This window comes from Pseudomonas sp. GW822-FHT05A08, assembly GCF_058800485.1.
This window is the reverse complement of record NZ_CM179511.1, coordinates 1,019,051-1,249,736: the sequence shown is the minus strand read 5'-3', so window position 1 is coordinate 1,249,736 and position 230,686 is coordinate 1,019,051. Positions and strand designations below refer to the sequence as shown.

Genomic DNA, 230,686 nt, shown 5'->3' with positions numbered 1-230,686 from the left:
CCTGGCCCGGCATCGGCAAATGGCTGATCGAAGCCATCGGCGCCCGGGACTACCCCGTGGTGCAGAACGGCATCCTGTTGATCGCCTGCCTGGTGATCCTCGTCAACTTCGTGGTGGACATCCTCTACGGCTTTGCCAACCCACGCATTCGTCACCAGCGCTGAGGACAATACTCATGAGCACTCCAACCTCCTCAGTAGCCGTATCCGCCGTGGCCGTGGATCAAAGCCTGCTGTACCCGTCGCCGTACAAGGAATTCTGGCAGGCCTTCTCGCGCAACAAGGGCGCGGTGGCCGGCCTGCTGTTCATGCTGCTGGTGATTTTCTGCGCGATCTTCGCGCCCTGGGTCGCCCCGCATAACCCGAGCGAGCAATACCGCGACTTCCTGCTGACCCCGCCGGTCTGGCTCGAAGGCGGCCAATGGCAGTTCATCCTCGGCACCGACGAACTGGGCCGCGACCTGCTGTCGCGCCTGATCACCGGTTCGCGCCTGTCGCTGCTGATCGGCCTGTCGTCGGTGGTCATGTCGCTGATCCCGGGCATCCTCCTGGGCCTGTTCGCCGGCTTCTTCCCGCGCCTGCTCGGCCCGACCATCATGCGCCTGATGGACATCATGCTGGCCCTGCCGTCCCTGCTGCTGGCCGTGGCGATCGTCGCCATCCTCGGCCCAGGCCTGATCAACACCGTGATCGCCATCGCCGTGGTGTCCCTGCCGTCCTACGTGCGCCTGACCCGCGCCGCGGTGATGGGCGAGCTCAACCGCGACTACGTGACCGCCGCGCGCCTGGCCGGTGCCGGCCTGCCGCGCCTGATGTTCATCACCGTGCTGCCCAACTGCATGGCGCCGCTGATCGTCCAGGCGACCCTGAGCTTCTCCTCGGCGATTCTCGATGCCGCGGCCCTGGGCTTCCTCGGCCTTGGCGTCCAGCCGCCCACCCCTGAGTGGGGCACCATGCTGGCCTCGGCCCGCGACTACATCGAACGCGCCTGGTGGGTGGTGAGCCTGCCCGGCCTGACCATTTTGCTCAGCGTGCTGGCAATCAACCTGATGGGCGACGGCCTGCGCGACGCGCTGGACCCGAAACTCAAGAACGCCGCCTGAGGAGATTCCCATGTCACTGCTAGAAATCAAGAATCTCAACGTGCGCTTCGGCGACGCCCAGGCCGTTCCCGTGGTGGATGGCCTGGACCTGAACGTGGACAAGGGCGAAGTCCTGGCCATCGTCGGCGAATCCGGCTCCGGCAAGTCCGTGACCATGATGGCGCTGATGGGGCTGATCGAGCATCCCGGCATCGTCACCGCCGACGCCCTCAGCTTCGACGGCAAGGACATGCTCAAGCTCAGCGCCCGGCAACGCCGGCAGATCGTCGGCAAGGACCTGGCCATGGTGTTCCAGGACCCGATGACCGCTCTGAACCCGAGCTACACCGTGGGCTTCCAGATCGAGGAAGTGCTGCGCCTGCACCTGAAGATGTCCGGCAAGGCGGCCCGCAAGCGCGCCATCGAACTGCTGGAAAAAGTCGAGATCCCGGGCGCCGCCAGCCGCATGGACGCCTACCCGCACCAACTGTCCGGCGGCATGAGCCAGCGCGTGGCGATTGCCATGGCGATTGCCGGCGAGCCGAAGCTGCTGATCGCCGACGAACCGACCACCGCCCTGGACGTGACCATCCAGGCGCAGATCATGGAGCTGCTGCTCAACCTGCAACGCGAGCAGAACATGGGCCTGGTGCTGATCACCCACGACCTGGCGGTGGTCGCCGAGACCGCCCAGCGCGTGTGCGTGATGTACGCCGGGCAAGCGGTGGAAGTGGGCCAGGTGCCGGAGTTGTTCGACATCCCCGCCCATCCCTATACCGAAGCGCTGCTGGCAGCGATTCCCGAGCACAGCATGGGTGCCGCGCGCCTGTCGACGTTGCCGGGCATCGTTCCCGGTCGCTACGACCGTCCGCAAGGCTGCCTGCTCTCGCCGCGCTGCCCGTACGTGCAGGAAAACTGCCGCCAGCAGCGTCCAGGCCTCGACCCGAAAGCCGCCAGCCTCGCCCGCTGCTTCTATCCGCTGAATCAGGAGGTGGCGTAATGGCCGTCGTTCTTACCGCCCGCAACCTGACCCGTCACTACGAAGTGTCCCGCGGCCTGTTCAAGGGCCATGCGACCGTGCGCGCCCTCAACGGCGTGTCGTTCGAGCTGGAAGCCGGCAAGACCCTCGCCGTGGTCGGCGAGTCCGGCTGCGGCAAATCCACCCTGGCCCGGGCCCTGACCCTGATCGAAGAACCGTCTTCCGGCTCCTTGAAAATCGCCGGCCAGGAAGTCGCCGGCGCCGACAAGGCCCAGCGCAAGCAACTGCGCAAAGACGTGCAGATGGTGTTCCAGAGCCCCTACGCCTCGCTCAACCCACGGCAGAAGATCGGCGATCAACTGGCCGAGCCGCTGCTGATCAACACCCAACTGTCGGCCAGCGAGCGGCGGGAAAAGGTCCAGGCGATGATGAAGCAGGTGGGCCTGCGCCCCGAGCATTATCAGCGCTACCCGCACATGTTCTCCGGCGGCCAGCGCCAGCGTATCGCCCTGGCGCGGGCGATGATGCTGCAACCGAAAGTGCTGGTGGCGGACGAACCGACCTCGGCCCTCGACGTGTCGATCCAGGCCCAGGTGCTGAACCTGTTCATGGACCTGCAGCAGGAGTTCAACACCGCCTATGTGTTCATCTCCCACAACCTGGCGGTGGTGCGTCACGTCGCCGACCACGTGATGGTGATGTACCTCGGTCGGCCGGTGGAAATGGGCCCGAAAGAGGACATCTACACCCGTCCGCTGCACCCCTACACCCAGGCGCTGCTGTCGGCCACGCCGACCATTCACCCGGACCCGGACAAGCCGAAGATCAAGATCGTCGGCGAATTGCCCAACCCGCTGAACCCGCCATCCGGCTGTGCGTTCCACAAGCGCTGCCCATACGCCACCGAGCGTTGCAGCAACGAAGAGCCGGCCCTGCGCCTGCTCGACACCCGCCAGGTGGCCTGCCACTACGCCGAGCAGTTCCTCGGCTGAGCCGGCAAAAAAAGGCGCCGCGGTGACCCGCGGCGCCTCACTCGTGTTGACCAAACCCCATCTGCCGGATTGCGCATCAGTCCGGCAGGAGGGGTTTCTTTTTTCCGCCAGCCTGGCTCAGCCCTGGCTAGCCTCGTCATCACTGTCGGGATCCGGCTCGTCGGTGGTCGAATCGTCATCGCCCTCGCTACCACCCTGTCCCTGATCGCCCGGCTCGGATTCCGACTTGGCGATCATCTGTACCCCGTTCTGCAAATGCCCCGGCCCCCAGAAACCCGGCACCCGTGCGGCCTGGTCGCCGGCCCAGGCCGCGGACATGCCCAGCGACAACAGCACCAGCACCTTGAGTAACAGCACACCCCGTTGGAAGACATTCATGTTGATTCCGTCCCTTTATGTAGGTGAATCAATGATGGCCACAGGCCCTGACCTGCAAGACGCGGCTTCGTATGAAACCTAGCCCCTGAAACCTAGCCCCGAAGCCGGCGCTTTTCCAGATAGGAAGCTAGCTATCCGCCCACTGGATAGACGGCTTTCGACTAGGCCTTAAAACCTGCGGTTATGCCCCGCGTCCGCAGGAGCTGCCGGTCGACGCTCGATTGATCGCGATGGGCTGCGCAGCAGCCCCAAAACCTGCCACCGCCGTTCTGCCGGGGAAAATTCATTGCCCGAACGGACATCATCGCGGGCAAGCCTCGCTCCTACGGGGAGAAGGCGTCGCAGCAGCAATGGAAATACTCGCGCAAAACCAGGACCTGCGCGCAGGCATATCAGATTCATCTGATTCATCGATATGCCCGGGATCGATAACATTCCTTCCCCCGGCTGAAACTTATCCACAACACCATCGAGCCCTATCGTCGAGCAGAACACTCAGCAGAGCAGGCTAATCGAACCTCTGCTCAAGGAACGGCAGGGAAAGCCCTGCCCCGCTCACTTTCGCGACCAGACAGGTACCCCATGCTCTTCAAGAAAATGTTATCGGCATTGGTTCTGGTTACCACGCTAGCCGGAGCCCATTCGGCTTTTGCCGCATGTAGCTGGTGGAATCAGCCGCCAGCTAAGATCACGACCCCTCCCCTGGCAGGCACCACTAGCTTGTCCCCGGCACCGATCGGCCAGGCCATGGCATCGCAGAAAATCAGTTTTTACTCTGGCAATGCCGAGATCGTGTACTGTGCAACCGGCGATAAATGGGGCATGAACCTGAATGTCTCGGGCCTGGAATCTGCCGGGTTGCCCAATGTGTACAAGACCAATGTTGAAGGCGTCGGAATAAGAATCGGCTTTGACAGCCCACGCAATGGGACCTGGGGGAGCGTCAAATACCCCCCGTTTGAGTCTCAAACCTATCCGAATTGGTTATATCCCCTTCCTTCCCAAGTGGTCATTGACTTTATCCGCACCGGCACCGCGGTGGGCAAGGGGCCGATCTCATTCAACTTCAGCGCCTATTTCCAGGCAACCGGTTTAACCCCGATCAATATTGTCGGTACGAACCTGAAGACCGAAGTGGTCAATAACATCTACTTCAGCGCCTGCGAAGCACAGGTCAAGAGCCTCATCGTCCCCATGGGGAAAGTCGCCTCCGCCAATATCCGTACAGGCAACACCCAGGCGCAGAACTTCAATTTGAACGTGTACTGCAAGGGCCTGCGCCCCACCCAGCCGGCGCCGGTCAAGATCTATTTCCAGGGCGCCACCACCAGCGATGGCCTGCTCAAGTTCAACGATGCCGGGCAAAGCCATGTCGCCAGCGGCGCGGCCATCGAACTCACCAATGGCAAGGGCACCCGGCTTCCCTTCACCCCGAGCCAGGCCCTCAACCTCGACTGGCAGCACAGCCAACCCGACGCCGAGGTCTACCATTTTGCTGGCCAGGCCCGTTACGTCCCGAGCGGTGGCGAGGTGAAAGCCGGTAAAGCCGATGCGGTGGTCAGTTACGTGCTGGTGTACAACTGAGCCGGATCCCGCCCAGCGGCCCCAAAACCTGCCACCGCCGCTCTGCCTGAAAAAATTCATTGCCCGAACCGGCGCTTTCGCGGGCAAGCCTCGCTCCTACAACTGCATAGGGACATAAAAAAGCCCCGCTGTTTGGCAGCGGGGCTTTTGCTTGGGGCGTCGCTCAGACCTTAGTGATGCTCGCGGGTCGCGCGGAATTTCACGTCGGGCCAGCGCTCTTCCATCAGCGCCAGGTTGACCCGGGTCGGGGCCAGGTAGGTCAGATGACCGCCACCGTCCAGTGCCAGGTTTTCCACGGCCTTGTTGGAGAATTCCTCGAGTTTCTTCTTGTCGCTGCAATCGATCCAGCGCGCGGACCACACGGTAATCGGCTCGTAGGAGCACTCGACCTTGTATTCCTCTTTCAGGCGGCTGGCGACCACATCGAACTGCAGCACACCGACGGCGCCGAGGATGATGTCGTTGCTGCGCTCGGGGAAGAACACCTGGGTCGCGCCTTCTTCGGCCAGCTGTTGCAGGCCCTGGCGCAGTTGCTTGGATTTCAGCGGGTCCTTCAGGCGCACGCGGCGGAACAGCTCCGGGGCGAAGTGCGGGATACCGGTGAAGCCCAGGGCCTCGCCCTCGGTGAAGGTGTCGCCGATCTGGATGGTGCCGTGGTTGTGCAAGCCGATGATGTCGCCGGCGTAGGCTTCTTCGAGCTGTTCACGCTCGGAGGAGAAGAAGGTCAACGCATCGCCGATGCGCACGTCCTTGCCGGTGCGCACGTGGCGCATTTTCATGCCTTTCTCGTACTTGCCCGAGCAGATGCGCATGAAGGCGATACGGTCGCGGTGCTTGGGGTCCATGTTCGCCTGGATCTTGAACACGAAGCCTGTGAACTTCTCTTCCTGCGGCTCCACGGTACGCTCGTTGGCCACGCGCGCCAGCGGCAGCGGCGCCCAGTCGACGACGGCGTCGAGCACGTGGTCCACACCGAAGTTGCCCAGGGCGGTACCGAAAAACACCGGGGTCAGCTGGCCGTCCATGAACGCCTGCTGGTCGAACTCATGGCAGGCGCCCTGCACCAGCTCCAACTGCTCGATGAAGCGCTCGTACTCGTCGCCCAGGTGGGCGCGGGCTTCATCGGAATCGAGCTTCTCGATGATCTTGGTTTCGGTGCGCTCGTGACCGTGGCCGGGGGTGTAGACAATGATGTAGTCGCCCGCCAGGTGGTACACACCCTTGAAGTCGCGGTAGCAACCGATCGGCCAGGTGATGGGCGCCGCCTTGATCTTCAGGACCGCTTCGATTTCGTCGAGCAGTTCGATCGGGTCGCGGATGTCACGGTCGAGCTTGTTGATGAAGCTGACGATCGGCGTGTCGCGCAGACGGCAGACGTCCATCAGGGCGATGGTCCGTGGCTCTACGCCCTTACCGCCGTCGAGCACCATCAGCGCCGAATCCACCGCGGTCAGGGTGCGGTAGGTGTCTTCCGAGAAGTCTTCGTGGCCCGGGGTGTCGAGCAGGTTGATCATGTGTTCGCGATAAGGGAACTGCATGACCGACGTGGTAATGGAAATACCGCGCTGCTTCTCCATCTCCATCCAGTCGGAGGTGGCGTGGCGGTCGGACTTGCGGGACTTCACCGTACCGGCAACGGCAATCGCCTTGCCCATCAGCAAGAGCTTCTCGGTGATGGTGGTTTTACCCGCATCCGGGTGGGAAATAATGGCGAAAGTGCGGCGTTTCGCGACTTCGGCGGCCTGTTTGGTCATGGGAAATCGCCTGGCAGGTGATTCAAAAAAAGGGCGGCGAGTATAGCGCAAAGCAAGCTCCACGGACCACCGTTCGGCCCTCGCCCCTGCAACCCTTGCCCTGTAGCCGCTGCCGAGCAGCGCGAGGCTGCGATTGGCCCGGGCGGCATTGCGATGCGCTCTGTCAGGTATACCGAGGGGGCAGGTTTTGCGACGGCTGCGCCGCCGATCGCAGCCTCGCTGCGCTCGGCAGCGGCTACAGATGCCAGGCATCAGAGATATCGGAGTTATGGGATGGAGGGTGGCCAAACGCTGCCAAATATGGAACCTTTTAAAAGGTGGAGGCGTCCACTCCCCTGTTACGAGCATTCGTCAGGGGTAGAAAAATCAGCAAGTTAGCCTGACGAGGCTATGCGTATGGCTCGATCCCGCGCTGTTTCCAGCGCAGCGACGAGCTGCTTCTCGCGACCGTTCTTTTGGCAGCCAGGTATGGCCTTGCCACACGAAAGAATGCTCGCCGACATGAAAAAGGAGTCCGCCTGTGGCTATTCGCTATGGCAAAGGGCTGATAGGAGGCGCGGCGGTCATCGCTCTCCTGGCCCTGCTGGTCCACTGGATCGGCATCAGTACGATCGAACACTACCGCGACGATCTGTTGTTTTACCTGCAAGCCCATCTGTACCTGGTACTCGCTTCAATGTTCGCCGCCCTCGTGGTGGGGATACCCGCCGGCATCTTCCTCAGCCGACCGCAGATGGTCGGGCGTGCCGAGCGCTTCATGCAGCTGTTCAACATCGGCAACACCGTCCCTCCCCTGGCCGTCCTGGCCATCGCCCTGGGGATCCTCGGCATCGGCAGCGGGCCGGCCATCTTCGCCTTGTTCCTCGCCTCCTTGCTGCCCATCGTGCGCAACACCTACGAAGGCCTGAAAAACGTCCAGGGTTCCCTCAAGGAAGCCGCCGTCGGCATCGGCATGACGCCGCGCCAGGTGCTGTGGAAAGTCGAGCTGCCCAACGCCGTGCCGATCATCGTCGGTGGCGTGCGCGTGGCCCTGGCGATCAACGTCGGTACCGCGCCGCTGGCCTTCCTGATCGGCGCCAACAGCCTTGGCAGCCTGATCTTCCCCGGCATCGCCCTGAACAACCAGCCGCAACTGCTGCTCGGCGCGGCCTGCACCGCCTTGCTGGCGCTGCTGCTCGACGGCCTGGTGACACTGGCCAGCCGCCTCTGGCTGGAACGCGGCCTGCGCCCGTCTTAAGCCTGCGCGAAGGAATTCACATGAAAAAAATAGCTTTGATCATAGGCTGCATCCTGCTGTGCGCGGGAATTGCCCAGGCCGCGCAAAAGCCGGTGATCCGCATCGGCGCCCGGGTCTTCACCGAGCAGACACTGCTGGCGGAAATCACCTCGCAGTACCTGCGCGGCAAGGGCTACGACACCCGGGTCACCGGCGGCCTGGGCAGCAACCTGGCACGCAGCGCCCACGAAAGCGGGCAACTGGACATGCTCTGGGAATACACCGGGGTGTCCCTGGTGGCCTACAACCACGTGACGGAAAAACTCGACAGCCAACAGTCCTATGAGCGGGTCAAGGAACTCGACGGGAAAAAAGGCCTGGTCTGGCTGACCCCGTCGAAATTCAGCAATACCTACGCCCTGGCCTTGCCGAAAAACGTCGCGGACGCATACCCGCAGATCAACAGCGTCAGCGACCTGAAACACGTCCTCGACGCCGAACGCCAGGACCACCACCTGATCGCCCTGGACACCGAGTTCGCCAACCGCTCCGACGGCCTGCAAGGCATGGTCAAGCTGTACGGCATGGACCTGACCCGCAAGAACATCCGGCAGATGGACGCCGGGCTGGTCTACACCGCCCTGCGCAACGGCCAGGTGTTCGCCGGCCTGGTCTACACCACCGACGGCCGGCTCAATGCCTTCAACCTGAAATTGCTCAACGACGACCTGCATTACTTCCCGGACTACACCGCGGCCCCCGTGGTGCGCCAGACCTACCTCGACGCCCACCCGCAACTGGCCGCCGACCTCAAGCCACTGGCCGAACTGTTCGACGACGAAACCATGCGCCAGCTCAACGCCCGGGTCGACGTCGACCATGAAAGCCCATCCGCCGTTGCCGCAGATTTCCTGCGCCAGCATCCACTGAATTGAGGGAGGAAAGAGCCATGGAATTTCTCAACGCCTTTTCCCATCTCGACTGGCAGCAAGTCATCCAGCTGACCTGGCAGCACATCACCCTGGTGGGCATCGCCGTGACCCTGGCGATCCTCTTCGGCGTGCCCCTGGGCATCCTGATGACCCGCTTCCCGAGCCTGGCCGGGCCGCTGCAAGCCAGCGCCACCGTGCTGCTGACCATTCCGTCGATTGCCCTGTTCGGCCTGCTGCTGCCGTTCTACTCCAGGTTCGGCCAGGGCCTGGGGCCGCTGCCGGCGATCACCGCGGTGTTTCTCTACTCCCTGCTGCCGATCATGCGTAACACCTACCTGGCGCTGACCGGCGTCGAGCCGGGGATTCGCGAAGCGGCCCGCGGCATCGGCATGACCTTCGGCCAGCGCCTGCGCATGGTCGAGTTGCCGATCGCCGTGCCGGTGATCCTCGCCGGCGTACGCACCGCCGTGGTGATGAACATCGGCGTCATGACCATCGCCGCCACCATCGGCGCCGGCGGCCTGGGTGTGCTCATTCTTGCTTCCATCAGCCGCAGCGACATGTCGATGCTGATCGTCGGCGCGGTGCTGGTCAGCCTCCTGGCCATCTTCGCCGACCTGCTTCTGCAATGGCTGCAACGTTCGCTGACTCCAAAAGGACTGCTCAAATGATCGAACTTCAAAACCTGACCAAGACCTTCCAAAGCAACGGCAAGACCATCACCGCCGTCGACTCCGTAAGCCTGACCGTCAATGAAGGCGAAATCTGCGTGTTCCTAGGGCCATCGGGTTGCGGCAAAAGCACCACGCTGAAAATGATCAACCGCCTGATCAAACCGACCTCAGGCAAGATCCTGATCAATGGCGAAGACACCACCGATCTGGACGAAGTGACCCTGCGCCGCAACATCGGCTACGTGATCCAGCAGATCGGCCTGTTTCCCAACATGACCATCGAGGAAAACATTGTGGTGGTGCCCAAGCTGCTGGGTTGGGACAAGCAGAAATGCCATGACCGCGCCCGCGAGCTGATGAGCATGATCAAGCTCGAGCCCAAGCAATATCTGCATCGCTACCCACGGGAACTGTCCGGCGGCCAGCAACAGCGGATCGGCGTGATCCGCGCGCTGGCGGCCGATGCGCCGTTGCTGCTGATGGACGAACCTTTCGGCGCGGTCGACCCGATCAACCGCGAGATGATCCAGAACGAGTTCTTCGAAATGCAGCGGGCGCTGAACAAGACCGTGATCATGGTCAGCCACGACATCGACGAGGCCATCAAGCTCGGCGACAAGATCGCCATCTTCCGCGCCGGCAAGCTGTTGCAGATCGACCATCCAGATACCCTGCTGGCCCATCCGGCGGACGAGTTCGTCAGCAACTTCGTCGGCCAGGACAGCACCCTCAAGCGCCTGCTGCTGGTGAAGGCCGAGGACGCCGCCGACAACGCGCCGTCGGTGAGCCCGGAAACCCCGGTGGCCGACGCCCTGGAACTGATGGACGAACACGACCGCCGCTACCTGGTGGTGACCTGCGCCGACAACAAGGCCCTGGGGTATGTGCGCCGCCGCGACCTGCACCGCCAGACCGGCACCTGCGCCCAGTACCTGCGCGAATTCAACGCCACCGCCGCCTACGACGAACACCTGCGGATCCTGCTGTCGCGGATGTACGAGTTCAACCGTTCGTGGCTGCCGGTGCTGGATGCCGAGCGGGTGTTCCTCGGCGAAGTGACCCAGGAATCGATTGCCGCCTACCTCAGCTCCGGCCGCTCGCGCGGCATGAAAACCAACATCGTCTCGCCGGCCGAGACTGCACTGGCCTGACCTGCCGCATCGGCCCGATCTTGTAGCCGCTGCCGAAGAATGAGGCTGCGATCGGCCGCAAAGCGGCCGTGCCCCCCTGCCCTCGGTGCCCTGATATACCGAGGTGCCGGGTCTGCGCCTGCTTCGCAGTCGATCGCAGCCTCGTACCTCGGCAGCGGCTACAGTGCCTCGCGACACCAGCCCGCACTCGACCGGGAACCGGGCGCCTCACGCCACGGATTCCCCACCCTGGGGAACATCAGCCTGTCATCTGGGTCGGTTACATAAATGACTGGCTCGGACCACGCGACGAACGCGTGCAAAAACGCGACATTTTTTGTTGATCTCAGGCCCCTCACGCCCTAAAGTTCGCGCCGAACGTCCATGCTGGAAACGATCCATCCGGCTCAAGTACTGACGACGAGACAGCAAGGCCATAGGGAAACCTTTTGCAGATCGTTTGAGAGCGTAGCGAGCGCAGGCAAGACAAGGCGGGAAGAGGCGAGGAAGCGGAGTTTACTGGTTGTAAATGAGCATTCCGAGCTTCTTCCCAACGCAGTATTGCTCGCGTAGCGCCGAAGGCGCACAGCACGCAGTAGCTCTCAAACGATCCGGGTGGCCTTTTTGCTTTCGGCGGCAATGCCTTGGGAAGTAGGCGAACCAAAGTGGGGATACGGAGGACGTTCATTTGCACCCATTGTTTTTACCCGTTTGCCATTAGGAGCTCCCAGGTATGTCGATTCAGGTCGAAGACTATTTCGCGCGCGAAACCTTTCAGAAAATGAAGGCGTTCGCCGACAAGCAAGAAACCCCGTTCGTGGTGATCGACACCCAGATGATCGCCCAGGCCTACGATGACCTGCGTGCCGGTTTCGAGTTCGCCAAGGTCTACTACGCGGTAAAGGCCAACCCGGCCGTCGAAATCATCGACCTGCTGCGGGAAAAAGGTTCGAACTTCGACATCGCCTCGATCTACGAGCTGGACAAGGTGCTGGGCCGCGGCGTCAGCCCGGACCAGATCAGCTACGGCAACACCATCAAGAAATCCAAGGACATCCGCTACTTCTACGAGAAGGGCGTGCGTCTGTATGCCACCGACTCCGAAGCCGACCTGCGCAACATCGCCAAGGCCGCGCCGGGCTCGAAAGTCTATGTGCGCATCCTCACCGAAGGCTCGACCACCGCTGACTGGCCGCTGTCGCGCAAGTTCGGCTGCCAGACCGACATGGCCATGGACCTGCTGATCCTCGCCCGCGACCTGGGCCTGGTGCCTTACGGCGTGTCGTTCCACGTGGGTTCGCAACAGCGCGATATCAGCGTCTGGGACGCGGCGATCGCCAAGGTCAAGGTGATCTTCGAACGCCTGAAGGAAGAAGACGGCATCCACCTCAAGCTGATCAACATGGGTGGCGGCTTCCCGGCCAACTACATCACCCGCACCAATAGCCTGGAAACCTACGCCGAGGAAATCATCCGCTTCCTCAAGGAAGACTTCGGCGACGAGCTGCCAGAAATCATCCTCGAGCCAGGCCGTTCGCTGATCGCCAACGCCGGCATCCTGGTCAGCGAAGTGGTGCTGGTGGCGCGTAAATCCCGGACCGCCGTGGAACGCTGGATCTACACCGACGTGGGCAAGTTCTCCGGCCTGATCGAAACCATGGACGAAGCCATCAAGTTCCCGATCTGGACCGAGAAGAAAGGCGAGACGGAAGAAGTGGTAATCGCCGGCCCGACCTGCGACAGCGCCGACATCATGTACGAGAACTACAAGTACGGCCTGCCGCTGAACCTGGCCATTGGCGACCGCCTGTACTGGCTGTCCACCGGTGCCTACACCACCAGCTACAGCGCTGTGGAATTCAACGGCTTCCCGCCCCTGAAATCCTTCTACGTGTAAGCGATACGCCGCAACGAAAAAGCCCATGACCAGTCATGGGCTTTTTTATGCCTGCGCGATAAACGCTGAAAAAATGCCTCCGTAGGAGCGAAGCTTGCTCGCGATAGGCCGAAGGCCGGGGTGGCCTTGAGGCCGCCTTCGCGGGCAAGCCTCGCTCCTACAGAAGCTACAACCGGGCCAGTGCCTCGCGATCGGTTTCATCCCCCAACTGCGCCGCGCGCTGGTGATACGCCAGGGCCAGGCCACGGATCTGTGGATGGGCCGCCTGCAACAAGGCGCCGCGGGCGACCCGCAAGAAGTTCAGGTTGCCGCCTTCCAGGGCCTTGTTTAGCCAACCCAGCGCCTCGTCGATACGCCCGGCATCGGCGAGCACCGCGGCATGGCTGAACTGCCCACGAAAATCCCCGCCCTCGGCGGAACGGCGATACCAGTCACAGGCCGCCGCGACATCCCTGGGGCAGTGATGCCCCTCCTCCAGATAACGGCCCAACAGGTTCATGGATTTGGCGTGCCCCATGGCGGCCGCCCGCTGGTAGCAGCTCAAGGCCAGGGCCTGGTTTTCAGCGACCCCGCGACCGGTGGCCAGCAGGTTGGCGTAGTTGTACAGCGCCCAGTCCAGCCCGGCTTCGGCGGCCTGGCGATAATGCCCGGCGGCGACCTGGGCATCGGCCTCGCAGCCCCAGCCATGCTCATGGCAACGCCCCAGCATGTTGCGCGCCATCAACTGCCCGCCCTTGGCGGCGATCGCAAACCAGCGCAGCGCCAGCGCCTGGTCGCGCTCGATGCCCAGACCGTCGAGCAGGATCTGCCCGAGCAGCGCCTGGGCATCCGGCACGCCCTGCCCGGCCGCCAGCAGGATCGCCTGAGCGGCCCGGGCCGGGCTCTGTTCGAGCATGGCGCGCAGTTGCTCGCCGTCGAGGACTTCCTCGCGGCGTAACTGGAAACTCATGGCTTACACCTCGACCCAGCGACGCAACAGGTTATGGTAGGTGCCGGTCAGGCGGATCAGCGACGGATGCTCCGGCATGTCGCGGGTCAGTTGCTGGATCGCCTCGTCCATCTCGAACAGCAGGGCGCGCTGGCTGTCTTCGCGCACCAGGCTCTGGGTCCAGAAGAACGACGCGTAACGGGTGCCGCGGGTAACCGCATTGACCTTGTGCAGGCTGGTGCCCGGGTACAGCACCATGTCGCCGGCCGGCAGCTTCACCCGCTGGGTGCCGAAGGTGTCCTGGATTTCCAGCTCGCCGCCGTCGTAGTCCTCCGGGTCGCTGAAAAACAGGGTCGACGACAGGTCGGTCCGCACCCGCTCGACGCTGCCCTTGGGCTGGCGCACGGCGTTGTCGATATGAAAGTCGAAACTGCCACCGGCGGTGTAGCAGTTGAGCAGCGGCGGGAAAACCTTGTGCGGCAGCGCCGCCGACATGAAGCGCGGGTGCTGCCACAGGCGCTCGAGCATCGCCGCGCCAATCTCCTGGGCCAGCGGATGGCCTTCGGGCAGTTGCAGGTTGTGCTTGGCCTTGGCCGACTGGTAACCGGCAGTGATCTTGCCGTCGGCCCAGTCCGCCTGCTCCAGGGCCTCACGGATACGCAGCACTTCTTCACGGGAGAACAGGCCGGGAATATGCAGGAGCATGAGGCAATACCTGAAAGCAAAGGGGGTGCAAATGATATTGATTCTTATTGCAAATGTAAAATGCGCGGACGAATGAAAACGTAAAAACCGTAAAGCGAAATTGTAAAGAATGTAAATTCCGCGCGAATAGCAATATTTCGCAATTGATACATAGACTTGTTCGCCTTATATTCCGCCGCCTCAAATCCTTGGGGAGGGGAATCACCATGTCGCGCCAACCACCACAATTACCGCTCGGTTCACCACGCCTGCTGGCGTCTGCGATTGGCGTGGCGATCACCGCCGGCTCCGCAGCCCATATGGCTTTTGCCGCGGAAAACACCGAGAAGAAAGCCGCCGGCAATGCCATTTCCCTGGACGCCACCAGCATCACCGGTGAAGCCCAGGACCAGACGTCCTACCAGGTCGAAAAAGCCTCGTCGCAAAAGTACACCGCGCCGCTGGTCAACACGCCGCGCTCGGTCACCGTGGTGCCTCAACAAGTGCTCAAGGACACCGCCGCCACCTCGCTGCAGGACGCACTGCGCACCGTGCCGGGCATTACTTTCGGCGCCGGCGAAGGCGGCAACCCGCAAGGCGACCGTCCGTTCATCCGTGGCTTCGATGCCCAGGGCGACACCTATCTCGATGGCGTGCGCGATACCGGCGGCCAGAGCCGCGAGATCTTCGACATCGAATCGATCGAAGTCAGCAAGGGGCCCAACTCCTCCTTCGGCGGTCGCGGCTCGGCCGGTGGCAGCCTCAACCTGGTGAGCAAGACGCCCAAGCAGCAAGACTTCCTCAACGGCGGCTTCACCTACGGTTCCGACCAGACCCGCCGTTATGTGCTGGACGTCAACCGCCAGTTCCTCGACAGCGCCGCCTTCCGCCTGAACCTGATGAGCCACGAGCAGAACGTGGCCGGTCGCGACGCCGTCAACTACGACCGCTGGGGCGTGGCACCGTCCCTGACCTTCGGCCTGGGCACCCCGACCCGCGTCAACTTCAGCTACTACCACATGGAAAGCGACGACCTGCCGGATTCGGGCATTCCCTACGGCTACAGCTCGGCCAGCGCCACCGCCCACAAGCACGACAAACCCACCGACGGCGGCGACAGCGACAACTTCTATGGCTTGAAGGATCGGGACTTCCGCAAAACCCGCGCGGACATCAGCACCGTCTCCATCGAGCACGACCTGAACGACAACATGACGCTGAAAAACACCCTGCGTCATGGCAACACCGGCCAGGACTACATACTCACCCAGCCGGACGACAGCAAGTTCAACGTCAACAAGTACGGCACCGTGTGGCGTCGCGCCAACTCGCGGGTGTCCACCACCGAAACCACCACCAACCAGACCGACCTGTTCGGCGAATTCCAGGCCCTGGGCTTCAAGCACACCTACTCCACCGGCCTGGAGTTCACTGGCGAAGAGACTCGCGTCAGCAGCTACAACATCGCCGGCAACACCGCCAAGGTCTGTAACCCGGGCAGCATCCCGAGCTGCACCTCGCTGAGCAATCCGAACCCGGACGATGCCTGGACCGGCGCGATCAGCCGCAACTACTACGGCACCAACACCAAAGCCACCAGCCGCGCGGCCTATGTGTTCGACACCATCGAACTCGATCCGCAATGGCTGCTCAACGTCGGCCTGCGCTACGACACCTTCGACACCGTGGCCAATACCGACACCGCCACCGGGCGCACCAAGATCAAGGACGACAGCCAGTTCTGGAACTGGCAGGCCGGCCTGGTGTGGAAACCGACGGACAACGGCAGCGTTTATGCCTCCTACGCGACCTCGGCCTCGCCAGCGGGCGGCCTGGTGGGTGAAGGCGCGGACGGCAACCCGCTGTCCGCCGGCGCCAGCGTCAGCGATCTGCAACCGGAAGAAACCGTCAACTACGAGCTGGGCACCAAGTGGGACGTGTTCAACGACCGCCTGTCCCTGACCGCCGCGGTGTTCCGTACCGAGAAGAAAAACACCCGCATCCTGGTGGATGCCCTGACCTACCAGAACGCCGGTGAGTCCCGCGTCGACGGCCTGGAGCTGTCGGCCAGCGGCAAGATCACCGACAAGTGGCAAGTCTTCGCCGGCTACAGCTACCTGAAAAGCGAGCTGGTGGACGCCGGCCTCAACGGGCGTAACGGGGTCGTCAGCGCCGGTTCGAACAAAGGCAATGAAATGCCGAATACGCCGAAAAACAGCTTCAGCCTGTGGACCACTTATGAAGTGCTGCCGAAGCTGACCGTCGGCGGCGGTGCGTTCTATGTCGACGAGGTGTATGGCGATGCCGGCAACACCGTGTATGTGCCGTCCTACACCCGCTACGACGCCATGGCCAGCTACAAGCTGAGCAAGAACGTCGACCTGCAGTTGAACGTGCAGAACCTGACCGACAAGACCTACTACGACAAAGCCTACTCGGCGCACTTTGCCAACCAGGCAGCCGGCCGTACCGCCTTGTTCACCACCAACTTCCACTTCTGACGGGTTTCACCTGTAGCCGCTGCCGCAGGCTGCGATCGGGGCGCAGCCCCGCAAAGCTGGCGCTGCGGTATGCCTGACCTGTACGGGCGTCGGGTTTGGCGACTGCTGCGTCGGAATGCCGCCCAAGCCGATCGCTGGAGGACCTGCGGTCCTATCGCAGCCTTCCGCAGCGGCTACAAACGCATGAGCCCCACCTGTTTCGGCAAGTGGGGCTTTTGTGCGTAAGAAAGAATGTTTCTCGACAACTCACGGCATAATGCGCGCCGTGGCACAGACTTAAGAACCAACGAGGCGGTCGATGTGTTGAAGAAAACCCTGTTCCAGTTGCACTGGTTTTTCGGCATCAGCGCCGGCCTGGTCCTGGCCTTGATGGGCATTACCGGAGCGACCGTGTCGTTCCAGGATGAAATCCTGCGTGCCCTCAACCCCTCCACACTGCAGGTGGAGAAACAGCCGGCCGGGGTCCTGCCGCCCGCCGAGCTGGTGGAAAAAATCCAGGCGGCCTCGGGCAAGACCGTGTCGATGCTCACCGTGGAAGCCGACAGCGGAAACGCCGCCCGCGTGTGGTTCACCCCGCCACCGGGCCAGCGCCGTGGCGAAATGCGTTATTTCGACCCCTACACCGGCGAATTCATGGGCGCCGCCCTTGGCCAGGACTTCTTCGGCCTGATGCTGCAACTGCACCGTTTCCTGGCCATGGGCGACAGCGGCCGGCAGATCACCGGCGCCTGCACCCTGATCCTGATTTTCTTCTGCCTGTCCGGCCTCTACCTGCGCTGGCCGCGCCAGGTGGCGAGCTGGCGCGCCTGGCTGACCCTGGACTGGGCGAAAAAAGGCCGTGGCTTCAACTGGGACCTGCACGCCGTGGCCGGGACCTGGTGCCTGTTGTTCTATCTACTGGCCGCGCTGACTGGCTTGTCCTGGTCCTACGAGTGGTACAACAAGGGCCTGAACAAACTGCTGGCCGACTCGCCACAGAGCCAACGCATGAAAAACCGGGGCGCGCCGCCCCAGGGCCCGGCGCCGACCGCCGACTACAACGCCATGTGGCTGGGCATCTACAGCACCGCCGGCAAGGACCTGAGTTCCTACAACATCCGCATGCCGGCGGTGGCCGGCCAGCCGGCGACCGTGTTCTATCTGCTGAAGAATTCGCCCCATGACCGGGCGCTGAACCAGATCACCATCGACCCGAACAGCGGCGTAGTCAGCCGCCATGACCGCTACAGCGACAAGAGCCTCAAGGCGCAGTTGCTGACCAGCATTTATGCCCTGCACGTGGGCAGTTACTTCGGCATTGTCGGGCGGATCCTGGTGACCATTGCTTCGCTGACCATGCCGCTGTTCTTCATCACTGGCTGGCTGCTGTACCTGGATCGCCGGCGCAAGAAACGCCAGATCAAGGACGCGCGCCAGGGCCTGAGCGCCGACACCGGCGATACCTCGGCCTGGCTGATCGGTTTCGCCAGCCAGAGCGGTTTCGCCGAACAACTGGCCTGGCAGACCGCCGGACAATTGCAGGCCGCCGGTGTACCGACCAGGGTCCAGCCGCTGGCCAGCGTCAGCGAGCAGGACCTGCTCAATACCCAGAACGCATTGTTCGTGGTCAGCACCTTCGGCGACGGCGAAGCGCCGGACAGCGCCCGGGGCTTCGAGCGCAAGGTGCTGGGCCGCGCCCTGTCCCTGGACAACCTCAAGTACGCCGTACTGGGCCTGGGCGACCGGCAATACCCGCACTTCTGTGGTTTTGCCAAACGCCTGCATGGCTGGCTGGCCGAGCATGGCGGCAACACCCTGTTCGCTCCGGTGGAAGTCGACAGCGGCGACAGCTACGCCCTGCGCCACTGGCAGCAGCAACTGGGCCAGTTGATCGGCCAGGCGCCGGTGGACCTGTGGCAGGCGCCCGCCTACGACAACTGGACCCTGAACCAACGCGAGCTGTTGAACCCGGACAGCAGCGGTTCGGGCGTCTACCTGCTGGGCCTCACCCCACCGCAGCCGAGCAGCTGGCTGGCCGGCGACCTGGTAGAAGTGCTGCCGCGCAATTGCGCGTGGGCCATCGAGTTCTTCCTCGACGGCCTCGGCCTGGACGGCAGCGCCACGGTGCAGCTCGACGGCCTGACGGAAACCCTGACCCAGGCCCTGGCCAGCCGCCAGCTCCCGGAAAACCGTGCCCACCTGGTGGGCCTGCATGCCCAGGCGCTGGTGGATGCCCTGGTGCCGCTGGCCATGCGCGAATACTCCATCGCCTCGATTGCCAGCGACGGCCAGTTGGAACTGTTGGTGCGCCAGGAACGCCACCCCGACGGCAGCCTGGGCATCGGCTCCGGCTGGCTCACCGAGCATGCGCCGGTCGGTTCGGCCATCAGCCTGCGGGTGCGGCGCAACAGCGGCTTCCATCTGCCGGCCGAGCCTTGCCCGCTGATCCTGCTGGGCAACGGCACAGGCCTGGCCGGCTTGCGCAGCCTGCTCAAGGCGCGCATCGCCGACGGCCTGCAAGACAACTGGCTGATCTTCGGCGAGCGCAACGCCGAGCATGACTTCTACTGCAAGGACGAGTTGCAGGAATGGCTGACCGCCGGCGACCTGCGCCGCCTGGACCTGGCCTTCTCCCGCGACCAGGCCGAGAAGATCTACGTCCAGGATCGCCTGCGCCAACAGGCCGAACGCCTCAAGCAATGGCTGGCCGACGGCGCCGCGATCTACATCTGCGGCAGCCTGCAAGGCATGGCCTCGGGCGTGGATCAGGTGCTCAACGAAGTGCTGGGCGCCGAGGTCGTCGAACGGCTGATCGAGCAAGGCCGCTATCGCCGCGACGTCTACTGACCCACTCCACGCTTATGTAGGAGCGAAGCTTGCTCGCGATAGGCCAAAGGCCGGTAGCGGCCTTGATACCGCCATCGCGGGCAAGCCTCGCTCCTACATGACTACACCGGCTGCAACTTGCGCTCGAACACCGCCACCCCGTCCAGGTCCCGCAGCGTCACCTTCAACTCCCCACTCTGCCCTTCGATCTGCACCTCGCCGAAGAACTGGAACCCGGCGAACGGCGAGGTGTTCTGCGCCGGCGGCGCCTTCTGGAATACCACCTCCGGGCCGAAGGTCTGGTCCAGCGCGTTGGGCCCGAAACTGCCGGCATTCAAAGGCCCGGCGACGAATTCCCAGAACGGTTCGAAGTCCTGGAATGCCGCGCGGTCCGGGTGGTAATGGTGCGCCGCGCAGTAATGCACATCCGCCGTCAGCCATACATGGTTGCGCACCTTGTGCTTGCGCAGGAACGCCAGCAACTCGGCGATCTCCAGCTCGCGGCCCTGGGCCGGGCCCGGGTCGCCGTTGGCGATCGCCTCCCAGCGCGGCACGCCGGGGCTGACCTCGCCGTCCGGCACGCCAAGGCCGATGGGCATGTCGGCCGCCACCACCTTCCACTGCGCCTTGGAGTGCTTGAGCCCCTGCTTGAGCCAGTCCAGCTGCTCACGGCCAAGAAACGGCTTGGCCGCGCCAAGGTTGTCGTCGTTGCCACCGCGATAGCTGCGCATGTCCAGCACGAACACATCCAGCAGCGGCCCGTAGCTCAGCTTGCGATAGATCCGCCCGCCTTGGTCGGCGCTCTGCAAGCGCATCGGCGCGTATTCCAGCCAAGCCTGCCGCGCACGCCCCACCAGGGTGTGGATATCTTTAGTGGTGTAACGCTCATCCAGCATCTTGCTCGGCGACCAGTTGTTGACCACCTCATGGTCGTCCCACTGCCAGATCTGCGGCACCTCCGCGTTGAAGCGCCGCACGTTCTCGTCCAGCAGGTTGTAGCGGTAGTTGCCGCGGTATTCGTCGAGGGTCTCGGCGACCTTGCTCTTGGCCTCGGTGGTGATATTGCGCCACACCCGACCGTTCTCGGTGGTCAGCTGCGCCGGCACCGGGCCGTCGGCGTAAATGGTGTCGCCGCTGTGGATAAAAAAGTCCGGCAGGCGCCGGCGCATGGCCTCGTAGATACGCATGCCGCCAATGTCCGGGTTGATGCCAAAACCCTGGCCGACGGTGTCGCCGCTCCAGACAAAACGGATATCGCGGCGAGTCTGTGGCACGCTGCGCAAATGGCCGAACCAGGGCTTGCTGCGCACGCCGGTCTGCGCGTCCTCGAAATACACCCGATAAAAAATCGCCTGATCAGTGGGCAGCCCGCCCAACTCGACCCGCGCGGTGAAGTCGGTGCGAGCATCGACCAGGGGTGAGACAAACTTGCGCGGGTTGCTGAACAGGCTGCGTGTATCCCACTCCACCACCATCCGCGCCGGCCGGTCGGTACGGCTCCAGACCATCGCCCGATCGCCAAGCAAGTCCCCGGACTGCACGCCATCGACCATCTTCGGCCGGTCCTTGGGCGACGCGATCACCGCCGGCGCCAGCCCCGGCAGCAACAACCCCGCCCCCGCCACCTGAATCAAACGCCGCCGACCGAGAGTGAAATCGCTCATGGTTGCTCCCTGACCACCTGTCAAAAGGCAACCTTAGTAGGCGGCGATGAAGGGGATATGACAAGGGACGGGGCTGGCAAATGTCATGGCTGCAAAAACGGGACGCGGTGTTATTCCCGGCACTGGCGGATGCTGGGGGATAAGCGTTGGGGCTGCCTATACGGCAGTGAACGCCTGTTCCGCGAGTGCAGACATTCGTTCAGGCTCGATTATCTGTGGCGAGCTGCTCGTAATCGAATGCTACCTGCCCGCCGCAGCTGTCAGCGTGTGCTCATTCAGGGTGATTCAAGGACGGAAAGGATCAGGCCCGCCATTTACTGTGGAGCAGGACAGCTCTTGGCGGCGGCCTGGAGCGCCTTTGCGTAGTCCACGTAGGTTTCTAGATCGTAAGGTTCGGCGGTTATTTCAAAGCTCGACTCTCCGTCTGAGCCGATCTCCTGCCAGACTTCCAGAGCCCATTTCCGACCATTCTGCGATGCTACCAAGTCAAAAGTATGGCTATTCAGATCACTGCTTTCACCTAGAAAGGAGTAGCGATAATGCAGACTCTTGTACCAGTTAGGTATCGCCGTAATTGCTCTAATGGCGTTTTTTGCGAGTCCCTTATCGGTCTCATTCAACTCATACATTTTGCCAATGATGAGTTTTCCAGTTCGTTCTAGTTCTGCTATCGGTACAGGCAGCGGTTCTCGACTGATCAACCGAGAATACTGGCAGTCAAACACCCAGCGACCAGTCTTCACATAGTCGTCGGCGTAGATCACCACGCCGTTGCCCAAGTCCGTCTTGTATACGCTCGTCATTACTTTGAATCCGTAGTTGGCCGCAATCAGCAACAAAGGAGAAAAAATGCTAAAGGCTATCCAGAAGCCTTTACTTCGGTAAAAACTCAAAGTGGCCTCCCGGTACGCCAAGGGGTGTATCACCAGAAATCACGGGATTGATAGCGCCCATGGTCTGGTAAGTGAATTCGAGTAAACGATGGCTATTCTTTCGCTCCTTTTCCAGTGTTTCCCACTTCCTGCACCATTCTTTCCCAGGTGCTGCGTTGCCACTGATTCCGCAAAGATCGCCCATGCGGCGCTCATCGAACGAACCCCAGGTGTTCTTGTAGTCCGAGCGTCGAACAAAGGCGTGCACCTTGATCTGCAGGTGATTGGCCATCAACTGCGCCAGGCTCTCATTCGTCTGCGGAAAGAACTGGATACCATCTTCGACGGGGAAGTCTGACCGATTGCCCATGCCGGTCCTACAGGCGTAGCTGTCGATCTGCGCCGAACTGGCAAACGCCGAAGGTGAAATCTTCTCGTAGCTCAGTACGTCCAGGGACATTTGGAAGTCCCCGGCAAGCTGATAGCCGAAGGCGATCCGATGCGGCACGCCGTGGCTGAACAGCGATAGGTGTTGGATGGGTGATTGCTTGCGGTCCTTGCCCTGGTTCATGTAGTCGATCAGTTCCTGAACGTTGGTTACGCCAATAAAGCCAGCATCATAGGCATCAGCGGATTCACGTGCCGCACTGAGCATTGCTTCGCTGTATGACGGGGTGAACACTACCAGCGTCCGCGCCAGGGCAGGCTTGCTGCGCTTGAATTCAGCCAGCTCGCGCACAGCCTGGCCGATGAACATCATTTGGTTACCCGAGCCTGTGTCGTGCTGGCTGCCGGCGACTGCGATTAGCTCGGGAGTCAACGGCTCCTTCGGGGTTGTTAAGGACGAATTGCCAGGTTGCACCAGAGCGCCCGAGAGCAAGGCGCGCTGCTCCAGTTGTGGGTCGGCCAACAGCTCAGACATCAGTTGATCGTTCACTGAGCCGTCCGGGCGCACGGCACCGAGCTTGGCGAAGTCAACGATAGCCTGGGTTGCTGCACCGCCGAACTGGAAGCCGCCGAAGGTATCGGGGCTGCCCGAGATGATCGTTCCGCCGTGATTGGTAGGACTGCCCAGGTGAGCCATTGGGCGCCCGTTCAAGATGATCGAGGGAAACCCCGTGGTAATAACCGCACCAAAACCGCAGATGTCACCGACTCGGGCGGCACCCATGAAGTTGATGTTTATGTCACTGGAAGCGGAGGTAATCGAGGTGGTGCCATGACCTGGAAGTGGGCAGACGTGTTTGTCGCCCAGACGAGCAGAGGGGAGCATTTATCATCCTTGCCTTAGCTGATCCGTGAGGGAGGCTCTGATTCTTTGCAACTCCCCGAACCTAGCAAGTGGCGAAAGGCAAGGCTGTAAGACGATTCTGAACTTTGATGACGTGGCTGTTTTGGTAGCTCGCCTCTTACGGGTCTACAGACAAAAAAACGCCCCGATCGGGATCGAGGCGAGCTCCCACTCTACCGACCATTAACGCCAGTCGTTAAAGCGAGTTGGGCCATACCTTCAATGCGTTTATGGCAGCTGCCTATTCGGCAGTGAACACTCACCCCGCGCCCATCGGCAACCAGCGGGATTTCTAAGCTGCCTATCCGGCAGTGAACGGCTTCTGAAAGTTGAGTGTTGGTTTGGGAAATTTCTAAGCTGCCTATCCGGCAGTGAACAGACTACCGACCTGATTGGGCCGGCGCTGGACTTTTCTAAGCTGCCTATTCGGCAGTGAACGCGGTAGTCGGAGGGCAGACCGGCCTTTTTCATTTCTAAGCTGCCTATTCGGCAGTGAACCGCTCGTGCGTCATGGCATGCTTGCTCTGTCGTTTCTAAGCTGCCTATTCGGCAGTGAACCAAGTGCGCCACCGAGCAGCTCGGCACCGTCTTTTCTAAGCTGCCTATTCGGCAGTGAACGCGATTGCTTTTGATGCGGGCAATCTGCTGGCTTTCTAAGCTGCCTATTCGGCAGTGAACAAACAGGGCTCCTCGAACTTTTCCTGCACCAGTTTCTAAGCTGCCTATTCGGCAGTGAACTAGACAAATATCCCAATAGCACCATGATTTCAAAGAGAAATCATGCTGAACACCGTATTTACCCCTCTTTTCGGGGACCTTTGTAAGTGCTTGATTTACATAGGTCCGGAATCCGCTCGGAAAAAAGGGTCAGCGTCAGGGAGCAGAGCACCGGTGCTCAGACTAGCGTCATGGATTTGTTTTGTCTGGCCCGACCAGCCGCGAATATCAAGAAGGATCGCGGCCAGCGGGCCGTTGCCGATCAGCGACGATTACCGTCGAGCAAGGCATCCACCACTCCGCGCGCCATTTCCACGGAATGCACCAGCGACCAGATCAGGCCACGCTCGATACCGCTGGCGTGTTCGGTGATCTCGTCGGAAACCTCCTCGGCGGATTTAAGCAGCATGGACACGTGAAGCAACGCCTCTTCGGCGCTGATGCCGGGGCGGACGGTGAAGAGCGAATCGTTACCCGCAGGCCCCGCCGCGGTGGGTTTCAAGGCTGCGAGCAACGAACCTTCCACCGGATGATTGGCCAACGCCTGACGGACCTGCTCATTGGCCTGGTCGTGTTCTGGATTGCGGCGTGAGAACGGCAGGGAAACGGGTGGATCGGGGACGAGTTTTTTCATGGTGTGGCTCCTCGACATGAAGCCACCACCCACCGCTGCTAGACGGCATAGAAAGGTGGCGGCTGTACGCGGGCTAGCAGACCGGGTCAAGGAAACCGGCGCGCCCGAAGGCGCTCCCACGCACAGCCGCCATAACAGAACACTGCAAATGGAAAATGCAGTGCTGATGGTGCGACTTGCGTCTTGACCCGGGCTGCTAGACCCGATCACCGAAAAGTCAGTGACGAACCCGAGGCTAGATAGCGCCGTTACCAGACGCAAGCGGCCCGGAGTTTCTCGGAAAAGCCTTACAAAATAAAGCGAAGAGCCTCACTTTCAGACAGCGTCTTACACGACAAACCTGTCAGCCGCGGGACCTGATCGCGAGCAAGCTCGCTCCTACAAAAGGCTCCGATATAACCGCGATCTCTGTAGCCGCTGCCGAAGGCTGCGATAGGACCGAAGGTCCTCCAGCGGGCTCAAGATCCTGCGCCTGCTGCGCAGTCGATCGCAGCCTCGCAGGCTCGGCAGCGGCTACAGGGTTTAGCGCCGACTGGTAGGTCGCGCATGCCTTTGGCTTTGGCTTTGGCTTTTGATTCTGCTCTTGATCCACCCGCCCCATCGGGAGGCCGAGCGGAGGTGTTCATCAGGGGGATGGCGCGCAGCGCCCCTCGACGCAGTCGAGGACATCGTATGGAGGTCGAAGCGAAGCCGACCGGAGTCGATGCCCCCTGATGGACGCCGGAGCGAGGGAACCTGAGCGCAGCGAAGGCCGTACGCAGGGGCAAGCGTTTTTGCTTACTTTTTTGGCGTCTGAAAAAAGTGAGTCGCCGTAAGGGCGAAACCGCCAGCAGCCGTGACCGCAGAAACGGATATGTACCCCGTCCAAAAAATGCAGCGCCAGCGCGAACGCCATCGCGGGCAAGCCTCGCTCCTACGGAAACGAGGCAAGCCCGCCTGAGGCACTCAGGCCTTGACCGGCTCCAGCGCCAGCTCAGCCGCCTCCGGCCGCTTCACCACCGCATACACCACCGCCGTCAACAAACTCCCCGCCACAATCGCCAGCAAATACAACAACGCATGATTGATCGCATTCGGAATCAACATCACAAACAACCCACCATGGGGCGCCATCAGTTTGCAGCCGAAATACATCGACAGCGCCCCGGTCAGCGCGCCGCCAGCGATGCTCGCCGGGATCACCCGCAACGGGTCCTTGGCGGCGAACGGAATCGCCCCTTCGGAGATAAAGCACAGCCCCAGCACCAACGCCGCCTTGCCGGCTTCCCGCTCGCTCTGGGCAAACTTGCGCCGGGCGATAAAGGTGGCGATGCCCAGGCCAATCGGCGGCACCATGCCGGCGGCCATGGTCGCCGCCATCGGTGCATAACTCTGCGACGCCAGCAGCCCCACGGAGAAGGCATAGGCCGCCTTGTTGATCGGCCCGCCCAGGTCGACGCACATCATGCCGCCGAGCAATACCCCCAGCAGGATCGCGTTGGTGGTACCCATGCTGTCGAGGAAGTGGGTCAGGCCGGCGAGCATCCCCGCCACCGGCTTGCCGACCACGTAGATCATCACCAGGCCGGTGAACAGGCTGGCCAGCAACGGGATGATCAGGATCGGCTTCAAGGCCTCCAGGCTCTGGGGCAAGCGCGCGTATTTACTGATGGCCTTGGCCGCATAGCCGGCGATGAAACCGGCAATGATCCCGCCGATAAAGCCCGCGCCCAGGGTGCTGGCGAGCATGCCGCCGATCATCCCCGGCGCCAGACCCGGGCGGTCGGCGATGGAATAGGCGATGTAACCGGCCAGCAGCGGCACCATCAGCTTGAACGCAGTGTCGCCGCCGATCTGCATCAACGCCGCGGCCAGGGTGCCCTCCTCCTTGAACGCGGTGATGCCGAAGACGAAGGACAGGGCGATCATCAAGCCCCCCGCCACCACCATCGGCAGCATGAACGACACGCCGGTCAGCAGGTGCTTGTAGACCCCGGTTTTCTCCTGCTTGGCCGGCGCCGCGCCAGCGCCCGCCGCTGCCGATTCCACTTGCCCTTCGGCCAGGGCCTTGTTCAGGGTCGCCTCGGCTTGCTTGAGGGCGATGCCGGTGCCGCAGCGGTAGATCTTCTTGCCGGCGAAGCGCTCGGTGGGCACTTCGATGTCCGCGGCCAACAGCACCACGTCCGCCGCGGCGATGGCTTCGGCGCTCAACGGATTGCGCGCACCCACCGAGCCCTGGGTTTCCACTTGCAGCTCGTACCCCAAGCGCTTGGCGGTCTGCTGCAAGGCCTCGGCCGCCATGAAGGTGTGGGCCACGCCGGTCGGGCAAGCGGTGACCGCCACCAGCCGGGGCGCGTTCTTGCTGGCCGGCGCCGGCTCGGCCACGGCTTCGGCCGCGGCATACACCTGGGCCTCCTCGGCGCCACGGCGCAGCACGCCGTCGACGTCCTGCAGGGCCACGGAGGGCGAGCTCTGGAACACCCGTTTGCCGACAAAACGCGACATGTCCAAAGGCCCGGTGCTGACCACCAGCACCCATTCGGCCGCTTCAAGGGTGGCGGCCGACAATTGCCGCTCCGGGTGCGCCTCGTCATGCACTTCGACGCTGGTGCTCCAGCCCTGGCGCTGGGCCGCGGCGTCCAGCAACCGGGCGCACAGCACACTGGTGACCATGCCGTTCGGGCAGGCGGTAACAATGGCTAACTTCATGACCAACCCTCTTATTGTTCTATGAGGGGATGAACGCGCACCCCCTGTTCAAGCTGTGCCAACTGCGCGGCATCGGTGATGCCGAAACCGATCTGGGTCACGGCCATGGCGGCGATGGCCGTGGCGGTGCGCAGGGTCTGTTCGAAACCATGGGCGCTGAGCAGGCCGTGGAGCATGCCGGCCAGCAACGAGTCGCCGGCGCCGACGGTGCTGGCCACGCTGACCTTGGGCGGCAGCGCCTGCAAGGCCGGCGCGGCGCTGAACCAGTTCACGCCTTCGGCGCCATGGGAAATCACTACATGCTCGACGCCCTGGGCGTGCAGGCGCCTGGCGGCTGCGGCCTGGGTCGCCAGCGACAGCAGCGGGCTGCCCAGGGCCTCGGCCAGTTCCTCGGTGTTCGGCTTGACCAGCCAGGGCCCGGCGGCCAGGCCGGCGCGCAGGGCTTCGCCGCTGGTGTCCAGCGCCACTTTCAGCCCCAGTGCCTTGAGACGGGTCAGCAAGGCGTGCAGCCATTGCGGGCTGACGCCGCGCGGCAGGCTGCCGGCCACCACCACCGCGTCATGCCCCGGGGCGATCTGTTCCAGGCGTTCGAGCAGCGCCTGTTGCGCCGCCACGTCGACCTCCGGGCCGGGGCCGTTGAGGTCGGTGATGCGCCCATCCTGTTCGGCCAGCTTGATGTTGCTGCGGGTTTCCCCCGGCACGCGAATAAAGGCGTCGACAAAACCGCGCCGGGCGAACAACGCCTCGAAGGCCTGGGGATTGTCTGCACCAAGAAAGCCGCTGACGGTCAGCTGATGGCCAAGGTCGGCCAGCACCTGGGCCACGTTCACGCCCTTGCCTGCGGCGTGAGTGTGCATGGCTTCGCTGCGGTTGACCTGCCCCGGTTCCAGGCGCGTCAGCTGGACGGTGAGGTCCAGCGCCGGGTTCAGGGTCAGGGTAAGAATCTTTGCCATTACATGGCCTCCACAAGGGCGCGCACATCGTTCGCGCTGCCGACGGCCAGGGCCTGTTCAGCAAGGGTTTGCGCCTGGGTCAGGCTGAGTTCGCGAATGCGTGCCTTGACCTCGGCGATGCTGCGTCCGGAGACGCTCAGTTCGTCCACACCCAGGCCGACCAGCACCGGCACCGCCAGCGGATCGGCCGCCAGCTCGCCGCACACGCCGACCCACTTGCCGTGGGCATGGGCCGCGCGCACGGTGATATCGATCAGTTGCAGCACCGCCGGGTGCAGGCCGTCGGCCTGGGCCGACAGGGTCGGGTGGCCACGGTCGATGGCCAGGGTGTATTGGGTCAGGTCGTTGGTGCCGACGCTGAAGAAGTCCACTTCCTTGGCCAGCACCGGCGCCAGCAAGGCGGCGGACGGCACTTCGATCATGATCCCCAGTTGCAGGTCGGCCACCGGGATTTCCTGGCGCAGGCGCTCGGTCATGTCGCGGGCGGCGCGCCATTCGTCGACGCTGCCGACCATGGGGAACATGATCCGCAGCGGGCGGTTGTCCGCCGAGCGCAGCAGCGCGCGCAGCTGGGCTTCCATGATCTGCGGACGTTGCAGGGTCAGGCGGATGCCGCGCACGCCGAGGAAGGGGTTTTCTTCCTTGGCGATCGGCCAGTACGGCAGCGGTTTGTCGCCGCCGACATCCAGGGTGCGCACCACCAGCGGCCGCCCGGCCAGGCCATCGAGCACGCGGCGGTATTCGGCTTCCTGGGTGGCTTCGTCCGGCGCTTGCGGGTGGGCCATGAAAATCAGCTCGGTGCGCAGCAGGCCAATGCCTTCGGCGCCGTTGTCCACGGCGCTGGTCACGCCCGCGCTTTCACCGATATTGGCGAAGACCTCGACGTGATGGCCATCAGTGGTGTGCGCCAGTTGATGGCGCTGTTCGGCGGCGGCCTTGAGCCGTTGCTCGCGGGTATCGCGCTCTTCGGTGGCCCGTTGCAGGGTGCCGGCATCGGCATCCACATGCAGGCGACCGCGCTGGCCATCGAGCAGCAGCGGCGTGCCCGGCTTGAGCAGCAGCACGCCAGCCCCGGCGCCGACCAGCGCCGGAATCCCCAGGGCGCGGGCAACGATCGCGCTGTGGGCGGTGGCGCCGCCACGGGCGGTAAGAATGCCGGCCACCCGCGCCGGATCGAGGCGCGCCACGTCCGACGGGCCGACCTCATCCATCACCAGGATGTAGGGTTCATCCGGCTCGACCGGGGTCTGCACTCCGCACAGCTGGGCCAGCACCCGGCGGCCGATGTCCCGCAGGTCGGCGGCGCGTTCGGCCAGCAGCGCATCGTGCAAGGCTTCCTGTTGCCGGGCGGCGGCTTCGATCACCGTCATCCAGGCCGCTGCGGCGCTTTCGCCCTGCTTGAGGCGGGTGTCGACTTCGTCGGTCAGTTCCGGGTCGTCGAGCATTTCCTGGTGGGTCACGAAAATCTCGCGAATCGCCTTGGCCTTGCTGCGCTGGATCAGGCCGTCGATGTCATGACGGACCTCGGCCAGGGCCTGTTGCAGGCGCTCGCGCTCGCTGGCGGTGGATTCGCCGCGCAACGGGTAGTCGAATGGCTGGATCACCTGGATATGCGCCGGGCCGATGGCGATGCCGGGCGCCGCCGGGATGGCCTGGACCAGGCTGCCGGAAGCCGGCGCGCTGATGGGCACCTCGATTTCTTCCGGCACTTCCTGGGGCGCACTGGCTTGCGCCACCGGCTCGACTTCTTCCCCCAGCCCTTCGGCGATGGCCGCCAGCAAGGCTGGCAGGGCGTCGGCGGCGATGTTCGGTTCGGCGATCAGCTCCAGGGTCTGGCCACGGCGGGCGCCGAGGCTCAGCAGCTTGCTCAGGCTCTTCACCGAGACGGCGGAGCCCGGTGTGTCGACGATGCGCACGCGGATCTCGCCCTCGAAGCTTTTCGCCAACTGCGCCAGGATCTTCGCCGGGCGCGCATGCAAGCCATGGGCGTTGGCCAGCACGATGCGCGCGCTCGGCCAGTCGGCCGGCAGTTCGCCACCCAGCACTTCCAGCACCGCACGGCTGCTGGTGGCCCGGCCCAGTTCATGGCCACGGCCTTCGATCAGCAGCGCGCACAGGCGCTCGAGCAGGGCCTGGTGGGCCTCGCCCAGGCTGGCCAGGCAGAACAGCCCGGCCAGGGGTTGGCCGAGGTAACGAATCGGTTTGTCCGGGGTGACGAAGGCCAGGCCCGGGCGCTTGACGGTCTGCTCGCTGTGCAGCCACCACAGGCCATCGCCCAGGGGCAGCGCCTCGACCTGTTGCAGCACGGCGGCAAAACCGTTGCTGACGCAATCGGCCTGGCGCAACAGGCGGGCGCCGCGCCATACCAGTTCTTCGAAATCTTCGGCGGCCACGCCCAGGCCGATCATCTGCGCATCCAGCGCCAGCTCCTGTGGCGCGCCTTGCAGCAGTTTCAGCAGGGCTTCGGGCGAGCTGGCGCGACGCAGGGCCTGGCCCAGGTCGGTTTCGCCGAGGGCGCGGGTCAAGAGTTGCAGCAGGCGCAGGTGTTCGTCGGATTTGGCGGCGATGCCGATCGCCAGATAGACGATCTGGCCATCGCCCCAGTCCACGCCCTCGGGAAATTGCAGCAGGCGCACGCCAGTGGCGAACACCTGGTCGCGGGTTTCCGGGGTGCCGTGGGGAATGGCAATACCTTGACCGAGAAAGGTCGAGCCCTGGGCTTCGCGGGCCTGCAGGCCAGCCAGGTAACCTTCGGCGACCAGGCCGTCGGCCACCAGTTTGTCGGCGAGCAGGTGCAGTGCGGCGGACTTATCCACGGCCGACTGGCCCATGGATATCTGCTCAATAGTGAGCTCGAGCATGCTTTCTCCTATTTAGCGCTGGGGCGCTAGGTATTGTTTTGAGTGAATCAGTCAGGCGGCGTTAATGCCACAAACGGGACCGTCGGCTTGGCGAGGCCCTGTTTCCGTTTGCTCATATTCCTAGAAAATACGCGTGCTGAAACGTTTAATCTACAATGACGGGCACGTTACTCGATAATCAATCATCCTTGAAGTCCTACCTGTCGGCTGCACGTTCCGACATTGGTCGCCTGCCCATATCGGTTAGGATTGGCGAAAATGTCGGGGCAAGCTCCAGAAAACAAGGAAAACCCGGGTTGAAACTCAGCGATATCGCCAGACTGGCCGGTGTGTCCGTCACCACCGCCAGCTACGTCATCAACGGCAAGGCCGAACAGCAACGCATCAGCAACGCGACCGTCGAACGGGTCCGGGCGGTGGTCGAGGAGCATGGCTTCACGCCCAACCCTCAAGCCGCCGGGCTACGCAGTCGGCGGACCCGGACCCTGGGTTTCATCCTGCCAGACCTGGAAAACCCCAGTTACGCGCGCATTGCCAAGTTGCTCGAGCAAGGCGCCCGCGCCCGTGGTTACCAGTTGCTGATCGCCAGCTCCGACGATGCCCCGGACAGCGAGCGGCAGTTGCTGCAACTGTTCCGCGCGCGCCGCTGCGATGCGCTGTTCGTCGCCAGCTGCCTGCCGCCGGAGGATGACATCTATCGCCTGTTGCAGGCCCAGGGCCTGCCGATCATCGCCATCGACCGGGTGATGGAGCCGGAGTTTTTCTGCTCGGTGATCAGCGACGACCAGCAAGCCAGCCTGCAATTGACCCGCAGCCTGCTGCAGCCCCAGCCGCGGCAGATCGCCCTGATCGGCGCCCGCCCCGAGCTGGGCATCAGCCGCGAACGCGCCGCCGGCTTCAAGCAGGCGCTGGAAGGTTTCGACGGCCAGGTGCTGATCGAACAGGGCGAAGCCTTCAGCCGCGACTGCGGGCGCCAGTTGATGGAGGCGCTGCTGGAGCGCCTGGGCCATCTGCCGGATGCCCTGGTGACCACCTCCTATGTGTTGCTGCAAGGGGTGTTCGACGCGCTGCATGACTTTCCGCTCAAGTCGCGGCCGCTGCGCCTGGGCACCTTCGGCGATACCCAACTGCTGGACTTTTTGCCGCTGCCGGTCAATGCCATGGCCCAGCAGCACCAGCTGATCGCCGACAAGGCCCTGCAACTGGCCCTGGCCGCCATTGAAGAAGCCCATTACCAACCCGGCGTGAACGCCATCGCCCGGACCTTCAAGCAGCGCATTCACGAGGCTTGAACGTGGAACTGATCGACAGCCACACCCATCTGGATTTTCCGGATTTCGACGCGGATCGTCAGGCGCTGCTGGCGGCCAGCCGCGCCCTCGGCGTGCGGCGGATGGTGGTGCTGGGGGTTTATCAGCGCAATTGGCAGCGGCTCTGGGAGCTGGTGCAGAGCGATGCCAACCTGCACGCCGCCTTCGGCCTGCACCCGGTTTATCTCGACGAGCACAGCCCAGCCGACCTGATTGAGCTGGGCGACTGGCTGACCCGCCTGGCGGGCCACCCGCAGCTGTGCGCGGTGGGCGAGATCGGCCTGGACTATTTTCTCGAACAGCTGGATCGCCAGCGCCAGCAGCAGCTGTTCGAAGCGCAACTGCAACTGGCCGCGGACTTCCAGCTGCCGGCCCTGCTCCATGTACGGCGCAGCCATGCCGCGGTGATTGCCACCCTCAAGCGCTTCAAGCTCAAGCGCGCCGGCATCATCCACGCCTTCGCCGGCAGCCGCGAGGAAGCCCGCGAGTACCTCAAGCTGGGGTTCAAACTGGGCCTGGGGGGCGCCGCGACCTGGCCGCAGGCCCTGCGCCTGCGCAAGGTCATCGCCGACTTGCCGCTGGACGCGGTGGTGCTGGAAACCGACTCGCCGGACATGGCGCCGGCCATGTACCCCGGCCAGCGCAACAGCCCGCAGCACCTGCCCGACATCTGCACGGCCCTGGCCGAAATCATGGCCATCAGCCCCGAACAACTGGCGGCGGCCAGTACCGCCAACGCTTGCGCGCTGTTCGGCTGGCCCCACAGCGCCTGAATCAGACCCGGAACGCGCTGATCAACTGCTTCAACTGCACCACCTGCGCGGACAACTGGCGGCTGGCGTTTTCAGTCTGGTACGCGCCTTCGGCGGTGCGCTCGCCGGCGCGGTTGATCTCGACGATGTTCTGATCGATGTCGTGGGCCACCGCGGTCTGCTGCTCCACCGCCGCGGCGATCTGCTGGTTCTGGTCGACGATCATGCCCACCGCCCCGAGGATGTTCTCCAGCGCCTGCTGGACCTTTTCCGACTGTCCGACCGTGCCATTGGCCATCTGGTGGCTGATGCCCATGGCCTTGACCGCCGCCCCCACGCCGCCGTGGAGCTTGACGATCATCTGCTCGATTTCCTCGGTCGATTGCTGGGTGCGCTTGGCCAGGGTCCGCACCTCGTCGGCCACCACCGCGAAGCCGCGCCCCTGCTCGCCAGCACGGGCCGCTTCGATGGCGGCGTTGAGGGCCAGCAGGTTGGTCTGCTCGGCGATGCTCTTGATCACCTCCAGCACCCGGCTGATGGCCTGGCTGTCGCTGGCCAGCTGGTTGATCACCAGCACCGACTGGTCGATCTCGCTGGCCAACTGGGCAATGCTGCCTTGCTGGGATTCCACCAAGCCGCGCCCGCTGACGGTCTCGTCGTTGACGCTGTGGGCGCTGCTGACCGCGGCCGCAGCGCTGCGCGCGACTTCCTGGGACGTGGCGGACATCTGGTTCATCGCCGTCGCCACCTGCTCGATCTGGCTGCGCTGCCCCGCCACCGCCTGGTTGCTCTGGGCCGACACGGCTTCCACCTGCCCGGCCTGGTGCTCGACTTCACCGACGGTCTTGCCCACTAGCTCGATCAGGTCGTGGATCTTCGCCACGGTGCCGTTGAACACGGTGCCCAGTTCCCCCAGTTCATCGCGGCTCTGGGCATCGAAGGTGACGGTCATGTCGCCGGCCGCCACCTTGTCCATCATCGCGCCCAGGCGCTTGAGGGTGGTGCGGGTCGAGACATAGAACGCGCCGTAGAGATAGAAGATCAGCAGGAACACCGCCGCCAGCGCCACCACCAGCAGCACCATGTGCGTGCGGTTCTGCCCCAGCCGCTGTTGCAGTTCCTCGCCGAGGAACTTCAGGGTCGCCTCGTTGAGCTGGTAGGTCTGCGCCATCAACCCGCTGACCTGGTCGTAAAAGCCCTGCCAGGGCGCATCCAGGGTATCGGCCATCACCACCTGCTCTTCGAACAGCTCGCTGGCTTGCTTGAGGCTGCCTTTACTGGCGCTGGCCAGGGCGTCCAGCGCGCCCTGGGCGGCCTTGCTCGATCCCAGCGCATCCTGCAGTTTCAGGCCGTATTCGGCCTGGAGCTTTTCGATCTGCACCAGCAACTCGTCGAAACGGGTGCTGGCGGATGAGTTGAGAAAGCCTTGGCCCAGGGAATACGCGCCCATCGCCCGCCCTTCGCCGAGGACCTGGGTCACCTGGGGCGTGACGCTGGTCAGCAGTTCGCTCAACTGCCGCACATCGCTCTGGGTGTCGCGGCTCAGGCCCGACTGGCTGGCGATGATCTGGCTGAAAATCTGCGCACTGCCCAGGAGCTTGCCAATCAGCGCGCTTTTGCTTTGCAGCGAGCTTTCCGCCTGTTGCGCCTTGAAGGCGGCGATCATTTCATCGCGCTTGCCGTCGAACACGCCGATCTGCTCAGGGTCCACGGTGACCGCAGCCAAGCCCTGCAAGCGCTCAAGCACGGACTTTTCCAGGGTGCCTATCTTGCTCTCGATATCCCCGGCCTTGCCGGACTGCCCCAGGGTCGCGTTGATCTGCACCATGTTGTTCAGGGTTTCCAGGTCGCGGCGCAGGGTCAGGCTGCTGCCCAACAGGTCCAGGCTTTGCAGCTCGACCTGGGTGCCCTGGAATTCACGGTAGGAATCGCGCACCAGATAAAAGTTGGTGACCAGCATCGGCAGGAAAAACAGCACGCTGATCAGGCTGAACTTCATGCCGAAGCTCAGGCGGTTCATCAGGGCAATGGCGGGATAGAGCAAGCTCTTCACAAGAAGTCTCCCTTTTTGCTTTTATTTTTATTGGCAGGTACGCGAAGACGGCAGATAGCCACTATTTGGCGCTGCTTCTGTATAGCTCAAATCGGCAAAAGGGTTTGTAACTTAAGGTTAACCGCGGGGACGGCGGACGGATGGAAGGCTTCAGTTGCGCTGGCGAGACCGGGGCTCGCCAGCGCTCACTCGCGGCTCGTCGTCAGGGCAGCACGGTCCACAGGGCGAAACCGGCGTACCAGAGCACCGCGGCCCGCAGCAACAGTTCCCAGATCCGGTCCAGGCTGAGAATGCCGTCCGGCCCGGTGATCGGCGCGGGGATTTCCGCGGCGACCAGGCCGACCTTTTCCACCAGCTGCGCGGCGCTGATGTTCCAGTTCAGCAGTTCGTGGAGCATCACGCGGCTGACCGCGACGAAGTTGCCCACCAGGGCGAAGCTGGCCGCCAGCAGGCGTACCGGCAACCAGTCGAAGGCATGCCGCAGTTGCCCGGCGCGCTCGGCGACCGCCGGGTTCTTGCTGTGCTCGGCGGCCAGCGCCAGCAGGCGATAGCTCAATGCGGCCACCGGGCCCAGCAGGAAGTACCAGAAGATCACCGCGAAAAAGCTCTGGTAGGCCTGCCACAACAGGTGCCCCTGAACCCGCTCGAGCAACTGCTCGCCACTGTCGGCGCAGATATCCAGGTCGCGCTTGGCGACATGTGCCGCGGCTTGCAGGTCCTCGCGGCGCCAGGCATCGCGAAACGGTCCGAGTTCGCCCAGCAGGTCGCCCCGCCCCAGGCTGTAGATCACCACCAGCAGATGCACCGGCAACGCCAGCAGGCCGTAGGCCAGCGGCTCCAGTACCAGCAACAGCAACCCCAGCAGCACTGCCGGCAGCAGCACCAGCAGCGCCAGCACCCACCAGGGACGCTTGGCCAGACGCGGACTGGCCTCCTGCCCAAGCAATTGACGCAGCCACGGCTCGTCATGCTGAACGCGCTGGCGCAAGGCCGAGAACTTCTCGATCCAGACCGCCAGCAACAACACCAGAAAACTCATTGTCCTTCCCCTTCGTTCAGGGCCGCGCGATAGCGTACCCAGTCGAATCCGGGCCCCGGATCGGTCTTGCGCCCCGGAGCGATATCGCTGTGCCCACAAATCCGCTGTGGGGTAATGGCCTTGAAGGCCTGCCGCAACTGCCGGGTCAAGGCAACCAGCGCGTCGTACTGGGCATCGGTGAATGGCAGCTCGTCGGTGCCTTCCAGTTCGATCCCCAGGGAAAAATCATTGCAGCTTTCGCGCCCGTCGAACCACGACACGCCAGCGTGCCAGGCGCGGTCCAGACAGGAGACAAACTGAGTCACGGTTCCGTCACGTTCGATCAAAAAATGCGCGGACACGCGCAGGTCGGCGATCCCGGCAAAATAGGGGTGCTCTGTGACATCGAGACGGTTCTGGAAGAATTCCTGCACTTTGCCCGTCGCGAACTGCGCCGGCGGCAGGCTGATGTTGTGGATCACCAGCAGGGAAATTTCATCCGCGGGGCGTGCGTTGAAATTGGGTGACGGGCAATGGCGAACGCCGTGACACCAGCCGCTTGCGGGGTCCAACTGCATACCGATTCCTTCAACGAAGCCTGTGACGGCTCAGTATGCCGCGTTCCACGCCCAGGTTGCGATCACTTGCCGCGATTGAGTCGCTGCAAATTGCCGATCACCGATTCCAGCGCCCGGTCGAACAGCAAGGTGTCGTCCAGCTCACGCACGGCCCCGCGCTGAAACTCCAGGGCCAGGCCGACCCGGGTGCGCTCCAGGACCTTCATGCCGGTGCGGTTGACGAAGATGTACTTGTCGCCGGGTTGCACGATGGCCGCCAGCTTGCAGCGCACGCTGTTGTCCTCGTCCTCGAGGAATTCGACCCAGGCCCCCAGCCGCAGCTGTTCGACCCGCAGCAACCCGGGATCGTTGGCCGCCAGCGCCAGGGGCGCGGCCTCCAGCGGGCCCTCTTCGGCGCAGGGCAGGATGATGTGCTCCTCGACCGCGACCATCGCCGGCTGCTCGTCCGCCACACCTGGCCGATGCTGCCCGGCGTCCTGAGCAAAGTGCTCGAACGCCTGCAGGTGCAAGGCTTCCAGCTGGCTGAAGAACTCGCTGGTGGCGAACGGATCGAACGCTGCGCTGTTCAAGCCGTCGCGCAGCGCCTTGAGCAGGTCGGGCACCAGCGCCAGCAGCTGCATGGCGGCATCCGGATCGGTGTGACGCTGCACGCTCCAGATCAGTTGCTCCATGGTCTGCAGCCCCTGGCGCCATTCGCTGGACTGCTCGCCATGCTTGAGACAGGTCAACAGCAAGACCTTGCTCCAGGCCTGTTGCACGAACTCGACGACCGTCAGCGGCAGGACCTTGCCCAGCAACCCTTCGTTCAACGCCTGCTCGACGCGACGGCGCGCCAGTTCGGCCTTGGCCCGGCCCTCTTCGGCGTCACGAGTGCGCTGTTCCAGCAGCTCGCTGCGGCGCCGCTCGTCACTGGTGAAGGCGAGAAACTCGGCGAGCAGCTCGGAAAAGATCGCCGGGTCGTCGACGAAGTCGCTCAACAGCCGCTGCACCACCTGCTCGATACGCAGGTACAGGCTGTCGCGCTGATAATCGTCGCAACTGCCCCAGCCCATGGCCGCGGCGGCGATTTCATTGAGCAGGCGGCGTGCCGGATGGCTGCTGCGGCTGAAGAAACTCTTGTCCAGCACCGCGACCTTGAGCATGGGGATCTGCAAGCGGCCGATCAGGGTCTTCAAGGATTCCGGCAGGTTGCGATCGGCCAGGATGAATTCGAAGAGCATGGCCACCAGGTTGATCACGTCCTCGTCGGCCACTCCAACCACCCGCGACTTGCCACTCTTTACGCTGACCCGGGTCAACAGCTGTTCCAAGTGGTTGCGCAGGTCGAAATCGTCCTGGGTGCCCGCCGGCACGTAGTGCTGCAGGTGAGACAGCAGGCGCAGCAGGTCACGGGTGGAAATGGGCTGGGTTTCGGCGCTCGCCTCGAGGGTCGGCACCACGCTGCCGCGGACATGCGACAGCAGCTCCTGCAAGGCGGCGAACACTTGCTGAACGCTTTCGTCCATTTGCGCCTCGCCGGGCTCCGGCGTGGCCTGGATACTCGCGGCCGCCTGATCGATAGACCGGCGCGCCGGCGCGGGCTTGAGCTCCGGCAACACGCCCGTGGCGGCCAACAGCTGATTGGCTTCGGCGTACAGCTGGTCGGCTTCGCTGAGCACATAACGTTCGAACAGCTTGAGAATGATCAGCTTGACCTTGATCTCCACCCCCAGGCTGCGCCCGGACTCGAGGAAATACTCGCAGAGCATGGCCGGGCCCAAGGGGTTGCTGCGGTCATCCAGGCGCTTGCCCAGCAGCGCGTTCAGGCGCGCGGTGAGCTGGCCAAGGGCAAAGCCGTCACGGTTGCCGGCCTTGGCGACCATCGCCTCGAGGGCCACGGTGCGCTCCAGGTCATCCTGGCAGGTGTCAGCGGGTGGGACGTAGGCGACGGCCTGGGCGATCGCCGGCGCAGGGTCGTACTGGACCAGGCCGACAAAGGCCTCGAAGAGTTTTTCCAGGAAGCCGCGCTCGATGCTTTTGCGTTTCAGGCGCAGGTCGCGCATGGCTTCGAAAAAGGTGTTCTGGTCGACATTGTTCTGGGCCCGGTCGGCCATCTCGAACAAGGTGTCGTCGGCGTTATCGAACAGTTCCTGCAGGCCATGGCGCAGTTGCTGGGCGGCCTTGTCACGGACCTGAAGCAGAATCACAGGCAGGCGGGCGAGCGGCGAAGGGTTCGCCTGATCCGTAGCCACCTTGTGCAAAGGCACTACATTCCCGTCGTTGTGCATCCAAGCCTCCTGAAAGGTTTTCTCTGCCGCGCAATAAAAGGTCGGTCGACGCTCACAGTCGAGTCCCAGCAGGCATCGATACGCACCGCTGCATTTCAAATATTGGGGAGCCAAGCAAACGTCAAAGCTATGACGTCAATTAGAAGTCGGATTATCTGGCAAAAGCCCCTTCTTGTGCCAGCAGACTCTGCGCGGGCTTTGAAATAGTGCTCCTATAGCGACCGCCCTTTCTCGCAAACGGCTCATGCCAGGCGACCAAATGCAGGTACTGGAGGGGCGCCGCCTTGGGTTCGCTTGCGCCATGGCCCTATAATCGGGCCACTTTGTTTGTGGAGCCTGCTATGCCGAATCTACGCCTCGCCGACCTGACCGCCGAAATCGAAGCCAACGTGCGCCGTGCGTTGCTGGAAGACATCGGCAGCGGCGATATCACCGCGCAACTGATCCCGGCCGAACGCCTGGCCAAAGCCACCATCATTACCCGCGAAGCGGCGATCGTCAGTGGCACGGCCTGGGTTGACGCGGTGTTCCGCCAGCTCGATCCGCGGGTCGCCGTGCATTGGCAGGTGCGTGACGGCGAGCGCGTCAGCCCCAACCAGGCCTTGTTCCACCTCGAAGGTCCGGCCCGTTCGCTGCTCAGCGGCGAACGCTGCGCCCTGAACTTCCTGCAGCTGCTGTCCGGCGTGGCCACCCGCGCGCAGTATTACGCCGACTTCGTCGCCGATACCCAGGTCAAGTTGCTGGATACCCGCAAGACCCTGCCGGGGCTGCGCCTGGCGCAGAAGTACGCGGTGACCTGCGGTGGCTGCCACAACCACCGCATCGGCCTGTACGACGCCTTCCTGATCAAGGAAAACCATATTGCCGCGTGCGGCGGTATCGCCCAGGCGATCAGCGCCGCCCACAGGATCGCCCCGGGCAAGCCGGTGGAAGTCGAAGTGGAAAGCCTGGAAGAACTCAAGGAAGCCCTGGCGGCGGGCGCGGACATCATCATGCTCGACGAGCTGAGCCTGGACGACATGCGTGAAGCGGTTCGCCTGAATGCCGGCAAGGCCAAGCTGGAAGCCAGCGGCGGGATCAATGAAAGCACCTTGCGCCCGATCGCCGAGACCGGCGTCGACTACATTTCGATCGGGGCGATGACCAAGGATGTGAAGGCGGTCGACCTGTCGATGCGCTTGAGCCTCTGATTTTCAAAAGCCTGCGCGATACCCCCAAAGAAAAACGCCAGCCCCTGAAAGACTGGCGTTTTTGCATCAGTCGTCGATTTCGTTGAGTTCCAGGTAGTCCTGAAGGTCCATGCCCAGGGCCTCGGCCACCTCCTGATGGACCTCCAGGCGCATGGCCTTGAGCTCCTCGGGCGACTCGGCCACCAACTCCAGCACAAGCTCCCACGGCTCGATGCCGCGCGACTCCGCTTCGTCCTCGAACGCCCACTGGGCCTGCTGCTTCTGCTCCTGCGGGCTCAGGGCGCTGATTTCTTCCTGCAAGGAAGGCGTGGCAGCCAGGTACTTTTCAAGGGCTACGTCAATTCTGGCTTCTTTAGGAATCATCTCGTTCTCTCTGATCATGGGAATGGAAGATGGATCTGGATCGTTGGGATCTCTTTGCCGCAAAAAAGCGCTGTGAAAGCCGATTTATCTGGCCGTGAACCATTCGGGATCATCTGAAAACCATTCAGACAGGCTGCGAATATAGGGCCTTTGTCTGCGGATGCATACGAATCGTTACAGCGCACCGACAAAAAACCTGTCCGTTCGCTCAAGGCACTTTCACGAAAAATACGTTGTTACACTCCACTCCCCGAGCCACCTTCTTGCCCCTGGAACAAGAAGGCAAGGACGCAGTCATAGCGATGTGCCATATCGGCACTTCACAAGGAAACCCAGTGATGTTCAGCCGCACTCAGCGTTCGTCCGCCTTCCTCGCCACCAGCCTCTCCACCCTGATCCTCAGCAGCCTGTCACTCTCCGCCCAGGCCGTCGAATTCAACTCCAGCAGCGCCTCGTACTCGGACAGGATCTCGGCCCTGCACCAGGAAGTAGACCTCAAGTACACCGTCCGCCCCAGCGGCTTCACCGTGGACGACCTGCAAAAGCTGCAGGACGGCCTCAAGAGCAGCAGCGCCGAACTGGAAAAGCTCAAGGACGTCGTCAACAGCCAGGCGCGCCTGATCGAAGAGTTCAAACGCAACACCGGCAGCAGCTCCAGCTCCACTGCCAGTGAGGTGAGCAACCTCAAGAAAACCACCGGCGAGCAAGCCAACCAGCTGAAAAAGCTGGAAACCCAGCTTGAAGAGTTCAAGCGCAACAGCGGCACAAGCTCCAGTTCGAGCACCAGTGAAGTGAACAGCCTCAAGCGCGTTACCAGCGACCAGGCCAACGAACTGGACAAGCTCGGCAAGCAGATCGAGGAGCTCAAGCGTGGCAGCAGTTCAAGCTCCAGCTCGAACTCCAGCGAACTGACCAGCCTCAAGAGCACGGTCAGTACTCAAGCCAGCACCCTGGATAAGCTGGCAAGTCAGATCGATGACCTCAAGCGCGGCAGCAGCTCAAGCTCCAGTTCGAGTTCCAGCGAGCTGTCCAGCCTCAAGAGCGAGGTCAGCAATCAGGGCCAGAACCTGGACCAACTCAAACGCAGCCTCGAGGACCTGAGAAGCAAGGTGAAGTGATTCAAAGCCAGTAAACACGACAAAGCCCGCTCGATGCGGGCTTTGTTGTATAGAAGAATCGAGTCAGATCCGCTCCCTAGGTCTTACGCACCCAAAAGCCACCTCACACCCGTGGCAGATGCTTGCTCACGCAATGAATGCCGCCGCCACCCGCGGCGATCGGGTCGATATTGACCTGTTCCACCACCCGCCCCGGATAAAGCCTGGCCAGCAGGTCCTTGCAGTACTGGTCCGCCGCCGCGTCACCAAACTGCGGAGCGATCACCGCGCCGTTGATCGGCAGGAAGTTGATGTAACCCGGCGCGAAATCCGGGTTGTCGCGGGTATACAGGTTGCTGCGCATCCTGGTCGGCGGCGGCAGGGTGTGGACCACCAGCTTGCGGCCATCGGCGTCGGTGGCGGCATTGAGGATTTCCAGGTGCCTGCGCGTCACGGCGTAGTCGTAGGACCCGGGGTCATTGTCCAGGTTGGCGATGACCACGCCGGGCTTGACGAAGCGCGCATAAAAATCGACATGGGCATCGGTGATGTCCTTGTCCTTGATACCCGGCAACCAGATGATCTTGCGCAGGCCGAGGTTGGCCTTCAGCTCGGCTTCGATCTGCGCCTTGCCCAGCCCCGGGTTGCGGTTGTCGTTGATCCAGCAGCTCTCGGTGATGATCGCGGTGCCATGCCCGTCCACCTCGATGCCGCCGCCCTCGCCCACCAGCGCGCTACGAACGTAGTCGGCCTCCATCTCCTCGCTCAGGGTATCGGCCACGCGGGTGTCGTTGGCCGAGGTCTGCTTGTCGCCCCAGCCGTTGAAGTTGAAATCCACCAGGCCCAGGCCGCCCGCGCCGTCGACCACGAAGCAGCCGCCGTAGTCGCGCACCCAGACGTCGTCCAGCGACAAGGTCAGGAAGTCGATATTGCTGGTGCCACACTTGCTCTTGGCCAATGACAGCTGGCTGGCGCGACACAGCACGGTCACCGGTTGATACTTGGCGATGGTCCTGGCCAGCAGGGCGATGGTGTCGTTCACCGCGCCCGCCCAGTCCTCCCAGACCCGGGACGACGCGCCGAAGGCCAGGATCACCCGCTCCTGCGGGCCGTGCTCGTCGGGCATGTACCAGTTGCCGGCCGAGGCGGCGAAAATGCGCGGGGCGCCAAAGCCGAGGCCAAGGGAGGCGGCGGCACCGACTCCGCTGGCCGCCATCAGCTGCTTGATGAAGTCACGGCGTGTAGGCATGAGGTGTTCTCTGTTGAGTGAATCTCGAAGGGCGTGGCCACCCGATTACCGGGTGCCCGCCCTGCTCTGGCGGTTGCTGGCCTCAGTCGTGAAGGCTGGTCTTGAAGGTGGTCCAGGCGCGCATTCGCGCCCGCATGTCGCGCTGCGCAATGTCCTTGCCGGGGATCAGCCGCCCATAGGTGGCCGCGTCCACATAGATATCCGGATTATTGCGCATGTCGGCCGCCACCATCGGCCTGGCCTTGGCGCTGGAGGTGGGATAGCCGGTGGCGTTGCTGATCGCCGCCATGTTTTGCGGGCGCATGATGAAGTTGATCAGCGCATAGGCGTATTCCGGGTGGCGGGCATCGGCCGGGATGGCCATGGTGTCCATCCACACCGTGGTGCCCTCCCGCGGAATACGGTATTGGAAGCGCGCCCCCTTGCCGGCCTCGTCGGCGGTACGCTGGGCCTGGGTCATGTCGCCGCTGTAGCCGAGGGACAGGCAGATGTCGCCATTGACCAGCTGGGTCACCGGCTGCGACTGGAACTTGCGGATGTACGGCTTGATGCCCTTGAGCAACGCCACCGCCTCGGCCAGTTCGTCCGGCTTGCTGCTGCGCGGGTCGTGGCCCAGGTAGTTGAGCACCACGGCCAGCACTTCGTCGGGCGAGTCGATCATGGAGATGCCGCAATCGGCGAACTTCGCCGCGACCTCGGGCTTGAAGATCATATCCAGGCTGTTCACTGGCGCATTATTCAGACGCTTGTCGATCATCGCCTGGTTCCAGGTCAGGCCGATGGTGCCCCAGGTGTAGGGCACGGTGGCATTCCGCGAATGTGGATACAGGGCCTGCAACGTGCGCAAGCCGGGCTCGATGTCATCCAGGTGCTCGAGCTTGCCCTGATCGAGCTTCTGCAGGGCACTGGCGCGCATCAGGCGTTCGGCCACGGTGTCGCCGGGGAAGATCAGGTCATAACCACTGTGGCCGGACATCATTTTGGCTTCCAGCGTCTCGCTGCTGTCCATCACGTCGTAGATGACCTGGATACCGGTCTCGTGAGTGAAGGCAGCCAGGGTCTGCGGGGCGAAGTAGTCCGCCCAGTTGTACAGGCGCAGGACCTTGTCCTCGGCCTGGACGCTGAACTGCGAACAACCCAGGCCAAGGCCCAAGGCAAGCACCGACAGTTTCTTGATGAGATTCATCTTCAGGCTCCCTGGCGCGACCAGTGTTCATGGGTTCGGCAACCGTCCAGGCCCAGCAGCGGGCCGTACATTTCCGGGCGGCGATCCCGGTAGATGCCCCAGCTCAGGCGTTCCTCGGCCATGGCGGCAAGATCCAGCCGCTGTACCAGCACGCCCGTAGTGTCACGGTCAGCCTCGGCCAGCAGCTTGCCCTTGTGATCAGTGATGAAGGACGAGCCGTAGAAACTCATCCGCAACTGCGGATCGGTGGTTGCCGCCTCTTGCCCGACACGGTTGGCCGCTATCACCGGCAGGATGTTGGCGGCCGCGTGGCCACGCTGGGTCAGTTGCCAGTGGTCGCGCGAGTCCAGCCCGGCGGCGCCCGGCTCGGAGCCGATGGCCGTGGGATAGAGCAGCACCTGCGCGCCCATCAAGGCCAGGCAGCGGGCGGTCTCGGGGAACCACTGGTCCCAGCAGATGCCCACGCCTATGCGGCCGAAAGCGGTATCCCAGACGCGGAAGCCGGTATCGCCGGGGCTGAAGTACTCCTTCTCCTGGTAGCCGATGGCGTTGGGGATGTGGGTCTTGCGGTAGACGCCAAGCAGGCGGCCGTCGGCATCGGCCACCGCCAGCGAATTGAAGAAGGCATTGCCGGCACGCTCGAACCAGCTCAGCGGCAGCACCACACCCAGTTCCCGGGCGAGGTCGGCGAAGCGCCGGAGTACGGCGCTTTTGCCATATTCCTGCGCCAGGGCCAGGTGCTTGTGGTCCTGCTCGATGCAGAAGTACGGGGTGGCGAACAGCTCCTGCAGGAGGATCAATTGCGCGCCCTTGGCGGCGGCTTCCCGCACCAGTTGCTCGGCCTGGTCGAGGTTGTCCTCCAGATTCCAGCTGCAGGCGAACTGGGTGGTGGCGACGGTCAGATGAGTCATGGCATTACCCCTTCAGCGGCCAGGCCGGTTGCTGCTGGGTGATGCAGTGCACACCACCGCCGCCGTGGGCCAGCTGGTTGATCCGCACCGGCACCACCTCACGCCCGGGGAAAGCCAGGCGCAGGGTCGCCGCGGCCTCGTCATCGGCTGCGATACCGTAGGCCGGCATGATGATCGCGCCATTGGCGATGTAGAAATTGGTGTAGGAAGCGCAGAACACCTCGGCCTCCTGGTCCACGGCATCGCTGGCTTCGAAGAGTTCGAGCATTTCGAAGCGGCGTCCCTGGGCATCGGTGGCCAGTTCCAGGGCGCGGCGGTTCTCGCGCACGACCTCGGCGTACACCGAAGATGAATCCCGGGTCGCGTCCACCAGCAGCACACCGGGTCGGGCGAAGGCGCAGACGCCGTCGACGTGGCCGTCGGTCATGTCGCCGGTCACGTAGTCGGGATCGCCGGGCAGCCAGATGGTTTTCTTCACGCCCAGCAGGCGCGCGAAGATCTCCTCCATTTCGGCCTTGCTCATGCCGGGGTTGCGGTTGCCGTTGAGCAGTACCGATTCGGTGGTGATCAGGGTGCCCTGCCCGTCCACATGGATGGCGCCGCCTTCGTTGGTCAGCGATGTGTCGAAGCATTGCAGGCCGAGGCTGTCGAGGATCCGCCGCGCCAGGCTTTGGTCCAGGTCGCAAGCCGACTTGCCGCCCCAGGCGTTGAAGCGCCAGTTGACTCCGGCCGTGCCCAGGCGCGGATGGCAGACGAAACTCGGGCCGGAGTCGCGGCACCAGCTGTCGTTGATCGCCAGCTCGACCAGCTCGATATTCGCTCCACACAACTCACGGGCTCGCGCCACTGCACAGGGGTCAACCACCATCTTCACCGGTTCGAAACGGGCGATAGCGTTAGCCACACGGGCAAAGTCGACCTGCACCTCGGCCAGGGTCACGCCCCAGCTGTTTCCCCACAGGGCCTGGTTATGGGGAAAAGCCATCCAGGTGGCGGCGTGCTGTACCCATTCGGCGGGCATGAACCAGCCGTTCTGCGCATCGTTGAATTGCATACAAGTACCTTCAGTTAAGATTTTGTTATCACTGAAAACCGCGACCGCGGCCATGACTTGTATGCTAGGCCTGTAAAAACGACCGAACAAACGATAGATTTTGTCGAATTCTGATTAGCTGGTCTTATCAATCATGCTTAAACACTGGCCACCCCTGAATGCCCTGCGCGGCTTCGAAGCCGCCGCCCGCCTAGGCAGCTTCCACAAGGCCGCCGAAGAGCTGCACCTCACCCAGTCGGCCATCAGCCAGCAGATTCGCAGCCTGGAAAGTTTCCTCGAACAGCCGCTGTTCTTCCGCAACGGCCGCAGCGTGGCCTTGACCGATGCCGGCTTCGACCTGCTCAGCACCACCCAGTCGCTGTTGCAACAACTGGCCGTGGGCATCCGTCGCCTGGACCAGTACCGCAAACCCAATCAACTGGTGGTCAACACCACCCCGGCCTTTGCCCGCCACTGGCTGGTGCCGCGCCTGGCGGACTTTCATCGGCTTCATCCGCAGGTTGACCTGTGGCTGCTGACCACCGACGAAACACCCGACATGGCCACCCAGACCATCGACATCGCCGTGCGCGACGACCTCAGCGCCCAGGCCGAATGCAGCTTTCGCGTGTTGCTGGAAGACCGCCTGTACCCGGCCTGCCATCCCTCCTTGCTGGAACAGGCAGCGGACGCGCGCACCACCCTGCACGGCGAGCGCGAGATGGACTGGAGCCATTGGCAGGTCCAGGGCGGCATCGACGTCGGCCAGCACAGCCAGGGGCTGAACTTCTCCGACCCCGGCCTGTTGCTGGACGCCGCCAGCCAAGGTTTGGGGATAGCCCTGGTCAGCCAGCTGCTGGCCGGCCGCGCCCGGGATCAGGGGCTGCTGGTGGCGCTGGCGGAGCAGACCGTACGCGGCCCGAACTGGAGCTGGCTGGTGCACCGCGACAGCGAAGGCGATGCCCTCACCCGCAGCTTCTGCGACTGGCTGGCCGGGGCCCTTGGCAAGGCTTGAGCAGGTTTCCTGGCGGAGCCGGGACATCCATCAATCGCCCGGGCACACATCACGAACACCAGAAACGACAAAGCCCGCACTGGGCGGGCTTTGTAGGTATCTGACAGGCATTCATGGATTGTTTGAAACGGCTGACTGGTGCCCGAGACAGGAATCGAACCTGCGACCTTCGCGTTACGAGTGCGCTGCTCTACCGGCTGAGCTACACGGGCGCTGGGCTAAACCTAGCACCGGGACCGGGGTTTTGCCATGTCACCCGCCCGACAGGGAGCAAGGCACAAACGGCACATAGCAAAACGCCCCGAACCAGTCGGGGCGTCTGCTTGTTCAGCTTACAGCGTCAGGGGTCTTAAACGCCCGAAGCCTTGGCTGCTGCCACGTCTTTGATGGACAGCTTGATACGGCCGCGGTTGTCCACGTCCAGCACCAGCACTTCCACTTCCTGACCTTCTTTCAGGATGTCGGTCACTTTCTCGACGCGAGCATCGCTCAACATGGAGATGTGAACCAGACCGTCCTTGCCAGGCAGGATGTTGACGAATGCGCCGAAGTCGACGATGCGCTCAACCTTGCCAACGTAGATCTTGCCGATCTCGGCTTCCGCGGTGATACCCAGAACGCGCTGACGCGCAGCTTCTGCGGCTTCCTTGGTTTCGCCGAAGATCTTGATCGAGCCGTCGTCTTCGATGTCGATCGAAGCCTTGGTCTCTTCGCAGATCGCACGGATGGTCGCGCCGCCTTTACCGATGACATCACGGATTTTGTCGGTGTCGATCTTCATCGCGATCATGGTCGGAGCGTTGGCCGACAGTTCGGTACGCGACTGGCCAATGATCTGGTTCATCTGGCCGAGGATGTTCAGGCGAGCTTCCAGGGCCTGGCCCAGGGCGATCTCCATGATTTCTTCGGTGATGCCCTTGATCTTGATGTCCATCTGCAGCGCGGTGACGCCTTTGGCGGTACCGGCTACCTTGAAGTCCATGTCACCCAGGTGGTCTTCGTCACCCAGGATGTCGGTCAGGACGGCGAATTTCTCGCCTTCCTTGACCAGGCCCATGGCGATACCGGCAACCGGTGCCTTCATCGGCACGCCAGCGTCCATCAGTGCCAGGGAAGCACCACACACGGAAGCCATGGAGCTGGAACCGTTGGACTCGGTGATTTCCGATACTACGCGGATGGTGTAAGGGAACACGTCGGCGGCTGGCAGCATGGCCTGAACCGAACGACGGGCCAGACGGCCGTGACCGATTTCACGACGACCAGCGCCACCCATGCGACCGCACTCGCCCACCGAGAACGGAGGGAAGTTGTAGTGCAGCATGAAGGGGTCTTTTTTCTCGCCTTCCAGGGTGTCCAGCAGCTGTGCGTCACGGGCAGTACCCAGGGTCGCGACGACCAGGGCCTGAGTCTCGCCACGGGTGAACAGGGCCGAACCGTGGGTCTTCGGCAGAACGCCGACTTCGATGTTCAGCGGACGTACGGTGCGGGTGTCGCGGCCGTCGATACGTGGCTTGCCGTTGACGATGTTTTCGCGAACGGTGCGGTATTCGATTTCACCGAAAGCGGCTTTGACGTCGCCGGCGGAAGGCTGGCCTTCTTCGCCGGACAGCTTGGCGACGACCTGGTCTTTCAGCTCGCCCAGGCGTGCATAACGGTCGGCCTTGACGGTGATGGTGTAAGCCTGGGAGATCGCTTCGCCGAACTCGGAGCGGATAGCGCCCAGCAGGTCGGTGGCTTCTGGAGCCGGAGCCCAGTCCCAGGTTGGCTTGGCGGCTTCGGCAGCCAGCTCTTTGACGGCCTGGATAACGGCCTGGAATTCGTCGTGGGCGAACAGTACGGCGCCCAGCATCTGGTCTTCGGTCAGCTCTTTGGCTTCCGATTCAACCATCAGTACCGCTTCTTCGGTACCGGCTACGACCATGTCCAGACTAGATGCCTGAAGCTGCTCGTAAGTCGGGTTCAGCAGGTAGCCGGTGCTTTCATGGAAAGCAACGCGGGCAGCACCGATCGGACCATCGAAAGGAATGCCGGAAATCGCCAGCGCGGCCGAGGTACCGATCATCGCAGCGATGTCCGGATCGGTCTTCTTGCTGGTGGAAACCACGGTGCAGACAACCTGCACTTCGTTCATGAAGCCTTCTGGGAACAGAGGGCGGATCGGGCGGTCGATCAGACGCGAGGTCAGGGTTTCTTTCTCGGAAGGACGGCCTTCACGCTTGAAGAAACCGCCAGGGATCTTACCGGCAGCGTAAGTCTTTTCCTGGTAGTGAACAGACAGAGGGAAGAAACCCTTGCCTGGATCGGCTTGTTTGGCGCCAACCACGGTCACCAATACGCTGACGTCGTCGTCAACGGTGACCAATACTGCGCCGGAGGCCTGACGGGCGATACGGCCAGTCTCGAGGGTAACGGTCGACTGACCGAACTGGAATTTTTTGATTACCGGGTTCACGGTGTCCTACCTTCTTTGTGGCTCTTGGGGGAACTGGTTTCTTGCGAAATTCTTGGGCAACTCCGGGAATCGGCCCGGCCTGATTGTCCAGGTAAAACTACGGTCCAGATAAAACTTGAGGCTGGGAGCCTGCCATGCGCCTGCGGGAAACCCACTGACGCACGGCAAACAACCAACCTCTAGCGCAATCGCTGATTAGCGACGCAGACCCAGGCGACCGATCAGAGCGCTGTAACGGCTCAGGTCTTTGCCTTTCAGGTAGTCCAGCAGCTTACGACGCTGGTTAACCATGCGGATCAGACCACGACGGGAGTGGTGGTCTTTACCGTTGGCCTTGAAGTGACCTTGCAGTTTGTTGATGTTGGCGGTCAGCAGTGCAACTTGCACTTCTGGCGAACCAGTGTCACCAACAGCTTGCTGGTAGTCGGTTACGATTTGAGCTTTTTCTTCAACGCTGAGTGCCATTTGGCTTTCCTCTCAAAAGGCAGCGTTTCGAGAAACGCCACCAACAGGCCAGGGACAAATCCCCGTATCTATAAATGAGCTGTGACCGTGCCTGTTAACAGCCACCCTCTCCAGCCTGCGGTTACACAGGCTGGTTCCGGTCATTCCGACCGAATCAGTCGACGCGGCGCGATGCGCCCGTCTTCGCTCACTTCACCGATACCGATAAAGCGACCGTTGTGATCCTGTACCCGCACCATGCCGAACTTCGGTGCATCGGGAGCCCGTACCGGCTGGCCGTTGAGCCAGTAGAACGCGCTGTGCTCGGAGAACTGCAGCAGCGGCCAATCCAGCAGGCCGCTGTCCGATGGCATCAGGAAGCGATCCACCGCTTCGTTGCCGCCTTCGGCATGTACCGCTTCAAGCTCTTCCAGCGTGACGGTCTGGGCCAGACTGAAAGGGCCGGCCTGGGTGCGACGCAGTTCCGCGACGTATGCACCACACCCCAGCTTCTCACCGATATCCTCCACCAGGGTGCGGATATAGGTGCCTTTGCTGCAGTCCACCGCTAGCCGCGCAGTATCGCCTTCAAAGGCCAGTAATTCCAAGCGCGCAATAGTAACAGAACGCGCTTCGCGCTCCACCACTTCGCCGGCACGGGCCAGCTTGTAAAGTGGCTGGCCATCACGCTTGAGGGCTGAGTACATCGGCGGTATCTGGCTGATTTGCCCACGAAATTCCGGCAGCACCGCTTCAATATCGGCGCGACCAACGGTCACTTCGCGAGTCTGCAGGACTTCACCCTCGGCATCGGCCGTGGTGGTGGTCTTGCCCAACTGCATCAGGGTTTCGTAACCCTTGTCGGAATCGAGCAGGTATTGCGAGAACTTGGTCGCCTCGCCAAAGCACAACGGCAACACGCCGGTGGCCAGGGGATCGAGGCTGCCGGTATGCCCGGCCTTCTCGGCGTTGAGCAACCAGCGGACTTTCTGCAGCGCCGCGTTGGAGGTGAACCCCAGCGGCTTGTCGAGCAGGATGATACCGCTGACGTTACGACGGATACGCTTGACCTGAGCCACCGCTTACTCCTTGGCGTCTTCGGGTGTAGCGGCGTGCTGGCTGTCTTCGGCCACGGCGCGCTCGATCAGGGCCGACAGATGCGCACCCCGCACGACGCTTTCGTCGTAGTGGAAGTGCAGCTGTGGAACGCTGCGCAACTTCATCTCGCGAGCCAGCTGCATACGCAGGAAGCCGGCGGCCGAATTGAGCACCTTGATGCTCTGAGCGATATCGTCAGCGTTGTCCTGGCCCATCACGGTGATGAAGATCTTGGCGTGACCGACATCACGGCTGACTTCAACGGCGGTGATGGTGACCAGGCCGACGCGCGGATCTTTGACTTCACGACGGATCAGCTGAGCGAGCTCACGCTGCATCTGGTCGCCGATACGTTGGGTGCGGCTGTATTCTTTTGCCATGTCTTGTTACCTGTTGCTGCCTCACGGTGAAACCCGCAAGGTCTGAAAGCGGCAAACGCCCGGCCTGACAGAAGCCAGACCGGGCGTTGCGTTTAGAGTCCGGACGATGCGCCGTGCATTTGCATGCAACTGGCCATCATGGCTCTTGAAGTGCGCGAGTTAGAGGCTGCGAGCAACCTGAACCTTCTCGAAGACTTCGATCTTGTCGCCGACTTTGACGTCGTTGTAGCTCTTCACGCCGATACCGCATTCCATGCCGGCACGCACTTCGGAAGCGTCATCCTTGAAGCGGCGCAGGGATTCCAGCTCGCCTTCGAAGATAACGATGTCTTCACGCAGTACACGGATTGGACGGTTACGGTGAACGACACCCTCGATCACCATGCAACCGGCGATCGCGCCGAACTTCGGCGAACGGAACACGTCACGAACCTCGGCAACACCCAGGATGTTCTCCCGAACGTCGCTGCCCAGCATACCGGTCAGGGCTTTCTTGACGTCTTCGATGATGTCGTAGATCACGTTGTAATAACGCATATCCAGACCTTCCTGCTCGACGATCTTGCGAGCGCCGGCATCGGCACGCACGTTGAAGCCGAACAGTACAGCGTTGGAAGCCAGGGCCAGGTTGGCGTCGCTTTCGGTGATACCACCGACGCCGCCGCCGACTACGCGCACTTGCACTTCGTCGTTACCCAGGCCGTTCAGAGCGCCTTGCAGGGCTTCCAGCGAACCACGGACGTCGGATTTGAGGACGATGTTGAGCGTCTTCTTCTCTTCCTGGCCCATGCTTTCGAAGATGTTTTCCAGCTTGCCAGCGTGAGCGCGAGCCAGTTTGACTTCGCGGAACTTGCCTTGACGGAACAGAGCCACTTCACGGGCTTTCTTCTCGTCGGCAACCACGCTCATCTCATCGCCAGCGTCCGGGGTACCGTCCAGGCCGAGGATCTCGACCGGGATGGCCGGACCTGCTTCCTTGATCGGCTTGCCGTTCTCGTCGAGCATGGCGCGCACGCGGCCATAGTTCGAGCCGACCAGCACCATGTCGCCTTGACGCAGGGTACCGTCCTGAACCAGTACGGTCGCGACCGGGCCACGGCCCTTGTCGAGACGCGATTCAACCACGACACCTCGGCCAGGAGCCGAAGGAGTGGCGGTCAGTTCGAGCACTTCGGCCTGCAGCAGTACGGCTTCGAGCAATTCGTCGACACCGGTACCCATCTTCGCGGAAACCGGAACGAATGGAGTATCGCCACCCCAGTCTTCGGAAGTCACGCCGTGAACCGACAGTTCGCTACGGATGCGATCGAGGTCGGCACCCGGCTTGTCGATCTTGTTCACCGCGACCACCAGAGGTACGCCAGCCGCCTGAGCGTGCTGAACGGCTTCAACGGTCTGCGGCATCACGCCGTCGTCCGCTGCAACCACCAGGATCACGATGTCGGTCGCCTTGGCACCACGAGCACGCATGGCGGTAAACGCGGCGTGACCCGGGGTATCGAGGAAGGTGACCATGCCGCGTTCGGTTTCAACGTGGTACGCACCGATGTGCTGAGTGATGCCGCCGGCTTCGCCAGCCGCTACCTTGGCACGACGGATGTAGTCGAGCAGCGAGGTCTTACCGTGGTCAACGTGACCCATTACGGTCACTACTGGTGCACGAGGAACCGCTTCACCTTCGAACTTCAGGGACTCGGCCAGGGAATCTTCCAGGGCGGTGTCGCTGATCAAGGTCACTTTGTGGCCCAGTTCTTCAGCAACCAGCTGGGCAGTTTCCTGGTCCAGTACCTGGTTGATGGTGGCCGGGGTGCCCAGCTTGAACATGAACTTGATGATTTCGGCAGCCTTGACCGACATCTGCTGGGCGAGATCGCCAACAGTGATGGTTTCGCCGATCTTCACTTCACGCACGACCGGGCCGGTTGGGCTCTGGAAACCGTGAGCGTTGCGTTTCTTCAGCTTGGCCTTGCCGCGACCACCACGACGGAAGCCATCGCTTTCTTCGTCGGTGGTACGTGGGGCAACGCGTGGAGCCGGAGCCTTTTCCTTGACGGAAGCACGATGCGGAGCGTTTTTACGCTCGCCATCGCCACCACGACGATTGTCGTCGTTACGGCTCTTGTCCGGGCGACGCTGCTCGTCCTTCTTGCGCACTTCAGCGACCGGCGCTGGAGCGACAACAGGGACATCTTCAACAATCGGCTCGGCAACCACCGCAGGTGCGGCAACCGCTTCAACGGCAGCAGGTTGCGCAGCAGCAGGCTGGCGACGCGCTTCTTCTTCGGCGCGACGCTTGGCTTCTTCTTCAGCCTTCTGACGTGCAGCATTTTCTACTGCGCGACGCTCTTCCAGTTCACGCTGGCGCTCGGCTTCGATTTCTTCCGGGCTGCGCTGTACGAAGACCTTCTTCTTGCGTACTTCAACGCTGATGCTTTTGCTGCCGGCCACACGCAGGGTGCTGGTGGTTTTACGCTGCAACGTGATCTTGCGCGGTTCTTCCACTTTCGCCTTGTGGCTGCTCTTCAAGTGAGTCAGCAACGATTGCTTCTCACTGTCGGTCACATGTTCCTCGGCGGCGGTGTGCGGCAGACCTGCCTCACGCATCTGCTGCAACAGGCGCTCTACCGGTGTTTTGACCTCATCGGCCAGTTGTTTCACCGTGACTTGCGTCATGCACTTCTCTCCTCAGGCCGCGCCTATTACTCGAACCAATGGGCTCGGGCGGCCATGATCAACTTGCCGGCACGATCATCGTCAATGCCGTCGATGTCGAGCAGGTCGTCAATAGACTGCTCGGCCAGGTCTTCGCGGGTAATTACGCCGCGCACCGCCAGTTCCATCGCCAAATCCTTGTCCATACCCTCAAGCGAGAGCAGGTCTTCGGCCGGATGGGCGTCTGCCAGCTTTTCCTCAGTAGCGATGGCTTTAGTCAACAAGCGATCCTTGGCACGAGCGCGAAGCTCGTTGACGATGTCTTCGTCAAAGCCGTCGATGTTGAGCATTTCTTCCAACGGTACGTAGGCAATCTCTTCCAGGCTGGTGAAGCCTTCATCAACCAGCACCTGTGCCAGCTCTTCGTCGACTTCCAGCTCGTCGATGAAGTTGCGCAGGATGTCGCCGGTTTCAGCTTGCTGCTTAGCCTGGATGTCCGATTCGGTCATCACGTTCAGGGTCCAGCCAGTCAACTGGCTGGCCAGACGCACGTTCTGACCACCGCGACCGATGGCCTGAGCCAGATTGTCTGCGCCAACGGCGATGTCCATGGCATGGGCATCTTCGTCGACGATAATTGCCGCGACTTCAGCCGGCGACATGGCGTTGATCACGAACTGCGCCGGGTTGTCGTCCCACAGGACGATATCCACTCGCTCACCGCCCAACTCACCGGAAACGGCCTGGACGCGCGAACCGCGCATGCCAATGCACGCGCCCTGAGGGTCAATGCGCTTGTCTTTGGAACGGACCGCAATCTTGGCGCGCGAACCCGGATCACGGGAGGCAGCCATGACTTCGATCAGGCCTTCAGCGATTTCCGGCACTTCGATACGGAACAGCTCGATCAGCATTTCCGGCGCGGTGCGCGACAGGATCAGCTGCGGGCCGCGGTTCTCGGTGCGGATTTCCTTGAGCAGCGCACGAAGACGCACGCCAACACGGAAAGTCTCGCGGGAAATGATGTCTTCACGGGCCAACAGCGCTTCAGCATTGTTACCCAGGTCGACGATCACGTTGTCGCGGGTCACTTTTTTCACGGTGCCGGAGATGATTTCACCCAAGCGCTCGCGGTAAGCGTCAACGACTTGAGCACGTTCGGCTTCGCGGACTTTCTGCACGATGACCTGTTTGGCGGTCTGCGCAGCAATGCGGCCGAATTCGATCGACTCGATCTTTTCCTCGACGACATCACCGACTTTCGCGCCCGGATGGGTTTCCTGGACCTTGCTCGGCCAGGTTTCCACAGCCGGATCGTCCAGATCGGCTTCCTCGACTACCGTCCAGCGACGGAAAGTCTCGTAAGCACCGGTGTGGCGATTGATTTCCACACGCAGATCGACTTCGTCCTCGAAACGCTTTTTGGTAGCAGTGGCCAGAGCCAGCTCCAGCGCTTCAAAAATTACGCTTGCCGGTACACCCTTTTCATTGGATACCGACTCAACAACCAGCAGTACTTCTTTGCTCATCGTACGCCTCGCCTTTCGCAAGCCATTGGATCCGCGGGATCCGCGTCTCAGTCAAAACTGGGAATTATGTGGGCCTTGTCGATCATGTCGATCGGCAACAGGAACTCGTGGTCTTCCACCTGCACCACGACGTCCTGCTCCTCCACCCCGCGGAGAAGGCCCTGAAAATTACGCCGGCCTTCAAAAGGCGAGCGCAGCTTGATCTTCACTTGTTCACCGACATACTTGGCAAACTGTTCAAGGGTGAACAGCGGGCGTTCCATGCCAGGAGAGGAAACTTCAAGGGTGTATTCAACGGAGATCGGATCTTCGACATCCAGAACGCCGCTGATCTGACGGCTGACGATGGCACAGTCGTCCACCAGCACACCGCCTTCTTTATCGATATAAACGCGCAACAGTGAGTGGCGACCTTGAGCCGAAAACTCGACACCCCAGCATTCATAGCCAAGGGCCACGACCACCGGGGCCAACAAGGCCTGCAACTGTTCTAGCTTGCTCGACACCTGAACCCCCTCGTGCATGCTTGTGCAAATAAAAAATGGGCGAAGCGCCCATCCCGGAAACGCCGTTGAATAGCGGCGTTATAAAGTGTCCAGCTAACAAAAAGCCCCTGAAAAGGGGCTCCGCTAAAACTGGTTGCGGGGGCCGGATTTGAACCGACGACCTTCGGGTTATGAGCCCGACGAGCTACCAGACTGCTCCACCCCGCGACAAAGCTGGGGCGGAAGTATACGACCGATCCCTTTTTGGGTCAATGTAACCTTCCACCTACAAGAAAGCCCGCAACAGCGGGCTCTCCTGATAATTGGTACCGAGAAGGGGACTCGAACCCCTACACCCTATGGGCACAACCACCTCAAGGTTGCGTGTCTACCAATTCCACCACCTCGGCATAGACTACGTTACTGCGTGAAACTCTTCTTACTTCTGCTCTTGAGCTGGAGGTACGTCAGTCGCATTGGTTGCCGACTTTTGCTCTTGGAGCACCGGAACATCATCAGAAGCCGGTTTTTGCTTTGGCGCTTCAAGCACCGCTGGATCTGGCAAACCTACTTGAGTCAGCTCATGAGCTTTCTCTTTAGCAAAGTAACCTAACCCTAAGCTGGTTATGAAAAAACCTGCGGCAAGTATAGCAGTAAACTTACTAAGAAAGGTAGAGGAACCTTGGCTTCCGAACACAGTATTTGAAGCACCTGCCCCGAAAGACGCGCCAGCGTCCGCACCTTTACCCTGCTGCAGCAATACCAGAGCTACTACGCCCAGCGCACCCAGCAGATGAAAAACGACTACGACTGTTTCCAGCATTTTTTCAGTTTCCCGCGGCGCGACAAATCGCACCGAACTCATCTGCATTCAGGGAAGCTCCACCAATGAGCCCCCCATCGATATCCGGCATGCCGAACAGTTCGACCGCATTGGCCGCCTTCACGCTGCCGCCGTATAGAAGCCGCACACCTCGTGCCACTTCAGAATTCTCTGCCGCCAACTGCGCCCGAATGGCTGCGTGCACATCCTGGGCCTGTTGCGGCGAAGCAGTCAGCCCGGTACCAATGGCCCAGACCGGCTCGTAAGCGATAACGGCATTGGCAAACGCGCCAACACCCAACTCTTCGATGATGCTACCCAGCTGACGCCCGACAACTTCAAGAGTCTTCCCAGCCTCGCGCTGCTCGAGGGTTTCCCCTACACACAAGACCGGCTTCAAGCCACAAGCCTGTGCTGCTGCGAATTTGCGATTCAGCGTACCGTCACGCTCACCCATCATCAGGCGACGCTCGGAATGCCCAACCAACACCAGGGAACAACCTGCATCCACCAGCTGACTCGGAGCAATCTCTCCTGTCAGCGCACCTTGCATGGGCTCCACCGCAGAATTCTGCGCGCCGACCGAAATCGACTTGCCTTTCAAGCCATCAATCACTTGATTGATATACAAGCAAGGCGGGAATACCGCGACATCAACACCGCTAGGCAAGGCCAGATGACGCAGGCCATTGATCAGCTCAGCGACGCTGGCGCGGGTACCGTGCATTTTCCAGTTACCAGCTACCATAGGGCGACGCATGCTGTACCTCGTCGGTCAAAGTGGGCGCAGATGTTACCCAACCGCATCAACACTGGCAAGCCGAAATCAGGCAGAAACTTCCGCAACCAGTTTTGCCAGTTCGTCAGCATAGCCACGGACCTGGGCTTCATCATCGCCCTCGACCATGACGCGAACCAAAGGCTCGGTGCCCGACTTGCGCAGTAACACCCGCCCACGCCCAGCCATCGCGGTAGTGACGCGCGCGCAGGCCTCTTTCACAGCCGGATGCTCGACAGGATTGGCACCACCGCCAAAACGGACATTGACCAGAATCTGCGGACATTTGCGCAGCGCCTGACGCGACTGTGCCAAGCCTTCATCACGCCGCTTCAGTGCCATCAGCACCTGCAGGGCGGCAATGATCGCATCACCCGTAGTGGTGTGCTGGAAGCACACGATATGGCCGGAGTTTTCACCGCCTACCAGCCATTGACGCTCAAGCAGCTCGGCAATGACATAACGGTCACCGACATTGGCGCGCACGAATGGAATACCCAGATCAGCCAAGGCCAGCTCGAGACCCAGATTGCTCATCAAGGTACCAACCACACCGCCCTGCAGTTTGTTACGCGCATGCAGGTCTCGGGCAATGATGAACAGAAGTTCGTCGCCGTCGACGATGGCGCCTGTATGGTCGACCATCAACACCCGGTCGCCATCGCCATCGAAGGCGATACCCAGATCGGCGTGCTCGGCCAATACCGCAGCCTGTAACTGCCCCATGTGGGTCGAGCCGCAATTGTCGTTGATGTTCAGACCGTTAGGCTGTGCGGAGAGCACCACTACTTCAGCGCCCAACTCACGGAAAACACTTGGCGCTACCTTGTAGGTCGCACCATGGGCACAATCGACAACAATCTTCAGACCCGCAAAGCTGGTACTGGAAGGAACGCTGCTCTTACAGAATTCAATGTAACGGCCCGAGGCGTCATTGATGCGCGATACCTTACCCAGCTTGCTGGACTCCACCACAGTCATCGGCGCATCCAGCAACTCTTCGATCATCAACTCGACTTCATCCGGGAGCTTGGTGCCTTCACCCGAGAAGAACTTGATGCCGTTGTCATCGTGAGGATTATGCGACGCACTGATCACGATCCCCGCCTCGGCATGGAAAGTGCGGGTCAGGTAGGCGATAGCAGGAGTGGGCATCGGCCCCAGCAGCATCACATCCGCACCGGCAGCGGACAGGCCCGCTTCAAGCGCGGACTCGAACATGTAACCGGAAATGCGCGTGTCTTTGCCCACCAACACGCGGCAGGCGCCCATGCTGCGGAAAGCCATACCCGCGGCCCAGCCCAGCTTGAGCATGAAATCAGGGGTAATAGGGTACACACCCACACGACCGCGAATGCCGTCGGTGCCAAAGTATTTCTTGCTCATAAGTGCTCCATCATTCTTATTCGGCTGATTCCACAGCTGTAATCATCCGCACGACATCCAGCGTCTCGGCCACATCATGGACCCGCAGGATCTTTGCGCCTTTGGACATTGCCAGAGCAGCAAGAGCCAGCCCGCCATACAGGCGCTCTCCGACAGGACGGTTCAATGCCTGACCTATCATGCTCTTTCGTGAAACTCCGACCAGCAGAGGTCGACCAAGGGCATGCAGGGCGTCCATATGCTTGAACAGGATCAAGTTGTGCTGCAGGGTCTTCGCGAAACCAAAACCTGGATCCAGAATGATCCGTTCCGGCCCAATACCCACTGCAGCGCACTGAGCCATACGCTCAGCCAGGAATTCACCCACCTCCTTGGTTACATCCCGATACTGCGGATTGTCCTGCATATCGCCTGGTTCACCGAGCATATGCATAAGGCAAACCGGTAAGCCTGTGGCCGCCGCCGCATCCAGCGCACCATCCCGCCGCAACGAACGGACATCATTGATCAACCCCGCACCCAGACGCGCAGTTTCGCGCATGACAGCAGGCGTGGATGTATCGACCGAAATAATGACATCCAGTTCACGATGGATGCGTTCGACGATAGGTGCTACCCGCTCAAGCTCTTCAAGCGGCGATACTGCCCGTGCACCAGGACGAGTGGACTCGCCCCCCACATCGATGAGCGTCGCGCCCGCCAGCACCATACCTTCGGCATGGCGCAAGGCAGCATCAAGCTGGCTGAAACGGCCACCATCGGAGAAGGAGTCGGGAGTTACATTAAGAATGCCCATGACATGCGTATGGGCCAAATCAAGAACCCGGTTGCCGCAAGGCAACCGGGTCGAGGACGACATAGAAGTCATTTCAAACCTTAGTGGTCAGCAGCCGGGCCGCCGATCGGTGTCTCTGGACGTTCGTTCTGCACCACCGGAGGCGTGGTACCCGAGCCGCCCTCCCAATCGCGAGGCTCGCGAGGGGTACGACCAGCCATGATGTCGTCGATCTGCTCGGCATCGATGGTTTCATACTTCATCAAGGCATCGGCCATAGCATCCAGCTTGTCGCGGTTATCCGTGAGGATCTGCTTGGCGGTGCCATAGCACTGGTCGATGATGCTACGAACTTCGGAGTCGATCAGCTTGGCGGTTTCCGCAGACAGGCTTGCATGCTGGCTGCCAGCACTGCGCCCCAGAAAGACCTCGCCCTCTTCTTCGGCGTACATCAACGGACCCAGCTTTTCGGAAAGCCCCCACTTGGTCACCATGTTCCGCGCAATCTGACTGGCGCGCATGATGTCGTTGGAAGCTCCGGTAGTTACACCGTCAAAGCCCAACGTCATTTCTTCCGCGATACGACCGCCGTACAGCGAACAGATCTGACTGATCAGCGCACGCTTGGACAGACTGTAGCGATCCTCTTCCGGCAGGAACATGGTTACACCCAGAGCCCGACCACGCGGGATGATCGAAACCTTGTAGACCGGATCATGCTCAGGCACTACGCGACCGACAATGGCGTGACCTGCTTCGTGATAGGCCGTGTTCTGCTTTTCCTTCTCGGACATGACCATGGATTTGCGCTCGGCGCCCATCATGATCTTGTCTTTTGCCAGCTCGAACTCTTTCATCTCGACAATGCGCTTGCCGCTACGGGCAGCGAAGAGCGACGCCTCGTTCACCAGGTTGGCCAAGTCGGCACCAGAAAAGCCGGGCGTACCGCGGGCAATCACTGCCGGGGCGACATCTTCACCCATAGGCACTTTACGCATGTGAACTTTCAAAATCTGCTCACGGCCACGGATATCCGGCAAACCAACCACAACCTGACGGTCGAAGCGACCAGGACGCAGCAGCGCCGGGTCCAGCACATCAGGACGGTTGGTGGCGGCAATAACAATGATGCCGTCGTTCATCTCAAAGCCATCCATCTCTACCAGCAGCTGGTTGAGAGTCTGTTCGCGCTCATCATGACCACCACCCATGCCGGCACCACGATGGCGACCAACGGCGTCGATCTCGTCGATGAAGATGATGCACGGAGCATGTTTCTTGGCCTGTTCGAACATATCGCGGACGCGGCTGGCACCTACACCAACGAACATTTCGACGAAGTCGGAACCGGAGATGGTGAAGAATGGAACCTTGGCTTCACCAGCAATGGCCTTGGCCAGCAAAGTCTTACCAGTACCCGGCGGGCCAACCATCAGCACGCCGCGAGGAATACGACCGCCCAGGCGCTGGAACTTGCCCGGATCGCGGAGAAACTCGACCAGTTCACCCACTTCTTCCTTGGCCTCGTCGCAACCCGCGACATCCGCCAATGTGGTTTTCACTTGATCTTCGGACAACAGACGCGCCTTGCTCTTGCCGAAGCTCATCGGCCCGCCCTTGCCACCAGCACCACCCTGCATCTGCCGCATGAAGAACATGAAGACGGCGATGATCACCAGGATCGGGAAGCTGGCGACCAGTAGTTGGGTCCAGATGCTTTGCTGCTCAGGCTGCTTGCCTTCGACGACCACGTGGTTATCCACCAGATCACCGATCAGGCCGTTGTCCTGAATCGCAGGACGAATGGTCTTGAAGCTATCGCCATCGTTGCGCTTGCCGGTAATCACATAACCATCAACGGCTACGCGCTCGACCTTGCCATCCTTAACTTGCTGGATAAAGTCGGAATAGTTGAGGGTCTGCGGCTCGTTAGGGCTGGAGAAGTTGTTCATCACCGTCACCAGGACAGCCGCGATGATCAACCACAGGATCAGATTCTTTGCCATATCGTTCAATTAACTACCCTCTGAAGCAAGCTCCGCTGCTGGCGCGCGCTTCGCATGATATTCACCGACCTAACTTACTACATTACCTACAGCTCTGGCAGGCGCTGTCTGTAACCCTTTGTGAAACCCAGATTACACAATATTCGCTTAAGCCCCCGGGGCGAAATACGAAAAAACTATCAACCCGGTCAAAAACAACCTTTACTCGATACGCCCGCGAAAGCCACGTCCCAGCAGATACTGCTCGCGAGAACGATCACGGGAAGAACTCGGTTTGCGCATCACCACCTTGTCGAACATCTTGCGAACGTTCTTGTGGTATTCGTCGAAACCTTCTCCCTGGAAAATCTTTATCAGGAAGTCACCACCGGGACGCAGAACCCGCCCCGCCAAATCAAGTGCCAACTCGCACAGAAACATCGCCCGCGGCATATCTACGGCAGGCGTACCACTCATATTGGGGGCCATATCGGAAATCACAAGGTCCACCTGGGAATTTCCGACCGCCTCGAGGATTCGAGCCAACACTGCATCTTCGGTGAAGTCGCCCTGAATGAAGGTGACATCAGGGATGCTATCCATTTCCAGAATGTCGGAAGCGATCAGTCGCCCCTGCCCGCCGATCAGACGACTGGTCACCTGCGACCAACCCCCTGGTGCCGCGCCCAGATCGATAACACTCATTCCAGGACGGATCAGGCGATCCTTTTCCTGGATTTCCAGCAGCTTGTAGCTGGCACGCGAACGGTACCCATCTTTTTGCGCCATTTTGACGAATGGGTCGTTGAAGTGCTCTTTCAGCCAGTTATGGCTTGTCTTGGAACGGGCCACGGGCCACCTCAAAAAATAAAACGGGTCGTGATTAACTGGGCGGTCCCGGACGCGCTCGGGTAAACTGGCCGCCGCTTTTTACAAGATCAGACGCAGGGGTCAGATTATGCCGCTCACTCAAGAGCAGAAGAAACAGTACAAATCCATTGGCCACCATCTGAAACCAGTATTGACTGTGGCTGACAACGGTTTGACCGAAGGTGTGTTGGCCGAACTTGAACGCGCCTTGAGCGATCATGAGCTGATCAAGATCAAGCTCAACATCCTCGAACGCGAATCCCGCCTGGAAGCCATTGCAGAACTGTGCAAGGCCGGCAAAGCGGATCTGGTGCAGGTCATCGGCAAAATGGCGTTGATTTATCGCAAGAACGCCAAGGTAAACAAGCAACTGTCCAACGTCCATCGCTTCCACTGACGTCGACAGGGGTCAAGGGCGTGCTTCGCGCGCCCTGCCACTCCACCCAGGCACCGGCTGCAATACCAGCACCAGACCGGAAAAAGCCAAGACAAGATAGCTGAACAGCTGCCAGCGCTCGACATCCGACAGCCCGAAGCGCACCACGAAATACATCGTGCACGCACATAACGCCACCAACAGCAGCTGCCCTCGCATATCCCGCCACAGGCTCGCCAGCCCTTCAGCACGCACCAATACCAGCACCTGAAGAACGATGCATACCGCTGAAAAACCAACCAGCAGCGCATTCAGCACATTACCGATCTCTTCGATCAGCAGCGGCGCCAGGCCAATCTGGCCCAGCACCGGCAACAAGCCGACATGCAACAACCACACACCACCGACCCACAACATCTGAGTCAGTTGCCAAAGCATGGCGCCTGCATTCAGCAGGCGCCCTCGTTCAGACGTGGCGGACTTCGACAATCTCATACTCGATCACGCCGCTAGGCGTTTTAACGGCAACCACATCACCCTCTTCCTTGGCGATCAAGGCACGGGCAATGGGCGAACCTACAGAGATCTTTCCGAGCTTGATATCAGCCTCATCCTCACCAACGATCTGGTAAGTGACGCTCTCATCGGTTTCGACGTTGGCGATTTCGACGGTAGTGCCGAAAATCACCTTGCCTGTATGAGGAATGCTCGTCACATCGATGACAACCGAGTTTTGCAGGCGACCTTCAATATCACGGATGCGCGCTTCAACCATTCCCTGCTCCTCGCGGGCAGCATGGTATTCAGCGTTTTCCTTGAGGTCACCGAGTTCTCGAGCCTCACCGATGGCCTGACTCAAGCGTGGCCGCTCGACCTTGCTTAGGAACGTCAACTCTTCTTCCAGGGCCTTGGAACCCTGGACGGTCATTGGGTATTTATTCATGCCTTCAATCCTGCATGTAGATCCTGCAAGCGACGCACGGTCTTTTCCGGACCGAACTTGAGCGCCTCACAGATGGCCTCGCCCGCAGCAATGGTGGTGGTGCAGTAGATCTTGTGCTGCAAGGCGTTACGACGAATGGAATAAGAGTCAGCGATCGACTGACGACCTTCGGTGGTGTTGATGATCAGCGTGACTTCGTCATTCTTGATCATGTCGACCACGTGCGGACGACCTTCAGTCACCTTGTTCACACGGCGCACCTTCAGGCCTGCCGCCTCGATCAGCTTGGCAGTACCGGCAGTAGCGACCACTTCGAAGCCCAAGTTGATCAGATCACGAGCCACACCCGCAACCAGCGGCTTGTCGTCGTCACGCACGCTGATGAACGCGGTACCACCAGTCGGCAGCACTTCGCTAGCGCCCATCTGGGCCTTGGCGAAGGCTTCGCCGAAGGTGTCACCGACACCCATCACTTCGCCGGTCGACTTCATCTCTGGGCCGAGGATCGGATCGACACCCGGGAATTTGGCGAACGGGAACACCGCTTCCTTGACGCTGTAGAAGTTAGGAATGATTTCCTTGGTGAAGCCCAGCTCTTTCAGGGTCTTACCCGCCATGACGCGCGCGGCGATCATCGCCAGGGAGACACCGATGCACTTGGAAACGAACGGCACGGTACGGGAAGCACGCGGGTTCACTTCGATGACGTAGATCTGCTCGCCCTGCAGGGCCAGCTGCACGTTCATCAGGCCGACCACGCCCAGCTCCAGGGCCATCTTCTTGACCTGTTCGCGCATCTCGTCCTGGATGTGCGCAGGCAGCGAGTATGGCGGCAGCGAGCAAGCGGAGTCACCGGAGTGCACGCCAGCCTGTTCGATGTGCTGCATGATCGCGCCGATCACCACATCCTTGCCGTCGCAGACCGCATCCACGTCCATCTCGATGGCGCAGTTGAGGAAGTGGTCCAGCAGCACCGGACTGTCGTTGGACACTTGCACCGCTTCACGCAGGTAGCGCTTGAGCTCTTCTTCTTCGTAAACGATTTCCATCGCCCGGCCGCCCAGCACATAGGACGGACGCACCACCAGCGGGTAGCCGATCTTGGCCGCGGCACGAATCGCTTCGTCTTCGCTGCGCACGGTGGCGTTTGGCGGCTGACGCAGGTTCAGGCGCTCGACCATCTGCTGGAAGCGTTCGCGGTCTTCGGCACGGTCGATGGCGTCAGGGCTGGTACCGATGATCGGCACGCCGGCCGCTTCCAGGGCACGCGCCAGTTTCAGCGGAGTCTGGCCGCCGTACTGGACAATCACGCCTTTTGGCTTCTCGACGCGGACGATTTCCAGTACGTCTTCCAGGGTCACTGGCTCGAAGTACAGGCGATCGGAGGTGTCGTAGTCAGTGGAAACGGTTTCCGGGTTGCAGTTGACCATGATGGTTTCGTAACCATCGTCACGCAGCGCCAGTGCCGCGTGCACGCAGCAGTAGTCGAACTCGATGCCCTGGCCGATACGGTTCGGACCGCCACCCAGGATCATGATCTTGTCGCGCCCCGAAGGTGCAGCCTCGCACTCTTCCTCATAGGTCGAGTACAGGTAGGCGGTATCGGTGGCGAACTCGGCCGCGCAGGTGTCGACGCGCTTGTAGACCGGGAACACTTCCAGCTTGTGACGGTGGGTACGCAGGTTCTTCTCGGTCACGCCCAGCAGCTTGGCCAGACGCTGGTCGGAGAAGCCTTTACGCTTGAGGCGGAACATCAGGTCGCGGTCGATGGCCGACAGACCCAGAGTCTTGACCTTCTCCTCTTCCTTGATCAGATCTTCGATCTGTACCAGGAACCAAGGGTCGATCATGTTCATGCCGAAGATCTGCTCGACGGTCATACCGGCACGGAAGGCATCAGCCACGTACCAGATACGCTCGGCGCCCGGCACAGTCAGCTCGCGCTTGAGCACGTTCATGCTTTCCGGGTTGCTCAGGTCGAGCTTCGGATCCAGACCGCAGACACCCACTTCCAGGCCGCGCAGCGCTTTCTGCAGGGACTCCTGGAAGGTCCGGCCGATGGCCATCACCTCACCCACCGACTTCATCTGGGTAGTCAGGCGGGCGTCAGCCTTGGCGAACTTCTCGAAGGCGAAGCGTGGCAGCTTGGTCACGACGTAGTCGATGGACGGCTCGAAGGACGCCGGGGTCTTGCCGCCGGTGATGTCGTTCGACAGTTCGTCCAGGGTGTAACCCACGGCCAGCTTGGCGGCGACCTTGGCGATCGGGAAGCCGGTGGCTTTCGAAGCCAGGGCCGAAGAACGGGATACCCGCGGGTTCATCTCGATCACCACCATACGGCCAGTGTTCGGGCAGATGCCGAACTGGACGTTGGAGCCACCGGTTTCCACGCCGATCTCACGCAGTACCGCCAGGGAGGCGTTGCGCAGGATCTGGTATTCCTTGTCGGTCAGGGTCTGTGCCGGAGCCACGGTGATCGAGTCACCGGTGTGCACGCCCATCGGGTCGAAGTTTTCGATCGAGCAAACGATGATGCAGTTGTCCTTCTTATCGCGGACCACCTCCATCTCGTATTCTTTCCAGCCGATCAGCGATTCGTCGATCAGCAGTTCCTTGGTCGGCGACAGGTCCAGGCCACGAGCGCAGATTTCTTCGAACTCTTCACGGTTGTAGGCAATGCCACCACCGGTGCCGCCCATGGTGAAGGACGGGCGGATGATGCACGGGAAGCCAAGCTTCTCGAGGACCGCATTGGCCTCGTCCATGCTGTGGGCGATACCGGAGCGCGGGCACTCCAGGCCGATCGCCTTCATCGCGGTGTCGAAGCGCGAACGGTCTTCGGCCTTGTCGATGGTGTCGGCATTGGCGCCGATCATTTCCACGCCGAACTTCTCCAGAACGCCTTCACGCTCCAGGTCCAGGGCGCAGTTCAACGCAGTCTGGCCACCCATGGTCGGCAGCAGAGCGTCCGGACGTTCTTTCTCGATGATCTTGGCAACGGTCTGCCACTTGATCGGCTCGATGTAGGTGGCGTCGGCCATGGCCGGGTCGGTCATGATGGTCGCCGGGTTGGAGTTCACCAGGATGACCCGGTAACCCTCTTCGCGCAGGGCCTTGCAGGCCTGGGCGCCGGAGTAGTCGAATTCGCAAGCCTGGCCGATCACGATCGGGCCAGCGCCGAGAATCAGGATGCTTTTAATGTCTGTACGTTTTGGCATGGGTTGTCACTCAAATCCGCAGGTCAGTCGGCAAGCCGTCTTGATCAAATCTCTGAAGCGCTGAAGGGGCCGCCGAGGCCGGGGCCACCTTCAGGGGCGAGCACTCAGCGTCGCTTGGCCATCTCGTTGATGAAACGATCGAACAGCGGCGCCACATCGTTCGGGCCCGGGCTCGCTTCAGGGTGACCCTGGAAGCTGAACGCGCTCTTGTCGGTACGTTCGATGCCTTGCAAGGTACCGTCGAACAGCGATTTGTGGATCGCCCGCACGTTGCCTGGCAGGGTGGCTTCGTCCACCGCAAAACCGTGGTTCTGGCTGGTGATCATCACTACACCGCTGTCCAGGTCCTGGACCGGGTGGTTGGCACCGTGGTGGCCGTGCCCCATCTTCACCGTCTTGGCGCCGGAGGCCAGTGCCAGCAGTTGGTGGCCCAGGCAGATACCGAAGACCGGGATCTCGGTTTCCAGCACGTCCTTGATCGCCTGGATGGCGTAATCGCAAGGCTCGGGGTCGCCAGGGCCGTTGGACAGAAACACGCCGTCAGGCTTGAGTGCCAGGACGTCGCTGGCCGGAGTTTGCGCAGGCACTACGGTCACGCGGCAACCGCGCTCGACCAGCATGCGCAGGATGTTCAGCTTGACGCCGTAGTCGTAGGCAACCACGTGGTACGGCAGCTCGGAAGCCTCGATGGTCGGATGACTGTCGGTCTTCAGGCTCCAGACGCTGGAGCGCCACTCGTAGCTTTCCTTGGTGCTGACGACCTTCGCCAGATCCATGCCTTTCAGGCCAGGGAAGCCGCGCGCTGCGGCAATCGCCGCTTCGTCGGAAATGTTGTCGCCGGCCATGATGCAGCCGTTCTGCGCGCCTTTCTCGCGCAGGATGCGCGTCAGGCGACGGGTGTCGATACCGGCGATCGCCACAACGTTGTTGGCTTTCAGGTAGTCGGACAGGGACAGGGTGTTACGCCAGTTGCTCGCAACCAGTGGCAAGTCGCGAATCACCAGACCGGCCGACCAGACACGATCGGACTCGGCGTCTTCCGGCGTGGTGCCGGTATTGCCGATATGCGGGTAAGTCAGGGTAACGATCTGTTGGGCGTAGGAAGGATCGGTAAGGATTTCCTGATAGCCGGTCATTGCGGTGTTAAACACCACCTCACCAACGGTTTGACCGTCGGCTCCAATGGCTTCGCCGCGAAAAATGCTGCCATCAGCAAGGGCGAGTATGGCTGGCTTAGTCAAGAAGACCTCCCGTAAATAAAGCCTGAAAGGGCGATCGCAGGTTGTAAAAAAGCGGAGTGACGTATGGACACGTCACCCCGCTTCTTCACCGAATTATTCTGCGCGCTTTTAGTGGACACACTAAAGCTGTAGCTTACAGAAAAAGGCTTTTTTGGTCCACCGCTAAAGAGCCTTAAAGGCAGAGGAATGCGACAGAACATCGCTTAGCGGGGTAAAACAGGGCTCAAGCGCGAAGCCTGGCCCTGTTTTGGATGCATCTCAACGCAGATCCAGCACATCCTGCATGTCATAAAGACCCGCCGGGCGACCGTCCAGCCACAACGCAGCACGTACCGCCCCCTTGGCGAAAGTCATGCGACTGGAGGCCTTGTGGGTGATCTCCAGACGCTCGCCCTCAGCAGCGAACAACACCGTGTGATCGCCCACCACATCACCACCCCGGACCGTGGCGAAACCAATGGTTTCACGCTCACGAGCGCCGGTATGGCCTTCACGGCCATACACCGCGACCTTCTGCAGATCACGCCCCAGCGCATCGGCAATCACCTCGCCCATGCGCAAGGCAGTCCCCGAAGGCGCGTCGATCTTGTGCCGGTGATGCGCCTCGATGATTTCGATGTCTGCATCATCGCCCAGCACACGGGCCGCCATGTCGAGCAGCTTCAGCGACAGATTGACGCCAACGCTGAAGTTGGCGGCGAACACGATCGGAATATCCTTGCCCGCCTCGGCCAGCACCTGCTTTTCCTTGGCGCCCAAGCCCGTGGTACCGATCACCATGGCCTTGCCTGCCTTGCGGCAGAACGCCAGGTTCTTCAGCATCACTTCCGGCAGTGTGAAATCGATCAACACATCGAATTCATCGGCAACCTTTTCCAGGCTGTCGGACATCGGCACACCGATGCGCCCCAGCGATGCCAGCTCGCCAGCATCGGCACCGACCAACGAACTGCCAGGCCGCACGATCGCCGCGGTAAGCCCGGAGAGCGGCGAGCGCTGTTGCACGGCCTCCACCAGGTTCTTACCCATGCGCCCTGCGGCGCCCATCACAGCTATACGTCGCATGCTTCGCTCCTTACAGGTCGCCGAAGAAGCGCTTCACGCCTTCGAACCAGCCAGTGGTTTTCGGCGAGTGGGTATTGTCGTCCGCCAGGGAACCACGCAACTCTTCGAGCAATTCACGCTGACGACGACTCAGGTTCACCGGCGTTTCCACCGCAACCCGGCACATCAAGTCGCCAGCACCGCCACCACGCACCGGAGCCACACCCTTGCCGCGCACACGGAACTGCTTGCCGGTCTGGGTGCCCTCAGGGATCTTCAGCTTGACCCGGCCATCCAGCGTCGGGATTTCCAGCTCGCCGCCCAGCGCCGCGTCAACGAAGCTGATAGGCACTTCACAGAACAGGTGCTTGCCGTCGCGCTGGAAGATCGAGTGCTCACGCACATTGATCACCACATACAGGTCGCCCGTAGGGCCGCCCTGGGTCCCCGCCTCGCCTTCGCCGGACAGACGAATGCGGTCGCCGGTATCGACACCCGCCGGCACTTTCACCGACAGTGTCTTGTACTCTTCGACGCGACCTTCGCCATGACAGGAATCGCACGGATCGGAAATGATCTTGCCCTGGCCATGGCAACGCGGGCAGGTCTGCTGCACCGAGAAGAAACCCTGCTGCATGCGCACCTGGCCGATACCGCCACAGGTCGGGCAGGTCACAGGCGAGGAGCCTTTCTTGGCGCCCGAGCCGTCGCAAGGCTTGCAGTTGACCAGCGTCGGAACGCGGATATTCACGGTGGTGCCGCGCACCGCCTCTTCCAGATTCAGCTCCAGGGTGTAGCGCAAGTCGCTGCCACGCTGAGCCCCGCCACGGGAGCCGCCACGGCCACCACCAAAGAAATCACTGAAGACATCGCCAAAGATGTCGGAGAAGTTCTGACCACCGAAGCCGGCGCCACCACCGCCCATGCTCGGATCGACACCGGCGTGACCGTACTGGTCATAAGCCGCGCGCTTGCTCGAGTCAGACAATACTTCGTAGGCCTCGTTGGCCTCCTTGAACATATCTTCCGACGCTTTGTCGCCGGGATTACGGTCCGGGTGGTGCTTCATCGCCAGGCGGCGGTAAGCCTTTTTCAGGTCGGCTTCGCTCGAGCCTCGCTCCACACCCAATACTTCGTAATAGTCACGCTTTGCCATAAGTCTTCGCACTCTTAAGGACGTTCGACAACGCTCTCCTGAGCCTCGTCAAACTCGTTGAGCCCCAATACAGGCCCGGACCCAACTCACGTCAATTCAACGATCCTGGTCTTGGATAGACGACCAACAGACTGGCCGACAACTGCGGTAATCCCGAACGGAAAGCAGGAGCATTTCCGACCGTACCGCCAGCGCGCGAAAAGAGCCGCACGCCGTAAAAAATTCGCTTGCTCCAGACACGCCAACGCGGGAGCAAGCTCCCGCGCGGCGACATCCTACCAGTCACCGCACAAAGGCAGTCAACCGGCCGACCAACAAGCAGTCTTACTTGTGGTCTTTTACTTCTTCGAACTCAGCGTCGACGACGTCGTCGGCTTTCTCGGCCGATTCACCCTGCGAAGCTGCGCCTTCTGCCGGCTGAGCCTGCTCGGCGTACATCTTCTGAGCGACCGGAGCGGACACTTTCGACAGCTCTTCGACCTTCGCGTCGATGGCAGCCTTGTCGTCGCCTTTGATAGCGGCTTCAAGGGCAACCACGGCAGCTTCGATCGCAGCCTTCTCTTCAGCAGTCACTTTGTCGCCCGCATCAGCGATCATCTTGCGAGTCGAGTGAACCAGGGCATCGCCTTGGTTGCGCGCGCTGGCCAGCTCTTCGAACTTGCGGTCTTCTTCGGCGTTGACTTCAGCATCACGAACCATCTGCTGAATTTCTTCCTCGGACAGACCGGAGTTGGCCTTGATCACGATCGACTGGGTCTTGCCGGTCGCCTTGTCTTTCGCACCTACGTGCAGGATGCCGTTGGCGTCGATGTCGAAGGTCACTTCGATTTGCGGCACGCCACGTGGAGCTGGTGGAATCTCGGCCAGGTCGAACTTGCCCAGGGACTTGTTCTGCGCGGCTTGCTTACGCTCGCCCTGCAGCACGTGAATGGTCACTGCGCCCTGGTTGTCGTCGGCAGTCGAGAACACTTGCGATTTCTTGGTAGGAATCGTGGTGTTTTTCTCGATCAGCGCGGTCATCACGCCACCCATGGTTTCGATACCCAGGGTCAGCGGGCTGACGTCCAGCAGCAGTACGTCTTTCACGTCACCGGCCAGTACCGCGCCCTGGATGGCAGCACCCATGGCAACGGCTTCGTCCGGGTTCACGTCCTTGCGTGCTTCTTTACCGAAGAAATCGGTGACCAGCTTCTGCACCAGCGGCATGCGGGTCTGACCGCCAACCAGGATCACGTCGTCGATCTTGCTGACGTCGATACCGGCGTCTTTCATGGCGATGCGGCAAGGTTCGATGGTGCGCTGAACCAGGTCTTCAACCAGCGATTCCAGCTTGGCGCGTGAGATCTTCACGTTCAGGTGCTTAGGACCGGTGGCATCTGCAGTGATGTACGGCAGGTTGACATCGGTCTGCTGGCTCGAGGACAGCTCGATCTTGGCTTTTTCAGCGGCTTCTTTCAGGCGCTGCATGGCCAGCGGGTCACCCTTGAGGTTCATGCCGCTTTCTTTCTTGAACTCGTCCACGAGGTAGTCGATCAGACGGATGTCGAAGTCTTCACCACCGAGGAAGGTGTCACCGTTGGTTGCCAGTACTTCGAACTGGTGCTCGCCATCGACTTCAGCGATTTCGATCACGGATACGTCGAAGGTACCGCCACCCAGGTCATAAACGATCACGGTGTGATCGCCCTTGGCCTTGTCCATGCCGTAAGCCAGAGCGGCCGCGGTAGGTTCGTTGATGATGCGCTTTACATCCAGGCCCGCGATGCGGCCGGCGTCTTTGGTCGCCTGGCGCTGGCTGTCGTTGAAGTAGGCCGGAACGGTGATCACCGCTTCGGTCACGGCCTCGCCGAGGTAGTCTTCGGCGGTCTTCTTCATTTTCTTGAGGATTTCAGCCGAGATCTGTGGCGGAGCCATTTTCTGGCCGTTCACTTCAACCCAGGCGTCATTGTTGTCAGCCTTGACGATCTTGTAAGGGACCATCTGGATGTCTTTCTGCACGACTTCTTCGTCGAAACGGCGACCGATCAGACGCTTCACCGCGTACAGGGTGTTGTGCGGGTTGGTCACGGCCTGACGCTTGGCCGACTGGCCAACCAGGATTTCGCCATCGTTGGCGTAAGCGATGATGGACGGCGTGGTACGCGCGCCTTCAGCGTTTTCGATAACTTTTACGTTGCCGTTTTCAAGAATGGAGACGCAGGAGTTGGTAGTCCCCAGGTCGATACCGATAATTTTGCCCATGTTAACTCTCCCGAAACTTTAGATTTTGTTGCCGCAGCAGTGGTGGCCGACTGCGGTAGCACTTAAACGCTTGACCTATAAATGGGGGCCCTGCGCGCGATTTCAAGCCTTCTCGTCAATCGAAGGCGAAACCGGTGCGGGTGCCTTGCTGACCACGACCATGGCCGGGCGCAGCAGGCGACCGTTGAGCTGATAGCCCTTCTGGAACACCTTGAGAACGCTGTTCGGCTCGACGTCGGCACTTTCCTGCATGGCCATCGCCTGGTGCTGTTCAGCGTTGAACGGTTCGCCATGCGGATCGATCGCTTCCAGCTGATAACGCTTCAGGGTGTCCTGGAACATTTTCAGGGTCAGTTCGATACCTTCACGCATCGGGCGAATGCTTTCGTCGTCCGGACTGGACAACTCAAGACCGCGCTCGAGACTGTCGATCACTGGCAGCAGGTCGCCAGCAAAGCGCTCGAGGGCGAATTTGTGAGCTTTTTCTACGTCCTGCTCGGCACGGCGGCGGACGTTCTGCAGATCGGCCGCAACACGCAATGCCTGATCCTGAGCGCCAGCCAACTGCTCTTCGAGCACTTGCACACGAGCCGCCAGATCTTCGCCCGAGGCCTCGGGGGCCTGATTGGCGTCGAGATTTTGCGTATCCAGCGTCTGTTCGTCAGCCATAAAATTCTCCTTTCAATATCGTCCGCGAGCTCAACTCACGCTTCTGCCCCGGTATATGGGGTCGCATTTTCCAGGTTCAAGGGCCGCGCCCTTGGCAAAAATCATTGGACGGCCCCAAACGCCGGCCGCCAATTATTCCCGCACGCGATAAAAAAATCCGCCAAGCAAGTGAATCGAGCTAAGGCCGGGCATTGTCAGCCGAAAACAAAACACTGTATAAATAACCAGACCTAAAGCTTGGGAGCGGCCTTTATGCTGGTGCACCTGTCCGTACACAACTACGCCATCGTTGAGCATCTCGATCTGGAACTGGATCGCGGGATGAGCGTCATCACGGGTGAAACCGGCGCCGGCAAATCGATCATGCTCGACGCCCTGGGGCTGACCCTGGGTGATCGCGCCGACAGTGGCGTAGTACGCCCAGGTGCCGACAAGGCCGACATTCTCGCCACCTTCGACCTGGAAGACATTCCAGAGGCCCGCACGTGGCTCGCCGAACGCGACCTGGACAACGACAGCCCATGCATCCTGCGCCGGGTCATCACCGCCGAAGGCCGTTCCCGTGGCTACATCAATGGCTCCCCGTGTCCGCTAGGCGACCTCAAGGCACTCGGCGAACTGCTGATCGACATCCACAGCCAGCATGAACACCAGTCGCTGCTGAAAACCGATACCCACCGCCGCCTGCTCGACGAATACGCTGGCGCCACCGACCTGGCTCGCCAGGTATCGCTGGCGGCCCAGCGCTGGCGCCAGACCCGCCAGGAATTGGAGCGTCTGTCCAACTCCGGGGACGAGCAGCGGGCTCGCCACCAGCTCCTCAGCTATCAGCTGGAGGAACTGGAAAACCTGGCCCTGGGTGAAAACGAACTCGAGCAACTGGAACTCGAACACAAGAACCTGACCAATGCCGAAAGCCTGCTGGGCATCTGCCGGCAGGTCGTCGAGCATTGCAGCGAAAGTGATTCGGGCAACGTCCTCAGCGCCCTCACAGCGAGCCTCAATCGCCTGTCGAGCATCGGCAACACCTCCGGCGCCCTGGCGGAAGCCACCAACCTGCTGGCCAGCGCGCAAATCCAGGTCGAAGAAGCCGTCGGCGAACTGAATCGCTTCGTCGACCATTTCGATGCGGACCCGGCGCGCCTGCAACAACTGGAGGAGCGGCTGGACGCCATCTATACCCTGGCCCGCAAACACCGGATCCAGCCCACCGAGGTGGCAGCCATGCAGCAGAAACTGCTGGAGGAAATCGAAACTCTGGATGCCAATGACGAATCCATTGAGCGCCTGGGCGATGAGCTGAAATCCTATGCCCGGCACTATCACGAAAAAGCCAGGGAGCTGAGCGAGCTGCGCCAGCAGGCCGCAACCAGCCTGGCCAGCGCCGTCGAACAGGAAATCCAGCGCCTGGGCATGCCTGGCGGCTGCTTCACCATCGAACTGCACGCCAACAGCGGCGATGAACTGCAGCCCAACGGCCTCGAGCAGGTCGAGCTGCTGGTCAGCGCCAACCCCGGCCAGCCGCTCAAGGCCCTGGCTAAAGTCGCATCCGGGGGCGAACTGTCGCGGATCAGCCTGGCAATCCAGGTGATTACCGCACAGACCTCTCGTGTCCCGACCCTGGTATTCGATGAAGTGGACGTCGGCATCGGCGGCCCGACCGCGGAGATCGTCGGCCAACTACTACGTCGCCTCGGCGAGCGCGGCCAGGTATTGACGGTCACCCACTTGCCGCAGGTGGCAGCCCAGGGCCATCAACATCTTTTTGTGCACAAGGTGCGCGGCAGCGATGCGACTCACACCGCGGTTTCCAAACTGGGCAAGACCGAGCGGATCGAAGAGGTAGCGCGGATGCTGGGCGGCATCGACCTGACCAAGGAGTCGCTGGCCCACGCGAAAAAAATGGTAGTTACCGCCAAGGCTTGAGTCCCTGCCACTTTAATAGAGCAGAAAGCACGAAGGCGACCCTTGGGTCGCCTTCGATCGTTTCGCGGACTATGTCCGCGCGACATGCTTATTTCTTCGTGCGTACGTACAGCACCAAGTTGTGATCCACCAACTCGAAGCCATGCTTCTCGACAATCGCCTTCTGAAGCTTCTCGATTTCTTCGTCGAAGAATTCGATCACCTCACCGGAATCCACGTTGACCATGTGGTCGTGGTGACCGCCGTCAGCCAGTTCGAATACCGCATGACCGCCATCAAAGTTGTGGCGTACCACAAGGCCTGCTGCTTCAAACTGGGTCAGAACACGGTAAACCGTGGCCAGACCGACATCCTCGCCAGCTTCCATCAGCGCCTTGTAAACATCCTCGGCGCTCATGTGTCGCTGCTCGGCGGAATCGAGCATTTGTAGAATTTTGACCCGTGGCAGAGTCACTTTAAGGCCGGCTTTACGTAGTTCGCTATTTTCAACCATGGTCAGCTTTCTCGCGGATGCTGCTTCGCAGCTTCTCTTAATGCGGGTATGATCGGGGTTTACGTTGTCCCAGCCAAGATAGTGGAAGTCGCCCACCGATGCAAAACACCAAGCTCTTGCTAACCAGTTTCACCTTCGTGGGACTGCTCGCACTCGCCGGTTGTTCATTCCCCGGGGTTTACAAAATCGACATCCAGCAGGGCAATGTCGTCACGCAGGACATGATAGACCAGTTACGCCCGGGAATGACCCGCCGGCAAGTACGGTTTATCATGGGCAACCCTCTGTTGACCGACACGTTCCACGCCGATCGCTGGGATTATCTGTACAGCCTGCAACCAGGTGGCGGTGAACGCCAGCAGGAACGCGTCAGCGTTATCTTCAACGGTAACGACCAACTGGTCAGCCTTTCCGGTGACTTCATGCCTGGCGTAAGCCGTGACGAAGCCATCCTGGGCAAGGACAGTGGCACTACCGTGACCGCCCCTACTGAAAACGCCGAGCAGCCAAAACCGGAAAAACCGGCCAAGCCTGGCTCTCTGCTCGATCAGATCCAGAAGGACGTCGACAACGTCGAGACCGTTCCGGTGCCAACACCAGAACCTCTGGACACCTCGCCGCAATAATTTGTGGTGGAATAAAAAAGCCCGGCGAGTCCGGGCTTTTTGTTGCCTGTCGATTTGTTCAGGACTCTGAAGTACGAGCCCGGGCCTGCGCCGCCTTTGCCGCGCGCAGACGTCGGACCTCTTTAGGGTCAGCCAGCAGCGGGCGGTAGATTTCAATGCGGTCGTCCGCCCGAACCGGCTGCTTCCCCGGGTCCGCAACCGCTTTGCCAAAGATCCCCAGCGGACAATTGTCCAGATCCAATTCTGGAAATTGCATGCCTATCCCACAGCCTTTCACTGCCGCACGAACAGTAGTCCCCGTTGGCACCGCAACACTGAGCAATACCTGCCGGTCGACCGCGGCATACACCACCTCGACTTCGATCATTGGCTCAGGCATGCAACTGCTTGGCCCGCTGACAAAACGCATCGACCAGGGTGTTGGCCGCCTGATTGAACAAAGGCCCCAAGGTCGCGCGAACCAGTGGACCGGCGTAGTCGAACGACAAATCCAGGCTGATCTTGCAGGCCTTCTCGCCCAGCGGTTTGAAAATCCACACGCCGTGCAACTGGTTGAACGGCCCTTCCTCCAGGTTCATCTCGATCGACTGGCCCGGCACCAGGGTATTGCGCGTCACGAAATGCTGGCTGAGCCCGCCCTTGGCAACGGCCAGGCTGGCGCGCATCTGCACCTCACTGCTCTCCAGCACCTCGGCCGACGAGCACCAGGGTAAAAACTCCGGGTAGCGCGCCACGTCGTTGACCAGGTCGTACAAAAACTGTGCCGGATAAGGCAACAGGGCCGAGCGTTGAATATGTGTCGTCATGTCAGCGTCATTTCCACAACTGGGCGGCAAACACTATAAGAATGCCGATGGGCGCCACATAGCGCATCAAAAACAGGGTCAGGGCAAAAAGCAGCGGACTGCGGATCGACAGCTCATCACGAACCGCCTCGCGCCCCATTACCCAACCCGCGAACACCACAAAGCAGAGGCCACCCAAGGGCAACATGATCCGCGAGGTGAAGAAATCGATCACCCCAAAGAAATCCAGACCACCCGCCGCCCCCCATTGGTAGAGGTGGAAAGCCCCGCCTTCGTTCACGAAAAACTTGGCCTGCTGCCAGATATTGAAGGAGAACACCGTTCCCAATCCGACGAACCAGCAGGTAAACGCCAGCCAGAATGTCACCCAGCCGCGACGGATTCGAGTCCGCTCCACCAGGTAAGCCACCATCGGCTCCAGCAGCGAGATCGCCGAGCTCCAGGCGGCAATGGCCACCAGGACAAAAAACACCACGCCCATCAGCTGGCCGAACGCCACATTACCAAAGGCAAAAGGCAAACTGACAAACATCAGCCCCGGACCTTCACTCGGGTTCAACCCCGCGGCAAACACGATCGGGAACAGCGCCAGACCCGCCAGCAGCGAAACGAAGGTGTCCAGCAGCGCCACGCCGACAATAGTGCCGGAAATGGACGAATGCTTCGGCATGTAAGCGCCGTAGATCATGATGGAACCGACACCGACGCTCAGGGAAAAGAACGCATGCCCCATGGCCGGCAACAGGCCGTCGAGCAGTTTGTCGGTGCTGAAGTCGAACATGAAATGCACGCCTTCCATGAAATGCCCGGTGGTCAGGCTGTAACCCAGCAGGATCAGCAGCATCACGAACAACAGCGGCATCATGATCCGCAAGCTGCGCTCAAGCCCGGCCACCACGCCCTTGGCGATGACCGCCGCCGACAACAGCATGAACAGCGTGTGCCACAGCGTCAGCCGCCAGGGGTCGGCAATCACCGTGCCGAAATAGGCTCCGACCTGATCCGCCGTCACGCCCTGGAAATCACCACGGCCCATATCGATGATGTAGTCCAGCGACCAACCACCAACGACGCTGTAGAAGGAAAGAATCAACAAGGCCGTGATCATCCCGGCGAACGCGCCCCAGGACCACTTGGCCGAATGCCCGGCCTCCAAGGCCAGCGCCTTCAAGGCATTGGCCGGGCTTTGCCGGGCGCGACGGCCGATCAGGGTTTCCGCCAGCATCACCGGCACACCGATCAGCGCGATGCAGGCGAGAAATACCAGGACAAAGGCGCCGCCACCGTAGACGCCGACCATATAGGGGAATTTCCAGATACTTCCCAGGCCCACGGCAGAACCAGTCGCAGCGAGTATGAAAACCCAGCGACTGGCCCAGCCGCCGTGGACAGAAACCTTGTCCGTCGACATCAAAAACGCGCCCAACCGAGAAAAAAGAGGGCGCATTGTCCGGGATTCACTCAACCTGCTCAAGCACGCAGCTTCACCGTAGCCGACACGCGTGCAACTGCCTATAATGCCGCCCCTATGGCTAAACAGAAGAAACACCCAACAGGGACCATCGCGCAAAATAAAAAGGCGCGTCACGATTACTTCATCGAACATCGGTTCGAGGCTGGCATGGTCCTGGCCGGCTGGGAAGTAAAGAGTCTGCGTGCGGGCAAGGCACAACTGGTCGACAGTTACGTGCTGCTCAAGGACGGCGAAGCCTGGCTGCTGGGCAGCCACTTCACGCCGCTGACCACCGCCAGCACCCATGTGATCGCCGACCCCGTGCGCTCGCGCAAACTGCTGCTCAACAAGCGCGAGCTGGAGAAGCTGTTCGCTGCCGTGCAGCAGAAGGGTTATGCCTGCGTGTGCCTGTCGCTCTACTGGAGCAAGCACATGGTCAAGTGCGAGATCGCACTCGGCAAGGGCAAGAAGGAATACGACAAGCGTCATACCGAACGCGAGCGCGACTCCGATCGTGAGCTGCATCGCGCGGTGCGCAACAAGGGCAAGGAAGAGTAACGCCCTTCTGCCTTGATGCCATGATCGCGAGCCAGCTCGTTCCTACCAGGAGCGAGCTGGCCAGCGATGAATCTCCCAACTAAATCCCCTTGCGCCGCTCCGCCCGGGCCACGCGCTGCACTTCCTGACGCACCTCTTCCAGCACTTCCTGCACATACAGAATGTGCCGGCTGGAGACTTCGCGCGCCTGCTCGGCACGTCCTTCGATAATCGCCTGGTACAGATCGCGGTGCTGGCTGATCAGCATGTCGCGGGTTTCGGTGCGCTGCTTGTACATGCCGCCAATGTTGGTCACCACGTTGCGCTTGAGCAGATCGAACAGCCCGCGAATGGTGTGCAGCAACACAGCGTTGTGACTGGCCTCGGCAATCGCCAGGTGAAATTGCGCGTCTGCCGCACCCTCTTCCGTCCGGCTCACATCGCCGGCCCGGGAATAGCAATCCTGCAGCTCCTCGAAGGCCGCGGTGAGCCGTTCACGATCCACCTCGGTGGCACGCAATGCTGCGTAATAGGCGCATGAGGCTTCCAGGGTGTGACGAAACTCCAGCAAGTCACGCTGGGCTTCAGGGTTGCTTTCCAACAACTGCAGCAGCGGATCGCTGAAGGTCGAGCCCAGCGACTCCACCACATAGTTGCCGCCGCCCTGGCGACTGACCAGCAAGCCCTTGGCCGTGAGTTTCTGGATCGCCTCGCGCAACGACGGTCGCGAGACACCGAACTGTTCCGCCAACGCACGCTCTGCCGGCAGGCGCTCACCGGACTTCAGCGTGCCCTCGAGGATCATCCCCTCGAGCCGCTCGACAATATCGTCAGACAAACGGCGCTGACGAATCTGATCAAACCCCATAACTCACTCTCCACGATCCCGACCGCGCGCCGGGCTCTCTATTCTGGCCTATCGGGGCCCCGCCAGCACCTATCAGAACGCATGTCGGCGAGCGGATCAGATGCCATCTGCACCGCACCTTCGACAAAAGTTTTAGGGCGGCAAATTGACACACCGCTCACAAGGCTTTTACCCTAGCCAACAGCGATTGTAAATTGGTCTTACCAATTAACCAAATACGCTGACCAGTGCCTGACCAACAACAATTAGGGGCCACCCCATATGCAAACCTGGCAACAGCTTTACAGCCCGCTCGGCAGCCTCGGCCTGTCCGCCCTCGCCGCCGTCATCCCGATCGTCTTCTTCTTCCTGGCTCTGGCCGTGTTCCGCCTCAAAGGACACGTTGCCGGCAGCATCACCCTGGCGCTATCGATTCTGGTGGCGATCTTCGCCTTCCAGATGCCCACCGACATGGCGCTTGCCGCCGCTGGCTATGGATTTGCCTACGGTCTGTGGCCCATCGCCTGGATCATCGTCGCCGCCGTGTTCCTCTACAAACTGACGGTCAAGAGCGGCCAGTTCGAGGTCATCCGCAGCTCCGTGCTGTCGATCACCGACGACCAGCGCCTGCAGGTGCTGCTGATCGGTTTCTGCTTCGGGGCCTTTCTCGAAGGTGCCGCCGGGTTCGGTGCGCCGGTCGCCATTACCGCCGCGCTGCTGGTGGGCCTGGGATTCAATCCGCTGTACGCCGCCGGCCTGTGCCTGATCGCCAACACCGCCCCGGTGGCCTTTGGCGCCCTGGGCATCCCGATCATCGTGGCTGGCCAGGTAACCGGCATCGACGCGTTCAAGATCGGCGCCATGACCGGCCGCCAGCTGCCGCTGCTGTCGCTGTTCGTGCCGTTCTGGCTGGTGTTCATGATGGACGGCCTGCGTGGCGTCAAGGAGACCTGGCCCGCGGCGCTGGTGGCCGGCCTGAGCTTTGCCGTGACCCAGTACTTCACCTCTAACTTCATCGGCCCGGAGCTGCCGGACATCACCTCGGCCCTGGCCAGCCTGGTTTCCCTGACGCTGTTCCTCAAGGTCTGGCAACCCAAGCGTTCGTTCGCCGCGGCCACTGCCAGCGTCGGCGCCGCTGCCGTGCGCAACGGTGGTTTCGGCCAGCCGCGCACCACCCAGCCTTCGCCCTACAGCTTCGGTGAAATCTTCAAGGCCTGGTCGCCATTCCTGATCCTCACCGTGCTGGTCACTATCTGGACGCTCAAGCCGTTCAAGGCGATGTTCGCCGCCGGCGGCTCGATGTACAGCTGGGTATTCAACTTCGCGATTCCGCATCTGGACCAACTGGTGATCAAGAGCGCGCCGATCGTCGCCACCCCGACCGCGATTCCGGCGGTGTTCAAGCTCGACCCGATTTCCGCCACCGGCACAGCGATTTTCTTCTCCGCGCTGATCTCGATGCTGGTGCTGAAGATCAATTTCAAAACTGGTCTGACCACTTTGAAAGAGACCTTCTACGAACTGCGCTGGCCGATCCTGTCCATCGGCATGGTGCTGGCCTTCGCCTTTGTCACCAACTACTCCGGCATGTCCTCGACCATGGCCCTGGTGCTGGCCGGCACCGGCGCGGCGTTCCCGTTCTTCTCGCCGTTCCTCGGCTGGCTGGGGGTGTTCCTGACCGGTTCAGACACTTCGTCCAATGCCCTGTTCAGCTCGCTGCAAGCCACCACCGCGCACCAGATCGGCGTCAACGACACCCTGCTGGTAGCGGCCAACACCAGCGGCGGCGTGACCGGCAAGATGATCTCGCCACAATCGATCGCCGTGGCCTGCGCCGCCACCGGCCTGGTAGGCAAGGAATCGGACCTGTTCCGCTTCACCCTCAAGCACAGCCTATTCTTTGCCACCATCGTCGGCCTGATCACCCTGGCCCAGGCCTACTGGTTCACCGGCATGCTGGTGCACTGATCGCAACACCGAAAGAACCGGCGCCGGAGCATCCTTGCGGCGCCTGCAACTCACAACCCGGTCTGCAAGGCTGCTGAAAGCTTGCCTCTCTATATTCAGCAGCCGCCGCAGACGGATAACCGGGACCACCCGGAGACACGCCTGATGAGCGAGCTTTTTTACAACGCCTTGCCTAACGCGACCCGTGTCGCACCGCCCTTGGCCGAACCACGCCAGTACCCCAGCGAGAAACCGTCGCGGGTCTACCTGTTCGGCACCTGTGTGGTCGACCTGTTCTATCCCGAAGCCGGGATGGATGCGATTCACCTGCTCGAGCGCGAAGGCATTCGCGTGGAGTACCCGCAAGGGCAAAGCTGCTGCGGACAACCGGCGTACACCTCGGGTTACACCGAGCAGGCGCGCACCGTGGCCCGCTCGCAACTGGCGCTGTTCGCCGGCGACTATCCGGTGGTGGTGCCATCGGGTTCCTGCGCGGGCATGCTGCGCGAGCACTACGCGGACTTGTTCAAGGACGAGCCGCAAACCTTGAAGCAGGTGCAGGCCCTGGCCGAACGCACCTACGAGCTGGCGGAGTTCCTGTTGCACGTATGCAAGGTGCAGCTCAAGGACAGTGGCGAGCCGATCAAGGTGGCGCTGCACACCTCCTGCTCGGCACGGCGCGAGATGAACACCCACCTGCACGGTCGTGAGCTGCTGGCACAACTGGGCAACGTGGAGCGGGTAGAACACGACCACGAAAGCGAATGCTGTGGCTTTGGCGGGACTTTCAGCGTCCGAATGCCGGACATCTCCGGCGCGATGGTCGCGGACAAGACCCGCGCACTGAAGGAATCCGGCGCCCACCAGGTGCTGAGCGCCGACTGCGGCTGCTTGATGAACATCAACGGCTCGCTGGAGAAACAACGGGAAGCGCTGCGCGGCCAACACCTGGCCAGCTTCCTCTGGCAGCGTACCGGAGGTGCCCGATGAGCGCCCCGGAGCTTATTCCGACCCTGACCGTGTCGGACGATTTTCGCACCCGGGCCCACCAGGCCCTGGGTGACCGACAACTGCGAAACAACTTTCGCAGCGCCATGGATTCCCTCATGGCTAAACGTGCGGCGTCGTTCAGCGATGCCCACGAGCGCGAACACCTGCGGGCCCTGGGCAATGCGATCAAGGCCCGTGCGTTATCCAAGCTGCCCGACCTGCTCGAGCAGCTTGAACAGAACCTGACCCGCAACGGTGTGACAGTGCACTGGGCGGAAACGGTGGACGAGGCCAATGGCATCGTCCTCTCGATCATCCGAGCTCACGAGGCGCGGCAAGTGATCAAGGGCAAATCGATGGTCAGCGAAGAGATGGAGATGAACCATGTCCTCGCTGAACAAGGCATTGAATGCCTTGAGTCGGACATGGGCGAGTTCATCGTCCAGCTCGACCACGAGAAGCCTTCACACATAATCATGCCGGCGATCCACAAGAACGCCGGTCAGGTCGCGTCCTTGTTCCACGACAAACTTGGCGTGGAGTACACCAAGGACGTTGACCAACTCATTCAGATCGGTCGCAGGGTCCTGCGGCAGAAATTCTTCGAAGCGGACATCGGCGTCTCCGGCGTCAACTTCGCCGTGGCCGAGACCGGCACCCTGCTGCTGGTGGAAAACGAAGGCAACGGCCGCATGTCGACCACGGTGCCACCCGTGCACATCGCCGTCACCGGCATCGAGAAGGTCGTCGAGAACCTGCGTGACGTGGTGCCGCTGCTGTCGCTGCTGACCCGCTCGGCGCTGGGCCAGCCGATCACCACCTACGTCAACATGATCTCCGGCCCGCGCAAGGAGTATGAGTTGGACGGCCCGCAGCAAGTGCACCTGGTGCTGCTCGACAACGGTCGCAGCCAGGCCTTCGCCGACAGCGAATTGCGCCAGACCCTGAACTGCATCCGCTGCGGCGCCTGCATGAATCATTGCCCGGTCTACACCCGCATCGGCGGCCACGCCTACGGCGAGGTCTACCCCGGCCCCATCGGCAAGATCATCACCCCGCACATGGTCGGCCTGGCCAAGGTGCCGGACCATCCGAGTGCGTCTTCGCTGTGTGGCGCCTGCGGCGAAGTGTGTCCGGTGAAGATCCCGATCCCGAGCCTGCTGCGCCGCCTGCGCGAAGAGAACGTCAAGGCTCCGGACAGCCCCCATCAGGTGATGCGCGGCCAGGGCAGCAAGTACTCGCGCAAGGAACGTTTTATCTGGAACGCCTGGGCCAGGCTCAACAGTTCGCCGACCTTGTACCGCCTGTTCAGCCTGGCGGCCACCCGCCTGCGCGCGCTGACCCCGAGCAACGTCGGCCCCTGGACGCAAAACCACAGCGCACCGAAACCCGCCGCCCGGTCCTTGCACGACCTGGCCCGCGAGCATCTGGCCAAACAGGGAGAACGTCGATGAGCGCCAAACAGAACATCCTCGGCAAGCTGCGCAGCAGCCTGAGCGGCACCACGCCGATTGTGGATAACTTCGATGAGGCCCTGGTCACCGAGCCTTACACCTACACACCGGAACAACGCATCCCGCAGCTGCGCAAGCAGATGGAAGCGGTGCACACCGAGATTCATCAGACCACCGCCCAGGACTGGCCGGCGCTGCTCGCCCGCCTGCTGGGCGAACGCCAATTACCGAGCCTGCTGATCGCCCCGACCACGCCCCACGGCCGGCGCGTCAGCCAATACTGGGCCGAGCATCCCGGGTTGCCGGAGTTGAAGGCCTACGATCGGCCCGTCGAGGAATGGAAAGCCGAGCTGTTCAACGACACCCCGGCCAGCCTCACCACCACCCTCGGCGCCATCGCCGCCACCGGCAGCCTGATCCTCTGGCCGACCCGCGAAGAACCGCGGCTGATGAGCCTGGTGCCACCGGTGCATTTCGCCCTGCTCAAGGCCAGCGAGATCCGCGACAACTTCTATCAGGTCCAGCAGGAATACGCCTGGGCCCAGGGCATGCCGACCAACGCGCTGCTGGTGTCCGGCCCGTCGAAGACCGCCGATATCGAGCAGGTCCTGGCCTACGGCGCCCACGGCCCGAAAGACCTGGTGGTGCTGATTCTGGAGGACCAATGAGTCTACCGGCGGCTTTTCTGTGTGATACCCAACAACTGATCCCCCAGGAGCGGCGTTTCGACGATCCGCTCTCCACCCTGGCCTTCGGCACCGATGCGAGTTTTTATCGGCTGATTCCGCAACTGGTGATCCGCGTCGAGTCCGAAGACGAAGTGGTGGCCCTGCTCAAGCTGGCCCAGCGCGACCGCGTACCGGTGACCTTCCGCGCCGCCGGTACCAGCCTGTCGGGGCAGGCCATCAGCGATTCGGTGCTGCTGGTGCTCGGCGATAACTGGAATGGCCGCGAGATCCGCGACCAGGGCCAGCAGATCCGCCTGCAACCGGGGGTGATCGGCGCCCAGGCCAACGCCTGGCTGGCGCCGTTCGGACGCAAGATCGGCCCCGATCCGGCCTCGATCAACGCCTGCAAGATCGGCGGCATCGTCGCCAACAATGCCAGTGGCATGTGCTGCGGCACCGCGCAAAACACCTACCACACCCTGGCCGGCCTGCGCCTGGTACTGGCCGACGGCACTCGCCTGGACACCGAAGACGCCGCCAGCGTCGCGGCCTTTCGCAGCAGCCACGGCGAGCTGCTGGAACGCCTGGCCAGCCTCGGCCGCGAGACCCGCGCCAACAGTGAGCTGGCGGCGAAGATCCGCCACAAGTACCGGCTGAAAAACACCACCGGCCTGTCGCTCAATGCCCTGGTGGATTTCGATGAGCCGCTGGACATCCTCAGCCACCTGCTGGTGGGCTCCGAAGGCACCCTGGGTTTTATCAGCGCGGTGACCTACGACACGGTGATCGACCACCCACACAAAGCCTCGGCGCTGATCGTCTTCCCGGATGTGGAAACCTGCTGCAACGCGGTAACCGTGCTGAAAAACCAGCCGGTGTCCGCCGTGGAACTGCTGGACCGCCGCAGCCTGCGTTCGGTGCAGGACAAACCCGGGATGCCGGCCTTCGTCCAGCAACTGTCCGCCAATGCCTGTGCGCTGCTGATCGAGTCCCGCGCGGCATCTTCCGCGCTGCTGCAGGAACAACTGGCGCAGATCATGGCGTCCCTCGCCTCTTTCCCGGTGGAGAAGCAGGTCGACTTCACCGAAGACCCGAAGGAAAACGCCAAGCTCTGGGCGATCCGCAAGGACACCTTTCCCGCCGTCGGCGCGGTGCGCAAGACCGGCACCACGGTGATCATCGAAGACGTGACCTTCCCGGTGGAACAGCTGGCCATCGGCGTCAATCGCCTGATCGCGCTGTTCGACAAACACCGCTACGACGAAGCGATCCTGTTCGGCCATGCGCTGGAGGGCAACCTGCATTTCGTCTTCACCCAGGGCTTCAACAGCGCCGAGGAAGTCGCGCGCTACCAGGCCTTCATGGAGGACGTGGCGCAGCTGGTGGCGGTGGAGTTCGGCGGCTCGCTCAAGGCCGAACACGGCACCGGGCGCAATATGGCGCCCTTCGTCGAGCTGGAATGGGGCAGCGATGCCTACCAGTTGATGTGGCAACTCAAGCGCCTGCTCGACCCCAACGGCATCCTCAACCCGGACGTGGTGCTCAGCGAAGACCCGCAGATCCACCTCAAGCACCTCAAGCCGCTGCCGGCGGCCGACGAGATTGTGGATAAGTGCATCGAGTGTGGTTTCTGCGAACCGGTGTGCCCGTCCAAGGGGCTGACCCTGAGCCCGCGCCAGCGCATTGTGATCTGGCGCGATATTCAGGCCCGCAAGCGCGCCGGCGTCGACACCACGGAACTGGAAGCGGCCTATCAGTACCAGGGCATCGACACCTGCGCCGCCACCGGCCTGTGCGCCCAGCGCTGCCCGGTGGGCATCAACACCGGCGAGCTGGTGAAGAAGCTGCGCAGCCAGCACGCCACGCACACCAAGGCGGCCGATTGGCTGGGCTCGCACTTCGCCACCACCCTGCAGGGAGCGCGGTTCAGCCTGCATGTGGCCAACGGCGCGCGGATGCTGCTGGGGGCGCCACGCCTGGCCAGGGTTTCGGCGGCGCTGACCAGACTGTCCAAGGGCCAGGTGCCGCAATGGACCAGCGCCATGCCGCAGCCGGAACGGGCCATTCGCTTCAGCCCGGCCGTCAGCGACCAGCGGCCACGGGTGGTCTACCTGGCGGCCTGTGTATCGCGGGTCATGGGCCCGGCGGCCGGGGACAAGGAGCAAAGCTCGCTCTACGACAAGACCCGCGGCCTGCTGGAAAAAGCCGGTTATCAGGTGGTGATCCCGGACAACGTCGAAAGCCTGTGCTGCGGCCAGCCGTTCGCCTCCAAGGGCTACGCGGAACAGGCCGAGCACAAGCGCCAGGAACTGATCGGCGCCCTGCTTCACGCCAGCCGCGGCGGCCTCGACCCGATCTACTGCGACACCAGCCCCTGCACCCTGCGTCTGGTGCAGGACCTGGGCGACGTGCGCCTGGACCTGTACGACCCGGTGCGCTTCATCCGCACCCACCTGATGGACAAGCTCGAGTTCACCCCTCAGGAAGCGCCGGTCGCCGTGCACGTCACCTGCAGCACCCAACACCTGGGCGAAAGCCAGGCGCTGATCGACCTGGCGCGGCGTTGCAGCAACAACGTGGTGATCCCGGAAGGCATCCATTGCTGCGGCTTCGCGGGCGATAAAGGGTTCACCACACCGGAGCTCAATGCCCACTCCCTGCGCAGCCTCAAGGACGCGGTGCAATATTGCAGCGAGGGCATCTCCACCAGCCGCACCTGTGAAATCGGCCTGAGCCAGCATGGCGGGATCGATTATCACGGGCTGGTGTACCTGGTGGACCGGGTGACCCAGCCCAGGCAAGCCTGATCGGCACCAGATAAAAAGGGGCGTTTCGCCCCTTTTTTTACGTCCGCAGGTTCAGTGGTCGCGACCCTGGGCAGAAAAGTAGAACCCTGGCGAACCACCGCAGTCCACCGATCAAGCTCCCGAAAACGGGAGCTTCCTGAAATCTCGGCAGTTCGTACTGATGGCCAGCAGCGCCTGGCCCTTCAGTTCAAGGAGACGCCCATGAAACGCTCTGTACTGTTAGGCCTGTTCGTCACCGCTTCGATCCTGGCTTCCCCCGGCTTCGCCGGGAACCAGGAAGACCTGTGCCAGGTGAACCTGCAAACCATCCGTGATGCACGGACCACCATCCAGGCCGCGGACCTGCAGGCCAACATCGACGCCACCGTGCAACAAGCCCAGGCGGCCCAGGCGAAAAACACCGAGGAAGGCACCAAGGAATGCATCGCCCTGACCACCCGCGCGATCCAGAGCATCCAGAACAGCGCCAAGGGTGAAGGCGGCGGCTAACAGGCCCCGCCTTCGGGATGGCCTTGCGGGCCATTTTGGCGTAGACTGTACAAACCTGCTGGTAATGCACAGCAGGTTCGGGGCCGTTTAGGATTCGACGCCGGTTGCGAAACTTTAGGTGCATGCCGAGTTGGTAACAGAACTCGTAAATCCACTGTTGCAACTTCCTATAGTTGCCAATGACGAAACCTACGGGGAATACGCTCTCGCTGCGTAAGCGGCGCTAGCCTTCCTTCTGGTACCTTCGGGTCCAGCAATCATCAGGGGATGTCTGTAAACCCGAAATGATTGTCATACAGAACAGAATCGCCGTGCAGTACGTTGTGGACGAAGCGGCTAAAACTTACACAACTCGCCCAAAGCACCCTGCCCGTCGGGTCGCTGAGGGTTAACTCAATAGACACGGCTACGCATGTAGTACCGACAGCGGAGTACTGGCGGACGGGGGTTCAAATCCCCCCGGCTCCACCAAACGAAGCAAAAACAAAGCCCGCCTTGTGCGGGCTTTGTCGTTTCTGGCGGCCACCCTCCCCGAAGAGAGGCTTCAGATAATACCCATCCATTCAACAAACCTATTTTCTACGCCCTCACCCTCTCCCCCCAGAAGCCACAGATCTATCCCTTAGATGTGTTGACTTCCCAAAAAATAATAGGGAATCATTCTAGCCTGTTGCTAGCAATCTCTCTGCCTTATACTCTGAAACTTTTCACTGAAGTCATGACTTTAAAATCTTTATAAATTCTGGCTCTGCTACCGCAGATGCTCAATCCGTGAGATCGACTCAATGATCGTTACTCATCTAACTCTGAAAAATTGGCGTAATTTTCGTAGCGTGGACATTCCGCTACGAGAGCGCACCTACCTACTAGGTGCAAACGCCGCTGGCAAATCCAATCTTCTTGACGTATTCCGCTTTCTTCGAGACATAAGCAAACCTCAAGGAGGGGGACTACAGAAGGCAATTTACGATAGAGGTGGAGTACAGAAACTTCGCTGCTTACATGCTCGACGTGACCCAGAGGTCAGAATTGAAATTCATCTTTCTGACAGCGCGGATGATAATGAACCTCTTTGGCGTTATATCTTAGGTTTTAAACCAGAAGGAAAAGGTGCGCAACGAACCCTGATTTCGGTAGAACAAGTTTGGCAAAAACATAAACTACTACTAGACCGTCCAGACAAATTAGATCGTGGTGACCCGGTGCGTCTCACTCAAACTGCGCTGGAGCAAATACAAGCCAACGCTAGCTTTCGTGAACTAGCGAACTTTTTTGGGGACACAACTTATCTTCATCTGGTACCACAATTATTGAAATACGCGGAACAAATTGGTGGCCAGCGTTTAGAGGATGACCCTTTTGGTCAGGGTTTCCTTGAGCGCATTGCTTTAACACCACCTAAGACTCGTGACTCTCGCCTTAAGAAAATTGAAGCGGCTTTAACTTTGGCTGTACCGCAATTTAAAGAATTACGCTTTGCTCCAGACAAGATCAAGGGCCATCCTCATCTCGAAGCTCGCTACAGCCACTACAGGCCAAATGCCGGCTGGCAGCGTGAAGAACAATTCTCGGATGGGACCCTGCGTCTTTTAGGACTTTTATGGGTATTACTTGAAGGAGACTCCTTACTATTACTCGAAGAGCCTGAGCTCTCTTTAAACGACTCAATTGTTAGAGAGATTCCTCGTCTACTTCAGCGCGCACTTCGAGGAAAAAAACAACGTCAAGTTCTTATAAGCACTCATAGTGAAGCACTTTTAAGCAATCCAGGTATTGATGGAAGAGGAGTCTTGCTCTTAAAGCCTGAGCTTGAAGGGACAAGAGTGCGTGGAATTGATGAAAAAGAAGCCTTCGCTTTAGAAAATGGTCTATCAGTGGCTGAAGTCATTTTACCAAAAACGCGCCCCGAGCTAGCAGAGCAGATGAGCTTATGGCAATGAAATGGATATTCCTTGCTACAGAAGATGAACTTAGTGAAAAAGTTGGCATTCGCCTAGCGGCCGAAGCTGGACTCGAAATTGGCCAGTGCTTGAGGCGGAATGGCTTTGGATACCTTAAAAGTAGAGTAGCGAATTTCTGCCAAATGGCGAGACAAGCACCTGTACTTTTAATTACAGACCTAGATAGAAAACAATGCGCCAACACCCTAATTGATGAGTGGCTAGGCAATCATGAAAAACCAGAAAACTTTCTATTTAGAGTTGCAATCCGGGAAGTAGAGTCCTGGATCCTCGCTGATCAAGAGGCCTTACGAAAGCTTCTAGGAAAGAAAGGACAGTTCCCTCATCGTCCAGATGAGCTTGCAGACCCTAAAAGTACCTTTTTATCATTAGCACAAAACGCTCCCAAAAATATAAAAGAAGAGCTTGTTATTCAAAGAGGTTCGGTATCAAGTCAAGGAGTTGGATATAATGCAGTTCTAGGACAATGGGTTAGTGAGAGTTGGAGTCCTACTCGGGCAGCAGAGCGCTCGCCCAGCCTACAACGCACTCGACAGCGTCTACTAGAGCTTTCCGAAAGGCTTAAAAAACCATAAGAACACTAAGCCCTCTCTTTTATACACAGTGAGAAATACCGCTCCCTTCTACACAAAAAAGGCATAAAGAAAACTCCTACAACAATAGGCTATGTTTTAGATTATTGAGCCCGCCTCCCCTTTTCACCTCTCTCCAAAGACAGCTGCCTTCACACGCAAAGCTCTATATGACGACAGTGCAGCTCAGTCTATCGTACCCACCAAATTGTTGGGGCAACTGTGTACAGGTAGCATTCTTAATTCTAGAGGGAACTGCTACTGGTGTTTCTCGTGTACGACGATTGTGATTTGTGAATCACAAGACATTTATAGGATAAGGTTCCTTTCAGCAGTTCTGCGCACCTGCCAAACACTCAAAACAGCACCTCCAACTCCACCCCCTCCGCCATCGCCCTATTCCCCGCATCCCCCGGATGCAGGTGATCGCCCGAGTCGATCAACGGCAACAACCGGGTCGGATGCCGCGGATCGCGGGTCAGTTGGTCAAAGTCGATCACCGCATCAAATGCCCGGCTGCTGCGTATCCATTGGTTGAGCGCCTGGCGCAGTTGTTCCTTTTGCGGGCTGTGGTAGCGCTCGATGATGCTGCCTTCCAGGGCGCCTTCGAAGGGCAGCAGTGTGGTGCCGATGATGCGCAGGTTGTGGCGATGCGCCTGGTCGATCAGTTGTCGATAACCGGCGATTAGCTTGTCCAGTGCAGGCAAGGGTGCGTTGAGCGCGAAGGCGGTGCCGGGCCAGCTGATGTCGTTGATTCCCAGCATCAGCACCACGCTTTTCACCCCGGGTTTGCTCAGCACGTCGCGCTCGAAACGTGCCCGTGCACTGGCGCCCATGCCGTCTTCGAGCAGGCGCGCACCGGATATGCCGCCGTTGAGCACGGCGATGTTTTTGGCGGCCAGGCGCTGGGCGAGGAAGTCGGGCCAGCGGCGGTTGCTGTCCAGGGTCGAGCCGTTGCCGTCGGTAATGGAGTCGCCGAGCACCACCAGGGCGCGGCTGTCGGGCGCGGCGTCCACCAGGATGTCGCTGAGGAACAGCCTCGCTTCCGCTTGCCGCTCACCCGCTAACTGCTGAGTATCGACGTGGTTGCCCGGGGCGATAAACGCGGTTTGCTTGCCGTCCCAGTGGAAGGTGGTCAGCGGCGTGGGCTGCGGCAGGTACAGCGAGACAACCAGCTCACCAAGGGCCGGCACCGCCAACGCCACCGGGTCGCTGGTGCGGGTTTCGCCTGGTGCGATGCTGACCTGTTCCTTGCCGCCAAACGTCAGGATGTGCCCGGAACCTGCACGACCAGACTCCCCCTCCTCCACGGCCGCGACCCGCGCCGCGCCAATCAGCAGCGGCTGCTGGCCGTATTCGTTGGAAAGCACCACCCGCACCCGGCTGCCACCGACACTGACGCGCAGCTTCTGCTGGACGGTGCTGTCGGCCAGGGTTGCGGGAATCCGCGTGGGCAGCGGCAGCTCGTTGCCCCAGGTCGGTTGCGGGCTGGCCATCCAGGTGGTGAGCCAGTTGTCCTGGGCCAGGACCGGGCCCGCGGCGAGCAGGGCCGTCACCATCAGCGGCAGGGAAAATTTTGAGTACAGGGCTTTCATCCGGGTAGCTCCTTGAGGCCGTAAGGCTGAGGCGAGCCAGATTGCTCCATTCGAAATAACCGTGATAGAAGGCATAACTTCATACAGCCCATTCCGATATCGAATACCCATGGACAGCCTCAAAGCGATGCACTGTTTCGTCCGCGCCGTCGAGCTGGGCAGCCTGTCATCGGCCGCCCGCGAGCTGGGCAGCACCCAGCCCACCGTCAGCAAGCTGGTAGCGGCCCTGGAACAGCAGTTGGGCACCCGCCTGCTCACCCGCGGCACCAGCGGGCTGACGCCCACCGAACAGGGCAAGCGTTTCTACGAGCGGGCGAAAGCCGTGCTGGAGGAATACAGCGAAGCGGTGGCCGAGGTGCGCGGCCTGACCGAGCGCCCCGAAGGCGTGCTGCGGGTCAATGTGCCGGTGAGCCTGGGCGTGCTGCACCTCAATGCCTTGCTGCTGGCGTTCATGGCGCAATACCCGGACATCGAGGTGGAGCTGATCTTCAACGATCGCTTCGTCGACCTCACCGAGGAAAACGTCGATCTGGCCCTGCGCCTGGGCGGTGACCTGCCGCCCAACGCCATCGCCCGGCGCATCGCGACGTCGCCGCGCTACCTGGTGGCGGCCCCGGAGTACCTGCGCCAGCATGCGCCCTTGAACAGCCCAGCCGACCTGGGCGAACACAACTTCCTGCGCTTCGCCTGGCTGGCGGCGGGCGACCGTCTGGAACTGAGCGGTCCACACGGTGAGAAGGTCAGCATCACCCCCCAAGGGCGCTATCGGAGCAACAGCTCGTTGGCCATCCGCGACGGCGTGCTGCAGGGCGCCGGGCTGTGCATCACCCCGGCCTGGCTGGTCAGCGACCTGCTGGACAGCGGGCAGTTGGTGCGGGTCCTGCCCGACTGGAGCGGGCCAGCCAACGAGGCATTCCTGATCTACCCCGAGCGCCGCTACCGGCCCCTGCGCGTGCGTTTGCTCATGGAGTACCTGGCCGAGCGGGTGGCGCGCTTGCCGGGCTTCATTCCCTGAACCCAGGGCAAGCGCGTTGCCTGCCATGGACACGATCAATGGCCATTACGATCCCCTTTTGGCCAACCCCGTGCTGTGAATCACAAGCACCCTCAGCAAGAATCGAACCCGGACCACCGACTCGAGTGACCTACGCTGTCACCACAACCGCCCTTGTGAACCTTGACCCTCTTTGTCCTTTGCCTTTCAAGGACCGCCTGCCGCGTACAGAACATAAAAACCATCGCCACGCTGGGGAAACCATTCATGGCCACTATGAAACGCATACTGAGTGCCACCGTTTGTGGGCTGTCGCTGCTGGCCGGCGCGGCACAGGCCGAGCAGCGCGAGCTGCGGGTGTACAACTGGGCCGACTACATCCTGCCGTCGGTGCCCAAGGACTTCGCCAAGAACAGCGGCATCAAGGTCACCTGGGACACCTTCGACACCAACGAATCCCTCGAAGCCAAGCTGCTGACCGGCAACTCGGGCTACGACCTGGTGGTGCCGTCGAACCAGTTTCTCGACACCCAGATCAAGGCCGGGGTGTTCCAGAAGCTCGACAAGTCCAAGCTGCCCAACTGGAAGCATCAGGACCCCGAGCTGCTCAAGCTGCTGGACAGCAACGACCCGGGCAACCAGTACGGCGTGCCCTACATGTACGGCACGGTGCTGATCGGCTTCAACCCGGCCAAGGTCAAGGCCGCGCTGGGCGACAACGCGCCGGTGGACAGCTGGGACCTGGTGTTCAAGCCAGAGTACATGGAGAAGCTCAAGTCCTGCGGCGTGGCCATGCTCGACTCGCCGTCGGAAATCCTGCCACTGGCCCTGCATTACCTGGGGCTGGACCCCAACAGCCAGAACCCGCAGGACTATGAAAAAGCCAAGGATCTGATGCTGAAGATCCGCCCCTACGTCACCTACTTCAACTCGGCCAAATACATGACCGATATCGCCAATGGCGACATCTGCGTGGCCATCGGTTACTCCGGCAGCTTCTACCAGTTCGGCAATCGCGCCAAAGAGGCCGGCAACGGCGTGGTGGTGGACTGGCGCCTGCCCAAGGAAGGCGCGCCGATCTGGTTCGACACCTTCGCCATTCCCAAGAGCGCGAAGAATGTCGCCGAGGCCCATGAGTTCCTCAATACCCTGCTGGACCCGAAAGTCATCGCGCCCATCAGTGATTTCCTCGGTTACCCCAACGCCAACAAGGATTCGATTGCGTTGATCAACAAGGAGATCACCGGCAATACCGACCTGACGCCAACCCCCGAAGCCCTGAAAAAACTCTATGTGGTGCAGCCGCTGCCGCAAAAGCTGGAACGTGTGCGCACCCGGGTCTGGACCAGCATCAAGTCGGATAAATAATCCGCCCTCAGGCAGCCCCGCCCTGGGGCTGCCAGGCTTTCACTTCAGCTCGAACACTAGGCAGGGATTGTCATTCAAGCGCCCCTCGAACACCGGGGTCGCCTGTTCCAACGCAGTTCCCGCCAGCAATGCCCGATCCTTGCGCGCCAGGATCACCCAGGCCGGACGCGGCAACGACGCCAGCGGCGACAGATCGTCCTTGCCGATAAACCGCGGCTGCTCATCGTGGTCCAGGTTCATCATGTAGCGCACCGCCCAGGTGTCTTTGCCCAGGTTGAGAAACACCAGGGTGCCGCGGTCCTCCCCACGCAGTTGCTCGACCTGGGCGACAAAACCCCGGGTGGCGAATTGCAGGTCCTTGGCCGGCTCGATCACCTTCACCAGCAGCCACCACTGCGCCGCCAGGGCCAACAGGCTGAGCAGCACCAAGCGCCGCCCGGGCGCATTGCGAGTGGTTTGCCAGCCATGCAGCGCCAGCACCTGCAGGCCGAAAAACACCGCCATCATCAGCGGCAATGACAGCGCCGGCCAATAACCGTGCTTCTGCCAGCTGTGCCGACAGACCAGCAACACCACCGCGCACAAGCCCGGCAGTAACCCGACCAGGCCGAGATAAAACCAGCGCACCCTGAGCAGCCAGCGCTGCGGATGGAGCAGGCCGTAAGCCGCGACCGCCGCGAACATCGGCACCATGGGCAGGATGTAATAGGCACGCTTGAAGTGCGGCACCGACAAGCCGAGCAGGATCATCAATCCACAGGCGCCCAGGCGTGCCAGCAGTTGCAGCTTGTCGTCCGTGTGCCGCATGGACCATTGCCGACGCAGGACGAACAGCGTCGCCAGCGCCAGCGGCACCACCGGGAAGTACCGGTAGAGGCTGAGCTGAAAGTAGAAATACAGCGGCTCGCCGCTTTCATCGAGGCGCCCGCCGACCTGCATCTGGTAGACCTGTCGGGCGAAGGCTTCGCCGCCACTGAACTGCGCCAGTTGCACCAACGCCCACCAGCAGGCAGCCAGCAGGATCAGGCCGATCAGCCCATGGGCGAGTACCTTGCTCAACAGTCGCCAGCCGTCGCCCGGTGCCCGGCAAATACTCAATGCCCAGTAGGTACAGGCCATGCCGCAGACCTCGATCAGCCCCAGGGGGCCGCGGATGGCGAAGGCGATGACGAACAGCGGAAAAATCGCGTACTGGCGCCATTTGGAACCCAGCTGCTCGCCGCTGTGCAGCAGGTAAAAACAGCCCAGGCACAGCAGCGAGACCATCTGGTCCAGGCATACCGAGCGCGACTTCTCCAGCCACTGGGTGGTCAGCGCCGTGAGCAGCACCGCCAGCAATGCCCAGGTGCGATCGAGCGGCGCCAGCAGGCGGTACAGCAGCGCCAGCACCCCGGCCGAGGCCAGCGCCGTGGGCAGGATATTGGCCAATTCGTTAGGGGCGCCGAACAGCTGGGCAAAGCCATAGCTGAACAAGGTGGCGGTGCCCGGATAGTCCGGGTAAGGCTCGCCGTAGGTGGTGGGGAACAGGCTCGCGCCGTGGCGGAACATCTCCTGCAGGAACAACCACCAGCGCCCGTCGAAGCCTTGCGCTGGCTGGTCCCAGATGCCGAAAGTGAACAGGAACAAAGCGAGCAGAAAGACGCCCAACATCTCGATGCGAATGCGGTGGTGGTCCATGGATGATCCGTCAGAGGGTGCGTTGCCCGAAGGCTTGGGCATGCCGGCTGCCATGTTGCAGCCGCAGGCCCTGAACCATCCCTGAACAGGCCGCAAAAAATCCCGGCCCTTCCATCAGCCCTACTCGCAAAGACAGGCTGGCGTCCCACTCCCTCCTGATCGCTCAGCCTGGCGTACTCAGTTCTCCTGCCGCAGAAATGGCAGCAGATGAGTAATAAAGGCTTCGGGCGCCTCCTCGGTAATGAAGTGGCCACACCCCGGCACTATCGCCCCCTGAAGTCTCAGGGCATTGCCCTTCATCGTCAGCAACGGCGCATCGTTAGTGGCGTGTTCGGCGCCAATCGCCAGGACCGGCATTGCCAGTGGGCGGCTGGCACGCTCGCGGTTCTGCCGGATGCTCTCGGGGATGGCCCGGTAATAGGCGAACCCGCCCCGCAGCCCACCGGGCACCGAGTAGGCTCTGACATAGGTCTGGACCGCGACCCGCTCCTGATGCACCGACCACTTTTCGAACATGTAAGCCAGGTACTGCGCCTCCCGCCCGGCGATCAGCACCTCCGGCAGGTCCTGCAACTGGTTGAACATGAAGTGCCAGAGAAAGATGTTCTGCCCCGCAGGCGCGAAGATCGACGGCGCCTCGGCCAGGCCGGGAATCACCGCCTCCGTCAGGGCCAGTTTCTCCACCGCCTGCGGATAGTCGCAGGCCAGGGCGTAGGCCACCCACATGCCGACATCGTGCCCCACCACCGAGTACTGGCTGTAACCGAGCGCCAGCATCAAGGCCTGCAGGCGAGACGCCGTGGTGCCGGTGTCGTAGCCCTGCTCGGGGCGATCGGACAAGCCCATGCCGGGCAGGTCGACCGCGATCGCCCGGTAACCCTGCCCGGCCAGCGCCTGCATGACATGGCGCCAGGTGAACCAGGTCTGCGGCCACCCGGGGATCAACAGCACGGGTTTGCCCTGGCCCTCACTGACATAGTGAATGCGCCCGCCGTCCACCTGTACGTAGCCATGGCGGTAGTCACGCCCGGCAAAAGCCTGCTGCTCGAAAAGATCCATGCTCAGCGTCCTTGATGGGAGGGCTGGGCAATGCCCAGCAGTCGGTTGATCTGGGCCTGGTGCAGCGGCGCGCCGGCGAAGTCGTCGAAGACTTTGTCCGTCACCTGGATGATGTGCTCATTGATAAAGGCCACGCCTTCGCGCGCGCCCTGCTCCTGGTCTTTCAGGCAGCACTCCCATTCCAGGGTCGCCCAGCCGGCATAGTCATAAAGCGCCAGCTTGGAAAAGATCCCCTTGAAATCCACCTGCCCGTCGCCCAGCGACCGGAACCGCCCGGCCCGCTCGGCCCAGGGCTGATAACCGCCGTAAATGCCCTGGCGGCCGGTGGGATTGAACTCGGCGTCCTTCACATGAAACATGCGAATGAACTCGTGGTAGATATCCAGGTAGTCCAGGTAATTGAGTTGCTGCAGGACGAAATGGCTGGGGTCGAAGAGCATCTTGCAGCGCGGGTGGTTGCCGACCCGCTCCAGGAACATCTCGAAGCTCACGCCGTCATGCAGGTCCTCGCCCGGGTGGATCTCGTAGCACAGGTTCACCCCCTGCTCGTCACAGGCGTCGAGAATCGGCAGCCAGCGCTTGGCCAGCTCATTGAACGCCGAGTCGACCAAGCCTTCCGGGCGTTGTGGAAAGGGAAAGAAATAGGGCCAGGCGAACGAGCCGGAAAAGCTCCCCATATCGCTGAGCCCCAAGCGGCGCGAAGCCTTGGCCGACAGTTTCAGCTGTTCGAGGGCCCACTGGGTCCTGGCGCCACTGTCGCCCCGCAGAGCCGCCGGGGCGAAGCCATCGCACAGGCTGTCGTAGGCGGGATGCACCGCCACCAACTGGCCGAACAGGTGGGTGGTCAGTTCGCTGATCACCAGCCCGTGTTCGGCCAGGGTGCCGCTGACCTCATCGCAATAATCCTGGCTGCTGGCCGCCAGGCGGACATCGAACAGGCGCTCATCCCAGGCTGGTACTTGAAGCGCCTTGAACCCCAGCCCCGCCGCCCATGCGGCAATGGCGGGCAGGGTGTTGAATGGCGGTGCCGCATCACTGAATTGAGCCAGGTGCAGGCTCGGTCCCTTGAGGGTTTTCATGGTTAACGCCCTATTGTTTGTCGTTCGACAAACAATAGGGCTGCCCTCGACACCCCGTCAATACGATGGCTTGATTTTTTTGTCGATCGACCAATAATTGGCAGCACTCCCTTTGCATCGAGAACTGGACATGGCTGGCAGACCCCGCGAATTCGACCGAAAGCAGGCCCTGTACAAGGCGCGTGATGTGTTCTGGCAGCGCGGCTTCGAGGCCACTTCCATGTCCGATCTGGTGGACGCGCTGGGCATTGCCTCGGCGCGCATCTATGCGGCCTTTGGCTCCAAGGAAGCGTTGTTTCGCGAAGCCATCGAAGTCTACGAGTCGGGCGACGGCGCCTTTGCCGACGCGGCCCTGGGCGACGACATCAGTGCCCGCGATGCCATCGAGCGCATGCTCAGGGAAGCCGTCGAACTCTATACCCAGCCCGACCGGCCCCTGGGCTGCATGGTGGTGTCCTCCGCCACCAATTGCTCGGCGGACAACGACGGCATCAGAGAATGGCTGGCCGAACACCGCCGCGACAGGACCCGCTCCATCATCGAGCGCCTGGAGCAGGCCGTGCGCGCTGGCGAGCTGCCCAAGCGCACCGACGTGATGTCCCTCGGGGACTGCTATGCCACGGTGCTGCATGGGCTGTCGGTGCAGGCCCGGGATGGCATCGGCAGGTCGCGCCTATTGGCGATGATTCCCATGGCCATGGCGGCCTTCGATGCGCAAACCGAAGCGGCCACTTAACACTTGCGAGCAGCCAATCGCGGACAAAAAAACGGCCCGGCGGGATCGCCGCCAGGCCGTATTCGAGTCATTACGCGATTTACAGAAAGACCGCCGAGAGCATGCCCAGCGCACCCAGGCAACAGCCGATCAAGGTGCCGCGCCCCGGCAACTCACGGAACACCGACCAAATCACCAGCGGTTCGAGCAGCAACAGCGAGGTCACCGACACCACCGTGATCATCCAGATATCGCCGACCGCCAAATAGCCCAGCCAATAGGCGCCAATCAGGCAGATACCGGCGAAACACATGATCAGTACGGGAAACGCCAGGTCCGGCCATGACGTGTTGCCCGTCTGCGCCAGGCGGGCGGCGACCACTTCGCTGTAGATCGCGCAGAACTCGCCCAGCACCATCAGCCCTACAGCAGAAACTCCGAGTAATTCTTTGGACATATGACAAACCCCTTGGTATTGAGAGCCAGATTTTTCAGCTCCCAGGCAGCAATGGCTCCGCTGACGGAGCCGCCATGACGATGCCGAGGGGTTTGCTCTAATTCAGTGACCGTGAGGAACCTGAACATGTCCATCTCCTGCGTGGTGGGTGGTACGGGCGCCCGCGAACGCCATGGACGATTGCGGACCGCTCTCTGTATAGGGTATTTCCGGGGTGGTCGACACGCGTTTTTTGTAGAGTTTTTGTCTGTTCGCCGCCACAGGGGCCAATGCCGCCAACCAGAAAAGCCTTCGCTACTCGGCCCGGAAGTTCCAGACGATCTCCACCACCCGCACCGCCAATACCAGGTACACCAGGAACAGCGCGACCTGCAGCAGCCGGTGATAGGGCAGCCTGGCCAAGCGGCGCAGGCCGTCGCTGACATTGAGCAGCATCAGCAGCGCCGACACCCCGATCAACCCCCATCCGGTCAGGCCGGAGCCGAACAGGCCCAGGAACAGGTGGTGGTCGCTGTGCAGCGCATTGGTCCCGGCGGCGAACAGCAAAGCGCAGACCAGCAGGTTCTTGACGTTGTCGAAGACCCGCGTGTTCAGGTCGCCGTCCAGCAGGTCCAGATACTTTCGCCACAGTTTGCGCATGTTCAAGGCACCTGTTCGGCCGCAGGAAAGAAAGACGCCCAGGGCGTTTTCAAAGATCAATCACCCGCCGGGCGCACCTCCCAGCGTAGTGACGATTGCCGCAACCTGCTTGCGGTCGTTCAACCCCATGCGGTACACCCCGTTCAACAAGGAAAACAGGCAGGAGCCTGCTGTTACCCAATCCTCCCTCGTTCACGATTTGTTAAGAATCGCCTCCGTATACTCGGACCGCCTGATCCTCCCCGGCGCAACCTCTTCGGCAGTCCCCTCATGTCGCGACCCGCACCGCTGTTGTTTCTGCTTGCCGCCCTGCTGTTCTTCTTCGCCCTGGGCAACCACCAGTTGCAGGGCTCCACCGAAGCCCGGGTCGCCGGGATCGCCATGCAGATGCACCTGGACGATGACTGGGTGACGCCGCGCCTGTTCGGCCAGCCCTTCCTGGAAAAACCGCCGCTGAGCCTGTGGCTCGACGCCAGCGCCATCCGCGTATTCGGTGGCACGCCGTGGGCGGTGCGCCTGGCCTCGGCCTTCGCCGGGCTGTTCAGCGTGATGCTGCTGTACGCCATGCTGCGCCGCTTCGGCCGCCCGCCAGCGGTGGCCTGGCTCGCCGGCGCCATGCTGGCGACCATGGCCAGTTACTGGGGCAATGTGCGCGGGGTCGGTGAAGACGCCCTGCTCAGCCTCGGCGTGACCCTGGCGCTGCTGGCGTTTTTCCACACCCAACGGCGCCAGGCCGAACGCCAGCCGGCCACTCTGGGCTGGCTGCTGTTCGCCCTCGGCATCGCCATCGCCACCCTGAGCAAGGGCGTGCTGGGCCTGGCGATGCCGGGCGTGGTGATCTTCGCCTGGCTGCTGGCCGACAGCCTGATCGAAAAGCGTTTCGCCCTCGGCCACTGGCTCAAACCCGCCCTGCTGACCCTGCTCGGCCTGGTGCCGCTGCTGATCTGGCTGTATTTCCTGTACCAGCGCGGGGGCCTGCAAGCCCTGGGCGAAGTGCTGTGGACCAACAGCGTCGGGCGCTTCGATGGCTCCTTTGTCGAGGCCGGGCATTACGAGCCCTTCTATTACTACCTGGCCAAGCTGCCGCAAGCCTTCCTGCCGTGGAACATCCTGGTCTACCTGGGCCTGTGGCACTTTCGCAAAAGTCTGGTGAAAAACCGCTACCTGCTGTTTTTCAGCCTGTGGCTCGTAGCCCAGTTCACCCTGCTGTGCCTGGCGTCGAGCAAGCGCACCGTGTACCTGATGTCGCTGACCCCGGCCGCGGCGGTGCTGGCGGCCGAATACGCGGCAGTGCTGTACGAACGCCTGCGCCAGCGCGCCGCGGGCGATGGGTTCTGGAGCGTCGTGGGGCGTCGGCGCCGCGGCCTGGCCCTAGGCGTGCTGACGCTGGTGGTGTGCAGTTACCTGGTGGCCGCGCAGTGGGCCGCGCCACGCGCCGATCGCCAGCTGTCCTTTGTACCGCTGATCAGCGAGATCCAGACGCTACAGGCCGCCGGGCAGCAGGTGGCGCTGTATCAGGCCAACGAACGCGCGGCCGGCGCCAGCGTGTTCTACACCCAGAGCCTGCTCAAGGACGTGCAGACCGTGGCCCAGCTGAATGAGTTTCTCGGCACCTCGCCGAACAACGTGGCGGTCATGGCCCTGCAGGAAGACCCCAAGCCACCGCTCAAGGTACTGAAGAAGGTCACGGTCAGTCGCCAGGCCTACTACTTTGTCGGCCACTGACCGGCACAGTGAGCGCCCATAAAAAAGGCACCCTCATGGGGTGCCTTTTTTTATCTCGTCGCCAGGCTTTCGCACCGGCGCCAGCATGGCTCACTGAACGGTTTTCAGCTTGACCACATCGCCGGAGACCTTGGTGGTGTAACCGCTCAGGACCCAGGCCCAGAACCAGTTTTCCTGGATCTGGGTGTTGATCATCGCGTCACCGCCCTTGGCCTGGATAGCCGCGGTCTGGGCGCGGACGAAGCGGTTGTTCTGCCGGATTGGGATGACCCCGAACAGCATGATGCCGGTAGCCGTTGCTTCGCTGTGACCGACCACGGTGTACTGGCTACTATCCAGTTGCTGAGTTTTCATCGCGGTGCCGGTGCAGCCAGCCAGGGCCAGGACAACCAGCGCAGAGGCGGCGATTTTGCTCAAGTGTTTCATGCATGACTCCATAAACCAGGAACCCGGGAACTCTTTTCTCCGGGGCGCGCACCCTAACAGTTCTGGTCACCCAAAAAACATCGGCAAGCGCCAAAAATTGCGCCGGGGCCCTCTCCCGCCGGGCGCCTGGCATTGACGATTCAGTCAGCTACTGAAGCACCGTTATCGATCGGCGCCGCGGACTGCCCGGCCCCCGGCTCACTGTGCGCCAGCACCGGCTGCTCCAGGCGCGCGCGGCCATAAAACAGCAGCGCCGTCAGCAGGCAGGTGAGCCACACCACGATCCCCGCCCAGAAGGTATGGGACATGTAATGCCAGCCCTGCAGCACCCGGGTGGTGCCATAGACGAAACCCAGCAGCAGCGAGCCGTACAGTAGCGCCTTGGCGTGGCGCCAGCGATAACGCCGGGCCACGAAGTACAGCGCCAGCATGGTGAAACCGCCCGAGGCATGGCCGCCCGGCCAGCAGCGGCCGTCACCGGCGGTCTTCAACAGCTCGAAGTTCTCATACCACTCCTTGTGCTCGATCTTGCCGGCGTACTGGGTGGTTTCCACCGGGCAGTACACGCTGGTGTGGCCCTTGAGGTAGTGAATCGCCCCGGTGCACAGGGCGAAGGCCACCACCACGAACAGCAGGTCCCGGCGATGGCGCGCGGTAAAACGCAATACCGGCGCCACGCGGAGCTTCTCCAGCAAGGTCTTGCCGCGGCCAAACCTTGCGCCCTTGAACAGCGGCCAGACAAACGACAGCAGCAGCCCGATCAGCGCCAGCTCGCCGGTCCAGTTGGGGATGATCCGCGCCCACTTGTGGGTGATCTTCTCGAACAGATGGGAGTGATCCAGCGGGAAGGTCTGGCTCACCGGATCGAAGAACAGGTCGCTGAAGGCGATGTCGATCCGGGTCATGTCGAACATCAGGAACACCAGCGCCGCGCACAGCAGCGGCAGGCCGAGGTTCCATTTATAAAAGCTCCAGGCCGTAAAGCGGGGACGGGAAAACGCCGGCATAGTCAGAGTCTCGGACAAGGGACGGTCAGGGGCGGTTGAAGGCGACGGAACGCCAGTCGCTGGCTTCGATGAAGCCGAGCATGTGCGGACGCCCGTCGAGGGTATCGGTGGAGACGAACAACGAGGCGCCGTAGCCCAGGGTCGAAGACGGCAGCTTCAGCGCCTTCTCCAGCGCGGCCATGCATTCGCTGTGGGTCACCAGCACCAGGTTGCGCCCGGCCACCTTGTGCGCCAGGGCATCGCGCAACAGGCTGCGTTTGCAGTCGAACAGCCAGTCTTCGCCACTGCCGGCCTTGCTGAACATATAACCTGAGGTCTGTACCGCGCGGGTCAGCGGGCTGTGGTAGATGTCGGCCTTGTCCAGCCCCAGGTGCTCGAACTGCGCGCCGACCCCCACCGCCACGTCACGGGCACGGTCGGTGATGCCGTCGGGCACGTTCAGGCAGGCGGCCCTGGAATGGTCGCAACGCTCCACATGACGAATCAGCACAATCATCTGGCCCTTGGCCCAGCCGGCGCTCAAGGCCCTGGCGCCGGCCAGGTTGCCGTGGGCCAGGTCCGGCACCGCCGCGGGCTTGAGCACAAAGAACACCAGCGGCAGCACCAGCAAGGCCACCAGGGCAATCACCAGGGTATTGCGATAACGGGCAAAACGGCTCGCGACGAGCGCGGGCTTTGCCACCGGAAGACTGAGTCCTGACGCCACGTGCGAGCCGCCCCTATATGACCACCAGACATTGAGTTGAGCAGCGCAGCAGACGCTAACCGCCGCTCATGACAAATCGAGTGCGTGGCACCCGATCGAGGGTCGGACTTTAGGCAGCGAGGCGTGGCCGCCCAGTGAAACGGATGTGAAAAAAAGCTCAATCGGCCAGGCGGTTTCTGGAGCGAAATCAGGCCCTTGGAAAGCCCCAAAATGGTGCAAAAAACTAATGCGACGAAATCGTTTCAGCTATTGCCCTTGCCGCCGATACACACCTGCGAACAAATCCTTGCTGGCCACCAATAACAACAATCTTCCAGCGATACATGATCAAGCAGCACAACGTTCCTGGAGGAATTGCATGAATAGCTGGTTCGGCAACATCAGCGTCAACCTCAAGTTAGGCCTGGGCTTCGGCCTGGTCCTGGCCCTGACTACCATCCTCGCCATCACGGGCTGGACCAGCCTGGGCGGTCTGATCGACCGCAGCAACTGGATGAGCGACATCACCCAACTGAACGCCGGGCTGACCAAGCTGCGCGTGACCCGCCTGCAATACATGCTGACCAACGGCGACGAAACCGCCGCGCAGAATGTGCAGGCCTCCCTGGACGACTTCTCGGCCCAGCAACAGAAGCTGCAGAACAGCTTCAAGAACCCGGCCAACATCAAGCTGCTCAAGGAACAGGGCACCACCATCAGCGCCTACCAGGCGTCCCTGAACAAGATGCGCAACGCCTACCGCAACGCCAATGCTGCCCGCGCGGTGATGAACGGCAACTCGGAAACGGCGCGCAACCTGATCAACAGCATCACCACGCGCGTTCAGCAAATGCCCCTGAGCGACCAGCGCTTCGAACAGTTCCAGGCCATCACCAAGGCCCGTGAGGAGTTCCTGCTGGCGCGCTTCGAAGTCCGTGAATACATCTACAACAGCACCGCGGAAGCCGAACGCAATGCCGCCGCCCAGATCAACGCGGCGATTGCCGCGCTGGGTGGCCTGGACAGCCATTTCAGCAGCACCCAGGGCGATGCCCTGCGCCAGTTGAAAACCGCGCTGGATGACTACCGCACCTCCCTGCTGACCTTCAAGGCCGCGGTCAGCGAAGCCGGCCAGGCGCGCAAGGAAATGACCGAACAGGGCGCCCTGATCGTCAGCCAGAGCGAAGAGCTGTACCAGTTCCAGCTCGACCGCCGCGACGAAGAAAGCGTCCAGGCCCGCAGCCTGCAACTGATCAGCACCCTGCTGGCGCTGCTGGTGGGCATCCTGGCCGCGGTGATCATCACCCGCCAGATCACCCGTCCACTGCGTGAAACCATGACCGTGGTCGAGCGCATCGCGTCCGGCGACCTGACCCAGGACGTGCGCGTCACCCGCCGCGACGAACTCGGCGTGCTGCAACAAGGCATCGGCCGCATGGGCGTGACCCTGCGCGAACTGATCGGTGGCATCCGCGACGGCGTGACCCAGATCGCCAGCGCCGCCGAAGAGCTGTCGGCGGTGACCGAAGAAACCAGCGCCGGGGTCAACAGCCAGAAGGTCGAGACCGACCAGGTGGCCACCGCCATGCACGAGATGACCGCCACCGTGCAGGAAGTCGCGCGCAACGCCGAAGAAGCCTCGCAAGCCGCGGCCGCCGCCGACGGCGAAGCCCGCGAAGGCGACAAGGTGGTGGCCGAAGCCATCGCCCAGATCGAACGCCTGGCCAGCGAAGTGGTGCGCTCCACCGACGCCATGAGCGTGCTGCAACAGGAAAGCCAGAAGATCGGCAGCGTCATGGACGTGATCAAGGCCGTGGCCGAACAGACCAACCTGCTGGCGCTGAACGCCGCCATCGAAGCCGCCCGCGCCGGTGAAGCCGGTCGCGGTTTCGCCGTGGTCGCCGACGAAGTCCGCGCCCTGGCGCAACGCACGCAGAAATCCACCGAGGAAATCGAAGGCCTGGTGGCCGGCCTGCAGAACGGCACCCAGCAAGTGGCCAACGTGATGAACAACAGCCGCAGCCTGACCGACAGCAGCGTCGACCTGACCCGCAAGGCCGGCGTCTCCCTGGAGAACATCACCCGCACGGTGTCGAACATCCAGTCGATGAACCAGCAGATCGCCGCCGCTGCCGAACAGCAGAGCGCCGTGGCCGAGGAAATCAGCCGCAGCATCATCAACGTGCGCGACGTCTCGGAACAGACCGCCGCCGCCAGCGATGAAACCGCCGCCTCCAGCGTCGAACTGGCGCGCCTGGGCAACCAGCTGCAAATGATGGTCAGCCACTTCCGCGTCTGACCCTCAAGGCCCTATCGCGAGCAACCTCGCTCGCGATAGGCCGCCCACCCTCCCCAATCCCTGTAGCCGCTGCCGCAGGCTGCGATAAGGCCGAAGGCCTTCGGCGGTCTCAGGACCTTTGCGTCCGCTTCGTCGGAATGCCGCCCAGGCCGATCGCAGCCTCGCGGGCTCGGCAGCGGCTACAGGGTTCGGGTCCAGGTTCCAGGTTCCAGGTTCCAGGTTCCAGGTTCCAGATTCCAGATTCCAGATTCCAAGGTTCGGGGTTCGGGGTTCGGGGTTCGGGGTTCGGGGTTCGGGGTTCGGGGTTCGGGGTTCGGGGTTCGGGGTTCGGGTTCAGGCTTGCGTGGGCCGGCGGCCGCCGTCGAGCAGCGCATCCACCACACCCCGTGCCATCTCCACGTTATGGATCAACGACCAGATCAGGCCACGCTCCACACCGCTGGCCCGCTCGGTGATTTCATCGGACACCTCTTCGGCCGCCTTGAGCAGGATCGAAACGTGAAGCAACGCCTCCTCGGCGCTGATGCCTTCGCGTACACAAAACAACGAATCCTGGCCAACGACAGTGCCCACGGTTGGCTTGAGCGCCTCCATCGGCGAACCATCACCACGATGCCGGCACAGCGCCTGAAGAATGCTTTCGTTGGCACGATCATGCTCAGGATTTCTACGCGAGCACGGAAGGGAAACGGGTGGATCGGGGACGAGCTTTTTCATGGCGTAACTCCGGAGTAGTGGAGCCATCACCCGTCGCTGCTAAACGAAAATAGGGTGGCAGCTATACGCGGGTTAGCAGACCAGGACTCCAGAGACCCAGCGCACCCAAGGGTGCCCCGCGCACAGCTGCCATAACAAACAAGTCAACAAGAAATGCCAACGAGTTAGATAGGGAGCTTGTACGTCTGGATTTTCCTCGAGCTGCTAAACCCGATCACCGAAAAACCGGTGACAAACCCGAGGCTAGACAGCGCCCTTCCCAGACGCAAGCGCCCCGGAGTTTCTCGGAAAAGCCTTACAAGATAAAGCGAAGAGCCTCACTTTCAGACAGCGTCCTACACGACAAAACACGTCATCCAAACGAGACGATGCGCCCCCCTGTAGCCGCTGCCGCAGGCTGCGATAGGACCGAAGGTCCTCCAGCGGTTTCAAAATCCCTGCGCCCCCTGCGGGGTCGATCGCAGCCTCGCAGGCTCGGCAGCGGCTACAAAGCGCCGACCGGTAGGTCGCGCATGACGCAGCTTTGGCTTTTGATCTTGATCTGCCCGCCCCATCGGGAGGCTTCGTTCCGGTGTTCATCAGGGGGATGGCGCGCAGCGCCCCTCGACGCAGTCGAGGACATCGTATGGAGGTCGAAGCGAAGCCGACCGGAGTCGATGCCCCCTGATGGACGCCGGAGCGAGGGAACCTGAGCGCAGCGAAGGCCGTACGCAGGGGCAAGCGTTTTTTGGTTACTTTTTGCTGGGCCGGCATTCCGGCGTCTGAAAAAAGTGAGTCGCCGTAAGGGCGAAACCGCCAGCAGCCGTGACCGCAGCAACGGATATGTACCCCGTCCAAGAAATGCAGCGCCAGAACGGACGCCATCGCGGGCAAGCCTCGCTCCTACGGCAGCCAGCCCGAATTACTCGATCCGCCAAATCCGCACCGTGGCGTTCTTCAACTCCAACGACCACTCCTCTTGCGACAAACGAAGCCGCCGCAGCGTCTCCCCCATCTGCGTCTCTGCCACATAGTCCTTGGCAATCACCAGAATCAGAAACTTATTCCGAACCCCCTCCATCCGTCGCAACCGATGCAGATCGGCAAACACCGACCAGACCAGAGACTCCCCCGGATCAACCTGCGGAAACCAGAGTCGCCCATCGCCATCCTCTCGAAGAACGGATCGGGTCTCGGCCATCCCCTTGCCCATCAGGCACTTGGGAAACGACACATCCCCCAAGCATTTCACCTCGGCCGCCATATCGAGATCTTCCGTGTACAGGTCGACTTTGGTGCGTCCTCCAGCATTGCCGCCGGTCCAGACATCGGTATGACCCTGCTGCCAGGCATACAGGCTGAGCTCGGCCTGAATCCAGTGCTCCCGGCAATCGCTCAGCTCCAGCACCTGCGCCATGCGCTCGCTGATCGCATCAAACGCCCCGAGAAAAACCTCTGGCCATGCAATGGCTGTCTGCATTTTTTGGACTCCGTTCCTGAAAGGGTCAGGGGAGCTTTCGCGCTCCCCCAAGCGTGCCTGCCTCTTGCGTATCGGCACCCGCTGCAGCGTCTTGAACCCTGCGCCGCCGCGCCAGCCAGCCCGAGGCAAGACGAAGCCGCCCCTTACCGGGTCCCGCGCAAGCGCAACGCCGACGGCATGAAGTAAGCGTCTTCCGGCACCGGCTGGGCAAAGTCCACGGTCTGCGCCTCCTCGTTATCCAGGTTCTGCACGTAGTAACGACGCGCCTGCAGATCATGGAACACGTCCAGCGCGCTCCAGGTCGTCGGCAGGTCGTAGAAGTTCTTCAGATAGGCCATCGACACCCGCCACAGATCCCCGCGGCCATCGTATTGGTCCACCACCGCCGCGCCCCAGCTGTCCTCGTCGAGAAACAGCACTCGCTTGGAATAGATGTGCCGGGCATTGGGCTTCAAGGTGCCTTCCACCACCCACACCCGATGCAACTCATAACGGCTGTACTGCGGGTTGAGATGCCCGGCCTTGAGCAAATCGGCGTACTTCACCGCCGGGCTGGACACCTTGTAGTTGTTGTACGGAATGTAGATTTCCCGCTTGCCCAGCAGCTTCCAGTCGTAGCGGTCGGGCGAGCCGTTGAACATGTCGGTGTCGTCGGCCGTGCGCAACCCGTCGGACGCCGCGATCGGCGTGTCGTACGCCAGGTTTGGCGCACGCCGCACCCGACGCTGGCCGGCGTCGTAGATCCAGGCCTGGCGGGCCTCCTTGATCTGGTCCAGGGTCTCATGCACCAGGGCGGCGCCACCGGCCAGGCGCGCCGGGCTTTTCACGAAGGCCAGGTAATAGAACAGGACGTTCTTCAAACCGGCGAATTGCCCGTCCTTGCGGTAGTAGTTGAACAGCCCTTCCTGCTGCGAGGTCACCAGCGCGAAGCTGCCATTGCGCTGCACCGGCGCCTCGGAAGCGCGGCGTACCACATAGGTGCCGCGGTAGCGTGTGATGTGGTTCCACAACGCCTCGACCCCGCTTTTCGGGATCGGGAACGGCACCCCGCCGTAGGCGTCGGCAAAGCCGTTGCCACCGTCGAGCAGCTTGGCGCTGGTGGCGTTCCTGTAGGTGTTGTCATACACCCATTGCGGCGCCGAGCCGGAGCGGCGGCTCTTGTACACCGGCATCTGGAAGGTGTCCGGGTAGTTGTTGAACAGGGCGACTTCACCGGCGGTGAGGTTGGCCTTGTACTGTTCCAGGTTGGCCTTGGTGATGGTGAACAACGGCGTGTCGCCGGCGAACGGGTCGACATGGTGCTTGCCGGATTGATAGCCCTGGGGCGCCTGGGTGATGCCGCCATCCCAGGCTGGAATGGTGCCGGCCGCGTTGCCGGCACGCTCGGCGCCCAGCGGCGTCAGGCGGCCCTTGAGTGTTTGCGCCTCATCGCCGTTCGCCGCCAGGGCGCTGGCGGCGGCCATGCCCAGGGCCAGCGCCAGGCCGGCGTGGATCAATCGGTGCTTGTGCAACATGGATGCTCTCCGAAGCGGCTCGACAGGTGCCGCAGGCTGATGGCTCACAGGAAGTACTTGAGGTTGAAACCGATGTTGTCGCGGTCACGCACGCCGTTGTTCTGGCCACCGCCGAAAAACTCGGTGTACTGCAACTCGGCTTCCAGCTTGTTCTGGTAGTTGGCCTTGACCCCCAGGGTGTAGGCCTTGCGTCCCTCGATGAAGTTGCCGGCCTGGTAGGAGTTGCCCTCGAAGTCGTCCTTGTAGACCACGTAGGGCGACACGTTGACCCCGGCGTACACGTCGTTCCAGGTGCCGTTGAACATCAGCGTGTAGCTGTAGGCGTTGCGGTTGACCTGATCGTCGCGCTCGCCCCCGGAGACGTAGGAAAAGTTGCCGGTGCCGGCGTAATAGCGGGTGCTGCCGTCATGGGCCCTGTATTTCAGGCTGCTGCCGCGCAGGTGTTCGGAGGCCAGTTCGAACACCCCGAACAACGAGTCGAACGACAGGCTTGGGCCGAAGTTGTAGATGCTGCCCAGGGAGGCGTTGAAGGCTTCGATCCGTTCGGCGTTATTGATCTCGCTGTCGAGCCGGACCATTTGCCCGCCGACATTCACGGTCCGGCCGGCCGCCGCGGCCGCCGCGCCATTGGCCAGGTCGCCGACCAGGTCGTTGGTGGCCGCGATGCCGATCGGCAGGTTCGGCCGGTAAGCCAGTTCGCCGAACACCGACGCCGGCCCCAGGGTGGTGTTGAAACTGAAGCCATACATGCGGATGTCTTCGGCGTACCGGCGGTGAGCCTGGATATTGCCCATCACGTCGGCCGTGGCCAGGCCGTTGGCCAGCGCCTCGGCCTGGCTGCCGGCCACCGGGCGCAGCAGATTGGCCAGGGCATCCATGTCGACACCTTGGTACCCGCCCAGGTCGGCGGCAATGGTGGGCTCCTTGGCGTGATAGTTGACCAGGTACAGGCCGAACTCGGTGCTGTTGAGCGACTCGGCCATGTAGCGAAAGGCAAAGCCGTATTGGCCGTCGTTGCGCGCGTTGATGTCCTTGCCCACCGAGGCCACCTTGAGGGTGTTGCCGAATGCCGGGGTGATGCCGTTGGCGTACAGGCCGGTGCTGCGCAGCACGTTGCCCAGCACCGGGTTGTTGCCCAGGGACTCATACAGCCCGATGACGTTGCCGAAGCCCGGCACCGGGGTGTCCAGCGCGGTGCCGCTGAAGTTGTTGTAAGCCGTGCGGCCGCCGTCGGCGAACAGATCGGTCTGCGAGTAGAAGGTGCCGACCGGGTCGATGCGCGTCTCCTTCCAGTTCCACTGGTAGAAGCTTTCCAGGGTCAGGTTGTCGCTCAGGCCGATGTTGAAACTGATGGCCTCCACCGGCATCAGCACTTCCTTGACCTCGGCGCCGGGCAGACGGTACTTGGCGGCGTCCACCGGGTTGGTGGTGTTGACCCCGCCGCGATAGAAAATCCCCTCGCCCCAGTTGAACACCTGGCGCCCGAGCCGCACCGACAGCGGCATCTGCGCCACATCCCAGTTGCCGTAGACATAGGCATCGAGCATCTCCACGCGGCTGCCGGCGATGTCGCGGGTCTGGCTGCTGAAGTGATCGTCCCGGGGGTTGCTCTGGCTCGGCTGCGAGGGCTGGTTGTTTTTGTAGTAGTCGTTGCGCTTGTCCATGACCTGGGTGTCATAGAACGCCGTGCCGCGCACGAACATGCCGTAGTTCTGGTAGTTGGCCTCCAGCTCCGAGGTGATCTTGTAGACCTCCGAAGCCAGCCCGGTGTCGAAATTGCGATTGCCGTCGTTGGTGTTGACGTCATCGTTGCTCTTGTCCCGCCCCTGGACCCGCCACAGGCGGCCGTAGGACAAGGTGCTGTCGAACGAGCCGGTGACCTGGTTGTCCAGCACGCTGAACTCCATGGCCTGCACCGCATCGACCGCGCACCATTGCAACACGCCCAGCAGCCCGACCCCGGCATAGCTGGGTGCCGCGTACCATTTGCCCGGTGCTCCCGGGTGCCGACTCCACACGCTGATCGCCATCGCTTGCATCCCCCTGACTGACTCTTGTTATTTTTCTGTCCGCTTGCGCTGCACTACTCGGTGCCTGGCCCGGCATCTGCCTCGATCCCGGCGCGCACAAAATTGCGGCTGTGGGCGCCCAGGTTCCGGATCAGTTGCAACAGTTGCCCGTTCAGCGCCGCATGCTCATAACGTTCCCGGGCCAGCGCGTTGCCGGCGCTGAAGCTCTGGTTGGCCGCCGGGGTCTGCAGCCACTGGCCGATGGCCTCGTCGAAGGCCGCGGCCTGGGCGCTGGATTCGGCGCTGATCACCTCGCGCGGGTAGTCCACCGAATAGGGCGGGTAGCTCGCATCACGCTCGGTGTCGGCATAGGCCGCCAGCATCGGGTGCGGCTGCCCGGCCAGCAGCAGGCCGTGCAGCCAGTTGAACTGGTATTTCTCCACTTCCGTGTGGCGGGTGGCCGCGCGTTCGATCGCGGCCTTCTTGTCCGCGTCGTAACCGGCCAGGGCCTTGCTCTCCATCAGCAGCATGTCGGCCAGGTCGACACCCGGCAGCGCCGTGGCGTGATAGGGCTGGGTCAGGTCCTGGATGTAATGCAGGCCCCAGCCGAGAAAGCGGTAACCCCAATAGGGATGCCCCTTGGCGAAGGCGAAGCGCGCCAGGTCGAGAAACTGATAGGCCCGCCAGTGCGGCCAGTTGCGTTGCAGGAACGGCGCGGCGGCATACACCACCGGGTTTTCGTGGAAAAACCCCATGTGGAACGGCGCCTGGGAGCTGTACTGGAATCGCGCATCGCCGAAGGGCTGCTGGCCGAAGCCATAGCGCGCGCCGACATCGCCGGGGTTGTCGCTGAACAGGTTGATGTCGTGGCCGTAGTCCGGCTCGTCGGCGGCACTGGCCAGCACCGCCAGCGGCGCGACGCGCTCGGCGGGACCCAGGGCAATGAAGCGCTGGATGTTCCAGGGCGAAAGGGTCTGCTCGACCATCACCTGGTCCGCCGCCAGGTGCTGGCGCCGGGGCTGGTCTTGCCCGACCATCGGCTGGATCGCCAGCGCCAGGTGGATCTTCGGGTTGAGCCGCAGCGCCTGGAGGAATGCCTGGCGCGGATTGTCCCCCGGCTGCTCGCCCAGCTTCAGCCCGTCCGGGCGCGGCGGATAGTGCGCGAAGTGTTCACGGGCAAACTGCTCCTGCCGCTCGAGCAAGACCACCAGCCCCACATGCTCCTGCACGAGGAACGGCTCCAGGGCTTCGACCTCGACTTCGGGCGCGTCACGCAGTTGCGGCAACGCCTGCAAGGCCAGGTAGCTGCCCACGGTGTGGTTGGACCAGGCCTGGGCATCGGGCGCCATCGCGCAGGTTCCCCACGCCAGCCCCCACCACAGCGCTACAGACAACTTCATCGGCTTTTCGCTCTTATTGGATCAATCGGCAGTGGGGATCGAGCCTAACAACCGCCCCCGGGCCTGACACTGTCCAATCTGGCCAAAAAAACTCTCCGATAGCGCCACACCGTTGCCCGCGAATCCACGCAGCCGCCAACGCCGCGCGCCGGCAAAACCCGGGCGCGACAACCGCTGGCATGCGGCCGGGTTCAGGCCGGGTAACCGGTGATCTCGCGAATGCTGCGGTACAGCGGGCTGAGCTGGCGGTACATACGCACGTACACCTCACGGTACAGCCGCTGATAGAGCTGCTGCGCCTGGGGTTGCGGCTGGAAGACCTCGGCGACGCGGGTCATGCCGGCGATGGCCGTGGGGAAATCCGGGTACAGGCCCAGCCCGACCGCACAGGCAATCGCCGCGCCGAGCCCGGAGGCTTCGTACACATGCGGACGCTCGGCGGGCAGGCCGAAAATGTCCGCCGTCAATTGCATGGCCGCGTCGCTCTGGGAACCGCCGCCGGCCACCCGCAAGCAGGTAATCGGGGTGCGGGTGCGCTGCTCGATGCGTTCCTTGCCCTGGCGCAGGGCGTAGGCCAGGCCCTCGAGAATCGCCCGGTAGATATGCGCCCGGGTGTGCACGTCGCCAAAGCCGATCATCGCGCCCTTGGCCTCGACGCCCGGCTCGCGGATTCCGGGCGACCAGTAAGGTTGCAGCATCAGCCCCATGGAGCCGGGCGGCACCGCGTTGACCAGCGCATCGAACAACACCTCCGGCTCCAGCCCCTGCTCGCGGGCCTGCTGCATTTCCCGCAGGCCGAACTCCTGCTTGAACCAGCTGACCATCCAGTAGCCGCGATAGATCATCACTTCGCAGTTGTAATGGTCGGGCATCGCCGAGGGGTAAGGCGGGATCAGCGGGATGATTTCCCGGTAGCGGGACCGGGTGGTGGTGATGGTCGCCGTGGTGCCGTAGGACAGGCAGGCAGTGCTGCTGTCCTGCACCCCGGAACCCAGCACTTCACAGGCCTTGTCGGCCCCCGCGGCAATCAGCGGCAAGCCTTCGGGAATCCCGGTCAGCTGGCTGGCCGCGGCGCTGATATGCCCCAGGACCTCGCCCGGCTTGCACAGGCTCGGCAGCTGCTCGGGGCGCACCGCCAGGGCCTGCCATTTCCAGTCACGGGGCGCGGCCCAGCGCAGGCGCTTGTAGTCGAAGGGCAAAAAGGCCACGCAACAGCCGACCGAGTCGACAAAGTTCCCGGTCAGCCGATGGGTGAGAAAGCCCGACAGCAGCAATAGCTTGTCGGTGGCCGCCCAGACGTCGGGCTGGTGCCGGGCGATCCAGTTGACCTCGGCCTGGGCGCGAAAGTAGTCCACCGTGGCCTGGGCCCCGATCAGCTTGAACAGCCAGCTCCAGGGGCCCTTGAGGTCGCCCTCGACTTCGGTCTGGCGCTGGTCGAGCCAGAGGATCGCCGGACGCAAGGGTTTGCCGTCGGCATCGACGTTGATCAGGGTGCCGCGCTGGGTCGTCAGCGACACGCCGCGGATCTGCCGGCGATCGATGCCGGTCTGCTGCCACAACTGCTGGCAGGCCTCGCCGAGTTTGCGCCAGTAGTAATCGGGGTCCTGTTCGGCCCAGCCGGGCTGGCTGGAATAGTAGGCCTGCAACTCGACCTTGCCCTTGCCCAGCAGGTTGCCTTGCAGGTCGAACAACAGGGCCCGCACGCTCTGGGTGCCATTGTCGATCGCCAGCAGATAGGGCTTGTCGTTGTTCATGGATGGCTCTTGGGTAGGCTTCTATAGGCAACCTCGGGCAGGCTGTGATAACGCAGCCACAGGTCGTGATAACGCTGTTGTTCCTGTTCCCAGCGCGCGTCGTCCCAACCGAGCAGGGGCTGGCACAGGGCGCGGATCGCCGGCAGCTCGGCCGCCGCGCCGTTGGCCAGCAACAGGCCCAGGCGGGTGCGGCGCAGCAGCAGGTCGTCCAGGTGCAGGACCATCTCGCTTTGGGCGGCAAACGCCAGCTCGGCCCACAAGGTGTCGCTGCTGGCGACGCAGCCGCATCCCAGCTGCGCCAGCCATTGCGCCAGTCGCGGCAGGTCGCGCCCATGGCGCCCGGCCAGGCGGCGCAGCTGGCCGCTGCTCAGGCCCGCGACCTCCACCGCCGGCACGGCCGCGAACACCGCCGCGTCGGCAGCGTCCAGAGGGCGCCCAAGCATCGCCGCACAGGCCTGCAACACCTCGATGGCCTGGGTACGAAAGGTGGTCAGCTTGCCGCCGGCCAGGGTCACGCAGCCCGGCTCGCACCACAGCGCATGCTCGCGGGTTTCATTGGAAGGCTTGCCCGCCGCGTCGGCGCTGCCCACCACCGGGCGCACCCCGGACCAGGTCGACAGCACATCGGCGGCGCCGATGCGCGCCTCGGGAAATTGCTGCTCGCAGGCCGCCAGCAGATAGGCCAGCTCCTCGGCACTGATGCGCGCGCTCTGGTCGAGGTCTTCGCGGTGATCGAGGTCGGTGGTGCCGACCACGGTGGCGCCTTCCCAGGGAAACACGAACACCGGGCGCCGATCGCTGTCATGCAGGAAGCTGAATGCCTGGGCCACCGGCAAGCGCCAGCCGGGCAGCAACAGGTGGCTGCCGCGCAGGGGCCGCAAGTGGCGGTTCTCGCCAGGCGGCGCAAAACGCCCGGCCCAGGCCCCGCTCGCCACCGCCAGCACCGCGCAACGCAGGGTCAGCGCCTGGCCGCTTTCCACGTCCTCGACCGACACCCCGCACACTCGCCCCCGTTCGCGCAGCACCTGCTGCACGCGCAGGCCATTGAACGCCTGGGCGCCATCGGCCCGCGCCTCGGCCAGCACCCGCATCACCAGCCGGGCATCGTCGGTCAGGGCATCGAGAAAACATGAGCCGCCCAGCAAGCCTTCGGCCTTGATGCCGGGCGCCAGGTAACGCATCTGCTCGACATCGTGGAAACGATGGTTGCGCCGCCCGGCCAGGGCGTCGTACACCGCCAGCAGGCCACCGAACACCCGCGGCCCGGGAAACACACCGCGATAGTGCGGCATCAGAAAGCTCATGGGCTCCACCAGCCCGGGGGCTTCGTCGAGCAGGCGCTGGCGTTCGCGCACCGAATCGCGGGTCAGGCGCCATTGGCCCTTGGCGATGTAGCGCAGGCCGCCATGGACCATTTTCGAGGAACGGCTGGAAGTGCCCCAGGCAAAATCGCGCTGTTCCAGCAGCAGGCAGCGCCAGCCATGCCGCGCCGCCTCACGCAGGATCCCGGCCCCGCTGATGCCGCCGCCGATCACGATCAGGTCCCAGCTCTGGCCCGCCAGGGTCGGCAGCTGAGCCTGGCGCCATTGCGCATTCCAATCCGTGCTCATGGGCCTTATTCCTCCAGCAGGGTGCCGGGGTTGAGGCGCCCGGCAGGGTCGAAGTGCCGGCTGAGGCTGCGCAGGGCAGCGATCGCCAGTTCGCCTTTTTCGTGCACCAGGTAGGGCGCGTGGTCCTTGCCCACGCCGTGCTGGTGGCTGATGGTGCCGCCGTGCTCGACGATGGTCTGGCTGGCCGCATGCTTGAGCGCCTTCCAGCGGGCCAGGGTGGCCGGGTAATCCGCGGCCGGACGGAACACGTAGCTGGTGTAGATGCTCGAGCCTTCGCCGTAGACATGCGACAGGTGGGTGAAGACATGGACCTGTTCGCCTTCGGCCGCCAGGCAATCGCGCAGGCTGGCCTCGATGCGCTGCAACAGGTTGTCGACATTGCTCCAGTCGGTGGCGGTCTCCAGGGTGTCGACCACATAGCCGGCATGCCAGAGGCTCTCGCGCAGGTAGGGAAAACGAAAGCGGTTATGCGCCCACTTGTTGCCCAGCAAGGTGCCGGTGAACACCCCGCCGAAGGCCTTCAGGTGCTGCCTGGCCTGGCGCAGGGACAGGGCGTTCTGCTGGCGGTTGCCGGTCACGCCGAAGGTCAGCAGGCACTTGCCCTGCCCCGCCCCGCGCAGCTTCAGGTATTTCTCCAGCCAGGCGATCTGCCGCGGATGGCCGGCCAGGGCCAGCTGGGTCTCGGTTTCCACCGCGTTCGACAGCCGCAGCATGGACAGCGGCACCCGGGCCTGGGCCAGTTGGCGGATGGCCTGCAGCGCCTTGGGCCAGTCCGGCAGGAACACGCCATAGAAGCGCTCGTCCTCGACCAGCGCGCTGACCCGCACCTTGACCGAGGAAATGATCCCGAAGCGGCCCTCGCAGCCCAGCACCACCTCGCGCAGGTCCGGCCCCGCGGCCGACGCCGGGAAAGCGGGAATCTGCAAGGGGCCGGCGAAGGTTTCCAGGGTGCCGCCGGCGAACAACTGCTCGATGCGCCCGTAGCGCAGGGACTGCTGGCCGCTGGAGCGGCTGGCGACCCAGCCGCCCAGGGTCGACAGCTCCCAGGACTGCGGGAAGTGCCCCAGGGTATAGCCGCGGGCGCGCAACTGGCTTTCCACCTGCGGGCCGCTGGCGCCGGGGCCGAAGGTGGCGATCAGGCTGCTTTCGTCCAGCTCCAGCAGGCGATTCATCCGCGCCATGGACACGGTCAGTACCGGCCGCGTCGAAACGGGTGGGTTGATGTGGCCGGCCACCGAGGTGCCGCCGCCGTAGGGGATCAGGCACAGGTCCTGCTGTTCGGCCAGGGCCAGCAACTGGCGAACCTGCTCGGCGCTATCGGGAAAGGCCACGCCGTCCGGGTAGCGCTCCAGCGTGCCTTCGCGCAGGGCCAGCCAGTCCGGCAGGCTCTGGCCGCGGGCATGCAGCAGCCGGTCATGGGCCTCGATGCTGTACAGCGCATGGGGCATCAGGCGCGACGGCGGCACCCGGGCCAACGCGGCTTCCAGCGAAGCATCCGCCAGCCGGCGCCCGGTGCCGATACGCTGCGCAAGAAACCCCGCGCCCTGGGCGGGCAATTCGACCACCGTGCTTTGTTCGCCCCAGCCGTTCCAGCGTCGCATGCCTGTGCCCCTTGTGTCGTGCTTGTAAGTGTTGGTTTGCAAGGCCTCCATACTAGTTCGCGGCGCACGGGTGTCACGGTCGCATCAGGCCAGTTCGAGTAGCCAATTGGGTCAGCCGGGGACAAGGGGCCCGAAGCATTTACTTTAGTCCCGCTTTCAAATTACCTTTCAGGGCGCCGACGCCTGCTGGAACAGCCTCCCACTCGGTTCCCGCGCGCGTCCATCCACGTTCCGGCGCCAGGAAACCCACCATGCACAGCCTCGGCTACACCTCGGTCCCACCGCTGCTCAAGTACCTGCGCTATGCCGAGCAGCTGGGTATCGCCATCGAACCTGCGCTGGCGGCCGCGGGCTTGCAGGCCGGGCAATTGAGCGACAACAGCCTGCGCCTGCCCGGCGAGGCCCATGAGCGTTTGCTGGACTATTTCTGCGAGCATTCGGCAGACCCGCTGTTCGGGCTCAACTCGGCGCGGTTCGTGCTGCCCAACTCGTGGAACGTGCTGGGCTACATCACCATGAACTGCGCGACCCTGGGCGACGCGATGAACCGGATCATGCCGTTCGAGAAGCTGGTGGGCGACATGGGCGTCAGCCGCGCCGAGCAGGTCGACGGGCAAATCCACTTGACCTGGAGCTGCCGCCACCAGCGCCCCACCTCGCGCCGGCACATGGTGGAGAACGTGCTGGCGTCGTGGCTGCTGTACGCACAGTGGATCGCCGATACCCGGTTGAGCCCCATCGCCGTGTGGTTCGAGCATTCGCTGCCGGCGAGGGCCGAGCTGGCCCAGTACGAGGCATTTTTCGGCAGCCCGGTACTGTTTGACCAAGCCTACTCAGCGCTGATCGCGCCTGCGCAATACATGCAGTTGCCCCTGCGCCAGGCCGACGCCCAGTTGCTGCGTACCCTGGAGGAACATGCCCTGGGCCTGATGGCCTCGCTAAGCGATGCGCCGCTGCCGCAGCAGGTGAAAAACGTCCTGCGCCAGCTGCTCAAGGAAGGCCTGCCACGCAAGGAGCAGGTGGCGAAACAACTGGCCACCTCCGTGCGCACCCTGCAGCGCCAGCTGCAACAGGCCGGCACCGGCTACCAGCAGATTCTCGATGACCTGCGCCAGGAGCTCGCCGAGCATTACCTGCTGCACAGCGATCTGGCGATTCACGATATTTCCCAATACCTGGGCTTTACCGAACAGCGCTCCTTTCACCGGACCTTCAAAAGCCGCACCGGCATGACCCCGGGAGAATTCCGCCACACCCAGCGAACCCCCTAACCCTGTAGCCGCTGCCGAGCCCGCGAGGCTGCGCTCGACCCCGCAGGGGGCGCAAGGTTCTTGGGAGCGCTGGATGACCTTCGGTCCTATCGCAGCCTCGCTGCGATCGTCCCCGCAGGGGGCGCAAGATTCTTGGGGCCGCTGGAGGACCTGCGGTCCTGTCGCAGCCTCGCTGCGCTCGGCAGCGGCTACAAGGTCCAGGCATGCCAGGTGTATCGCCCTTCCCTGTAGCCGCTGCCGAGCCCGCGAGGCTGCGATCGTCCCCGCAGGGGGCGCAAGGTTCTTGAGACCGCTGGAGGACCTGCGGTCCTGTCGCAGCCTCGCTGCGCTCGGCAGCGGCTACAAGGTCCAGGCGCAAGATGCGAAGCGCTGGCTCAGACGCAAATGGCGTTGGTAAACACCAGCCGATTGCCGAACGGATCGAGCACCGTCAGGTCCTGGCTACCCCAGGGCATGGCCTGGATCTGTGGGTGGGCGAAGCGGTAATCCTTGGCCAGCAACTGCTGCTGGAAGGCTTCCAGCTCGTCGGTCTCGATGCGCAACGCAGAGCCCGGCGTGCTGTCGCCATGGTGCTCCGACAGGTGCAGCACGCACTCCCCACGCGACACCTGCATATACAGCGGAAGTTGTCTTCGAAGCGATGCTGCCAGTCGAGCGTGAAGCCCAGGAAGTCGATATAAAACTCCCGCGCCTTGGCCTCGTCGAAAATCCGCAGGATGGGGGTGGTTTTGCCAAAGCTCATTGCGCGACTCCCTGATGAAAGATGTCCACGGTATAGCAGGTGGATGTCAGCACTTCGGCTAGGCCAAGGCATTCTTTAATATCATCAGGCCATCATTGTGACGGCGTTCACCTATTCGGCACCGCACGCCTTCAGCCGTTGAACCCTTCACGCAAATCCCCTTGCCGCGCCAGGAAGCGCCCATGCCGGCGGCCATTGGCCTGGCCTTCGGCATAGCTGCGCACGCCGTTGACCCACACGCCGTCGATCCCCTCGGCCGCCTGTTGCGGGCTTTTGAAGTCGGCCACATCACGGACCCGCACCGGGTCGAACAGCACCAGGTCGGCCCAGTGCCCTTCGCGGATTTCGCCACGCTGCTGGAGGCCGAAACGCGCCGCCGACAGCCCGGTCATCTTGTGCACCGCGGTGTGCAGCGGGAACAGGCCGAGGTCGCGGCTGAAGTGCCCGAGCACCCGCGGGAAAGCGCCCCACAGCCGTGGATGGGGGAACGGGTCTTCCGGCAGGCCGTCGGAACCGATCATCGACAGCGGGTGGGCAAGAATGCGCCGCACATCGGCTTCGTCCATGCCGTAGTACACCGCGCCGGCCGGTTGCAGGCGCCGCGCGGCCTCCAGCAGAGTCGTGCCCCACTCGGCGGCGATGTCCATCAGGTCGCGGCCGCCCAGTTCCGGGTGCGGGGTGGACCAGGTGATGGTGATGCGAAAGGCATCGGTGACCTGCTTGAGGTCGAGGGTCGAGGAACTGGCCGCGTAGGGGTAACAGTCGCAGCCCACCGGATGGTCTTTCGCCGCCTGCTCCAGGGACGCCAGCAATTGCGGACTGCGGCCCCAGTTGCCCGCCCCCGCGCATTTGAGATGGGAAATGATCACCGGTGCCTTGGCCTGGCGGCCGATCAGGAACGCCTCATCCATGGCCTCCAGCACCGGCTCGAATTCACTGCGCAGGTGGGTGGTGTACACCGCGCCGAAGGCGCTCAGTTCCGCGGCCAGTTGCAGCACCTCGTCGGTCTCGGCCGAGAAGGCGCTGGCGTAGGCCAGGCCTGTGGATAAGCCGAGGGCACCGTCTTCCAGGCTGGCCCGCAACTGCTCGCGCATGGCGGCGATTTCCTCGGCCGTGGCGGTGCGATACAGATCGTCCAGGTGGTTGCTGCGCAGCGCCGTGTGGCCGATCAGCGCCGCCACATTGACCGCCGGCTGCGCGGCGTCCACCGCCGCGCGGTAGTCGCGAAAACGCGGGTAGACGAAGGCCGCCTGGCTGCCCAGCAGGTTCATCGGGTCCGCTGGCTCGCCGCGCAGACTCACCGGCGAGGCACTGATACCGCAGTTGCCGACGATCACAGTGGTCACGCCCTGACTGAGCTTGGGCAGCATCTGCGGCTGGCGGATCACCACGGTGTCGTCGTGGGTGTGCACGTCGATAAAACCGGGGGCCAGCACCCACCCGGCGGCGTCGACTTCTTCGCTGGCGCGGGCGCCTTGCAGGTCGCCGATACGGGCGATGCGGCCCTCGAACAGGGCGACATCGGCGGGGTAAGCCGGGCGGTCGCTGCCGTCGATCACCAGGGCATTGCGGATCAGGGTGTCGTAAAGCATGTCAGTCTCCCAGCGGCAGGCAATCGTCGCCGCCGCGGTAATCGTCCAGGGCCAGCTTGATTCGGCGCAGGCGTTCCTGGTTGTCTTCGGGCAGGGCCAGCGCCAGCTCGGTGGCCAGCACATCGATGGCCAGCAGCATGCCGTAGCGCGCGGCCGTGGGTTTGTAGATGAAGGAGGTCTCGGCGCTCTGCAGCGGCAGCAGCACGTCTGCCAGTTCCGCCAGCGGCGAGTCGGCCAGGGTGATGGCGAGCACGCTGGCGCCGTAGCTGCGGGCCAGTTCGACGGTCTCCAGCAATTCGGGGGTGATGCCGGTCAGGGAGCAGGCGATCAGCGCGTGTTGCGGGCCCAGGGCCGCGGCGGTCACCCGCATCATCACCGGGTCGTGGCAGGCGGCGATGGGGTAGCCGAGGCGCACCAGGCGCACCTGCAATTCGTCGCTGCACAAGGTGGAACAGCCGCCCATGCCGAAGGCGTGAATCATCTGCGCCTTGCCCAGCAAGCGCACCGCATCGCGAAAGCGCGACTCGTCGAACCCCGCCAGGTGCTGGTGCAGGGTCGACTCGATATCGCCAACGATCTGCCGGTAGAAACCCGACTGCTCCGGGGTACCCGCCGGGTCGAGAAAGCGGCTGCCGACGCCGCTGGCCTGGGCCAGTTGCAGGCGCAGGTCGCGCAGGTCGCGACAGCCGACGCTGCGGGCAAACCGCGACAGGGTGGCGGCGCTGACTTCTGCCTGCTGCGCCAGCTGTTCCAGGCTGGCCGAGGCGGCGAAACCGACGTCATCCAGCATCAGCCGGGCGATGCGGCCTTCGCCGGCGCTGAAGGAATCCTGGCGGGAACGGATCTGGTAGAGGATGTCCATGAACGGCACCTGGGCTCAAAGCAGTTGGGCAAGACCGACGGTCAGGGCGAAGGCGACCACCGAGATCAGGGTTTCCAGCACCGTCCAGGTCTTGAAGGTCTGGGTCACGGTCATATTGAAGTATTCCTTGATCAGCCAAAAGCCGCCGTCGTTGACGTGGGAGAAGATCACCGAGCCGGCGCCGGTGGCCAGCACCAGCAGTTCCGGGTGCGGATACCCCAGGCCGATGGCCACCGGCGCCACCACGCCCGAGGCGGTGGTCATGGCCACGGTGGCCGAGCCGGTGGCGATGCGCATCAGCGCGGCGAACAGCCAGCCCATCAGCAGCGGCGACAGCTGGAATTCATGGGCCAGGCCGACGATCTGGTCGGTGACCCCGGCGTCCACCAGGATCCGGTTCAGGCCGCCACCGGCGCCCACCAGCAGGGTGATGCTGGCGGTCGGCGCCAGGCATTCGTTGGTGAACCTGAGGATCGATTCGCGGTTGAAACCCTGGGCCAGGCCGAGGGTCCAGAAGCTCAGCAGGGTCGCCAGCAACAGGGCGATCACCGAGTTGCCGATAAACAGCAGGAACTGGTTGAGGCCGCTGCCCGGGGTGGAGATCAGGTTGGCCCAGCCGCCGATCAGCATCAGCACCACCGGCAACAGGATGGTGGCCATGGTGATCGCAAAACTGGGCAGGCGGGTGCGCGGCTCACGGTCGATGAACTGGCGCGCCAGCGGGTTTTCCGCCGGCAGCTGGATGCGCGGCACGATGAACTTGGCGTACAAGGGGCCGGCGATGATCGCCGTGGGAATGCCGATCAGGATCGCGTACAGCAGGGTCTGCCCCACCGACGCCTGGTAGGCCTGCACCGCCAGCATCGCCGCCGGGTGCGGCGGCACCAGGGCATGCACCACCGACAGGCCGGCGACCATCGGCAGGCCGACCATCAGGATCGACACACCGACACGCTTCGCCACGGTGAAGGCGATCGGCACCAGCAACACGAAACCGACCTCGAAGAACAGCGGCAGGCCCACCAGGAAGGCGATGCAGACCATCGCCCAGTGCGCGTTGCGCTCGCCGAAACGGTCGATCAGGGTCCGCGCCACCTGCTCCGCGCCGCCGGACTCGGCCATCATCTTGCCGAGCATGGTGCCCAGGGCCACCACCAGGGCGATGTGCCCGAGGGTCTTGCCGACACCCGCCTCGTAGGCCCCGACCACGCCGGACGGCGGCATCCCGGCCATCAACGCCAGGCCCACCGAGACCAGGGTGATGACAATGAACGGATTGATCCGGTAACGCGCGATCAGGACGATCAGCGCGATGATGGCGATGGCGGCATAGCCCAGCAGCCAGTAGCCCGATGCAGGTGTCATGCGGTACTCCTCGAAAAAGGGTCACGTCGAATGCTTGTGAAACTCATAAATCATTTCGTGACCGGATTTTCAAACCACATGAAACTAACTTTCGCACAGAGACATGCTTTGTCGCGGACAGACAGGTCGTGTCGCGAATAATGAAAATTGGCGAGGGGTATTTTCATCCGCTGTAGCGCAAGGAGCAGAACCCCGTAGCCAGTGGCCACGGGGAGGAATGGCTTTCTGTAGGAGCGAGCTTGCTCGCGATCAAGACCACGCGGTGGGTCAGGCAGGACGCCATCGCGAGCAAGCTCGCTCCTACAGGTGCAGGTTATTTGACGACTTTGCCCACGCCGCGTCCGCGCGGGTCGGAGGCCGTTTCCAGCTGGCGGCCGGTGACCCGGATCGCCTGGATATCGCCCATCTCCCAGCCCTGGTCTTCCAGGGTGTAGCCCAGGGCTTTCAGCTCGTCGGCGACCTTGCCGGTGAGCGGTGCGTAGGCGTCGTAGTAAATAGTGTCCTTGGGCAGCAACTGGTGATGCACGCGCTGCGCGGCCACGGCTTTTTCCAGCGGCAGGTCGAAGTCGTAGAGGTTGTTCAGCACCTGGAAGATCGAGGTGAAGATCCGCGACCCGCCCGGCGTGCCCAGCACCAGGGTGACCTTGCCGTCGCGGGTCACCAGGCTCGGGCTCATGGACGACAGCATGCGCTTGCCCGGCGCGATGGCGTTGGCGTCGCCGCCGACCACGCCAAAGGCGTTGGCCACCCCGGGCTTGGCGCTGAAGTCGTCCATTTCGTCGTTGAGCAGGAAGCCCGCGCCCTTGACCACCACGCCGCTGCCGTAGTCCCAGTTGAGGGTGTAGGTATTGCTCACCGCGTTGCCGTCGGCATCAACGATGGAGAAGTGCGTGGTCTGGTGCCGCTCCAGGCCCGGGCGGACTTTTTCGGTGGGCGAGATGGCCGTCGGGTTGATCTCGGCGGCGCGTTTTTTCAGGTAGGCCGGGTCGGTCAGCTGCTTGACCGGCACCTCGGAGAACGCCGGGTCGCCAAGGTAATCGGCGCGGTCGGCGAACACGCGTTTTTCGATTTCCGCCAGCAGGTGGATGTACTTGGCCGAGTTCAGCTCGACGCCCTTGAAGTCCGCCGTGCGTTCTTCCTTGATGGTCATCAGTTGCGCCAGGGCGACGCCGCCGGAGCTGGGCGGCGGCGCGGTGTACAGGGTGTTGCCGCGCCAGTTGACCTGCAGCGGCTCACGCCAGGCGACCTTGTAGTCCTGCAGGTCCTGCTTGGTGATCAGGCCTTTGTCGGCCTGCATCTGCGCCACCAGCAGGTCGGCGGTCTTGCCCTCGTAGAACTCCTTGGCGCCCTGGTCGGCGATGCGTTCCAGGGTCGCGGCCAGCTCCGGCTGGCGGAAGGTTTCGCCGACTTTCATGCTGCCGAAATAGTCGCCGAAGTTGGTGCTGTCCTTGAACAGCTTCAGCGCATCCTCGCGGTACTGATACTGCTTGTCGGCGACCTTGAAACCGTTTTTCGCATAGCCCACCGCCGGGGTGATCAGTTCGCTCCAGGGCAACTTGCCGAACTTCTTGTGCGCCTCCCACAGGCCCATCACCGTGCCCGGCACCCCGGCGGCGCGCGCGCCGACCAGGCTGAGGTTCTCGATCACCTCGCCTTTGTCATTCAGGTACATGTCGCGGGTCGCGGCCTTGGGCGCGGTTTCGCGGTAGTCGAGGAAGTAGGGTTTTCCGTCGATGAACAGGGTCATGAAACCGCCGCCGCCAATGTTGCCGGCCTCGGGGTAGGTCACCGCCAGGGTGAAGGCGGTGGCGACCGCGGCGTCCACCGCGTTGCCGCCCTTCTTCAGAACCTGCGCCGCGACGTCGGCGCCATACTGGTTCGGCGCGGCGACCGCACCGCCCTCCAGCAACGCGGCGAAGGTCGGCGAGCTGGCGGCGATTGCCACGCTCAGGGCCAGGGTTTTGCACAGCAGGATACGCATGGAGTCCGTCCTTTTTAGTTGTTATCAGGCCAGACGAACCTTAGGCGTATTGGTGCGATTCGAGCAAACGGCAAGCGCAAAACGGCCGCCCGCAGGCAGCCGTTTGTCGTGGATGGATCAGTCAGGTCGCAACCGCGATGGCGCACCGGCAGGCGGCGACAGGAGCCCGGTTCAGCCTTCGAACTGCGGGTTGGCGTACTCGGCCAGCTTGCCCTGGATAAAGTCGAGGAAGCACTGGATGCGCAGGGCCAGCTGCGAGTTGCGGTAGTACACGGCGTTGATCGGCTGGCGATAGCCGCTGTTGAACTGGGCGAGGAGCGGCGTGAGGCGCCCGGCGCGGATGTCGTCGATGGTCATGAAGTGCGACAGGCAGGCGATGCCCTGCCCTGCCAGCGCCAAGTGGCGCACCGTCTCGCCGCTGGAGGCGCTGATGCCCGGCTGGATCGGCCAGCGGTCGCCGTGCACATGGCGCAGCGGCCAGTGGTTGAGGGTTTCGGTCTGGGTGAAGCCCAGCAGGGTATGGTCGCTCAGCTCGGCCACGCTGGCGGGTGTGCCGTGCCGCTTCAGGTAGTCGGGGCTGGCGAGGATGTGCAGCGGGCTGCAACCGAGCGCGCGCGCATGCAGGGTCGAGTCCGCCAGGGTGCCGATGCGGATCGCGATATCGGTGCTCTGCTCCAGCAGGTCGATGATCAGGTCGTTGCTGTTGAGCTCCAGCTGGATGTCCGGGTACAGGCTACGGAATTCGGCGATGTAGGGCACGATGGCATGCAGCATGAACGGCGAGGCGGCGTTGATGCGCAGGCGCCCGGACGGCGTCTGCTGGCGGGACGACAGACGCTCTTCGAGTTCGTCCATCTGGTCGAGGATCAGCTTGGCCTGCTCGAAGAAATACTTGCCCTCCTCGGTCAGGTCCATGCGCCGCGTGGTGCGGTTGATCAGCGTGGTGTCGAGCTTGGCTTCCAGGCGCGACAGGGTGCGGCTGACCGCCGACGGCGTCTGCCCGACCTGCTCGGCCGCCGCGGAAATCGAACCGCACTCGATGACGCAGACGAAGATCTGGAGTTCGTCGGATCTGGCTTTCACGTAAGTCCTCTATCTCGGTTGGGCGCCTGTAGCCGCTGCCGCAGGCTGCGATAAGGCCGAAGGCCTTCAGCGATCTCACGACCTTGCGCCCCCTTCGGTGGCGATCGCAGCCTGCGGCAGCGGCTACATCCTGTGTCAGGCTTGTGGCACGCCACCGATAGTAGCCGGATTTACGCAGGGAGGTTGAACACCGCCTTGAGGTGTTCTTCGTAGCGCTGCACGTCGGCCTCGATGTTCGGGCGCTTCATCACGTCGACGCAGAGGAAAGTCGGCAGGCCGCGCATGCCGAGGAACTGGTTGGCCTTGTGGAACGGGAAGTACACCGCGTCCACACCCTTGGCTTCGAAGAAGTCGGTCGGGTCGTCGAAGGCTTGCTGCGGAGCGTTCCAGGTCAGCGACAGCATGTACTGCTTGTCGTGGATCAGGCCGCCGCTGCCGTACTTCTGCGAGGCATCGGAACGGGTGCGGCCATCGCTGGCGTAGAGGCTGCCGTGGCCCTCGGTGAAGACTTCGTCGATGTACTTTTTCACGATCCACGGCGCGCCCATCCACCAACCCGGCATCTGGTAGACGATCACGTCGGCCCAGAGGAACTTGGCCACTTCTTCCTGGATGTCGTAGCCCTCGTCGATGTGGGTGACTTTGACGTCCACGCCGCCACGGTCCAGCACCGCCACCGCGGCTTCATGCAGGGTCGCGTTATAGCGGCCGTCGGAGTGGGCGAACTTCTTGCCACCGTTGAGCAACAGTACTTTTTTCATGATCCAGCCTCATCAGGAACAACCCTTTGGCGCTGCGCTGCAGGGCCGGGTCGAGAAAATTAAAAAACGATGGGGCGGAGAATATCGTTGAAAGACGATATGAATAAGCGCGATCCAGACAAAAAGCATTTGACCAATACGCACGAATAGACGACGGATTCGTGTCGTAGAATTTTTAAAACTCCCTTTACTCAGGAACGCAGCATGTCCGAACAGCACGGTTTTATCCTTCACGCCAAGACCCGCCCGGAAATGTCCGAGGCCTTCGAGGCGCTGTTTCGCGCCTATGTCGAGCCGAGCCGCGCCGAACCTGGCTGCATCGAATACCACATGCTGCGCGACCAGCAGGACCCGAGCCTGTTCATCTTCTATGAGATCTGGGAATCCCAGGCGCACCTGGACGTGCACTCCAACCTGCCGCACATGAAGGCGTTCTTCGACAAGCGCATGGATTACCTGGAGCGCGACTTCGATATCCGCCGCATCGACATGCTCAGCCCGTCGTCCGCTAGCCGCTGATTAGTAGATGGGCACCAAGCAGCACCAGGCCGCTGAAAAACACCCGCTTGAACAGCACGGCGCTGATGCGCTGGCGCAGTGCCTGGCCCAGCCACATGCCGAGCAGGGCGGGGATCAGGGCCAGCAGCGAGGCGCTGAGTTCGCCGCCGCCCAGGGCGCCGCGCCAGTACAGGCCGGCCGCCAGGGCCAGGGTCGAGACGGTGAACGACAGCCCCAGGGCCTGCACCAGTTCGTCCTTGTACAGCCCCAACGCCTGTAGATAAGGCACCGCCGGAATCACGAACACCCCGGTGGCCGAGGTGATGACGCCCGTCACCAGGCCACAGGCCGGGCCCAGCCAGGCTTCCGTTGTCGGCCGCAGCCGCAGGGTCGGCAGCAACAACCCGCTCAGGGCATAGAGCAGTAACGCCGCCCCCAGCGCCCGCACCACCCAATGCCCACCGTCGATGCCCAGCCACAGGCTGCCCAGGCCAGTGCCGATGAATATCGCCAGCAGCAGCGGCCACAAGCGCTTGAGCAACGTCCACAGATGCCCACCGAATGCCAGCTGCCAGACATTGGTCAGGGTCGCCGGGATGATCAACAGCGCCGCAGCCTGCGTTGGCGCCATAGCCAGGCCGAGCAGGCCCATGGCAATGGTCGGCAGGCCGAGGCCGATCACGCCCTTGATCATGCCGGCCAGGACAAAGGTGCCGATCACCAGCAAGGACAGGATCAAACCGAGGTTCTGGTAAAACGCGAGGGAAGTGTTCATGGCGCTATCCTGCGCCCGCGGCGGTGGGCTGAAAATCTGCCATATACTGAGGCAGCCTCTTGTTTGGCGAGAGGCTGTAGATTTTCAGTGGCTGTGATGGCCGCACAGCGGCGTTATCAAGGACACCCCCCATGCACTTCGACCTGACCGACCTGCGCCTGTACTTGAACATCCTCGACGCCGGCAATATCACCGCCGGCGCCAGCCGCAGCCATTTGTCCCTGGCCGCGGCCAGCGCACGAATCCGCGCCATGGAAGCATCCCTGGGCACCGAGTTCCTGCAGCGCGGCCGCCGAGGCGTGAGCCCGACGCCCGCCGGCAAGGCCCTGGCCCAGCACGCACGCGGCCTGCTGCAACAGGCCGAGCACCTGAGCCAGGACCTGGCCGAATATGCCCGGGGCGTCAAAGGCCAGGTGCGCCTGTTGTGCAACACCACGGCGATCACCGAATACCTGCCGGAGCCGCTGGCGGACTTTCTCTGCGCCCACCCCAACCTCGACATCGACCTGCAGGAGCTGCCCAGCCAGCGCATCACCCACGCCCTGCGCCAGGGCGCGGCGGACCTGGGGATAGTCTCCGACGCGGTGGATACCCAGGACCTGCAGACCCTGGCGTTTCGCGACGACCCGCTGGTGCTGGTCCTGCCCGCCCACCACACGCTGGCGGACGGTCGGGCGGTGAGTTTCAGCGACAGCCTGCACCACGACTATGTCGGCCTCGCCGCCCACAGCGCCCTGGCCGTGTACCTGGAAGAACAGGCCTTGCACCTGGGGCTGCGGATGGCGATCCGCATCCGCGCCGACGGCTTCGACGGGGTGATGCGCATGGTCGCCCGGGGCGCCGGATTGGCGGTGGTGCCCCGCGCCGCCATCGAACGCCGGGGGCCGGATGCATCGCTCAAGGTGCTGCCGCTGGTGGAGGCCTGGGCGCAACGCAAGTTGCTGCTCTGCGCCCGCGACTTCAACGCCCTGCCGCCCTACGCCAAGGCCCTCCTGGAAGCGCTGGGACACCTGTAGGAGCAGCCGGTCGACGCTCGATTGCTCGCGAATAGCGTTCGTCGCAACGCTGCGGTAAATGGCCGCTGCGCGGATCGCGAGCAAGCTTCGCTCCTACAGGTTTGGGATCAGACCTTGGACGGGTTCAGCTCGGCGGCGGCCCGGGTTTTTCTGAAGCAGGCGAAGTAGACCGCCGTCAGGATCAGCAGGAACGGCACGCCGAACACCAGGGTCATCTTGAAGGCCTCGGTGAAGTAGGTGGTGATCATCACCGCGCCCATCAGCACCAGGCCCAGCAACGTGCTCCAGGGGAACAGGCGCATGCGGAACGACAGCTGTTGCTCGCCATGGCGCTGGTGGTAGCGGCGGAAGCAGTAGTGCGTGAGGAAGATCATGAACCAGGTGAAGATCGCGCCGAACATCGAGATCGCCATCATCAGGGTGAACGAGCTTTCCGGGTACAGCACGTTGATCAGGGTCGCCAGGCCGATGCCCGAGCTGGACAGCAGCAAGGCGTTCAACGGGATGCCGCTCTTGCTCAGGGCGCCCATGGACTTGGGCGCATAACCGCCGCGGGACAGGCTGAACATCATGCGCGTGGTGATGTACAGCTGGCTGTTCATCGCCGACAGCGCGGCGATCAGGATCACGAAGTTCATCACCCCGGTGGCGCCGGGAATGCCGATGGTCTGCATCACCGTGACGAACGGGCTCTGCGCCTTGCCGGCCTGGACCCAGGGCACGATGGCCAGCATCAGCGCCAGGGTCAGCAGGTAGAACACCACCAGCCGCACCATGGTCGCGCGAAAGGCCTTTTTCACCGCCCGCTGCGGATCCTCGGCTTCGCCGGCGGCCACCGCGATCATCTCCACGCTCAGGTAGCTGAAGATCGAGACGATCACCGCGACCCACATGCCCTGCACACCGTGGGGGAAAAAGCCGCCGTGGGCGGTGTAATTGTGCAGGCCGTAGTCGGCATTGCCGGAGCCGAACACCACGTACACCGCGAGGATGATGAAGCCGACGATGGCGGCGATCTTGATGGTGGAGAACCAGTACTCGAAATTGCCGAAGGTTTTCACGCTGATGGCGTTGAGCAGGATCAGCACGCTGGAGAACGAGACGATCCACACCCATTCCGGCACGTGGGCGAACCAGTACTTCATGTACATGGCGATGGCCGTGACCTCGGCGCCGACCGCCAGCACGATGGCCGCCCAATAGGCGTAGCGCACCAGGAACCCGGCCAGCGGGCTGATGTAGAACTCGGCGTAGGCGCCGAAGGAGCCGGAGGTGGAATGGGCCACGGTCATTTCCGCCAGGCAGCCCATCAGCAGCAGAGTGATCAGCGCGCCGATGGCGTAGCTGAGCAGCACGCTGGGCCCGGCGTAACCGATGGCGTAGGCGCTGCCCATGAACAGGCCGGTGCCAATCGCCCCGCCGATGGCGATCATGCTCATCTGCCCGGCTGTGAGCTGGCGGCGCAAGCCCTGTTCACGATTGGAAATCGCTGCAAAACCCTTGTTGGTCGTGGTCACGTTTGTGAGCCTCTTTTATTGTTATTTGCACACGGAATGGCTTGGCTTGTAGCCGCTGGCGCAGCCTGCGATCGGCGACGAAGTCGTCGTGAAACCGGGCAACGCGGTGTTTCGGTTACACCGCGTGCACCGGTCTTACGCCTGCTGCGCCCGAACGCGGACCGAGCCGATCGCAGCCTGCGGCAGCGGCCACAGGGGGGGTGTTTCAGGTCACGCTGTGGCGGATCTGGAACTGCGGCTGGGCCCAGGTTTTTTCATCTAGGATTTCACCGAGGATCTGCACCGCGTCCCAGACTTCGCTGAAGCGGGTGTACAGCGGCGTGAAGCCGAAGCGCATGATCCGCGGTTCGCGGTAATCACCGATCACGCCCCGGGCGATCAGGGCCTGGATCACCGCATAACCTTCGGGGTGTTCGAAGCTGACATGGCTGCCGCGCTTGTCGTGTTCGCGCGGGGTGACCAGCTTCAGGCCATGGGCCGCGCAGCGCTGTTCCACCCGTTCGATGAACAGGTCGGTCAGGGCCAGGGACTTGCGCCGCAGGCTGGCCATGTCGGTCTGCTCGAAAATCTCCAGGCCGCACTCGACCATGGCCAGCGACGTGATCGGCTGGGTGCCGCACAGGTAGCGGGCGATGCCGCTGCTCGGCTGATATTGCACGTCCATGTCGAACTGCCGCGCATGGCCGAACCAGCCGGACAGCGGCTGCCTGACCAGATCGCAGACGGCCGGCGAGACCCAGGCGAAGGCTTGCGAGCCCGGGCCGCCGTTGAGGTATTTGTAGGTGCAGCCGATGGCGTAGTCGGCGCCGGCCTGCTTCAGGTCCACCGGCACCGCGCCGGCGGAGTGGGCCAGGTCCCACAGGCTCAGCGCGCCGCATTCGTGGGTCAGCGCGGTTACCGCCTGCATGTCGTGCATGTAGCCGGTCTTGTAGTTGACGTGGGTCAGCATGACCACCGCGGTGTCTTCGCCAATGGCCTGGGGCAGCGCCTCGGGGCTGTCCACCAGGCGCAGGGAATAGCCCTGCTGCAGCATCTCGGTCAGGCCTTCGGCGATGTACAGGTCGCTGGGAAAGTTGCTGCTCTCGCTGACGATCACCCGCCGCTGCGGCGCCTTGAGCGCCTGCACCCGCAAGGCGGCGCTGAGCACCTTGAACAGGTTGACCGAGGTGGTGTCGGTGATCACCACTTCGTTGGCATCGGCGCCGATCAGTTTGGCCAGGCGGTCGCCCAGGCGCTGCGACAGGTCGCGCCAGCCGGCAGTGTTCCAGCTGCGGATCAGGCCATTGCCCCATTCCTCGGCAATCACCTGTTGCGCCCGTTGCAGGGCCGCGACCGGGCGGGCGCCGAGGGAGTTGCCGTCGAGATAGATCACCCCGTCGGGCAGCGCGAACTGGTTGCGCAGCGGTGCCAGCGGGTCCTGTGCGTCGAGGGTCAGGCAGTGGTTTCTTGTTGTCATGGGAAGTCCTGTTTTCACTAAGGCATGCGGCGGCACACGCCATGCCAGGGGCGGCATCGGCGGCTGCGCGGTGAAGAAATAATGAACGAAGCCCTGGAGAATTTTCGTGCAAAATGCGCTATGAGAGCGGCACAGTCTCGAAGATTATTCGACTACAACTTAAAAAAACGCGGATAAATGCCAACCATGATTCTCGACTCTACAGACCTGCGAATCCTGCACTTCCTGCAACAGGACGGCCGTATCAGCAACCAGGAGCTGGCGGAGAAAGTCGCCCTCTCGCCCTCGGCCTGCCTGCGTCGCCTGCGCCTGCTGGAGGGCGAAGGCATCATCAGCGGCTATCGCGCGGTACTGAATGCCGAGCGTTTGGGGATCGAGCTGGAGGCCATCGTTCATGTGTCGCTGCGCCAGGACGTGGCGGACTGGCACGAGACCTTTATCAAGAAGGTCCAGCAGTGGCCGGAAGTGGTGACCGCCTATGTGGTCACCGGCGCCAGCAACTATGTGCTGCGGGTCCAGGCGCGCAACCTCAAGCACTTCTCGGATTTCATCGTCAATCACCTGAACCGCACGTCCGGGGTCACCGACATCCGCTCGGAAATCGTCTTGCAGAAAATCAAGGAACAGGACGGCCTGCTGGACCTGGTGCTGCGCAAGTAGGCTTGCCTAGAAACCACCCAGGCGCCGCGCGTCGTGGCGCTGCAGGGTGACGCTGGGCGACTCGCCGAACAGCTTGCGGTATTCGGCGGAGAACCGCCCCAGATGGCTGAAGCCCCAGCCCAGGGCGATCTCGGAAATGGTCCGCGCCGAGCCGTGTTCGAGGATCTCCTGGCGCACCGCGTTGAGCCGGTACTTCTTCAGGTAGACCATCGGCGACAGGGCGAAATACTTCTTGAAGGCCTCGAACAGCTTGAAGCGCGAAACCCCGGCGGCGGCTTCCAGGTCTTCCAGGCCCAGCGGTTCGCGGGCGTTGGCGTGAATGTACTGGCGGGCGCGGACCAGGTAGTGGGGCAACTTGACCTCCAGCACCTCGCGCAGCTCCGCCGAGTAGTTGTTCGGCTGGGCCAGGATCAGGCCCTTGATCAAGGAGCTTTCCAGGTCCCGGGTGAAGGCCAGCTGTTCGTACAGCTCGCTGCTGCGCTCCAGCTCGGCGATGAAATAGCGCGCCATGCGCCACCAGGACGCCGACGCCCCCTCCACCGCATCCATCACCGCCTCGAAGCGCAGCGGCGCTTGCGGCGGGCGTTGCAGCAAGGCTTCGAGGGCCTCGCTCATGGCCGCCCGGGTAATCACCACCTGGACTTTGCGGCAGTCGCCGGAGATCGCCAGCATCTGGCTTTCATTGGGCGCGATGATCACCCCCTGGTCGCGGTTGGAACGCAGCAGCCGGCCGTCCTTGCTCAGTTCCTGATCACCGCTCAGCGGCAGGCTCAGGCTGTAGCTGCTGAAGCGCTCGGCGTCTTCGATATCGATGGTGACGTCGGTGCCGTATTCGATGGTGCCCAGGGTCGTGGCCCGCGACTTGAACACGTTGGCGCTGTGGTGAAAGCGGATGCGCTCGGGGGTCGCGGTCTCGAGCCGATGCGGCCCGCAAATGCCAGACATCCAGCTTCTCGCCCCCTCGAGGTCGAAGCGATCGATACGAATATCGCGAAACTGCGAATCAGCCTTGCTATTCATCACGGCGCACCCACGGCAATATTTTTTTTGCGCGCTCTGACGGCGCGTCTGGCTTGAAGTACTGGCTTGCTTGCAACAGCCGACAGCAAGTTTTGCGCCACCGCCCGGCACTGCCAACCGACTGGATAGCAATCGCCGACTAAGTGGATAGAACCCGTCCACCCGGTGCGCAAAACCCACGCAAGACTGCGCCAAACAGTAGCTCATCGCGACATCGCGGTGCAGCCGTTGATCGCCTGGGGCGCAGGCCCTGGGTATTTCCACCACACCTCCAGCCCATGTAGCCGCTGTAGCCGCTGTAGCCGCTGCCGCAGGCTGCGATCGACGACGCAGTCGTCGCAAGACCTGAGCCCGCGATCCTCCTGAAACACCGCGATACCTGGTTTGCGCCTGCTGCGCCCGAACGCGGACCGAGCCGATCGCAGCCTGCGGCAGCGGCTACAGATGAGCGTGGCCATGCAATTTTGTGGATGGCCTTGGCCGACTAAGCGGATAGCCACCTCTGCCCCGCACTCTCTCTAATGCATGCACCGATTGGCCTGAACAAGAAAGGTACTCACTCATGAGTGGTGCAAGAAACACAGAACAATGGAAAAGCTTCATCGACGGCTGCCTGGATTTTCGTCCGGACGACGGCGTATTCCGCATCGCCCGGGACATGTTCACCGAGCCCGAGCTGTTCGACCTGGAGATGGAACTGATCTTCGAGAAGAACTGGATCTACGCCTGCCACGAAAGCGAGCTGGCCAACAACCACGACTTCGTCACTATGCGCGCCGGGCGCCAGCCGATGATCATCACCCGCGACGGCGAAGGCCGGCTCAATGCGCTGATCAACGCCTGCCAGCACCGCGGCACCACCCTGACCCGGGTCGGCAAGGGCAACCAGTCCACCTTCACCTGTCCGTTCCATGCCTGGTGCTACAAGAGCGACGGGCGCCTGGTGAAGGTCAAGGCGCCGGGGGAATACCCCGAAGGCTTCGACAAGGCCACCCGCGGCCTGAAGAAGGCCCGCATCGACAGCTACAAGGGCTTCGTCTTCATCAGCCTCGACGTCCACGCCGACAACTCCCTGGAAGACTTCCTCGGCGACGCCAAGGTGTTCTTCGACATGATGGTCGCCCAGTCGCCCACCGGTGAGCTGGAAGTCCTGCCCGGCAAGTCCGCCTACACCTATGACGGCAACTGGAAACTGCAGAACGAAAACGGCCTCGACGGTTATCACGTGAGCACCGTGCACTACAACTACGTGGCCACGGTGCAACACCGCCAGCAGGTCAACAGCGAGAACGGCGGCGCCAGCGCCACCCTCGACTACAGCAAGCTCGGCGCCGGCGACGCCAACACCGACGACGGCTGGTTCGCCTTCAACAACGGCCACAGCGTGCTGTTCAGCGACATGCCCAACCCTGCGGTGCGCTCCGGCTACGCCACCATCATGCCGCGGCTGGTGGAGGAGTACGGCCAGGAAAAGGCCGAATGGATGATGCACCGCCTGCGCAACCTCAACGTCTACCCGAGCCTGTTCTTCCTCGACCAGATCAGCTCGCAGCTGCGGATCATCCGCCCGCTGGCCTGGAACAAGACCGAGATCATCAGCCAGTGCATCGGGGTCAAGGGCGAGTCCGACTCCGACCGGGAAAACCGCATCCGCCAGTTCGAGGACTTCTTCAACGTCTCGGGCATGGGCACCCCCGACGACCTGGTGGAGTTCCGCGAAGCCCAGCGCGGTTTCCAGGGCCGCCTGGAACGCTGGAGCGATATCTCCCGCGGCAGCCACCGCTGGGAAACCAGGCCGACCCGCAACAGCGAGGCCATCGGCATCCAGCCGGCCATGACCGGTACTGAGTTCACCCACGAAGGGCTGTACGTCAACCAGCACCGCAACTGGCAGAAATTCCTCCTCGACGGGCTGGCCCGGCAATCCCTGAAACTGCGTGAGGTGTGAACATGAGTGCGCAACTGCAATACCGTATCGAGCAGTTTTTCTACCGCAAGTCCGAGCTGTGCGACGCCCAGGACTGGGATGCCTACCTCGAACTCTTCGACCCGCAGAGCGAGTTCCACCTGCCGCAGTGGGACTCCGAGCATGTCTACACCACCGACCCGAAACGCGGCATGTCGCTGATCTACTACGCCAACCGCTCGGGCCTGGAAGACCGGGTGTTCCGCCTGCGTACCGGCAAGGCCGCCTCGACCATTCCGATGCCGCGCACCCTGCACAACATCAGCAACGTGCGGATCGCCGAGTTGGCCGACGGCAGCCTGCAAGTGCGGCTGAACTGGCACACGCTGTTCTATCGCCTGGCCACCGCCGAGCAGTTCTTCGGCCATGCCACCTACAACCTCAAGGCCCACGGCGACAGCTGGCTGATCACTCGCAAGCATGTGCTGCTGCTCAACGACACCATCAATTCGGTGCTCGATTTCTACCACCTCTGACGGAGACCGGGCATGAATCACAAGGTCGCGTTCAGCTTTGCCGACGGCAAGACGCTGTTCTTCCCTGTAAACGCCAACGAAATACTGCTCGACGCCGCCCTGCGCAACGGCATCAAGATCCCCCTCGACTGCCGCGAGGGCGTCTGCGGCACCTGCCAGGGCCGCTGCGAATCGGGCAACTACAGCCAGGACTACGTGGACGAGGAAGCGCTCTCCAGCGCCGACCTGGAGCAGCGCAAGATGCTCAGTTGCCAGACCCGGGTGCAGTCCGATGCCACCTTCTACTTCGACTTCGATTCCAGCCTGTGCAGCGCCGCGGGGCCTGCACAGCTGGGCGCCACAGTCAGCGCAGTGCGCCAGGTCTCCGACAGCACGGCGATCCTGCAACTGCAGCTCGACGAGGGTCAGGCGGCGCTGGACTTCCTGCCGGGGCAATACGCCCGGCTGTCGGTCCCCGGCACCTCGAGCAAACGCTCCTACTCGTTCGCCAACCGCTCGGGCAGCCAGCAGCTGCAATTCCTCCTGCGCCTGCTGCCCGACGGGGCAATGAGCAATTACCTCCGCGAACGCTGCCAGGTCGGCGACCGCATCGAGCTGGAGGCGCCGCTGGGCGCCTTCTACCTGCGCCATATCGTCCGGCCGCTGGTGCTGGTGGCCGGCGGCACCGGGCTGTCGGCGCTGCTGGCCATGCTCGAGCAACTGGTCGCCGACGGCTGTACCCAGCCGGTGCACCTGTACTACGGGGTGCGCAACGTCGCCGACCTGTGCGAAACCGCGCGTATCGAGGCTTATGCCGGCCAACTGCCGGGCTTTCGCTACACTCCGGTGATCAGCGAGCCGACGGCGGACTGGCCGGGCAAGCGCGGTTATATCGCCGAGCATTTCGATTGCAGCGAACTGCGCGATGCTCCGGTGGACATGTACGTCTGCGGACCGCCACCGATGGTCGAGTCGATCAAGAACTGGTTGCAAGATCAGCAACTTGAGAGCGTTCAGCTGTATTACGAGAAGTTCACCGAGAGTAATATCTGATCCGTCCGCCGTCAGCCGCGATCTGGCCGCGAATACGGACAGATCCGATAACAATGAGAAGAGAGCGTGATTAGTGGATGACATCCTGAAACCCGGCGAACTCAAGCGTGGCTTGAAGAACCGCCATATTCAGCTGATTGCCCTGGGCGGGGCGATCGGCACCGGACTGTTCCTGGGCTCCGCCGGCGTGCTCAAGTCCGCCGGCCCTTCGATGATCCTCGGTTATGCGATAGCCGGGTTCATCGCCTTCCTGATCATGCGCCAGCTCGGCGAAATGATCGTCGAGGAACCGGTGGCCGGGTCCTTCAGCCACTTCGCGCACAAATACTGGGGCGGTTACTTCGGCTTTCTCGCCGGCTGGAATTACTGGGTGCTGTACGTGCTGGTGGGCATGGCCGAACTCACGGCCGTGGGCAAGTACGTGCAGTTCTGGTGGCCGGAAATCCCGTCCTGGGTCAGCGCGGCGGTGTTCTTCGTACTGGTCAACCTGATCAACATGATGAACGTGAAGTTCTTCGGCGAAGCCGAGTTCTGGTTCGCCATCATCAAGGTGGTGGCCATCATCGGCATGATTGCCCTGGGCTGCTACATGCTGGCCAGCGGCAGCGGCGGCCCGCAGGCGGCGGTGAGCAACCTGTGGAGCCACGGCGGGTTCTTCCCCAATGGCGGCACCGGCCTGCTGATGGCCATGGCCTTCATCATGTTTTCCTTCGGCGGCCTGGAACTGGTGGGCATCACCGCCGCCGAGGCCAGCGAGCCACGCAAAGTGATCCCCAAGGCGATCAACCAGGTGGTGTACCGGGTGCTGATCTTCTACGTCGGTGCCCTCACCGTGCTGCTGTCGCTGTACCCCTGGGACCAGTTGCTGCAGACCCTCAACGCTTCCGGCGACTCCTACAGCGGCAGCCCGTTCGTGCAGATCTTTGCCCTGATCGGCAGCGACACCGCCGCGCACATCCTCAACTTCGTGGTCCTGACCGCGGCGCTGTCGGTGTACAACAGCGGCGTGTACTGCAACAGCCGCATGCTCTACGGCCTGGCCGAACAGGGCGACGCGCCCAAGGCGATGATGAAGCTGAACAAACAGGGCGTGCCGCTGCTGGCCCTGGGCGTTTCGGCGCTGATCACCTTGCTTTGCGTGGTGGTCAACTACCTGGCGCCGCAAGAAGCCCTGGAGTTGCTGATGGCGCTGGTCGTTGCGTCCCTGATGATCAACTGGGCGCTGATCAGCCTGACCCACCTGAAGTTCCGCAAGTCCATGGGCCAGCAAGGCATAGTGCCGTCGTTCAAGACCTTCTGGTTTCCGTTCAGCAACTACCTGTGCCTGGCTTTCATGCTGATGATCGTCAGCGTGATGCTGATGATTCCCGGCATACGGGTGTCGGTCTACGCCATCCCGGTGTGGGTTGCGCTGATCTGGGTGTTCTACCGTCTGCGGGTGGCCAGGTCCGGCGCTCGCGCGGTGGCCTGACGTCTGCGGCACCAGCCCCGGTAGCCGCTGCCGAGCCCCGCGAGGCTGCGATCGGGCGCGCAGCGGCCGTAAAACAGGCGACCGTGTTCAGCCTGCCCCACCGCAGTGGCCGGTTTTACGGCTCCTGCGGAGCCGATCGCAGGCTGCGCCAGCGGCTACAGGGATTGGCATAAACAAAAAGGCCCGGCATTCGATGAATGCCGGGCCTTTTTGTTGGCCTGCCGCTTACAGCGTCGAACGTACGCGCCACAGCTCGGGGAACAATACGGTGTCGAGCATCTTGCGCAAATAGCCGACGCCTTCGGTGCCGCCGGTGCCGGGCTGGAAGCCGATGATGCGCTCCACCGTGGTCACATGGCGGAAGCGCCACTGGCGGAAGGAGTCTTCCAGGTCGATAAACTTCTCCGCCAACTGGTACAGGTCCCAGTAGCGCGACGGGTCGGTGTAGACCTCGCGCCAGGCGGCTTCCACCGACGGGTCATGCTGGGTCGGCGCCTGGCTGTTCAGGGCCAGGCGCTCGGGGTCGATGGCCAGCCCGGCCTTGGCCATCAGGCCGATGGCTTCGTCGTACAGCGACGGCGTGGCGATCGCCAGCTCCAGTTCCTTGAGCAGTTCCGGCCGATGGGCATGGGGGCGCAGCAGGGTCGCGCTCTTGTTGCCGAGGATGAACTCGATCTCGCGGTACTGGAACGACTGGAAACCCGACGAGTGCCCCAGGTACGGGCGGATCGACTTGTACTCGGACGGGGTCATGGTCGCCAGCACCGCCCAGGCGTGCACCAGCTGGTCGAAGATCCGCGACACCCGCGCCAGCATCTTGAATGCCGGTGGCAGCTGCCCCTGATGCACGTGCTCGCGAGCCGCCTTGAGCTCGTGCAGCATCAGTTTCATCCACAGCTCCGAAGTCTGGTGCTGGATGATGAAGAGCATTTCGTTGTGGTCCGGCGACAAGGGGTGCTGGGCATTGAGGATGCGCCCCAGGTCCAGGTAGTCGCCGTAGCTCATGGAATCGGAAAAATTCAGCTCGGCGTTATGCCAGTTGTCGGGCGGCGGGTTGTTCGAATAGGGACATTGACTCATCGCGTGGGCTCCTCATGTCAGGTCGCGGCCGGTCGATCACCCGGCGCCGACCTTGATCGAGGGCGCGCGGGGCCGAAGCTTCGTTGTTGTAAATACTATTGTAGGAATTATCGCGGCAAAGGCCGCAGGATGGCGCGCACCGGGCTCGCATCCAGATGAGCGAAACGCAGGGGCAGCGCGATCAGTTCGTAGTCGCCTTCGGCCACCTCGTCGAGCACGATGCCCTCGAGAATCGCCAGGCCATGGCGGGCCACGGCGTTATGGGCCTCCATGGTTTTCGATTGCTGCGGGTCGAGGGACGGGGTGTCGATGCCGATCAGGCGCACGCCGTGGCTGGCCAGCAGCTCGACGGTCTCCTTGGCCACGGCGCTGAAATCCGGGTCCCAGGTGCTCAACGGCGCCTGTCGATAGGTACGCAGCAGCACCCGCTCGGGCAGGTTGTCCAGGTGCCCCTCCAGGTGTCGGGGCAAGACCAGCGGCCCGCAGCCCAGGCAATGCACGACCCGGCACGGGCCGAGGTAGACATCCAGCGGCACCTCGCCGATCGGCGCGCCATCGGCGCTGTAGTGCAGCGGCGCGTCGACATGGGCACCGGTGTGCGGCGACAGGGTGATGCGCCCGACGTTCACCGGGCATTCGGGCCCGTATTGCCAGACCCGCTCTTCCTGGAATGGCGTATCGCCGGGCCAGGTCGGGGTCGCGGTACTCAGGGGCGGGCTGATGTCCCACCAGCTTGGGGTTGTGCTCATAGCGCTGCTCTCGGCCATTTCGACCTGAATCATACGAGCGATGCCCGTGAAGATTCTTGCGAAATGCTCCGGCGACCGCGGAATCTTTCGCATGAACTGCCAGGAAATCACTGATTCGCGCTCGGAAATTTCAATGCAAACCGCGGCAACACTTCACGGGCGGGTACTGCGTTTCTGGGCACCCCGATGTCGAGTACAGACAACTGGCCGGGTGCCGGGCGCTATAGGGTGCGACTTCAGTTATCAGCCAACACCCCGGAGTCCTCATGACCGCGACTGCCCCCATCACCGTTCTGCGCGACACCCACCCGCTGCCGGTTCTCGATGCCTGCAAATGGGAAAAGCTCGAAGGCGACCCGCACACCGTCAACCTCAACGCCTACACCAGCGAAGACGGCAGCAAGATCATGGGTACCTGGATCTGCACGCCCGGCAAATGGCGCGTGGACTACGTGAAATGGGAGTACTGCCATTTCCAGGAAGGCTACTGCGTGATCACCCCGGACGGCATGGACCCTCTCCACCTGCGCGCCGGCGATATCTTCGTGGTCGAGCCGGGGATGAAAGGCACCTGGGAAGTGGTCGAGACCGTGCGCAAGTATTTCGTGTTCGCCTGACGAATCTCCGGAAAGGAGAGAAACAAATGCTTCGATACAGGTTGCTGCAATCCCTATCGAGGAACTGCTTCTCTTCCTTTCACCAGCCAGACCGCCCCCTGAAAGCCCCCAAAACCAAGCCTCAGGCTCCGAGACGTGAACGCAGGACATCCGCACGCTCACGAATTTTATCGCCCTTTCCTTCCACCAATTTAGTGAAGGCGATGATGTCTGCCTTACGCTTTTGAATAGTGTCGCGCTGCATATGACTCAGCAGCACCAATGAGTTGTAAATACCATTGCCATTGGACGTATTGCCACTGCCATAGGCGATGACCGCCGGGATCAAGAGCTCGTCGCTTCCCCATGACGCCAGCAACTGCTGGTAGCCATCCACTCGCTGACGAGCGTCGTCGCTAAACATCTGCCTGATCAGTGCATCCCGTCGCTCGCCCAGTGCGTCAGTAGCATAGGCCGCCTCGACGGGCGCCTTGGTATTCTCGGCAACCACTCGAACCAGGGTCGGGCCATAGTCCGGAGCAGCAACCAGCAGCGCCCGTACTGCAAACTCACTGCGCCGTTGATCACTCCCCATCAAGGGCTCGAAGAACTTAGAGACCAGCTCGGCCTGCTTGATCTTTGATTCGGCCACTGCTCGAATGTCCGCCACTGCCGTAGCAGTACTCTGAGAGTAGTAGGAGTAAAACCCACCCACTCCTGCAATGGTGATCGGTATCAGCGCCGAGCAGGCGACACCAAACTTGTCCCAACCGTCTTTTCCTCGATCCTTGAGCTTCGCCACCTCTGACTCCAGCCTTGCGATCTGCTCTTCCGTTGTCATATTGGCTCTCCTGTCGAAGCTCAGTGCTCATGAGTCGGCTGCCCCCCCTGATGCTCTCTACAGCGACGATCAATCAGGTTTGTCCAGTTCAAGAGTGCGACGGTTGACTACGTCCTTCAGCCCATCCAGCAAAGTATCCGCTTTAACCTCGGACTTCTGCGCCTCGAGCAGCAGGAGCTGGACCTGGTGACGAGAACGTCGATTTACGCGGAAGTTCGACTCGAAATCCAGCGAAGCAATGATGGTCATCGCCACAGCCGCGGCGCCCGCCAAGATCGATGACAGGTCGGCGGCGGTTTCCTTACTTTCGATAATGGATAGCTTCGAGACGATTGCCGCAGCGGAAGCCAGAACTGCCGAGATGATCAAGAGGGTCCTGTAGCCAAGCTTCCACTTGAACGCTGACCTGCGGTATTTCTGCTCTTGAGCGGCCAGAATCTCCTTGGCATGCGTCAGTTCGTCAATCATCTTTCAGCCCTCCCTGTGGCATTCAGATTGACTGTAGATCGCAATCAATAGCCCACTTGTAACCGATCAGAATAACGGGAATAGCCAGTGATTTTTGCAGTGCTACTGCGATCGCACCAAATCCGCACGCCCCCCGGCTGCAGATGCAAAAAACCGGGAACCCACCCGACGTGAGTCCCGGAAAGCTTGCAGCGTTCACAGAGGTTGGCGAAACCTGCGCTCTTTAAAGAGCGCAGGCTTTGCAGTGCCTAGCTCGGCTTGCGATAGCTGTTGACGATAGCCGAGAAGTCCATGCCCCCTTCCCCGCGCTGGCTCATGGCCTGGTACAGCTGCTGCGCCACGGCGCCCAGCACCACGGGCTGGTGCGCCTGGCGGGCGGCCTCGGTGGCCAGGCCCAGGTCCTTGAGCATCAGCTCGGCGCCGAAGCCACCGGTGTAGCCACGGGCGGCCGGCGCGGTTTCGATCACACCGGGCCAGGGGTTGTAGGTGTCGGAACTCCAGCAACGCCCGGTGGAGCTATTGATGATGCCCGCCAGCACCTTGGTGTCGATCCCCAGGGCATCGCCCAGGGCCATGGCTTCGCTGACGCCGATCATCGAGATGCCCAGCAGCAGGTTGTTGCAGATCTTGGCGATCTGTCCGGTGCCCACGTCACCGCAGTGCACAATATTGCGGCCCATCTGCGCCAGCACCGGCTGCAGGGTGGCGAACAGTTCGGCGCTGGCGCCGACCATGAAGGTCAGGGTGCCCGCCGCCGCGCCGCCGGTACCGCCGGATACCGGCGCATCGGCCACGGCCACGCCTTGCTTGGCAGCCGCCGCGGCCACGTCGCGGGCGGTCTGCGGGTCGATGGTGCTGCAATCCACCGCCGGCGTGCCACGGGCGATACCGGCCAGCACTCCGTCGTCACCCAGCCAGACGCTGCGCACATGGGGCGCGGCCGGCAGCATGGTGATCACCAGCTCGCTGTCTGCGGCGGCGGCGCGCGGCGAGGTACTGATGCTGCCACCCAGTTCGGCCAGTTCCTTGAGCACGGCCTGGTTCAGGTCGAACAGGTTCAACTGATGCCCGGCCTTGAGCAGGTTGCGCGCCATGGGTGCGCCCATGTTGCCCAGACCGATGAATGCGATTTTCATGAGCGGACTCCTCAACGCAAATGGATGGTGGTGTTCACGCCATCGTTGACGCTGTCATCGTCGAACCAGCGACTGGTGACGGTCTTGGTCTGGGTATAGAACTGCACCACTTGTTTGCCATAGGGCCCCAGATCGCCCAGTTTGGAACCACGGGAACCGGTGAAGCTGAAGAACGGTACAGGCACCGGAATCGGGATGTTGATCCCGACCTGGCCGACATCGATTTCGGTCTGGAACTTGCGGGCCGCCGCGCCGCTCTGGGTGAACAGGCCGGTGCCGTTGCCGAAGGGGTTGCTGTTGACCAGGGCGATGGCCTGGTCGAGGGTGTCCACTTCCAGCACCACCAGCACCGGGCCGAAGATTTCCTGGGTGTAGATCTGCATGTCAGTGGTCACCCCGGAGAACAGGGTCGGGCCGACGAAGTTGCCCTGCTCGAAACCTGGCACCTTGACGTCGCGGCCGTCCAGCTCCAGCTTGGCGCCTTCCTTGATGCCGCTTTCGATCAGGCTCAGCACACGCTCCTTGGCGCGCTTGGAAATCAGCGGCCCGACATCGGTGCCCGGCTCGCTGCCGGCATTCACCTTGAGTTTCTGCGCCAGCGCCTTGAGGTCCGGCAGCCATTGTTTCGCCGCGCCCACCAGGACCACCACCGAGGTGGCCATGCAACGCTGGCCGGCCGCGCCGAACCCGGCACCGACCAGGGCATTGAGCGCCTGTTCGCGGTTGGCGTCGGGCAGCACCACGGCATGGTTCTTCGCGCCCATCATCGACTGCACGCGCTTGCCGTGTTTGCCCGCCAGGTCATAGACGTGGGTGCCCACCGCGGTGGAGCCGACGAACGACACCGCCTTGATGTGTGGGTGGGTGCACAGCTTGTCCACCACGTCCTTGCCGCCATGCACCACGTTGAGCACGCCAGGCGGAACCCCGGCTTCCAGCGCCAGCTCCACCAGCAGCATGGTCGACAGCGGGTCCTGTTCCGAAGGCTTGAGGACGAAGGTGTTGCCGCAGGCGATGGCCATCGGGAACATCCACAGCGGAATCATCGCCGGGAAGTTGAACGGGGTGATCCCGGCGCAGACACCGATCGGCTGGCGCAGGGTGTAGGTATCGACGCCACCGGCGACGTTCTCGGCGAACTCGCCCATCTGCAGGCTGCCGATCGAACAGGCATGCTCGACCACTTCCAGACCGCGGAAGATGTCGCCTTCGGCATCGGCGATGGTCTTGCCCTGTTCGGCGCTGAGCACCTGGGCAATGCGCTTGGAGTGTTCGCGGATCAGCGCCTGCAGCTTGAGCATGATGCGCATCCGCGCGCCGATCGGGGTCAGCTTCCAGGTCTGGAAGGCGCGATGCGCGGCTTCGATGGCGGCGTCGACTTCATCCGCCGTGGCGAAAGGTACCTTGGCCAGCACCTGCTGGGTGGCCGGGTTGGTGATGTCGTGCCACTCGCGGGTCTGGGATTCGACCCACTGGCCGTCGATCAGCAGCTTGACCTGCTGCAAGGTAGTGCCGTCGGACTTGAGGGATGCGTTCATACGGGTCTCCTGACTTCTTGAGGTTCTTATGCAGGGAGCCAAGGCGTGGGACCGCCTTGAAATGAGGCGTGCGTCGCGAGTTGGTTGTCGGACTGTTTTTGGAGTATAGATGTGCAAACTTCTAATAAGAACGCACATAAAAGCCGGTCCATCATGCAAAAAAACATCACCTCCCTCGGCTCGCTGAACTGGGACGACCTGAAGTTTTTCCTCGAAGTGGCGCGCACCCGCAAGGCCAGCAGCGCGGCCAAGCGCCTGGCGGTGGACTACACCACGGTGTCGCGGCGCATCGGTTCGCTGGAGGGCGCGCTGGGCACCCTGCTGTTCGAAAAGTCCCGGACCAATGGCTTTGTCCTGACCGCCGAGGGCCAGCGCCTGCTGGGTTATGCCGAGTCGATCGAAAGCACTCTGCACATGGCCTGCGAACAGGTCTCGGGCTCGGGCGTGGCCCTGTCCGGGCATGTGCGCATGGGCTGTACCGAAGGTTTCGGCAGCTTTTTCATCACCCCGCAACTGAGCCATTTCGTCGACGCCTACCCGGCGATCTCGGTGGATATCCTGCCGCTGCCGCACTTCATCAGCCTGTCCAAGCGCGAGGCCGATATCGTCATCGCCCTGGAACGCCCGGAGCATGGCCCCTACGTCTGCTGCAAGCTCTGCGACTACCGTCTGCGGCTCTATGCGACCCAGGAATACCTCGACCAGCACCCACCGATCCGCCGCCCGGCGGACTTGAGCGAGCATCAATTCATCAGCTACGTGGACGACCTGGCGTTCAGCTCGGAGCTCTTGTACCTGGCCAACGTGCTGCCCGGCGCCAGCGCCAACCTGCGCAGCACCAGCGTCATCGCCCAATACGTGGCGGCCCAGCAAGGACGCTCGCTGGCGATCCTGCCGTGCTTCCTGGCAGCCCAGGACCCGCGCCTGCTGCCAGTGCTGCCGGAGGAAATAGACATCACCCGGCAGTTCTGGATGTACTGCCGCGAGGACCTGCGCAAGCTCAAGCGGATCACCCTGTTGTGGGATTACATCCGCAGCGTGACCGAACAGAATCAGGGCCTGCTGATGGGGCAGAGCCGGGAGATGGTGTTTGCTGACTCATAGTCCTGCAGAAAGATCAGCAGGCCCTGCCAAGGCTTTGTGGCAGGGATTGATCGTAATTGCCGGAGCCCGACAGACTCTCCATCCAAGTTCAGAATCGTCCTAAAGCCTTAGCCATCGCTACTTGCTAGGTTCGCGAAGCTCGACAAAGAGCCTCGCGGATCAGCTAATGCAAGGACGATAAATGCTTTCTTCTGCTCGCCTGGGCGACAAACACCTCTGCCCTCTTCCCGGTCACGGCACGACACCTATTGCTTGCGCTTCTGGCGACATCAACATCAACTTCATGGGAGCAGCCCGAGTCGGTGACACTTGCGGCTGTGGCGCGGTCATCACCACGGGGTTTCCATCGATTATCCTGAATGGTCGTCCTATGGCCCACTTAGGGAGCCCTACCAGCCACGGCGGGACCATTATCACGGGCTCGGGTAACACCTTCGGCGGCTTTGTCTTTGAACCCACTCCTGACGCGGTAATCATTAACTTCGCAGCCCTCGGCGTGTTCCGCCCAGACGGCTCGGTAGACGATGAAAAGATGGCGACCTTGCTGGCCGACCCGAGGCTGACCGAGAAGGCCACCGCTGCAAATGCTTTAGTCGATCCCAATGTGGCCTCTAAGACGCCTGAAGAGAAGCCAGAAGAAAAGGTCTGTAATGACCCAGACCAGATGGAAGAACTGGCGAGCTACATTGCGGGCGAGATGAATACCAATATCAACAGCCCGTCTGTGCGACAAATGAAAGACCTCAACAGCTTTAGTCCAACAGCTGAAACAAAGAAGTATAAGGAGCTTCCTTTCTATCTTCGTCTTGGCCAAAGCCCTGACTTCTATAGCTTAGCGCTGGGAAAGAAAGCGAAAGCTTTGGCTATCTGGACTGAGCGAGTCGGTCAGGGCCGACCCTGGGACCACAAGCCGAAGCTACAAGCAATGTTCAAGGATGTTTGGAACAAACAAGGGGGCTACGACTACTTCTATGACATCTGGTCGAACATCCACTATGGCTATGTTGGACTGGCTGGTGGACTCTCTGAAAGTGTCCTCTTGGACGGCGCAGGTATAGAGCAGATAGGGTCGGACGCTGCTCGGAAGGTTGAAGAGATTTTTGAAAAACCTAAAGCAGAATGGGAACGGCCCGGCCCGCATCGCTCTGCTGATATCGAGGGCATGAGGGCCTGGGATGATGCACCTGACCGAATATCCATTAGTATCGGCGTGAAACTCTATCGACAACGCCCCAACGGAGGCATAACAGCAAAGATGATCATGGACGAAGTTCTTGCAGTACAACCGAAGGAATGGGGGGAAGGTATCCGTGTCCACAAATGTAAGGCCCATTAAATACAGGTACATTTTTGGCATTCTCTTTCTGCTACTGCTGTCCCCCTTTGTGTTTTGGAGGGTAGCGACCCCAGTGGTCACGGTTCACTACTCCAAGGAAGGAAAAGAGAAGCTCTCTATGACCTGGAATACCGAACACCGAATTTATCGGAGTGGACGCGGGGGCCTATTTCCAGGAGAGGCGACATCTGATTTTGGTCATATTTTTCCAGATGCCGGGTTCTTCATGGAGTTCTATTGGTGGAGTGATACGGGCCGTAATCATTGCGTCAATATCACCCCTAAATGGCGAAGAACGGATATTTACCTCGACCTAAATGGCAATATTGATACCAGCCCAGAGAGCGGCACGGATACGGATCGCTTGAAGAAGTGCACTACGGACCCTGCTGATCCTTAAGAACTCCAAGCATCACCACTATGAGGTCACCCTGCCAGCACCGCTGCAAAATCCACTCGGCACAGCCTGGTCCTGCTATCGCGAAGACCTAGCGGATCACCCCGCTGTGGGAACCGCAGTGTAAAGGAAGAATCAGGGCCTGCTGGCATGATGGTCTTCGCCGATTAGTCGGCGATGACCACGATCGAGACGCGACGGTTTTCGGTGCGTCCGGCCACCGTGCTGTTGGAGGCCACCGGTTCGCTGCTACCCAGGCCACGCAGCTGGATGTTTTCTTCGCGCATGCCCGTGGCCACCAGTACCTTGCTCACGCTTTTCGCCCGGCGCAGGGACAGTTGCTGGTTGTAGCTTTCCCTGCCGGAGCCATCGGTGTGGCCATCGACCCGGACCTTGTCGATGTGCACGCTGACCAGCGCCTTGCCGATATGCTCAACGATGCCGGTGCTCGCAGCATTCAACCTATCGATGTCGCTGCCGAACAGCACCTTGCCGGACAGGCCGAAGGCCCAGCCCTCGTCCGTCAGCTCAAAGCCCTCCTGCTTGAGCACCGCTACTTGCTGCGGGGTCAGCCCCTTGGGCGGTACGCTCTGGCAACCGGTCAATGAAAGCAGCGCCAGCAACAGGCCGGTGGTGAAAAGTCGCAAGCAAGGTCGAGTCAGTGAAAACAAAGAATTAGCTCCTGGATTGAACGTGAACGACGGGGGGCTCCGACCCCGCGGTGTGTTGCCCGCCTCGAGAGACACGCTTGGCCTGATACATCGCCGCATCGGCGGCATTGAGCAGAGCTCCCGGGGTGGTGCCATGATCAGGGTAGACGGCAATACCGATGCTGAGTGAAGTCAGTACCGAAGTACTGCCCGGCAAGGCAATCGGCATCTCCATGCTGGCGATGATTTTTTCGGCGATACGCTCGGCATCCTCGATGCGGTGCAGCGGGGTCAGCAGAATGGCGAACTCGTCGCCCCCCAGGCGCGCCACCAGGTCTTCCTCGCGCAACTGCGCGCGCACCCGCGACGCCACCGCCATCAGCACCGCGTCGCCGGCGGCGTGACCGAAGTTGTCGTTGATGCCCTTGAAACGGTCACTGTCGAGAAACAGCACCGCCACCCGTTCGTTGAGCTTGCTGGCGCTGCGCAGCGCGCGGATCAGCCGGCCCTCGAAAAACGCCCGGTTCGGCAACCCGGTCAGGCTGTCATGGCTGGCCTGGTGGGCCAGGGTTTCGTTTTCACTCTGCAAGTGGGTTTGCCAGGCTTCCAGCTCATCGAGCAGGGCATTGAAGTCGTTGCCCAGGTTGTCCAGCTCGGCAATTTCCGCCGGCGGCACCCGGACGTCGAATGCCCGCTCGCGGCGCGCGGCATGGGCCACATCGGCCAGGCTGCGCAGCGGCCCGGTAATGCCGCGCAACTGCCGGCGCGCCAGGTACAGCGCCACCCAGGCGCTCACCGCGATACATAGGACAATCCCCACCAGCCCACTGAGCAGGAAGCGCAGCAGGCTGCCGCCGTGCCCGGTCAGGGCGATGCTGCCGATTTCCTGGCCCTGATGCATGATCGGCACGGTGATGGGCTTTTCGAGAAAGGCCCGGGCGATCTGCATTTCCAGATCGGTCAGCAAACCGATTTCCGGCCGCTCCCAATGGGCCAGCACGCGCCCCCGGGCATCGAGTACCTGGGCATCGGCCACCTCTTCGGTGGAGGCAATCAGGGCCAGGGCTTCGGTCGCCGCGGCGCTGTCGTTGAACACCACCGCCGCTTCGACCGTGTAATTGATCGAACGCGCGATCAGATGCAGGTTGTGATCGGCATACACCCGCAACGCCAGCACCCCGAGCAATGTCAGGGACAGGCTGGCCATGGAAATGGCCAGCAGGGCGACAATCAGATGCCCGCGGCCAATGACCGAACGCAATGTAGGGCGAGCAGGAGATTTGAAGAAGCTCATGGCGCCGCCGGTCGACGACGGGAGAGTTGCAGCACGCTTGGATGAATCCGCACGCCACTGCGGGCCACCGAATCCAGGTTGACCTCGAATGACACCTGATTGTCACTGACGCGCAGGCAGAACAGGCTACCGACCGTGCACTGGTCGCCGCCCTCGCTGATGCTCAATACCGGATGACCGACCAGGGAAGTGAACAGGCGGGCGCGCTGGTCGTCGGTCAGCTTGCCGATGTACACCGCATCGCACTCGCTGACGATGGCCGGGTTGTCGGCCAGCAAGCGCCGCACCAGAACCGGGCGGCCCGTGGCCTGGGTCGTGCCCTTGACCAGGTCGTCGGTGTATTCGGTCGGCCCCACCACGCACAGACGCAATTGCGCCGGCTCCACCGGCCAGCGCGCATAACTGAGAATCCCCAGCACCACTTGAGTCACCGCCTTGGCGCGCTGGTCTGCCAGGCTGACAGCAGCAGGCTCGGGTTGCGCGACGGCAAAAGTGCTCAGCAGACAGACCAGGGCGGACAGCAGTACCTGCCTCCAGCCCGAAAAGCGCTCTGTCGCCGAGACAGCCACGTTCATGCAGGGATTCTCTTTGATCTTCATACAATGATGCCGCAACGATAGCACAGCCGGTGAAACCGCCGCGAGGTTCCCAGGTATGGGTAGCAGGCTATTGGTTTAGAAAAAAATGAAGTAACGATTTGAGCCTTCCTATTCTTCATGCCTGCATCGCCTGCTTAAGATCGGCGCCAGAGAGCGAGCCGTCCAGACCGCCCTCGGTGAGACCGGATCCGCAGAGACCCGGCTCAAGGAATGTCTTTTGCTACTGCCCAGTATCGCCGCTTCGGCCCAGTGCCTTTGCGGTGCCATGAGTAGCCCAGGACATCTTTGAGGTTAGCCGATGCAACTGGAAATATTCCGCACACTCTGGGGCTATACCGCCAGCCCGGCCCAGGCCCTCGACGAGCTGCTGGCCGCCGGCTTCGACGGTATGGAAGCCCGCCTGCCTTTGCAAGCCCGCGAACGCGGCGAATTCGGCACTTTCCTGCGGGACAATCGCCTCGCCTACATCTGCACGGTTTTCACCGCCTACGACGTCCTGCCAAAACAGTCGGCCGCGTTCCAGGAACACCTGCTGGACCTGGAGCGCAAGCTCGCCTGGGCCGCCGAACTGGCGCCGCGCTTCGTCAATCTGCTGGCCGGCAACGACCGCTGGCCCCTGGCCCAGCAAGTGGAGTTCTTCGGCCAGGCCATGGAGCTGGCGCGCAAGCATGGCCAGTTCTGCAGCTTCGAGACTCACCGAGCCCGTTCGCTGTTCAATCCCTGGGTCACCCTGGAGCTGATCCGGCAATTGCCCGACCTGCGGTTCACCAGCGATATCAGCCACTGGGTCGTCACCTGCGAACGCCTGCTGGATGACCCCTTCGATGACCTGAGCGCCTTCGTCGAGCGCGTTCACCATATCCAGGCCCGGGTCGGCTATGACCAGGGGCCGCAAGTCCCGCACCCCGCCGCCCCGGAATATGCCCGTGAACTGGCGTTCCACCAGCAGCACTGGGAAGCCGTCTGGCATTCGCAAAAGGCCCGTGGCTATCAGGTCAGCACCCTGACCCCGGAGTTCGGCGCCGACGGCTACCTGCATCACCTGCCCTTCACCAACGTGCCGGTGGCCGACCTCTGGTCGCTGAACCAGTGGATGGCCAGGACCGAGCGCGAACACTTCGACCGCTTCACCCACTCAACCCGTCCGTGAGGTTCTTGCGTCATGCCCGAGAAGATCGATAACACCCCGGCCAAGGCCAACTTCAAGCACATTCCGGTGGTGGACATCGCCGGCCTGTTCAGCATCGAGCTGGAGCACCGACTGGCCGTCGCCGAGCAGTTGGGAGCGGCCGCCAGCGAAGTGGGCTTTCTCTACATCACCAGCCATGGCATCGACCCGCAGTTGATCGCCGGCCTGCGCCAGGCCGCCAGGGACTATTTCGCCCAGCCCCTGGACAGCAAGATGCAGCACTACATCGGCACCTCGAAAAGCCACAAGGGTTTCGTCCCCGAGGGCGAGGAGGTGTATTCCAAGGGCAAGCCGGATCACAAGGAAGCCTTCGACATCGGTTTCGAAGTCGCGGCCGACGATCCCCTGGTCCTGGCCAACACGCCGCTGCTGGGGCCGAACGAGTGGCCAGAACTGCCCGGCTTCAAGAAGGCGGTGCAAGCCTATTACGCGGCCGTCTTCGCCCTCGGCAGGCGCCTGTTCGGCGGGTTCGCCCTGGCCCTGGGCCTGGAGGAAAACTATTTCGACGCCCTGGTCACCCGCCCGCCTTCCAAGCTGCGCCTGATCCACTACCCGTTCGACGACGCGGCCCAGGATGCGCCAGGCATCGGCGCCCACACCGACTACGAGTGCTTCACCATCCTGCTGGCCGACAAGCCGGGCCTGGAGGTGATGAACAACCTGGGCCAGTGGATCGACGCCCCGCCCATTGCCGACGCCTTCGTGGTGAACATCGGCGACATGCTGGAGGTGATGACCGCCGGCGCCTTTGTCGCCACCGCCCACCGGGTGCGCAGCGTCAGCGAGGAGCGCTACTCGTTCCCGCTGTTCTACGCCTGCGACTTCCATACCCAGATCAAGCCTTTACCGCAGTTCGCCAAGGCCTCGGACGACTACGAGCAGATCACCATCGGCGAGCACATGTATGGCCAGGCCCTGCAGACCTACCAGTACCTGCGCAAGCGCGTGGAGAACGGCGAGATCCTCCTGCCGGAAAAGGCCCGCAAGCCTTCGAGCTTCGGCCACCTGAAACACCAGTCGCAAGCGTCCTGACCACCCTTTTGCCCTTTGCTTCCATCCCCTGGAGAGACCCACGATGCTTAACAAAAACAACGTTGCTCGCCTGACCCTGCTCACCGCCGGCCTGTTGTGCGCCACCGCCGGCCTGGCCTCGACCGCGACACCCGGACAGCTGAAGATCGGCATGGAAATCACCTACCCACCGTTCGAGTCCTATGACAGCGAGAAGAACGTGGTCGGCTCCGACCCGGAACTGGCCCACGCCCTGGCCAGGCACCTGAACGCCAAGGCCGAGTTCGTCGACACCAAGTTCCCCAGCCTGATCCTCGGCCTCAACGCCGGTCGCTACGACGCGATCATTTCCGGCATGTACATCACTCCGGAACGGCAGACCCAAGCCATGACCATCGCCTATGCGAAAACCGGCGCGGCGATCATGACGTCCAAGGACAGCGGCCTGAACCCGCAAACCCCTGAAGACCTGTGCGGCCTGAAGGTCGGGCTGGAGCAGGGCACCACCTGGGTCAGCCAGTTGCAGAAGCTCTCCAGCGACTACTGCGTGCCGAACAACAAGGGCGCGATCAGTGTCAGCGAATACCCCTCGGCACCTGAGGTGACCCAGGCCCTGCTGTCGAAGAACATCCAGGCCCAGGTGGAAATCGCCGGCGCGGCGAAGATGATCGCCGAACGCACCCAGGGTCGGGTGGTGGTCACCAGCCAGCACCTGATCTATCAGCAAACCCTCGGCATCTTCGTCAAGAAAGGCAACGACGCCACCTACAAGGCGCTGCAGGAAGCCTTCGCCGAGAGCCGCAAGAACGGTGAGTACGCCGCGATCCTCGGCAAATACAACCTGGAACCGGTGACTGACTGACAAGCCACTGCGGCGCAGGGATGCGCCCGTGACCGGCCCCCGATCGAGCGCGCAGCGCCCGTCCTGATGCCTGCGATCCGAAGCCGCCCGAGGTGTTTATGCAATTCGACTGGTCCTACTTCATCTCCCTGTTCTCCCTGCCCAGCTTCTGGCACGCCTGCGTCACCGTGGTCCAGCTCAGCGCACTGGCCTGGTTCATCGGCATGCTGCTGGGCTTTCTCCTGGCCTCGGCCAAACTCTCCACGGCCGCCTGGATCAGAACCCCGGCAGCGCTGTACATCTGGTTCTTTCGCAGCATTCCGCTGCTGGTGCTGGTGGTCTTCGTCTACAACCTGCCCCAGCTGTTTCCGGCCACCGGTTCGGTGCTGTCCAACCCCTTCTACTCGGGGCTGCTCGCCCTGGTGGTGACCGAAGCGGCGTACATGGCGGAAATCCATCGCGGCGGGCTGATCTCGGTGGCCAAGGGGCAGAAGGAAGCCGGCCGCGCGCTGGGCATCGGCCTGATCGGTCTGCAACGGCTGATTGTCATCCCCCAGGCCTTCCGCATTTCCCTGCCGACCCTGATCAACGAGTACATCACCGTGGTCAAGCTGACTTCGCTGATCTCGGTAATCTCCCTGACCGAACTGCTCACCGTCGGCCAGCGCCTGTATGCGCAGAACTTCCTGGTGATGGAGACCCTGGCCGCGGTGGCGGTGTACTACGTGCTGATCGTCACCCTGTTCGCCTGGCTGCTGCAGCGCCTGGAGCGCCACCTGGACCTGAACCTGCGCACCCCGCAAACCCTGGATGAAGCCGGCACCGAGCGGCTCCGGCAACAGGCACAACCGCAGCACAGCCGCACTCGCCCACGACCGGTAGCCGGCAGCGCCCCGGCCCTGCAACTGCAAAACATCCACAAGCGCTACGGCGATCATCAGGTACTCAAGGGCGTCGACCTGAACGTCGCCAGTGGCCAGGTGATTTCCATCATCGGTCCGTCCGGCTCGGGCAAGACCTCGCTGATCCGCACCATCAATGGCCTGGAGCGCATCGACCAGGGCGAGATCGTGCTGTTCGGCAACAGCTTCATCAGCGCCGGCGACAACCTCAACAGCCCGCAGGTGCGCGAGGGCGTGCGGCACATCGGCATGGTCTTTCAGAACTTCAACCTGTTCCCCCATCGCAGCATCCTCGACAATATCTGCCTGGCGCCGCGTTACCACGGCAGCAGCAAGGCTTTGAGCGAGCAGCAGGCCTATGCCTTGCTGGACAAGGTCGGCCTGCTGGCCCACGCCCACAAGTACCCGCACCAGTTGTCCGGCGGCCAGCAGCAGCGCGTGGCGATTGCCCGGGCCCTGGCGATGGAGCCGCAGATCATGCTTTTCGACGAGCCGACCTCGGCCCTCGATCCCGAGCTGGTGGGCGATGTGTTGAATGTGATCCGCGACCTGGCCCGAGAGGGCATGACCATGTTGATCGTCACCCACGAGATGGACTTTGCCCTGTCGATTTCCGATCGGGTGATCTTCATGGAGGGCGGCAATATCCAGCTGGACGCCAGCCCGCAAGCGATCCGCGAAGAAGCGGCGGGGGAACGGGTCAGACGCTTCATGGGGCTGGAGCAGCCAAGCGCGACGGCACTGGCAGCGGCGCTCTGATCGAGTGCCGAACGCCAGTGCCTCGGCGTTCAACCCAGGTCGAGCATCAACCCGCTCAGGCGCTTGACCTTGCGCCGCACCGCCTCTTCGAACACCCCGGCCCGCGGCTCGATCAGGCTGAACCAGTCCTTGGCCCGGGTGATACCGGTGTAGATCAGCTCCTTGGTCAGCACCGGGTTCAACGCCTCGGGCAGGATCAGCGCGGTGTGGGCGAACTCCGAGCCCTGGGATTTGTGCACGGTCATGGCGTACACGGTTTCCACATCGTTGAGCCGGCTCGGCAGCACGAAACGCACGCCTCCCTGGCCGTCGTTGCGCGGGAAGGCCACCCGCAGCACCAGGCGTCCGTCTTGCGTGCCTTCGTGCTCGGGCAGTTTCAGGGCAATGCCGATATCGCCGTTCATCAGGCCCAGGCCGTAATCGTTGCGGGTCATCAGCACCGGACGACCTTCGTACCACTGCTGATCGCTTTCGATCAGCCGCGCCTTGAACAGGGCAGCGGTGATCCGCTGGTTCAACCCCTCGACACCCCAAGGCCCCTTGCGCACCGCGCAGAGCAACTGGAACTGGTCGAAGGCCAGCAGCACATCGCGGGCCCAGGCGGTCCAGCGCGGATCTTCCAGCGCTGTATCGGCAGGCGGGCGCTGGCCGCGCAACAGGCTCAGGTAATGCCGGTAACCCTGCGGCCCGTCGCCGTGGCCTTCCAGCAGCAAGCGCTCCAGGGCGCGGTCCTGCTCGCCCTTGAGGCTCAGGCCATACAGGTCGGCGTGGCTGCGGGCAGCCAGCAGCCGGCGCGCTTCCTCGGCCTGCTGCTGGTTGACCCAGCGCGCCAGCTGGCCGATACCGCTGCCTTCGCCGAAGCGCCGGGAGTGGCGCAGCATCACCACCTGCTGGGCCAGCGGGTGAGTGCCGGCGTTGTCTTCCTGCAGTCCGCTGTCCGCCAGTTGTTCGCCGCTGACGGCCTCGAGCCAGCTGCGGGTCTGCGGGCTGTACCAGCCGGCCTCAGCATCGCGGCACAGGTCGCCAAGCACCGCACCGGCTTCCACCGAGGCCAGTTGATCCTTGTCCCCGAGTAACACCAGGCGCGCGTGCACCGGCAGCGCATCGAGCAGATTGGCCATCATCTCCAGGTCGATCATCGAGGCTTCGTCGACCACCAGCACATCCAGGGGCAAGCGGTTGCCGGCGTGATGGCGAAAGTGCCGGGTTCCCGGACGATTGCCCAGCAGGCGGTGCACCGTGGTCACGTCGCTGGGGATCTTCTCGCGCACACTGTCGTCGACCGACAGGGAGCGCACTTGCAGGCTGATGGATTCGGTCAGGCGCGCCGCCGCCTTGCCCGTAGGCGCGGCGAGGCGGATGCGCAAAGGCTTTCCGGCTTCGACAGCCGGGGCCTGGAGCAAGGCCAGCAGGCGCACCACGGTGGTGGTCTTACCGGTTCCCGGCCCGCCGGTAATGATGCTGAAGGCGCCTCGGGTGGCCAGCGCACAGGCAAGCTTCTGCCAGTCCACCGGCCCCGCTGCCTTGGCCGCACCGAACAGACCGCCGAGGCGCTCGGCCAAATCCGTGGGAGTTTCCTCCTGCACCGCCAGGCGCTGGCGCAAGGCATTATCAATGCGCCGCTCATAGGCCCAGTAACGGCGCAGATACAGGCGCTTGCCCGACAACACCAGCGGCCGCTGGCGGGCCTGCTCGCTCTGGTCGGCCGCCAACGCCACCAGGCGACTGGCCGCCAGGGCCTTGCACCAGTGTGCGCCGTCCAGCGTCGCCAGCACCTGCGACGGCAGTACCGCCGCCGTGCTTTGCAGGTCGCCTTCCGGCGGCAGGGACAGGGCGAAGTCCGGCTCCTTGAGGGTTTCGAACAGGTCCAGGCAAACATGCCCGTGGCCCAGTTGATGGCTGGTCAACGCCGCGGCCATCAGCACCAGTGGATCGCCTTGTGGCTCCAGTTCATGGAGGAAGCCTACGAAAGCCTTGTCCAGGGCGCGCAACCATCCGCGCTCGACCCAACGATCGAGCAACAGCAGCAAATCGCCGGCCCGAACCAGGGGCGCCAGGTCGGGCTGGGGTTCCAGCGGCGTCAGCAGATCCTCGATCACAGCAATACTCCCTGTTCCCACGCCGGCTCGGCCCTGGGCTGCTCGGGCTTGCCCTGGAACAAGCGGTCCAGGCGCTCGATCAGCTCACGGGGTGGCCGGGTGAAAAACACGCCGCGGCTGGCCGAGCCCGTGCCGCGCAAGAACAGGTACAGGGCACCGCCCATGTGCCGGTCGTAATCGTAGTCCGCCAGGCGTGCCCGCAACTGGCGATGCAGGGCCAGCAGGTACAGCACGTATTGCAGGTCATAACGGTTGTCGAGAATCGATTGTTCCATGGCCTGCTCGGTATAGGCGGCGTCATCCACGCCCAGCCAGTTGGATTTGTAGTCGGCCACGTAATAGCGCCCTTCATGTTCGAAGGTCAGGTCGATGAAGCCCTTGAACATGCCATTGAGCAGGACAGGTTCGGCGGTCACCCGAGGCACGCCTTGATGGGTGTACTGGCGCACCAACTCGTCGAGCTTGAGCACATCGACCTTGTGGCTGGCGAACCAGAACTCCATCTCGACCCGGTATTGGCTCAACTGTGCGAGCACCACCGGCAGTCGCCCCGTCCCGGCTGGCAAAGGCAGTTGCAACAGATGCCGCAACCAGTCGCTCAGGGTCTTGATCCAGCCTTGCCAACCGCGGCGATTGCAGCGCCGAGCGATGGCGTCCTCGATGGCGACGGGGTCGGCGGCGAACCCCTCGCCACCGGCCCACTCCAGCAGGCCGTGGAGGAAGGTCCCCGGGTTCGGCCCACGGGGGAAGCGATGGATGTCCGCGCCGCTGGCCACGACTTCACGCGGAGCATCGGGGTCGAGGCGTTCATCGTCGAAGAGTTTCTGCGCCTGCGGGCTTTCCGGCGCCTCGGTATTGCCGGCCCCCAGGCTGTCGCTGATGCGCAGAGCACTATAGGACGCGATCCACCAGTTCTCCGCGGCGCGCCGCTTGGGAGCCAGGGGCGCCAGCAGGGTGGCGTCGTTGCGCGGCGGATGGAAGCGGCTGTCGGAGGCGCCGGGCATTTCGCTGACACTCATGGCCTCGCAGCCTTGTTGCAGGTCTTGCAGCCAGCGCGCCAGGCCACTGGACTCCTTCAACAACGCACCGCCGCCCAACAGGTAGCCCAGGGCCGAGAGGTGCAGCACCGAGCTGTTGTGGTTGCCGCGCTTGAGGTCGGCGACACCCAGCCAGCAGGCATGCTGCGCGCGGGTCAGCGCCACGTAGAGCAGGCGCAGGTCTTCGGCCAGGCGTTCGTCGTCGGCCTGGGCAATCAGCTCCGGGGTCGGCCGCAGCGTCACCTGGGCCTTGCCCGACTCGTCGTGGTAGTGCAGCGGCAGACGACTGCCATCCACCGGCTTGGCCGAACAGATGAACGGCAGGAACACCAGCGGGTACTCCAGGCCCTTGGATTTGTGGATGGTCACCACCTTGACCAGTTGTTCGTCGCTTTCCAGGCGCAGGATCTGCTCTTCGCCAGCCTGCCCGGACAAGGCCAGGTGCTCGGCCAGGTGGCGGATCAGCGCTTGTTCGCCATCCAGCTCGGCGGCCGCCTGCTGCAACAGTTCGGACAGGTGCAGCAGGTTGGTCAGGACCCGTTCGCCATCGCTGCGGGCGATCAGGGCCTGGGGCAACTGGAAGTCATGCAGCAGGCGTCGCAACATCGGCAGCACACCCTGGGTACGCCAGATCAGGCGATAACCGCGAAACTGCATGACCCGGCTCTCCCAGGCCAGCTCGTCCTGGTTCAGGCGCTCCAGCTCAACCAGCGGCAGGTTCAGGGTGATGGAGGCCAGCGCGGCGCGCAGCGGGCGCTCGATATCCGGTTCGGCACAGGCCTTGAGCCAGGCCAGCAGGTCGTGGGCTTCCTGGGCGGCGAACACCGAGTCCTTGTCCGACAGGTACACGCTGCGCACCCCGCGCGCGGCCAGTTCGCCGCGCACGGCCTGGGCCTCCTTGCCATCGCGCACCAGGATGGCGATGTCCGCCGGCAGCAGCCCCTTGAAGGGCTGGCCGTCGCGGGCGAAGCCGGTGCTGGCCTGCTGTCCGCCGTTGAGCAAGGCGACGATTTCGCTGGCGCAGGCCGCCGCCAGTTGCTGCCGATACAGCGCACCGGAAATGGCTTGCTCCGTGGACAGGTGCCAGACATTCAGCGCCGGCACCACCTGCCCTTCTCTGTGTAGCTGCTCCTTGCGCCCCTGGGAGGCCACCGACAGGAACGGCACCGGGTTCTCTCCGCTCTTTTCCCGGAACAGGAACGCGCCGCGTCCCTGTTCACGGGACTCGGCACGCTCGAATACATGGTTCACAACCTTGACCATGGCGTGGCTGGAACGGAAGTTGGTGCCCAGGGTATGCAAGCGGCCGCTGGTGGCCTGGCGAGCGCGCAGGTAGGTGTAAATGTCCGCCCCACGGAAGGCGTAGATCGCCTGCTTGGGGTCGCCGATCAGGAACAGCCCGGTCTCGGGGTTGTTGTCCTCGATGCGGTAGATACTTTCGAAGATCCGGTACTGCACCGGGTCGGTGTCCTGGAATTCGTCGATCAGGGCCACCGGGAACTGCTCGCGAATCAGCGTCGCCAGACGCTCGCCACCCTCGGCCTGCAACGCGGCGTCGAGGCGCAGCAGCATGTCGTCGAAGCCCATCTCGGCACGGCGGCGCTTCTCCTCCTCGAAGCGCGCGCCGACCCAACGCGCGGCGTGTTGCAACACCGCAGCGTCGGGGCTCGGCAGGGCATCGAGCGCGACCTTGAGCCCGGCCATGGCGTCCAGCGCGGGATGATCCGGCGCATCGCCTTTCCAGGCCTCGGCCATGCCTTCGGGGGTCAGGCGGCTGAAGCCGGTACCGATATCCAGTTGCTCTATGGATTCGTCTTCGGCCCAGGCGGTGATCTTTTCGAACCAGGGCTCGAAGTAACGCGCCTGCATTTTGCGGCCATCGACCGCCTTGCTGGCGACGCCTTGCAAGCAGATCTCCCGCAGTTGCTCAGCCCATTGCCGCCAAGGCGCCTTGAGCTGCACCAACGCCACGCGACGCTCCAGCAAGCAAGCTTCGATCAACTGCGCCGGCGTCTGCTCCGCGTCCACTTCTCGCTCGCTGCCAAACAGCGCGCGTACCCTGGGCAGCAAGGCCGCGGGCCCGCCCCAGTTGGCCCGCACCCAGTTCAACGCATCGCCCTGCATCGGGTAGCAAAACAGCCGCCAGTAGTCGCGCAGCACTTCGCCCAGCAGATCGCTGTGGTCGGTTTCCAGGGTCTGGGTAAACAGGCTGCCACTGTCGAACGCATGCTCGCGCAGCATGCGCTGGCACCAACTGTGGATAGTCGAGACCGCGGCCTCGTCCATCCATTGCGCGGCGATGTCCAGGCGGCTGGCACAGCCCGGCCATTGTTCGGCGGCGAACTGATCGCGCAACTCGGCGATCAGCGCGTCGGGCGCGGCGGTTTCATCGCGGAAGAAGCGTGCGGCTTCAGCCAGGCGGGTGCGGATCCGCTCACGCAGTTCCTTGGTCGCCGCGTCGGTGAAGGTCACCACCAGAATCTGCGGCGGCAACAACTCGCGACCGAACCCGGCCGGCTCGCCGCCGTGCCCCAGCACCAGGCGCAGGTAAAGCGCCGAAATGGTAAAGGTCTTGCCCGTACCGGCGCTGGCTTCGATCAGTTGGCTGCCTCGTAGCGGGAACGCCAGGGCCAAAGGTGCTTGCCGGGTCATGCGTCAGCCTCCCCATTGGCCGCGGAGCGCCAGGGCGCCTGTAAGAGTGGGCGGTACAGCGCATCAACCCAGCCGCTGAAGGTTTCGTCGGCGATCAACGCGTTGTAGTCCGGGTACTGACGCGCCAGGGCCGGGCTTTCCCGACGTTCGCCATCGCTGGTCTGGCCATCGCCTTCATAAGCTTTGCGCGCCGCCGCTTCGGCCTTGCCCGGATCGCTCTGGCCCAACCAGGCAAAAGCGGTTTTCACGGCTACCGGCAACGGCTGGCACATGCCCGCCTGCCAGGCCAGCAGCAGATCGCCCAGGCTTTGCAGCGCCACATCGCGGTCCAGAGGCGGCAGCAACAAGGTGTCGTCGCTGGCCACCAGCGCGGTGGTCAAGGCATAACCGCTGGCACAGGCCACCAGATGATTGACCCAGGGCCGGGTCAGACGGTGCCATTTGCGGGTCTTGGGCGAGCCGATGCTGTTCGGGATGGTGGTGACCGACAGCAGCCCGCCGTCGCTACGTTGGTGCAGGCCGCTCAGCCAGCCTTCGAGTTTCACTTCCTTGAGTTCAAGGGTAATCGGCAAGGCGCTGGTGACCGGCGTTGGCCATAACTCCAGCAATTGCCGATAGCGCATCAACAGATCCGGCAAGGGCTCGATCAGCTCTCGTTGCAGGCTCTCGCCAAAACCGGCCATGGGTAACAAGCCGCTGGCCTGTAGCCGTTGCGCCTGGGCCTGCAGGGCCTGGTCCGGATCATCGGCGCAGTTCAACGCCGCCTCCAGCAGGCTGTCGCTCAGGCTGTAGCGTTGCAGCGCGTCGAGTACAAAGGGTTCCTCGTCGGCCAATGGCGCGTCGGCCGCCTCGAAGAACACCTTGAGGCGCTGACTGAAGAAATGCCGTACCGGGTTACGCAGGAAGTCCTGCAACTGCCCCAGGCTCAACGGCTCTTCCTGGACATAGGGCGCCAGAAGTTCGAGCGTTTGAGGAGCCGCTTGGGCCTGGTGCAACAGCTGCCACTCTCGGGCATAGCTGAACAGCCCATGGCCTTCATGGAAGTAGCGGGCACTGAAAGGTTGCAGTGGATGCTCCTGGGTCATGGCGTCGAGCAGATTGTCCTGGTCATTCGCCAGCTTCCAGCCACTGGCCAGGTGATCGCGCAACTGGCCGATCAGCACCGAGGCCGGGCGCTCGCTGTTGTCGCGAATGCTGCGACCGACCCAACTGACGTACAGCTGATCCCGCGCCGAAAGCAGCGCCTCCAGCAGCAGGTAACGGTCGTCTTCGCGCCGCGAGCGGTCGCCGGGCCGGTAGTCGCTGCCCATCAGGTCGAAATCCAGCGGCGGTTGCGCCCGCGGGTAGTCGCCGTCGTTCATCCCCAGCAGGCATACCAGCTTGAAGGGAATCGCGCGCATCGGCATCAACGTGCAGAAGTTCACCGCACCGGCCAGGAAACGCTGGGACAAGCGGCCCTGGTCCAGGCCAGCCAGCCAGGCTTCGCGGACCACGGTCAGCGGCAGCTCATCATGCAGGCCAACCGATTCGCAGGTTTCCAGCCAGGTTTCGCGCAAGTCTTCGAGTTGGCTCAGCAGGTAGTCGTCATGCTCGGTACTGGCCAGGAAGAATTGCTGCGTGAGTGCTTGCAGGCGTTCGCCCCACTGTGGCGGCGAAGCCGGTAAAGTGAGGTTCTGATACGCCATCTCCAGGGCATCGAGCAGAGCCACCAGCGGCCCGATCAGTGCCGCATCCAGGCCACCAATCTCGTCGTAAGGCTCGATCCCCTCGCAGGCATCGGAGCGTCCCACGGCGTAACCCAGCAACATGCGGCGCAGGCCGAAACGCCAGCTGTTCTGCTCCAGCTCCTCCGGCAATCCCAGGTCGGCCCGTTGTTCGGCGTTCATGCCCCAGCGGATGCCGGCGCCTTCGATCCAGCGATGCAAGGTCGGAAGATCGGCCTCATCAACGCCAAAACGTGCGCGTAATGCCGGAACATCCAGCAGGTCGAGGATTTCGCTGACGGGGAACCGGCTGTCCGGCAGCTTGAGCAGATGCTCCACGGCAATCAGCAGTGGGTCGCGGCCACGTTGGCCCTGGTCCGTCAGGGTGAACGGAATAAAACGTCGATCGTCACGCTCCAACTGGCCGAAGACCGCACGAATATGCGGTGCGTAACTGTCGATATCCGGGACCATCACGATCACATCCCGCGGACGCAATTCAGGGTCCTCACTGAAGCGCGCAAGCAGCTGGTCATGGAGGATCTCCACTTCGCGCTGGGCACTGTGGGCAATGTGAAAACGGATCGACTTGTCCTGGTGCAGATCGACCGCCGGCCATAACTGGCGGGTTTCCTCCAGCGGGCGCAATTCGAGGATATCGTCCTGCAGCTGATTCAGCAGGGTCTGCGGCTGACTCTCGCTGAACAGGTCGATACGGCCGTCGCGAAAGGCCGAGCGATAGCTGTTGGGATCGTCATAACTGTCGAGCAGATTGATGTAGTCACGACCCTGTTTACCCCAGGCGGCGAGCAGCGGGTGGGCATGTTGATGCAGGGTCTGCGGATCAAGCACCACCGGCATTCCCGCCTTGCGCGCCTGACGCTTGTATTGATGGCGCAGCAGGTCCTTGTCGGCGACGATATCCGCCCAATGGTGACGACAAGGGTTGTGTACACACAGCAGTACCTGGCTGAAGCGGGCCAGTCCAGCTAGGGCTTCCAGGGCTTGCGCCGGCAGGGAGGAAATCCCGAAAACGATCACTCGCGAGGGCAACCCTTGTGGCGCCGTTTCCAGGCTGAGAATACGTTCGATGAAACGCTGGTGAACACCGGCGCGACTCTGCGCCATGCCCTCCTCCCCCACATCCAGCAACAACGCCCGCCACAGTTCGGCCTGCCAGCAGTTGGCGGGGGTCAGGGCCTTGGCTTCGCCTCGAGCGCTGCGTAGTTGATGCCTGCCTGCGGCCCAGTCTTCCAGCCAATCGGCGCGATAGACCTGATATTGGTCGAACAGGTCAGCCAGGCGCTCGGCCAATTGATAGCGCTTGCGCAGATCCGTGTCGTGAGTGAGGAAGCGTCGTAGAGGCTCGAAGTGCGGCTGATCGATCAGTTCGGGCAGAAGCCGCATCAGACGCCAGGTCAGCGGCGCTTTATCCAGCAGGGATTTAGGCGGGATTTCATCGCGTCCCAGCACCATGCGATAGAGCTGCCACATGAAACTGCCGGGGAGCTGCACATCGATGGCAGCAGCGATGCCACAGCCGCCCATGTCGTCATCCTCAGGATCCTCAGCCAAGGCCAGCTTCAGCCATTGGGCGATGCCGTTGCTCTGGACCAGGGCGATCTCATTCTCCAGCGGCGCCAAGGGGTAACGCCGCATCCAGCTGACCACCAGGCTGCGCAACTCGTCCAGGCGGTTACCGTGAACCACCATAAAACCAGCGCTGAGGGACGTGGCGTCCGGCATAAGGGCTTCCTTGGAAAATGCAAAAGCTAGGGCCGAACCTTAGCACTGTCACGCAGCGGTGACAGCTGAGAGGACCAACGTGAGTGTTGCGAGGAATGAGGCATTTTTTGTCGCACAAAAACAAAACCCCAATTGCTTTCGCAATTGGGGTTTCGGAATTTAATCTTGACGATGACCTACTCTCACATGGGGAAACCCCACACTACCATCGGCGATGCATCGTTTCACTGCTGAGTTCGGGATGGGATCAGGTGGTTCCAATGCTCTATGGTCGTCAAGAAATTCGGTGTGCCGAGTCGTCTTTCGACGCTTCAGCAAATTGGGTATGCGATAGTTTGTGTGTTTTTTCGAACTTTCGGTTCGTTTCGTCTTCACACACCGCAATCTGGCTGTTAAGCGCAAATTGCTTGGGTGTTATATGGTCAAGCCTCACGGGCAATTAGTATTGGTTAGCTCAACGCCTCACAGCGCTTACACACCCAACCTATCAACGTCGTAGTCTTCGACGGCCCTTCAGGGAACTCAAGGTTCCAGTGAGATCTCATCTTGAGGCAAGTTTCCCGCTTAGATGCTTTCAGCGGTTATCTTTTCCGAACATAGCTACCCGGCAATGCCACTGGCGTGACAACCGGAACACCAGAGGTTCGTCCACTCCGGTCCTCTCGTACTAGGAGCAGCCCCTCTCAAATCTCAAACGTCCACGGCAGATAGGGACCGAACTGTCTCACGACGTTCTAAACCCAGCTCGCGTACCACTTTAAATGGCGAACAGCCATACCCTTGGGACCGGCTTCAGCCCCAGGATGTGATGAGCCGACATCGAGGTGCCAAACACCGCCGTCGATATGAACTCTTGGGCGGTATCAGCCTGTTATCCCCGGAGTACCTTTTATCCGTTGAGCGATGGCCCTTCCATACAGAACCACCGGATCACTAAGACCTACTTTCGTACCTGCTCGACGTGTCTGTCTCGCAGTCAAGCGCGCTTTTGCCTTTATACTCTACGACCGATTTCCGACCGGTCTGAGCGCACCTTCGTACTCCTCCGTTACTCTTTAGGAGGAGACCGCCCCAGTCAAACTACCCACCATACACTGTCCTCGATCCGGATAACGGACCTGAGTTAGAACCTCAAAGTTGCCAGGGTGGTATTTCAAGGATGGCTCCACGCGAACTGGCGTCCACGCTTCAAAGCCTCCCACCTATCCTACACAAGCAAATTCAAAGTCCAGTGCAAAGCTATAGTAAAGGTTCACGGGGTCTTTCCGTCTAGCCGCGGATACACTGCATCTTCACAGCGATTTCAATTTCACTGAGTCTCGGGTGGAGACAGCGCCGCCATCGTTACGCCATTCGTGCAGGTCGGAACTTACCCGACAAGGAATTTCGCTACCTTAGGACCGTTATAGTTACGGCCGCCGTTTACCGGGGCTTCGATCAAGAGCTTCGCGTTAGCTAACCCCATCAATTAACCTTCCGGCACCGGGCAGGCGTCACACCCTATACGTCCACTTTCGTGTTTGCAGAGTGCTGTGTTTTTAATAAACAGTCGCAGCGGCCTGGTATCTTCGACCGGCATGGGCTTACGGAGCAAGTCCTTCACCCTCACCGGCGCACCTTCTCCCGAAGTTACGGTGCCATTTTGCCTAGTTCCTTCACCCGAGTTCTCTCAAGCGCCTTGGTATTCTCTACCCAACCACCTGTGTCGGTTTGGGGTACGGTTCCTAGTTATCTGAAGCTTAGAAGCTTTTCTTGGAAGCATGGCATCAACCACTTCGTCACCTGAAAGGTAACTCGTCATCAGCTCTCGGCCTTAGAACCCCGGATTTACCTAAGATTCCAGCCTACCACCTTAAACTTGGACAACCAACGCCAAGCTGGCCTAGCCTTCTCCGTCCCTCCATCGCAATAACTAGAAGTACAGGAATATTAACCTGTTTTCCATCGACTACGCTTTTCAGCCTCGCCTTAGGGACCGACTAACCCTGCGTCGATTAACGTTGCGCAGGAAACCTTGGTCTTTCGGCGTGGGTGTTTTTCACACCCATTGTCGTTACTCATGTCAGCATTCGCACTTCTGATACCTCCAGCAAGCTTCTCAACTCACCTTCACAGGCTTACAGAACGCTCCTCTACCGCATCACTTACGTGATACCCGTAGCTTCGGTGTATGGTTTGAGCCCCGTTACATCTTCCGCGCAGGCCGACTCGACTAGTGAGCTATTACGCTTTCTTTAAAGGGTGGCTGCTTCTAAGCCAACCTCCTAGCTGTCTAAGCCTTCCCACATCGTTTCCCACTTAACCATAACTTTGGGACCTTAGCTGACGGTCTGGGTTGTTTCCCTTTTCACGACGGACGTTAGCACCCGCCGTGTGTCTCCCATGCTCGGCACTTGTAGGTATTCGGAGTTTGCATCGGTTTGGTAAGTCGGGATGACCCCCTAGCCGAAACAGTGCTCTACCCCCTACAGTGATACATGAGGCGCTACCTAAATAGCTTTCGAGGAGAACCAGCTATCTCCGAGCTTGATTAGCCTTTCACTCCGATCCACAGGTCATCCGCTAACTTTTCAACGGTAGTCGGTTCGGTCCTCCAGTCAGTGTTACCTAACCTTCAACCTGCCCATGGATAGATCGCCCGGTTTCGGGTCTATACCCAGCGACTAAACGCCCTATTAAGACTCGCTTTCGCTACGCCTCCCCTATTCGGTTAAGCTCGCCACTGAATATAAGTCGCTGACCCATTATACAAAAGGTACGCAGTCACAGAACAAAGTCTGCTCCCACTGCTTGTACGCATACGGTTTCAGGATCTATTTCACTCCCCTCTCCGGGGTTCTTTTCGCCTTTCCCTCACGGTACTAGTTCACTATCGGTCAGTCAGTAGTATTTAGCCTTGGAGGATGGTCCCCCCATATTCAGACAAAGTTTCTCGTGCTCCGTCCTACTCGATTTCATGACTAAGAGATTTTCGCGTACAGGGCTATCACCCACTATGGCCGCACTTTCCAGAGCGTTCCGCTAATCTCAAAGCCACTTAAGGGCTAGTCCCCGTTCGCTCGCCACTACTAAGGGAATCTCGGTTGATTTCTTTTCCTCAGGGTACTTAGATGTTTCAGTTCCCCTGGTTCGCCTCTTGCACCTATGTATTCAGTACAAGATAACCATCTTATGATGGCTGGGTTCCCCCATTCAGACATCTCCGGATCAAAGTCTGTTTGCCGACTCCCCGAAGCTTTTCGCAGGCTACCACGTCTTTCATCGCCTCTGACTGCCAAGGCATCCACCGTATGCGCTTCTTCACTTGACCATATAACCCCAAGCAATCTGGTTATACTGTGAAGACGACATTCGCCGAAAATTCGCGATTAAACTCACAAATTTTACCTTAGCCTGAACAACACCAGTGAAAGTGCTATCCAGTCTATCTTTCTATCACATACCCAAATTTTTAAAGAACGATTCTGATAAAGATCAGAAATCAACATTCACCATCAACTTGATGGAATGCTCATTTCTAAGCTTTAAACGATGGACACCAATCTGTAATGGTGGAGCCAAGCGGGATCGAACCGCTGACCTCCTGCGTGCAAGGCAGGCGCTCTCCCAGCTGAGCTATGGCCCCGTATCGCTACAGGGTGCACCAGTAATTGGTGGGTCTGGGCAGATTCGAACTGCCGACCTCACCCTTATCAGGGGTGCGCTCTAACCAACTGAGCTACAGACCCAATCGTCTTCTTCAATGAATCAAGCAATTCGTGTGGGAGCTTATGAAGCAGCTGATGTCGTCGATTAAGGAGGTGATCCAGCCGCAGGTTCCCCTACGGCTACCTTGTTACGACTTCACCCCAGTCATGAATCACACCGTGGTAACCGTCCTCCCGAAGGTTAGACTAGCTACTTCTGGTGCAACCCACTCCCATGGTGTGACGGGCGGTGTGTACAAGGCCCGGGAACGTATTCACCGCGACATTCTGATTCGCGATTACTAGCGATTCCGACTTCACGCAGTCGAGTTGCAGACTGCGATCCGGACTACGATCGGTTTTGTGGGATTAGCTCCACCTCGCGGCTTGGCAACCCTCTGTACCGACCATTGTAGCACGTGTGTAGCCCAGGCCGTAAGGGCCATGATGACTTGACGTCATCCCCACCTTCCTCCGGTTTGTCACCGGCAGTCTCCTTAGAGTGCCCACCATAACGTGCTGGTAACTAAGGACAAGGGTTGCGCTCGTTACGGGACTTAACCCAACATCTCACGACACGAGCTGACGACAGCCATGCAGCACCTGTCTCAATGTTCCCGAAGGCACCAATCCATCTCTGGAAAGTTCATTGGATGTCAAGGCCTGGTAAGGTTCTTCGCGTTGCTTCGAATTAAACCACATGCTCCACCGCTTGTGCGGGCCCCCGTCAATTCATTTGAGTTTTAACCTTGCGGCCGTACTCCCCAGGCGGTCAACTTAATGCGTTAGCTGCGCCACTAAGAGCTCAAGGCTCCCAACGGCTAGTTGACATCGTTTACGGCGTGGACTACCAGGGTATCTAATCCTGTTTGCTCCCCACGCTTTCGCACCTCAGTGTCAGTATCAGTCCAGGTGGTCGCCTTCGCCACTGGTGTTCCTTCCTATATCTACGCATTTCACCGCTACACAGGAAATTCCACCACCCTCTACCATACTCTAGCTCGCCAGTTTTGGATGCAGTTCCCAGGTTGAGCCCGGGGATTTCACATCCAACTTAACGAACCACCTACGCGCGCTTTACGCCCAGTAATTCCGATTAACGCTTGCACCCTCTGTATTACCGCGGCTGCTGGCACAGAGTTAGCCGGTGCTTATTCTGTCGGTAACGTCAAAATACTCACGTATTAGGTAAGTACCCTTCCTCCCAACTTAAAGTGCTTTACAATCCGAAGACCTTCTTCACACACGCGGCATGGCTGGATCAGGCTTTCGCCCATTGTCCAATATTCCCCACTGCTGCCTCCCGTAGGAGTCTGGACCGTGTCTCAGTTCCAGTGTGACTGATCATCCTCTCAGACCAGTTACGGATCGTCGCCTTGGTGAGCCATTACCTCACCAACTAGCTAATCCGACCTAGGCTCATCTGATAGCGCAAGGCCCGAAGGTCCCCTGCTTTCTCCCGTAGGACGTATGCGGTATTAGCGTCCGTTTCCGAACGTTATCCCCCACTACCAGGCAGATTCCTAGGCATTACTCACCCGTCCGCCGCTCTCAAGAGGTGCAAGCACCTCTCTACCGCTCGACTTGCATGTGTTAGGCCTGCCGCCAGCGTTCAATCTGAGCCATGATCAAACTCTTCAGTTCAAACATCTTTGGGTTTTGAGAAAACCCTAAACTTGGCTCAGCAATCGTTGGTTACATCTTTGATTTCTCGCGGAGTAACTTGTGATGCTGATAATCTTTCTGACTATCAGTCTGACTCCACAAGCACCCACACGAATTGCTTGATTCAGTTGTTAAAGAGCGGTTGGTTAAGTCTTTCGTCTCAACCGAGGCGCGCATTCTACAGCAGCCTCTGCATCTGTCAAGCGGTTATTTTAAGAAGTTTTCAAAGTTTCCTTTGCAACTTCAACCACTTGCGCTTTCGATCTCTCGTCAGCGGGAGGCGAATTCTACAGCGTTACACGCTGCTGTCAACACCTCTTTTTCTCCGCTTTCGACCGAGAAGATCGAATCGTTAACTCGGCGAAAACTTACTGCCGAATCAACTCCTTCGGGCTTCGATGAACTGAAGCGTAACCACTGCCGAAAACCGCGTAACTCGTTGAATCTCAAGGAGTTTTCCGTTTCGACTGCGCCGGAAGTGGGGCGAATTATAGACTTCCAGAATCTGCCGTCAACACTTATTTTCACAAATCTGTCATATCGGTCAAAACCGCCCCTAAAAGCAAAGGCCGCCCCCAAGGGGCGGCCTTTAATACCCTTCTACTAATTACAAGCTAGGGAAGGCGAACTGCGAGGCTTCATGGCTGGCACGCTGTGGCCAACGCTGAGTGATCGCCTTGCGACGGGTATAGAAGCGCACGCCGTCCGGACCGTAGGCATGCAGGTCGCCAAACAGCGAACGCTTCCAGCCGCCGAAGCTGTGGTACGCCACCGGTACCGGCAGCGGTACGTTGACGCCTACCATCCCGACTTCAATCTCGTCACAGAACAGACGCGCCGCTTCACCGTCACGGGTAAAGATGCAGGTGCCGTTGCCATATTCGTGATCGTTGATCAGTTGCATGGCCTCTTCCAGGCTGTTCACCCGCACGACGCACAGCACCGGCCCGAAGATCTCTTCTTTATAGATGCGCATTTCCGGGGTGACGTTGTCGAACAGGCAGCCACCAAGGAAGAAGCCTTCTTCATGGCCCGGCACGCTCAGGCCACGGCCGTCGACCACCAGTTTCGCGCCTGCCTTCACGCCATCCTCGACATAACCGCTGACCTTGTCCCGCGCCTGCCCTGTGACCAGCGGCCCCATGTCCAGGCCACAAGAAGTGCCGGCACCGATTTTCAGCGCCTTGATCTGCGGTACCAGCTTGGCCACCAACGCATCGGCCACCTGGTCGCCGACACACACGGCAACCGAGATCGCCATGCAACGCTCGCCGCAGGAACCATAGGCCGCGCCCATCAAGGCACTGACCGCGTTGTCCAGGTCGGCATCCGGCATCAGCACGGCGTGGTTCTTCGCGCCGCCCAGTGCCTGCACGCGTTTGCCGCGCTTGGTGCCTTCGGCGTAGATGTATTCGGCAATCGGCGTCGAACCAACGAAGCTCAGTGCCTTGACTTCCGGCGCTTCGATCAGCGCGTCCACCGCGGCCTTGTCGCCGTGCACCACACTCAGCACGCCTTTCGGCAGGCCGGCTTCCAGCAGCAGCTGGGCAATCAGCAGGGTCGAACTCGGGTCACGCTCGGATGGCTTGAGGATGAAGCAGTTGCCGCAGACGATCGCCAGCGGATACATCCACAGTGGCACCATCGCCGGGAAGTTGAACGGGGTGATGCCGGCAACCACGCCCAGCGGCTGGAAGTCGGACCAGGCATCAATGTTCGGGCCGACGTTGCGGCTGTACTCGCCCTTGAGGATTTCCGGAGCGGCACAGGCGAACTCGACGTTTTCGATACCACGCTTGAGCTCACCGGCGGCGTCTTCCAGGGTCTTGCCGTGTTCTTCGCTGATCAACTGGGCGATGCGCGATTCGTTCTGCTCCAGCAATTGCTTGAAGCGGAACATCACCTGGGCACGCTTGGCCGGCGGCGTGTTGCGCCAGGCCGGGAAGGCAGCCTTGGCGGCATCGATGGCGCTCTGGATGGTTTCGCGGCTGGCCAGCGGCAGCTTGTGGATCGCCTGACCGGTGGACGGATTGAACACATCGACCGCGCGACCGCTCTCGGTCACCAGTTCACCATTGATCAAATGCGGGATAACGCTCATCGGGGAACTCCTGAAGTTGTCCACAGGCGCCCGCCAAGGGGCGCCTGCTTTATAAAGATGACGTTGAATATGAGCCGAACCACGATGGCGCCCATGAGTACGCCATCGCGAGCAAGCTCGGCTCCTACAGTTTTTGGAAATCAGTCGAGCTTGTTCAGCACTTCGCCGACGGCATCGAACAGACGGTCCAGATCCTGCGGCTTGCTGTTGAAGATCGGCCCGAACTGCAGGGTGTCGCCGCCGAAGCGTACGTAGAAACCGGCTTTCCACAGGGCCATGCCCGCTTCGAACGGACGCACGATGGCATCGCCATCGCGCGGGGCAATCTGGATGGCACCGGCCAGGCCGTAGTTACGGATGTCGATAACATTCTTCGTACCCTTGATGCCGTGCAGTGCCTTCTCGAAATGCGGTGCCACGTCAGCGACGCTCTGCACCAGGTTTTCTTTCTGCAACAGATCCAGTGCCGCCAGACCGGCCGCGCAAGCCACTGGGTGCGCCGAGTAGGTATAGCCGTGGGGGAATTCCACCGCATACTCGGGGGTCGGCTGGTTCATGAAGGTCTGGTAGATCTCGGAGCTGGCAATCACCGCGCCCATCGGAATCGCGCCGTTGGTGACTTGCTTGGCGATGCACATCAGGTCCGGGGTCACGCCAAAGCTGTCGGCACCGAACATCTTGCCGGTACGGCCGAAACCGGTGATCACTTCGTCGAACACCAGCAGGATATTGTGCTGGTCGCAGATTTCCCGCAGGCGCTTGAGGTAACCCTGTGGCGGCACCAGCACGCCAGCGGAACCGGCCAGAGGCTCGACGAACACCGCGGCGATGTTGGAGGCGTCATGCAGTTCGATCAGCTTGAGCAGTTCGTCGGCCAGGGCGATACCGCCCTGCTCCGGAATGCCACGGGAGAACGCGTTGCTTGCCAGCAGGGTGTGCGGCAGGTGGTCGACATCCATCATCGCCTGGCCGAACAGTTTACGGTTGCCGTTGACCCCGCCGAGGCTGGTACCGGCAATGTTCACGCCGTGATAGCCACGGGCACGGCCGATCATCTTGGTCTTGGTCGACTGGCCTTTCAGGCGCCAGTAGGCGCGCACCATTTTCACCGCGGTATCGGCGCATTCGGAACCGGAGTCGGTGAAGAACACATGGTTCAGATTGCCCGGGGTCAGCGCGGTGATTTTCTCGGCCAGCTGGAACGACAGCGGGTGACCGTACTGGAAGCCTGGCGAGTAATCGAGGGTGCCCAGTTGCTTGGCCACCGCTTCCTGGATTTCCTTGCGGGTGTGGCCGGCGCCACAGGTCCACAGGCCGGACAGCGAGTCATAGACCTTGCGCCCCTTGTCGTCGACCAGCCAGCTGCCTTCGGCGGCGACGATCAGGCGCGGATCGCGCTGGAAGTTGCGGTTGGCGGTGTAGGGCATCCAGTGAGCATCGAGCTTGAGCTGGCTGGCCAGGGAAGCCGGAGCGTTTTCATGCATGTTCATGGGGCAAAACCTCGCAGGGCAATAAGCGGCGCAGGGATCGGAAAGCGTTGTTGCAGCTAAGTTGCCACGGCTATAAAGTCGGTGAAATCCAACTTTTATAACCTTCAGTCAGTGGCCCACTAAACTATGAGCAGCCGTCGCGCCGACCCGCTGGCGCAAGTCAGCGACTTTGATATCCGCCTGCTGCGGATCTTTCGCAGCGTGGTCGAGTGCGGAGGCTTCTCCGCCGCGGAAACCGTGCTCGGCATCGGTCGCTCGGCCATCAGCCAGCAGATGAGCGACCTCGAGCAACGCCTGGGCCTGCGCCTGTGCCAACGCGGACGCGCCGGCTTCTCGCTGACCGAAGAGGGTCGCGAGGTGTATCAATCGGCCCAGCAGCTGTTGAGCGCCCTGGAAAGCTTTCGTACCGAGGTCAACGGCCTGCACCGGCACCTGCGTGGCGAACTGATCATCGGCCTGACCGACAACCTGGTCACCCTGCCCCACATGCGCATCACCCATGCCCTGGCGCAACTGAAGGAGCGCGGGCCGGACGTGCAGATCCAGATCCGCATGATCGCCCCCAACGAAGTCGAACAAGGCGTGCTCGACGGGCGCCTGCATGTCGGCGTAGTGCCCCAGGCCAGTGCCTTGTCCGGGCTGGAATACCAACCGCTGTACAGCGAACGCTCGCTGCTTTATTGCGCCGTCGGCCACCCGCTGTTTTATGTCGACGACAAGCAACTGGACGACCGGCGCCTCAACGAGCAGGACGCCATCGCCCCGACCTTCCGCCTGCCCGCCGAGATCCAGGCCCATTACCAGGCGCTCAATTGCACCGCCAGCGCTTCGGACCGCGAAGGCATGGCGTTCCTGATCCTCACCGGACGCTACATTGGCTACCTGCCGGACCACTACGCCAGCCTCTGGGTCCAGCAGGGACGACTGCGCGCGCTCAAGCCCGGCTCACGTTTTTATGACCTGAGCCTGGCATCGGTCACACGCAAGGGCCGTCGCCCCCATTTGGTGCTGGAAAGCTTTCTGGACAGCCTGGCGGCCACCCGCTGAAAAAAATCTACGACACTATAAAAGCCCCGCCCCCATTGCCCCATAACGGCAAACACACGCAATAACCTGAGCACTTGGACAGCTTTTTGCAGGACACGATGACCTTGAACCATCAGCCCTGAGTTCCCCGTCCATGCAGCCAGACACCTTGCGCCAAAGCGACCTGATCTACGGTCTCGACGATCGCCCGAAACCACTCGCCGCGATCCTCGCCGCCCTGCAGCATGTGCTGGCGAGTTTCGTCGGCATCATCACCCCGCCGCTGGTGATCGGCTCGACCCTGGGCCTGGGCGCCCACCTGCCCTACCTGATCAGCATGGCGCTGATGGTTTCCGGCGTCGGCACCTTCATTCAGGCGCGTCGGCCGTTCGGAATCGGCGCGGGGATGATCTGCCTGCAAGGCACCAGCTTTGCCTTCCTCGGCGCGGTGCTGTCCGCGGGTTTTCTGGTCAAGCAACGGGGCGGCAGCCCGGAAGACATCCTGGCGATGATTTTCGGCGTGTGCTTTTTCGGCGCGGCGGTGCAGATCGTCCTGAGCCGCTTCATCGGCCAATTGCGCCGGGTCATCACGCCGCTGGTCACCGGCATCGTGATTACCCTGATCGGTGTCAGCCTGATCAAGGTCGGCATCACCGACCTGGGCGGCGGCTTCAATGCCGCGGACTTCGGCGCGCCGGGCAACCTGGCGCTGGGCCTGTTGGTGCTATTGACCATCATCCTGCTGAACCGCTCGAACACGCCCTGGGTACGACTGTCGGCGATCATCATCGGCCTGGCCCTGGGCAGCCTCGCCGCCTGGTTCAGCGGCAAGCTGGTGCCCCAGGCGTTGCCCGACCTGCCGCTGATCAGCCTGCCGACGCCCTTCCGGTTCGGTTTCAGCTTCGACTGGACGGCGTTCCTGCCCGTGGCGCTGATCTACCTGATCAGCACCCTCGAAACCGTCGGCGACCTGACCGCCAACTGCATGCTCGCCCGCCAGCCCATCAGCGGCCCTTCTTATATAAGCCGGCTCAAGGGCGGCATTCTCGGCGACGGCGTCAGCTGCATGATCGCCGCGACCTTCAGCGCCTTCCCCAACACCACCTTCGCCCAGAACAACGGGGTGATTCAGCTGACCGGCGTGTCCAGCCGCCATGTCGGGCTGTACATCGGCCTGGTGCTGTTTTGCCTGGGCCTGTTTCCACTGATCGGCGCGGTGCTGCAGCAAATCCCCAAGCCAGTGCTCGGCGGCGCCACCCTGGTGATGTTCGGCAGCGTCGCCGCGGCCGGCGTGCGCATCCTCGCCCAGGCACCGCTGGACCGGCGCAGCATGCTGATCATCGCCACCTCCTTCGGCGTCGGCCTGGGGATCGCGGCGCAACCAAACCTGCTGCACCTGTTGCCCAAGGTGGTGCAGAACCTGTTCGACTCGGCGATCACCAGCGGCGGCCTGACCGCAATCCTCATGTGCCTGTTGCTGCCGGAAGACCGGGCCGCGCTGCGTGACGCAAATCCGGCCGGCGAAAGCGACACCCTGGAACCGCTTTGAGGGTTTTCTGCCCATTAAGACTTGTCTGAGGCCTGTGGGTGCGCTATCAACGCACTGGTTGCACCCACAGAACAGCTCGGAAATGCCTATGACCCTTGAAGTCCCAGCCCACGCCGGCCCTCAAACCGCCAAGCCCGCCAGCCGTATTCGTCAGAAAAACGAAGAAGCGATCATCAAGGCCGCCGAAGACGAGTTCGCCCGTCACGGTTTCAAAGGCACCAGCATGAACACCATCGCGCAGAATGCCGGCCTGCCCAAGGCCAACCTGCATTACTACTTCACCAACAAGCTTGGTTTGTATGTCGCGGTGCTGAGCAACATCCTCGAGTTGTGGGACAGCACCTTCAACACCCTGACCGCCGAGGACGACCCGGCCGAAGCGCTGACCCGCTACATCCGCGCCAAGATGGAATTCTCCCGGCGCCAGCCGCAGGCCTCGCGAATCTTCGCCATGGAGATCATCAGCGGCGGCGAATGCCTCAGCGAATACTTCAGCCAGGACTACCGCGCCTGGTTCCAGGGGCGCGCCGCGGTGTTCCAGGCCTGGATCGACGCCGGCAAGATGGACCCCGTGGACCCGGTGCACCTGATCTTCCTGCTGTGGGGCAGCACCCAGCATTACGCCGACTTCGCCACCCAGATCTGCCGCGTCACCGGTCGCAGCAAGCTGACCAAGCAGGACATGGAAGACGCCGGCAACAACCTGATCCGCATCATCCTCAAGGGGTGCGGCCTCAAGCCTGCCTTATAAAGAACACAACGCATGCCCTTTACCCTCGCCGGCCTTTGCGAATACCGCGAAGAGATTCGCAAAAGCCGCTTTATCGCCCTCGCCGCGCCAATCAGCAGCGCGACCGAGGCCCAAGCCTTTATCGAACGGCACAGCGATCCCAATGCCTCCCACAACTGCTGGGCCTGGAAACTCGCCGAGCAATACCGCAGCAGCGACGACGGCGAGCCCGGCGGCACCGCCGGCCGCCCGATCCTCGCGGCCATCGAAGCCCAGGACTGCGATCAGGTCGCGGTGCTGGTGATTCGCTGGTACGGCGGCATTCAGCTGGGCACCGGCGGCCTGGCCCGCGCCTATGGCGGCAGCGCCAACAAATGCCTGCAAGGCGCCGAACGCATCGAACTGATCAGCCGCGTAGCCCTGCGTTGCGCCTGCAGCTTCAGCGAGCTGGCACTGGTCAAGCTGCGGGTCGCCGAACTCGGCGGACTGCTGGTCGAGGAACACTTCACGGCCAACGGCGTAGAACTGCAACTGGCCCTGGGCGAAAGCCAGATCGCCACCTTGCAAAGCCAGCTGGCCGACCTGAGTCGCGGGCGCATCCTCTTGCAGCGCTGAGCGCACCAATACGCACCAACGCCTCGAAATCATCCTGTGCACAACGGCCCGGTGGATAGCCGACTTGCCCACACCTGCTGTGCACCCGACTGTGGATAACCTGAGCACACTTGCCTGTAACCCTTCTGTCACGTGGCTTTGCAGCGATTGCTCACTTTTCAGCCAATCACCCACCAAAAACATATTTTTCAAATTAAAACAGTAAGTTAGCCTGGTTTATCGCTTTTAGAAGAAAGCCACACAGTGCTTATGCCCGGTCTTCGGGCTTGCACACAAATACTGTGGAACAAGCTGTGGATAACCCGTGCAAGGCTGCGCCAGCCGCATAGAGCGCAAGGCTTGCAGGCACCTGATCATTTTTCGACCAGACCGTTCGGGCAAAACCGCCGCCTTTTCAAGCACCTTGCCCTGAACTGGTGCCGAATAGCGGTGCAGCTAACGAGCAAAGGGGGCACGAGGCCGCAGTTCATCGGGGTCTCGGTAGTTTCCTGACTCACTGGCCAGGAAATTGCTTTGTCCACCGGCATAACGTTCAGCAACCCGAGTCCGTCATGCCCAACCCTGTTCCCATCCTCGCTGCAATACCCCGCCTGCAACTGCGCGGAATCACCAAACGCTACCCCGGTTGCCTGGCCAACGATGGGATCGACCTGAGTATCCAGCCGGGGGAAATCCACGCCCTGCTCGGTGAAAACGGCGCCGGCAAAAGCACTCTGATGAAAATCATCTACGGGGTGACCCAGGCCGACTCGGGCGAGGTGATCTGGCAGGGGCAGCATCAGCTCATGCGCAATCCGGCCCAGGCGCGCAGCCTGGGGATCGGCATGGTGTTCCAGCACTTCTCGCTGTTCGAGACCCTGACCGTGGCGCAGAACATCGCCCTGGCCATGGGCGCCGCGGCCGGTACGCCGAAGCAGCTGGAACCGAAGATCCGCCAGGTCTCGCAGCGCTACGGCATGGCCCTGGAGCCGGAACGCCTGGTGCACAGCCTGTCCATCGGCGAACGCCAGCGGGTGGAGATCATTCGCTGCCTGATGCAGGACATCCGCCTGCTGATCCTCGACGAACCGACCTCGGTGCTGACGCCCCAGGAGGCCGACGAACTGTTCGTCACCCTGCGCCGTCTGGCCAGCGAGGGCTGCAGCATTCTGTTCATCAGCCACAAGCTCGGCGAAGTCCGCGCCCTGTGCCACAGCGCCACGGTGCTGCGCGGTGGACGGGTGGCCGGGCACTGCATACCCGCCGAATGCTCGGACCAGGAACTGGCGCGGCTGATGGTCGGCGAAGCCGCGAGCCTGATCACCGATTACCCGAAGGCCAAGGGCGGCGAGGCCTTCCTGCAGGTACAGAAACTCTCCTGGCCCAATCCGGACCCGTTCGGCTGCTCGCTCCAGGACATCGACCTGGACGTGCGCAGCGGTGAAATCGTCGGCATCGCCGGGGTCGCCGGCAATGGCCAGGACGAACTGTTGGCCCTGCTCAGCGGCGAACAGCGCCTTGGCCGCGCCCAAGGCGCCACCCTGCGCTTCGCCGGGCAAGCCATCGCCCACCTGCGCCCCGACGCCCGTCGCGGGCTGGGCCTGGCGTTCGTCCCGGCCGAGCGCCTGGGCCACGGCGCCGTGCCGGAACTGAGCCTGGCGGACAACGCCCTGCTGACCGCCTTCCAGCAAGGGCTGGTGAGCAAAGGCCTGATTCAGCGCGGCAAAGTGCTGGCCCTGGCCGAAGACATCATCCGCCGCTTCGCGGTGAAAACGCCGGACAGCCAGACCGCCGCCCGCAGCCTGTCCGGCGGCAATCTGCAGAAATTCATCCTCGGCCGGGAAGTCCTCCAGCGCCCCAGGCTGCTGATCGCCGCGCACCCGACCTGGGGCGTCGACGTCGGCGCCGCCGCGACTATCCACCGGGCCCTGGTGGCCCTGCGCGATGCGGGGGCGGCGATCCTGGTGATCTCCGAAGACCTCGATGAACTGTTCCAGATCAGCGATCGCCTGGCGGCCCTGTGCAGCGGTCGCCTGTCGGCCCTCAAGGCCACCGCGGACACCAGCCTGGTCGAAGTCGGCGGCTGGATGGCCGGCCAGTTCGATACCCCCGTCCACCTATCCGCTCAGCCAGCGTAACGGAGCTGTTTATTTATGCTGCTTTCTCTCGAACCCCGCGGCCAGCAATCGCGCCTGATGCTCTGGTGCTCGCCGCTGTTGGCCGCGGCCCTGACCCTGGGCTGTGGCTCGTTGCTGTTCGTCGCCCTGGGCCACGATCCGCTGGAAACCCTGCACACCTTGCTGATCGCCCCGATCAGCGACCTGTATGGCGTATCTGAACTGCTGGTCAAGGCCCTGCCGATCCTGCTCTGCGCCCTCGGCCTGGCCGTGGCGTATCAGGCGCGGATCTGGAACATCGGCGCCGAAGGCCAACTGCTGCTCGGTGCCCTGGCCGGCAGCGCGCTGGCGGTGAACATCATCGACCTGCAAAGCCGCTGGGCGCTGGTGCTGATCCTGCTCACCGGCACCCTGGCCGGCGCCGCCTGGGCCGGCCTCACCGCCTGGTTGCGCACGCACTTCAACGCCAATGAAATCCTCACCAGCATCATGCTCAACTACATCGCTCTGAACCTGCTGCTGTATTGCGTGCACGGGCCGCTGAAAGACCCGACCGGGTTCAACTTCCCCGAGTCGGCGATGTTCGGCGATGCCAGCCGCCTGCCGCTGCTCCTGGAAGACGGCCGGGTGCATGCCGGGGTGTATTTTGCCCTGCTGGCCCTGGTGGCGGTGTGGGTGCTGCTGCAAAAAAGCTTCGTCGGGTTCCAGATCAAGGTGCTGGGGCTGGACAAGCGCGCCGCCGGCTTCGTCGGTTTTCGCGAGAAGCGCCTGATCTGGCTGGCGCTGCTGATCAGCGGTGGGCTGGCCGGCCTGGCCGGGGTGTGCGAAGTCACCGGCCCCATCGGCCAGCTGGTGCCCCAGGTATCGCCCGGCTATGGCTATGCGGCGATCACCGTGGCCTTTCTCGGCCGCCTGCACCCGATCGGCATTCTGTTCTCCAGCCTGCTGATGGCGCTGCTGTACATCGGCGGCGAGAACGCGCAGATGAGCCTCAACCTGCCGCAAGCCATCACCCAGTTGTTCCAGGGCATGATGCTGTTCTTCCTGCTGGCCAGTGACGTGCTGATTCTCTATCGGCCGCGCCTGAATCTGCGCTGGGAACGTCGCGCCGCCAACCCTTGTGTACAGACAGGAGCGCTGTGATGGATATCGATCTGTTGAGCAATATTTTCTACGCCATGATCCGCTGCGGTACGCCGCTGCTGCTGGTGGCCCTGGGCGAACTGATCTGCGAAAAGAGCGGCGTCCTCAACCTCGGCCAGGAAGGCATGATGCTGTTTGGCGCGGTGATCGGTTTTATCGTCGCCCTGAACAGCGGCAACCTGTGGCTCGGCGTGCTGCTGGCGATGCTCGCCGGCATGCTGCTGTCATCGCTGTTCGCCCTGGTGGCACTGGTGTTCAACGCCAATCAGGTGGCCACCGGCCTGGCCCTGACCATCTTTGGGGTCGGGCTGTCGAGCTTCGTCGGCGCCAGTTGGGTCGGCAAACCGCTGGCCGGATTCGAGCCCATGGCGATTCCGCTGCTGAGCGAAATCCCCTTGATCGGGCGCATGCTGTTTGCCCAGGACCTGCTGGTCTACCTGTCCTTCGCCCTGTTCGCCCTGGTGGCCTGGGTGATCCTGAAAAGCCGGGTCGGCCTGATCATCCAGGCGGTCGGCGAAAACCCCGACGCGGCCAGCGCCATGGGCCTGCCGGTGCTGCGGGTACGCACCCTGGCGGTGCTGTTCGGCGGCGCCATGGCTGGCCTGGCCGGGGCTTACCTGTCCCTGGCCTACACGCCGATGTGGGCGGAAAACATGAGCGCCGGGCGCGGCTGGATCGCCCTGGCGCTGGTGGTGTTCGCCAGCTGGCGGGTGTGGCGCCTGCTGCTCGGCGCCTACCTGTTCGGCCTCGCCAGCATCCTGCACCTGGTGGCGCAAGGCCTGGGCCTGGCGATCCCCTCGAACCTGCTGGCGATGCTGCCGTATGCCGCGACCATCCTGGTGCTGGTGCTGCTGTCCCGGGATGCGCTGCGCACCCGCCTGTATGCGCCGGTGTCGCTGGGGCAGCCGTGGCAGGCGGGGCGATAGGTAGCGTTCGGGCGGGCGTTATCGCGGGCAAGCCTCGCTCCTACGGAATCCCTGGCAAGGGCTCGAGGCGTCTGTCCTGCTCGCGAACCGGCCACAACTGCGCCACCGCCCAGGCCAGCTCGAAAAGCAGGATCACGCCGATCAAGGCCGTGCCACCCTGGGCCAGGGCGTAGATCTGCCAGGTGGCGAACAGCAGCCGGCCAGCGGCGTCGTAGCGTCCGAAGGCCCGCTGCGGATCGCGGATGCGCAGCACCGACCACACGCAGACGATCGAGCCCATCAGGTTGACCATCAGCATGTGCATGGGCTCGAACGGCGGCAGTGCGCCGGGCAGGTCGAGGGCCTGGCTCCACTGCTGCATCAGGCCGTGCAGGGCGAGAAAGCTCCAGGGGGTGACAAAGGCGGCGGTGACGATCAGGTCGTACCAACCGCTGGCCCGCACCAATTGACGGTATTGCGTTGTGCTCCACATAAAGGATCGCTCCGGATATTCAAGGAGCACACAAGCTAAAGCCTGGAGTATGCTCCAGGGTCAAGCCCTTCCGAGACTCCAGCATGCGCATCGGTGAACTTGCCCAGGCCTGCGCCGTCAGCCGCGATACCCTGCGCTTCTACGAGCAGCGCGGATTGATCGCGGCGCAACGCAGCGCCAACGGCTATCGTGAATACCCCAGCGACATGGTGCAGCTGGTGCTCTACATCAAGACCGCGCAGCGCCTGGGCTTCAGCCTCGGCGAGATCGGCAGCAGCGTTGCCGCGATCTGGCATGCCAGCGATCCGGACAGCGCCGTGACGCAGCTGCTGCAAGACAAACTGGCCCTGATCGAGACCCGCATCAGCGAACTGGGCGAGTTGCGCCAGGAGCTGCGACAACGGCTCGGCCAGCGTTGCCCATTAAATCCATGATCTTCACTCATCAAGGAATCCCCGCATGTCTACGCCAAAAACCGCACTGATCATCGGCGCCTCCAGAGGCCTGGGCCTGGGCCTGGTGCAACGTCTGCTGGAGGCTGGCTGGCAGGTCACCGCCACCGTGCGCAACCCGCAAAAAGCCGAGGCGCTCAAGGCCCTGGGCCCGGTCCGTATCGAGCAACTGGACATGGACGACCAGCAGGCGGTGATCGCCCTGAACCAGAAGCTCAAAGGCGAAGTGTTCGACCTGCTGTTCGTCAACGCCGGGGTCAAGGGGCCGGACGACCAGACGCCAGGCAAGGCGACCCTGGCGGAAGTTGGCCAGCTGTTCTTCACCAACGCCGTGGCGCCGATCAACCTGGCCCAGCGTTTCCTCCCGCAGATCCGTCCGGATAGCGGCGTGCTGGCGTTCATGAGTTCGGTGCTGGGCAGCGTGACCATGCCCGACGCGCCGGAGCTGGCACTGTACAAGGCCAGCAAGGCGGCGCTGAATTCCATGACCAACAGCTTCGTGACCCAGCTCGAGCAGAAGCTCACCGTGCTGTCGCTGCACCCGGGCTGGGTGAAGACCGACATGGGCGGCGAGGGCGCGGACATCGACGTCGAGACCAGCACCCGTGGCCTGATCGAGCAGATCAATGCCTATACCGGCAAGGGCGGGCACCATTTCGTCAACTACAAGGGCGAAACCATTCCCTGGTAAGCCTGCACCTGTAGCCGCTGCCGGAGGCTGCGATAAGGCGCGAAGAGCCTTCCCGCGGCTGACAGCGCAGCGCCCACTGCGTGGTCGGGCGCAGCCTTCGGCAGCGGCTACAGGACGTCATCGCGGGCAAGCCTTGCGCCTACGGAGGACGAGCTGGCCGGCGATAGACCGCAACGCGGTCTCGCCGTAAACTGCACCCCGCGTCGATCCTGACGCCCCTGGATCAGCAGACAGGGCAACACTGAGCTGGCTAACCTGAACCCACTTTCAGAGGAGCCGGCCACCATGCCTGCGACCCGTACCTGGTTAAAGAATCCCCTCGCCATTTTCACTGGCAATGCCCTCGACGCCCGCGGCGGCCTGGTGCTGCAAAACGGCCTGATCGTCGAAGTGCTCGGCGCCGGCCAGCAACCCGCCCAGCCCTGTGGACAGGTCTTCGATGCCCGCGAGCATGTGCTGCTGCCGGGGCTGATCAACACCCATCACCACTTCTATCAGACCCTGACCCGCGCCTGGGCGCCGGTGGTCAACCAGCCGCTGTTCCCCTGGCTGAAAACCCTGTACCCGGTCTGGGCCCGGCTGACCCCGGAGAAACTCGCCCTGGCCAGTAAAGTGGCGCTGGCCGAACTGCTGCTGTCCGGCTGCACCACCGCCGCCGACCACCACTACCTGTTCCCCGAAGGCCTGGAAAACGCCATCGACGTGCAGGTGGCCAGCGTGCGCGAACTGGGCATGCGCGCCATGCTCACCCGCGGCTCCATGAGCCTCGGCGAAGCGGATGGCGGCCTGCCGCCGCAACAGACCGTGCAACAGGGCGAGGTGATTCTCGCCGACAGCCAGCGGCTGATCGCCGAGTACCACGAACGCGGCGCCGGCGCGCAGATCCAGATCGCCCTGGCGCCCTGCTCGCCGTTCTCGGTGACCCCAGAGATCATGGCGGCCAGCGCCGATCTGGCGGCAAAACTCGACGTGCGCCTGCACACCCACCTGGCGGAAACCCTCGACGAGGAAGACTTCTGCCTGCAACGCTTCGGCCTGCGCACCGTGGACTACCTGGACAGCGTCGGCTGGCTCGGCCCGCGGACCTGGCTGGCCCACGGCATCCATTTCAACCCGGATGAAATCGCCCGCCTCGGGGCCGCCGGGACCGGCATCTGCCATTGCCCGAGCTCCAACATGCGCCTGGCCTCGGGCATCTGCCCGACCCTGGAACTGACCGACGCCGGCGCGCCCGTCGGCCTGGGCGTGGATGGCTCGGCCTCGAACGACGCCTCGAACATGATTCTCGAAACCCGTCAGGCCCTGTACCTGCAGCGCCTGCGCTACGGCGCCGAAAAGATCACCCCGGAGTTGGTGCTGGGCTGGGCCACCCAGGGTTCGGCACGGCTGCTGGGGCGCAGCGATATCGGCGAGCTGGCCGTGGGCAAGCAGGCCGACCTGGCGCTGTTCAAGCTCGATGAGCTGCGCTTCTCCGGCAGCCATGATCCGTTGTCGGCGTTGCTGCTGTGCGGCGCGGACCGGGCGGACCGGGTGATGGTCGGCGGCCAGTGGCGGGTGATTGACGGGCAGGTCGAGGGCCTGGATCTGAAGGGCTTGATTGCCGATCACAGCCAGGCGGCCCGGCAGCTGATCGCCGGCGCCTGACACCGGACGCGTTCGCGGGCAAGCCACGCTCCATGCATCTGTAGGAGCGAGGCTTGCCCGCGAAGCTTTTACAGCCCCAACAGCGACAACATGATGAAGGTCGCGAACAGCACGAAGTGGGTCATGCCTTCGATGGCATTGGTCTCACCGTCATTGAGGTTGATCGCGCTGACGATCAGGGTGATGAAGATCATCACCGTCTGCACCGGGGTCATCGCCATCTGGAATGGCTGGCCGGTGTAGAGCGCCATGGCCTCCATCACCGGCACCGTCAGGATCACCGTCGACAACGACGCGCCCAACGCAATGTTGACCACCGACTGCATGCGATTGGCTAACGCCGCGCGCAGGGCCGTGAGGATTTCCGGCGCCGCGGAAATCGCCGCCACCAGGATCGCCGTGATCACCGGCGGCGCGCCCGTGCCTTCCAGCCCCAGGTCGAGGGTCTTGGACATCACCTCCGCCAACGCGCCGATCAGTACCACGCCGAACACCAGGGTGGCGATGGAAAACGCCAGGCTGACAGGCGCCGGCTGATCTTCCGTCGGTTCTTTCTTGCGGCGTTTTTCCGGGTAGCTGTAGCTGAAGAAGTAGCTGTGGGCGCCGACCTGCATGCGCAGGAACAGGGTGTACAACAGCACCATGGCGCCAATGGTGAAGGCCGAGTAGAGCTTCCACTTCGACTCGGGAATGAACTCCGGCACCACCATCGACACGCCCATGGCGGTGAGGATCATCACACTGTAGGAACGCGCCGAGTCGTCGTTGTAGGCCTGCTCGCCATGCTTGATCCCGCCCATCAGCGCGGCCAGGCCGAGGATGCCGTTGATGTCGAGCATCACCGCCGAATAGATGGTGTCGCGCACCAGGGTCGGCGAGGCCTCGTTGCTCATCATGATCGCCAGGATCACCACCTCCACCAGGACCGCGGCCAGGGTCAGGATCATGGTGCCGTAGGGGTCGCCGACCTTCTCCGCCAGCAGCTCGGCGTGATGGGCGACGCGCATCGAGGCTGCGACGATAAAACCGATCAGCACCAACCCGGAGATCAGCGCCACGCCCTGGCCGCCGTTGAGCAACGCATGCTCCAGCGGATAGGCAACCAGCGCCGCGAGCAGCGCCAGCAACAGAAAACTTTCTTGCTTGAGTGAAGTGAACATTGCAGTCCTTTGACCGGATAAATCGAGCAGAAAGAGATGAGCTAAAGACTGCCTGAAGTCACTAACGTTTCGTTACACCTTAGTGCACCAGTCAATGGCGTTGATGGGCGAGGGTGCACCAGGATGAGCCTTGGGTGATCCGGCGGGCCTCTTCGCGGGCAAGCCTCGCGCCTACAGGATCATGCAGCCCCTGCAGGCACGAGGCTTGCCCGCGCAGGCTTCACCCTGGTCCCGAAGATTTTGTTGTCCTGTTGGTCAGCTATTTGCATTGAGCCATTCAAGCCTTAGAGCCCAGCCACGTCCCACAACAAAATGGAGTCCGGATTCATGCATAAACGTGCGTTGCAAAAACTGCTGTGCGCCCTCACCGCGGCCATCGGCCTGAGCGTCTCGCTGGGCACCAGCGCCGCCGATCCGTTGAAGGTCGGCTTCGTCTATATCGGCCCGATCGGCGACCACGGCTGGACCTATCAGCATGAACAGGGGCGCAAGGCGCTGGTGGAGAAGTTCGGTGAGCAGATCAAGACCAACTACGTGGAGAACGTCGCCGAAGGCGCCGACGCCGAGCGGGTGATCCGCAACATGGCCAAGGATAAGTACGACCTGATTTTCACCACCTCCTTCGGCTACATGAACCCGACCCTGAAAGTCGCCAGGCAGTTTCCCAAGACCACCTTCGAACACGCCACCGGCTACAAGCAGGACAAGAACCTCGGCACCTACCTGGCCCGCACCTATGAAGGTCGCTACGTCGGCGGTTTCCTCGCGGCGAAGATGACCAAGAGCAAGAAGGTCGGCTACATCGCCTCCTTCCCGATCCCGGAAGTGATCCGCGACATCAACGCCATCCAGCTGGCCCTGAACAAATACAACCCGGGCACCGAGATCAAGGTGGTGTGGGTCAACTCCTGGTTCGACCCGGGCAAGGAAGCCGACGCCGCCAACGCCCTGATCGACCAGGGCGCCGATGTGATCTTCCAGCACACCGACAGCCCGGCGCCGATCCAGGCCGCCGAACGCCGAGGCGTGTACGCCGTGGGCTACGCCTCGGACATGGCCCACTTCGGTCCGAAAGCGGTGCTGACCTCTATCGTCAACAACTGGGGCCCGCACTACATCCAGGCCACCCAGGGCGTGCTCGACCACAGCTGGAAATCCCAGGACTACTGGGGTGGCTTGAAGGAAGGCACGGTCCAATTGCCGATCAGCGACCTGGTGCCGGCCGACGTCAAGCGTGAGGCCGAGCAGATCATCGCCGACATCAAGAGCGGCGCCTTCCACCCGTTCACCGGGCCGATCAAGGACCAGGCCGGCGTGGAGAAACTCGCCGCCGGGGTCAGCGCCAGCAATGCAGAGCTCGCGTCGATGAACTATTACGTGGAAGGCATGAAGGCCGACATTCCGAAATGACTCGCCTGTAGCCGCTGCCGCGGGTTGCACCAAGTTCCGAAGGTCCTTTGCTCGATATCCAGAGCACGCCCCCTTCGTCGGAGTGCCGCCCAGATCGATCGCAGCCTGCGGCAGCGGCTACAGGGCGGTGAGTACCTTGAGAGCATTTATATGAACCAGCTGCCAATCATCGACATCAGCCCGCTCTACGGCGACGACGCCCACGGCTGGAACAGCGTCGCCCAGCAGATCGACCGCGCCTGCCGCGAGTGGGGGTTCTTCTATATCCAGGGCCACCCGATCACCTCCGGGCGCATCGGCCAGTTGCTCGACGCCGCCCGGCATTTCTTCGCCCTGCCGGCCGCCGAGAAACTCAAGATCGATATCACCCAGACCCGCCACCATCGCGGCTATGGCGCGATCGCCACCGAGCAACTGGACCCGGACAAACCCAGCGACCTCAAGGAAACCTTCGACATGGGCCTGCACCTGCCGGCCGAGCATCCCGAAGTGCTCGCAGAAAAACCGTTGCGCGGCAGCAACCGGCACCCGGATATCGCCGGCTGGGAAACCCTGATGGAGCAGCACTATCTGGACATGCAGGCCCTGGCCCAGACCCTGCTGCGGGCCATGACCCTGGCCCTGGGCATCGAGCGCGATTTTTTCGACAGCCGCTTCAAGGAGCCGGTCAGCGTCTTGCGCCTGATCCATTACCCGCCGCGGCATACCGCCAGCAGCGACGAGCAGCAAGGCGCCGGCGCCCACACCGACTATGGCTGCATCACCCTGCTCTACCAGGACAGCGCCGGCGGCCTGCAGGTGCGCAATGTCCAGGGCCAGTGGATCGACGCCCCGCCCATCGAGGGCACCTTCGTGGTCAACCTCGGCGACATGATGGCGCGCTGGAGCAACGACCGTTACCGGTCGACGCCGCACCGGGTGATCAGCCCGCTGGGGGTGGACCGCTACTCGATGCCGTTCTTCGCCGAACCCCATCCGGATACCCGCATCGAATGCCTGCCCGGCTGCCAGGATGCCGGGCATCCGCCGAAGTACCCGGTCACCACCTGCGCCGAATTCCTCTTGTCGCGGTTCGCCGATACCTATGCCTATCGCCGGGAACCGCAAGCGTCCTGATCGCCCGGCGGGTCAGGTTTTGCCGAATAGTCCGCGTGCGCCTGTAGAATGCCTGCCCTTATGGGCGCGATTGGAACCTGACGCGCCCGCGCAGCCCTGGGGAAACCCGGGGCCGGCGCCTGTCATCGAACCTTGCGGTGGGCTTTTCGCCGCAGGATGATGGAGCGCAATACGTTCACGCAGCGCTCGACTGCACCTGATGAGATCACACCCATGTACGACTGGCTGAACGCCTTGCCCAAGGCCGAACTGCACCTGCACCTCGAAGGATCCCTGGAGCCCGAGCTGCTGTTCGCCCTGGCCGAACGCAACAAGATCGCCCTGCCCTGGAGCGATGTGGAAACCCTGCGCAAGGCTTATGCCTTCAACAACCTGCAAGAGTTCCTCGACCTGTACTACCAGGGCGCGGACGTACTGCGCACCTCCCAGGATTTCTATGACCTGACCTGGGCCTACCTGCTGCGCTGCAAAGAGCAGAACGTCATCCACACCGAACCCTTCTTCGATCCGCAGACCCACACCGATCGCGGAATTCCTTTCGAAGTGGTGCTCAACGGCATCGCCAGCGCGCTCAAGGATGGCGAGCAGCAACTGGGCATCACCAGCGGCCTGATCCTCAGCTTCCTGCGCCATCTGAGCGAAGATGAAGCGCAGAAAACCCTCGACCAGGCGCTGCCGTTCCGCGAAGCCTTTGTCGCGGTCGGCCTGGACAGTTCGGAAATGGGTCACCCGCCGAGCAAGTTCCAGCGGGTGTTCGACCGGGCCCGCAGCGAAGGTTTCCTCACCGTCGCCCACGCCGGTGAAGAAGGCCCGCCCGAGTACATCTGGGAAGCCCTCGACCTGCTGAAGATCCAGCGCATCGACCACGGCGTGCGCGCCTTCGAGGACGAACGACTGATGCAGCGCATCATCGACGAGCAGATCCCGCTGACCGTCTGCCCGCTGTCGAACACCAAGCTCTGCGTGTTCGATCACATGTCGCAGCACAACATCCTCGAGATGCTCGAGCGTGGGGTGAAGGTCACGGTGAACTCCGATGACCCGGCCTACTTCGGCGGCTACGTCACCGAGAACTTCCACGCCCTGTACACCCATCTGGGCATGACCCAGGACCAGGCCAAACGCCTGGCGCAGAACAGCCTGGATGCGCGCCTGGTCAAGCCGTAAACCGCCATCGCGGGCAACCTGCCCGCGATCCCCCTGTAGCCGCTGCCGCAGGCTGCGCTCGACCGCGAAGCGGGCGCCGCTCTTGAGGGCCTCGAAAGGTTCTTCGAACCTTATCGCAGCCTGCGGCAGCGGCTACGAGTCAGGCGCCGACTTCGCTCAACTCCTCCAGCGTCTTGCCCCGGGTCTCCATCCCGAACAGCCAGACCACCGCCGCGGCGACCGCGAAACACAGCGCGCCCAGGGCGAACACCCCACCCTGCCCGGTCATCGGGAATACCACGCCGGTCACCAACGGCCCGAGCAGCGACCCGATGCGCCCCACCGCCGAGGCGAACCCGGAGCCGGTAGCCCGCGCCGAGGTGGGATATAACTCGGGCGTGTAGGTGTAGAGCACCGCCCACATGCCGAACAGGAAGAACTGCATCAACAGGCCGGAGCTGATCAGCAGCGCCACGTTGCCGCCGAACACCGCGCTCTGCCCGTAGAAGAACGCCATGACTCCACCGCCCAGCAAGGTGATCACGCACACCGGCTTGCGCCCCCAGCGCTCCACCAGCCAGGCGGCCATGAGGAAGCCGGGAATCCCGCCGAGGGAAATCAGCACCGTGTAGTACACCGACTGAGTCACGGCGAAACCCGATTGCTGCAACAAGGCACTGAGCCACGAGGTCAGGCCATAAAAACCCAGCAGGGCAAAGAACCACACACTCCAGATCATCATCGTGCGCTGGCGATAGAGCGGCGACCAGATCTCGCGCAAGGCCGAAAAGAAGTGCCCCGGTACGCTCTCCACCCGCGGCAGGCGCACCGGCTCGGGCAGGTCCGCGCGCTGCAGCGAGGCGCGGACCTTATCCTCGATCCGCCGCAGCACCTGGTCGGCATCGGCGTGCCGCCCGGCCTGCTCCAGCCAACGCGGCGACTCGGGGATGAAGAAACGGATCGCCAGCACGAACACCGCCGGGATCGCCAGGACCAGGAAGATGTCGCGCCAGCCGATCAGTGGCAGCAGGAAGTACGAGAGCACGCCCGCCGCGACGAAACCCAGCGGCCAGAAGCCGTCCATCAAGGCGATATAGCGCCCGCGCCGCTTGGCCGGGATCATCTCCGAGAGCATCGACTGGGCGATGGGAAACTCCATGCCCATGCCGATCCCCAGCAGCACCCGGAACAGGGTCAGGCTGTCCACCGTCTGCGCCGTGGAGCACAGGTAACTGGCGATGCCCCAGAGCACGATGCTCCACTGGAACACCGGCTTGCGCCCGAAGCGGTCGGCGAGCATGCCCGACAGCGACGCGCCGACCACCATGCCGAAGAAGCTCGAACTGGCCAGCAGGCCGGCCTGGGCGGTGCTCAGGCCGAACTCGGCTTTGATCGAGCCGAGCAGGAACGTCATCATCGCCAGGTCCATGGAGTCGAAGAAAAACGCCAGGGCGATGATGATGAAAATGACCCGGTGATAACCGCTGATGGGCAAGCGTTCCAGACGCTCTGCCGCACTGTATCCCTGACTTGCCATGCCCCGTCCCCCCGATTGAATGGTCTGCAATCGAGTGTGCAAGATCGACGCCGCCGCTCAGTGCTGGATGCGACCTGCCCGCACCCGGCAACGACGCCGCCGGTCAGGGTCAGTGATCGGCGTGGGTGGGCTTGGGGTAATGCGCGGAAACTTCAGCGCAGCGCGCCTGCAACATGTCCCGCAGCAGCTTCACCGGTTTGCTCAGTTGCGCCCGATGGGCGCACAACAGGTTCAACGGTGCCCATTCGCAGCGCAGCTCCGGCAGCAGCACCTTGAGCCGCCCGGCCAGCACATCGGCCGCCACGTCGAGCCAGGATTTGTAGGCGATACCCCGCCCCGCCACCGCCCACAGGCGCACCACATCGGCGTCGTCGCTGAAACGATCGCCGCTGACCGTCAGGCCGACCTCGCGCTTGCCGTCATGGAAACTCCAATGGTCATGTACCCGGCTGCCAAGCATGTAGAGCAGGCAATTGTGCTGGGCTAGTTGCTCCAGCTGACGCGGCTCGCCGTGGCGGGCCAGGTAGTCGGGGGCGGCCACCAGCACCCGGCGGTTCTGCGGCGCGACAGGCAAGGCCACCAGGCTGGAATCTTCCGGTTCGCCGTAACGCAGGGCGATGTCCACCGGCTGGCGAAACAGGTCGGCGATACGGTCGCCCAGCAGCAGGCGCAGCGTGAGCTTGGGGTGCTCCAGCTGGAACTGGTCGAGCCAGGGCAGCAACAGATTGCGGCCGAAATCCGAGGGCGCGGACAGCTGGAGAACGCCGCTGACCTGATCCTGCCCGCTGGCCAGCAGGCGCCGGCCTTCCTCCAGGTTGCTCAGGGCCGCGCGGGCATATTCGAGAAACCCTTCGCCCTCGGCGGTCAGGCGCAGGCTGCGGGTCGAACGCGCCAGCAGCCGGGCGCCGAGCTGCTGCTCGATACGCTTGAGCGCAGCGCTGGCCACCGCCGCCGACAGGTCCATGACCCGCGCCGCGGCGGACAGGCTGCCGAGGTCGGCGGCGCGCACGAACAATTGCAGGTCATCGAAACGCAGCATCTGGCTCACCGGGCATTATCAAAAAAATGTTGAAAGAGACTGCTGTTTTAGCCGGTTTTATCTTCAGGGGAAATGGCCAATGATCGGCCTACCGTCATATCAGCTCGTCACACCAGCCTTTGAAGGAACTCCCTATGTCGCAAGCTTTTACCGCCATCGCCACCCTGGTCGCCAAGAGCGGCCAGCAGGCCGTGCTCAAGCGCGAACTCAGCGCCCTGGTGCAACCGAGCCGTGAAGAAGCCGGCTGCCAGTTTTACAACCTGCATCAGGACGCCGAAGCCCCAGGCACCTTTTATGTACTGGAGCGCTGGAACGACGAGGCGGCCCTGGAATTTCACAACGCCACGGCGCACTTCCAGCATTTTCTCAGCCAGACCCGCGAGACGATCGAGCATTTCGAGCTCAAGCGCCTGCTGCTCCTCTGACCCAACCTTCATCTTCATCAGGAAAACCCACCATGAAAGCCATCGCCTACTACGCCTCCCTGCCGATCGACGATCCGCTATCCCTGCAAGACATCGAACTGCCGGAGCCGCTCGCCGGCCCGCGCGACCTGCTGGTGGAAGTCAAAGCCATCTCGGTCAACCCGGTGGACACCAAGGTCCGCCAGAACGTCCAGCCTGAAGGTGGTGCCGCCAAGGTGCTGGGCTGGGACGTGGCCGGGGTGGTCAAGGCGGTGGGCAGCGACGTCAGCCTGTTCAAGGCCGGCGACAAGGTGTTCTACGCCGGCTCGATCGCCCGCGCCGGTGGCAACAGCGAATTGCACGTGGTCGACGAACGCATCGTCGGCCATATGCCCAAGAGCCTGGGCTTCGCCGAAGCCGCCGCCCTGCCGCTGACCGCGATCACCGCCTGGGAACTGCTGTTCGAACGCCTGCAGATCGCCGAAGGCCAGGCCGATCGGCAGCAGAGCCTGTTGATCGTCGGCGCGGCCGGCGGCGTCGGTTCGATCCTCACCCAACTGGCCAGCCAGCTCACCGGGCTCAAGGTCATCGGCAGCGCCTCGCGCGCCGAAACCCAGGGTTGGGTACGCGAGCTGGGCGCCGACCTGGTGATCGACCATAGCCAGCCGTTGAGCCAGGAACTGAAAAAAGCCGGCCAGGCCAGCGTCACCCATGTCGCCAGCCTGACCCAGACCGATACGCACCTGGACGAGTTGGTCGAGGCCCTCGCGCCCCAGGGCCGGCTGGCGCTGATCGACGATCCGAAAACCCTCGACGTGACCAAGCTCAAGCGCAAGAGCCTGTCGCTGCACTGGGAGTTCATGTACACCCGCTCGCTGTTCGAAACCGCGGACATGCAGGAGCAGCACAAGCTGCTCAATCGCGTCGCCGAGCTGATCGACGCCGGCACCTTGAAGACCACCCTGGGCGAGCACTTCGGCACGATCAACGCGGCCAACCTGCGGCGCGCTCACGCGTTGCTGGAAAGTGGCAAAGCCAAGGGCAAGATCGTGCTCGAAGGCTTCTGAGGCCGGAGCGGATGGCGTCCTGCCTGCGCTAAAAAGGGGCAGGATGCCGTCAGTCCGACAGTTGATCCTTGTCATACTTGTGACCGTATTCGGGTCTACACTGGGGGCCTTTGCAATGCAGTCTTTTACGCTAGGAGGTCAGCAATGAAGATCCTGATAAAAGAATTGGCAAAATCCAAAGGTACCCAATGGCAGGTTCAACTCGACCAGCATGCGGTGACTTTCCGCAGCGAGGCCGAAGCCCGAGCCTTCGCCAATACGCTGGAAACGCGTCTGCAAGCCCCCCACCGATTCCCCGAAAGCCAACAGCGCGCCGCCGGCTGATTACAGCTGGGCGGCTTGCAGCGCCCTGGCGTTCTGCAATTTGCGGGTGACCATCGCCAGCGTCACCACCAGACCCCCACACAGGCTGATGACCGTTGCCATCGGCACGGCGCTGCCATCGTGCAGCACGCCCACCAACGCCGCGGCGCCGGCCGCCACGCTGAACTGCAGGCAGCCGAGCATCGCCGAGGCACTGCCGGCCCGCGCACCCTGACCGTTCATGGCGCAGGCCGAGGCATTGGGAAGGATGCAGCCCAGGCTGGCGATACAAATGAACAGCGGCGCCAGCAGCGGCCAGAGTTGTGCCGGGTGCAGCGAACTGACAGCGAGCAAGGCCAGGCCACCCAGCAGGTAGATCCACACTGTGCGTGCCAGCAGGAACGCCGGGCCACGCTTGGCCAGCAACCGCGCATTGATCTGCGCCACCAGGATGAAGCCGCCGGCGTTGATCCCGAAGAACCAGCCGAAGTGCTCGGCCGGCACGCCATAGAGCTTGATGAAGACAAAAGGCGAACCGGCGATGTAGGCGAACATCCCGGCGATGGCGATGCCCCCGGTCAGGGCATGGCCGAGGAACACCCGGTCAGCCAGCAACCGACCGTACTGGCGCAAGGCCCCGGACAACGGCTGGCGCGGCACATGGGCCGGCAGGCTTTCCGGCAAGCCCAGCGCTACTGCCAGGCCGGCCAGGGCGCTGAACAGGGTCAGCATGATGAAGATCGACTGCCAGCCGTAGAGATTCACCAGCAGGCCGCCGAGCATCGGCGCCAGGATCGGCGCCAGGCCCATGACCAGCATCAGCTGGGAAAACACCTTGGCCGAACCCACCGCATCGCACTTGTCGCTGACCACCGCCCGGGAAATCACCATGCCCGCGCAGCCGCCCAGGGCCTGGACGAACCGCGCGCCGATCAGCCATTCCAGGTTCGGCGCGTAGGCACAGGCCAGGGACGCCAGGGTGAACAGCCCCACCCCCGCCAGCAACGGGATGCGCCGGCCGAAGCGGTCGGCCACGGGGCCGTAGGCCAGCTGGCCGATGGACAGGCCGAGGAAGTAGGCCGCCAGGGTCAGCTGAACGTGTTTTTCATCGGTGCCAAAGGCCAGCGCCATCGCCGGGAACGCCGGCAGATAGAAGTCGATGGCCAGAGGACCGAAGGCGCTCAGGGCGCCGAGAATCAGGATTGTGCGAAGGTTCATCAGGCATCCAGGTACGGGTCGGTCGGCAGCCCGACAGTTTATCCGCGCTTGGAGGCCTTGAACATTCCGATAGGTCGCTAACTATTAAAAAGACCGGCTAAATCCGCTCACGCCAGCTTGACCGCATAGCCTTCTTCGCTGATCAGGCTGATCACCTCATCGGCGGACAAGCGGCTTTCCACACCCACTTCCCGGGCCCCGAGATCGACCTTGACGCTGGCTGCCGGGTCCTTGCTCTGCACCGCCTGGGTGATGGCCCGGACGCAGTGACCGCAGGACATCCCTTCGACATTGAACACTTGCATGACGCTTCTCCTGTAGTGAGGGTTGTCGCCAGTCTCGACCTTGCCATCATGGCAAGGTCAAGTTCTGGATGCATCTGCCGGGCTGGCAATCGGCGACGCGCTCGGCCAAGCTTCACCCCTCAACGACACGACACTAGGAGATTCAGCCATGCGCTGGTCGGTTATCAGCCTGTTCAGCCTCCTCGGCCTGATCGCAGCATCCCCTTCGGTCAACGCCGCCGGTGAGGACTACGGCGTCCTGATCATTTCCCGGGAACGCCTGGAAGTCGCCACCTCCTGCGAAATCGGCCTGTACATCGAGGACCAGTTGGCGGGCCGGCTGTTCCAGGAACAAGCCACGTCCTTCAACCTGCCGCCGGGCAAAGTCTCGCTGCGCCTGAAACTGCTGCCGGGGCAGATGCCGGGCTGCAACCCGGGCATGCTCGCGCCAGGCTCCCAGGACATCAGCCTCAAGGCCGGCGACGTGCTGAAGTTCCGCATCGCCATGACCCCGTCGGGCCTGCACCTCCAGCGCACCGGCCTGGGATACTGAGGCCCCGGGTCGTCGCCTGCGCCCTGTCCCTCCCCGGAACCGGCACGGGCGACGATCCGGGCGCTACCCCCGAGACAGATTGAAGCACCCCGCACCATGGCGCTTGACCTTGCCAGCATGGCAAGGTTGATCCTGTAGACCACCGTTTACAGGGAGTGTCAGTGATGTCCGAATCAACCACTTTTGACCTGCCGATTGCCGGCATGACCTGCGCCAGCTGCGCCGGGCGCGTGGAGCGCGCCTTGAGCAAGGTCGCGGGCGCTGCGGCCGTCAGCGTCAACCTCGCCACCGAACAGGCCCGTGTCCAGGCGCCCAGCGACAGCCTGCCGGCGCTGATGGCCGCGGTGCAGGATGCCGGCTACAGCGTGCCGGCCCACAGCCTGGAGCTGAATATCGGCGGCATGACCTGCGCCTCCTGCGTCGGCCGTGTGGAACGCGCGCTGAGCAAGGTGGCCGGGGTCACCCGGGTCAGCGTCAACCTGGCCAACGAACGCGCGCACATCGATCTGCTGGGCCAGGTCGATAGCGCCGACTTGATCGCCGCCGTCAGCAAGGCCGGCTACTCCGCCACCCTGTGGCAAGCCGAACACCCCGAGCGCGACGATCAGGAACAACGCCTGCGGCACGAACGCTGGTCCCTGGTGCTGGCGATCCTGCTGGCCCTGCCGCTGGTACTGCCCATGGTGGTGCAACCCTTTGGCCTGCACTGGATGCTCCCGGCCTGGGCACAGTTCGTCCTGGCCACGCCGGTGCAATTCATCTTCGGTGCGCGTTTTTATGTCGCCGCCTGGAAAGCCGTGCGCGCTGGCGCCGGCAACATGGACCTGCTGGTGGCCCTGGGCACCAGCGCCGGTTACGGCTTGAGCCTCTACCAATGGGCCATCACCCCCGCCGGCGGCATGCCGCACCTGTACTTCGAGGCCTCGGCCGTGGTCATCGCCCTGGTGCTGCTGGGCAAGTACCTGGAAAGCCGCGCCAAACGCCAGACCGCCAGCGCCATCCGCGCCCTCGAAGCCTTGCGCCCGGAACGGGCGATCCAGGTCGTCGATGGCCGTGAGCAGGAAGTGGCGATCAGCGCCCTGCGCCTGAACGACCTGGTGCTGGTCAAGCCCGGCGAGCGCTTCCCGGTGGACGGCGAAGTGGTCGAAGGCCAGAGCCATGCCGACGAAGCCCTGATCAGCGGTGAAAGCCTGCCGGTGCCGAAACAGCCCGGCGACCCGGTCACCGGCGGCGCCATCAACGGCGAAGGCCGGCTGCTGGTGCGGACCCTGGCCCTCGGCGCGGAAACCGTACTGGCGCGCATCATCCGCCTGGTGGAGGACGCCCAGGCCGGCAAGGCACCGATCCAGAAACTGGTGGACCGGGTCAGCCAGGTGTTCGTGCCGGCGGTGCTGGTGCTGGCCCTGGCGACGCTGGTCGGCTGGTGGCTGTATGGCGCGCCGCTGGAAACCGCGCTGATCAATGCGGTCGCGGTGCTGGTCATCGCCTGTCCCTGCGCGCTGGGGCTGGCCACGCCGACCGCGATCATGGCCGGCACCGGCGTCGCCGCCCGCCACGGAATCCTGATCAAGGATGCCGAAGCCCTGGAGCGCGCCCATGAAGTCAGCACGGTGGTCTTCGACAAGACCGGCACCCTGACCTCCGGCACGCCACGCATCGCCCACCTGGATGCGGTCGACGGCGACGAAGACCGCTTGCTGCAACTGGCCGGCGCCCTGCAACGCGGCAGCGAACACCCGCTGGCCAAGGCGGTTCTCGACCTGTGCGCCGAACGCCAGCTGGCGGTGGCCGACGTCAGCGCCAGCCAGTCCCTGACCGGCCGCGGCATCGCCGGCACCCTGGACGGCCGCCAACTGGCCCTGGGCAACCGACGCCTGCTCGAAGAAAGCGGCCTGCAGGCCGGCGACCTGGCGGCCTCGGCCCAGGCCTGGGAAACCGAAGGCCGCACCCTGTCCTGGCTGATCGAACAACAGCCGCAATCACGGGTGCTGGGCCTGTTCGCCTTTGGCGACACCCTCAAGCCCGGCGCCCTGCAAGCGGTGCAGCAACTGAGTGTGCGCCATATCGGCAGCCACCTGCTGACCGGCGACAACCGCGGCAGCGCCAAGGTGGTCGCCGAGGCCCTGGGCATTGCCGACGTGCACGCCGAAGTGCTGCCCGCCGACAAGGCCGCCACCGTCGCCGAACTGAAAAAGACCGGCGTGGTGGCGATGGTCGGCGACGGCATCAACGACGCCCCGGCCCTGGCCGCCGCCGATATCGGCATCGCCATGGGCGGGGGGACCGATGTGGCGATGCACGCGGCGGGGATCACCCTGATGCGCGGCGACCCGCGCCTGGTGCCGGCGGCCCTGGAGATCAGCCGCAAGACCTACGCGAAGATCCGCCAGAACCTGTTCTGGGCCTTCGTCTACAACCTGATCGGCATTCCGCTGGCGGCGTTCGGCCTGCTCAACCCGGTGCTGGCCGGTGCGGCCATGGCGCTGTCCAGCGTCAGCGTGGTGAGCAATGCGCTACTGTTGAAAACTTGGAAACCCAAAGACCTGGAGGACGCTCGATGAACATCGGCCAAGCAGCCCGCAAGAGCGGCCTGAGCGCCAAGATGATCCGCTACTACGAGTCCATCGGCCTGCTCCGGCCGGCCCATCGCAGCGACAGCGGCTACCGCCTGTACGGTGACGACGACCTGCACAGCCTGGCCTTTATCAAGCGCTCGCGGGATCTGGGCTTTTCCCTGGAGGAAGTGGGCAAGCTGCTGACCCTGTGGCAGGACCGCCAGCGCGCCAGCGCCGATGTCAAAGCTCTGGCCCGCCAGCACATCGACGAGCTCAACCGGAAAATCGCCGAGCTGGCCGGGCTGCGCGACACCCTGCAGGACCTGGTGCAGCACTGCCACGGCGACCATCGCCCGGATTGCCCGATTCTCAAGGACCTGGCCTCCGGCGGATGCTGCACGCCCCCATGACCTGTAGCCGTTGCCGCAGGCTGCGATCGCTCTGGGCGGTACTCCGTGCGAAGAGGACATGTTCTTCGTGATCGCTGGAAGGCTCTTCGAGCCTTATCGCAGCCTATCGGCAGCGGCTACGTGATTCACGGGTACAAAAAATCCGGCAATAGCCGGATTTTTTGTGCCCGTGAATCACTGCATCCAGGGCGGAGGCGGTGGTTCCTCGGACTTGGCCGGTGGCGCGTCGTCGGCCATGCGTATGGCTTGGCGCCGTTCCTCGTCCAGGCGCGCCGCCTCGATCTCCCGCAGCACGCCGCCGACATCCGCCAGTTCTTGCGGATCGTCGAACTCGCCGGTCAGGACGCTGGCCGGGTGCAGGGTGCCCGCTTCGTACAGGGCCCACATCTCCTTGGCGTAGCGGGTGCGTTTGAGCTCCGGGGCGAAACGCCCGAAGTAGGACGCCATGTTGCCGACATCCCGCTCCAGCATGCTGAAGGCGTGGTTGTTGCCCGCCGCATCCACCGCCTGGGGCAGGTCGATGATCACCGGGCCGTCGGGGGTCAGCAGCACGTTGAACTCGGACAGGTCACCGTGCACCAGGCCGGTACACAGCATCAGCACGATCTGGGAAATCAGGAAGGCGTGATATTCGCGGGCCTGATCCGGCTCCAGCACCACGTCATTCAGGCGCGGCGCGGCATCGCCGTATTCATCCGCCACCAGTTCCATCAGCAGCACGCCTTCGAGGAAGTCGAACGGCTTGGGCACCCGCACCCCGGCGTTGGCCAGGCGGAACAGGGCCGCCACTTCGGCGTTCTGCCAGGCGTCCTCGGTCTCCTTGCGCCCGAACTTGGACCCCTTGGCCATCGCGCGAGCCTGACGGCTGTTGCGCACCTTGCGGCCTTCCTGATACTCGGCCGCCTGACGAAAACTTCGTTTGTTCGCCTCCTTGTAAACCTTGGCGCAACGTAATTCGTTGCCGCAGCGCACCACATAAACAGCTGCTTCTTTACCACTCATGAGTGGGCGCAGCACCTCGTCGACCAGACCGTCCTCGATCAGGGGTTCAATGCGTTTTGGAGTCTTCATCAGCTTTTATCAGGGGTCCTTTATTACCAAACACGCGAATGTCACTCGTTATACGGCAATCCTCGCACCACGGGGAGAGGTTACCGACCTACGACAGTGCCGATGCACTCAATGTGCCAGGTCAACCCGTCATGTCGACAGGCTCGACCGACCAGGATCATAGCCCAGTGCTCGGCGGCTGCCCGTTACTAAAGGCCGGGGAAAATGTGACAGAAGCTGGCGAGCGCTTCGCGCTCGATCGCGAGCAAGCTTGCTCCTACAGAGGGGCCGCCACTGCGCAAACACCTGGCCCCTCAGCGCTCGACAATCGCCGTCACGCCCTGGCCACCGGCGGCGCAGATCGAAATCAGGCCACGCCCCTGCCCCGCCACCTCCAGCAGCTTCGCCAGGTTGGCGACAATGCGCCCGCCGGTGGCGGCGAACGGATGCCCGGCGGCCAGCGAGCTGCCTTTGACATTCAGCCGGCTGCGGTCGATGGAACCCAAGGGCGCGTCCAGCCCCAGGCGGGTCTTGCAGTAATCTGCGTCCTCCCAGGCCTTGAGCGTGCACAGCACCTGCGCGGCGAAGGCCTCATGGATTTCGTAGTAATCGAAGTCCTGCAGCCTCAGGCCATTGCGGGCCAGCAAGCGCGGCACCGCGTAGACCGGCGCCATCAACAGCCCTTCCGCGCCGTGGACGAAATCCACCGCCGCCGCTTCGCCGTCGCGCAGATAGGCGAGAATCGGCAAGCCACGTTCCTTCGCCCATTCCTCACTGCCCAGCAGCACCAGGGACGCGCCATCGGTCAACGGCGTGGAGTTGCCCGCGGTCAGGGTGCCTTTGTCGCCGCGTTCGAACACCGGCTTCAACGACGCCAGTTTTTCCAGGGTCAGGTCCGGGCGCAGGTTGTTGTCGCGGGTCAGGCCGAGGAAGGGGGTCATCAGGTCGTCGTGCCAACCCTCGGCATAGGCGGCGGCCATTTTCTGATGGCTCTCCAGCGCCAACTGATCCTGCTCGTCGCGGGGAATGTTCCAGGTTTGCGCCATCCGCTCGCAGTGCTGGCCCATGGACAAGCCGGTCCGCGGTTCGCCATTGCGCGGCAGTTCCGGCTTGAGGTGCCAGGGGCGCAGTTGCAGGAAAGTCATGAGCTTGTCGCCCAGGGTCTTGCCGCGGTTGGCTTGCAGCAGGATCTTGCGCAGCCCCTCGTTGACCCCGATCGGCGCGTCCGAGGTGGTATCGACGCCGCCGGCGATGCCGCATTCGATCTGCCCCAGGGCGATCTTGTTGGCCACCAGCAACGCCGCTTCCAGACCGGTGCCGCAGGCTTGCTGGATATCGTAGGCCGGGGTGGCCGGCGACAGCCGCGAGCCGAGCACGCATTCGCGGGTCAGGTTGAAATCCCGGGAATGCTTGAGCACCGCGCCAGCGGCCACTTCGCCCAGGCGCAGGCCGTGCAGGCGGTAGCGCTCGATCAGGCCTTCCAGGGCCGCGGTAAGCATGGCCTGGTTGCTCGCGGTGGCGTAAGGCCCGTTGGAACGGGCAAAGGGGATACGGTTGCCGCCGATAATCGCAACACGACGCAGCTGAGTCATGGAAAGCTCCCTATTCTGTGAGTGGCACAACCGACAAGCGTAGGTTCTGTAAGAAAAGTCGCCGAGCGGCGATCAGGCCGTTCATATGCAGAACCCAGCTTGTATCTCATGGACCGAACGACCAAAGGCCCCTCGTGGTCCACACTTTGAACCTCAGTTCCTGGAGCGTGTTCCATGTCAGATCGTTACATCGACTTCGCCAACTCGTCCATCGGCCACCGCCTGGTCGGGGCCCTTGGCCTGCCGTCGCCGGTACGTCTGGAGCGCTGGCAGGCCGGCCGCATGCGCCCGGTCGAGGGGGCGCTGCTGATCGGCGGCGGCCCGCTGACCCAGCAGGTCGGCGCCATCGCCCCGCGGCTGACCGAGAGCATCTACAGCTACGGCACCGATCCGACCCTCGCCACCGCCTGGATTCCCGGCCACGGCCCCAAGCTCAAGGCCGTGGTGTTCGACGCCAGCGACCTCCTGCAAACCGACCAGCTCAAGCAGTTGCGCGAATTTTTCCAGCCGCTGATGAAGAACCTCGAACCCAGCGCGCACCTGGTGATTCTCGGCCGCGCCCCCGAAACCCTCGGCGATCCGTTCGCCGCCAGCGCCCAACGTGCCCTGGAGGGTTTCAGCCGCTCGCTGGCCAAGGAGCTGCGCGGTGGTGCCACCCTGCAATTGCTGTACGTCGGTGAGGGTGCCGAAAGCCAGCTGGAAGGCGCGCTGCGCTTCTTCCTCTCGCCAAAAAGCGCTTACATCTCCGGCCAGGCGATCCGCCTGACCCCCTGCGCCACCCAGGTCCAGGACTGGACCCGGCCCCTGGCCGGCGCGCGGGCACTGGTCACTGGCGCGGCGCGCGGCATCGGCGCCTCGATCGCCGAGACCCTGACCCGGGATGGCGCCCAGGTGGTGCTGCTGGACGTGCCCGCCGCCAAGACCGACCTCGAAGCCCTGGCCGCGCGCCTGGGCGGCCACGCGATCACCCTGGATATCTGCGCCGAAGACGCCGCGACCCGGCTGGTGGAACAGTTGCCGGACGGCATCGACATCGTGGTGCACAACGCCGGCATCACCCGCGACAAGACCCTGGCCAACATGACCCCGGAATTCTGGGACGCGGTGCTGGCGGTCAACCTCAATGCCCCGCAGGTACTGACCAAGGCCCTGCTGGACAGCGGCTGCCTGCACGACAACGGCCGGCTGATCCTGCTGGCGTCCATCAGCGGTATCGCCGGCAATCGCGGGCAGACCAACTATGCGGCGAGCAAGGCCGGGCTGATCGGCCTGGCCCAGTCCTGGGCCCCGCTGTTGCAAGAGCGCGGCATCAGCATCAACGCGGTGGCCCCGGGTTTTATCGAAACCCAGATGACCGCGCACATTCCGTTCGCCCTGCGCGAGGCCGGGCGGCGCATGAGTTCGCTGGGGCAAGGCGGACTGCCGCAGGACGTCGCCGAAGCCGTGGCCTGGCTCGCCCAGCCGGGCAGTGGCGCGGTCAGCGGGCAAGCGCTGCGAGTCTGTGGGCAAAGCGTATTGGGAGCGTGAACATGAGCCTGCAATGGCATGAGCTGGATACTCCGCCGAACCTGCCCGAGCTGTACTGGAAGGCCGCGATCCGCCGCAAGATCACCGGCATCGAGCTGCCTGAATATGGCCTGCGCCGCCAGGTGAGCGTGCAGCCGGCAAAGCTTGCGGCCTATCGCCAGGTCTGCGGTTTTACCGAGAACGGCCTGCTGCCGCCGACCTACCCCCATGTGCTGGCGTTCGCCCTGCAGATGCAATTACTGACCGCCAGGGACTTCCCCTTTCCACTGCTGGGGCTGATCCATCTGGCCAACCGCATTCGCGTGCTACGGCCCATGGGTGGGGTCGGCAACTTGAGCATCGGGGTGCGTGCGGACAACGTGCAGCCCCATGCCAAAGGCGCGGTTTTCGATCTGTTGACCTACGTCGACGACGCCCTGGGACCGCTGTGGGAAGCACAAAGCCGGATGCTCTGTCGGGGTGTGCAACTGCCGGGCGAAGCATCGGCCGAAGAGCCGTCGGCCGAGGCCAGCCTCAGCGAGCTGACGCGCTGGCAAGCCCCCGCCGACATCGGCCGGCGTTACGCCCGGGTGTCCGGCGACTACAACCCGATTCACCTGAGCGCCATCAGCGCCCGAATGTTCGGTTTCCCCCAGGCCATCGCCCACGGCCTGTGGAACAAGGCGCGGACCCTGGCGGCGTTGAGCGAGCATTTGCCGGCGGCCCCTGTCGAGATTGCCGTGGACTTTCGAAAGCCGGTGCGCCTGCCCAGCGAGGTGTGCCTGCTGGCAAGCGCCGCGGGTTCGAGCGGCGACCTGCGCCTGACCGGCGCTGGCGACCTGGAACATATGAGCGGGCACTGGCAGCCGCTGGCCTGAGCCCGCCTCAACCGCGACGAATCAGGAACACGCCCGCCAGGATCAGCACCAGCCCGGCAATCTTGCCGAGGCTGATGGGCGCCTCGCGAAACCCCGCCCAGCCGAAATGGTCCAGCGCCAGGGCCATGCCCAACTGCCCGGCCAGCACCAGGGCCATGAACAGCATGGCGCCGATCCGCGGGCCGGCGAAAGCCGCGGTGGCAATGAAAAACGCTCCCAGCAGACCGCCGCACCAGTGCCACCAGGTCAGGCTTTTCAAGGCCGTCAGGCCGGGCACTTCGCGCTGGGCCATGGCCAGGACCAGCAAGGCCACGGTGCCGACAAAAAACGAAATCAGCGCCGCCGCCAGCACGCTGGAAACCTGCTTGGCCAATTGGCCGTTGATTCCCGCTTGCAGGGGTAAAAAAGCACCGGCAATCACCGGCAGGCAAAGCAGCCACCAGACAGGGGCAGGCATAAAGTTTCTCCAGAAAAAAAGCCAGGCCGCGGATTATAAGGCAAGTTGACGCCAAATTCGTGACGGGGTCGCCAGGCAATTAATTGTATATATATAACTTTCGTTGACGCCCCCTAATAGTTCTCACTTGAAAAAACACAACATACTGATTAACAACACCTTTTAAAAAACATATTCGCTTATCACACCTTTGGTATTAGTCCCTCTGCAGGAGCAAAAACAGTCAATATATAAGTTGTTAATACCAACTTGAGAATGGTGAAAAAAAGTACTTGGACCTTTTATAGCGGCTACGGACGAAAACATCTCCAGCAACAGAACTGGAGAGTTATCGAAGACAACAAAACGTTGTAACAGGTGCAAGGAATCTCACTCATGAAAACTCAAGTCTGGTTGAAAACAAGCACAGCGCTGGCCCTGATCCTGGCCCTCGGCCTGACCGGTTGCAGCAGCGGCGGTGGCGGCCACAAGAGCAGTTCCGGCAGCTCCTCGCCCGACAGCGCGGCAGGTACCGACAGTGGCTCTGGCGGCTCCGGCGATGGTTCGGGCGGTGCCGGCGGCACCGGTGGCGGCACCGCGGGCACAGGCGGGACCGGCGGAATCGATGGCGGAACTGATGGTACAGGCGGGATCGGCGGCGGTACGGGTGGTACAGGTGGAACCGGCGGCGGCACTGCAGGGACGGGTGGCACTGGCGGGACCGGAGGCACGGGTGGCGGTACCGGTGGAGGTGGCGGCACCGACCCGACCAACCCAACGGATCCGACCGACCCGACAACCCCCACCACTACCCCGTTGGTCACCTCGACCCTGGTGTCCGACCTCGGCAGCACCATCAGCGGCGTCGGCGACGGTGTCAGCACCCTCAGCAGCGCGCTGGCTCCGCTTCCGGTAGTCGGCGGGGTCCTGCAAAGCGCGGTGAACACTTCCGGCAATGTGGTCGACACCGTAGGCGATGGCCTGACCAATGGCCTCGGCCAACTGGGTAGCGATCCACAGGCCTTGAGCAAGACCACGGCCATAGTCGGCAACGTGGTGTCGGACGTCGGCGATGGCGTCTCGGACATCAGCGGCAAGCTGGCCACCAGCACCAGCAGCATTCCCCTGGTGGGCGGCGTGGTCACCCGGGTGGCGCCGGTACTCGACGGCGTCGGCGACAAGGTCAGCATGCTCGGCGACACCCTCACCACCGTGACCAGTAGCGGCCCCCTGGGGACAGCGACAGACAAGGTCGGCAACAACCTGCTGGTGCCGGTCGTCACCCTGGCAGAAGGCCTGACCGGCAAGGTGGTCAGCGCCACGGGCCTGAGCGCTCCGGTCGGCAGCCTGATCGACAAGGTGGCAACGACCGTCGACGGCCTGGGCGACAAAGTCACCGCCACGGGCAGTGGCAACACGCTGACCAATACCCTGGGCGGCACCCTGAACAATGTCGCCACCACCATCGGCAATACCAGCAACCTGACGACCGCCCCGAGCACCGGCGGGGGAACCATTGGCGGCGCCGGCCTGCTGGAAACCGTCGGCGGTGCGGTGGTCAACCTGGGTACCGGCTTGAATGCCGGCAACACCAACACCCTGGTCAGCGCCACAGGGGTAAGCACAGCCTCGGTCGGCAACGTCGTAGCCTCGGTGGGCGGAGCCCTGGGCGGCACGGGTGTGGCCAATGTTGGCGCCACTGCGCCACTGGCCGGTGTCGGCGCCACCGTCGGCGCAGCGTTGAACCCGGTCACCACCACCGTCACCGGCCTGACCCAGCAAGTGGGCGCCACGACCGGCACCGGCACCCCCATCGCCGGCCTGCTCACCCAGGTAGGAGGCGCCGTCAGCACAGTAGGCACCACCCTCACCGCCAGCGCCCCCAACCCTGTGGTGAGCACCGTCGGCCAGACCGTGAACACCCTGGGGGCCACGGTCACCTCGGTCGGGACCCTGGTCGACGGTGGCACCACCGGCGGCACCACGGGCAGCCTCGGTGGCGTGCTCGGCGGGCTGACCGGAACCCTGGGCGGCACCCGATAAGCGTTTTGCACCTGGCCGATTCGACGGCCCTACCTACAGCGCCTACGCTTGGTTGGAGACGAGGGATTCGATTGAGTCTCTCGTCTTTTTCTTGCCTGGAGCATGACGGTTGCAGTCCTTGATCAAGGCCAAGACCCTGACAAGCGCCGCCGACTGAAGTACCTCTCGCGTTGCTGCGACTTGACCATGGAGTGTCCTATGCGCGCTTTGGCTCCCTTGCTGTTAGTCTCGCTTTGCTCATACGTCCACGCCGAAAACCTTCCCAGCTTTCTCAATAGCAACGAAACCATCCGCAACCTGCCGGTGCCCAACCTGCCGGCCGACGCCTACCGCCCCACGACCCCGGCGCCCAAACTGGCCCCCCCCACGGAACCCCAGGCCCAGCCCCTGATGATGGGCACCACAGTCAACGTCAGCACCGTGCAGATCGAGGGCGGCACCCTCTATCCGCTGAGCGAGCTGGCAGAGATCTACAAGCCGCTGATCGGCCATGCAAGCACCCTGGGGCAACTGATCGAAGCCACCCGGGAAATCACCCGCCGCTACCAGCAGGACGGCTATCTGTTGTCCTATGCGTTCCTGCCGCAACAGAGCTTCGACCAGGGCACCGTGCGCGTAGTCCTGGTGGAGGGCTACATCAAGGACTACCAGCTGCAGGGCGATATCGGCCCGGTCTCGGCCTACCTCGACAAACTGGTGGCAAAACTCAAGGCCGAACGGCCGCTGACCCGCAAGACCTTCGAGCACTACACCACCCTGATGAGCCGCATTCCCGGGGTCACCCTGCAAGCCCAGGTGCCGCCACCGGGAACCACCGACGGCGCGGCCTACCTGATTGCCCAGGCCAGCCGCAAACCGTTCACCAGCAGCCTCAGCACCACCGACGACAACCGCAATGGCCTGCAAGCCCTGCTGGCGGTCAGCAGCAACTCGCAGACCTCCATGGGCGAGCAGGTAACCCTCAGCGGTCTGTTCCCGCCGGGGGACGATCACGAGCACTACTACCGCCTGGACTACAACCAGTTTCTCAATGACGAAGGCACCCAGCTGAGCCTGTACGGCACGCGCTACCGCGCCGACCCGGGGACCAATGTGCGGCTCGACAACGGCCTCGAACTCAAGCCCCGCCGGGAGAACGACCGCTACTCCATAGGCTTGAGCCACCCGGTCATCGCCGCCCCCAACGAGCTGCTGATCCTGGGTTCGCGCCTGTATGCGGTCAACGACAAGACCCGCTATCAAGTGGTGGGTTATCCGCAGAGCGTCGAACTGAAAACCGACATTCGCGCCCTGGCCTTCGAGGGCGACTGGCGCAAGGCCAATGCACGCCAACTAAGGATTCTCAGTGCCGGGGTGTACCAGGGGCTGGACGCCCTGGGCGCGAAGACCAACGACAACCTCTACGACCTGGACTTCTTCCGCGTGCGCCTGTCCGGCGTGCAGAGCGACAAGTTCTTCGACAACTGGCAAGGGGTGCTGTCGGCGGCCCTGTACTGGAGCCGCGACAACCTGCCCGACAGCGAGCGCGCGGTGTTCGGCGGGCAGAACTTCGGCCGAGGCTACCCCGACGACCAGGCGTCCGGCGACAAGGGTTGGGGCGCGGCCTACGAGGTGAACTACAGCTTCAATCGCGAAGACCGCTGGCTGCGAATCCTCCAGCCGTACGTGGTGCTGGATCGCTCGCGGACCTGGTTCAACGAACTGCCGGTCCAGGGCAACGACCTGTCGTCGGCCGCCGTCGGCCTGCGCTTTGGCGACGCCAAGTACTACAACATCTCCCTCGAAGCGGCCAAGCCGATGTCCGATGAAGCCCTGGACACCCACAACCGGCGCCCGCGCTACACCCTGAGTTTCAGCTACCAGCTGTAAAAAGCCCCTCAAGCCAAACGAAAGCGACCCGCTCCAAGGCGGGTCGTTGTGTTCAGGCGAGCATCAGAAGTCGTAGCGCACCTTGGCGCTGAAGGTATCGGCAGAGAAGTCGGTCTTGGTCAGGTAGTTGTACGAACCGCCCAGGCTCCAGGCACCGACGCGATAGGTCGCGCCCAGGCTCGTTTCATAACTGTCGCGTTCCGGCGATGCGCCGCTGGTGGTGAATGGCGTGCCCCCCAGGACAAAGGTCGAGGTGGTGTTGGCCTTGTCAGCGATGAAGTCGTGCCAGGCCATGACCCTGGCTTCCGGCTCCAGGCTGCCCCGGCCCAGATCGAACGCGGCGGCCAGGCGCGCGCCAATGCCCAGCTCGCCCACTTCATAACGCTGGCTGGCGACATTCAAGGCCGCCGAGCTGCCTTTTTCGCGGTACGAATCGATCATCACGTTGGCGTAACGGGCACCGACCTGCGGTTCGAGCAGCAGGTGCCGGTCAAGGCGCAGGCTGTAGCCGGCCAGGGCATTGACGCCGAAGATTTCACTGTCGTAATCGCCCTTGGCGCGGGTGCCGGCGACGTAGCGTTTGGACTCGTTGTCGTTCCAGCCGTACATCAACGAAGCGTCGACGAAGAAGTTGTCGTGGGTCCAGTCGCCATACAGGGTCAGGGCATGGCCGGTGACATCGGTCTTGTTGCCAGTGGAGGACTTCACGTCGCTGTCCAGGTAGCTGTAGGCCAGGCCCAGTGTCGTGTCGGCATTGAGCTGGCCGTCGGCACCCACGGCAATCCCGTGGCTGTTGGCGTCATAACCCTCGACACCCTTGCGGCTGTCCTGGTCGGCGTCACTGGACAGCGCCTGGAGCCACACGCCCTTCTCGGCCAACACGTCGCCCGAAGACAAGCCATTGCGAGCGCTGCTGGAGCGGTTGGTGATCACATTGCTGACCAGGTTCTGGCCACTGGTGGCGGCATGAATCACCCCACGGCTGACGTCCGGGCCCAGGGTCTCGGAGAGCCTGGCCAGCTCGGCATCCGAGGAGGCGCTGGCAAAGGCGCGAAACACCGGATCGTTTTCATCGAGCCGTGTCATCAGGCTGTTCGACAACGGCTTGATGGCGTTCGCGGCGTTTTGCGAGCCGTCCGCCTGGATGATGTTCTCCTCGACCACCGCAGGGTTCTTGGTGGTGACCAGCGCCTTCAGGTCATTGCCTTCGATGCCGAAGCTTTTGACTTCCAGCAACGCGGACGACGACACCACATTGGCGTTCTGCGGCTCTTCCCAAGTGCCGGTGTTGATCAGGGTGTAGCGCGTGCCATCGGCACCGGTGCGGAAATCGCTGGAGCGCGCCGCCAGTTCAATGCGGCTGCCTTCGCCGAAATAAGTAGAGCCCGTGACCTTCAGGATCGGCGTCGTCGGGTGGGTATCGTTGTCCAGCAACAAGCGCAAGATGGCGGTCGAAGAGTCCAGGTCGAGCCCACCATCGAGGGTGGTTTGCGGACGTAACAGGGTCAGGCGAGCGTCATCGATATCCACATACAAGGCCCGAATGGTCGAGCCATCGAAGCTCACCTCACCACCAGCCAGCACACCGAAAAGCCCGAGCAGATCGCCTTTGACCTGCCCCCCGTCCCAGTAGAAAAAAGTACGCTGGTGATCGTCCTGAATCGCTGCGGTACCGCCCTCGATAAGACCAGCGGTCTGGACGATGGAAAAAGAAGACGGGTTATTGGCCAGGCTGATTATATGGATGCCAATGCCATCAGCCGAAATCGTGCCACTGTTGTTGATATGGCTGCGGGCAAATCCAGAGAGGACAGCGTTTTCAATTTCGATGCCCTTGGCGTTCTGCCCACGGGCGCTGATCGTCCCACTGTTGTCGATATTGGACAGCCTGGAAAGTACCAGCAGGCCATGGGCGTCATCCCCCCTGACCGCAATCGTCCCCTTGTTGAGCACCTGGCCAGTGATATTCGACTGATAGAGATCCAGGCCCGCGGCCCCCGTGGCCGACACGGAAATATCGCCTTCGTTGATCAGGTTGCCACCGATGCGGCTGCCGGAATGCAGGATACCGCTCGGCAAGGCAGAAGCATCCAGGCCGTCGATCCGCACCGAACCGCGGTTGATGAAGTCGCCGGTAAAGGTCGAAGCGGTCGACGCCTGAGAAGCGAAGAACAACCCGGCCTGGGTCGAGCCGCTGCTGAAATTGACCGCCCCGTCATTGATAAAACCGCCCTGGACCGTCAACCCCCTGAAATCGGCGCCAGTGTTCTGCGACGTCCCGCTCAACCGCACATTGTCGAAGGTCTGCAGCGTGCTGTTCAAGGCACCGCCACCGAGGTCGTAGTTCTGGTCCGCCGCCATCGACGATGACGCATGGGGCACGGCGGCGGCCACAGACAGCGCCAGCAGAGAGCGGCGCAGGTATGAAGTATTCAATGGGGGTATCCCTTCCAGAAACGCGGACGACAGGTTTCAGCAGGCGCGCCGGTGTCTTTCAGGCATCCCTACCGGCTTGTCGGCAAACGCCCGGACAAGCGGCGGCAAATGTACAAGAGCCATCATTATGACACCATCAAAAAATCACACCGACGGCGACGAAAACCGAGCATCGGGAGGAGCGCGAAGGTTCAGGGATTGACCAGATGGATACGTGGCAGCGGGAACAGCGTGTTCAGGGTTTCCAGCAGGCGCACGTGATAGATGGGTTTGCGGAACAGGTCCAGCACTTGCAGGCGCAGCAGGTCGCTGACGTCATCCATGTCGGCATGACCCGAGGTGACGATCACCGGCAGGTGCTGGCGGGAGGTGTGGTCGCGCAGGCGCCTGATCAGCGACAGGCCACTCTCCTCCGGCATGCGCAGGTCGGTGATGACCAGCGCGATGTCCGGGTGTTGAGTGAGATGGGCCAGGGCGAGCTTGACCGAGGTCGCGGTGAAGCAGCAAAAGCCTTCACCCTCCAGCAATTCGGCGAGCTCGAGCAGCGCGTCCTCTTCATCGTCCACGAGAAGAAGCTGCTGGCGTGGAAACGAAGAGGAGCTCATGGGCAATACCTGAAAGTGACTGAATACCGATGGGTATCGACGCCTCGATAAAGCCTTGAGGACCGGTGTTACGGGGTACTAGGAGCAGCAGCGCTAGTGTCGCCCTCCAACGCCCCTTGCAAAGTCGTGAAGGTGGTGGTGATAGCGCTTGAAATGTCAGGTACGAATGCCGCGATGGCCACGGCCACCATACCGGCGATAAGTGCGTACTCGATCCCTGACGCGCCCTCGTTATTCTTGAGGAAACGCAGGAGCCGGGAGGCCAGAAGGGTGATCCATTGGGTGGCGAGAATGAAGAACATCTAGTTTCTCCTCAACGCACTGAGTGTTGCAGCGTTGCAACATGATTCCCCTGTGCCACCACAGCATTGTCAACAAACTTCCAGCCAACAACTGTAAGAACGAATTAATCATTAAGTATTAGCTCGGCCCTTTGGCGTCAAAAAAACGCGACATCGGACAGGGCACGGATGAGCCAAGTTATTTTCTCGACAGTAATGGCGTTTTGTTGCAGCTGTTCTACCTTCAAATAGCGAAATAGTTGCTTGTTCATAGCTGCCTGATTGCGAAATTGACTCATTGGATGTGCGAGTCGGTAATGCAGCGGGAAAGGGAGAGCCGTCATGAACAGTCGTATCACTATGGGGTTGGCTGGGGTGTTTCTGGTGGGGGCTCTCATTGCCGGTTACTGGGGTCTGGCATTGAGTCGCCGGCCCGCAGCGCAACCTGTAGCGCAGCCTTCCCCCGACGCCGTGCAAACCGTCACTGCTTCCGCCGAAGATGCGACTCGCCAGCCCGTCGCGGTGCTGGTACGCGACATACCTCCGTTCGTTCCCATCAAGGCCGGCGATGTCACGCTGGAGCGGCTGCGCACCGCGCCCGCCGGCAGCCTCAAAAGCCTCGATCAAGTCATCGGACGCACGCCATGGCGGGCGTTGCCGGCGGGGACCTGGCTGAGCGAGGAAAGCTTCGAAGCCGGGGGCAGCGTGGCCCGCATGATCCGTGCCGACGAGCGCGCCCTGGCCGTCGCGGTAGACGAAGTCATCGGCGCCAGCGGGCAACTGAGCCCTGGCGACTACGTCGATGTGCTGCTGTTCCTGCGCCAGGACAGCAACAACCTGCTGCCCTCGGCCCAGGTCGTGGTGCCGGCCCTGCGGGTGCTGGGCATTGGCGAGCAACTGGGCCTGACCAACGATGGCAAGCCGGGCTCGCCGCCCGCCAGTGCCGAGGAAAAACTCAAACAGGATCAGCGTCGCCTGAACGCGCGCAGCGTGTTGCTGGCCGTCCCGGAACCCTTGCTGAGCCGCTTGATGCTCGCGGCTCAAGCCGGCGTTCTGCGCCTGGCGGTACGCAGCGCCGACGAGAAACGCCTGGCGCATTACTGGGCCGGCGAAAAAAGCGCGTCGAAGCATCTGCAAAACGCCGACAGATCCTTGATCCAGTTCAACCAGTTGGCCCTGTCCACCCCCTCCCCCTCCACCGTCAGAACGTTCGACGCCACATCGCGTCGCGCCCAGATAGAAGTCATACGCGGCATCGAAGCGAGCCAACAAACACCCTGATCATGCAAGGACACCTCTTCATGTCCAATGATTCCCAGCCCCTGTTCAAAGGCCTGATCCGCCCCCTGATGTCGAGCGGTGTACCTGCCGGGGGCGACGCCCCGCTGCGTACGCACGACCCGAACGGGTACTCCCTGGAAAACCGCAACTTCAATCAACGCAGTGGGCTATCGCAATGAGTCAGAACCTGAGCCAGACCTTCCTCGCGATCACCCGCAACGGCACCGACCTGGAATGGCTGCAAGGCGCCCTGGCGCCACTCGGGCAGGTGGTCAGCGCTGGCAGCGGCAGCCTCGACGAATTGCTGGCGCTGGTGGATGTGACATTCGCCAGCCTGGTCTTCGTCGGTCTCGATCGCGAGCATGTGGTCACCCAGTCGGCGTTGATCGAGGGCGCGCTGGAGGCCAAGCCGATGCTGGCCATCGTCGCCCTGGGCGACGGCATGGACAACCAACTGGTACTCAACGCCATGCGCGCCGGGGCCCGCGACTTCGTGGCCTACGGCTCGCGCTCCAGCGAAGTGGCCGGCCTGGTACGGCGCCTGAGCAAACGCCTGCCCCAGGTCACGCCGAGCACCCAGCTCGGCGGCCTGACCGTGCTCTACGGCACCCAGAGTGATGCCGATGGCGCCCTGCTCGCCAGCCATCTGGCGCTGGTGGTGCAGAAGAGCGGCCAGCAGACGCTGTTGCTCGACCTCGGCCTGCCGCGCGGCGACAGCCTGGCGCTGCTGGGACTGGAAAGCTCGTTCCACTTCGGCGATGCCTTGCGCCATCTGCGGCGCCTGGATGCGACCCTGATCGACAGTGCCTTCACCAGCACCGAAGCCGGGCTGCGGATCCTGGCCTATGCCGGCCATGACGAGCCGCTGGAACGCACCAGCGCCGCCGAGTTGTATATGCTGCTCAGCGCCCTGCGCCAGCACTTCCAGCACATCGTGGTGAACCTCACCGGACAACCGGACAGCGAAGCCCTGCGCACTTTCGTCGGCCATTGCGACAAGTTGCTCTGGTACACCGACCAGAGCGTGCTCGACTGCCGCCGCAACCTGGCGGTGCTCAATATCTGGCGTGAAAAAGGCATGAAGCTGGAACACGCCCGCCTGCTGGTCGACCGCTACCTGCGCGGGGTCGCTCCGGATGCGGAAACCCTGGGCAAGACCTTTGCCCTGGAAGTGATCGCGGTCCTGGCCTATAGCCCCGAGGTACGCCTCAACGCGAAAAACCAGGGCGTCACGCTGTTCGAGCTGGCCCCCCGCGAAGGCCTGACCCAAGCCCTGAAGACCCTCGGCGAGCGCCTGGCCAGACGCTCCCAAGGGCTGCCCACGGCGAAGCCCGGCTGGTTCGAGCGCCTCAGGGGAAGTCGATGAGCAGAGAAAAACTTTTCGGCGCCCAGTCCCACAGCCCGGTCGGCAACACCGATCACGAGGGCCTGAAACTGGTGCTGCATCGCTACGTCATCGACGCCATCGAAGAGTCGGGGAAAAACCTGCTGGAAGGTTCGCGCCAGGCTCTGGCGCATTTCATTACCGACAAGGTGGCCGAGTACATCTCGCGCCTGCACCTGGCGATCTCCCGCTATGAAATGGAGCGCCTGGCCGAAGAACTGGTGGACGAGCTCACCGGTTTCGGCCCACTGGAAGTCTTGCTGTGCGATCCGGCGGTGACCGAGATCCTGGTCAACGGCCCGCACCGGGTGTTCGTCGAGCGCGATGGCGTGCTGCACCAGAGCGACCTGCGTTTCATCGACGCGCACCATGTGGAGCGGGTCATGCAACGCATCCTCGCGCCCCTGGGCCGACGCCTCGACGAGTCCTCGCCCATGGTCGATGCACGGATGCCCGACGGCAGCCGGGTCAACGCGATCATCCCGCCGATCGCCCTCGACGGCCCTTGCCTGTCGATCCGCAAATTCCGCAAGGACATGCTCAAGAGCAGCGACCTGATGGCCATGCAGACCATCGACCAGGCGATCTTCGAATTCGTCCAGGAGGCCGTGGGCAAGCGTTGCAACATCCTGATCAGCGGCGGCACCGGCACCGGCAAGACCACCCTGCTGAATATCCTCAGCCAGTTGATCAACCCTCACGAACGATTGGTGACCATCGAGGACGTGGCCGAACTGCAACTGGGCCATCCCCATGTGGTGCGCCTGGAAACCCGTCCGCCGAACGCCGAAGGCCATGGCGAGGTCAAGGCCAGCGACCTGATCCGCAACGCCCTGCGCATGCGCCCGGACCGGATCATCCTCGGCGAGATCCGTGGCGTCGAAGTGCTCGATGTACTGACGGCGATGAACACCGGCCACGACGGTTCCATGAGCACCGTGCACGCCAACAATGCCCAGGATGCCCTGCTGCGCCTGGAAACCCTGGTGGGCCTGACCGGGCGCCAGGTGGCCGAACGCACCCTGCGGCAGATGATCTGCGCGGCCCTGGACGTGGTGATTCAACTGACGCGCCTGCCCGATGGCCGGCGCTGCGTCAGCGAAGTGGTGGAAGTGGTCGGCGTACGCGAAAACATCTACGTCACCAACACCCTGTTCCGTCTGAACCGACGTAGCGGTTTCGGCTTTCTGCGCGAAGCGGCCAACCCCGCTGGCGACAAGCTGCGACGCGACGCCGACCTGCCCGTCAACTGAGCCAGGGAGCGCCACCGCATGTTAGGTCCCGTGCTGCTTGCCCTCCTGTGCCTGACCCTGCTGGGGCTGTCGGGCTGGATGTTCTACAGCGGCCTGCGCCAGGCCCGCACCGCCCGGGTGCTCGACCGCCTGGCCCAGGGGCAACCGCAACCGAGCGTGGAAAAGACCTCGTGGAACCGGCTCGAAAGGGCCTTTCTGCGCGCGGGCCTCGGTCGTCCCACCGAACGCCTGGGGCTATGGCTGATGGTCTGGGCCCTGGGTTGCATGCTCGGGTATGGGCTGGGCAAGGGGCCGGGGCTGCTCGCCCTGCTCGTCGCACCGCCTGTGCTGCTGCGCCTGTGCATCAGTTGGCTGTACCGACGGCGCCTCAAGCGCATGATCGAGCAGCTACCGCCATTGCTCGACCATGCCGTGCGCAGCCTCAAGTCGGGACGCACCCTGGCCGATGCGGTGCTGGGCGGCATCGAGGCCGCCGACAATCCGTTGCAGCACGCCATGGGCCGGGTCCAGCGCAACGTGCAGCTGGGGGTCAACCTGCCGGATGCGGTGGCGGACTTCGCCGAACTGTACGAGCGCGATGAACTGCGCCTGTTCGCCCTGGGGCTCAAGGTCAACCACCGCTATGGCGGCAATGCCAGCGAGCTGCTGGAAAACCTGATCAAGCTGATCCGCGAACGCGACCAGGCCGCCCGGCAACTGCGCGCGATGACCGGCGAAACCCGTATCACGGCGATGGTCCTCGCGGCCCTGCCGGTGTCATTGGCCGGCTATTTCCTGATAGCCAACCCGACCTACCTGATGAGCATGTGGAACCAGAGCGGCGGCCGGATGATGCTGCTGGCCGCCTTCGGTTTGCAGGTCATCGGCTGCGCGCTGCTGTGGCGCATGCTGCGGAGTGTTTGACATGACGGCCTTGCTGATCAGTGCACTGCTGTTTCTCGCGGCCATGCTGCTGGTGCTGGGCAGCTTGCTGGAACAGCGTCGGCGAACGCGTCAGGTGACCGAACGTCTGCAGGGGCACCTGGCGCGCGACAACACACTCGGCAACTGGCTGCACGTGCTGGGCGACAGCAAGGTCGGCCAGCACGCGGTCAGGCTCGACAATGAAACCCAGTTGCTGCTCAACCGCCTGGGCTGGCGCAGCGCGCGGCAACGCTCGCTGTTCGCCGCCTGCCAGATCGGCGCACCGATTCTCGCCCTGGGCCTGACCCTGGTGATCCAGGCAGTGTTTTTCCCGGCGGCGAAAAACCACTGGGTCGCCCCGCTGTTCGCCCTGAGCCTCGGTTACCTGTTGCCCAAGCGTCTGTTGGCCATGGCCGCCAGCAGGCGGCAGAAACAACTGGCGGTCGATATCTCCACCTTCATTCCCCTGGTGCGCATCCTGTTCGAGTCAGGCATGGCGGTGGAACAGGCCCTGCGGGTGTTGAGCAAGGACGCGCAGAAATTGCTGCCGGCCCTGACCCAGGAATTGCGCATGGTGCTGGCCCGGGTGGATTCCGGCCTGGAACTGGGGGACGAACTGAACAAGTCCGCGCGGCTGCTGGCCGTCGATGAGTTCACCGACACCTGCGTGATCCTGCAACAGCTGATTTACCAGGGCGGCGGGGCAATGAAGTCGTTGCAGTCGCTCAAGCTGCTGCTCGATGACCGGCGCCTGACGCGCCTGCAGGAATACATCTCGAAGATGTCGGCGAAAATGTCCGTCGTGATGATGCTGTTTCTCTTTCCGGCGTTACTGATCGTCCTGGCCGGCCCTGGCGTCAGCGCCATTGCCCGGGCTTTCGCCCACCAATAGATGGATGCAGCGGCCTGCATGCGCAGCACACCCTCGCGACCGTCGGGGGGTGCTGCACATGGGGAGTAATCAGTGGGCGGTCACGCGCTGGCGCAACCCCGAGTTGCTCGGTGCCAGCGCCAATGCCAGTTGGGTACGGTTGTGCATATGGGTCAGGCGCAGCACCTGGGACACGTAGAGCTTCACGGTGTTTTCCGTGATCCCCAGTTCACAGGCGATCTGGTAGTTGGTCTGCCCCTTGCCTACCAGGCGGGCCACATCCAGTTGCCGGGGCGACAGCTGATTGAAGATCGCCGGGATTTCGATCTGCTCCGCCTCGCCGCCGCCCTGGTCCGACGCCTGCGTCGTCGGTGGCGCGAGTGGCGCGCGACGTACTTTGTCCAGATCCTGGTAAAGATCGTCAATGGATTCGGAAAGGAACTGCAGCTTCTGGTTCAGGTGCCCCAGCTGCAGGTTTTTCTGCCGCTCCTGCAACGTTTCCTCCTGGCGTTGCAGACCGGCCAGCAGCTCATCGAGGTCGATCGGTTTCTGGTAGTAATCGGCGATGCCGGCGCGCAAGGCCTTGATCACATCCTGCTTGTCGGCCTGGCCGGTGAGCATGATGGCCTCGAAGACCCGATGCTTGCCGGCGATACGCTGCAGCTCCTGCACCAACTGGATGCCATCGAGATCGGGCATGTGCAGGTCGCACAGTACCAGGCCGATTTCGGCATCTTCATTGAACTGCTGGATCGCCTGGCGGCTGGACTCACAAGGGACGCAGCGATAACCGCTGCCTTCAAGAAACTCGCAAAGCTCTTCGACTATCAACGGCTGGTCGTCGACCACGAGTACTTTGATGCGGGATACAAGCTTGTTCACGCGCAACTCCATGCCTGGCAAGCCCAAGACGAATGTTCCTGCCCTGCCGCGTCCACTTCGGGCAGGTACAGAATAAACGTAGACTACTTTCCGACTATGTACATAGAGATAGGCGGCACGACTAGCGTGCCCACAGCAGGGTCAGGGCCATGCCGACCAGGACGAAAGGGGCAAAGGCGTACTTTTGCCCCTGCCGCGGATCGAGGTATCGCAAGGACCTTGCCAGCGGTTGGTCGGCCGCGGGCAACAGCCTGGGCGCGAGCAACCACCACAGGCCGCTGGCCAACGCGGCACCGATGAAGGTACCCAGCAGGTGCGGGGGGTCGGACGCCAGCCCCAGGGCCGCCAGGAGCTTCACGTCGCCGCCGCCCATCCGGCCCAGCACATAGCCCGGCACGGTCAGCAGCAACGCCAGCAACAGCGCCTTGCCCCCCTGCACCGCGTCGGCGCCCAGCCAGGTGTTGCCGGCCCACAGCAAGTACCCCAGCGCCAGCAGCGCGCCCCCCAGGGTCAAGCCGTTGGCGAGATGACGCTGGCGGATATCCTGCACCGCGCACAGCCCCAGCCAAGCCAATAGAATCCAATGCTGCATCGGTTAAAAAACATCCCTTCTGGCTGAATGATTCTATGCTGACATGACCTACTAGCAGTCAGGGTAGACGCCGCCGTGAAAGTCGACCTGCCAGAAAAACAAAAAGGTGCCGTGGCCATCGAGTTCGCCATGGTCTTCATCATTTTTTTCGCCGTGTTTTATGCCCTGGTCAGCTACAGCGTGCCGCTTCTGATGGTGCAGTCCTTCAATAAGGCCACTGCCGAAGCGGTGCGGCGCAGCGTCGCCCTGGACCCCGCCACGCCCGGCTATGACGCCGCCCTGATAGCACGCGCGAAGAACACCTTGCGCGAGCAACTGACCTGGATTCCGCAGGCCTTCAACTTCAATGCCAACAACGCCAGCGATGCCACCGTGACTTACGCGGGTGGCCTGCTCACGGTCCGTGTCCACTACTCCACCGATAAGCTCAGACAGGTCATCCCCTTCCTGGTGCTGCCGGGCCTGGGCAGCGTGCCCGTACTGCCCGCGAACCTCAGCGCCCAGTCGAGTCTGCAATTTTGAGCTCGGGCGACAAACTCCTCGGGCGCTTTCTCGGCCGGACGACGCCCCAGGCGCTTCCTCCCGCGCCGCCCCTGGCCACGCCCGGGGTCGGCCTGCTAGTGCACCTGGACCACAACGCCCAGGTGCTGCAAATGACCGGCCCGCTGCGCCACGCCCTGGCCCAGCCGCCGGCCGCCGAAGGGCCGGCGCCGCTGCTGGACTACCTGCTGGCGCACAGCGCGCTGAGTGTCGAAGGCAGCCCTGGCGACTGGCAGGGGCACATGCTCGACCTGGACTTCCATGGCGCCGGCGGGCAAACCCTGCACCTGCGCGGCTGGGTGCAACCGTCCACCCAAGGCTGGCTCCTGCACCTGCTGGACATCGGCGACCTGTTGCTGGAACGCCAGCAGGCGCAGCAACGCCAGGACTGCCAGCAGTTCGCCGCGCAGATCAGCGAACAGCTGCGCCTGTGCAGCCTCTTTCGCCTGCCCGAGGTGCTGCATGAGCAACTTCATGCCCTGGCCCGGCACTGGCATGTCCCCTGCCTCGCCCTGGCGCTGCTCGACGACCTGGAACAGGGCTGGTACATCCATGGCCTGTATCAGGCCGCCGATGCACCGCAGCTGTGGCACAAGGGCCAGGTCCTGGGCACCGGGCTGGACAGCCTGAACGGCAATGCCCCGCAGTCGCTGATCTTCACTCAAGGCCTTGGAGAGCATCCGCGCCTGCAACGTGCGTTCGGCAGCAGCGAGGGCTTTGTCGTGCCCTTTCGCGACGATCACGGTGTCGCGGCCTGGCTGCTCTGCGGCTTCTACCCGGTACGCCAGCAGGCACCGCAGTTGAGCGAACGGGACTGGCTGCAATTGAGTGCCGCCCTGGCCGGGCCCTTGCTCGGACGCCTACGCGAACAACAGCACCATCACCAGCTGGAGCGCCTGGAGGCCTTGCAAGGTTTGCTCGGCACCGGTTGGTGGGAGTTGTTCGCGCAGGACAACGAGATCCAGCTGGCGCCGCAGCTGGCCCTCAACCTGCTGCTGGAACCCCAGACCCGGCGCTTGTCGCTGCAGGCCTGGCTGGCCCTGATCCACCCCGCCGATCGCCAGGAACTGAGCAGCCGCCTGCAAGAGTTGCGACAGGGCAAACCGCTGCTGCTCTGCGTACGGTTGCAGCGGGCCGACCCGCAGTTGCCGGCCATCTGGTACCGCCTGCAGGGGCAAGCCCTGGGCATTGGCCAGAACCAGCGCTTCGTCGGTTTCATGCTGGACATCAGCGACATCAAGAATCAGGAGCAGCAGGCGGCCGCGGCCCACGCCCGGCTGGACAACCTGATCGCCCATTCGCCAGCAGTGATCTATGTCCAGCGCTATGTCGAGGGTGCGCTGCAGCCGACGTTTTTCAGCGACAGCCTGCAGCCGTTGCTCGGCTGGACCCTGGACGACTGCAACGACGGCGCCCTGGCGGAACGGGTGCATGCCGACGACCGCGACCGCTACTTCGAGCGCAACCGGCAACTGCTGCGCGAAGGCGCGGTGCGCAGCCGCTATCGCCTGCTCGACAGCCGTGGCGAATACCACTGGGTGCTCGACGAGGCCAGGCTGCTGCGCGACGACCTGGGCATGCCGGTCGAAGCCGTCGGCCTGTGGCTGGACGTCACCGACGCCACCCTGGCCGCCGAGCAGATACGACTCAGCGAGGAGCGTTACCGGATCCTGGTGGAAGACTCCCCGGCGATGATCTGCCGCTACCTGCCCGACCTGACCCTGACCTTCGGCAACCGGCCCCTGGCGACCTACCTGGAATGCCCGCCCGAACAACTGGCCGGAGCCAACCTCGGTGACTGGCTGTCCGCCGAACAACACGCCGCCTTCGTGCAACGCATCCGCCAGCTGACCCCGGAATTTCCGGTCAGCACCGCGGAAATCAACCTGCAACTGCCGGGGCGCGAACATGCCTGGTGGGTCTGGTCCGACCGCGGGGTGTTCGACGAGCAAGGACGCCTGCGGGAGATCCAGGCCGTCGGCCGCGACAACACCGAAGTCCGCCGCTCCCAACTGCAGCTCATGCAAAGCGCGAAGATGGCCACCCTGGGCGAAATGGCCACCGGGCTGGCCCATGAAATCAACCAGCCGCTGAATGTGATGCGCATGGCCATCGTCAACGTGCTCAAGCGCCTGAACAACGGCGACGTGCAACTCGACTACCTGCAGGACAAGCTCAAGCGCATCGATGCCCAGGTCCAGCGGGCCGGCCGGGTGGTGGACCATATGCGGGTGTTTGGCCGCAGCTCGGAGATCGAGCAACAACCTTTCGATCCGGCCCAGGCGGTGGAAGGCTGCCTGTCGCTGCTGGCCGACGGCATGCGCGGCAAAGGCGTTGAATTGCGTGTCGCGCCAATCGACTTCAACGTGCAGGTGCGGGGCCATGTCGATCAGCTTGAGCAAGTCTTGATCAACCTGCTGGTCAATGCCCGGGATGCGCTGCTCGGCCGGCGCGAGCAGGATCCGGACTTGCGGCCCTGGATCGCCATACGCGCCGAACATGACGCGCAGCGGGTGCGGCTGCTGGTCGAAGACAATGCCGGCGGCATCGACCCGCGTCTGCTGGGGCGCATCTTCGAGCCGTTCTTTACCACCAAGCCGGTCGGCGTGGGCACCGGTCTGGGGCTTTCGGTGAGCTACGGCATAGTCGAGAACATGGGCGGGCGCCTGAGCGTGAGCAACACCGGCGAAGGCGCCTGTTTCTGCATCGAACTGCCGTTGGTACAGACCGATCAGATCACCAGATAGGCCCGGCCGGTTTGGCCGCAGGTGAGGTTGGCGCCCACCTCGACCTTGCCCAGATCGATGCCCAACACCGCCAGGACATTGTTCAGCAATGGGTCCAGCAACGGGCCGAGCAAGGCGCCGATAGCCGTGGCCAGCAGGCCGACTACGGTGTTCAACGCCGACAGCAAGGTATTGAGCACCACCCCGAGAAGGCTGCCGATGCTGGGCGGATGCGTAATCAGAGTGATGCCGGTCAACGACGCGCGCAGGCTGCTGACCACATTGGAGGCGGTCACGCTGTGCCAATCGTCGTCCGCCAGTTCCTGCTTCATTTTCGGCGGATTGACGAAGGTGAAATTCGGCTCGTGGGTGCCGGCGATCCACTCGCCAGCACCCGGCGCGTCGATCATCAACTCGCTACCGCCCCCGGCAAAAGGGACGCGCGTCCCGCAAGGGCCAAGCAGCCCCTGGCAGGTCCTCGCGCCGATATCCACCAGCGGCAACGGGCTCACGCTGACTTGAGCGGTCGAAGACGCCCAGTTGCTGGCGTCCACTCGACCGACCTTGAGCTTGACCGCGGAGGTGGTGGTGTCGACGGAAAGGCTGTTGTCGCTGTCGCTGACGCAGGTATAGCCGGTGACATGACTGTCGCCGGCCGCCACTTCGAGGCTGACATCCAGGTTCGCGCCGTTCGGCAGGATCAGCAGGTCAGTCTTTACACAGGAGCCACCGAGCACACAGCTGAGATTGGCACTGAGCACCGTATTGAGCGTGACCACCACCGGCGACAGCAGGGTATTCACCGCCTGCAGCACACTGTTGATCAGCGAGAGATCCACCGTCAGCAACGCCCGCACCTGAGCGGTACGTACATAGATGCGATTGGGTCCCAGCGGGTCGACGGCGGCCAGTTCCGGGTTGCCGATGGCGAACTCGGGAGGTGAAACGATCTTGACCCGGGTGGTGACGCCCGCCAGCCCCAACACACTCACCGGCAGCTCGACGGCCGCGGCGCTCTGGCTGCTGGCCAGTTGCAGGAACGCCTCGACCAGGCTCAGCAATTGGACGTTGGCATCCAGCCCGGCGTCCGCGGTGCCGGTCTGCAACTTCAACAGGTCACCCAGTTTCACCGGAGCCGTATTGATGGCTGCGGCCTTGATGCTGCCCAGGGCCGTCAGGACCTCGGCGGTGGCGCCGTTCTTCTGGGCCACGCTGATGCTGGTCTGGAGCAGCTGGGTAATGTCGGTGTCAACGTCGAGCAGTTCGCTGTAGTTTCCGGCGCTCACATTCAGGTCGACGGCCAACTGCTTCAGGTAACCGAGCAGGCTGATGTCGGTATCGACCAGGCCCTGCCAACCGAGCAGGCTGACATTGATCGCGCTACCCGCGAGGCCGCTGAGGGCGCCGTTCAACAGATTGAGGTCGACCAGCGTGCTGCGAATCGTCAATTGCGCCAGCGGTGGCTTGGGTTGAGCCGCTACCGCCGTGGCAGCCAACGAGGTCGTGGTGCTGACGGGATTGTCGGAAAACAGATTGGTTACGCCGAGGGCGATGCTGGTGGGCACCGCTTCACTGACCACCACTCGGATGGCGCTGGCCTGGCTGGCGTTGGGGCTGAAGGTGCGCAGGTTGTCGGCACCGGTCTGCAGTGAGCCACAGGTGGCTGTCAGCGGTCTGTCGTCTCCCACCGCAAAGCCGTTGCGCGCCGCGCTTTCTCTTGCAAATACCGCCGCGCTGCCCCCTGCCAGGCAATTGCCGCCCCGCGCCACCGCCTCCAATGCAGCGTTATCGGCCACCCGCTGCAACTCACGCTGATCCAGGTACAGGCGCCCGCTGTCGACCACCACCAGGGTGCACAACACCGCCGTGCTCAGCGCCAGCGCCCCTATCAGACCAATAGCGCCACGCTGCCGAGCCGGTCCGGAAAACTGCGTGCGGGAAAACATGGAGCACTCCTTTGCCGGCGCACCGCCGGGCGCAACCTCCGCTGGGTGAAAGGAGTGTAGTCAAGGCTGGAATACAACGCTGGCGACTTGCCAGCGCTGTGTTTGGGCAGGGTGCCGTGTGGGGCAAGGGCCCATGCAGCCCTCGCCCCGTGGTGGAATGCAGCAACTTACCTGGGCGGATAGTTCGCCAGGATCCGGCCGACGGTCTCCCTGATCGCCGTGCTGCGATCGGCGGGGTTCGGCGTGCTGCTGAGTATCTGCTCGTCGCTGCCGCGCCACACCAGCTTGCCGTCCTTGCCATCGAGCAGGTCGATCTGGATGGTGGCGACCTTGTAGGTGATGTTGCGGGTTTCGTTGTACATCGGCGCGCCCCAGTAGCCGTTCCACGGGCCACCCCAGCCGCCGCCGTAATTGGTGGTGACCTGTTGCTGGCGGTTCTCGACGATCAGGTAGGTCTGGACGTTGAGATCGGCCTTTTTGCCCGCCGCGGCTGGACGCAGGCCGCGCTGGTCGAGCTGATCGCTGACGGCCTGGCGGATGCGCTGCTCGGTGAGGTCGCTCTTGATCCGCGGATCGTCGGGGCGGTACTGCAGGGCGGGTTCCTTGAAGCTCCAGCTGCGATAGGCCGCGAAGTCGCGGCTGGCGTCGAAGTCATGGTTGACCTGGTTGGCGGCGCAGGCGCTGAGCAGCGCGGCCAGGGCCAGTAAAGCAAGAGGGCGGAACATGATGTTTCTCCAGAAGAGCAAATGCACCTGAAGGGATGTCGCTAGGGTCTGTACGAAAGTCGGCGAGCGAAGGTCAGGCAAGCCTGCTTTAACCCAGCCCAGCGTGCAGCTTCGTACGGAGCCTAACTAGGAGGATACGCCGCCATGGCCTTTTCCACAGCCTCGCGCAGCGCATCGGCGCGCTCGCTCAGGCTGCCCTGGCTCGAGGTTTCCGCGCTGGCGCTCCACACCGGCTGGCCACTGCTAGCGTCGAACAGGTTGACCCGTACCACCACGACTTCTACCTCGTAGGTACGCACCACCGGCACTGTGTTGTACATGCCGTAGCCGGGGCCGTAGCGGTTGTAGCCATATCCTCCGTAACCGTAGCCATAGTCGTCCTGCACCTGGCGCAGGCGCTTTTCCAGGTGCAGGTCGGCGCTGACCCACAGGTCCGCCGGACGGTTGTCGTGCAGCGGGCGCAGGCCGCGCTGGTCGAGAGCGTTGCTGACCGCCTCGACGACCTGCGCCGAATCGGCCCAGGCCGAGCCATTGGGCAGGCGCCCGTTGCGCCAGGCCCAACTGCGATAGCGCCCATAGTCGCGCTGGGGCGCGGGGTAGGCGCTGCGGTCGAAGGTCCCGGCCGCCTGTGGCGGCGCCGGCGGCAGTGGATTGGAACTGGCGACATAGGGGTTGGGGCTCTGGCAGGCCGCCAGCCCCAGGCACAGCACAAGCAAACCAGCGTGGCGTTTCATTTCGAGCTCCGCTCAGACCGGACGACAAATCCAGTGCAGGTAACGCCCAAGCCCGGCAAAGCTTGGGTGACGACGATGGGCCAATTCCATTTCCAACAGGTCCAGCAACTCGGCGCGGGCCTGGAATTCCACCGGCATGTAGTCATGGAAAACCCGTACCCCGCTCTGGGTTTCGACCCGCCACAAACCGTCGAGTTGCGCCGCCAGTTCCCGCGGATCGAGGGGCTGTTGCGGGGTCAGGCTCTGCTTCTCGCCGGCCATGTCGTTCTTGCGCATCTTGCGAAAGTGGCCCTTGAGCAGGTTGCGATAGATCAGCGCATCGCGGTTGTAGAACGCCAGCGACAGCCAGCCGTCCTGGGTGGTCAGTTGATGCAGTACCGGCAGGATCGCGTGGGGCTCGGCCAGCCATTCCAGCACCGCATGGCACAGCACCAGGTCATAGGGTTCGGTGAGCTGGCCCAGCAGGTCCTGCCAGGGCGCCTGGATAAAGGTCGCCTGTTGGCCGGCCTCGGCGAAGCGCTGGCGGGCACCCTCGAGCATCGGTTCGGCCGGTTCGGCCAGGGTCACCTGATGGCCACGCTGGGCCAGCCACAGCGACATATGCCCCAGCCCGGCGCCGATATCCAGCACCCGCAGCGGGCGGTCCGGCAAGGCTTCGGCCAGGTCGGCCTGGAGCACCGCCAGGCGGATCGCGCCCTTGGCGCCGCCGTAGATCTTTTCGGCGAAACGGGTCGCCAGCTGGTCGAAATGACGGTCGCTCATCAGCCGAACCGCCGTTCGCTGTCGGCCAGCTTGCTGCGCACCACCTGCTCCAGGTCCAGGCCCAGTTCGCTGCACAGCAGCAACAGGTACAGCACGATGTCACCGACTTCCTGGCCGGCATGGGCCAGCTTGTCGGCCGGCAGTTGCCGCGACTGGTCTTCGCTCAGCCACTGGAAGATCTCCACCAGCTCGGCCATCTCCACACTGGCGGCCATGGCGAGGTTCTTCGGGCTGTGAAATGGCCGCCAGTCATTGCGGTCGCGAATGGCGTGCAGGCGTTGGGTCAGTTCGTCTAGGTTCATCGGGGTCTCCTGAAGGCGTATAGCTTCGGGGGGATGGCGGATGAAGGCAAGGCCCGCACCGCCCCCTCAATCGATAACGCTGAACTCGACCCGCGCCGTCTGCCCGCCTTCGTCCAGCACGCTGAGTTGATATGGCCCCAACCGTTCGAAGCTGGCGTTGATACTGTCCTGGTTGGCACTCTCGCCCAGCGGCTCGCCATTGACGAACCACCAGCGCCGGCCACTGCCGCCCAGGGCCGATAGCTTGAGCCGCAGCAGTTCCTGGCTGGCCGCCGGGCGGCGCAAGCGATCGCCCTCGCGCACGCCGACGATGGACAACGGCGCCGCTGCCGCCAGGGCCGGCCCCGGGCACCCCGGGTCGTTGGCCGGCAGGCGCGCTTCACGCCGTTCGATGCGCGGCAGCCAGGGCTCCAGCGGCGCCGGCCACAGCGCGATATCCCGCGCCTGCGCCCCCGGGCACTTGGCGTCGACCCGCAGGCCCTTGGCATTGACCCAGACTTTTTCCAGCAGGCCGACGCCCAGGGGTTGATCCGCCGCCTGCAAGGTCGGCGGCGTGGTGCCGTCCAGGGTCCAGGCGAAACGCTGGCGGCGGCAGTTCGGATCGCTGCGGCTCATGGGCTGGCCCAGCGGCCAACAGATCGCCGCCACCCCGACATTCATCGGCACCGGCTGCACCGGCGCGCTGATACCGCGCTGGCTGTCGCGGTTGATCAGCACATCGTGCACTTGCAGCATCAACGGCGCTGCCGAAGCCAGGCCGAACTGGCCCGGCACCGGGGTGCCGTCCGGGCGGCCGATCCAGATGCCGATCAGGTAGCGCGGCCCGACGCCAATCGCCCAGGCGTCGCGAAAGCCATAACTGGTGCCGGTCTTCCAGGCCAGCACCGGGCGCTGTACCAGCTCGGCTCGCGGGTCGCGGTCCGGGCGCGCCTGGCCGCTGAGAATGCGCCGCACGATCCACGCCGAACCGGGTGACAGCAGCGGCCGCTCGCGCAACACATCGTCCGGTTGCAGGCGGAGGCTGGCGCTCTTGCCACCACGGGCGAAGGCGCTGTAGCCGCTGACCAGATCCTCCAGGCGGCTGCCGGCGCCGCCGAGAATCAGCGCCAGGTTCGGTTCCGCCAGCGCCGGCAGGGTCAGCGGCATGCCGCCGATGCGCATCTCGGCGGCAAAGCGTTTCGGCCCGTAGGCTTCCAGCAGTTGCACCGCCGGCAGGTTCAGCGAGGTGGCCAGGGCGGTGCTGGCCGACACCGCGCCGCTGAAGCCCATGGAGAAGTTGCCCGGCCGGTAGTCGCCATACCGCCGTGGCACGTCCTGCAGCAGCGATTCGGAATGGATCAGCCCGGCATCCAGCGCCATGCCATAGAGGAAGGGCTTGAGGGTCGAACCCGGCGAACGCATGGCGCTGATCATGTCCACATGGCCGAAGCGCCGGGCGTCGTTGATATCCACCGAGCCCAGGTAGGCGCGCACGGCCATGGTCTGCGCCTCGACCACCAGGATCGCCGCCGAGGTGTGTTCCGGCAGGCGCGCGCGCCAGCCCAAAAGCAGGTCTTCCAGGCGCCGTTGCAGGTTGGCGTCCAGGGTGGTGCGGATCAGCGGCGGGCTGTCCGGGCGATTCAGCCGGCGCGCCAGCAGGGGCGCCAGGCTCGGCTCCAGCCGCGGCGCCAGCAACAGGGGTTCCTGCAAGGCTTCGGCCACCGCCGATTGCGGCCAGACCTGGAACTGCGCCAGGCGCTGCAGCACCTTGTCCCGGGCCGCCTGTGCCCGCGTGGCATGCCGGTCCGGGCGCAGCCGGCTCGGCGCCTGGGGCAGTACCGCCAGCAGCGCCGCTTCGGCGTGGGTCAGGTGCTGCGGCGACTTGCCCAGGTAAGCCCAACTGGCCGCGGCCACCCCTTGCAAGGTGCCGCCGAACGGAGCGCGGTTGAGGTAGAGCGTGAGGATCTGCTGCTTGCTCAGGTGCCATTCCAGCTGCGCGGTGCGCCACAGCTGGCGCAGCTTGCCGTGCCAGGTTCGCGAGTGAGGATCGAGCAGGCGCGCCACCTGCATCGACAGGGTGCTGCCGCCGGACAACACCCGCCCGCCCGTGAGGTTCTGCCAGGCGGCACGCGCCAGCGCCATCGGGTTGACCCCGGGATGGCTGTAGAACCAGCGGTCTTCGTAGGTCAGCAGCGCGTCCA

General features: G+C 62.7%; 188 protein-coding genes, 5 tRNA genes, 3 rRNA genes, 1 other RNA gene, 2 pseudogenes and 1 CRISPR repeat array (2 of these 200 cut by a window edge). Of the genes and pseudogenes, 83 read left to right on the top strand and 116 right to left on the bottom strand.

All coding sequences use genetic code 11. The features are described from left to right. The 4 genes in view from AC3RCP_RS05555 to AC3RCP_RS05540 are tightly spaced (at most 11 nt apart) and all read left to right on the top strand, a layout consistent with a single transcriptional unit that may run on beyond the window. A protein-coding gene (locus AC3RCP_RS05555; RefSeq protein WP_053259631.1) for an ABC transporter permease subunit crosses the window boundary here: on the top strand, nt 1–164 show its end. 847 nt of this gene lie to the left of the window's left edge; the window shows 164 of its 1,011 coding nt (coding positions 848–1,011); the start codon falls outside the window, past its left edge; its stop codon occupies nt 162–164. A gap of 11 nt (nt 165–175) precedes the next feature. Beyond that, nucleotides 176–1,102, top strand: a complete 927-nt coding sequence (locus AC3RCP_RS05550; RefSeq protein WP_007927027.1) for an ABC transporter permease subunit — start codon at nt 176–178, stop codon at nt 1,100–1,102. 10 nt (nt 1,103–1,112) lie between these two features. After that, a complete protein-coding gene (locus tag AC3RCP_RS05545) occupies nt 1,113–2,081 on the top strand; it encodes an ABC transporter ATP-binding protein (RefSeq protein WP_009042158.1) in 969 nt (322 codons plus the stop codon). After that, a complete protein-coding gene (locus AC3RCP_RS05540; RefSeq protein ID WP_101336838.1) occupies nt 2,081–3,052 on the top strand; it encodes a peptide ABC transporter ATP-binding protein in 972 nt (323 codons plus the stop codon). The genes AC3RCP_RS05545 and AC3RCP_RS05540 overlap by 1 nt, the downstream gene beginning before the upstream one ends. A 117-nt stretch (nt 3,053–3,169) precedes the next feature. On the opposite strand, the gene AC3RCP_RS05535 is transcribed toward AC3RCP_RS05540, so the two are convergent. Continuing rightward, nucleotides 3,170–3,430 (bottom strand): hypothetical protein, encoded by a 261-nt coding sequence (locus AC3RCP_RS05535; RefSeq protein WP_007927024.1) that lies wholly within the window; start codon nt 3,428–3,430, stop codon nt 3,170–3,172. Nucleotides 3,431–4,012: 582 nt separating this feature from the next. Between AC3RCP_RS05535 and AC3RCP_RS05530 the strand changes: the two genes are divergently transcribed. Further along, entirely contained in the window at nt 4,013–5,014 is a 1,002-nt protein-coding gene (locus AC3RCP_RS05530; RefSeq protein WP_492569229.1) for a fimbrial protein, read from the top strand. A 170-nt stretch (nt 5,015–5,184) separates the two neighbouring features. Here the strand turns inward: AC3RCP_RS05530 and AC3RCP_RS05525 are convergent, their stop codons facing one another. Next, a complete protein-coding gene (locus tag AC3RCP_RS05525) occupies nt 5,185–6,768 on the bottom strand; it encodes a peptide chain release factor 3 (RefSeq protein ID WP_007923830.1) in 1,584 nt (527 codons plus the stop codon). Nucleotides 6,769–7,288: 520 nt separating this feature from the next. On the opposite strand from AC3RCP_RS05525, the gene AC3RCP_RS05520 reads away from it, so the two are divergent. The 5 genes from AC3RCP_RS05520 (at nt 7,289) to AC3RCP_RS05500 (ending at nt 12,617) form a co-directional block, all read left to right on the top strand. Next, a complete protein-coding gene (locus AC3RCP_RS05520) occupies nt 7,289–8,005 on the top strand; it encodes an ABC transporter permease (RefSeq protein WP_025806390.1) in 717 nt (238 codons plus the stop codon). A gap of 20 nt (nt 8,006–8,025) precedes the next feature. Next, complete coding sequence (locus AC3RCP_RS05515; protein ID WP_492569227.1) at nt 8,026–8,919, top strand: glycine betaine ABC transporter substrate-binding protein; 894 nt, start codon at nt 8,026–8,028, stop codon at nt 8,917–8,919. Nucleotides 8,920–8,933: 14 nt separating this feature from the next. Further along, nucleotides 8,934–9,587, top strand: a complete 654-nt coding sequence (locus tag AC3RCP_RS05510) for an ABC transporter permease (RefSeq protein WP_053259627.1) — start codon at nt 8,934–8,936, stop codon at nt 9,585–9,587. Beyond that, the gene (locus AC3RCP_RS05505) at nt 9,584–10,741 is read left to right on the top strand and encodes an osmoprotectant ABC transporter ATP-binding protein OsmV (protein ID WP_274335807.1); all 1,158 of its coding nucleotides are present in this window, start codon (nt 9,584–9,586) and stop codon (nt 10,739–10,741) included. Before AC3RCP_RS05510 ends, AC3RCP_RS05505 begins: the two co-directional genes overlap by 4 nt. A 712-nt stretch (nt 10,742–11,453) precedes the next feature. Continuing rightward, complete coding sequence (locus AC3RCP_RS05500; RefSeq protein WP_007923836.1) at nt 11,454–12,617, top strand: type III PLP-dependent enzyme; 1,164 nt, start codon at nt 11,454–11,456, stop codon at nt 12,615–12,617. Between the two features lie 166 nt (nt 12,618–12,783). On the opposite strand, the gene AC3RCP_RS05495 is transcribed toward AC3RCP_RS05500, so the two are convergent. Together AC3RCP_RS05495 and AC3RCP_RS05490 are read right to left on the bottom strand one after the other, a co-directional pair. Next, a complete protein-coding gene (locus AC3RCP_RS05495) occupies nt 12,784–13,566 on the bottom strand; it encodes a tetratricopeptide repeat protein (RefSeq protein WP_492569225.1) in 783 nt (260 codons plus the stop codon). 3 nt (nt 13,567–13,569) lie between these two features. Further along, the gene (locus tag AC3RCP_RS05490) at nt 13,570–14,250 is read right to left on the bottom strand and encodes a Fe2+-dependent dioxygenase (protein WP_009042146.1); all 681 of its coding nucleotides are present in this window, start codon (nt 14,248–14,250) and stop codon (nt 13,570–13,572) included. A gap of 206 nt (nt 14,251–14,456) precedes the next feature. On the opposite strand from AC3RCP_RS05490, the gene AC3RCP_RS05485 reads away from it, so the two are divergent. Together AC3RCP_RS05485 and AC3RCP_RS05480 are read left to right on the top strand one after the other, a co-directional pair. Next, nucleotides 14,457–16,730 carry a TonB-dependent receptor gene (locus AC3RCP_RS05485; protein ID WP_274305530.1) on the top strand — a complete coding sequence of 758 codons (2,274 nt, stop codon included), beginning with the start codon at nt 14,457–14,459 and terminating at the stop codon, nt 16,728–16,730. 300 nt (nt 16,731–17,030) lie between these two features. Further along, on the top strand, nt 17,031–19,556 hold the full coding sequence (locus AC3RCP_RS05480; protein WP_492569223.1) for a PepSY domain-containing protein: 2,526 nt from the start codon (nt 17,031–17,033) through the stop codon (nt 19,554–19,556). A gap of 101 nt (nt 19,557–19,657) precedes the next feature. Here the strand turns inward: AC3RCP_RS05480 and AC3RCP_RS05475 are convergent, their stop codons facing one another. The 7 genes from AC3RCP_RS05475 to ptsP all read right to left on the bottom strand — a co-directional run bounded on the left by AC3RCP_RS05475 (nt 19,658) and on the right by ptsP (nt 31,215). Continuing rightward, the gene (locus AC3RCP_RS05475) at nt 19,658–21,199 is read right to left on the bottom strand and encodes an alkaline phosphatase D family protein (RefSeq protein WP_492569221.1); all 1,542 of its coding nucleotides are present in this window, start codon (nt 21,197–21,199) and stop codon (nt 19,658–19,660) included. A 314-nt stretch (nt 21,200–21,513) separates the two neighbouring features. Then, nucleotides 21,514–22,092 (bottom strand): hypothetical protein, encoded by a 579-nt coding sequence (locus tag AC3RCP_RS05470; RefSeq protein ID WP_150048992.1) that lies wholly within the window; start codon nt 22,090–22,092, stop codon nt 21,514–21,516. Continuing rightward, nucleotides 22,073–23,344 carry a PAAR domain-containing protein gene (locus AC3RCP_RS05465; protein WP_492569219.1) on the bottom strand — a complete coding sequence of 424 codons (1,272 nt, stop codon included), beginning with the start codon at nt 23,342–23,344 and terminating at the stop codon, nt 22,073–22,075. Before AC3RCP_RS05465 ends, AC3RCP_RS05470 begins: the two co-directional genes overlap by 20 nt. A 247-nt stretch (nt 23,345–23,591) precedes the next feature. Then, nucleotides 23,592–24,100: direct repeats of the CRISPR family, unit length 28 nt; unit sequence TTTCTAAGCTGCCTATTCGGCAGTGAAC. 241 nt (nt 24,101–24,341) lie between these two features. Further along, entirely contained in the window at nt 24,342–24,713 is a 372-nt protein-coding gene (locus tag AC3RCP_RS05460; RefSeq protein ID WP_492569217.1) for a DUF6124 family protein, read from the bottom strand. 945 nt (nt 24,714–25,658) lie between these two features. Beyond that, complete coding sequence (locus AC3RCP_RS05455; protein ID WP_492569216.1) at nt 25,659–27,401, bottom strand: PTS fructose-like transporter subunit IIB; 1,743 nt, start codon at nt 27,399–27,401, stop codon at nt 25,659–25,661. A gap of 11 nt (nt 27,402–27,412) precedes the next feature. Continuing rightward, nucleotides 27,413–28,354, bottom strand: a complete 942-nt coding sequence (gene pfkB / locus AC3RCP_RS05450) for a 1-phosphofructokinase (RefSeq protein WP_492569214.1) — start codon at nt 28,352–28,354, stop codon at nt 27,413–27,415. Next, the gene (gene ptsP, locus AC3RCP_RS05445; RefSeq protein ID WP_101336822.1) at nt 28,354–31,215 is read right to left on the bottom strand and encodes a phosphoenolpyruvate--protein phosphotransferase; all 2,862 of its coding nucleotides are present in this window, start codon (nt 31,213–31,215) and stop codon (nt 28,354–28,356) included. The genes pfkB and ptsP overlap by 1 nt, the downstream gene beginning before the upstream one ends. A gap of 296 nt (nt 31,216–31,511) precedes the next feature. Here ptsP and cra point away from each other — a divergent pair, with 296 nt between their 5' ends. Beyond that, the gene (gene cra, locus AC3RCP_RS05440) at nt 31,512–32,507 is read left to right on the top strand and encodes a catabolite repressor/activator (protein ID WP_492569212.1); all 996 of its coding nucleotides are present in this window, start codon (nt 31,512–31,514) and stop codon (nt 32,505–32,507) included. A gap of 2 nt (nt 32,508–32,509) precedes the next feature. Further along, nucleotides 32,510–33,298: a TatD family hydrolase gene (locus AC3RCP_RS05435; RefSeq protein ID WP_492569210.1), complete on the top strand. Its 789-nt coding sequence runs from the start codon at nt 32,510–32,512 to the stop codon at nt 33,296–33,298. A gap of 1 nt (nt 33,299) precedes the next feature. Here the strand turns inward: AC3RCP_RS05435 and AC3RCP_RS05430 are convergent, their stop codons facing one another. The 4 genes from AC3RCP_RS05430 to AC3RCP_RS05415 form a co-directional block, all read right to left on the bottom strand. Continuing rightward, nucleotides 33,300–34,004: a methyl-accepting chemotaxis protein gene (locus AC3RCP_RS05430; protein ID WP_371860896.1), complete on the bottom strand. Its 705-nt coding sequence runs from the start codon at nt 34,002–34,004 to the stop codon at nt 33,300–33,302. A 1,528-nt stretch (nt 34,005–35,532) separates the two neighbouring features. Beyond that, complete coding sequence (ampE, locus tag AC3RCP_RS05425) at nt 35,533–36,369, bottom strand: regulatory signaling modulator protein AmpE (protein ID WP_007922276.1); 837 nt, start codon at nt 36,367–36,369, stop codon at nt 35,533–35,535. Next, complete coding sequence (gene ampD, locus AC3RCP_RS05420) at nt 36,366–36,926, bottom strand: 1,6-anhydro-N-acetylmuramyl-L-alanine amidase AmpD (RefSeq protein ID WP_101336819.1); 561 nt, start codon at nt 36,924–36,926, stop codon at nt 36,366–36,368. The genes ampE and ampD overlap by 4 nt, the downstream gene beginning before the upstream one ends. 62 nt (nt 36,927–36,988) lie before the next feature. Beyond that, entirely contained in the window at nt 36,989–39,193 is a 2,205-nt protein-coding gene (locus AC3RCP_RS05415; RefSeq protein ID WP_492569208.1) for a DUF1631 domain-containing protein, read from the bottom strand. Between the two features lie 341 nt (nt 39,194–39,534). Between AC3RCP_RS05415 and nadC the strand changes: the two genes are divergently transcribed. Beyond that, a complete protein-coding gene (nadC, locus tag AC3RCP_RS05410; protein WP_007922269.1) occupies nt 39,535–40,383 on the top strand; it encodes a carboxylating nicotinate-nucleotide diphosphorylase in 849 nt (282 codons plus the stop codon). Nucleotides 40,384–40,449: 66 nt separating this feature from the next. Here nadC and AC3RCP_RS05405 read toward each other — a convergent pair whose 3' ends face one another. Continuing rightward, a complete protein-coding gene (locus AC3RCP_RS05405; RefSeq protein ID WP_007922267.1) occupies nt 40,450–40,746 on the bottom strand; it encodes a DUF6388 family protein in 297 nt (98 codons plus the stop codon). 338 nt (nt 40,747–41,084) lie between these two features. Between AC3RCP_RS05405 and AC3RCP_RS05400 the strand changes: the two genes are divergently transcribed. Further along, entirely contained in the window at nt 41,085–41,864 is a 780-nt protein-coding gene (locus AC3RCP_RS05400; protein WP_492569206.1) for a hypothetical protein, read from the top strand. A gap of 103 nt (nt 41,865–41,967) precedes the next feature. On the opposite strand, the gene AC3RCP_RS05395 is transcribed toward AC3RCP_RS05400, so the two are convergent. The 4 genes from AC3RCP_RS05395 to AC3RCP_RS05380 form a co-directional block, all read right to left on the bottom strand. After that, on the bottom strand, nt 41,968–43,092 hold the full coding sequence (locus tag AC3RCP_RS05395; RefSeq protein WP_007922263.1) for an agmatine deiminase family protein: 1,125 nt from the start codon (nt 43,090–43,092) through the stop codon (nt 41,968–41,970). 82 nt (nt 43,093–43,174) lie between these two features. Next, entirely contained in the window at nt 43,175–44,278 is a 1,104-nt protein-coding gene (locus AC3RCP_RS05390) for an extracellular solute-binding protein (RefSeq protein ID WP_101336815.1), read from the bottom strand. Nucleotides 44,279–44,280: 2 nt separating this feature from the next. After that, nucleotides 44,281–45,189: an N-carbamoylputrescine amidase gene (gene aguB / locus AC3RCP_RS05385; protein ID WP_492569204.1), complete on the bottom strand. Its 909-nt coding sequence runs from the start codon at nt 45,187–45,189 to the stop codon at nt 44,281–44,283. 4 nt (nt 45,190–45,193) lie between these two features. After that, nucleotides 45,194–46,243 (bottom strand): agmatine deiminase family protein, encoded by a 1,050-nt coding sequence (locus tag AC3RCP_RS05380; RefSeq protein WP_492569202.1) that lies wholly within the window; start codon nt 46,241–46,243, stop codon nt 45,194–45,196. 133 nt (nt 46,244–46,376) lie between these two features. Between AC3RCP_RS05380 and AC3RCP_RS05375 the strand changes: the two genes are divergently transcribed. After that, nucleotides 46,377–47,237, top strand: coding sequence for a LysR substrate-binding domain-containing protein (locus AC3RCP_RS05375; protein WP_492569200.1), 861 nt, complete (start codon nt 46,377–46,379; stop codon nt 47,235–47,237). 136 nt (nt 47,238–47,373) lie between these two features. Here AC3RCP_RS05375 and AC3RCP_RS05370 read toward each other — a convergent pair. The 16 genes from AC3RCP_RS05370 to rlmE form a co-directional block, all read right to left on the bottom strand. Then, nucleotides 47,374–47,449 (bottom strand) — tRNA-Thr (locus AC3RCP_RS05370). Nucleotides 47,450–47,586: 137 nt separating this feature from the next. Continuing rightward, nucleotides 47,587–49,692, bottom strand: coding sequence for a polyribonucleotide nucleotidyltransferase (gene pnp, locus AC3RCP_RS05365; protein ID WP_007920885.1), 2,106 nt, complete (start codon nt 49,690–49,692; stop codon nt 47,587–47,589). 195 nt (nt 49,693–49,887) lie between these two features. Then, nucleotides 49,888–50,157 carry a 30S ribosomal protein S15 gene (gene rpsO, locus AC3RCP_RS05360; RefSeq protein ID WP_009042128.1) on the bottom strand — a complete coding sequence of 90 codons (270 nt, stop codon included), beginning with the start codon at nt 50,155–50,157 and terminating at the stop codon, nt 49,888–49,890. A gap of 140 nt (nt 50,158–50,297) precedes the next feature. Then, a complete protein-coding gene (gene truB / locus AC3RCP_RS05355) occupies nt 50,298–51,215 on the bottom strand; it encodes a tRNA pseudouridine(55) synthase TruB (RefSeq protein WP_007920884.1) in 918 nt (305 codons plus the stop codon). A gap of 3 nt (nt 51,216–51,218) precedes the next feature. Further along, entirely contained in the window at nt 51,219–51,614 is a 396-nt protein-coding gene (rbfA, locus tag AC3RCP_RS05350) for a 30S ribosome-binding factor RbfA (RefSeq protein WP_007920881.1), read from the bottom strand. Between the two features lie 159 nt (nt 51,615–51,773). Beyond that, nucleotides 51,774–54,287, bottom strand: a complete 2,514-nt coding sequence (gene infB / locus AC3RCP_RS05345; protein ID WP_007920879.1) for a translation initiation factor IF-2 — start codon at nt 54,285–54,287, stop codon at nt 51,774–51,776. A gap of 26 nt (nt 54,288–54,313) precedes the next feature. Continuing rightward, entirely contained in the window at nt 54,314–55,795 is a 1,482-nt protein-coding gene (gene nusA / locus AC3RCP_RS05340) for a transcription termination factor NusA (RefSeq protein WP_007920878.1), read from the bottom strand. 47 nt (nt 55,796–55,842) lie between these two features. Next, complete coding sequence (gene rimP / locus AC3RCP_RS05335) at nt 55,843–56,301, bottom strand: ribosome maturation factor RimP (RefSeq protein WP_157832235.1); 459 nt, start codon at nt 56,299–56,301, stop codon at nt 55,843–55,845. Nucleotides 56,302–56,431: 130 nt separating this feature from the next. Next, nucleotides 56,432–56,508: transfer RNA gene (locus AC3RCP_RS05330), tRNA-Met, on the bottom strand. Nucleotides 56,509–56,604: 96 nt separating this feature from the next. Continuing rightward, nucleotides 56,605–56,690 (bottom strand) — tRNA-Leu (locus AC3RCP_RS05325). Between the two features lie 29 nt (nt 56,691–56,719). Next, a complete protein-coding gene (secG, locus tag AC3RCP_RS05320; protein WP_009042126.1) occupies nt 56,720–57,103 on the bottom strand; it encodes a preprotein translocase subunit SecG in 384 nt (127 codons plus the stop codon). Between the two features lie 4 nt (nt 57,104–57,107). Next, nucleotides 57,108–57,863, bottom strand: coding sequence for a triose-phosphate isomerase (tpiA, locus tag AC3RCP_RS05315; RefSeq protein ID WP_007920876.1), 756 nt, complete (start codon nt 57,861–57,863; stop codon nt 57,108–57,110). A gap of 66 nt (nt 57,864–57,929) precedes the next feature. Further along, nucleotides 57,930–59,267 carry a phosphoglucosamine mutase gene (glmM, locus tag AC3RCP_RS05310; protein WP_009046932.1) on the bottom strand — a complete coding sequence of 446 codons (1,338 nt, stop codon included), beginning with the start codon at nt 59,265–59,267 and terminating at the stop codon, nt 57,930–57,932. Nucleotides 59,268–59,283: 16 nt separating this feature from the next. Beyond that, nucleotides 59,284–60,135: a dihydropteroate synthase gene (gene folP, locus AC3RCP_RS05305; RefSeq protein ID WP_492569196.1), complete on the bottom strand. Its 852-nt coding sequence runs from the start codon at nt 60,133–60,135 to the stop codon at nt 59,284–59,286. 8 nt (nt 60,136–60,143) lie between these two features. After that, entirely contained in the window at nt 60,144–62,048 is a 1,905-nt protein-coding gene (gene ftsH, locus AC3RCP_RS05300; RefSeq protein WP_009046930.1) for an ATP-dependent zinc metalloprotease FtsH, read from the bottom strand. A 201-nt stretch (nt 62,049–62,249) separates the two neighbouring features. Beyond that, entirely contained in the window at nt 62,250–62,879 is a 630-nt protein-coding gene (gene rlmE, locus AC3RCP_RS05295) for a 23S rRNA (uridine(2552)-2'-O)-methyltransferase RlmE (RefSeq protein WP_101336809.1), read from the bottom strand. A 106-nt stretch (nt 62,880–62,985) separates the two neighbouring features. On the opposite strand from rlmE, the gene AC3RCP_RS05290 reads away from it, so the two are divergent. Then, nucleotides 62,986–63,294: a YhbY family RNA-binding protein gene (locus AC3RCP_RS05290; RefSeq protein ID WP_007920867.1), complete on the top strand. Its 309-nt coding sequence runs from the start codon at nt 62,986–62,988 to the stop codon at nt 63,292–63,294. Nucleotides 63,295–63,306: 12 nt separating this feature from the next. Here AC3RCP_RS05290 and AC3RCP_RS05285 read toward each other — a convergent pair whose 3' ends face one another. From AC3RCP_RS05285 to grpE, 8 genes are all read right to left on the bottom strand, one after another. Beyond that, nucleotides 63,307–63,711 carry a hypothetical protein gene (locus tag AC3RCP_RS05285; protein ID WP_007920864.1) on the bottom strand — a complete coding sequence of 135 codons (405 nt, stop codon included), beginning with the start codon at nt 63,709–63,711 and terminating at the stop codon, nt 63,307–63,309. 28 nt (nt 63,712–63,739) lie between these two features. Further along, a complete protein-coding gene (gene greA, locus AC3RCP_RS05280; protein WP_007920862.1) occupies nt 63,740–64,216 on the bottom strand; it encodes a transcription elongation factor GreA in 477 nt (158 codons plus the stop codon). Beyond that, a complete protein-coding gene (carB, locus tag AC3RCP_RS05275; RefSeq protein WP_007920860.1) occupies nt 64,213–67,434 on the bottom strand; it encodes a carbamoyl-phosphate synthase large subunit in 3,222 nt (1,073 codons plus the stop codon). The genes greA and carB overlap by 4 nt, the downstream gene beginning before the upstream one ends. Nucleotides 67,435–67,538: 104 nt before the next feature. Next, nucleotides 67,539–68,675, bottom strand: coding sequence for a glutamine-hydrolyzing carbamoyl-phosphate synthase small subunit (carA, locus tag AC3RCP_RS05270; protein ID WP_007920857.1), 1,137 nt, complete (start codon nt 68,673–68,675; stop codon nt 67,539–67,541). Nucleotides 68,676–68,933: 258 nt separating this feature from the next. Continuing rightward, nucleotides 68,934–69,740, bottom strand: coding sequence for a 4-hydroxy-tetrahydrodipicolinate reductase (gene dapB, locus AC3RCP_RS05265; protein WP_007920855.1), 807 nt, complete (start codon nt 69,738–69,740; stop codon nt 68,934–68,936). A 10-nt stretch (nt 69,741–69,750) separates the two neighbouring features. After that, nucleotides 69,751–70,875, bottom strand: a complete 1,125-nt coding sequence (dnaJ, locus tag AC3RCP_RS05260) for a molecular chaperone DnaJ (protein WP_007920853.1) — start codon at nt 70,873–70,875, stop codon at nt 69,751–69,753. 324 nt (nt 70,876–71,199) lie between these two features. Next, nucleotides 71,200–73,116, bottom strand: coding sequence for a molecular chaperone DnaK (gene dnaK / locus AC3RCP_RS05255; RefSeq protein WP_007920851.1), 1,917 nt, complete (start codon nt 73,114–73,116; stop codon nt 71,200–71,202). A gap of 102 nt (nt 73,117–73,218) precedes the next feature. Next, nucleotides 73,219–73,785, bottom strand: coding sequence for a nucleotide exchange factor GrpE (gene grpE / locus AC3RCP_RS05250; protein ID WP_007920848.1), 567 nt, complete (start codon nt 73,783–73,785; stop codon nt 73,219–73,221). A 252-nt stretch (nt 73,786–74,037) separates the two neighbouring features. Between grpE and recN the strand changes: the two genes are divergently transcribed. Then, nucleotides 74,038–75,711, top strand: a complete 1,674-nt coding sequence (gene recN, locus AC3RCP_RS05245) for a DNA repair protein RecN (RefSeq protein ID WP_492569194.1) — start codon at nt 74,038–74,040, stop codon at nt 75,709–75,711. A gap of 88 nt (nt 75,712–75,799) precedes the next feature. Here the strand turns inward: recN and fur are convergent, their stop codons facing one another. Continuing rightward, a complete protein-coding gene (gene fur, locus AC3RCP_RS05240) occupies nt 75,800–76,204 on the bottom strand; it encodes a ferric iron uptake transcriptional regulator (RefSeq protein WP_007920840.1) in 405 nt (134 codons plus the stop codon). A gap of 98 nt (nt 76,205–76,302) precedes the next feature. On the opposite strand from fur, the gene AC3RCP_RS05235 reads away from it, so the two are divergent. Continuing rightward, nucleotides 76,303–76,830, top strand: a complete 528-nt coding sequence (locus tag AC3RCP_RS05235) for an outer membrane protein assembly factor BamE (protein ID WP_007920839.1) — start codon at nt 76,303–76,305, stop codon at nt 76,828–76,830. Between the two features lie 58 nt (nt 76,831–76,888). On the opposite strand, the gene AC3RCP_RS05230 is transcribed toward AC3RCP_RS05235, so the two are convergent. From AC3RCP_RS05230 to AC3RCP_RS05220, 3 genes are read right to left on the bottom strand one after another with little or no spacing between them, the layout of a single operon-like run. Beyond that, complete coding sequence (locus tag AC3RCP_RS05230; RefSeq protein WP_492569192.1) at nt 76,889–77,209, bottom strand: RnfH family protein; 321 nt, start codon at nt 77,207–77,209, stop codon at nt 76,889–76,891. Then, nucleotides 77,202–77,636, bottom strand: a complete 435-nt coding sequence (locus AC3RCP_RS05225) for a type II toxin-antitoxin system RatA family toxin (protein WP_007920838.1) — start codon at nt 77,634–77,636, stop codon at nt 77,202–77,204. Before AC3RCP_RS05225 ends, AC3RCP_RS05230 begins: the two co-directional genes overlap by 8 nt. A 7-nt stretch (nt 77,637–77,643) precedes the next feature. Next, nucleotides 77,644–79,047 carry a sodium-dependent transporter gene (locus tag AC3RCP_RS05220; protein ID WP_101336805.1) on the bottom strand — a complete coding sequence of 468 codons (1,404 nt, stop codon included), beginning with the start codon at nt 79,045–79,047 and terminating at the stop codon, nt 77,644–77,646. A gap of 117 nt (nt 79,048–79,164) precedes the next feature. Here AC3RCP_RS05220 and smpB point away from each other — a divergent pair, with 117 nt between their 5' ends. Further along, entirely contained in the window at nt 79,165–79,647 is a 483-nt protein-coding gene (gene smpB / locus AC3RCP_RS05215) for an SsrA-binding protein SmpB (protein ID WP_009042112.1), read from the top strand. A 79-nt stretch (nt 79,648–79,726) separates the two neighbouring features. Here the strand turns inward: smpB and AC3RCP_RS05210 are convergent, their stop codons facing one another. Further along, on the bottom strand, nt 79,727–80,494 hold the full coding sequence (locus AC3RCP_RS05210; protein WP_492569190.1) for an FCD domain-containing protein: 768 nt from the start codon (nt 80,492–80,494) through the stop codon (nt 79,727–79,729). Between the two features lie 261 nt (nt 80,495–80,755). Between AC3RCP_RS05210 and AC3RCP_RS05205 the strand changes: the two genes are divergently transcribed. The 9 genes from AC3RCP_RS05205 to AC3RCP_RS05165 all read left to right on the top strand — a co-directional run bounded on the left by AC3RCP_RS05205 (nt 80,756) and on the right by AC3RCP_RS05165 (nt 91,364). Beyond that, nucleotides 80,756–82,441, top strand: coding sequence for a lactate permease LctP family transporter (locus AC3RCP_RS05205; protein ID WP_097138671.1), 1,686 nt, complete (start codon nt 80,756–80,758; stop codon nt 82,439–82,441). Nucleotides 82,442–82,585: 144 nt separating this feature from the next. Continuing rightward, nucleotides 82,586–83,410, top strand: a complete 825-nt coding sequence (locus AC3RCP_RS05200) for a (Fe-S)-binding protein (RefSeq protein ID WP_492569188.1) — start codon at nt 82,586–82,588, stop codon at nt 83,408–83,410. Beyond that, nucleotides 83,407–84,864 (top strand): LutB/LldF family L-lactate oxidation iron-sulfur protein, encoded by a 1,458-nt coding sequence (locus AC3RCP_RS05195; RefSeq protein ID WP_101336804.1) that lies wholly within the window; start codon nt 83,407–83,409, stop codon nt 84,862–84,864. The genes AC3RCP_RS05200 and AC3RCP_RS05195 overlap by 4 nt, the downstream gene beginning before the upstream one ends. After that, nucleotides 84,861–85,532, top strand: coding sequence for a LutC/YkgG family protein (locus tag AC3RCP_RS05190; protein ID WP_492569186.1), 672 nt, complete (start codon nt 84,861–84,863; stop codon nt 85,530–85,532). The genes AC3RCP_RS05195 and AC3RCP_RS05190 overlap by 4 nt, the downstream gene beginning before the upstream one ends. Next, the gene (locus AC3RCP_RS05185; RefSeq protein ID WP_492569184.1) at nt 85,529–88,339 is read left to right on the top strand and encodes an FAD-binding and (Fe-S)-binding domain-containing protein; all 2,811 of its coding nucleotides are present in this window, start codon (nt 85,529–85,531) and stop codon (nt 88,337–88,339) included. Before AC3RCP_RS05190 ends, AC3RCP_RS05185 begins: the two co-directional genes overlap by 4 nt. A gap of 201 nt (nt 88,340–88,540) precedes the next feature. Then, nucleotides 88,541–88,828: a PA2433 domain-containing protein gene (locus AC3RCP_RS05180; protein ID WP_492569182.1), complete on the top strand. Its 288-nt coding sequence runs from the start codon at nt 88,541–88,543 to the stop codon at nt 88,826–88,828. A gap of 79 nt (nt 88,829–88,907) precedes the next feature. After that, nucleotides 88,908–89,299, top strand: a transfer-messenger RNA (tmRNA) gene (gene ssrA / locus AC3RCP_RS05175). A 314-nt stretch (nt 89,300–89,613) separates the two neighbouring features. After that, nucleotides 89,614–90,768: an AAA family ATPase gene (locus tag AC3RCP_RS05170; protein ID WP_492569180.1), complete on the top strand. Its 1,155-nt coding sequence runs from the start codon at nt 89,614–89,616 to the stop codon at nt 90,766–90,768. Further along, complete coding sequence (locus AC3RCP_RS05165; protein ID WP_492569178.1) at nt 90,765–91,364, top strand: DUF4276 family protein; 600 nt, start codon at nt 90,765–90,767, stop codon at nt 91,362–91,364. The genes AC3RCP_RS05170 and AC3RCP_RS05165 overlap by 4 nt, the downstream gene beginning before the upstream one ends. Before the next feature lie 353 nt (nt 91,365–91,717). Here the strand turns inward: AC3RCP_RS05165 and AC3RCP_RS05160 are convergent, their stop codons facing one another. Continuing rightward, nucleotides 91,718–92,956 carry an SGNH/GDSL hydrolase family protein gene (locus AC3RCP_RS05160; protein WP_492569177.1) on the bottom strand — a complete coding sequence of 413 codons (1,239 nt, stop codon included), beginning with the start codon at nt 92,954–92,956 and terminating at the stop codon, nt 91,718–91,720. Nucleotides 92,957–93,065: 109 nt separating this feature from the next. Here AC3RCP_RS05160 and AC3RCP_RS05155 point away from each other — a divergent pair, with 109 nt between their 5' ends. Together AC3RCP_RS05155 and AC3RCP_RS05150 are read left to right on the top strand one after the other, a co-directional pair. Further along, nucleotides 93,066–93,971, top strand: a complete 906-nt coding sequence (locus AC3RCP_RS05155; RefSeq protein WP_492569175.1) for a LysR family transcriptional regulator — start codon at nt 93,066–93,068, stop codon at nt 93,969–93,971. Nucleotides 93,972–94,217: 246 nt separating this feature from the next. Further along, nucleotides 94,218–95,318: a polyamine ABC transporter substrate-binding protein gene (locus AC3RCP_RS05150; RefSeq protein WP_150048907.1), complete on the top strand. Its 1,101-nt coding sequence runs from the start codon at nt 94,218–94,220 to the stop codon at nt 95,316–95,318. Between the two features lie 39 nt (nt 95,319–95,357). On the opposite strand, the gene AC3RCP_RS05145 is transcribed toward AC3RCP_RS05150, so the two are convergent. The 3 genes from AC3RCP_RS05145 to AC3RCP_RS05135 form a co-directional block, all read right to left on the bottom strand. Next, on the bottom strand, nt 95,358–96,995 hold the full coding sequence (locus AC3RCP_RS05145; RefSeq protein ID WP_492569173.1) for an ArnT family glycosyltransferase: 1,638 nt from the start codon (nt 96,993–96,995) through the stop codon (nt 95,358–95,360). Nucleotides 96,996–97,172: 177 nt separating this feature from the next. Further along, entirely contained in the window at nt 97,173–98,054 is an 882-nt protein-coding gene (locus tag AC3RCP_RS05140; RefSeq protein WP_492569171.1) for an alpha/beta fold hydrolase, read from the bottom strand. Nucleotides 98,055–98,056: 2 nt separating this feature from the next. Then, nucleotides 98,057–99,133, bottom strand: coding sequence for a sugar phosphate isomerase/epimerase family protein (locus AC3RCP_RS05135; protein ID WP_492569169.1), 1,077 nt, complete (start codon nt 99,131–99,133; stop codon nt 98,057–98,059). Between the two features lie 130 nt (nt 99,134–99,263). On the opposite strand from AC3RCP_RS05135, the gene AC3RCP_RS05130 reads away from it, so the two are divergent. Next, on the top strand, nt 99,264–99,869 hold the full coding sequence (locus tag AC3RCP_RS05130; RefSeq protein ID WP_007920808.1) for a TetR/AcrR family transcriptional regulator: 606 nt from the start codon (nt 99,264–99,266) through the stop codon (nt 99,867–99,869). 79 nt (nt 99,870–99,948) lie between these two features. Here AC3RCP_RS05130 and AC3RCP_RS05125 read toward each other — a convergent pair whose 3' ends face one another. Together AC3RCP_RS05125 and AC3RCP_RS05120 are read right to left on the bottom strand one after the other, a co-directional pair. Then, nucleotides 99,949–100,266: a hypothetical protein gene (locus tag AC3RCP_RS05125; protein ID WP_101336790.1), complete on the bottom strand. Its 318-nt coding sequence runs from the start codon at nt 100,264–100,266 to the stop codon at nt 99,949–99,951. 333 nt (nt 100,267–100,599) lie between these two features. After that, a complete protein-coding gene (locus AC3RCP_RS05120) occupies nt 100,600–100,944 on the bottom strand; it encodes a hypothetical protein (protein WP_007920795.1) in 345 nt (114 codons plus the stop codon). Between the two features lie 270 nt (nt 100,945–101,214). Here AC3RCP_RS05120 and AC3RCP_RS05115 point away from each other — a divergent pair, with 270 nt between their 5' ends. Then, on the top strand, nt 101,215–102,669 hold the full coding sequence (locus AC3RCP_RS05115; protein WP_101336789.1) for an ArnT family glycosyltransferase: 1,455 nt from the start codon (nt 101,215–101,217) through the stop codon (nt 102,667–102,669). Between the two features lie 90 nt (nt 102,670–102,759). Here the strand turns inward: AC3RCP_RS05115 and AC3RCP_RS05110 are convergent, their stop codons facing one another. The 3 genes from AC3RCP_RS05110 to pmrG all read right to left on the bottom strand — a co-directional run bounded on the left by AC3RCP_RS05110 (nt 102,760) and on the right by pmrG (nt 104,784). Then, on the bottom strand, nt 102,760–103,095 hold the full coding sequence (locus tag AC3RCP_RS05110) for a hypothetical protein (RefSeq protein ID WP_028681622.1): 336 nt from the start codon (nt 103,093–103,095) through the stop codon (nt 102,760–102,762). 140 nt (nt 103,096–103,235) lie between these two features. Further along, entirely contained in the window at nt 103,236–104,102 is an 867-nt protein-coding gene (locus tag AC3RCP_RS05105) for a phosphatase PAP2 family protein (RefSeq protein WP_101336788.1), read from the bottom strand. Nucleotides 104,103–104,127: 25 nt separating this feature from the next. Beyond that, nucleotides 104,128–104,784, bottom strand: coding sequence for a lipopolysaccharide core heptose(II)-phosphate phosphatase PmrG (pmrG, locus tag AC3RCP_RS05100; protein WP_492569166.1), 657 nt, complete (start codon nt 104,782–104,784; stop codon nt 104,128–104,130). Between the two features lie 250 nt (nt 104,785–105,034). Between pmrG and AC3RCP_RS05095 the strand changes: the two are divergent. Then, a pseudogene (locus tag AC3RCP_RS05095) lies at nt 105,035–106,180 on the top strand (methyl-accepting chemotaxis protein); the annotation flags it as partial. Between the two features lie 42 nt (nt 106,181–106,222). Beyond that, on the top strand, nt 106,223–107,086 hold the full coding sequence (locus AC3RCP_RS05090; protein WP_370686826.1) for a methyl-accepting chemotaxis protein: 864 nt from the start codon (nt 106,223–106,225) through the stop codon (nt 107,084–107,086). A gap of 333 nt (nt 107,087–107,419) precedes the next feature. On the opposite strand, the gene AC3RCP_RS05085 is transcribed toward AC3RCP_RS05090, so the two are convergent. The 8 genes from AC3RCP_RS05085 to AC3RCP_RS05050 all read right to left on the bottom strand — a co-directional run bounded on the left by AC3RCP_RS05085 (nt 107,420) and on the right by AC3RCP_RS05050 (nt 119,150). Next, nucleotides 107,420–107,803, bottom strand: a complete 384-nt coding sequence (locus AC3RCP_RS05085) for a hypothetical protein (RefSeq protein WP_101336787.1) — start codon at nt 107,801–107,803, stop codon at nt 107,420–107,422. Nucleotides 107,804–108,704: 901 nt separating this feature from the next. Beyond that, complete coding sequence (locus tag AC3RCP_RS05080) at nt 108,705–109,262, bottom strand: hypothetical protein (RefSeq protein ID WP_492569164.1); 558 nt, start codon at nt 109,260–109,262, stop codon at nt 108,705–108,707. A 143-nt stretch (nt 109,263–109,405) separates the two neighbouring features. After that, nucleotides 109,406–110,776, bottom strand: coding sequence for a DUF1329 domain-containing protein (locus tag AC3RCP_RS05075; RefSeq protein ID WP_492569163.1), 1,371 nt, complete (start codon nt 110,774–110,776; stop codon nt 109,406–109,408). 44 nt (nt 110,777–110,820) lie between these two features. Then, nucleotides 110,821–112,806: a DUF1302 domain-containing protein gene (locus tag AC3RCP_RS05070; protein WP_492569161.1), complete on the bottom strand. Its 1,986-nt coding sequence runs from the start codon at nt 112,804–112,806 to the stop codon at nt 110,821–110,823. Nucleotides 112,807–112,859: 53 nt separating this feature from the next. Next, nucleotides 112,860–114,185 carry a phospholipase gene (locus AC3RCP_RS05065; protein WP_492569159.1) on the bottom strand — a complete coding sequence of 442 codons (1,326 nt, stop codon included), beginning with the start codon at nt 114,183–114,185 and terminating at the stop codon, nt 112,860–112,862. A 191-nt stretch (nt 114,186–114,376) separates the two neighbouring features. Next, nucleotides 114,377–115,939, bottom strand: coding sequence for an FGGY-family carbohydrate kinase (locus tag AC3RCP_RS05060; protein WP_492569158.1), 1,563 nt, complete (start codon nt 115,937–115,939; stop codon nt 114,377–114,379). Next, nucleotides 115,936–117,549 (bottom strand): glycerol-3-phosphate dehydrogenase/oxidase, encoded by a 1,614-nt coding sequence (locus AC3RCP_RS05055; protein WP_492569156.1) that lies wholly within the window; start codon nt 117,547–117,549, stop codon nt 115,936–115,938. The genes AC3RCP_RS05060 and AC3RCP_RS05055 overlap by 4 nt, the downstream gene beginning before the upstream one ends. A gap of 5 nt (nt 117,550–117,554) precedes the next feature. Next, complete coding sequence (locus tag AC3RCP_RS05050; RefSeq protein ID WP_492569155.1) at nt 117,555–119,150, bottom strand: FAD-binding oxidoreductase; 1,596 nt, start codon at nt 119,148–119,150, stop codon at nt 117,555–117,557. A gap of 251 nt (nt 119,151–119,401) precedes the next feature. Here AC3RCP_RS05050 and gliR point away from each other — a divergent pair, with 251 nt between their 5' ends. Continuing rightward, nucleotides 119,402–120,421 (top strand): AraC family transcriptional regulator GliR, encoded by a 1,020-nt coding sequence (gene gliR, locus AC3RCP_RS05045; protein WP_492569154.1) that lies wholly within the window; start codon nt 119,402–119,404, stop codon nt 120,419–120,421. 374 nt (nt 120,422–120,795) lie between these two features. Here gliR and AC3RCP_RS05040 read toward each other — a convergent pair. From AC3RCP_RS05040 to mdaB, 7 genes and pseudogenes are all read right to left on the bottom strand, one after another. Further along, a pseudogene (locus AC3RCP_RS05040) lies at nt 120,796–121,163 on the bottom strand (glyoxalase superfamily protein). 131 nt (nt 121,164–121,294) lie between these two features. Beyond that, complete coding sequence (locus tag AC3RCP_RS05035) at nt 121,295–122,755, bottom strand: N-acyl-D-amino-acid deacylase family protein (protein ID WP_492569153.1); 1,461 nt, start codon at nt 122,753–122,755, stop codon at nt 121,295–121,297. Between the two features lies 1 nt (nt 122,756). Next, a complete protein-coding gene (locus AC3RCP_RS05030; protein ID WP_007932463.1) occupies nt 122,757–123,617 on the bottom strand; it encodes a MurR/RpiR family transcriptional regulator in 861 nt (286 codons plus the stop codon). A gap of 15 nt (nt 123,618–123,632) precedes the next feature. Beyond that, a complete protein-coding gene (locus AC3RCP_RS05025; RefSeq protein ID WP_492569151.1) occupies nt 123,633–124,982 on the bottom strand; it encodes a GntT/GntP/DsdX family permease in 1,350 nt (449 codons plus the stop codon). Between the two features lie 313 nt (nt 124,983–125,295). Next, entirely contained in the window at nt 125,296–126,963 is a 1,668-nt protein-coding gene (ggt, locus tag AC3RCP_RS05020; protein ID WP_492569150.1) for a gamma-glutamyltransferase, read from the bottom strand. A 171-nt stretch (nt 126,964–127,134) separates the two neighbouring features. Continuing rightward, nucleotides 127,135–128,046 (bottom strand): LysR family transcriptional regulator, encoded by a 912-nt coding sequence (locus tag AC3RCP_RS05015; protein ID WP_087092562.1) that lies wholly within the window; start codon nt 128,044–128,046, stop codon nt 127,135–127,137. A gap of 170 nt (nt 128,047–128,216) precedes the next feature. After that, nucleotides 128,217–128,807 carry an NADPH:quinone oxidoreductase MdaB gene (gene mdaB / locus AC3RCP_RS05010; RefSeq protein WP_007927414.1) on the bottom strand — a complete coding sequence of 197 codons (591 nt, stop codon included), beginning with the start codon at nt 128,805–128,807 and terminating at the stop codon, nt 128,217–128,219. 204 nt (nt 128,808–129,011) lie between these two features. Between mdaB and AC3RCP_RS05005 the strand changes: the two genes are divergently transcribed. Then, nucleotides 129,012–129,326 carry a putative quinol monooxygenase gene (locus AC3RCP_RS05005; protein ID WP_016704181.1) on the top strand — a complete coding sequence of 105 codons (315 nt, stop codon included), beginning with the start codon at nt 129,012–129,014 and terminating at the stop codon, nt 129,324–129,326. On the opposite strand, the gene AC3RCP_RS05000 is transcribed toward AC3RCP_RS05005, so the two are convergent. Continuing rightward, nucleotides 129,316–130,080: a sulfite exporter TauE/SafE family protein gene (locus AC3RCP_RS05000; RefSeq protein WP_492569148.1), complete on the bottom strand. Its 765-nt coding sequence runs from the start codon at nt 130,078–130,080 to the stop codon at nt 129,316–129,318. The genes AC3RCP_RS05005 and AC3RCP_RS05000 overlap by 11 nt on opposite strands. A 131-nt stretch (nt 130,081–130,211) precedes the next feature. Between AC3RCP_RS05000 and AC3RCP_RS04995 the strand changes: the two genes are divergently transcribed. After that, nucleotides 130,212–131,096 carry a LysR family transcriptional regulator gene (locus tag AC3RCP_RS04995; protein WP_492569147.1) on the top strand — a complete coding sequence of 295 codons (885 nt, stop codon included), beginning with the start codon at nt 130,212–130,214 and terminating at the stop codon, nt 131,094–131,096. A 107-nt stretch (nt 131,097–131,203) separates the two neighbouring features. Here AC3RCP_RS04995 and AC3RCP_RS04990 read toward each other — a convergent pair whose 3' ends face one another. Then, complete coding sequence (locus AC3RCP_RS04990) at nt 131,204–132,613, bottom strand: amino acid permease (RefSeq protein WP_101336771.1); 1,410 nt, start codon at nt 132,611–132,613, stop codon at nt 131,204–131,206. 205 nt (nt 132,614–132,818) lie between these two features. Next, nucleotides 132,819–134,069 (bottom strand): kynureninase, encoded by a 1,251-nt coding sequence (gene kynU, locus AC3RCP_RS04985; RefSeq protein WP_101336770.1) that lies wholly within the window; start codon nt 134,067–134,069, stop codon nt 132,819–132,821. A 186-nt stretch (nt 134,070–134,255) separates the two neighbouring features. Between kynU and AC3RCP_RS04980 the strand changes: the two genes are divergently transcribed. Further along, nucleotides 134,256–134,729, top strand: a complete 474-nt coding sequence (locus AC3RCP_RS04980; protein ID WP_007927404.1) for an Lrp/AsnC family transcriptional regulator — start codon at nt 134,256–134,258, stop codon at nt 134,727–134,729. Nucleotides 134,730–134,735: 6 nt separating this feature from the next. Here AC3RCP_RS04980 and AC3RCP_RS04975 read toward each other — a convergent pair whose 3' ends face one another. Further along, entirely contained in the window at nt 134,736–135,749 is a 1,014-nt protein-coding gene (locus AC3RCP_RS04975; RefSeq protein ID WP_492569145.1) for an AraC family transcriptional regulator, read from the bottom strand. Between the two features lie 562 nt (nt 135,750–136,311). Here AC3RCP_RS04975 and antA point away from each other — a divergent pair. From antA to AC3RCP_RS04955, 4 genes are all read left to right on the top strand, one after another. Beyond that, entirely contained in the window at nt 136,312–137,697 is a 1,386-nt protein-coding gene (antA, locus tag AC3RCP_RS04970) for an anthranilate 1,2-dioxygenase large subunit (RefSeq protein ID WP_492569144.1), read from the top strand. 2 nt (nt 137,698–137,699) lie between these two features. After that, nucleotides 137,700–138,191: an anthranilate 1,2-dioxygenase small subunit gene (gene antB / locus AC3RCP_RS04965; RefSeq protein WP_101336768.1), complete on the top strand. Its 492-nt coding sequence runs from the start codon at nt 137,700–137,702 to the stop codon at nt 138,189–138,191. A 12-nt stretch (nt 138,192–138,203) separates the two neighbouring features. Beyond that, a complete protein-coding gene (gene antC / locus AC3RCP_RS04960; protein ID WP_101336767.1) occupies nt 138,204–139,223 on the top strand; it encodes an anthranilate 1,2-dioxygenase electron transfer component AntC in 1,020 nt (339 codons plus the stop codon). 73 nt (nt 139,224–139,296) lie between these two features. Next, a complete protein-coding gene (locus AC3RCP_RS04955; RefSeq protein WP_087092573.1) occupies nt 139,297–140,694 on the top strand; it encodes an amino acid permease in 1,398 nt (465 codons plus the stop codon). A gap of 225 nt (nt 140,695–140,919) precedes the next feature. Here the strand turns inward: AC3RCP_RS04955 and kynA are convergent, their stop codons facing one another. Continuing rightward, a complete protein-coding gene (kynA, locus tag AC3RCP_RS04950; protein WP_053259555.1) occupies nt 140,920–141,774 on the bottom strand; it encodes a tryptophan 2,3-dioxygenase in 855 nt (284 codons plus the stop codon). 107 nt (nt 141,775–141,881) lie between these two features. Continuing rightward, nucleotides 141,882–142,523: an arylformamidase gene (kynB, locus tag AC3RCP_RS04945; protein ID WP_037033901.1), complete on the bottom strand. Its 642-nt coding sequence runs from the start codon at nt 142,521–142,523 to the stop codon at nt 141,882–141,884. A gap of 266 nt (nt 142,524–142,789) precedes the next feature. On the opposite strand from kynB, the gene AC3RCP_RS04940 reads away from it, so the two are divergent. Further along, nucleotides 142,790–143,140: a cupin domain-containing protein gene (locus tag AC3RCP_RS04940; RefSeq protein WP_492569141.1), complete on the top strand. Its 351-nt coding sequence runs from the start codon at nt 142,790–142,792 to the stop codon at nt 143,138–143,140. Between the two features lie 121 nt (nt 143,141–143,261). On the opposite strand, the gene AC3RCP_RS04935 is transcribed toward AC3RCP_RS04940, so the two are convergent. The 4 genes from AC3RCP_RS04935 to AC3RCP_RS04920 form a co-directional block, all read right to left on the bottom strand. Then, on the bottom strand, nt 143,262–143,960 hold the full coding sequence (locus AC3RCP_RS04935; protein WP_124319036.1) for a hypothetical protein: 699 nt from the start codon (nt 143,958–143,960) through the stop codon (nt 143,262–143,264). A gap of 69 nt (nt 143,961–144,029) precedes the next feature. Continuing rightward, complete coding sequence (locus tag AC3RCP_RS04930; RefSeq protein WP_274305450.1) at nt 144,030–144,428, bottom strand: hypothetical protein; 399 nt, start codon at nt 144,426–144,428, stop codon at nt 144,030–144,032. Between the two features lie 248 nt (nt 144,429–144,676). Continuing rightward, the gene (mmsB, locus tag AC3RCP_RS04925) at nt 144,677–145,564 is read right to left on the bottom strand and encodes a 3-hydroxyisobutyrate dehydrogenase (RefSeq protein WP_492569138.1); all 888 of its coding nucleotides are present in this window, start codon (nt 145,562–145,564) and stop codon (nt 144,677–144,679) included. Between the two features lie 11 nt (nt 145,565–145,575). Continuing rightward, entirely contained in the window at nt 145,576–147,102 is a 1,527-nt protein-coding gene (locus AC3RCP_RS04920) for a CoA-acylating methylmalonate-semialdehyde dehydrogenase (RefSeq protein WP_007922163.1), read from the bottom strand. A gap of 153 nt (nt 147,103–147,255) precedes the next feature. On the opposite strand from AC3RCP_RS04920, the gene AC3RCP_RS04915 reads away from it, so the two are divergent. The 3 genes from AC3RCP_RS04915 (at nt 147,256) to AC3RCP_RS04905 (ending at nt 149,942) form a co-directional block, all read left to right on the top strand. Next, nucleotides 147,256–148,206, top strand: coding sequence for a LysR family transcriptional regulator (locus AC3RCP_RS04915; protein WP_097140225.1), 951 nt, complete (start codon nt 147,256–147,258; stop codon nt 148,204–148,206). Between the two features lie 181 nt (nt 148,207–148,387). Further along, complete coding sequence (locus AC3RCP_RS04910; protein ID WP_492569136.1) at nt 148,388–149,542, top strand: polymorphic toxin type 44 domain-containing protein; 1,155 nt, start codon at nt 148,388–148,390, stop codon at nt 149,540–149,542. Nucleotides 149,543–149,660: 118 nt separating this feature from the next. Further along, the gene (locus AC3RCP_RS04905) at nt 149,661–149,942 is read left to right on the top strand and encodes a hypothetical protein (RefSeq protein ID WP_223815824.1); all 282 of its coding nucleotides are present in this window, start codon (nt 149,661–149,663) and stop codon (nt 149,940–149,942) included. Nucleotides 149,943–150,106: 164 nt separating this feature from the next. On the opposite strand, the gene yfiB is transcribed toward AC3RCP_RS04905, so the two are convergent. From yfiB to yfiR, 3 genes are read right to left on the bottom strand one after another with little or no spacing between them, the layout of a single operon-like run. Further along, nucleotides 150,107–150,610, bottom strand: a complete 504-nt coding sequence (gene yfiB / locus AC3RCP_RS04900; RefSeq protein ID WP_101336762.1) for an outer membrane lipoprotein YfiB — start codon at nt 150,608–150,610, stop codon at nt 150,107–150,109. Nucleotides 150,611–150,614: 4 nt separating this feature from the next. Then, nucleotides 150,615–151,883 (bottom strand): diguanylate cyclase DgcN/YfiN, encoded by a 1,269-nt coding sequence (gene dgcN, locus AC3RCP_RS04895; RefSeq protein WP_053259549.1) that lies wholly within the window; start codon nt 151,881–151,883, stop codon nt 150,615–150,617. Then, nucleotides 151,880–152,458 (bottom strand): regulatory sequestration protein YfiR, encoded by a 579-nt coding sequence (gene yfiR / locus AC3RCP_RS04890; RefSeq protein WP_101336761.1) that lies wholly within the window; start codon nt 152,456–152,458, stop codon nt 151,880–151,882. The genes dgcN and yfiR overlap by 4 nt, the downstream gene beginning before the upstream one ends. A gap of 322 nt (nt 152,459–152,780) precedes the next feature. Between yfiR and AC3RCP_RS04885 the strand changes: the two genes are divergently transcribed. From AC3RCP_RS04885 to AC3RCP_RS04870, 4 genes are all read left to right on the top strand, one after another. Then, nucleotides 152,781–153,632: a sugar phosphate isomerase/epimerase family protein gene (locus AC3RCP_RS04885; RefSeq protein WP_101336760.1), complete on the top strand. Its 852-nt coding sequence runs from the start codon at nt 152,781–152,783 to the stop codon at nt 153,630–153,632. Between the two features lie 12 nt (nt 153,633–153,644). Next, nucleotides 153,645–154,703, top strand: a complete 1,059-nt coding sequence (locus tag AC3RCP_RS04880; protein ID WP_492569132.1) for an isopenicillin N synthase family dioxygenase — start codon at nt 153,645–153,647, stop codon at nt 154,701–154,703. A gap of 43 nt (nt 154,704–154,746) precedes the next feature. Then, nucleotides 154,747–155,544, top strand: coding sequence for an ABC transporter substrate-binding protein (locus AC3RCP_RS04875; RefSeq protein WP_007922149.1), 798 nt, complete (start codon nt 154,747–154,749; stop codon nt 155,542–155,544). A gap of 98 nt (nt 155,545–155,642) precedes the next feature. Then, complete coding sequence (locus AC3RCP_RS04870; RefSeq protein ID WP_492569130.1) at nt 155,643–157,184, top strand: amino acid ABC transporter permease/ATP-binding protein; 1,542 nt, start codon at nt 155,643–155,645, stop codon at nt 157,182–157,184. A 29-nt stretch (nt 157,185–157,213) separates the two neighbouring features. Here the strand turns inward: AC3RCP_RS04870 and recD are convergent, their stop codons facing one another. The 10 genes from recD to aptA all read right to left on the bottom strand — a co-directional run bounded on the left by recD (nt 157,214) and on the right by aptA (nt 175,363). Continuing rightward, nucleotides 157,214–159,283, bottom strand: coding sequence for an exodeoxyribonuclease V subunit alpha (gene recD, locus AC3RCP_RS04865; RefSeq protein ID WP_492569128.1), 2,070 nt, complete (start codon nt 159,281–159,283; stop codon nt 157,214–157,216). Then, on the bottom strand, nt 159,280–162,972 hold the full coding sequence (recB, locus tag AC3RCP_RS04860; protein ID WP_492569126.1) for an exodeoxyribonuclease V subunit beta: 3,693 nt from the start codon (nt 162,970–162,972) through the stop codon (nt 159,280–159,282). Before recB ends, recD begins: the two co-directional genes overlap by 4 nt. Further along, the gene (gene recC / locus AC3RCP_RS04855) at nt 162,969–166,421 is read right to left on the bottom strand and encodes an exodeoxyribonuclease V subunit gamma (protein WP_492569124.1); all 3,453 of its coding nucleotides are present in this window, start codon (nt 166,419–166,421) and stop codon (nt 162,969–162,971) included. The genes recB and recC overlap by 4 nt, the downstream gene beginning before the upstream one ends. Nucleotides 166,422–166,584: 163 nt before the next feature. Next, a 5S ribosomal RNA gene (gene rrf / locus AC3RCP_RS04850) occupies nt 166,585–166,700 on the bottom strand. Between the two features lie 139 nt (nt 166,701–166,839). Continuing rightward, nucleotides 166,840–169,731, bottom strand: a 23S ribosomal RNA gene (locus tag AC3RCP_RS04845). 239 nt (nt 169,732–169,970) lie between these two features. Then, nucleotides 169,971–170,046 (bottom strand) — tRNA-Ala (locus AC3RCP_RS04840). 26 nt (nt 170,047–170,072) lie between these two features. Beyond that, nucleotides 170,073–170,149 (bottom strand) — tRNA-Ile (locus AC3RCP_RS04835). A 65-nt stretch (nt 170,150–170,214) separates the two neighbouring features. After that, nucleotides 170,215–171,751: ribosomal RNA gene (locus tag AC3RCP_RS04830) — 16S ribosomal RNA — on the bottom strand. Together the 16S, 23S and 5S rRNA genes with 2 tRNA genes alongside form the textbook arrangement of a ribosomal RNA operon. A 628-nt stretch (nt 171,752–172,379) precedes the next feature. Then, nucleotides 172,380–173,873, bottom strand: a complete 1,494-nt coding sequence (locus AC3RCP_RS04825; protein ID WP_007930704.1) for a CoA-acylating methylmalonate-semialdehyde dehydrogenase — start codon at nt 173,871–173,873, stop codon at nt 172,380–172,382. Between the two features lie 140 nt (nt 173,874–174,013). Then, the gene (gene aptA / locus AC3RCP_RS04820; protein ID WP_492571465.1) at nt 174,014–175,363 is read right to left on the bottom strand and encodes an omega-aminotransferase AptA; all 1,350 of its coding nucleotides are present in this window, start codon (nt 175,361–175,363) and stop codon (nt 174,014–174,016) included. A 126-nt stretch (nt 175,364–175,489) separates the two neighbouring features. Between aptA and AC3RCP_RS04815 the strand changes: the two genes are divergently transcribed. The 7 genes from AC3RCP_RS04815 to AC3RCP_RS04785 all read left to right on the top strand — a co-directional run bounded on the left by AC3RCP_RS04815 (nt 175,490) and on the right by AC3RCP_RS04785 (nt 183,448). Then, complete coding sequence (locus AC3RCP_RS04815) at nt 175,490–176,410, top strand: LysR family transcriptional regulator (protein WP_492571464.1); 921 nt, start codon at nt 175,490–175,492, stop codon at nt 176,408–176,410. Nucleotides 176,411–176,543: 133 nt separating this feature from the next. Further along, nucleotides 176,544–177,938, top strand: a complete 1,395-nt coding sequence (locus AC3RCP_RS04810; protein ID WP_492571463.1) for a uracil-xanthine permease family protein — start codon at nt 176,544–176,546, stop codon at nt 177,936–177,938. A gap of 88 nt (nt 177,939–178,026) precedes the next feature. Beyond that, on the top strand, nt 178,027–178,689 hold the full coding sequence (locus AC3RCP_RS04805) for a TetR/AcrR family transcriptional regulator (protein ID WP_007930696.1): 663 nt from the start codon (nt 178,027–178,029) through the stop codon (nt 178,687–178,689). A 12-nt stretch (nt 178,690–178,701) separates the two neighbouring features. Next, nucleotides 178,702–179,283, top strand: a complete 582-nt coding sequence (locus AC3RCP_RS04800) for an IMPACT family protein (protein WP_007930693.1) — start codon at nt 178,702–178,704, stop codon at nt 179,281–179,283. Between the two features lie 551 nt (nt 179,284–179,834). Beyond that, on the top strand, nt 179,835–181,400 hold the full coding sequence (locus AC3RCP_RS04795; RefSeq protein ID WP_492571462.1) for an ABC transporter ATP-binding protein: 1,566 nt from the start codon (nt 179,835–179,837) through the stop codon (nt 181,398–181,400). Nucleotides 181,401–181,415: 15 nt separating this feature from the next. Then, nucleotides 181,416–182,522, top strand: coding sequence for an ABC transporter permease (locus tag AC3RCP_RS04790; protein ID WP_492571461.1), 1,107 nt, complete (start codon nt 181,416–181,418; stop codon nt 182,520–182,522). Beyond that, nucleotides 182,522–183,448, top strand: a complete 927-nt coding sequence (locus tag AC3RCP_RS04785; protein WP_097139056.1) for an ABC transporter permease — start codon at nt 182,522–182,524, stop codon at nt 183,446–183,448. Before AC3RCP_RS04790 ends, AC3RCP_RS04785 begins: the two co-directional genes overlap by 1 nt. 40 nt (nt 183,449–183,488) lie before the next feature. Here AC3RCP_RS04785 and AC3RCP_RS04780 read toward each other — a convergent pair whose 3' ends face one another. Continuing rightward, nucleotides 183,489–183,920, bottom strand: coding sequence for a hypothetical protein (locus AC3RCP_RS04780; protein WP_492571460.1), 432 nt, complete (start codon nt 183,918–183,920; stop codon nt 183,489–183,491). 83 nt (nt 183,921–184,003) lie between these two features. Here AC3RCP_RS04780 and AC3RCP_RS04775 point away from each other — a divergent pair, with 83 nt between their 5' ends. The 3 genes from AC3RCP_RS04775 (at nt 184,004) to AC3RCP_RS04765 (ending at nt 186,707) form a co-directional block, all read left to right on the top strand. Continuing rightward, a complete protein-coding gene (locus tag AC3RCP_RS04775) occupies nt 184,004–184,354 on the top strand; it encodes a MerR family transcriptional regulator (protein ID WP_492571459.1) in 351 nt (116 codons plus the stop codon). 25 nt (nt 184,355–184,379) lie between these two features. Then, complete coding sequence (locus AC3RCP_RS04770; protein ID WP_492571458.1) at nt 184,380–185,063, top strand: SDR family oxidoreductase; 684 nt, start codon at nt 184,380–184,382, stop codon at nt 185,061–185,063. Nucleotides 185,064–185,348: 285 nt separating this feature from the next. Further along, nucleotides 185,349–186,707 carry an 8-oxoguanine deaminase gene (locus AC3RCP_RS04765; protein WP_492571457.1) on the top strand — a complete coding sequence of 453 codons (1,359 nt, stop codon included), beginning with the start codon at nt 185,349–185,351 and terminating at the stop codon, nt 186,705–186,707. 68 nt (nt 186,708–186,775) lie between these two features. Here the strand turns inward: AC3RCP_RS04765 and AC3RCP_RS04760 are convergent, their stop codons facing one another. Further along, nucleotides 186,776–187,867, bottom strand: coding sequence for a calcium:cation antiporter (locus AC3RCP_RS04760; protein ID WP_009042023.1), 1,092 nt, complete (start codon nt 187,865–187,867; stop codon nt 186,776–186,778). Nucleotides 187,868–188,194: 327 nt separating this feature from the next. On the opposite strand from AC3RCP_RS04760, the gene AC3RCP_RS04755 reads away from it, so the two are divergent. The 3 genes from AC3RCP_RS04755 to AC3RCP_RS04745 all read left to right on the top strand — a co-directional run bounded on the left by AC3RCP_RS04755 (nt 188,195) and on the right by AC3RCP_RS04745 (nt 191,560). Next, nucleotides 188,195–189,277 carry a BMP family ABC transporter substrate-binding protein gene (locus AC3RCP_RS04755; protein ID WP_492571456.1) on the top strand — a complete coding sequence of 361 codons (1,083 nt, stop codon included), beginning with the start codon at nt 188,195–188,197 and terminating at the stop codon, nt 189,275–189,277. A 150-nt stretch (nt 189,278–189,427) separates the two neighbouring features. Continuing rightward, nucleotides 189,428–190,393 carry a 2-oxoglutarate and iron-dependent oxygenase domain-containing protein gene (locus AC3RCP_RS04750; protein ID WP_492571455.1) on the top strand — a complete coding sequence of 322 codons (966 nt, stop codon included), beginning with the start codon at nt 189,428–189,430 and terminating at the stop codon, nt 190,391–190,393. Nucleotides 190,394–190,606: 213 nt separating this feature from the next. Beyond that, on the top strand, nt 190,607–191,560 hold the full coding sequence (locus AC3RCP_RS04745; protein WP_007923280.1) for an adenosine deaminase: 954 nt from the start codon (nt 190,607–190,609) through the stop codon (nt 191,558–191,560). A 139-nt stretch (nt 191,561–191,699) separates the two neighbouring features. Here AC3RCP_RS04745 and AC3RCP_RS04740 read toward each other — a convergent pair whose 3' ends face one another. Both AC3RCP_RS04740 and vimR read right to left on the bottom strand, forming a co-directional pair. Next, on the bottom strand, nt 191,700–193,076 hold the full coding sequence (locus AC3RCP_RS04740) for an MFS transporter (protein WP_016703805.1): 1,377 nt from the start codon (nt 193,074–193,076) through the stop codon (nt 191,700–191,702). 109 nt (nt 193,077–193,185) lie between these two features. Next, nucleotides 193,186–194,115: a transcription regulator VimR gene (vimR, locus tag AC3RCP_RS04735; protein WP_492571454.1), complete on the bottom strand. Its 930-nt coding sequence runs from the start codon at nt 194,113–194,115 to the stop codon at nt 193,186–193,188. Between the two features lie 134 nt (nt 194,116–194,249). On the opposite strand from vimR, the gene AC3RCP_RS04730 reads away from it, so the two are divergent. The 3 genes from AC3RCP_RS04730 (at nt 194,250) to AC3RCP_RS04720 (ending at nt 195,910) form a co-directional block, all read left to right on the top strand. Beyond that, a complete protein-coding gene (locus tag AC3RCP_RS04730; protein WP_101336746.1) occupies nt 194,250–194,540 on the top strand; it encodes a putative quinol monooxygenase in 291 nt (96 codons plus the stop codon). 32 nt (nt 194,541–194,572) lie between these two features. Further along, nucleotides 194,573–195,586 carry a zinc-binding alcohol dehydrogenase family protein gene (locus AC3RCP_RS04725; protein ID WP_009042016.1) on the top strand — a complete coding sequence of 338 codons (1,014 nt, stop codon included), beginning with the start codon at nt 194,573–194,575 and terminating at the stop codon, nt 195,584–195,586. Nucleotides 195,587–195,730: 144 nt separating this feature from the next. Next, nucleotides 195,731–195,910 carry a hypothetical protein gene (locus tag AC3RCP_RS04720; RefSeq protein WP_007923286.1) on the top strand — a complete coding sequence of 60 codons (180 nt, stop codon included), beginning with the start codon at nt 195,731–195,733 and terminating at the stop codon, nt 195,908–195,910. Here the strand turns inward: AC3RCP_RS04720 and AC3RCP_RS04715 are convergent, their stop codons facing one another. Together AC3RCP_RS04715 and AC3RCP_RS04710 are read right to left on the bottom strand one after the other, a co-directional pair. Then, nucleotides 195,911–197,107, bottom strand: a complete 1,197-nt coding sequence (locus AC3RCP_RS04715; protein ID WP_492571453.1) for a multidrug effflux MFS transporter — start codon at nt 197,105–197,107, stop codon at nt 195,911–195,913. A gap of 107 nt (nt 197,108–197,214) precedes the next feature. Continuing rightward, nucleotides 197,215–197,412 carry a heavy-metal-associated domain-containing protein gene (locus tag AC3RCP_RS04710; protein WP_007923288.1) on the bottom strand — a complete coding sequence of 66 codons (198 nt, stop codon included), beginning with the start codon at nt 197,410–197,412 and terminating at the stop codon, nt 197,215–197,217. A 148-nt stretch (nt 197,413–197,560) separates the two neighbouring features. Here AC3RCP_RS04710 and AC3RCP_RS04705 point away from each other — a divergent pair, with 148 nt between their 5' ends. The 3 genes from AC3RCP_RS04705 to cueR all read left to right on the top strand — a co-directional run bounded on the left by AC3RCP_RS04705 (nt 197,561) and on the right by cueR (nt 200,909). Further along, on the top strand, nt 197,561–197,944 hold the full coding sequence (locus AC3RCP_RS04705) for a hypothetical protein (RefSeq protein ID WP_492571452.1): 384 nt from the start codon (nt 197,561–197,563) through the stop codon (nt 197,942–197,944). Between the two features lie 164 nt (nt 197,945–198,108). Continuing rightward, nucleotides 198,109–200,505 carry a heavy metal translocating P-type ATPase gene (locus AC3RCP_RS04700; protein WP_492571451.1) on the top strand — a complete coding sequence of 799 codons (2,397 nt, stop codon included), beginning with the start codon at nt 198,109–198,111 and terminating at the stop codon, nt 200,503–200,505. Then, nucleotides 200,502–200,909, top strand: coding sequence for a Cu(I)-responsive transcriptional regulator (gene cueR, locus AC3RCP_RS04695; RefSeq protein WP_053259511.1), 408 nt, complete (start codon nt 200,502–200,504; stop codon nt 200,907–200,909). The genes AC3RCP_RS04700 and cueR overlap by 4 nt, the downstream gene beginning before the upstream one ends. Before the next feature lie 174 nt (nt 200,910–201,083). Here the strand turns inward: cueR and AC3RCP_RS04690 are convergent, their stop codons facing one another. Continuing rightward, nucleotides 201,084–201,980: a PA4780 family RIO1-like protein kinase gene (locus tag AC3RCP_RS04690; RefSeq protein ID WP_101336743.1), complete on the bottom strand. Its 897-nt coding sequence runs from the start codon at nt 201,978–201,980 to the stop codon at nt 201,084–201,086. A 293-nt stretch (nt 201,981–202,273) separates the two neighbouring features. Then, a complete protein-coding gene (locus AC3RCP_RS04685) occupies nt 202,274–203,551 on the bottom strand; it encodes an acetyl-CoA C-acetyltransferase (protein WP_492571450.1) in 1,278 nt (425 codons plus the stop codon). 174 nt (nt 203,552–203,725) lie between these two features. On the opposite strand from AC3RCP_RS04685, the gene AC3RCP_RS04680 reads away from it, so the two are divergent. Together AC3RCP_RS04680 and AC3RCP_RS04675 are read left to right on the top strand one after the other, a co-directional pair. Beyond that, complete coding sequence (locus AC3RCP_RS04680) at nt 203,726–205,078, top strand: 3-oxoacyl-ACP reductase (RefSeq protein ID WP_492571449.1); 1,353 nt, start codon at nt 203,726–203,728, stop codon at nt 205,076–205,078. A 2-nt stretch (nt 205,079–205,080) separates the two neighbouring features. Beyond that, nucleotides 205,081–205,935 carry a MaoC family dehydratase gene (locus AC3RCP_RS04675; RefSeq protein ID WP_102680523.1) on the top strand — a complete coding sequence of 285 codons (855 nt, stop codon included), beginning with the start codon at nt 205,081–205,083 and terminating at the stop codon, nt 205,933–205,935. Between the two features lie 7 nt (nt 205,936–205,942). On the opposite strand, the gene AC3RCP_RS04670 is transcribed toward AC3RCP_RS04675, so the two are convergent. Continuing rightward, nucleotides 205,943–206,392, bottom strand: coding sequence for a DMT family transporter (locus tag AC3RCP_RS04670; RefSeq protein ID WP_007928728.1), 450 nt, complete (start codon nt 206,390–206,392; stop codon nt 205,943–205,945). Nucleotides 206,393–206,767: 375 nt separating this feature from the next. Here AC3RCP_RS04670 and AC3RCP_RS04665 point away from each other — a divergent pair, with 375 nt between their 5' ends. Beyond that, a complete protein-coding gene (locus AC3RCP_RS04665) occupies nt 206,768–208,414 on the top strand; it encodes a collagen-like triple helix repeat-containing protein (protein ID WP_492571448.1) in 1,647 nt (548 codons plus the stop codon). Between the two features lie 198 nt (nt 208,415–208,612). After that, on the top strand, nt 208,613–210,283 hold the full coding sequence (locus AC3RCP_RS04660) for a ShlB/FhaC/HecB family hemolysin secretion/activation protein (RefSeq protein ID WP_492571447.1): 1,671 nt from the start codon (nt 208,613–208,615) through the stop codon (nt 210,281–210,283). Between the two features lie 63 nt (nt 210,284–210,346). On the opposite strand, the gene AC3RCP_RS04655 is transcribed toward AC3RCP_RS04660, so the two are convergent. The 3 genes from AC3RCP_RS04655 to AC3RCP_RS04645 all read right to left on the bottom strand — a co-directional run bounded on the left by AC3RCP_RS04655 (nt 210,347) and on the right by AC3RCP_RS04645 (nt 213,626). Beyond that, nucleotides 210,347–212,719 carry an autotransporter family protein gene (locus AC3RCP_RS04655; protein WP_492571446.1) on the bottom strand — a complete coding sequence of 791 codons (2,373 nt, stop codon included), beginning with the start codon at nt 212,717–212,719 and terminating at the stop codon, nt 210,347–210,349. Nucleotides 212,720–212,910: 191 nt separating this feature from the next. Further along, the gene (locus AC3RCP_RS04650; protein WP_007928714.1) at nt 212,911–213,324 is read right to left on the bottom strand and encodes a response regulator; all 414 of its coding nucleotides are present in this window, start codon (nt 213,322–213,324) and stop codon (nt 212,911–212,913) included. Nucleotides 213,325–213,392: 68 nt separating this feature from the next. Continuing rightward, entirely contained in the window at nt 213,393–213,626 is a 234-nt protein-coding gene (locus AC3RCP_RS04645) for a Flp family type IVb pilin (RefSeq protein ID WP_101336736.1), read from the bottom strand. A 321-nt stretch (nt 213,627–213,947) separates the two neighbouring features. Between AC3RCP_RS04645 and cpaB the strand changes: the two genes are divergently transcribed. The 6 genes from cpaB to AC3RCP_RS04615 are packed head-to-tail and all read left to right on the top strand — an operon-like array spanning nt 213,948 to nt 219,318. After that, nucleotides 213,948–214,886, top strand: a complete 939-nt coding sequence (cpaB, locus tag AC3RCP_RS04640; protein WP_007928707.1) for a Flp pilus assembly protein CpaB — start codon at nt 213,948–213,950, stop codon at nt 214,884–214,886. Between the two features lie 20 nt (nt 214,887–214,906). Next, entirely contained in the window at nt 214,907–215,065 is a 159-nt protein-coding gene (locus AC3RCP_RS04635; protein ID WP_007928705.1) for a hypothetical protein, read from the top strand. Next, on the top strand, nt 215,062–216,252 hold the full coding sequence (locus AC3RCP_RS04630; protein WP_101336734.1) for a CpaE/TadZ family protein: 1,191 nt from the start codon (nt 215,062–215,064) through the stop codon (nt 216,250–216,252). Before AC3RCP_RS04635 ends, AC3RCP_RS04630 begins: the two co-directional genes overlap by 4 nt. After that, the gene (locus AC3RCP_RS04625) at nt 216,249–217,523 is read left to right on the top strand and encodes a TadA family conjugal transfer-associated ATPase (protein WP_492571445.1); all 1,275 of its coding nucleotides are present in this window, start codon (nt 216,249–216,251) and stop codon (nt 217,521–217,523) included. Before AC3RCP_RS04630 ends, AC3RCP_RS04625 begins: the two co-directional genes overlap by 4 nt. Nucleotides 217,524–217,541: 18 nt before the next feature. Next, nucleotides 217,542–218,426, top strand: coding sequence for a type II secretion system F family protein (locus AC3RCP_RS04620; RefSeq protein WP_492571444.1), 885 nt, complete (start codon nt 217,542–217,544; stop codon nt 218,424–218,426). 1 nt (nt 218,427) lies between these two features. Further along, a complete protein-coding gene (locus AC3RCP_RS04615) occupies nt 218,428–219,318 on the top strand; it encodes a type II secretion system F family protein (RefSeq protein ID WP_101336731.1) in 891 nt (296 codons plus the stop codon). Between the two features lie 69 nt (nt 219,319–219,387). On the opposite strand, the gene AC3RCP_RS04610 is transcribed toward AC3RCP_RS04615, so the two are convergent. Both AC3RCP_RS04610 and AC3RCP_RS04605 read right to left on the bottom strand, forming a co-directional pair. Continuing rightward, nucleotides 219,388–220,179 carry a response regulator transcription factor gene (locus AC3RCP_RS04610; protein ID WP_101339383.1) on the bottom strand — a complete coding sequence of 264 codons (792 nt, stop codon included), beginning with the start codon at nt 220,177–220,179 and terminating at the stop codon, nt 219,388–219,390. 121 nt (nt 220,180–220,300) lie between these two features. Next, nucleotides 220,301–220,771 (bottom strand): prepilin peptidase, encoded by a 471-nt coding sequence (locus AC3RCP_RS04605; protein ID WP_492571443.1) that lies wholly within the window; start codon nt 220,769–220,771, stop codon nt 220,301–220,303. A 75-nt stretch (nt 220,772–220,846) separates the two neighbouring features. On the opposite strand from AC3RCP_RS04605, the gene AC3RCP_RS04600 reads away from it, so the two are divergent. Both AC3RCP_RS04600 and AC3RCP_RS04595 read left to right on the top strand, forming a co-directional pair. Further along, nucleotides 220,847–221,293 carry a TadE/TadG family type IV pilus assembly protein gene (locus AC3RCP_RS04600; protein WP_492571442.1) on the top strand — a complete coding sequence of 149 codons (447 nt, stop codon included), beginning with the start codon at nt 220,847–220,849 and terminating at the stop codon, nt 221,291–221,293. Then, a complete protein-coding gene (locus AC3RCP_RS04595; protein ID WP_492571441.1) occupies nt 221,290–224,058 on the top strand; it encodes an ATP-binding protein in 2,769 nt (922 codons plus the stop codon). The genes AC3RCP_RS04600 and AC3RCP_RS04595 overlap by 4 nt, the downstream gene beginning before the upstream one ends. On the opposite strand, the gene AC3RCP_RS04590 is transcribed toward AC3RCP_RS04595, so the two are convergent. From AC3RCP_RS04590 to pbpC, 6 genes are all read right to left on the bottom strand, one after another. Next, the gene (locus tag AC3RCP_RS04590) at nt 224,043–225,983 is read right to left on the bottom strand and encodes a TadG family pilus assembly protein (RefSeq protein WP_492571440.1); all 1,941 of its coding nucleotides are present in this window, start codon (nt 225,981–225,983) and stop codon (nt 224,043–224,045) included. The genes AC3RCP_RS04595 and AC3RCP_RS04590 overlap by 16 nt on opposite strands. Before the next feature lie 167 nt (nt 225,984–226,150). Beyond that, a complete protein-coding gene (locus tag AC3RCP_RS04585; protein WP_007928685.1) occupies nt 226,151–226,708 on the bottom strand; it encodes a DUF4136 domain-containing protein in 558 nt (185 codons plus the stop codon). Nucleotides 226,709–226,830: 122 nt separating this feature from the next. Then, nucleotides 226,831–227,442 carry a DUF4136 domain-containing protein gene (locus tag AC3RCP_RS04580; RefSeq protein ID WP_492571439.1) on the bottom strand — a complete coding sequence of 204 codons (612 nt, stop codon included), beginning with the start codon at nt 227,440–227,442 and terminating at the stop codon, nt 226,831–226,833. Between the two features lie 12 nt (nt 227,443–227,454). Continuing rightward, a complete protein-coding gene (locus AC3RCP_RS04575; RefSeq protein ID WP_007928683.1) occupies nt 227,455–228,204 on the bottom strand; it encodes a methyltransferase in 750 nt (249 codons plus the stop codon). Beyond that, the gene (locus tag AC3RCP_RS04570) at nt 228,204–228,506 is read right to left on the bottom strand and encodes a MazG-like family protein (RefSeq protein ID WP_007928682.1); all 303 of its coding nucleotides are present in this window, start codon (nt 228,504–228,506) and stop codon (nt 228,204–228,206) included. Before AC3RCP_RS04570 ends, AC3RCP_RS04575 begins: the two co-directional genes overlap by 1 nt. A gap of 66 nt (nt 228,507–228,572) precedes the next feature. Continuing rightward, nucleotides 228,573–230,686, bottom strand: partial view of a peptidoglycan glycosyltransferase PbpC gene (gene pbpC / locus AC3RCP_RS04565; protein ID WP_492571469.1) — the 3' portion only. 199 nt of this gene lie beyond the right edge of the window; the window shows 2,114 of its 2,313 coding nt (coding positions 200–2,313); its start codon lies beyond the right edge, outside the window — the gene reads right to left on this strand; the stop codon is at nt 228,573–228,575.

Coding starts and splice junctions, on each gene's coding strand:
- AC3RCP_RS05550 (WP_007927027.1), top strand. CDS start 176: ATGAGCACTCCAACCTCCTCAGTAGCCGTATCCGCCGTGGCCGTGGAT.
- AC3RCP_RS05545 (WP_009042158.1), top strand. CDS start 1,113: ATGTCACTGCTAGAAATCAAGAATCTCAACGTGCGCTTCGGCGACGCC.
- AC3RCP_RS05540 (WP_101336838.1), top strand. CDS start 2,081: ATGGCCGTCGTTCTTACCGCCCGCAACCTGACCCGTCACTACGAAGTG.
- AC3RCP_RS05535 (WP_007927024.1), bottom strand. CDS start 3,430: ATGAATGTCTTCCAACGGGGTGTGCTGTTACTCAAGGTGCTGGTGCTG.
- AC3RCP_RS05530 (WP_492569229.1), top strand. CDS start 4,013: ATGCTCTTCAAGAAAATGTTATCGGCATTGGTTCTGGTTACCACGCTA.
- AC3RCP_RS05525 (WP_007923830.1), bottom strand. CDS start 6,768: ATGACCAAACAGGCCGCCGAAGTCGCGAAACGCCGCACTTTCGCCATT.
- AC3RCP_RS05515 (WP_492569227.1), top strand. CDS start 8,026: ATGAAAAAAATAGCTTTGATCATAGGCTGCATCCTGCTGTGCGCGGGA.
- AC3RCP_RS05510 (WP_053259627.1), top strand. CDS start 8,934: ATGGAATTTCTCAACGCCTTTTCCCATCTCGACTGGCAGCAAGTCATC.
- AC3RCP_RS05505 (WP_274335807.1), top strand. CDS start 9,584: ATGATCGAACTTCAAAACCTGACCAAGACCTTCCAAAGCAACGGCAAG.
- AC3RCP_RS05500 (WP_007923836.1), top strand. CDS start 11,454: ATGTCGATTCAGGTCGAAGACTATTTCGCGCGCGAAACCTTTCAGAAA.
- AC3RCP_RS05495 (WP_492569225.1), bottom strand. CDS start 13,566: ATGAGTTTCCAGTTACGCCGCGAGGAAGTCCTCGACGGCGAGCAACTG.
- AC3RCP_RS05490 (WP_009042146.1), bottom strand. CDS start 14,250: ATGCTCCTGCATATTCCCGGCCTGTTCTCCCGTGAAGAAGTGCTGCGT.
- AC3RCP_RS05485 (WP_274305530.1), top strand. CDS start 14,457: ATGTCGCGCCAACCACCACAATTACCGCTCGGTTCACCACGCCTGCTG.
- AC3RCP_RS05475 (WP_492569221.1), bottom strand. CDS start 21,199: ATGAGCGATTTCACTCTCGGTCGGCGGCGTTTGATTCAGGTGGCGGGG.
- AC3RCP_RS05465 (WP_492569219.1), bottom strand. CDS start 23,344: ATGCTCCCCTCTGCTCGTCTGGGCGACAAACACGTCTGCCCACTTCCA.
- AC3RCP_RS05460 (WP_492569217.1), bottom strand. CDS start 24,713: ATGAAAAAACTCGTCCCCGATCCACCCGTTTCCCTGCCGTTCTCACGC.
- AC3RCP_RS05455 (WP_492569216.1), bottom strand. CDS start 27,401: ATGAAGTTAGCCATTGTTACCGCCTGCCCGAACGGCATGGTCACCAGT.
- pfkB (WP_492569214.1), bottom strand. CDS start 28,354: ATGGCAAAGATTCTTACCCTGACCCTGAACCCGGCGCTGGACCTCACC.
- ptsP (WP_101336822.1), bottom strand. CDS start 31,215: ATGCTCGAGCTCACTATTGAGCAGATATCCATGGGCCAGTCGGCCGTG.
- AC3RCP_RS05430 (WP_371860896.1), bottom strand. CDS start 34,004: ATGTCCGCCACGTCCCAGGAAGTCGCGCGCAGCGCTGCGGCCGCGGTC.
- ampE (WP_007922276.1), bottom strand. CDS start 36,369: ATGAGTTTTCTGGTGTTGTTGCTGGCGGTCTGGATCGAGAAGTTCTCG.
- ampD (WP_101336819.1), bottom strand. CDS start 36,926: ATGCAGTTGGACCCCGCAAGCGGCTGGTGTCACGGCGTTCGCCATTGC.
- AC3RCP_RS05415 (WP_492569208.1), bottom strand. CDS start 39,193: ATGCACAACGACGGGAATGTAGTGCCTTTGCACAAGGTGGCTACGGAT.
- nadC (WP_007922269.1), top strand. CDS start 39,535: ATGCCGAATCTACGCCTCGCCGACCTGACCGCCGAAATCGAAGCCAAC.
- AC3RCP_RS05405 (WP_007922267.1), bottom strand. CDS start 40,746: ATGATTCCTAAAGAAGCCAGAATTGACGTAGCCCTTGAAAAGTACCTG.
- AC3RCP_RS05400 (WP_492569206.1), top strand. CDS start 41,085: ATGTTCAGCCGCACTCAGCGTTCGTCCGCCTTCCTCGCCACCAGCCTC.
- AC3RCP_RS05395 (WP_007922263.1), bottom strand. CDS start 43,092: ATGCCTACACGCCGTGACTTCATCAAGCAGCTGATGGCGGCCAGCGGA.
- AC3RCP_RS05390 (WP_101336815.1), bottom strand. CDS start 44,278: ATGAATCTCATCAAGAAACTGTCGGTGCTTGCCTTGGGCCTTGGCCTG.
- aguB (WP_492569204.1), bottom strand. CDS start 45,189: ATGACTCATCTGACCGTCGCCACCACCCAGTTCGCCTGCAGCTGGAAT.
- AC3RCP_RS05380 (WP_492569202.1), bottom strand. CDS start 46,243: ATGCAATTCAACGATGCGCAGAACGGCTGGTTCATGCCCGCCGAATGG.
- AC3RCP_RS05375 (WP_492569200.1), top strand. CDS start 46,377: ATGCTTAAACACTGGCCACCCCTGAATGCCCTGCGCGGCTTCGAAGCC.
- rpsO (WP_009042128.1), bottom strand. CDS start 50,157: ATGGCACTCAGCGTTGAAGAAAAAGCTCAAATCGTAACCGACTACCAG.
- rbfA (WP_007920881.1), bottom strand. CDS start 51,614: ATGGCAAAAGAATACAGCCGCACCCAACGTATCGGCGACCAGATGCAG.
- infB (WP_007920879.1), bottom strand. CDS start 54,287: ATGACGCAAGTCACGGTGAAACAACTGGCCGATGAGGTCAAAACACCG.
- nusA (WP_007920878.1), bottom strand. CDS start 55,795: ATGAGCAAAGAAGTACTGCTGGTTGTTGAGTCGGTATCCAATGAAAAG.
- secG (WP_009042126.1), bottom strand. CDS start 57,103: ATGCTGGAAACAGTCGTAGTCGTTTTTCATCTGCTGGGTGCGCTGGGC.
- tpiA (WP_007920876.1), bottom strand. CDS start 57,863: ATGCGTCGCCCTATGGTAGCTGGTAACTGGAAAATGCACGGTACCCGC.
- glmM (WP_009046932.1), bottom strand. CDS start 59,267: ATGAGCAAGAAATACTTTGGCACCGACGGCATTCGCGGTCGTGTGGGT.
- folP (WP_492569196.1), bottom strand. CDS start 60,135: ATGACTTCTATGTCGTCCTCGACCCGGTTGCCTTGCGGCAACCGGGTT.
- ftsH (WP_009046930.1), bottom strand. CDS start 62,048: ATGGCAAAGAATCTGATCCTGTGGTTGATCATCGCGGCTGTCCTGGTG.
- AC3RCP_RS05290 (WP_007920867.1), top strand. CDS start 62,986: ATGCCGCTCACTCAAGAGCAGAAGAAACAGTACAAATCCATTGGCCAC.
- AC3RCP_RS05285 (WP_007920864.1), bottom strand. CDS start 63,711: ATGCTTTGGCAACTGACTCAGATGTTGTGGGTCGGTGGTGTGTGGTTG.
- greA (WP_007920862.1), bottom strand. CDS start 64,216: ATGAATAAATACCCAATGACCGTCCAGGGTTCCAAGGCCCTGGAAGAA.
- carB (WP_007920860.1), bottom strand. CDS start 67,434: ATGCCAAAACGTACAGACATTAAAAGCATCCTGATTCTCGGCGCTGGC.
- dapB (WP_007920855.1), bottom strand. CDS start 69,740: ATGCGACGTATAGCTGTGATGGGCGCCGCAGGGCGCATGGGTAAGAAC.
- dnaJ (WP_007920853.1), bottom strand. CDS start 70,875: ATGGCAAAGCGTGACTATTACGAAGTATTGGGTGTGGAGCGAGGCTCG.
- dnaK (WP_007920851.1), bottom strand. CDS start 73,116: ATGGGCAAAATTATCGGTATCGACCTGGGGACTACCAACTCCTGCGTC.
- grpE (WP_007920848.1), bottom strand. CDS start 73,785: ATGGCTGACGAACAGACGCTGGATACGCAAAATCTCGACGCCAATCAG.
- recN (WP_492569194.1), top strand. CDS start 74,038: ATGCTGGTGCACCTGTCCGTACACAACTACGCCATCGTTGAGCATCTC.
- fur (WP_007920840.1), bottom strand. CDS start 76,204: ATGGTTGAAAATAGCGAACTACGTAAAGCCGGCCTTAAAGTGACTCTG.
- AC3RCP_RS05235 (WP_007920839.1), top strand. CDS start 76,303: ATGCAAAACACCAAGCTCTTGCTAACCAGTTTCACCTTCGTGGGACTG.
- AC3RCP_RS05230 (WP_492569192.1), bottom strand. CDS start 77,209: ATGCCTGAGCCAATGATCGAAGTCGAGGTGGTGTATGCCGCGGTCGAC.
- AC3RCP_RS05225 (WP_007920838.1), bottom strand. CDS start 77,636: ATGACGACACATATTCAACGCTCGGCCCTGTTGCCTTATCCGGCACAG.
- AC3RCP_RS05220 (WP_101336805.1), bottom strand. CDS start 79,047: ATGTCGACGGACAAGGTTTCTGTCCACGGCGGCTGGGCCAGTCGCTGG.
- smpB (WP_009042112.1), top strand. CDS start 79,165: ATGGCTAAACAGAAGAAACACCCAACAGGGACCATCGCGCAAAATAAA.
- AC3RCP_RS05210 (WP_492569190.1), bottom strand. CDS start 80,494: ATGGGGTTTGATCAGATTCGTCAGCGCCGTTTGTCTGACGATATTGTC.
- AC3RCP_RS05205 (WP_097138671.1), top strand. CDS start 80,756: ATGCAAACCTGGCAACAGCTTTACAGCCCGCTCGGCAGCCTCGGCCTG.
- AC3RCP_RS05200 (WP_492569188.1), top strand. CDS start 82,586: ATGAGCGAGCTTTTTTACAACGCCTTGCCTAACGCGACCCGTGTCGCA.
- AC3RCP_RS05195 (WP_101336804.1), top strand. CDS start 83,407: ATGAGCGCCCCGGAGCTTATTCCGACCCTGACCGTGTCGGACGATTTT.
- AC3RCP_RS05190 (WP_492569186.1), top strand. CDS start 84,861: ATGAGCGCCAAACAGAACATCCTCGGCAAGCTGCGCAGCAGCCTGAGC.
- AC3RCP_RS05185 (WP_492569184.1), top strand. CDS start 85,529: ATGAGTCTACCGGCGGCTTTTCTGTGTGATACCCAACAACTGATCCCC.
- AC3RCP_RS05180 (WP_492569182.1), top strand. CDS start 88,541: ATGAAACGCTCTGTACTGTTAGGCCTGTTCGTCACCGCTTCGATCCTG.
- AC3RCP_RS05170 (WP_492569180.1), top strand. CDS start 89,614: ATGATCGTTACTCATCTAACTCTGAAAAATTGGCGTAATTTTCGTAGC.
- AC3RCP_RS05165 (WP_492569178.1), top strand. CDS start 90,765: ATGAAATGGATATTCCTTGCTACAGAAGATGAACTTAGTGAAAAAGTT.
- AC3RCP_RS05160 (WP_492569177.1), bottom strand. CDS start 92,956: ATGAAAGCCCTGTACTCAAAATTTTCCCTGCCGCTGATGGTGACGGCC.
- AC3RCP_RS05155 (WP_492569175.1), top strand. CDS start 93,066: ATGGACAGCCTCAAAGCGATGCACTGTTTCGTCCGCGCCGTCGAGCTG.
- AC3RCP_RS05150 (WP_150048907.1), top strand. CDS start 94,218: ATGGCCACTATGAAACGCATACTGAGTGCCACCGTTTGTGGGCTGTCG.
- AC3RCP_RS05145 (WP_492569173.1), bottom strand. CDS start 96,995: ATGGACCACCACCGCATTCGCATCGAGATGTTGGGCGTCTTTCTGCTC.
- AC3RCP_RS05140 (WP_492569171.1), bottom strand. CDS start 98,054: ATGGATCTTTTCGAGCAGCAGGCTTTTGCCGGGCGTGACTACCGCCAT.
- AC3RCP_RS05135 (WP_492569169.1), bottom strand. CDS start 99,133: ATGAAAACCCTCAAGGGACCGAGCCTGCACCTGGCTCAATTCAGTGAT.
- AC3RCP_RS05130 (WP_007920808.1), top strand. CDS start 99,264: ATGGCTGGCAGACCCCGCGAATTCGACCGAAAGCAGGCCCTGTACAAG.
- AC3RCP_RS05125 (WP_101336790.1), bottom strand. CDS start 100,266: ATGGTGCTGGGCGAGTTCTGCGCGATCTACAGCGAAGTGGTCGCCGCC.
- AC3RCP_RS05120 (WP_007920795.1), bottom strand. CDS start 100,944: ATGCGCAAACTGTGGCGAAAGTATCTGGACCTGCTGGACGGCGACCTG.
- AC3RCP_RS05115 (WP_101336789.1), top strand. CDS start 101,215: ATGTCGCGACCCGCACCGCTGTTGTTTCTGCTTGCCGCCCTGCTGTTC.
- AC3RCP_RS05110 (WP_028681622.1), bottom strand. CDS start 103,095: ATGAAACACTTGAGCAAAATCGCCGCCTCTGCGCTGGTTGTCCTGGCC.
- AC3RCP_RS05105 (WP_101336788.1), bottom strand. CDS start 104,102: ATGCCGGCGTTTTCCCGTCCCCGCTTTACGGCCTGGAGCTTTTATAAA.
- AC3RCP_RS05090 (WP_370686826.1), top strand. CDS start 106,223: ATGGGCGTGACCCTGCGCGAACTGATCGGTGGCATCCGCGACGGCGTG.
- AC3RCP_RS05085 (WP_101336787.1), bottom strand. CDS start 107,803: ATGAAAAAGCTCGTCCCCGATCCACCCGTTTCCCTTCCGTGCTCGCGT.
- AC3RCP_RS05080 (WP_492569164.1), bottom strand. CDS start 109,262: ATGCAGACAGCCATTGCATGGCCAGAGGTTTTTCTCGGGGCGTTTGAT.
- AC3RCP_RS05075 (WP_492569163.1), bottom strand. CDS start 110,776: ATGTTGCACAAGCACCGATTGATCCACGCCGGCCTGGCGCTGGCCCTG.
- AC3RCP_RS05070 (WP_492569161.1), bottom strand. CDS start 112,806: ATGGCGATCAGCGTGTGGAGTCGGCACCCGGGAGCACCGGGCAAATGG.
- AC3RCP_RS05065 (WP_492569159.1), bottom strand. CDS start 114,185: ATGAAGTTGTCTGTAGCGCTGTGGTGGGGGCTGGCGTGGGGAACCTGC.
- AC3RCP_RS05060 (WP_492569158.1), bottom strand. CDS start 115,939: ATGAACAACGACAAGCCCTATCTGCTGGCGATCGACAATGGCACCCAG.
- AC3RCP_RS05055 (WP_492569156.1), bottom strand. CDS start 117,549: ATGAGCACGGATTGGAATGCGCAATGGCGCCAGGCTCAGCTGCCGACC.
- AC3RCP_RS05050 (WP_492569155.1), bottom strand. CDS start 119,150: ATGCGACGCTGGAACGGCTGGGGCGAACAAAGCACGGTGGTCGAATTG.
- gliR (WP_492569154.1), top strand. CDS start 119,402: ATGCACAGCCTCGGCTACACCTCGGTCCCACCGCTGCTCAAGTACCTG.
- AC3RCP_RS05035 (WP_492569153.1), bottom strand. CDS start 122,755: ATGCTTTACGACACCCTGATCCGCAATGCCCTGGTGATCGACGGCAGC.
- AC3RCP_RS05030 (WP_007932463.1), bottom strand. CDS start 123,617: ATGGACATCCTCTACCAGATCCGTTCCCGCCAGGATTCCTTCAGCGCC.
- AC3RCP_RS05025 (WP_492569151.1), bottom strand. CDS start 124,982: ATGACACCTGCATCGGGCTACTGGCTGCTGGGCTATGCCGCCATCGCC.
- ggt (WP_492569150.1), bottom strand. CDS start 126,963: ATGCGTATCCTGCTGTGCAAAACCCTGGCCCTGAGCGTGGCAATCGCC.
- mdaB (WP_007927414.1), bottom strand. CDS start 128,807: ATGAAAAAAGTACTGTTGCTCAACGGTGGCAAGAAGTTCGCCCACTCC.
- AC3RCP_RS05005 (WP_016704181.1), top strand. CDS start 129,012: ATGTCCGAACAGCACGGTTTTATCCTTCACGCCAAGACCCGCCCGGAA.
- AC3RCP_RS05000 (WP_492569148.1), bottom strand. CDS start 130,080: ATGAACACTTCCCTCGCGTTTTACCAGAACCTCGGTTTGATCCTGTCC.
- AC3RCP_RS04995 (WP_492569147.1), top strand. CDS start 130,212: ATGCACTTCGACCTGACCGACCTGCGCCTGTACTTGAACATCCTCGAC.
- kynU (WP_101336770.1), bottom strand. CDS start 134,069: ATGACAACAAGAAACCACTGCCTGACCCTCGACGCACAGGACCCGCTG.
- AC3RCP_RS04980 (WP_007927404.1), top strand. CDS start 134,256: ATGATTCTCGACTCTACAGACCTGCGAATCCTGCACTTCCTGCAACAG.
- AC3RCP_RS04975 (WP_492569145.1), bottom strand. CDS start 135,749: ATGAATAGCAAGGCTGATTCGCAGTTTCGCGATATTCGTATCGATCGC.
- antA (WP_492569144.1), top strand. CDS start 136,312: ATGAGTGGTGCAAGAAACACAGAACAATGGAAAAGCTTCATCGACGGC.
- antB (WP_101336768.1), top strand. CDS start 137,700: ATGAGTGCGCAACTGCAATACCGTATCGAGCAGTTTTTCTACCGCAAG.
- antC (WP_101336767.1), top strand. CDS start 138,204: ATGAATCACAAGGTCGCGTTCAGCTTTGCCGACGGCAAGACGCTGTTC.
- kynA (WP_053259555.1), bottom strand. CDS start 141,774: ATGAGTCAATGTCCCTATTCGAACAACCCGCCGCCCGACAACTGGCAT.
- kynB (WP_037033901.1), bottom strand. CDS start 142,523: ATGAGCACAACCCCAAGCTGGTGGGACATCAGCCCGCCCCTGAGTACC.
- AC3RCP_RS04940 (WP_492569141.1), top strand. CDS start 142,790: ATGACCGCGACTGCCCCCATCACCGTTCTGCGCGACACCCACCCGCTG.
- AC3RCP_RS04935 (WP_124319036.1), bottom strand. CDS start 143,960: ATGACAACGGAAGAGCAGATCGCAAGGCTGGAGTCAGAGGTGGCGAAG.
- AC3RCP_RS04930 (WP_274305450.1), bottom strand. CDS start 144,428: ATGATTGACGAACTGACGCATGCCAAGGAGATTCTGGCCGCTCAAGAG.
- mmsB (WP_492569138.1), bottom strand. CDS start 145,564: ATGAAAATCGCATTCATCGGTCTGGGCAACATGGGCGCACCCATGGCG.
- AC3RCP_RS04920 (WP_007922163.1), bottom strand. CDS start 147,102: ATGAACGCATCCCTCAAGTCCGACGGCACTACCTTGCAGCAGGTCAAG.
- AC3RCP_RS04915 (WP_097140225.1), top strand. CDS start 147,256: ATGCAAAAAAACATCACCTCCCTCGGCTCGCTGAACTGGGACGACCTG.
- AC3RCP_RS04910 (WP_492569136.1), top strand. CDS start 148,388: ATGCTTTCTTCTGCTCGCCTGGGCGACAAACACCTCTGCCCTCTTCCC.
- AC3RCP_RS04905 (WP_223815824.1), top strand. CDS start 149,661: ATGACCTGGAATACCGAACACCGAATTTATCGGAGTGGACGCGGGGGC.
- dgcN (WP_053259549.1), bottom strand. CDS start 151,883: ATGAGCTTCTTCAAATCTCCTGCTCGCCCTACATTGCGTTCGGTCATT.
- yfiR (WP_101336761.1), bottom strand. CDS start 152,458: ATGAACGTGGCTGTCTCGGCGACAGAGCGCTTTTCGGGCTGGAGGCAG.
- AC3RCP_RS04885 (WP_101336760.1), top strand. CDS start 152,781: ATGCAACTGGAAATATTCCGCACACTCTGGGGCTATACCGCCAGCCCG.
- AC3RCP_RS04880 (WP_492569132.1), top strand. CDS start 153,645: ATGCCCGAGAAGATCGATAACACCCCGGCCAAGGCCAACTTCAAGCAC.
- AC3RCP_RS04875 (WP_007922149.1), top strand. CDS start 154,747: ATGCTTAACAAAAACAACGTTGCTCGCCTGACCCTGCTCACCGCCGGC.
- AC3RCP_RS04870 (WP_492569130.1), top strand. CDS start 155,643: ATGCAATTCGACTGGTCCTACTTCATCTCCCTGTTCTCCCTGCCCAGC.
- recB (WP_492569126.1), bottom strand. CDS start 162,972: ATGACCCGGCAAGCACCTTTGGCCCTGGCGTTCCCGCTACGAGGCAGC.
- recC (WP_492569124.1), bottom strand. CDS start 166,421: ATGCCGGACGCCACGTCCCTCAGCGCTGGTTTTATGGTGGTTCACGGT.
- AC3RCP_RS04825 (WP_007930704.1), bottom strand. CDS start 173,873: ATGAGCGTTATCCCGCATTTGATCAATGGTGAACTGGTGACCGAGAGC.
- aptA (WP_492571465.1), bottom strand. CDS start 175,363: ATGAACATGCATGAAAACGCTCCGGCTTCCCTGGCCAGCCAGCTCAAG.
- AC3RCP_RS04815 (WP_492571464.1), top strand. CDS start 175,490: ATGAGCAGCCGTCGCGCCGACCCGCTGGCGCAAGTCAGCGACTTTGAT.
- AC3RCP_RS04810 (WP_492571463.1), top strand. CDS start 176,544: ATGCAGCCAGACACCTTGCGCCAAAGCGACCTGATCTACGGTCTCGAC.
- AC3RCP_RS04805 (WP_007930696.1), top strand. CDS start 178,027: ATGACCCTTGAAGTCCCAGCCCACGCCGGCCCTCAAACCGCCAAGCCC.
- AC3RCP_RS04800 (WP_007930693.1), top strand. CDS start 178,702: ATGCCCTTTACCCTCGCCGGCCTTTGCGAATACCGCGAAGAGATTCGC.
- AC3RCP_RS04795 (WP_492571462.1), top strand. CDS start 179,835: ATGCCCAACCCTGTTCCCATCCTCGCTGCAATACCCCGCCTGCAACTG.
- AC3RCP_RS04790 (WP_492571461.1), top strand. CDS start 181,416: ATGCTGCTTTCTCTCGAACCCCGCGGCCAGCAATCGCGCCTGATGCTC.
- AC3RCP_RS04785 (WP_097139056.1), top strand. CDS start 182,522: ATGGATATCGATCTGTTGAGCAATATTTTCTACGCCATGATCCGCTGC.
- AC3RCP_RS04780 (WP_492571460.1), bottom strand. CDS start 183,920: ATGTGGAGCACAACGCAATACCGTCAATTGGTGCGGGCCAGCGGTTGG.
- AC3RCP_RS04775 (WP_492571459.1), top strand. CDS start 184,004: ATGCGCATCGGTGAACTTGCCCAGGCCTGCGCCGTCAGCCGCGATACC.
- AC3RCP_RS04770 (WP_492571458.1), top strand. CDS start 184,380: ATGTCTACGCCAAAAACCGCACTGATCATCGGCGCCTCCAGAGGCCTG.
- AC3RCP_RS04765 (WP_492571457.1), top strand. CDS start 185,349: ATGCCTGCGACCCGTACCTGGTTAAAGAATCCCCTCGCCATTTTCACT.
- AC3RCP_RS04760 (WP_009042023.1), bottom strand. CDS start 187,867: ATGTTCACTTCACTCAAGCAAGAAAGTTTTCTGTTGCTGGCGCTGCTC.
- AC3RCP_RS04755 (WP_492571456.1), top strand. CDS start 188,195: ATGCATAAACGTGCGTTGCAAAAACTGCTGTGCGCCCTCACCGCGGCC.
- AC3RCP_RS04750 (WP_492571455.1), top strand. CDS start 189,428: ATGAACCAGCTGCCAATCATCGACATCAGCCCGCTCTACGGCGACGAC.
- AC3RCP_RS04745 (WP_007923280.1), top strand. CDS start 190,607: ATGTACGACTGGCTGAACGCCTTGCCCAAGGCCGAACTGCACCTGCAC.
- AC3RCP_RS04740 (WP_016703805.1), bottom strand. CDS start 193,076: ATGGCAAGTCAGGGATACAGTGCGGCAGAGCGTCTGGAACGCTTGCCC.
- vimR (WP_492571454.1), bottom strand. CDS start 194,115: ATGCTGCGTTTCGATGACCTGCAATTGTTCGTGCGCGCCGCCGACCTC.
- AC3RCP_RS04730 (WP_101336746.1), top strand. CDS start 194,250: ATGTCGCAAGCTTTTACCGCCATCGCCACCCTGGTCGCCAAGAGCGGC.
- AC3RCP_RS04725 (WP_009042016.1), top strand. CDS start 194,573: ATGAAAGCCATCGCCTACTACGCCTCCCTGCCGATCGACGATCCGCTA.
- AC3RCP_RS04720 (WP_007923286.1), top strand. CDS start 195,731: ATGAAGATCCTGATAAAAGAATTGGCAAAATCCAAAGGTACCCAATGG.
- AC3RCP_RS04715 (WP_492571453.1), bottom strand. CDS start 197,107: ATGAACCTTCGCACAATCCTGATTCTCGGCGCCCTGAGCGCCTTCGGT.
- AC3RCP_RS04710 (WP_007923288.1), bottom strand. CDS start 197,412: ATGCAAGTGTTCAATGTCGAAGGGATGTCCTGCGGTCACTGCGTCCGG.
- AC3RCP_RS04705 (WP_492571452.1), top strand. CDS start 197,561: ATGCGCTGGTCGGTTATCAGCCTGTTCAGCCTCCTCGGCCTGATCGCA.
- AC3RCP_RS04700 (WP_492571451.1), top strand. CDS start 198,109: ATGTCCGAATCAACCACTTTTGACCTGCCGATTGCCGGCATGACCTGC.
- cueR (WP_053259511.1), top strand. CDS start 200,502: ATGAACATCGGCCAAGCAGCCCGCAAGAGCGGCCTGAGCGCCAAGATG.
- AC3RCP_RS04690 (WP_101336743.1), bottom strand. CDS start 201,980: ATGAAGACTCCAAAACGCATTGAACCCCTGATCGAGGACGGTCTGGTC.
- AC3RCP_RS04685 (WP_492571450.1), bottom strand. CDS start 203,551: ATGACTCAGCTGCGTCGTGTTGCGATTATCGGCGGCAACCGTATCCCC.
- AC3RCP_RS04680 (WP_492571449.1), top strand. CDS start 203,726: ATGTCAGATCGTTACATCGACTTCGCCAACTCGTCCATCGGCCACCGC.
- AC3RCP_RS04675 (WP_102680523.1), top strand. CDS start 205,081: ATGAGCCTGCAATGGCATGAGCTGGATACTCCGCCGAACCTGCCCGAG.
- AC3RCP_RS04670 (WP_007928728.1), bottom strand. CDS start 206,392: ATGCCTGCCCCTGTCTGGTGGCTGCTTTGCCTGCCGGTGATTGCCGGT.
- AC3RCP_RS04665 (WP_492571448.1), top strand. CDS start 206,768: ATGAAAACTCAAGTCTGGTTGAAAACAAGCACAGCGCTGGCCCTGATC.
- AC3RCP_RS04660 (WP_492571447.1), top strand. CDS start 208,613: ATGCGCGCTTTGGCTCCCTTGCTGTTAGTCTCGCTTTGCTCATACGTC.
- AC3RCP_RS04650 (WP_007928714.1), bottom strand. CDS start 213,324: ATGAGCTCCTCTTCGTTTCCACGCCAGCAGCTTCTTCTCGTGGACGAT.
- AC3RCP_RS04645 (WP_101336736.1), bottom strand. CDS start 213,626: ATGTTCTTCATTCTCGCCACCCAATGGATCACCCTTCTGGCCTCCCGG.
- cpaB (WP_007928707.1), top strand. CDS start 213,948: ATGAACAGTCGTATCACTATGGGGTTGGCTGGGGTGTTTCTGGTGGGG.
- AC3RCP_RS04635 (WP_007928705.1), top strand. CDS start 214,907: ATGTCCAATGATTCCCAGCCCCTGTTCAAAGGCCTGATCCGCCCCCTG.
- AC3RCP_RS04630 (WP_101336734.1), top strand. CDS start 215,062: ATGAGTCAGAACCTGAGCCAGACCTTCCTCGCGATCACCCGCAACGGC.
- AC3RCP_RS04625 (WP_492571445.1), top strand. CDS start 216,249: ATGAGCAGAGAAAAACTTTTCGGCGCCCAGTCCCACAGCCCGGTCGGC.
- AC3RCP_RS04620 (WP_492571444.1), top strand. CDS start 217,542: ATGTTAGGTCCCGTGCTGCTTGCCCTCCTGTGCCTGACCCTGCTGGGG.
- AC3RCP_RS04615 (WP_101336731.1), top strand. CDS start 218,428: ATGACGGCCTTGCTGATCAGTGCACTGCTGTTTCTCGCGGCCATGCTG.
- AC3RCP_RS04605 (WP_492571443.1), bottom strand. CDS start 220,771: ATGCAGCATTGGATTCTATTGGCTTGGCTGGGGCTGTGCGCGGTGCAG.
- AC3RCP_RS04590 (WP_492571440.1), bottom strand. CDS start 225,983: ATGTTTTCCCGCACGCAGTTTTCCGGACCGGCTCGGCAGCGTGGCGCT.
- AC3RCP_RS04585 (WP_007928685.1), bottom strand. CDS start 226,708: ATGTTCCGCCCTCTTGCTTTACTGGCCCTGGCCGCGCTGCTCAGCGCC.
- AC3RCP_RS04580 (WP_492571439.1), bottom strand. CDS start 227,442: ATGAAACGCCACGCTGGTTTGCTTGTGCTGTGCCTGGGGCTGGCGGCC.
- AC3RCP_RS04575 (WP_007928683.1), bottom strand. CDS start 228,204: ATGAGCGACCGTCATTTCGACCAGCTGGCGACCCGTTTCGCCGAAAAG.
- AC3RCP_RS04570 (WP_007928682.1), bottom strand. CDS start 228,506: ATGAACCTAGACGAACTGACCCAACGCCTGCACGCCATTCGCGACCGC.